This is a genomic window from Noviherbaspirillum sp. (genome assembly GCF_035254865.1).
In the GTDB taxonomy this organism is placed as follows: Bacteria; Pseudomonadota; Gammaproteobacteria; order Burkholderiales; family Burkholderiaceae_D; genus Noviherbaspirillum.
Genome location: NZ_DATFAF010000075.1, coordinates 1 through 230,686, shown reverse-complemented (window position 1 = coordinate 230,686; position 230,686 = coordinate 1). Strand labels below are relative to the sequence as shown.

210 protein-coding genes and 1 pseudogene (1 of these 211 cut by a window edge) are annotated in these 230,686 nt (G+C 58.2%); 75 read left to right on the top strand and 136 right to left on the bottom strand.

Annotation, left to right across the window (positions count from 1 at the left end; genetic code table 11):
* Both VJ651_RS18480 and VJ651_RS18475 read right to left on the bottom strand, forming a co-directional pair.
* Positions 1–2,217: the 5' portion of a DUF1631 family protein gene (locus VJ651_RS18480; RefSeq protein ID WP_324108846.1), read on the bottom strand. 84 nt of this gene lie to the left of the window's left edge; 2,217 of the gene's 2,301 nt are visible here — the first part of the coding sequence; the start codon lies at positions 2,215–2,217; its stop codon lies beyond the left edge, outside the window.
* 138 nt (positions 2,218–2,355) lie between these two features.
* Positions 2,356–3,072: a 16S rRNA pseudouridine(516) synthase gene (locus VJ651_RS18475; RefSeq protein ID WP_324108845.1), complete on the bottom strand. Its 717-nt coding sequence runs from the start codon at positions 3,070–3,072 to the stop codon at positions 2,356–2,358.
* Between the two features lie 121 nt (positions 3,073–3,193).
* On the opposite strand from VJ651_RS18475, the gene VJ651_RS18470 reads away from it, so the two are divergent.
* The 5 genes from VJ651_RS18470 (at position 3,194) to VJ651_RS18450 (ending at position 7,652) form a co-directional block, all read left to right on the top strand.
* The gene (locus VJ651_RS18470; protein WP_324108844.1) at positions 3,194–3,691 is read left to right on the top strand and encodes a hypothetical protein; all 498 of its coding nucleotides are present in this window, start codon (positions 3,194–3,196) and stop codon (positions 3,689–3,691) included.
* Entirely contained in the window at positions 3,688–5,025 is a 1,338-nt protein-coding gene (locus tag VJ651_RS18465; protein WP_324108843.1) for a GAF domain-containing protein, read from the top strand. The genes VJ651_RS18470 and VJ651_RS18465 overlap by 4 nt, the downstream gene beginning before the upstream one ends.
* A 227-nt stretch (positions 5,026–5,252) precedes the next feature.
* A complete protein-coding gene (locus VJ651_RS18460; RefSeq protein ID WP_324108842.1) occupies positions 5,253–6,212 on the top strand; it encodes a thiamine pyrophosphate-dependent dehydrogenase E1 component subunit alpha in 960 nt (319 codons plus the stop codon).
* Between the two features lie 11 nt (positions 6,213–6,223).
* Positions 6,224–7,222, top strand: coding sequence for an alpha-ketoacid dehydrogenase subunit beta (locus VJ651_RS18455; protein ID WP_324108841.1), 999 nt, complete (start codon positions 6,224–6,226; stop codon positions 7,220–7,222).
* A complete protein-coding gene (locus VJ651_RS18450) occupies positions 7,191–7,652 on the top strand; it encodes a hypothetical protein (RefSeq protein WP_324108840.1) in 462 nt (153 codons plus the stop codon). Before VJ651_RS18455 ends, VJ651_RS18450 begins: the two co-directional genes overlap by 32 nt.
* A 42-nt stretch (positions 7,653–7,694) precedes the next feature.
* On the opposite strand, the gene VJ651_RS18445 is transcribed toward VJ651_RS18450, so the two are convergent.
* A complete protein-coding gene (locus VJ651_RS18445) occupies positions 7,695–8,621 on the bottom strand; it encodes a methyltransferase domain-containing protein (protein ID WP_324108839.1) in 927 nt (308 codons plus the stop codon).
* A 308-nt stretch (positions 8,622–8,929) separates the two neighbouring features.
* Between VJ651_RS18445 and fnr the strand changes: the two genes are divergently transcribed.
* Positions 8,930–9,688 carry a fumarate/nitrate reduction transcriptional regulator Fnr gene (gene fnr / locus VJ651_RS18440; RefSeq protein WP_324108908.1) on the top strand — a complete coding sequence of 253 codons (759 nt, stop codon included), beginning with the start codon at positions 8,930–8,932 and terminating at the stop codon, positions 9,686–9,688.
* Between the two features lie 86 nt (positions 9,689–9,774).
* On the opposite strand, the gene VJ651_RS18435 is transcribed toward fnr, so the two are convergent.
* The 12 genes from VJ651_RS18435 to VJ651_RS18380 form a co-directional block, all read right to left on the bottom strand.
* Complete coding sequence (locus VJ651_RS18435) at positions 9,775–10,014, bottom strand: hypothetical protein (protein WP_324108838.1); 240 nt, start codon at positions 10,012–10,014, stop codon at positions 9,775–9,777.
* A 162-nt stretch (positions 10,015–10,176) separates the two neighbouring features.
* Positions 10,177–10,707 carry a FixH family protein gene (locus tag VJ651_RS18430; RefSeq protein ID WP_324108837.1) on the bottom strand — a complete coding sequence of 177 codons (531 nt, stop codon included), beginning with the start codon at positions 10,705–10,707 and terminating at the stop codon, positions 10,177–10,179.
* Between the two features lie 19 nt (positions 10,708–10,726).
* A complete protein-coding gene (ccoG, locus tag VJ651_RS18425) occupies positions 10,727–12,121 on the bottom strand; it encodes a cytochrome c oxidase accessory protein CcoG (RefSeq protein WP_324108836.1) in 1,395 nt (464 codons plus the stop codon).
* 27 nt (positions 12,122–12,148) lie between these two features.
* Positions 12,149–13,081 carry a cytochrome-c oxidase, cbb3-type subunit III gene (gene ccoP, locus VJ651_RS18420; RefSeq protein WP_324108835.1) on the bottom strand — a complete coding sequence of 311 codons (933 nt, stop codon included), beginning with the start codon at positions 13,079–13,081 and terminating at the stop codon, positions 12,149–12,151.
* A gap of 3 nt (positions 13,082–13,084) precedes the next feature.
* Positions 13,085–13,258 carry a cbb3-type cytochrome c oxidase subunit 3 gene (locus VJ651_RS18415; protein ID WP_324108834.1) on the bottom strand — a complete coding sequence of 58 codons (174 nt, stop codon included), beginning with the start codon at positions 13,256–13,258 and terminating at the stop codon, positions 13,085–13,087.
* Positions 13,259–13,260: 2 nt separating this feature from the next.
* Positions 13,261–13,875 (bottom strand): cytochrome-c oxidase, cbb3-type subunit II, encoded by a 615-nt coding sequence (gene ccoO, locus VJ651_RS18410; protein WP_324108833.1) that lies wholly within the window; start codon positions 13,873–13,875, stop codon positions 13,261–13,263.
* A 15-nt stretch (positions 13,876–13,890) separates the two neighbouring features.
* Positions 13,891–15,315 carry a cytochrome-c oxidase, cbb3-type subunit I gene (gene ccoN, locus VJ651_RS18405; RefSeq protein ID WP_324108832.1) on the bottom strand — a complete coding sequence of 475 codons (1,425 nt, stop codon included), beginning with the start codon at positions 15,313–15,315 and terminating at the stop codon, positions 13,891–13,893.
* Between the two features lie 300 nt (positions 15,316–15,615).
* Entirely contained in the window at positions 15,616–15,813 is a 198-nt protein-coding gene (ccoS, locus tag VJ651_RS18400) for a cbb3-type cytochrome oxidase assembly protein CcoS (RefSeq protein WP_324108831.1), read from the bottom strand.
* Positions 15,814–15,828: 15 nt separating this feature from the next.
* Positions 15,829–18,342, bottom strand: coding sequence for a heavy metal translocating P-type ATPase (locus tag VJ651_RS18395; RefSeq protein ID WP_324108830.1), 2,514 nt, complete (start codon positions 18,340–18,342; stop codon positions 15,829–15,831).
* Positions 18,342–19,127, bottom strand: coding sequence for a sulfite exporter TauE/SafE family protein (locus VJ651_RS18390; protein WP_324108829.1), 786 nt, complete (start codon positions 19,125–19,127; stop codon positions 18,342–18,344). Before VJ651_RS18390 ends, VJ651_RS18395 begins: the two co-directional genes overlap by 1 nt.
* Positions 19,128–19,203: 76 nt before the next feature.
* The gene (gene hemN, locus VJ651_RS18385) at positions 19,204–20,634 is read right to left on the bottom strand and encodes an oxygen-independent coproporphyrinogen III oxidase (protein ID WP_324108828.1); all 1,431 of its coding nucleotides are present in this window, start codon (positions 20,632–20,634) and stop codon (positions 19,204–19,206) included.
* Positions 20,635–20,794: 160 nt separating this feature from the next.
* Positions 20,795–21,904: an ABC transporter ATP-binding protein gene (locus tag VJ651_RS18380; protein ID WP_324108827.1), complete on the bottom strand. Its 1,110-nt coding sequence runs from the start codon at positions 21,902–21,904 to the stop codon at positions 20,795–20,797.
* A 123-nt stretch (positions 21,905–22,027) separates the two neighbouring features.
* Here VJ651_RS18380 and VJ651_RS18375 point away from each other — a divergent pair, with 123 nt between their 5' ends.
* Positions 22,028–23,638 (top strand): iron ABC transporter permease, encoded by a 1,611-nt coding sequence (locus tag VJ651_RS18375; RefSeq protein ID WP_324108826.1) that lies wholly within the window; start codon positions 22,028–22,030, stop codon positions 23,636–23,638.
* 49 nt (positions 23,639–23,687) lie between these two features.
* On the opposite strand, the gene VJ651_RS18370 is transcribed toward VJ651_RS18375, so the two are convergent.
* From VJ651_RS18370 to VJ651_RS18360, 3 genes are all read right to left on the bottom strand, one after another.
* Positions 23,688–24,698: a Fe(3+) ABC transporter substrate-binding protein gene (locus VJ651_RS18370; protein ID WP_324108907.1), complete on the bottom strand. Its 1,011-nt coding sequence runs from the start codon at positions 24,696–24,698 to the stop codon at positions 23,688–23,690.
* A 112-nt stretch (positions 24,699–24,810) separates the two neighbouring features.
* Positions 24,811–26,013: an NnrS family protein gene (locus VJ651_RS18365; protein WP_324108825.1), complete on the bottom strand. Its 1,203-nt coding sequence runs from the start codon at positions 26,011–26,013 to the stop codon at positions 24,811–24,813.
* Between the two features lie 100 nt (positions 26,014–26,113).
* Complete coding sequence (locus VJ651_RS18360; protein WP_324108824.1) at positions 26,114–28,795, bottom strand: bifunctional acetate--CoA ligase family protein/GNAT family N-acetyltransferase; 2,682 nt, start codon at positions 28,793–28,795, stop codon at positions 26,114–26,116.
* A gap of 328 nt (positions 28,796–29,123) precedes the next feature.
* On the opposite strand from VJ651_RS18360, the gene VJ651_RS18355 reads away from it, so the two are divergent.
* Together VJ651_RS18355 and VJ651_RS18350 are read left to right on the top strand one after the other, a co-directional pair.
* A complete protein-coding gene (locus VJ651_RS18355) occupies positions 29,124–29,972 on the top strand; it encodes a universal stress protein (RefSeq protein ID WP_324108823.1) in 849 nt (282 codons plus the stop codon).
* 258 nt (positions 29,973–30,230) lie between these two features.
* Complete coding sequence (locus VJ651_RS18350) at positions 30,231–30,494, top strand: heavy-metal-associated domain-containing protein (RefSeq protein WP_136417186.1); 264 nt, start codon at positions 30,231–30,233, stop codon at positions 30,492–30,494.
* Positions 30,495–30,515: 21 nt separating this feature from the next.
* On the opposite strand, the gene VJ651_RS18345 is transcribed toward VJ651_RS18350, so the two are convergent.
* The 20 genes from VJ651_RS18345 to nosZ all read right to left on the bottom strand — a co-directional run bounded on the left by VJ651_RS18345 (position 30,516) and on the right by nosZ (position 55,994).
* On the bottom strand, positions 30,516–31,196 hold the full coding sequence (locus VJ651_RS18345) for a response regulator (protein WP_324108822.1): 681 nt from the start codon (positions 31,194–31,196) through the stop codon (positions 30,516–30,518).
* A gap of 19 nt (positions 31,197–31,215) precedes the next feature.
* Positions 31,216–33,153, bottom strand: coding sequence for a type IV pili methyl-accepting chemotaxis transducer N-terminal domain-containing protein (locus tag VJ651_RS18340; protein WP_324108821.1), 1,938 nt, complete (start codon positions 33,151–33,153; stop codon positions 31,216–31,218).
* Positions 33,154–33,262: 109 nt separating this feature from the next.
* The gene (gene mobB / locus VJ651_RS18335; protein ID WP_324108820.1) at positions 33,263–33,793 is read right to left on the bottom strand and encodes a molybdopterin-guanine dinucleotide biosynthesis protein B; all 531 of its coding nucleotides are present in this window, start codon (positions 33,791–33,793) and stop codon (positions 33,263–33,265) included.
* Complete coding sequence (locus VJ651_RS18330) at positions 33,790–34,452, bottom strand: carbonic anhydrase (protein ID WP_324108819.1); 663 nt, start codon at positions 34,450–34,452, stop codon at positions 33,790–33,792. Before VJ651_RS18330 ends, mobB begins: the two co-directional genes overlap by 4 nt.
* A 5-nt stretch (positions 34,453–34,457) precedes the next feature.
* The gene (gene moaA, locus VJ651_RS18325) at positions 34,458–35,432 is read right to left on the bottom strand and encodes a GTP 3',8-cyclase MoaA (protein ID WP_324108906.1); all 975 of its coding nucleotides are present in this window, start codon (positions 35,430–35,432) and stop codon (positions 34,458–34,460) included.
* Positions 35,433–35,666: 234 nt separating this feature from the next.
* A complete protein-coding gene (locus tag VJ651_RS18320) occupies positions 35,667–36,413 on the bottom strand; it encodes a peptidylprolyl isomerase (protein ID WP_324108818.1) in 747 nt (248 codons plus the stop codon).
* Between the two features lie 21 nt (positions 36,414–36,434).
* Positions 36,435–37,118, bottom strand: a complete 684-nt coding sequence (gene narI, locus VJ651_RS18315) for a respiratory nitrate reductase subunit gamma (RefSeq protein ID WP_324108817.1) — start codon at positions 37,116–37,118, stop codon at positions 36,435–36,437.
* Positions 37,119–37,169: 51 nt separating this feature from the next.
* Positions 37,170–37,832: a nitrate reductase molybdenum cofactor assembly chaperone gene (gene narJ / locus VJ651_RS18310; protein ID WP_292933561.1), complete on the bottom strand. Its 663-nt coding sequence runs from the start codon at positions 37,830–37,832 to the stop codon at positions 37,170–37,172.
* A 98-nt stretch (positions 37,833–37,930) separates the two neighbouring features.
* Positions 37,931–39,487: a nitrate reductase subunit beta gene (gene narH, locus VJ651_RS18305; protein ID WP_324108816.1), complete on the bottom strand. Its 1,557-nt coding sequence runs from the start codon at positions 39,485–39,487 to the stop codon at positions 37,931–37,933.
* Between the two features lie 25 nt (positions 39,488–39,512).
* Positions 39,513–43,208, bottom strand: a complete 3,696-nt coding sequence (locus VJ651_RS18300; RefSeq protein WP_324108815.1) for a nitrate reductase subunit alpha — start codon at positions 43,206–43,208, stop codon at positions 39,513–39,515.
* A 221-nt stretch (positions 43,209–43,429) separates the two neighbouring features.
* On the bottom strand, positions 43,430–44,815 hold the full coding sequence (locus tag VJ651_RS18295; RefSeq protein ID WP_324108814.1) for a NarK family nitrate/nitrite MFS transporter: 1,386 nt from the start codon (positions 44,813–44,815) through the stop codon (positions 43,430–43,432).
* Between the two features lie 57 nt (positions 44,816–44,872).
* On the bottom strand, positions 44,873–46,138 hold the full coding sequence (locus VJ651_RS18290) for a nitrate/nitrite transporter (protein ID WP_324108813.1): 1,266 nt from the start codon (positions 46,136–46,138) through the stop codon (positions 44,873–44,875).
* Positions 46,139–46,391: 253 nt separating this feature from the next.
* Positions 46,392–47,420, bottom strand: coding sequence for an FAD:protein FMN transferase (locus VJ651_RS18285; RefSeq protein ID WP_324108812.1), 1,029 nt, complete (start codon positions 47,418–47,420; stop codon positions 46,392–46,394).
* 94 nt (positions 47,421–47,514) lie between these two features.
* Positions 47,515–48,000, bottom strand: coding sequence for a c-type cytochrome (locus VJ651_RS18280; RefSeq protein ID WP_324108811.1), 486 nt, complete (start codon positions 47,998–48,000; stop codon positions 47,515–47,517).
* A gap of 57 nt (positions 48,001–48,057) precedes the next feature.
* A complete protein-coding gene (locus VJ651_RS18275; RefSeq protein WP_414691359.1) occupies positions 48,058–48,570 on the bottom strand; it encodes a nitrous oxide reductase accessory protein NosL in 513 nt (170 codons plus the stop codon).
* Positions 48,571–48,608: 38 nt separating this feature from the next.
* The gene (locus VJ651_RS18270; RefSeq protein WP_324108809.1) at positions 48,609–49,433 is read right to left on the bottom strand and encodes an ABC transporter permease; all 825 of its coding nucleotides are present in this window, start codon (positions 49,431–49,433) and stop codon (positions 48,609–48,611) included.
* The gene (locus VJ651_RS18265) at positions 49,417–50,346 is read right to left on the bottom strand and encodes an ABC transporter ATP-binding protein (RefSeq protein WP_136417236.1); all 930 of its coding nucleotides are present in this window, start codon (positions 50,344–50,346) and stop codon (positions 49,417–49,419) included. Before VJ651_RS18265 ends, VJ651_RS18270 begins: the two co-directional genes overlap by 17 nt.
* Positions 50,327–51,595 (bottom strand): nitrous oxide reductase family maturation protein NosD, encoded by a 1,269-nt coding sequence (nosD, locus tag VJ651_RS18260; RefSeq protein ID WP_414691353.1) that lies wholly within the window; start codon positions 51,593–51,595, stop codon positions 50,327–50,329. Before nosD ends, VJ651_RS18265 begins: the two co-directional genes overlap by 20 nt.
* 43 nt (positions 51,596–51,638) lie before the next feature.
* Positions 51,639–53,858, bottom strand: coding sequence for a 4Fe-4S binding protein (locus VJ651_RS18255; protein WP_324108808.1), 2,220 nt, complete (start codon positions 53,856–53,858; stop codon positions 51,639–51,641).
* Between the two features lie 186 nt (positions 53,859–54,044).
* A complete protein-coding gene (gene nosZ / locus VJ651_RS18250; RefSeq protein ID WP_324108807.1) occupies positions 54,045–55,994 on the bottom strand; it encodes a TAT-dependent nitrous-oxide reductase in 1,950 nt (649 codons plus the stop codon).
* Between the two features lie 563 nt (positions 55,995–56,557).
* Here nosZ and VJ651_RS18245 point away from each other — a divergent pair.
* The 3 genes from VJ651_RS18245 to VJ651_RS18235 all read left to right on the top strand — a co-directional run bounded on the left by VJ651_RS18245 (position 56,558) and on the right by VJ651_RS18235 (position 59,704).
* Positions 56,558–58,579 carry a ribonucleoside triphosphate reductase gene (locus VJ651_RS18245; protein WP_324108806.1) on the top strand — a complete coding sequence of 674 codons (2,022 nt, stop codon included), beginning with the start codon at positions 56,558–56,560 and terminating at the stop codon, positions 58,577–58,579.
* A gap of 221 nt (positions 58,580–58,800) precedes the next feature.
* Complete coding sequence (gene nrdD / locus VJ651_RS18240; protein WP_136417240.1) at positions 58,801–58,998, top strand: anaerobic ribonucleoside-triphosphate reductase; 198 nt, start codon at positions 58,801–58,803, stop codon at positions 58,996–58,998.
* Positions 58,949–59,704 (top strand): anaerobic ribonucleoside-triphosphate reductase activating protein, encoded by a 756-nt coding sequence (locus tag VJ651_RS18235; RefSeq protein ID WP_324108805.1) that lies wholly within the window; start codon positions 58,949–58,951, stop codon positions 59,702–59,704. Before nrdD ends, VJ651_RS18235 begins: the two co-directional genes overlap by 50 nt.
* 54 nt (positions 59,705–59,758) lie before the next feature.
* Here the strand turns inward: VJ651_RS18235 and VJ651_RS18230 are convergent, their stop codons facing one another.
* The 5 genes from VJ651_RS18230 to VJ651_RS18210 all read right to left on the bottom strand — a co-directional run bounded on the left by VJ651_RS18230 (position 59,759) and on the right by VJ651_RS18210 (position 63,979).
* The gene (locus VJ651_RS18230) at positions 59,759–60,157 is read right to left on the bottom strand and encodes a putative zinc-binding protein (RefSeq protein ID WP_324108804.1); all 399 of its coding nucleotides are present in this window, start codon (positions 60,155–60,157) and stop codon (positions 59,759–59,761) included.
* A 19-nt stretch (positions 60,158–60,176) separates the two neighbouring features.
* Positions 60,177–60,653 carry a ubiquinone anaerobic biosynthesis accessory factor UbiT gene (ubiT, locus tag VJ651_RS18225; protein WP_324108803.1) on the bottom strand — a complete coding sequence of 159 codons (477 nt, stop codon included), beginning with the start codon at positions 60,651–60,653 and terminating at the stop codon, positions 60,177–60,179.
* Positions 60,654–60,792: 139 nt separating this feature from the next.
* Entirely contained in the window at positions 60,793–61,686 is an 894-nt protein-coding gene (ubiV, locus tag VJ651_RS18220; RefSeq protein ID WP_324108802.1) for a ubiquinone anaerobic biosynthesis protein UbiV, read from the bottom strand.
* A gap of 18 nt (positions 61,687–61,704) precedes the next feature.
* Positions 61,705–62,721: a ubiquinone anaerobic biosynthesis protein UbiU gene (gene ubiU, locus VJ651_RS18215; protein WP_136417245.1), complete on the bottom strand. Its 1,017-nt coding sequence runs from the start codon at positions 62,719–62,721 to the stop codon at positions 61,705–61,707.
* Between the two features lie 58 nt (positions 62,722–62,779).
* Complete coding sequence (locus VJ651_RS18210) at positions 62,780–63,979, bottom strand: nitronate monooxygenase family protein (protein WP_324108801.1); 1,200 nt, start codon at positions 63,977–63,979, stop codon at positions 62,780–62,782.
* Between the two features lie 235 nt (positions 63,980–64,214).
* Between VJ651_RS18210 and VJ651_RS18205 the strand changes: the two genes are divergently transcribed.
* The 3 genes from VJ651_RS18205 to VJ651_RS18195 are packed head-to-tail and all read left to right on the top strand — an operon-like array spanning position 64,215 to position 66,206.
* Entirely contained in the window at positions 64,215–64,661 is a 447-nt protein-coding gene (locus VJ651_RS18205; protein WP_324108800.1) for a hemerythrin domain-containing protein, read from the top strand.
* Positions 64,658–64,897, top strand: a complete 240-nt coding sequence (locus tag VJ651_RS18200; protein ID WP_324108799.1) for a DUF2249 domain-containing protein — start codon at positions 64,658–64,660, stop codon at positions 64,895–64,897. The genes VJ651_RS18205 and VJ651_RS18200 overlap by 4 nt, the downstream gene beginning before the upstream one ends.
* Positions 64,898–64,907: 10 nt before the next feature.
* Positions 64,908–66,206, top strand: coding sequence for a hypothetical protein (locus VJ651_RS18195; protein WP_324108798.1), 1,299 nt, complete (start codon positions 64,908–64,910; stop codon positions 66,204–66,206).
* Here the strand turns inward: VJ651_RS18195 and VJ651_RS18190 are convergent.
* Together VJ651_RS18190 and VJ651_RS18185 are read right to left on the bottom strand one after the other, a co-directional pair.
* Positions 66,203–66,886, bottom strand: a complete 684-nt coding sequence (locus VJ651_RS18190; RefSeq protein ID WP_324108797.1) for a Crp/Fnr family transcriptional regulator — start codon at positions 66,884–66,886, stop codon at positions 66,203–66,205. The genes VJ651_RS18195 and VJ651_RS18190 overlap by 4 nt on opposite strands.
* A gap of 6 nt (positions 66,887–66,892) precedes the next feature.
* Positions 66,893–67,318, bottom strand: coding sequence for a universal stress protein (locus tag VJ651_RS18185; RefSeq protein ID WP_324108796.1), 426 nt, complete (start codon positions 67,316–67,318; stop codon positions 66,893–66,895).
* Positions 67,319–67,543: 225 nt separating this feature from the next.
* On the opposite strand from VJ651_RS18185, the gene VJ651_RS18180 reads away from it, so the two are divergent.
* On the top strand, positions 67,544–68,872 hold the full coding sequence (locus VJ651_RS18180) for an NAD(P)/FAD-dependent oxidoreductase (protein WP_324108795.1): 1,329 nt from the start codon (positions 67,544–67,546) through the stop codon (positions 68,870–68,872).
* A 154-nt stretch (positions 68,873–69,026) separates the two neighbouring features.
* On the opposite strand, the gene VJ651_RS18175 is transcribed toward VJ651_RS18180, so the two are convergent.
* The 7 genes from VJ651_RS18175 to VJ651_RS18145 all read right to left on the bottom strand — a co-directional run bounded on the left by VJ651_RS18175 (position 69,027) and on the right by VJ651_RS18145 (position 77,510).
* Entirely contained in the window at positions 69,027–69,860 is an 834-nt protein-coding gene (locus VJ651_RS18175) for a transporter substrate-binding domain-containing protein (RefSeq protein WP_324108794.1), read from the bottom strand.
* Positions 69,861–69,899: 39 nt separating this feature from the next.
* Positions 69,900–70,337 carry a cytochrome c-550 PedF gene (gene pedF / locus VJ651_RS18170; protein WP_324108793.1) on the bottom strand — a complete coding sequence of 146 codons (438 nt, stop codon included), beginning with the start codon at positions 70,335–70,337 and terminating at the stop codon, positions 69,900–69,902.
* A 424-nt stretch (positions 70,338–70,761) separates the two neighbouring features.
* Positions 70,762–71,298 (bottom strand): cytochrome b, encoded by a 537-nt coding sequence (locus VJ651_RS18165; RefSeq protein WP_324108792.1) that lies wholly within the window; start codon positions 71,296–71,298, stop codon positions 70,762–70,764.
* Between the two features lie 33 nt (positions 71,299–71,331).
* Positions 71,332–72,273: a beta-propeller fold lactonase family protein gene (locus VJ651_RS18160; protein ID WP_324108791.1), complete on the bottom strand. Its 942-nt coding sequence runs from the start codon at positions 72,271–72,273 to the stop codon at positions 71,332–71,334.
* 37 nt (positions 72,274–72,310) lie between these two features.
* The gene (locus VJ651_RS18155; protein ID WP_324108790.1) at positions 72,311–74,368 is read right to left on the bottom strand and encodes a TonB-dependent receptor; all 2,058 of its coding nucleotides are present in this window, start codon (positions 74,366–74,368) and stop codon (positions 72,311–72,313) included.
* A gap of 441 nt (positions 74,369–74,809) precedes the next feature.
* Positions 74,810–76,558: a PQQ-dependent methanol/ethanol family dehydrogenase gene (locus tag VJ651_RS18150; protein ID WP_324108789.1), complete on the bottom strand. Its 1,749-nt coding sequence runs from the start codon at positions 76,556–76,558 to the stop codon at positions 74,810–74,812.
* A gap of 484 nt (positions 76,559–77,042) precedes the next feature.
* On the bottom strand, positions 77,043–77,510 hold the full coding sequence (locus tag VJ651_RS18145; RefSeq protein ID WP_324108788.1) for a Spy/CpxP family protein refolding chaperone: 468 nt from the start codon (positions 77,508–77,510) through the stop codon (positions 77,043–77,045).
* A gap of 227 nt (positions 77,511–77,737) precedes the next feature.
* Between VJ651_RS18145 and VJ651_RS18140 the strand changes: the two genes are divergently transcribed.
* Both VJ651_RS18140 and VJ651_RS18135 read left to right on the top strand, forming a co-directional pair.
* Positions 77,738–78,457 carry a response regulator gene (locus VJ651_RS18140; protein ID WP_324108787.1) on the top strand — a complete coding sequence of 240 codons (720 nt, stop codon included), beginning with the start codon at positions 77,738–77,740 and terminating at the stop codon, positions 78,455–78,457.
* A 17-nt stretch (positions 78,458–78,474) separates the two neighbouring features.
* The gene (locus VJ651_RS18135) at positions 78,475–79,803 is read left to right on the top strand and encodes an ATP-binding protein (RefSeq protein WP_324108786.1); all 1,329 of its coding nucleotides are present in this window, start codon (positions 78,475–78,477) and stop codon (positions 79,801–79,803) included.
* Here the strand turns inward: VJ651_RS18135 and VJ651_RS18130 are convergent.
* Positions 79,800–80,726 carry a hypothetical protein gene (locus VJ651_RS18130; protein ID WP_324108785.1) on the bottom strand — a complete coding sequence of 309 codons (927 nt, stop codon included), beginning with the start codon at positions 80,724–80,726 and terminating at the stop codon, positions 79,800–79,802. The genes VJ651_RS18135 and VJ651_RS18130 overlap by 4 nt on opposite strands.
* A 119-nt stretch (positions 80,727–80,845) precedes the next feature.
* Between VJ651_RS18130 and VJ651_RS18125 the strand changes: the two genes are divergently transcribed.
* The 6 genes from VJ651_RS18125 to VJ651_RS18100 all read left to right on the top strand — a co-directional run bounded on the left by VJ651_RS18125 (position 80,846) and on the right by VJ651_RS18100 (position 89,310).
* Positions 80,846–81,700 (top strand): M15 family metallopeptidase, encoded by an 855-nt coding sequence (locus VJ651_RS18125; protein WP_324108784.1) that lies wholly within the window; start codon positions 80,846–80,848, stop codon positions 81,698–81,700.
* Between the two features lie 91 nt (positions 81,701–81,791).
* Entirely contained in the window at positions 81,792–82,061 is a 270-nt protein-coding gene (locus tag VJ651_RS18120; RefSeq protein ID WP_324108783.1) for a PAAR domain-containing protein, read from the top strand.
* A 13-nt stretch (positions 82,062–82,074) separates the two neighbouring features.
* A complete protein-coding gene (locus tag VJ651_RS18115) occupies positions 82,075–83,667 on the top strand; it encodes a hypothetical protein (RefSeq protein ID WP_324108782.1) in 1,593 nt (530 codons plus the stop codon).
* Positions 83,582–87,430: a type VI secretion system membrane subunit TssM gene (gene tssM, locus VJ651_RS18110; protein ID WP_324108781.1), complete on the top strand. Its 3,849-nt coding sequence runs from the start codon at positions 83,582–83,584 to the stop codon at positions 87,428–87,430. The genes VJ651_RS18115 and tssM overlap by 86 nt, the downstream gene beginning before the upstream one ends.
* A 30-nt stretch (positions 87,431–87,460) precedes the next feature.
* Positions 87,461–88,456, top strand: a complete 996-nt coding sequence (gene tagF / locus VJ651_RS18105) for a type VI secretion system-associated protein TagF (RefSeq protein WP_324108780.1) — start codon at positions 87,461–87,463, stop codon at positions 88,454–88,456.
* Positions 88,457–88,509: 53 nt separating this feature from the next.
* Complete coding sequence (locus VJ651_RS18100) at positions 88,510–89,310, top strand: OmpA family protein (RefSeq protein WP_324108779.1); 801 nt, start codon at positions 88,510–88,512, stop codon at positions 89,308–89,310.
* Between the two features lie 395 nt (positions 89,311–89,705).
* Here the strand turns inward: VJ651_RS18100 and tssA are convergent, their stop codons facing one another.
* The 9 genes from tssA to VJ651_RS18055 all read right to left on the bottom strand — a co-directional run bounded on the left by tssA (position 89,706) and on the right by VJ651_RS18055 (position 100,318).
* Positions 89,706–90,779 carry a type VI secretion system protein TssA gene (tssA, locus tag VJ651_RS18095; RefSeq protein WP_324108778.1) on the bottom strand — a complete coding sequence of 358 codons (1,074 nt, stop codon included), beginning with the start codon at positions 90,777–90,779 and terminating at the stop codon, positions 89,706–89,708.
* A gap of 15 nt (positions 90,780–90,794) precedes the next feature.
* Positions 90,795–93,515, bottom strand: a complete 2,721-nt coding sequence (gene tssH / locus VJ651_RS18090) for a type VI secretion system ATPase TssH (RefSeq protein WP_324108777.1) — start codon at positions 93,513–93,515, stop codon at positions 90,795–90,797.
* Positions 93,516–93,534: 19 nt separating this feature from the next.
* Positions 93,535–94,641, bottom strand: coding sequence for a type VI secretion system baseplate subunit TssG (tssG, locus tag VJ651_RS18085; protein ID WP_324108776.1), 1,107 nt, complete (start codon positions 94,639–94,641; stop codon positions 93,535–93,537).
* A complete protein-coding gene (gene tssF, locus VJ651_RS18080; protein ID WP_324108775.1) occupies positions 94,605–96,446 on the bottom strand; it encodes a type VI secretion system baseplate subunit TssF in 1,842 nt (613 codons plus the stop codon). The genes tssG and tssF overlap by 37 nt, the downstream gene beginning before the upstream one ends.
* Positions 96,447–96,452: 6 nt before the next feature.
* Positions 96,453–96,962, bottom strand: coding sequence for a type VI secretion system baseplate subunit TssE (tssE, locus tag VJ651_RS18075; protein WP_324108774.1), 510 nt, complete (start codon positions 96,960–96,962; stop codon positions 96,453–96,455).
* A gap of 88 nt (positions 96,963–97,050) precedes the next feature.
* A complete protein-coding gene (locus tag VJ651_RS18070) occupies positions 97,051–97,557 on the bottom strand; it encodes a type VI secretion system tube protein Hcp (protein WP_324108773.1) in 507 nt (168 codons plus the stop codon).
* Between the two features lie 68 nt (positions 97,558–97,625).
* Positions 97,626–99,113: a type VI secretion system contractile sheath large subunit gene (gene tssC, locus VJ651_RS18065; protein ID WP_324108772.1), complete on the bottom strand. Its 1,488-nt coding sequence runs from the start codon at positions 99,111–99,113 to the stop codon at positions 97,626–97,628.
* Position 99,114: 1 nt separating this feature from the next.
* Positions 99,115–99,624 carry a type VI secretion system contractile sheath small subunit gene (gene tssB, locus VJ651_RS18060; protein ID WP_324108771.1) on the bottom strand — a complete coding sequence of 170 codons (510 nt, stop codon included), beginning with the start codon at positions 99,622–99,624 and terminating at the stop codon, positions 99,115–99,117.
* Positions 99,625–99,676: 52 nt separating this feature from the next.
* The gene (locus tag VJ651_RS18055) at positions 99,677–100,318 is read right to left on the bottom strand and encodes a tetratricopeptide repeat protein (RefSeq protein ID WP_324108770.1); all 642 of its coding nucleotides are present in this window, start codon (positions 100,316–100,318) and stop codon (positions 99,677–99,679) included.
* 269 nt (positions 100,319–100,587) lie between these two features.
* On the opposite strand from VJ651_RS18055, the gene tssJ reads away from it, so the two are divergent.
* The 4 genes from tssJ (at position 100,588) to VJ651_RS18035 (ending at position 104,090) form a co-directional block, all read left to right on the top strand.
* The gene (tssJ, locus tag VJ651_RS18050) at positions 100,588–101,184 is read left to right on the top strand and encodes a type VI secretion system lipoprotein TssJ (RefSeq protein WP_324108769.1); all 597 of its coding nucleotides are present in this window, start codon (positions 100,588–100,590) and stop codon (positions 101,182–101,184) included.
* A 32-nt stretch (positions 101,185–101,216) separates the two neighbouring features.
* Positions 101,217–102,563, top strand: a complete 1,347-nt coding sequence (tssK, locus tag VJ651_RS18045; RefSeq protein WP_324108768.1) for a type VI secretion system baseplate subunit TssK — start codon at positions 101,217–101,219, stop codon at positions 102,561–102,563.
* Positions 102,564–102,589: 26 nt separating this feature from the next.
* Entirely contained in the window at positions 102,590–103,354 is a 765-nt protein-coding gene (gene icmH, locus VJ651_RS18040) for a type IVB secretion system protein IcmH/DotU (protein WP_414691358.1), read from the top strand.
* A gap of 310 nt (positions 103,355–103,664) precedes the next feature.
* Positions 103,665–104,090 carry a hypothetical protein gene (locus tag VJ651_RS18035; RefSeq protein WP_324108766.1) on the top strand — a complete coding sequence of 142 codons (426 nt, stop codon included), beginning with the start codon at positions 103,665–103,667 and terminating at the stop codon, positions 104,088–104,090.
* A 45-nt stretch (positions 104,091–104,135) separates the two neighbouring features.
* On the opposite strand, the gene VJ651_RS18030 is transcribed toward VJ651_RS18035, so the two are convergent.
* The 7 genes from VJ651_RS18030 to mltG form a co-directional block, all read right to left on the bottom strand.
* Entirely contained in the window at positions 104,136–104,819 is a 684-nt protein-coding gene (locus VJ651_RS18030; protein ID WP_324108765.1) for an ankyrin repeat domain-containing protein, read from the bottom strand.
* Positions 104,806–105,606 carry a TatD family hydrolase gene (locus tag VJ651_RS18025; RefSeq protein WP_324108764.1) on the bottom strand — a complete coding sequence of 267 codons (801 nt, stop codon included), beginning with the start codon at positions 105,604–105,606 and terminating at the stop codon, positions 104,806–104,808. The genes VJ651_RS18030 and VJ651_RS18025 overlap by 14 nt, the downstream gene beginning before the upstream one ends.
* Positions 105,607–105,668: 62 nt before the next feature.
* The gene (locus VJ651_RS18020; RefSeq protein WP_324108763.1) at positions 105,669–106,166 is read right to left on the bottom strand and encodes a GNAT family N-acetyltransferase; all 498 of its coding nucleotides are present in this window, start codon (positions 106,164–106,166) and stop codon (positions 105,669–105,671) included.
* Positions 106,167–106,183: 17 nt separating this feature from the next.
* Positions 106,184–106,573: a PilZ domain-containing protein gene (locus tag VJ651_RS18015; RefSeq protein WP_324108762.1), complete on the bottom strand. Its 390-nt coding sequence runs from the start codon at positions 106,571–106,573 to the stop codon at positions 106,184–106,186.
* 25 nt (positions 106,574–106,598) lie between these two features.
* Positions 106,599–107,639, bottom strand: a complete 1,041-nt coding sequence (locus VJ651_RS18010) for a DNA polymerase III subunit delta' (RefSeq protein WP_324108761.1) — start codon at positions 107,637–107,639, stop codon at positions 106,599–106,601.
* A gap of 5 nt (positions 107,640–107,644) precedes the next feature.
* Positions 107,645–108,253: a dTMP kinase gene (gene tmk / locus VJ651_RS18005; protein ID WP_324108760.1), complete on the bottom strand. Its 609-nt coding sequence runs from the start codon at positions 108,251–108,253 to the stop codon at positions 107,645–107,647.
* 33 nt (positions 108,254–108,286) lie between these two features.
* The gene (gene mltG / locus VJ651_RS18000; protein ID WP_414691352.1) at positions 108,287–109,270 is read right to left on the bottom strand and encodes an endolytic transglycosylase MltG; all 984 of its coding nucleotides are present in this window, start codon (positions 109,268–109,270) and stop codon (positions 108,287–108,289) included.
* Positions 109,271–109,405: 135 nt separating this feature from the next.
* Here mltG and VJ651_RS17995 point away from each other — a divergent pair, with 135 nt between their 5' ends.
* From VJ651_RS17995 to VJ651_RS17985, 3 genes are read left to right on the top strand one after another with little or no spacing between them, the layout of a single operon-like run.
* Positions 109,406–110,440 (top strand): folate-binding protein, encoded by a 1,035-nt coding sequence (locus tag VJ651_RS17995; RefSeq protein ID WP_324108759.1) that lies wholly within the window; start codon positions 109,406–109,408, stop codon positions 110,438–110,440.
* A 21-nt stretch (positions 110,441–110,461) separates the two neighbouring features.
* Positions 110,462–110,749 carry a DUF4936 family protein gene (locus VJ651_RS17990; RefSeq protein ID WP_324108758.1) on the top strand — a complete coding sequence of 96 codons (288 nt, stop codon included), beginning with the start codon at positions 110,462–110,464 and terminating at the stop codon, positions 110,747–110,749.
* Positions 110,740–111,465, top strand: coding sequence for an NRDE family protein (locus tag VJ651_RS17985; protein ID WP_292933670.1), 726 nt, complete (start codon positions 110,740–110,742; stop codon positions 111,463–111,465). The genes VJ651_RS17990 and VJ651_RS17985 overlap by 10 nt, the downstream gene beginning before the upstream one ends.
* A gap of 5 nt (positions 111,466–111,470) precedes the next feature.
* On the opposite strand, the gene VJ651_RS17980 is transcribed toward VJ651_RS17985, so the two are convergent.
* The 10 genes from VJ651_RS17980 to VJ651_RS17935 all read right to left on the bottom strand — a co-directional run bounded on the left by VJ651_RS17980 (position 111,471) and on the right by VJ651_RS17935 (position 120,744).
* Positions 111,471–111,896 (bottom strand): GNAT family N-acetyltransferase, encoded by a 426-nt coding sequence (locus VJ651_RS17980; RefSeq protein WP_324108757.1) that lies wholly within the window; start codon positions 111,894–111,896, stop codon positions 111,471–111,473.
* Positions 111,893–112,270 (bottom strand): thioesterase family protein, encoded by a 378-nt coding sequence (locus VJ651_RS17975; protein ID WP_324108756.1) that lies wholly within the window; start codon positions 112,268–112,270, stop codon positions 111,893–111,895. Before VJ651_RS17975 ends, VJ651_RS17980 begins: the two co-directional genes overlap by 4 nt.
* A gap of 197 nt (positions 112,271–112,467) precedes the next feature.
* Complete coding sequence (locus VJ651_RS17970) at positions 112,468–113,364, bottom strand: alpha/beta hydrolase (RefSeq protein WP_324108755.1); 897 nt, start codon at positions 113,362–113,364, stop codon at positions 112,468–112,470.
* 13 nt (positions 113,365–113,377) lie between these two features.
* Positions 113,378–114,283: an SDR family oxidoreductase gene (locus VJ651_RS17965; protein WP_324108754.1), complete on the bottom strand. Its 906-nt coding sequence runs from the start codon at positions 114,281–114,283 to the stop codon at positions 113,378–113,380.
* A gap of 22 nt (positions 114,284–114,305) precedes the next feature.
* Positions 114,306–115,235: a glutathione S-transferase family protein gene (locus tag VJ651_RS17960; protein ID WP_324108753.1), complete on the bottom strand. Its 930-nt coding sequence runs from the start codon at positions 115,233–115,235 to the stop codon at positions 114,306–114,308.
* A 30-nt stretch (positions 115,236–115,265) separates the two neighbouring features.
* Entirely contained in the window at positions 115,266–116,261 is a 996-nt protein-coding gene (locus VJ651_RS17955; RefSeq protein ID WP_324108752.1) for an NADP-dependent oxidoreductase, read from the bottom strand.
* 97 nt (positions 116,262–116,358) lie between these two features.
* The gene (locus VJ651_RS17950; RefSeq protein ID WP_324108751.1) at positions 116,359–116,793 is read right to left on the bottom strand and encodes a PaaI family thioesterase; all 435 of its coding nucleotides are present in this window, start codon (positions 116,791–116,793) and stop codon (positions 116,359–116,361) included.
* Positions 116,793–117,578 (bottom strand): SDR family oxidoreductase, encoded by a 786-nt coding sequence (locus tag VJ651_RS17945; protein ID WP_324108750.1) that lies wholly within the window; start codon positions 117,576–117,578, stop codon positions 116,793–116,795. The genes VJ651_RS17950 and VJ651_RS17945 overlap by 1 nt, the downstream gene beginning before the upstream one ends.
* Before the next feature lie 60 nt (positions 117,579–117,638).
* On the bottom strand, positions 117,639–119,453 hold the full coding sequence (locus VJ651_RS17940; RefSeq protein ID WP_324108749.1) for an acyl-CoA dehydrogenase: 1,815 nt from the start codon (positions 119,451–119,453) through the stop codon (positions 117,639–117,641).
* A gap of 112 nt (positions 119,454–119,565) precedes the next feature.
* On the bottom strand, positions 119,566–120,744 hold the full coding sequence (locus tag VJ651_RS17935; RefSeq protein WP_324108748.1) for an acetyl-CoA C-acyltransferase: 1,179 nt from the start codon (positions 120,742–120,744) through the stop codon (positions 119,566–119,568).
* A gap of 329 nt (positions 120,745–121,073) precedes the next feature.
* Here VJ651_RS17935 and VJ651_RS17930 point away from each other — a divergent pair, with 329 nt between their 5' ends.
* Together VJ651_RS17930 and VJ651_RS17925 are read left to right on the top strand one after the other, a co-directional pair.
* Positions 121,074–122,738 (top strand): MFS transporter, encoded by a 1,665-nt coding sequence (locus tag VJ651_RS17930; protein ID WP_324108747.1) that lies wholly within the window; start codon positions 121,074–121,076, stop codon positions 122,736–122,738.
* Between the two features lie 386 nt (positions 122,739–123,124).
* Positions 123,125–125,764: a putative bifunctional diguanylate cyclase/phosphodiesterase gene (locus tag VJ651_RS17925; protein ID WP_324108746.1), complete on the top strand. Its 2,640-nt coding sequence runs from the start codon at positions 123,125–123,127 to the stop codon at positions 125,762–125,764.
* Here VJ651_RS17925 and VJ651_RS17920 read toward each other — a convergent pair.
* Positions 125,761–128,193, bottom strand: coding sequence for a penicillin acylase family protein (locus tag VJ651_RS17920; RefSeq protein WP_324108745.1), 2,433 nt, complete (start codon positions 128,191–128,193; stop codon positions 125,761–125,763). The two genes, VJ651_RS17925 and VJ651_RS17920, sit on opposite strands and share 4 nt — an antisense overlap.
* A gap of 109 nt (positions 128,194–128,302) precedes the next feature.
* Here VJ651_RS17920 and nadB point away from each other — a divergent pair, with 109 nt between their 5' ends.
* Positions 128,303–129,904 carry an L-aspartate oxidase gene (gene nadB, locus VJ651_RS17915; protein ID WP_324108744.1) on the top strand — a complete coding sequence of 534 codons (1,602 nt, stop codon included), beginning with the start codon at positions 128,303–128,305 and terminating at the stop codon, positions 129,902–129,904.
* Between the two features lie 58 nt (positions 129,905–129,962).
* Here nadB and nadC read toward each other — a convergent pair whose 3' ends face one another.
* Together nadC and nadA are read right to left on the bottom strand one after the other, a co-directional pair.
* Positions 129,963–130,829, bottom strand: coding sequence for a carboxylating nicotinate-nucleotide diphosphorylase (gene nadC / locus VJ651_RS17910; RefSeq protein ID WP_324108743.1), 867 nt, complete (start codon positions 130,827–130,829; stop codon positions 129,963–129,965).
* A complete protein-coding gene (nadA, locus tag VJ651_RS17905) occupies positions 130,826–131,965 on the bottom strand; it encodes a quinolinate synthase NadA (protein ID WP_324108742.1) in 1,140 nt (379 codons plus the stop codon). Before nadA ends, nadC begins: the two co-directional genes overlap by 4 nt.
* A gap of 365 nt (positions 131,966–132,330) precedes the next feature.
* Here nadA and VJ651_RS17900 point away from each other — a divergent pair, with 365 nt between their 5' ends.
* On the top strand, positions 132,331–132,936 hold the full coding sequence (locus VJ651_RS17900) for a hypothetical protein (protein ID WP_324108741.1): 606 nt from the start codon (positions 132,331–132,333) through the stop codon (positions 132,934–132,936).
* A gap of 71 nt (positions 132,937–133,007) precedes the next feature.
* On the opposite strand, the gene VJ651_RS17895 is transcribed toward VJ651_RS17900, so the two are convergent.
* From VJ651_RS17895 to VJ651_RS17880, 4 genes are all read right to left on the bottom strand, one after another.
* Positions 133,008–134,609, bottom strand: a complete 1,602-nt coding sequence (locus tag VJ651_RS17895; protein ID WP_324108740.1) for an ABC-F family ATPase — start codon at positions 134,607–134,609, stop codon at positions 133,008–133,010.
* Between the two features lie 89 nt (positions 134,610–134,698).
* Positions 134,699–135,331: a 2-dehydro-3-deoxy-6-phosphogalactonate aldolase gene (locus tag VJ651_RS17890; protein ID WP_324108739.1), complete on the bottom strand. Its 633-nt coding sequence runs from the start codon at positions 135,329–135,331 to the stop codon at positions 134,699–134,701.
* A gap of 3 nt (positions 135,332–135,334) precedes the next feature.
* The gene (locus tag VJ651_RS17885) at positions 135,335–136,243 is read right to left on the bottom strand and encodes a 2-dehydro-3-deoxygalactonokinase (protein WP_324108738.1); all 909 of its coding nucleotides are present in this window, start codon (positions 136,241–136,243) and stop codon (positions 135,335–135,337) included.
* A gap of 100 nt (positions 136,244–136,343) precedes the next feature.
* On the bottom strand, positions 136,344–137,120 hold the full coding sequence (locus tag VJ651_RS17880) for an SDR family oxidoreductase (protein ID WP_324108737.1): 777 nt from the start codon (positions 137,118–137,120) through the stop codon (positions 136,344–136,346).
* 77 nt (positions 137,121–137,197) lie between these two features.
* Here VJ651_RS17880 and VJ651_RS17875 point away from each other — a divergent pair, with 77 nt between their 5' ends.
* The 3 genes from VJ651_RS17875 to VJ651_RS17865 are packed head-to-tail and all read left to right on the top strand — an operon-like array spanning position 137,198 to position 140,711.
* Positions 137,198–138,919, top strand: a complete 1,722-nt coding sequence (locus tag VJ651_RS17875) for an IlvD/Edd family dehydratase (RefSeq protein ID WP_324108736.1) — start codon at positions 137,198–137,200, stop codon at positions 138,917–138,919.
* Between the two features lie 11 nt (positions 138,920–138,930).
* Positions 138,931–139,803 carry an SMP-30/gluconolactonase/LRE family protein gene (locus VJ651_RS17870; RefSeq protein WP_324108735.1) on the top strand — a complete coding sequence of 291 codons (873 nt, stop codon included), beginning with the start codon at positions 138,931–138,933 and terminating at the stop codon, positions 139,801–139,803.
* A gap of 11 nt (positions 139,804–139,814) precedes the next feature.
* Positions 139,815–140,711 (top strand): aldose 1-epimerase, encoded by an 897-nt coding sequence (locus VJ651_RS17865; RefSeq protein WP_324108734.1) that lies wholly within the window; start codon positions 139,815–139,817, stop codon positions 140,709–140,711.
* Here the strand turns inward: VJ651_RS17865 and ldcA are convergent.
* The 9 genes from ldcA to guaB all read right to left on the bottom strand — a co-directional run bounded on the left by ldcA (position 140,694) and on the right by guaB (position 149,200).
* On the bottom strand, positions 140,694–141,623 hold the full coding sequence (gene ldcA / locus VJ651_RS17860) for a muramoyltetrapeptide carboxypeptidase (RefSeq protein ID WP_324108733.1): 930 nt from the start codon (positions 141,621–141,623) through the stop codon (positions 140,694–140,696). The two genes, VJ651_RS17865 and ldcA, sit on opposite strands and share 18 nt — an antisense overlap.
* Positions 141,624–141,646: 23 nt before the next feature.
* Positions 141,647–142,558 carry an alpha/beta hydrolase gene (locus tag VJ651_RS17855; protein ID WP_324108732.1) on the bottom strand — a complete coding sequence of 304 codons (912 nt, stop codon included), beginning with the start codon at positions 142,556–142,558 and terminating at the stop codon, positions 141,647–141,649.
* Between the two features lie 16 nt (positions 142,559–142,574).
* Positions 142,575–143,402: an alpha/beta hydrolase gene (locus VJ651_RS17850; protein WP_324108731.1), complete on the bottom strand. Its 828-nt coding sequence runs from the start codon at positions 143,400–143,402 to the stop codon at positions 142,575–142,577.
* Between the two features lie 94 nt (positions 143,403–143,496).
* Entirely contained in the window at positions 143,497–143,991 is a 495-nt protein-coding gene (gene tadA / locus VJ651_RS17845; protein ID WP_324108730.1) for a tRNA adenosine(34) deaminase TadA, read from the bottom strand.
* A gap of 6 nt (positions 143,992–143,997) precedes the next feature.
* Positions 143,998–144,444: a 6-carboxytetrahydropterin synthase QueD gene (gene queD, locus VJ651_RS17840; protein ID WP_324108729.1), complete on the bottom strand. Its 447-nt coding sequence runs from the start codon at positions 144,442–144,444 to the stop codon at positions 143,998–144,000.
* 5 nt (positions 144,445–144,449) lie between these two features.
* Entirely contained in the window at positions 144,450–145,085 is a 636-nt protein-coding gene (queE, locus tag VJ651_RS17835; RefSeq protein ID WP_324108728.1) for a 7-carboxy-7-deazaguanine synthase, read from the bottom strand.
* Complete coding sequence (gene guaA, locus VJ651_RS17830) at positions 145,082–146,662, bottom strand: glutamine-hydrolyzing GMP synthase (protein WP_324108727.1); 1,581 nt, start codon at positions 146,660–146,662, stop codon at positions 145,082–145,084. The genes queE and guaA overlap by 4 nt, the downstream gene beginning before the upstream one ends.
* A gap of 18 nt (positions 146,663–146,680) precedes the next feature.
* Positions 146,681–147,718: a sensor domain-containing diguanylate cyclase gene (locus tag VJ651_RS17825; protein ID WP_324108726.1), complete on the bottom strand. Its 1,038-nt coding sequence runs from the start codon at positions 147,716–147,718 to the stop codon at positions 146,681–146,683.
* 21 nt (positions 147,719–147,739) lie between these two features.
* Entirely contained in the window at positions 147,740–149,200 is a 1,461-nt protein-coding gene (guaB, locus tag VJ651_RS17820) for an IMP dehydrogenase (protein WP_136417311.1), read from the bottom strand.
* A gap of 91 nt (positions 149,201–149,291) precedes the next feature.
* Between guaB and VJ651_RS17815 the strand changes: the two genes are divergently transcribed.
* Positions 149,292–149,861 (top strand): DUF4124 domain-containing protein, encoded by a 570-nt coding sequence (locus VJ651_RS17815; protein WP_324108725.1) that lies wholly within the window; start codon positions 149,292–149,294, stop codon positions 149,859–149,861.
* Positions 149,862–149,891: 30 nt separating this feature from the next.
* On the opposite strand, the gene VJ651_RS17810 is transcribed toward VJ651_RS17815, so the two are convergent.
* The gene (locus tag VJ651_RS17810; protein ID WP_324108724.1) at positions 149,892–150,188 is read right to left on the bottom strand and encodes an RnfH family protein; all 297 of its coding nucleotides are present in this window, start codon (positions 150,186–150,188) and stop codon (positions 149,892–149,894) included.
* A complete protein-coding gene (locus VJ651_RS17805; RefSeq protein ID WP_324108723.1) occupies positions 150,181–150,612 on the bottom strand; it encodes a type II toxin-antitoxin system RatA family toxin in 432 nt (143 codons plus the stop codon). Before VJ651_RS17805 ends, VJ651_RS17810 begins: the two co-directional genes overlap by 8 nt.
* A 67-nt stretch (positions 150,613–150,679) precedes the next feature.
* Between VJ651_RS17805 and smpB the strand changes: the two genes are divergently transcribed.
* Positions 150,680–151,129 (top strand): SsrA-binding protein SmpB, encoded by a 450-nt coding sequence (gene smpB / locus VJ651_RS17800; protein ID WP_324108722.1) that lies wholly within the window; start codon positions 150,680–150,682, stop codon positions 151,127–151,129.
* A 19-nt stretch (positions 151,130–151,148) separates the two neighbouring features.
* On the opposite strand, the gene VJ651_RS17795 is transcribed toward smpB, so the two are convergent.
* The 3 genes from VJ651_RS17795 to ppsA all read right to left on the bottom strand — a co-directional run bounded on the left by VJ651_RS17795 (position 151,149) and on the right by ppsA (position 155,233).
* Positions 151,149–152,069 carry an SPFH domain-containing protein gene (locus VJ651_RS17795; protein WP_211097302.1) on the bottom strand — a complete coding sequence of 307 codons (921 nt, stop codon included), beginning with the start codon at positions 152,067–152,069 and terminating at the stop codon, positions 151,149–151,151.
* Between the two features lie 22 nt (positions 152,070–152,091).
* Positions 152,092–152,508: an NfeD family protein gene (locus VJ651_RS17790; RefSeq protein ID WP_324108721.1), complete on the bottom strand. Its 417-nt coding sequence runs from the start codon at positions 152,506–152,508 to the stop codon at positions 152,092–152,094.
* A gap of 298 nt (positions 152,509–152,806) precedes the next feature.
* Positions 152,807–155,233 carry a phosphoenolpyruvate synthase gene (gene ppsA, locus VJ651_RS17785; RefSeq protein WP_324108720.1) on the bottom strand — a complete coding sequence of 809 codons (2,427 nt, stop codon included), beginning with the start codon at positions 155,231–155,233 and terminating at the stop codon, positions 152,807–152,809.
* 174 nt (positions 155,234–155,407) lie between these two features.
* On the opposite strand from ppsA, the gene ppsR reads away from it, so the two are divergent.
* On the top strand, positions 155,408–156,256 hold the full coding sequence (ppsR, locus tag VJ651_RS17780; RefSeq protein ID WP_136417318.1) for a posphoenolpyruvate synthetase regulatory kinase/phosphorylase PpsR: 849 nt from the start codon (positions 155,408–155,410) through the stop codon (positions 156,254–156,256).
* A gap of 176 nt (positions 156,257–156,432) precedes the next feature.
* Positions 156,433–156,795, top strand: coding sequence for a hypothetical protein (locus tag VJ651_RS17775; RefSeq protein ID WP_324108719.1), 363 nt, complete (start codon positions 156,433–156,435; stop codon positions 156,793–156,795).
* 3 nt (positions 156,796–156,798) lie between these two features.
* On the opposite strand, the gene VJ651_RS17770 is transcribed toward VJ651_RS17775, so the two are convergent.
* The 16 genes from VJ651_RS17770 to rpsB all read right to left on the bottom strand — a co-directional run bounded on the left by VJ651_RS17770 (position 156,799) and on the right by rpsB (position 172,319).
* Positions 156,799–157,587 (bottom strand): RNA methyltransferase, encoded by a 789-nt coding sequence (locus tag VJ651_RS17770; protein ID WP_324108718.1) that lies wholly within the window; start codon positions 157,585–157,587, stop codon positions 156,799–156,801.
* Complete coding sequence (gene rnhB, locus VJ651_RS17765; protein ID WP_324108717.1) at positions 157,584–158,231, bottom strand: ribonuclease HII; 648 nt, start codon at positions 158,229–158,231, stop codon at positions 157,584–157,586. Before rnhB ends, VJ651_RS17770 begins: the two co-directional genes overlap by 4 nt.
* The gene (gene lpxB / locus VJ651_RS17760; protein WP_324108903.1) at positions 158,228–159,364 is read right to left on the bottom strand and encodes a lipid-A-disaccharide synthase; all 1,137 of its coding nucleotides are present in this window, start codon (positions 159,362–159,364) and stop codon (positions 158,228–158,230) included. Before lpxB ends, rnhB begins: the two co-directional genes overlap by 4 nt.
* A gap of 13 nt (positions 159,365–159,377) precedes the next feature.
* Positions 159,378–160,166, bottom strand: coding sequence for an acyl-ACP--UDP-N-acetylglucosamine O-acyltransferase (lpxA, locus tag VJ651_RS17755; RefSeq protein ID WP_324108716.1), 789 nt, complete (start codon positions 160,164–160,166; stop codon positions 159,378–159,380).
* Positions 160,166–160,636 carry a 3-hydroxyacyl-ACP dehydratase FabZ gene (fabZ, locus tag VJ651_RS17750; RefSeq protein ID WP_324108715.1) on the bottom strand — a complete coding sequence of 157 codons (471 nt, stop codon included), beginning with the start codon at positions 160,634–160,636 and terminating at the stop codon, positions 160,166–160,168. The genes lpxA and fabZ overlap by 1 nt, the downstream gene beginning before the upstream one ends.
* Positions 160,636–161,685: a UDP-3-O-(3-hydroxymyristoyl)glucosamine N-acyltransferase gene (lpxD, locus tag VJ651_RS17745; protein WP_324108714.1), complete on the bottom strand. Its 1,050-nt coding sequence runs from the start codon at positions 161,683–161,685 to the stop codon at positions 160,636–160,638. The genes fabZ and lpxD overlap by 1 nt, the downstream gene beginning before the upstream one ends.
* Before the next feature lie 18 nt (positions 161,686–161,703).
* Positions 161,704–162,231, bottom strand: coding sequence for an OmpH family outer membrane protein (locus tag VJ651_RS17740; RefSeq protein ID WP_324108713.1), 528 nt, complete (start codon positions 162,229–162,231; stop codon positions 161,704–161,706).
* Positions 162,232–162,260: 29 nt separating this feature from the next.
* The gene (bamA, locus tag VJ651_RS17735) at positions 162,261–164,600 is read right to left on the bottom strand and encodes an outer membrane protein assembly factor BamA (protein ID WP_324108712.1); all 2,340 of its coding nucleotides are present in this window, start codon (positions 164,598–164,600) and stop codon (positions 162,261–162,263) included.
* Positions 164,601–164,660: 60 nt separating this feature from the next.
* A complete protein-coding gene (gene rseP, locus VJ651_RS17730; RefSeq protein ID WP_324108711.1) occupies positions 164,661–166,028 on the bottom strand; it encodes an RIP metalloprotease RseP in 1,368 nt (455 codons plus the stop codon).
* 11 nt (positions 166,029–166,039) lie between these two features.
* Positions 166,040–167,209 carry a 1-deoxy-D-xylulose-5-phosphate reductoisomerase gene (gene ispC, locus VJ651_RS17725; protein WP_324108710.1) on the bottom strand — a complete coding sequence of 390 codons (1,170 nt, stop codon included), beginning with the start codon at positions 167,207–167,209 and terminating at the stop codon, positions 166,040–166,042.
* Positions 167,210–167,222: 13 nt separating this feature from the next.
* Entirely contained in the window at positions 167,223–168,041 is an 819-nt protein-coding gene (locus VJ651_RS17720) for a phosphatidate cytidylyltransferase (RefSeq protein ID WP_324108709.1), read from the bottom strand.
* A complete protein-coding gene (gene uppS / locus VJ651_RS17715; protein ID WP_324108708.1) occupies positions 168,041–168,799 on the bottom strand; it encodes a polyprenyl diphosphate synthase in 759 nt (252 codons plus the stop codon). The genes VJ651_RS17720 and uppS overlap by 1 nt, the downstream gene beginning before the upstream one ends.
* Before the next feature lie 199 nt (positions 168,800–168,998).
* Positions 168,999–169,559 carry a ribosome recycling factor gene (gene frr, locus VJ651_RS17710; protein WP_324108707.1) on the bottom strand — a complete coding sequence of 187 codons (561 nt, stop codon included), beginning with the start codon at positions 169,557–169,559 and terminating at the stop codon, positions 168,999–169,001.
* Between the two features lie 24 nt (positions 169,560–169,583).
* Positions 169,584–170,300, bottom strand: a complete 717-nt coding sequence (gene pyrH, locus VJ651_RS17705) for a UMP kinase (RefSeq protein ID WP_136417332.1) — start codon at positions 170,298–170,300, stop codon at positions 169,584–169,586.
* Positions 170,301–170,559: 259 nt separating this feature from the next.
* Positions 170,560–171,441, bottom strand: a complete 882-nt coding sequence (tsf, locus tag VJ651_RS17700) for a translation elongation factor Ts (protein ID WP_324108706.1) — start codon at positions 171,439–171,441, stop codon at positions 170,560–170,562.
* 128 nt (positions 171,442–171,569) lie between these two features.
* A complete protein-coding gene (rpsB, locus tag VJ651_RS17695; RefSeq protein ID WP_324108705.1) occupies positions 171,570–172,319 on the bottom strand; it encodes a 30S ribosomal protein S2 in 750 nt (249 codons plus the stop codon).
* Between the two features lie 239 nt (positions 172,320–172,558).
* Between rpsB and map the strand changes: the two genes are divergently transcribed.
* From map to VJ651_RS17680, 3 genes are read left to right on the top strand one after another with little or no spacing between them, the layout of a single operon-like run.
* Positions 172,559–173,392, top strand: coding sequence for a type I methionyl aminopeptidase (map, locus tag VJ651_RS17690; RefSeq protein WP_324108704.1), 834 nt, complete (start codon positions 172,559–172,561; stop codon positions 173,390–173,392).
* 2 nt (positions 173,393–173,394) lie between these two features.
* A complete protein-coding gene (locus VJ651_RS17685; protein ID WP_324108703.1) occupies positions 173,395–175,947 on the top strand; it encodes a [protein-PII] uridylyltransferase in 2,553 nt (850 codons plus the stop codon).
* 17 nt (positions 175,948–175,964) lie between these two features.
* A complete protein-coding gene (locus VJ651_RS17680; RefSeq protein ID WP_324108702.1) occupies positions 175,965–176,711 on the top strand; it encodes a pseudouridine synthase in 747 nt (248 codons plus the stop codon).
* Between the two features lie 50 nt (positions 176,712–176,761).
* On the opposite strand, the gene def is transcribed toward VJ651_RS17680, so the two are convergent.
* From def to VJ651_RS17660, 4 genes are read right to left on the bottom strand one after another with little or no spacing between them, the layout of a single operon-like run.
* Complete coding sequence (gene def, locus VJ651_RS17675; protein ID WP_324108701.1) at positions 176,762–177,298, bottom strand: peptide deformylase; 537 nt, start codon at positions 177,296–177,298, stop codon at positions 176,762–176,764.
* A complete protein-coding gene (gene galU / locus VJ651_RS17670) occupies positions 177,295–178,170 on the bottom strand; it encodes a UTP--glucose-1-phosphate uridylyltransferase GalU (RefSeq protein ID WP_324108700.1) in 876 nt (291 codons plus the stop codon). Before galU ends, def begins: the two co-directional genes overlap by 4 nt.
* Positions 178,167–180,578: an NAD-dependent DNA ligase LigA gene (gene ligA, locus VJ651_RS17665; RefSeq protein ID WP_324108699.1), complete on the bottom strand. Its 2,412-nt coding sequence runs from the start codon at positions 180,576–180,578 to the stop codon at positions 178,167–178,169. Before ligA ends, galU begins: the two co-directional genes overlap by 4 nt.
* 2 nt (positions 180,579–180,580) lie before the next feature.
* Positions 180,581–181,654, bottom strand: a complete 1,074-nt coding sequence (locus VJ651_RS17660) for a cell division protein ZipA C-terminal FtsZ-binding domain-containing protein (RefSeq protein WP_324108698.1) — start codon at positions 181,652–181,654, stop codon at positions 180,581–180,583.
* A 470-nt stretch (positions 181,655–182,124) separates the two neighbouring features.
* Here VJ651_RS17660 and VJ651_RS17655 point away from each other — a divergent pair, with 470 nt between their 5' ends.
* A complete protein-coding gene (locus VJ651_RS17655; protein ID WP_324108697.1) occupies positions 182,125–182,493 on the top strand; it encodes a hypothetical protein in 369 nt (122 codons plus the stop codon).
* A 63-nt stretch (positions 182,494–182,556) separates the two neighbouring features.
* Here VJ651_RS17655 and smc read toward each other — a convergent pair whose 3' ends face one another.
* Positions 182,557–186,084 (bottom strand): chromosome segregation protein SMC, encoded by a 3,528-nt coding sequence (gene smc, locus VJ651_RS17650; protein ID WP_324108696.1) that lies wholly within the window; start codon positions 186,082–186,084, stop codon positions 182,557–182,559.
* 183 nt (positions 186,085–186,267) lie between these two features.
* On the opposite strand from smc, the gene dapC reads away from it, so the two are divergent.
* From dapC to VJ651_RS17600, 10 genes are all read left to right on the top strand, one after another.
* Positions 186,268–187,485, top strand: a complete 1,218-nt coding sequence (gene dapC / locus VJ651_RS17645; RefSeq protein ID WP_324108695.1) for a succinyldiaminopimelate transaminase — start codon at positions 186,268–186,270, stop codon at positions 187,483–187,485.
* Positions 187,486–187,510: 25 nt separating this feature from the next.
* Positions 187,511–188,338, top strand: a complete 828-nt coding sequence (gene dapD, locus VJ651_RS17640) for a 2,3,4,5-tetrahydropyridine-2,6-dicarboxylate N-succinyltransferase (RefSeq protein ID WP_324108694.1) — start codon at positions 187,511–187,513, stop codon at positions 188,336–188,338.
* A gap of 123 nt (positions 188,339–188,461) precedes the next feature.
* The gene (locus VJ651_RS17635; protein WP_324108693.1) at positions 188,462–189,598 is read left to right on the top strand and encodes a PilT/PilU family type 4a pilus ATPase; all 1,137 of its coding nucleotides are present in this window, start codon (positions 188,462–188,464) and stop codon (positions 189,596–189,598) included.
* 4 nt (positions 189,599–189,602) lie between these two features.
* Positions 189,603–189,956, top strand: coding sequence for an ArsC family reductase (locus tag VJ651_RS17630; RefSeq protein WP_414691357.1), 354 nt, complete (start codon positions 189,603–189,605; stop codon positions 189,954–189,956).
* Positions 189,957–189,959: 3 nt separating this feature from the next.
* Positions 189,960–191,087 (top strand): succinyl-diaminopimelate desuccinylase, encoded by a 1,128-nt coding sequence (gene dapE / locus VJ651_RS17625; RefSeq protein ID WP_324108691.1) that lies wholly within the window; start codon positions 189,960–189,962, stop codon positions 191,085–191,087.
* An 86-nt stretch (positions 191,088–191,173) separates the two neighbouring features.
* The gene (gene prmB, locus VJ651_RS17620) at positions 191,174–192,061 is read left to right on the top strand and encodes a 50S ribosomal protein L3 N(5)-glutamine methyltransferase (RefSeq protein WP_324108690.1); all 888 of its coding nucleotides are present in this window, start codon (positions 191,174–191,176) and stop codon (positions 192,059–192,061) included.
* Positions 192,058–194,037 carry an ATP-binding cassette domain-containing protein gene (locus VJ651_RS17615; protein ID WP_324108689.1) on the top strand — a complete coding sequence of 660 codons (1,980 nt, stop codon included), beginning with the start codon at positions 192,058–192,060 and terminating at the stop codon, positions 194,035–194,037. The genes prmB and VJ651_RS17615 overlap by 4 nt, the downstream gene beginning before the upstream one ends.
* A gap of 48 nt (positions 194,038–194,085) precedes the next feature.
* Entirely contained in the window at positions 194,086–195,174 is a 1,089-nt protein-coding gene (locus VJ651_RS17610; protein ID WP_324108688.1) for a CaiB/BaiF CoA-transferase family protein, read from the top strand.
* Positions 195,175–195,196: 22 nt separating this feature from the next.
* Positions 195,197–195,766 carry a GNAT family protein gene (locus VJ651_RS17605; protein ID WP_324108687.1) on the top strand — a complete coding sequence of 190 codons (570 nt, stop codon included), beginning with the start codon at positions 195,197–195,199 and terminating at the stop codon, positions 195,764–195,766.
* A gap of 20 nt (positions 195,767–195,786) precedes the next feature.
* On the top strand, positions 195,787–196,632 hold the full coding sequence (locus VJ651_RS17600) for a Rossmann-like and DUF2520 domain-containing protein (RefSeq protein WP_324108686.1): 846 nt from the start codon (positions 195,787–195,789) through the stop codon (positions 196,630–196,632).
* A 17-nt stretch (positions 196,633–196,649) separates the two neighbouring features.
* Here VJ651_RS17600 and VJ651_RS17595 read toward each other — a convergent pair whose 3' ends face one another.
* The gene (locus VJ651_RS17595; protein WP_324108685.1) at positions 196,650–197,021 is read right to left on the bottom strand and encodes a hypothetical protein; all 372 of its coding nucleotides are present in this window, start codon (positions 197,019–197,021) and stop codon (positions 196,650–196,652) included.
* Positions 197,022–197,218: 197 nt separating this feature from the next.
* Here VJ651_RS17595 and ompR point away from each other — a divergent pair, with 197 nt between their 5' ends.
* From ompR to VJ651_RS17580, 3 genes are all read left to right on the top strand, one after another.
* The gene (gene ompR, locus VJ651_RS17590) at positions 197,219–197,986 is read left to right on the top strand and encodes a two-component system response regulator OmpR (RefSeq protein ID WP_324108684.1); all 768 of its coding nucleotides are present in this window, start codon (positions 197,219–197,221) and stop codon (positions 197,984–197,986) included.
* A 10-nt stretch (positions 197,987–197,996) separates the two neighbouring features.
* On the top strand, positions 197,997–199,349 hold the full coding sequence (locus VJ651_RS17585; RefSeq protein WP_324108683.1) for an ATP-binding protein: 1,353 nt from the start codon (positions 197,997–197,999) through the stop codon (positions 199,347–199,349).
* 154 nt (positions 199,350–199,503) lie between these two features.
* Positions 199,504–200,682, top strand: coding sequence for a DUF4382 domain-containing protein (locus VJ651_RS17580; protein ID WP_324108682.1), 1,179 nt, complete (start codon positions 199,504–199,506; stop codon positions 200,680–200,682).
* Between the two features lie 40 nt (positions 200,683–200,722).
* Here the strand turns inward: VJ651_RS17580 and VJ651_RS17575 are convergent, their stop codons facing one another.
* Positions 200,723–201,106: a DUF488 domain-containing protein gene (locus tag VJ651_RS17575; RefSeq protein WP_324108681.1), complete on the bottom strand. Its 384-nt coding sequence runs from the start codon at positions 201,104–201,106 to the stop codon at positions 200,723–200,725.
* Positions 201,107–201,129: 23 nt separating this feature from the next.
* Entirely contained in the window at positions 201,130–201,426 is a 297-nt protein-coding gene (locus VJ651_RS17570) for an encapsulin-associated ferritin-like protein (protein WP_324108680.1), read from the bottom strand.
* 303 nt (positions 201,427–201,729) lie between these two features.
* Here VJ651_RS17570 and VJ651_RS17565 point away from each other — a divergent pair, with 303 nt between their 5' ends.
* Both VJ651_RS17565 and VJ651_RS17560 read left to right on the top strand, forming a co-directional pair.
* A complete protein-coding gene (locus VJ651_RS17565; RefSeq protein ID WP_324108679.1) occupies positions 201,730–202,887 on the top strand; it encodes an iron-containing alcohol dehydrogenase in 1,158 nt (385 codons plus the stop codon).
* Between the two features lie 133 nt (positions 202,888–203,020).
* A complete protein-coding gene (locus VJ651_RS17560) occupies positions 203,021–203,221 on the top strand; it encodes a hypothetical protein (protein WP_324108678.1) in 201 nt (66 codons plus the stop codon).
* Between the two features lie 30 nt (positions 203,222–203,251).
* Here VJ651_RS17560 and ispF read toward each other — a convergent pair whose 3' ends face one another.
* The gene (gene ispF, locus VJ651_RS17555) at positions 203,252–203,749 is read right to left on the bottom strand and encodes a 2-C-methyl-D-erythritol 2,4-cyclodiphosphate synthase (protein ID WP_324108677.1); all 498 of its coding nucleotides are present in this window, start codon (positions 203,747–203,749) and stop codon (positions 203,252–203,254) included.
* On the bottom strand, positions 203,746–204,444 hold the full coding sequence (gene ispD, locus VJ651_RS17550; RefSeq protein WP_324108676.1) for a 2-C-methyl-D-erythritol 4-phosphate cytidylyltransferase: 699 nt from the start codon (positions 204,442–204,444) through the stop codon (positions 203,746–203,748). Before ispD ends, ispF begins: the two co-directional genes overlap by 4 nt.
* Before the next feature lie 154 nt (positions 204,445–204,598).
* On the opposite strand from ispD, the gene mfd reads away from it, so the two are divergent.
* The 5 genes from mfd to VJ651_RS17525 all read left to right on the top strand — a co-directional run bounded on the left by mfd (position 204,599) and on the right by VJ651_RS17525 (position 213,474).
* Complete coding sequence (gene mfd, locus VJ651_RS17545; RefSeq protein ID WP_324108675.1) at positions 204,599–208,045, top strand: transcription-repair coupling factor; 3,447 nt, start codon at positions 204,599–204,601, stop codon at positions 208,043–208,045.
* Positions 208,046–208,094: 49 nt separating this feature from the next.
* The gene (gene serB, locus VJ651_RS17540; RefSeq protein WP_324108674.1) at positions 208,095–208,937 is read left to right on the top strand and encodes a phosphoserine phosphatase SerB; all 843 of its coding nucleotides are present in this window, start codon (positions 208,095–208,097) and stop codon (positions 208,935–208,937) included.
* Between the two features lie 32 nt (positions 208,938–208,969).
* On the top strand, positions 208,970–209,332 hold the full coding sequence (locus VJ651_RS17535) for a hypothetical protein (RefSeq protein WP_324108673.1): 363 nt from the start codon (positions 208,970–208,972) through the stop codon (positions 209,330–209,332).
* Between the two features lie 211 nt (positions 209,333–209,543).
* A complete protein-coding gene (locus tag VJ651_RS17530) occupies positions 209,544–210,680 on the top strand; it encodes an FIST signal transduction protein (RefSeq protein WP_324108672.1) in 1,137 nt (378 codons plus the stop codon).
* Position 210,681: 1 nt separating this feature from the next.
* Positions 210,682–213,474, top strand: coding sequence for an EAL domain-containing protein (locus tag VJ651_RS17525; protein ID WP_324108671.1), 2,793 nt, complete (start codon positions 210,682–210,684; stop codon positions 213,472–213,474).
* Between the two features lie 8 nt (positions 213,475–213,482).
* Here the strand turns inward: VJ651_RS17525 and VJ651_RS17520 are convergent, their stop codons facing one another.
* From VJ651_RS17520 to phaC, 5 genes are all read right to left on the bottom strand, one after another.
* Entirely contained in the window at positions 213,483–214,673 is a 1,191-nt protein-coding gene (locus VJ651_RS17520; RefSeq protein WP_324108670.1) for a cystathionine beta-lyase, read from the bottom strand.
* Positions 214,674–214,692: 19 nt separating this feature from the next.
* Positions 214,693–215,163, bottom strand: coding sequence for a hypothetical protein (locus VJ651_RS17515; protein ID WP_324108669.1), 471 nt, complete (start codon positions 215,161–215,163; stop codon positions 214,693–214,695).
* On the bottom strand, positions 215,164–216,531 hold the full coding sequence (rimO, locus tag VJ651_RS17510) for a 30S ribosomal protein S12 methylthiotransferase RimO (RefSeq protein ID WP_324108668.1): 1,368 nt from the start codon (positions 216,529–216,531) through the stop codon (positions 215,164–215,166).
* A 105-nt stretch (positions 216,532–216,636) separates the two neighbouring features.
* The gene (gene phaR / locus VJ651_RS17505; RefSeq protein WP_136417372.1) at positions 216,637–217,194 is read right to left on the bottom strand and encodes a polyhydroxyalkanoate synthesis repressor PhaR; all 558 of its coding nucleotides are present in this window, start codon (positions 217,192–217,194) and stop codon (positions 216,637–216,639) included.
* A gap of 282 nt (positions 217,195–217,476) precedes the next feature.
* Positions 217,477–219,192, bottom strand: a complete 1,716-nt coding sequence (phaC, locus tag VJ651_RS17500; RefSeq protein ID WP_324108667.1) for a class I poly(R)-hydroxyalkanoic acid synthase — start codon at positions 219,190–219,192, stop codon at positions 217,477–217,479.
* A gap of 52 nt (positions 219,193–219,244) precedes the next feature.
* Between phaC and VJ651_RS17495 the strand changes: the two genes are divergently transcribed.
* Positions 219,245–219,490, top strand: coding sequence for a hypothetical protein (locus VJ651_RS17495; protein WP_324108666.1), 246 nt, complete (start codon positions 219,245–219,247; stop codon positions 219,488–219,490).
* A 32-nt stretch (positions 219,491–219,522) separates the two neighbouring features.
* Here the strand turns inward: VJ651_RS17495 and pgeF are convergent, their stop codons facing one another.
* Complete coding sequence (gene pgeF / locus VJ651_RS17490; protein WP_324108665.1) at positions 219,523–220,272, bottom strand: peptidoglycan editing factor PgeF; 750 nt, start codon at positions 220,270–220,272, stop codon at positions 219,523–219,525.
* 15 nt (positions 220,273–220,287) lie between these two features.
* Positions 220,288–221,322, bottom strand: a complete 1,035-nt coding sequence (locus tag VJ651_RS17485; RefSeq protein WP_324108664.1) for an RluA family pseudouridine synthase — start codon at positions 221,320–221,322, stop codon at positions 220,288–220,290.
* A gap of 44 nt (positions 221,323–221,366) precedes the next feature.
* On the opposite strand from VJ651_RS17485, the gene VJ651_RS17480 reads away from it, so the two are divergent.
* Positions 221,367–222,164 carry an outer membrane protein assembly factor BamD gene (locus VJ651_RS17480; protein ID WP_324108663.1) on the top strand — a complete coding sequence of 266 codons (798 nt, stop codon included), beginning with the start codon at positions 221,367–221,369 and terminating at the stop codon, positions 222,162–222,164.
* A 39-nt stretch (positions 222,165–222,203) separates the two neighbouring features.
* On the opposite strand, the gene yaaA is transcribed toward VJ651_RS17480, so the two are convergent.
* A complete protein-coding gene (gene yaaA, locus VJ651_RS17475; protein ID WP_324108662.1) occupies positions 222,204–222,980 on the bottom strand; it encodes a peroxide stress protein YaaA in 777 nt (258 codons plus the stop codon).
* Positions 222,981–223,014: 34 nt separating this feature from the next.
* Between yaaA and VJ651_RS17470 the strand changes: the two genes are divergently transcribed.
* The 3 genes from VJ651_RS17470 (at position 223,015) to VJ651_RS17460 (ending at position 226,027) form a co-directional block, all read left to right on the top strand.
* On the top strand, positions 223,015–223,473 hold the full coding sequence (locus VJ651_RS17470) for a putative toxin-antitoxin system toxin component, PIN family (protein ID WP_324108902.1): 459 nt from the start codon (positions 223,015–223,017) through the stop codon (positions 223,471–223,473).
* Between the two features lie 33 nt (positions 223,474–223,506).
* Positions 223,507–224,694: a pyridoxal phosphate-dependent aminotransferase gene (locus tag VJ651_RS17465; protein WP_324108661.1), complete on the top strand. Its 1,188-nt coding sequence runs from the start codon at positions 223,507–223,509 to the stop codon at positions 224,692–224,694.
* Positions 224,695–224,878: 184 nt separating this feature from the next.
* Complete coding sequence (locus tag VJ651_RS17460; RefSeq protein ID WP_324108660.1) at positions 224,879–226,027, top strand: HD-GYP domain-containing protein; 1,149 nt, start codon at positions 224,879–224,881, stop codon at positions 226,025–226,027.
* A 59-nt stretch (positions 226,028–226,086) separates the two neighbouring features.
* On the opposite strand, the gene VJ651_RS17455 is transcribed toward VJ651_RS17460, so the two are convergent.
* Entirely contained in the window at positions 226,087–226,737 is a 651-nt protein-coding gene (locus VJ651_RS17455) for a glutathione S-transferase (protein WP_324108659.1), read from the bottom strand.
* A 152-nt stretch (positions 226,738–226,889) separates the two neighbouring features.
* Between VJ651_RS17455 and VJ651_RS17450 the strand changes: the two genes are divergently transcribed.
* The 4 genes from VJ651_RS17450 to VJ651_RS17435 all read left to right on the top strand — a co-directional run bounded on the left by VJ651_RS17450 (position 226,890) and on the right by VJ651_RS17435 (position 230,345).
* Positions 226,890–227,669, top strand: a complete 780-nt coding sequence (locus VJ651_RS17450) for an oxepin-CoA hydrolase, alternative type (RefSeq protein ID WP_324108658.1) — start codon at positions 226,890–226,892, stop codon at positions 227,667–227,669.
* Positions 227,666–228,370 (top strand): histidine phosphatase family protein, encoded by a 705-nt coding sequence (locus tag VJ651_RS17445; RefSeq protein WP_324108657.1) that lies wholly within the window; start codon positions 227,666–227,668, stop codon positions 228,368–228,370. Before VJ651_RS17450 ends, VJ651_RS17445 begins: the two co-directional genes overlap by 4 nt.
* A 113-nt stretch (positions 228,371–228,483) precedes the next feature.
* On the top strand, positions 228,484–229,548 hold the full coding sequence (locus VJ651_RS17440) for a phosphotransferase family protein (protein ID WP_324108656.1): 1,065 nt from the start codon (positions 228,484–228,486) through the stop codon (positions 229,546–229,548).
* A gap of 104 nt (positions 229,549–229,652) precedes the next feature.
* The gene (locus VJ651_RS17435; protein ID WP_324108655.1) at positions 229,653–230,345 is read left to right on the top strand and encodes a glutathione binding-like protein; all 693 of its coding nucleotides are present in this window, start codon (positions 229,653–229,655) and stop codon (positions 230,343–230,345) included.
* 104 nt (positions 230,346–230,449) lie between these two features.
* Here VJ651_RS17435 and VJ651_RS17430 read toward each other — a convergent pair.
* Positions 230,450–230,686: pseudogene (locus VJ651_RS17430) on the bottom strand (IS701 family transposase); the annotation flags it as partial.

Below are 230,686 nucleotides of genomic sequence, written 5' to 3'. Positions count from 1 at the left end.
AACGACTTCCTCGTTATTCAATGCCTCCAGCAGCGAAGCAAAGGTAAAGAGCACAAGACTCGCATCGCGCTCCTTCTTGAACAGATAGAGCGAGCGATGCGTGCTGACCCAGACCAGCTGGCCCGGCAGCATGGTGCCGTCTGGAGCGCTGAACTCGACACGCGTGCCGAGCAAGTAGGTTTGTGCGAGAAATTCCCTGTCGGCGGCAGATGTGGCGGGCGAATTCACGCCGACGTTGAGCTGGGCCTGCACCCCGAATCGGGCAAAGATATCCTCGATCACCGAGGCGCGCGGCTGGGGCGGTTCGCTCAAGCCCCACGATGCGCGATCCCAGCTCACCATCAAGCGTGAAAACGCCTGACGCAAATCTTCCAGGCTCGGCATCTCCTTGCTGCCGCCCTGCGCTCCCCGCAATACCTGCGTGTGCAAGGCCACCAGCTGGTCCAGTATCTGCGCGCTTTCATCGTCGGGCAACTGAATCAGCACCAGCGCTTCGCGCAAGCGCTTCACCAGTTGCGGAAGCAGCCGCATCAGCGCGCTGCGCTCCTGCGGATTCTGCTTTTCCTGAATGCTCCACAGCAGATCAGGCAGAACGTCGCGATATTGCTGGAACAGGCTGTCGGTCTGCTCGGGCGGAATCTGCTTTTCGAGATCGCGCCACGATGCATGGACCAGCACATGCGGCCAGATATTAATGATGAGGTCGGAGATGCGTTTGTCCGCGTTCAGCGGCAACAACACGTCGCACAGGGAATTGGTGGTGTTGCTCAGCAGGACGCTGAATTTCTCCGAGGCTTCCACTGCTTCGATGCCGCGCGTCGTCTGGCTGTCGTCCTGCCGCAGATGCTCGGTGAGGAAGTGTTCGAATTCCTGTGCGCTGATGGCAAAAATCGTCGTGCTGGTTTCGAATTCTTCCAGAATCTTGCGAACGATCCGGTCAATTTCCGCCGCGAGATTCTTTCCTGTCGCCGACGTCGTATCGGCCGACACCGCAGCCGAGCTCATCCGGTTCAGCAACTGCCGCGCCGGATGTTCTTCGTCATGCATCAGATCCGGTTCCAGGATCGCAGCCTTCAGGATCGGGATCTGCAAACGTCCGATCAGCGTACGCAACTCCGCCGGAATCTGCTCGTCCTCGAGAATGAACTCGAACAGCATGGACACCACTTCCACCGTCATGCGCTCCATGGTGGATGCGTTGTCCAGATTGATCTTCTCGCGCAGCGCCGACAATTGATTCTTGCCCGACTCCATGCCTTCGCCGATCGCTTGTCCGACCGCTTCCATCCTCTGGAATTTATTGAGCTGACTGACAAGCGGATTGCTCGCCGCGCCAGACAACCCATCGCCGCCCTGAGTTCCATGCGTCCTGGAAGGATTGAACATCTTCCTGATGAAATCCTGCACGGAGGCGGGTTGTTCCCCGGCAGCCGCGTCGGTGCCGCCCTTCGCCTCGGACTGCATTGTTTCGGACAAGCGTTGCAGACCGGGGACAATGCGCGCATTAAGGTGCTCAGGCATTCCGGCACCGCCCGGCGGAGCGCCGAAATAGCGCTGGTGATGTGCCGCCCTCGACCGCTGCGCATGAAACCTGCCGCGCATGCCGGCTGACTCGAAGACATCCCGAATCGCGCTGTAATAGCCCGGCAGGTGCTGAATCATCGCGTTCGACAGATGGTCGAACAAGAGCTTTGCCTTGGCATCGTCGGCGCTTTCCCGGATCGCCTCATACAACGCGCGTGCCAGCAGATACGGACGAAAGGGATTTTCGCGCTCGCGCGCCTCGTGCTGTCCGTGCATCTGGCCGATGATCACGTTGAGCCGACCGATCGCCTCCTCGTTGGCTTCGCGCATGCGCTCGGTCAGCCGCCCGACTTCAATCTGATGATTGACGACTTCATCGTCGATCAGCGACAACTCGTCGGCAGACAGCTTGCGCATGCCCGAGCGCAGATCGACATACATGGTCTGCAATGCACGTTCGAGGTAATTGCGGAACAGCACGTCGATGCGCCGCAGAAAAACATTGCCCTCCTGGCGCAGAAAATGCCGGACGGAGGTCAGCGCCGTCTGATCCAGCCCGGACTTTGCCGCCAGTAGCAGATCGACAATCCCTTTGTCGGCATCCTGCATGGTGCGCTGCACAACGGCGAGGAAGCCGAACAGTGCCTTGTCCTTCGCGGAGTGGATGAGACGCTTGTATTCTGTGTCTGCCATACCTGTCGTGGTTCAACGGATCGTTGAGCAATATATTAGCTGCAAATCATATCCCAGCAGGAACAAGAATGTGCATAAGGAGCAGCAATTTATACGCCGAACTTCATCCAAGTCATGAAGTATGCGCGAGGCTGATGCTCACTCCGGAACAAGGAGTTCAAGCTCCGGCTTGTCAAGATAGCACCACTCTCCCACATCGAGGTCGAGCATGTCCAGCGTCAGTTTGCCGATCGCGCTGCGGCGCAGGGCAACGCAATGATTGCCTGCGGCGGCCAGCATGCGCTTGACCTGATGGTATTTTCCCTGCTCGAGAACGATCTCGATACTGTACTCATCGAGGCGGCGGCAAGAGCTCGCGGCAAGCGGTGCGGGTTCATCATGCAGTTGAACGCCTGCCAGTAGCTGCTCCACCAGCGCGTCGGTCACCGGCCCATCGGTTGTGGCGACATACAGTTTGGGAACGTGGCGTTTTGGAGACGATTGCGCATGGATAAAGGCGCCGTCGTCGGACATCAGCAACAGGCCGGTGGTGTCATGGTCGAGCCGTCCGACCGGCTGCACGTCGCGCCAGGTGAATTGCTCCGGAAGCAGTGTCAGCACGCCCGGATGATGGCTCGGCTTGCGTGAGCATTCATAGTTCGCCGGCTTGTTCAGTGCAAGGTAGACGTGCTCGCGGACCAGCCATTCCTCGCCGAACACGGCGAATGCAAGACCATCAGTTTCAAAACTTGCGCGATAGTCGGTCACGGTTTCGCCGCCAACTGCGACCTCTCCGTCCTCGATCAGGCTGCGGCACCATTTTCTCGTGCCGAAACCCTGCGTCTGCAATATGCGATCCAATGTCAATTTACTCATGGCGAAACTCTATCAGAAGGTGAGCTGCCGCGTGACGCGTTCTGCATTCGACGCTATGATTTGTGCAAGCAAAATGACATTGCCGGATTTTTAACGTTCAGCGCAATATTTCCACATTTTCATGCCATCCTCTTCCGAACCGCTTATCGATGCCGACCATGCCGACTTCATGCAGCGCGGCGTCGGGATCGGCGTCGCGGCCTGCGACAGCCACAATATCCCGACCCTGGCGCGCGCCATCGGATGCCGTGTGTCGCCGGATCGCCGCAGCATCACTGTCTTCATCTCTGCGACACAAGCTGCCCCGGTACTGAAATGCGTGCGTGACAACGGCGCGATTGCCGTTGTCTTCAGTGAACCGTCGACGCATCGTACCGTGCAGGTGAAAGGCAAGGATGTCGTCGTCGGAGGGCTCGTCGAGGGCGACCAGGAAATCCTCGCGGACTATCGCACCGCGTTCATGCGGCAGGTTTCGCCGCTCGGCCACGCCGAAGTCCTGGTCGGCACCCTCCTTACACGTCCGTCCGCCGACATCGTCAGCCTGAGCTTCACACCGTACGCGGCATTTTCGCAGACGCCCGGGCCGAAAGCCGGCGAACCTCTGCAGAGGCAGCCATGACGATCAAGGTCGATGCGATTCGCGAATGCCTCGAAGGCGTGATTCCCGGCACGGTGGCCACCGCGTCGCCGGACGGCACGCCGAATATCGCGTACCTGTCGCAGGTGCAGTTCGTGGACAGCGACCACGTCGCGCTCTCCTACCAGTTCTTCAACAAGACGCGCCAGAACATCATGGTCAATCCGCGCGCCGCGCTGGTCGTGACCAGTCCGCTGACAGCCGCGCAATATCGGCTTTCGCTCGAATACCTGCGCACTGAAACCTCCGGCCCGCTGTTCGAGAGCATGAAGGCCAAGCTGGCGGGCATCGCCTCGCATACCGGCATGAGCGGCGTGTTCCGCCTGCTCGGCTCCGATGTATTTCACGTGCTTGATATCGAGCGCCTGCCCGGCGAATCCCTGCCCGCACCACCGCCGCAACACAATCTGCTGGCCGCGCTGCGGACATGCACCGAGCGGCTGGCGTCCTGCACTGACCTGGAGAAGCTGCTATCGGAAACCCTGTCCTGCCTCGACCGCCAGTTCGGCATCCATCACACCATGGTGCTGATGCTCGATGAGGCAAGCCAGCGCCTGTACACGGTGGCCAGCCAGGGCTACGAGGAATCCGGCGTCGGCTCCGAAATCCCTCTCGGGCAAGGCGTGATCGGCGTGGCCGCGCGCGAAGGTACGCCGATACGCATCGGCCATATGAATTCCGAATACGCATACAGCCGCGCGATCCGCGAAAGCACGGCGCACAGCGATTGGGCCGGCGCGCTGGAAACCGAGATTCCGCTGCCGGGCCTGCGCGAGTCGCGCAGCCAGCTCGCGGTGCCCATCCGCGCATCGCAGCGCCTGCTTGGCGTGCTCTATGTCGAAAGCCCACGCGACCTGCGTTTCACGTACGACGATGAGGATGCGCTGGTCAGCCTGGCGGGTCAGCTCGGCATGGCGATGCATCTGTTGCAGCAGGCTGCAGAAAGCAGCGAGGATGCGCCGTCCGCGTCCGCAGATCCTGCCCCGACCAAGGGATTGCCGCTGGTGATTCGCCACTTTCCGGAAAACGACAGCGTATTTCTTGGCGACGATTATCTGATCAAGGGCGTTGCCGGTTCGATCTTCTGGACCTTACTGCGCGATTACGCCGACAAGCAACGTACCGAATTCACCAACCGCGAACTGCGCCTGGATTCCCGCGTGCGACTGCCCGACGTGAGCGACAACCTGGAGGCCCGCCTGATCCTGCTCGGCAAGCGCTTGATTGAACGCAATGCCGCGATCCGGATCGAGAAAACAGGGCGCGGTCGTTTCCGCCTGCGTGTGGATCGTCCGATACGCCTGTCCGAAGCCTGATTCATCCGCATGCCGCCCGCACCTTTTTCCCCGCAGTTTCCCTTCCGTTGCCTGCAGGTTGTTGAAATCCGGACAGGATTTCGCCGGCAGGCACCCGGCAATTCCTAAAACTTCATTCAATAAATCTTAAAAAAATCTTAAGCCCGAAAACCGCCGTTTTTTTTCGCTGCGCTGCACAGTAGACTTCGTCCGCACATCAGTTTCAACACTCTTGATGAAGGACGATCATGACGCAACACTCCAACGGCAACAGCCCGGTATCCATGCTGGAATGCATGATGCTGATCCGGGCATATGAAGAAAAACTCGCCGCGCTGCAAGCCACCGGCATCGCCGGCACCTGCACCTCGGTCGGACAGGAAGCCTCCGCGGTTGGCGTGGTGCGCGCACTGGGTGCGGACGACCGCATCCTGACCAACCATCGCAGCGCCGGTCACCTGCTGGCGCGCGGCGCCGATCCGGGGCGCCTGCTGGCGGAAGTGATGGGCCGCCGCACCGGCTACTGCAAAGGCAAGAGCGGTTCGCTGCATATCTCCGCCAAAGAGCATGGCGTGATACTGACCTCCACCATCGTCGGCGGCGAATTGTCGCTGGCCACCGGCGTCGGCCTCTCCATGTCCATGCTTGCGCAGGACGGCATCGTCGCCTGCTTTTTCGGCGACGGCGCAGCGTGCGAAGGCATCTTTCATGAATCGCTGAACCTGGCGAGCATGTGGAATCTGCCGATCCTGTATGTCTGCGAAAACAACCAGTGGCAAGCCTATGTGCATCGCAACGAAACCATGGCGGTCGACCATATCAGCGACTGGGCTCGCAACTATGCAATGGAAAGCCGCACGGTCGACGGCAACGACGTGGAAGCGGTGCATGCCGCGACCATCCATGCAATTGCGCGCATACGCGAGTCGGGCAAGCCCTTCCTGCTCGAAACCTATACCTACCGCCTGCGCGGACACTTCGAGCCGGACGATCAATCGTATGTCGATCCGCAAGAACTGGCGGCATGGCGCGCCAAGGATCCGATCGCATTGATGCAGGACCGCCTGCTGCAGCGGGGAACGCTGAGTCAGGCGGATATCGCGCGCATGGAACAACGCGCCGCCGCCGTCATCGAGCGCGCCGCTGCGTTTGCCGCCGATTCACCCTTCTCCGAACTGTCCGAACTGACCACCGATGTCTACGCATGAGGAGTAACGCCATGTCTCAAATCACCGTCACTGAAGCCGTCACGCAAGCGCTGGCCGAAGAAATGCGGCGCGACCCGCGCGTCGTCATGTTCGGCGAAGGCGTCGCCACCAAGCGAACCGATCTCCTGAACGAATTCGGACCGCGCCGCATCCGCAACACGCCGCTGGCCGAAGGCATCATCGCCGGAACTGCAGCCGGCGCCGCGGCCACCGGCTTGCGTCCCGTGGTCGACCTGCTGTTCGCACCCTTTCTCTGCTTTGCGATGGATGAAATCGTCAACAGCGCCGGCAAGCTGCGCTACATGTCCGGCGGGCAGTTCTCCTTCCCGATGGTGGTGATCGCCATGACAGGCGGCGGCTGGACCATAGGCGCGCAGCACAACCACAACCTGGAAGCCTGGTTCGTGCACAGCCCGGGATTGAAAGTGGTGATGCCCTCCAACGCAGCCGATTTCAAAGGGCTATTGAAAGCCGCGATCCGCGACGACAATCCCGTGCTGTTCTTTGTCGATATGCCGCTCACGCACGTACCCGGTGAGGTCCCCGAAGACGAGCATGTCGTACCGCTGGGGAAGGCAGCCGTCGCGCGCGAGGGCTCGGACCTCACGATCGTCAGCTACGCAAAGATGGTCGGCACCTGCATCCAGGCGGCCGGGCAACTGGCGCGATCCGGCATCTCGGCGGAAGTGATCGACCTGCGTTCGCTCAAACCGCTCGATGAAGATGCCATCCTGCGCTCCGTTCGCAAGACGGGCCGTCTGCTGGTGGTCCACGAGGCCGGCCGCATGTGCGGGGTTGGCGCCGAGATCAGCGCGATCGTCGCGGAACACGCATTGACCTCCCTCAAGGCGCCGGTGCTGCGTCTCACCAGCCCGGATACGCCGGCGCCGTCCAGCTATGTGCTGGAGCAGGCATTCATGCCGCAAGTGCAGGACGTCGTCGCCGCAGCGAACAAGCTCATGGGAAGAAGCCAGCCGCATGCGCTGGAACCCGAAGCACAGACCGTTTGATTTTCAACAGAGAGAAACCATGCAAACCAGCTTTCAGACCCCGCAAAAATCACTTTCACCTGTCGGCATTATTTGGCTGAGGATGGCAGTCCTCTACTTGATTGTCGGCGTGGCCCTCGGTATCGCGATGGGCGCCAGCGAAAACTTCACGCTGCGCCCGGTGCACGTGCACGTCAACCTGCTCGGATGGGCCACCATGGCGCTGGCAGGCCTCGTGTATAGCGTGTACCCGCACGCAGGCATAAACCGGCTGGCGAAGCTCCATTTCTGGATGACCAACCTCTCGCTGCCGGTAATGACGATCGCCCTGACTTTGCTGTTGCTGGGTCAGCGCGCCGCGATTCCCGTCCTGGCGGCATCGGAAATCGTGGCGGCGCTCGGCATCGTGATTTTCGCGTTCAATATTTTTCTTAATCTAAAGAAAAACTGAGCATGCTGCTGTCGCAATTCCGGGAATCGCGACAGCATACGGTCATGCCGCGGCGAGGCAATGCTCGGATCGCGCGGCGACCGCTGTTGCGGGAAGCAGTTCGACATGCATGGCACTTTGCAAGGACGGAATGGAGCCGCCCGCCCGGTATTGGAAACTCACGTGCAGAACATCGCCGGCGAGCACCTGCACAGGCGTAGCCAGCGGCAACACCAGGTAGTGATTGAGCCAGTCGATCGTCGTTCCCTGCTCCATCAGCACCGCGAGGATGTTCTTGGTAATGAAGCGCAGAGCGTTGACCGTGCCCGCCTGCGTCATCGTGAACGCACCTTGCCACTGAATCGCGATATCGCAGGGCTGGTTGAAATCGAGAATACTGTAGACAGCGGGCGCAGCGAATTCGCTGCTGCCCGGCGAGATCGCGGCGGGTTCCTGGAACTGCACGATCGGCGCGTGATAACCCTCGAAGCAATATTCCTGGCAAAGTGGCTGAACTGCCATGATGGCAGCTTCCGGAATGAACACCGGCAGTTTTCCGCCAAAACGCTCGCGGTAGCGCCGCTTGAAGGACTCGATCATTTCGACTTGCTTTTCGCGCAGCATGGCCACGTGAATCATTTCACAAATGACAATGTCCACCGGCTCGGGCGGCAAGTACTCGAAGGCATCGGCGTGAATCACCTCCACCTTGTGACCTTCCCGGTTATGAGAAAGCAGGCGGCGCGCCTCGGTAACGAGATCCGGATTGAATTCCACGCACCACACCTTTTCCGCCTTCGCCGCGGCGAACCATGACAACACGCCGGTTCCGCCGCCCAGCTCCAATACTTTCGCGCCGGGAAAGACCGCGTGTTCGATCGCTGCCTTGAATCCCTGCATGCGACGACCATCCATCAGCATGTTGTGGTGGTAGTGCAAAGGGATGAATTGCCCCAGATAGCAGCTCTCGATTTCGCGTTCGGTCAGCATGTGCGTGGTCCTGTTGATGTGCTCTGTGTGCGGCTGTTCAATTCGACATAAAATACGGTCGGCGCGGATCGTTTGCGACGCTGCAGCGCCTGCTCTGCCAACCGAACCATGCCATTATCGTTTTGTTGGCGGGAAGCAAAGCTGCGAGCTGCACTTGATTTGTCAACTTGTTTACGCGTTTAGCACTTGGTACGGGACTTGCATGGTTATTCTTGACCTGGCTCAATTCGGAGCCCGATGAGAAAGCCCTAAAGATGAGAACCGAAACCGAGCACACCATGATTCTGCATCGCCTCAACCCCGGTAAAATGAACCAGCCTGTCCCGTTTCCAAAACCGAGTCCGGTCAACGTGCAGGAACTGCGCGCGCGCTGTTCCGCGTGCAGCATGCATCAGCTCTGCCTTCCCATGGGCCTGCAACTGCAAGACATGGACAAGCTCGATCAGATCATCGGCCGTCGACGCAAGGTGCCGCGCGATGGACACCTGTATCGCGTGGGCGATCCTTTCACCAATCTGTATGCGATTCGTCTCGGGCACTTCAAGACGCATCAAATCAATCCGAGCGGCGATCAGCAGATTACCGGCTTCCAGATGGCGGGCGAACTGCTCGGAATGGATGCAATCAGCACCGATCGCCACCATTGCAATGCGATTGCGCTGGAGGACAGCGAAGTCTGCGAAATTCCATTCTCGCGGCTGGAATCCCTGTTCGGTGAAATGCCGACGCTGCTGCATCATTTCCACCGCATGATGAGCCAGGAGATCACGCGTGAGCAAAGCGTCATGCTCTTGCTGGGAAACATGCGTGCAGAACAGCGCTTCGCAGCCTTTCTGAGCAACCTGTCATCGCGCTATTCGGCCCGCGGATACTCTTCCACCAGCTTCCAGCTGCGCATGACGCGCGAAGAGATCGGCAATTACCTCGGATTGACGATCGAAAGCATCAGTCGTCTGCTTTCCAAGTTCAAGAAACAAGGCTGGATCAAGGTGAATAACCGCGAACTGGAATTGCTGGATCCCGCCACCCTGAAAGCGGTCGCCGCAGGCACCAAGACTTGCGGCTAGACATTCCGGCCTGACAAAAAGGAAAAAGCCGTAGTACGCCTTGCTTGAAAAGGCTTACTACGGCTTTTTCACATTGGGCGCCAATGCTAGAAAGGCGACCCTTGGTCGTTTGGCGTACTGATCAGATAGTACGTCAACATGCTCGCCAATGCGCAAAACAGCCAGAAGCAGAAAAACCCCAGTGTGTATGTCGCCACGGGCGGCAGATCCATATGCTGGCTGATCGCTGCCAGTTCATGCGGATCGAACAGCGAGAAAAAGAAACCTTCCGCGACTATCGCCACTAAAAACGACGGCCATAAAACGACCATCAGCAGTCGCGCCATCCTCCTACCCTCCTTTCAGCTGAGACCCAATGTACTTCTTGTGTATTGACAAGGTACATCAATTCGGTCTATCAGCACAACATTCCGATTGCAAAAATGTTTCCCGAAACCGGGAAAACCATTCAGGATTGTGAGAACGTTTTCGCTGCATTGTCTTGCTGATCAGGACGCCTCCGCGCGGATTTCGACTTCACGCTCATGCGGCCAGGACCAGACGCCGTTCAGCCGCCAATCGCGCTGCTCGCCTTCCACCAATACTTGCCAACGTGCCATGTCCAGCATCGGCAGCGCTACCGAGAAATTGCCCTGCGCATCCGGCCGAACCTCCAGCCGCATGTCCTTCGACGGCAAGGTGGAGTGCAACAGACTCAGCTCCAGCTTCCTCGCGTCCGGCTGGGCAAGGTTGGAAATCGTTCCGGACAAGATGCCCGCCGCCACGTCGTAGCGGATATTCAACTTCAGGCGCATGGAGGCGGCAACCCGGTCGCGTCGCAGGTCCTGGTTGATCGCCTTGCCTTGCTTGTAATAGTCATCGACGACCAGCGCGTCCTGGCGCGTAAACGCCAGCCACGCGGTATAGGACCCGGCGATGACGACCACCAGCGGCCCGAGCATCAGCAGCCATGGCCACGGATGGCGATACCAGGGCTTGCTGGCGTTGATGCGATTCGAAACAGATGCCGTGCTTTGCATAACAATCTCCAGAACTTGACTAACGCGGTACGATGAATACCGCTTTTTCCTTCACTTCCACACTCTCGTCGTCCAACGCCTCGACCTCGAATGCGATCTTGTTCGACCCGGTGTTGCCCTTGCCGTGCGCTACGCGCACCCGGACCGGCACAGCGCGTGAACCGGTCGCCGGCAGTTCGACTTCACTCGGCGTAGCCAGCGCGATCGACTCGATGCCCGACACGCTGATCTTGTAGCGGTGCGGACGTTCGTCGGTATTCATGATCTGCAAGCGATAGACGTTCTCGATCATGCCGTCTTCCACCTCGCGTCCCATCGCGCCGCGGTCGCGGATCACGTCCACCTTGAGCGGCGTACGCGTCAGCAGCGAGCCGAAGAAGCCTGCCACCACCAGCAGCAAGATGCCGGTGTAGATCAGCACGCGCGGACGCATTGCGCGTTGCCGGATCTGCTTCGGCGTGAAGTGGTTGCGCATGGCGTTATCGGTCGAATAGCGAATCAGGCCGCGCGGAGCGTTGACCTTGTCCATCACCGAGTTGCAGGCGTCGATGCAGGCCGCGCAGCCGATGCAGTCGTACTGCAGGCCGTTGCGGATGTCGATGCCGGTCGGGCAAACCTGAACGCACATCGAGCAGTCGATGCAGTCGCCCAGCGAAGACTTGCCTGCCGTCTTGCTGCGTGCGCCGCGCGGTTCACCACGCTCCTTGTCGTAGGTGATGATCAGCGTGTCCTTGTCGAACATCGAACTCTGGAAACGCGCATACGGACACATGTACTTGCAGACCTGCTCGCGCATCCAGCCGGCATTACCGTAGGTGGCGAATCCGTAGAACAGGATCCAGAACCACTCCCACGGACCCATTCCGAGCGTCATCACTTTCTCGCTCAGCACGTGGATCGGCGTGAAGTAGCCGACGAAGGTGAAGCCGGTCCACAAGGCGACTGCGCCCCAGATCAGATGCTTGGCCGATTTCTTGGCAAACTTGGAAGCGGACATCGGCTGCTTGTCGAGCCGCATGCGGGCACTGCGGGTACCCTCGATCTTGCGCTCGATCCACATGAAGATTTCGGTGTAGACCGTTTGCGGACAGGCGTAGCCGCACCACAGGCGTCCGGCTATCGCCGTAAAGAGGAAGAGCGAATAGGCGCAGATGATCAGCAGCAGCGCAAGATAAATGAAATCCTGCGGCCACAACACGACGCCGAAGATATAGAACTTGCGCGCGCCGAGATCGAACAACACGGCTTGCCGCCCGTTCCATGACAGCCAGGGCACGCCATAAAAAACAAGCTGGGTCAGCCATACGCAGACCCAGCGCCAGTTGGCGTACCAGCCTTTCGCCTCGCGAGGATAAATCTCCTCGCGAGCCTGATACATCCTAATTACCGAAACCTTTGGTGCAGGTTCACTCATCAAATTTCACTCACTACTTGAACCGAATCACTTCTGCGTGACGGTCGATTTGTCGTTGGAGAGGCTCCATACGTAAGCCGCCAGCAGATGGACCTTGCCTTCGCCCAAAAATTCCTTGAACGTCGGCATCGTGTTGGTACGGCCCTTGTTGATGGTCTCCATGATGGTTTCCTTGCTGCCGCCGTACAGCCAGATCTTGTCGGTCAGATTGGCCGAACCGATCGCCTGATTGCCGTGTCCGTCCGGGCCGTGGCATGCCGCGCACGCGCCGAACTTCTCCTTGCCGAATGCGGCCTTGATCGGGTCGTGTGCCGAATTGGACAAGCTCAGCACATAGTTCGCGACGTTTTCCACATCCTTGTCGGAACCGAGTGCAGCACCCATCGGAGGCATCATGCCATTGCGCCCGTTGAGGATGGTCGTCTCGATCGTTTCGGGCGCACCGCCGTACAGCCAGTCATTGTCGGTCAGGTTCGGGAAGCCCTTGTTGCCGCGGGCATCGGAGCCGTGGCACTGCGCGCAATAGGTGAGGAACAAGCGTTCGCCGATTGCATGCGCCTGCGGATCCGCAGCCACTGCCTTGAGGTCCATCTTCTGGTACTTGGCGAAGATCGGACCGAATTCCTGATCCGCCTTTTTCAGTTCTTCCTGGTACGCGCCGGTCGATTTCCAACCGAGCTTGCCCGCATAAGAACCGAGGCCGGGATACAGGAACAGGTAACCGACACCGAACACGATGGTGATGTAGAACATCCACATCCACCAGCGTGGCATCGGATTGTTCAGCTCGGCCAGTCCTTCGTCCCAGCTGTGGCCAGTGGTTTGCATCTCTTTTCCGTCGCCGGAAACCACCACCTTGGCCTTGGATTGCGCCCACAACAGGATCGCGCATCCCGCGATGCCGAGGATAGCCAGCATCGCGATGTAGACGCTCCAGAATTCACTTGTAAAGTCTGCCATTTTTTATTTCTCCGAAACTTGGATATCCTTTTCATCGGCGAACGGCAGATTGGCTGCCGCTTCGAAGTCTGCGCCGCGGCGCGAGCTGTATGCCCAGAGGACAATACCGATGAAGGTGAGGAAGCTCAGCACGGTGAACAAGCTGCGTGCATCGAGAAACATGCCTTCTAAGTCCATGATTACCTCGCAGACTTGATCAGGATGCCCATGCCTTGCAGGTAGGCGATCAACGCATCCTGCTCCGTCTTGCCTTCCAGTTCCTTGGGTGCTGCCGCGATCTCTTCATCCGAATAGGGATGGCCGAGCTTGCGCAGCGCGCGCATCTTCGGCGCCACCGATGCCGGATCGAGCTTGGTCGTTGCGAGCCACGGATAGCCGGGCATGTTCGACTCCGGCACGACGTCACGCGGATTGTTCAGGTGCGTGCGATGCCATTCGTCGCTGTAGCGGCCACCCACGCGCGCCAGATCCGGGCCGGTACGCTTGGAGCCCCACTGGAACGGACGGTCGTAGACGAATTCGGAAGCGACCGAATAGTGGCCGTAACGCTCGGTCTCGGCACGGAACGGGCGGATCATCTGCGAGTGGCAGTTGTAGCAACCTTCACGCACGTAGATGTCACGTCCGGTGAGGCGCAACGCGGAATACGGCTTCAGTCCCGCGACCGGTTCCGTGGTCGATTTCTGGAAGAACAACGGCACGATTTCAGCCAGGCCGCCGACGCTCACCACCAGCACGATCAAGATGATCAGCAGCCAGGGGTTCTTCTCAATCCATTCATGTGAAAATTTCATTCCTTGCTCCTTGATTCAAGCGTGTGCGGCGACTGAGGGGATGCGCGCGGTAACGGGCTTGCCGTCGCGCACAGTCATGAACGTGTTGTAGGCCATCATTACCATGCCGGCCAGGTACAGCAGTCCACCGCTGAAGCGAATCACGTAATACGGGAAGGTCGCCTTGACCGATTCCACGAAGGTGTAGGTCAGCGTGCCGTCGGAATTGACCGCGCGCCACATCAGGCCCTGCATCACACCGGCAATCCACATCGAGGCGATGTACAGCACGATGCCGATGGTAGCCACCCAGAAGTGCACTTCGATCAGACGCTTGCTCCACATCTCGGTCTTGCCGGACAGGCGCGGAATCAGGTAGTAGATCGAGCCCATGGTGATGAAGCCGACCCAACCCAGCGCGCCGGCATGCACGTGGCCGATGGTCCAGTCCGTGTAGTGCGACAACGCGTTGACGGTCTTGATCGACATCATCGGACCTTCGAAGGTCGACATGCCGTAGAAGGACAGCGACACGATCAGGAACTTCAGGATCGGATCGGTGCGCAGCTTGTTCCATGCGCCGGACAGGGTCATGATGCCGTTGATCATGCCGCCCCAGGAAGGTGCCAGCAGAATCAGGGAGAACACCATGCCGAGCGATTGCGTCCAGTCAGGCAGCGCGGTGTAGTGCAGATGGTGCGGGCCCGCCCACATGTAGGTGAAGATCAGCGCCCAGAAGTGCACGATCGACAGGCGATAGGAGTACACCGGCTTTTCAGCTTGCTTCGGAATGAAGTAGTACATCATGCCGAGGAAGCCCGCCGTGAGAAAGAAGCCCACCGCGTTATGGCCGTACCACCACTGCACCATCGCGTCCTGCACGCCTGCGTAGGCGGAGTAGGACTTGGTCAGCGAAACCGGCATCTCGGCGCTGTTCACCACATGCAGCAGTGCGACCGCGAGGATGAAGCCGCCGAAGAACCAGTTGGCTACGTAGATGTGCGGCACCTTGCGCTTGACCAGCGTGCCGAAGAAGACGATCGCGTAGGACACCCAGACGAGCGTGATCAGAATGTCAATCGGCCACTCGAGCTCTGCATATTCCTTGCCGGTGGTCAGACCCATCGGCAGAGTGATCGCGGCTGCAACGATAACGGCTTGCCAACCCCAGAACGTGAACGCCGCCAGCCCGTCGGAAAACAGGCGGACCTGCGCGGTACGCTGGACCACGTAGTAGGAGGTCGCGAACAAGGCGCAACCGCCGAATGCGAAGATGACCGCATTGGTGTGCAATGGTCGCAAGCGGCCATAAGTTAACCAGGCGATATCGAAATTGAGGGCTGGCCAGGCTAGCTGCGCGGCGATGAAAACGCCGACCAACATGCCCACCACGCCCCACACTACAGTAGCGATCGCGAACTGCTTGACGACCTTGTAGTTGTAGCTAAGTGATGTATCCACGTACGATCTCCCAGGGTTAGTAACATTGATGGGGGCAGGGTATATTTCCGCCCTCTGAAAAACCTTGATGTGAATCAAATTGACTCAAATCAAGTACACCACTCTGACGATAGGGATTTTCGGGTAGTTTTTTAGAATCTTTTTCCTAGCTTTTGGCTGGACAAAAGTGCCCGGAAATTTGCCTGCGGGTCTGACAAAACGGGACGAATCCGGAAGCGCGAGAAGTGGCCGCCGGATGATTTTTACGGCGTGGATCAGGGAAGAAGCAAGCGCTGAGGAGGGATCAGGCGGACCGAGACTTCAGGCCTTCTCGCCGTCGCCTTTTTTTGCGTCATCCGCCTCGGATGCCGCTGCAGGACGATCATCGTCCTGCAGGATGCGCATGCCAGGCCCGACCAGATCGTCGAACTGACCATTGTCCGACGCAGCGAAGAAGATCCAGATCGCGGCGAACACCACGACAATGCTCAGGGGGACGAGGAGATAGAGAGCTTCCATGGTTTCCTTGCACCGTCACGCGGCCTGGTTGTTGAGATGCGCAACGGCGGCTTGCGGCGTGGACGCCCCGCGCGGCACGCGTCGCAAGCGCAATGCATTGACGACAACGATTGCCGAGCTCAGCGACATCCCGATGCCCGACAGCCAGGGATTGAGCAGGCCCAGCGCCGCTGCGGGAATCGCGATGAGATTGTAAACGCTGGCCCACGCCAGGTTCTGCTTGATGACCGACATGGTCTTTGCGGCAGCCGTGTTGGCGTCCCAGATCGCGGAAAGCCGGCCGGACAACAAGACCGTATCGGCATGCGTCTGGGCCAGTGCCGCGCCGCTGCCCATGGCAAAAGAGACATCGGCCACGCGCAATACGGCCGCATCGTTGATGCCATCGCCGACCATCGCAACCACTGCCCTCTCCGCCTGCAGGCGCTGGACGAATTCCAGTTTCTGGTCCGGCAGGAATTCGCCGTAGGCGAGCGGAATGCCCAAATCCCTGGCCACGCGCTGCGTCACCGCCTGTTGATCGCCGCTGAGCAGGATGACCTGCTTGCCGGCAGCCTTGAAATGATCGACCACCTGCTTCGCATCGCTGCGCACTGCATCGGCCAGATCGAAACGCGCGAGCCACCCTTGGGCGCAACCGAGATAGACCGGTGTCAGACTGTCATCCGATGCAAGCGGTGCGGAGGAATTCGTCAGCTGCGCGACGAAAGCCGCCGAACCCAGGCGATAGCGCATGCCGCCCATGACACCTTCCAACCCCTGGCCGGCGGTGTAATGCAAATCGCTTGCGCTGCTTCCGTCCGGCGCCACGCCTGTTGCGCGCGCCGCTTCCAGTATGGCCAGCGCAAGCGGGTGCGCGCTCGACGCTTCCAGGGCGGCGGCAAGTTGCAGGCAATGCTCGATCGCTTCGCCGCCCAGAGGGGCGATGTGGCGCAGCGCCGGCTTGCCGGTCGTGAGCGTCCCGGTCTTGTCGAAAATGATATGCGTGGTGCGATACAGGGTTTCCAGCACATGCGGCTGCACCACCAATACGCCCTGCCGGACAAGGCGGTCGGTGGCAGCTGCCAGCGCGCTCGGCGTAGCAAGCGATAGTGCACAGGGACACGACACCACCAGCACGGCGACGGCGATCGGCCAGGCGCGCGACGGATCGACCCATTGCCACACGCCGAAGACAACCAGCGCGAACAGCAGCAATGCGGCAACAAACCAGCCGGCCACTTTGTCGGCCCACAATGCCAGTTGCGGCTTGGCCTGCCCTGCCCGCTCGATCAGCTTGACCAGCATCGACAAGGTGCTTTCGCGCGCGGACTTGCAGACCTGCACAACGATTGCCTGGGTGGCATTGACCGCACCGCCGGGCAGCAGATCGCCCACGGATTTCGCTTGCGGATGGCTCTCGCCGGTGAGCAGGGAAAAATCGATCGCGCTTGATCCTTCGACAATCATGCCGTCGGCAGGAATCGCTTCACCGGGCTTGACCAGCACCATGTCACCTTCGGCAAGCTGCGATGCGGCCACCACTTCGGTCGTACGATCGGCGGGAAAGCCGGCCATGCGCGCCGCCGACGCCGGCAATGCGTGCTGCAGCTTTTCCAGCGCCGATGCCGCCTTGCGCCTGGCCATCAGCTCCAGATAGCGGCTGCACAAGAGCAGGAAAATGAACATCGTCACCGAGTCGAAATACACATCGCCCTTGCCGCTGATGGTGGATGCGACGCTGCCGATGAATGCCGCGGCAATGCCGAGCGCAACCGGCACATCCATGCCGAGCGCGCGTGCCTTCAGATTCGACCACGCGCCCTTGAAGAACGGCAGTGCCGAATAGAACACCGCCGGCAGGGTCAACAGCAGGCTGGCCCAGCGCATCAGCGCCTCCATGTCGGCGTCCATCGTGCCATCGGTGGCGAGATAGACCGGCACCGCATACATCATGACTTGCATCATCGACAATCCGGCGATGAAGAGCTGCCGGAACATCTTCTTGCCCGCGCGCTGCAATTGCTCGCCATGGCGGACTGCATCGTACGGATAGGCGGCGTAACCGACCTCGCGCACAGCGCGCAGGATGTCGCTCGGCTTGCAACTGTCTTTTTGCCAACGCACGTGAAGCCGCTCGGTGGCGACATTCAGGTTGATGTTTTCGATGCCGCGCACGTGCGTAAGCCGGCGTTCGATCAGCCACACGCAGGCGGCGCAACGAATCCCGTCGATGGAAAACACCGCTTCGCAGCTGTCGCCCTGCGCGTTCGCCGAACCGGAAAACTGCTCCAGCACTTCGGGCGCGTCGTACAGGCGCAGCTCTTCGGGAATGAGTGCGTCCTTGTCGGCCGGAGTGGAATAGCCCTCGCGCGTGGTGTAGTAATCGGTCAGGCCACTATCGACGATAGTCTGCGCGACGGCTTCGCAGCCGGGGCAGCACATCGCACGCGGCACACCGGCGATCGTGACGCGCCAGTGCGAACCGGAGGGCACCGGCAGGCCGCAGTGGAAACACGGCTCGGCAACCGACGACATGGTCGCAGCCATCAATGCGCTCCGTGGGAAAAGCTCTGCGGCGTGATGCATACCGCGTCGAGCCAGCCCAGCGACAAACCGTTGGCGGCGCGCACCAGCCCGATCAGGCCGAAGGCCAATACCAGCATGCCGCTCGCCACGCGCACCCAGCGCTTGCGCGTCCAGGCCTGCAGGCGCGCGCCCAGCATGCCCATGGTCAGCAGCACCGGCAAGGTTCCCAATCCGAAGGCAAACATGACCATTGCGCCGGAAAGCGCCGAGCCGCTGAGCATGGCGGTCAGCAGCACGCTGTACACCATGCCGCACGGCACCCAGCCCCATAATCCGCCGAGGGCGAAGGCTTTTGCCGCACTGTCAACGGGAAGCAGATGCTTCATCAATGGTTGCAATTTGCGCCACAGCACTTGCCCCACCGCTTCGAGCTGCGCGAGGCCGCGCCAGACATCCATCAGGTAAAGGCCGAGCGCGATCAGCATCAGGTTGGCCAGCCAGTAGCCGCCGATCTGCAGCGAGGAGACGAAGGAAAAAGTGCGCACGCCCTGCGCAACGCCGCCGGCGATGGCGCCGGCAATGGCATAACTGGCAATGCGTCCGGTGTTGTAGGCGACGACGCGCATGGCGTCGTCAAGCACGGCCGCGTGCGCCACGGCGCCGGAGCCATTGGTCACGGCGACCGGAAACGGACGCCGCTTCGAAGCGACCGAAAACGCGCTCACGATCCCGCCGCACATGCCGATGCAATGCACGCCGCCAAGCAAGCCGATCAGGAAAACGGAGATTAAATGCAAATCTGTCACTGGATGAGAAATGCGAGCCCGGACAGGGAATGGGTCCGGGCGGGAGCCTGCCGCCGCAAAAAAGCGACAGCTTACATCAGATCGTCCTGGAGTACCGCAAGCGCTCGACTTTGGCTTCCTGCTTGGTATTCAGGTAGCGGTCGAACACCATGCAGATATTGCGGATCAGCAGACGGCCCTTCGGAGTCACGGTCAGCCATTCGGCATCGATGCTGAGCAAGCCGTCGGCCTCCAGCGCGCGCAGCTTTTCGATTTCGGCGGCGAAATACGCGGTGAAGGTGATCGGATAGGCCAACTCGAGCGAGCGTATGGACAATTCGAAATTACACATCAGCATCTGGATGATGATCCGGCGCAGCAGATCATCGACGCTCAGCTTGATGCCGCGCGCGATCGGCAGTTCGCCCTGCTCCAGGCGCTCGTAATAGGCTTCCAGCGTCTTTTCATTCTGGCTATAGGTAGACCCGACAGCGCTGATGGCAGAGACGCCGCAGGAAACCATTTCCGCTTCCGCATGGGTGGAATAGCCCTGGAAATTGCGATGCAGGCGCCCTTGGCGCTGCGCGATGGCCAGGTCGTCATTCGGCTTGGCGAAGTGATCCATGCCGATGTATACGTAGCCCGCATCGGTCAATCGCCTGATGCTCAGGGCGAGCATGTCCAGCTTGGTCTCCGGATGCGGAAGGTCCGCTTCCGCGATGCGGCGCTGGGGCTTGAACAGATGCGGCAAATGCGCATAGTTGTAAAGCGAAATGCGATCCGGATTCGCCGCGATCACCTTGCTCAGGGTCTGGCCCATCGTGATCAGATTCTGCTTCGGCAAACCGTAGATCAGATCGACGCTGATGGAGCGGAAACCCGCATCGCGTGCAGCCTGCATCACGGATATAGTCTGCTCTTCCGGCTGGATACGGTTGACGGCTTTCTGCACGTCGGGGTCGAAATCCTGCACACCAAGGCTGATGCGATTGAAGCCCTGCGCGCGCAGCGAATGCACACGCTCCGGCGACACCGTCCGCGGATCGATCTCGATCGAATATTCGCCGGCATCATCCGTTGCGAAGCGAAACCACTTGCGGATGTGCGCAAGCAGATCGGCCATTTGCTCGTCGGAGATATAGGTTGGTGTGCCGCCGCCGAAGTGCAATTGCTCGACATGATTCATCGCTGCAAACAACTTGCCCTGGATGTCGATCTCGCGCTTCAGATAGGTCAGGTACTCGTCGGCCTTGCTGCGATTCTTGGTGATGATCTTGTTGCAGGCACAGTAGTAGCAGAGCTTGTCGCAGAACGGAATATGCACATAGATCGACAGCGGGTTGCGTGCTCCCATTGCCCGCACACCGTTTACGGCCTGCAGATAATCGCCCACGCGGAAGTCTTCCGTGAAGCGGTCTGCGGTCGGATACGATGTATAGCGCGGCCCTTGCTGGCTCAACTTGCGAATCAAGCCTGCATCGAAGAGCACTGAAGGTGTAATGGGAATTGCGCTTGCCGGTACTGCCATAGTTCACTCCTGCTGTCGCACGCCCCGAGATGGGGCGCTCCTAGACTCGGTTGCAGTGTACGTTTGGGGTACAAAGCGACACCTTGATCTATGTCAAAATGCCCGGACTTGGATCGTACAGTCATTCTTTTGTCAAGTGGAGTGTGCCATCACGTTGCTGTTACTGTACTTGTGCTTCTTGCTTGACAGTTGAACACTGCACAGGATGACCAAGAGGGTCGGTGTCGTGAAAAGCGACGACATGATCGACATCCAGCCGAATACCGATCTGCTCGCCTATGGCATGATTGTGGTGACTCGGCACAAGTGAGAGCACTTGCGCTCCGCTTGGCAGCTTCAGCGTGTACAGGAATTCCGCACCGCGAAAGGCCTTGGCGACGACTTCCGCCTTGAGTCCGCTGGCGTCATCATGAGTCACGTCGTCCGGTCGCAACAACACGCTGACGCGACAGTTTAAACACTGCCCAACCTCTTCCGCCAATGCCGTGCTCGAGAGCACGCCCAGCTCAATGCGTATGTGGCCGGCGTCGAGCACTTCACCGGGCAGGAATGCGCCCTGCCCGATGAAATCCGCGACAAAACGGTTGGACGGCTTGTGATACAGGTTATACGGCGTATCCCATTGCTGGATGTGCCCGTTGTGCATGATGCCGACTTCATCGGCCATCGCAAATGCCTCATGCTGGTCATGCGTCACAAGAATCGCAGTGGTTCCCTCCGCTTTCAAAATACTGCGAACGTCCGACGCCAGTCGCTCGCGCAGGTCGACATCGAGGTTGGAAAAAGGCTCGTCCAGCAAGAGCAGTCGGGGACGGGGTGCCAATGCGCGCGCCAATGCCACGCGCTGTTGCTGCCCGCCAGACAATTGATGCGGAAACTTCCCTCCCTCGCCGGCAAGGTCGACCATTGCCAGCAGCTCCGACACGCGCGAATGGCGTTGCTCGGCACGGTCGCCGCGCAATCCAAATGCGATATTGTCAGCCACGCTCAAATGGGGAAACAAGGCGTAGTCCTGGAACACCATGCCGACACGACGCTGTTCCGTGGGCATATGCGTATGCGGATCGCTGACCACCTTGCCGTCAAGCCGGATCGTGCCGCCACTGACTTGCTCGAAGCCTGCGATGCAGCGCAGGACAGTCGTCTTTCCGCAGCCGGACGGGCCGAGCAGACAACCGATTACGCCCGGCATCAGGTGGAATGACAATCCATCTACGACGCGATGGCGATGGTAGGCATAGGAAATGTTCTGGAGATCAAGCAGCGACATGACGAATATCAACAAGAAGGTGAGACAATTATAATTCTCATTTTCATTCAAAAGCCTATCGTGCTGAAACAGGGACTCATCTTCGGAACTTCATCGCGCAAATCCGATGTGTCGAGCTTAAGAGTGATAGCACTTATTGTTGCCTTCCTGATCCTGATTCCGATCCTGGCGATCGCCGCCAATCTCCTGATGAGCGGTTCCAGCGACACTTGGCGCCATCTCGCGGCCACCGTGCTTTCCTCCTACATTGCCAATACGCTCATACTGTGCATCGGCGTGTCTGCGGGAGCGATCCTTATCGGCACATCAGCCGCCTGGCTGGTCAGTATTCACGAATTTCCCGGGCGGCGTGTCTTCGAATGGGCGCTGGTATTGCCACTCGCGGTGCCAACCTATGTGATGGCTTATACCTATACCGATTTGCTGCAATTTGTCGGCCCGGTACAGTCGTGGTTACGCGAAAGCTTCAACCTGAAGCCCGGCCAATACTGGTTCCCGGATATACGCACGATCGGCGGCGCCGTTGTCATCTTCGTGTTCGTGCTTTATCCCTACGTCTATCTGCTGGCACGCACCGCTTTTCTGGAGCGTGCGACCGGCATGCTGGAGGTCGGACGTTCACTGGGGCTGGGACCATGGCAAAGTTTCTTCCGCATCTCGCTGCCGCTGGCGCGGCCGGCGATCGCCACCGGGGCTTCGCTTGCGCTCATGGAAACGCTGGCGGATTATGGGGCAGTTTCTTATTTCGGCGTGCCGACTTTCACCACCGGCATTTACCGGGCCTGGTTCTCGCTTGGCGACCGGGTCGCTGCTGCACAGCTTTCCGCCGCGCTGCTCGGCTTTGTCGCCCTGGTGCTGCTGACAGAGCGCATCACGCGGGGGCGGGGGCGCTTTCATAACACAACCGCGCGCAATCGCCCTCTTCCCGGACATCAACTGTCCGGCATAAAAGCGGTCGGCGCAGTACTGGTCTGCCTGCTGCCGCTGATGATCGGTTTCCTGATACCGGCCGGTACATTGCTCCACATGGCGCTCACCAGCGGCGACGCGCAGTTCGGGGAACGCTTCTTGCGCCTTGCGCGCAACAGCTTCGTGCTTGCCGCCATCTCAGCCGCGGTTGCCGTGGCCATTGCCGTGCTGCTTGCGTACGCTGCCCGAGGGGCGCGGCACATCATGTCATCGCTCGTCAATCGCGTCGTCGGCCTGGGTTACGCATTGCCAGGTTCGGTAATCGCGGTGGGCGTCCTGATACCCGTGAGCCGCCTCGACACCTGGCTGGCCTCGACTGTGCAGGAAATCACCGGCCACAATCCGGGCCTCGTCCTCACCGGGGGAATCGCTGCACTGATCTATGCCTATCTGGTCCGCTTTCTGACAATGTCCTTGCAAACAGTGGAAGCCAGCCTGTCCAAGATCACGTCATCCATGGATGACGCCGCGCGTTCACTTGGCTCTGGGTACGGCGAAACGCTGCAGCGGATTCATCTGCCCCTGTTGCGCGGCAGTCTGCTCACTGCCGCACTCCTGGTATTTGTCGAGGTGATGAAGGAGTTGCCTGCGACTCTGGTGATGCGCCCGTTCAATTTCGATACGCTGGCAACTCAAGCCTATACATTGGCATCGGACGAACGCCTGGCCGAAGCCTCGACCGCCGCATTATCCATTGTCGTCGTCGGTGTCCTGCCGCTGATGTTGGTTTCGCGCGAGATCGCCCGCAGCAGACGTTCACAGTAAAAAAAGGGGGCAGCGCCCCCTGATACTTTGTATCGGACAATCCGCTTTTTTACTTCCAACCTGCCCTGTCGTAGATTTTCTGCACTACTGCCTGGTTCTTCGTCAGTGCACCGACATTGATCGTTTCGGCCTTGAATTTGCCTAGCGATTCCAAGGCCGGATTCTGGGTCTTAACGTTCGGCACGACCGGCCATTCGTTATTGCCATCCGCAAAATAGACTTGCGCCTGGTCGGATGCAAGGTACTCCAGGAACTTGACGGCCGCCTCCTTGTTGGGCGCATTTTTTAACATGCCGCCACCGGAGATGTTGATGTGCGTGCCGGTGGTCTTCTGGTTAGGCCAGACGACGGTGACCGCTTCCATCACTTTCTTGTCTGCGGGTTTCTCCGAGCGCATCAGACGCGCGACATAGTATGAGTTGGCTATGGCAACGCCGCATTCGCCTGCAGCGACTGCCTTGATCTGGTCGGTATCACCGCCCTTCGGTGCACGCGCGAAGTTCGCCACGACGCCCTTGGCCCATTCCTCGGTTTTTTGTTCGCCGTGGTGTTCTACCATCGCGGCGCCGAGCGAGAGATTGTAGGGATGCGAACCGGAACGAGTGCAGACCTTGCCTTTCAGCCTGGGATTGGCCAGGTCTTCGTAGTTCTGGGCATCAGCCGGATTGACCGCAGTCTTGTTGACCACGATGACACGCGCACGCGTCGAAAATGCATACCAATCCTTCGTATGCAAATTCGCGGGAATGCGTGTTTCCAGCACCTTGGAATTGACCGGCGCGAACAGGTTAAGCTCCTCGGCCTTGGCCAGGCGCGCCGCATCGACCGTCAGGAACACATCGGCCGGGCTGTTTGCGCCTTCATTCTTGATCCGCTCCAGCAACTCGTTCTCGCCAGCTTCGATGCGATTGACCTTGATACCGGTTTGCTTGGTGAAGTTGGTGTAGAGCGCTTCATCGGTCTGGTAGTGACGGGCAGAGTAAAGATTGAGCACCTTTTCCTGTGCGTGCCCAGTGCTGGCGACCGCAATGCATAGAGCGAGCGCCGTGCCGATTTTCATCTTAGCCATCATTTACATCCAAGTAAGAATTAAAGACCGGCTTAGCGTATCAAAACTTCGATCTAAATGCAAATCATTCTCATTATCGATATTTGATCTGCAGGCATTCATTTCAACCATCACGGCCATCAATGCGCGCACGAGTGAGGTATGGCGCATACACTGCAACGTAAAGCAGGAAGGCTGCGCTCCAGCTGGCGGCAGCAATGACAAGCAGCACATCGCGTACGCCGAAGGCATTCGCAGCGGCAAGCAGACGTGCAACGACGCCTGCCTGGATCAGCAGGTACATCAGCGTTTCACTGCGGCCGGCGGCCAGCGGACGTCCAGTATGGCCAAGCGCGGTACGCGTGATCATGCCGATGATCAGGCCGCCCATGGAACCGACAGCCAGCGCGTGGAAGGCCGCACTGGACGTGGCGTACTGCAGTGCCGCCAGCGACAGCAGGAAGAAGCCGACCGCAATCCATGCATACGACACATGAAGAATCCACACCAGCGGCTTGCGCAGCGTGACCTGAGGCTTCCACCCCACCAGGCGCGTCAGTTGCGTGACACTGGCTGCGAAGGTCAGCGCCGCCACCAGCGGTGCCGGCAGATGCGCGATCCATGCCACCGATGCCAGGGCCGTCAGTGCGATGCTGATGCTGTCGCGCTTGGGATTGGTGATCGGCTTTGTGCCCGGAATCCCGTTGGAGGTGAAGCCGGGAATCACTCGCCCACCCATCACCGACTCGATCATCACGACAATCAGAATCGCTGCCTCGACCGGCGCGATCGGCGAAACCGCCAGAATGCCGTTGGCACTCAGGTGGAAAACAATGTTGGCGCAGGTCAGCAGACCGAGCAAAGCCACCAGGAAATAATTTCGCTTGTTGCCCGCACGCTTAAGCACGCGGTAGATCGGCCATGCCGCCAGCGGCAGGAAGGACACGTCCACCACGGCCGCCAGCGCCGGCGGGCAGACCAGCATCGCGAGCCGTCCCGCGAGCCAGAGTCCGGCAAGCGCGGCGAGATGACCGCGGCGCGGTGTCCACAGGCCGGTCCAGTTGCGTCCGGCGGTGAAAATGAATCCGATGATCACAGCCACCGCGAAGCCGAACACCATTTCATGCACGTGCCAGTTGATATTCACATGCAGGCGGCTGGGAGTCAGGCCGAAATAGCCGGCCAGCCAGAGGGGGACGCTGATCGCCGCGAAGGCGGCTGCCAGCAGGTAGAACGGTCGGAATCCGAGACGAAAGAACGGATGATGCGTCAGCGACGACTTCCCTTGTGCCGGTGAGCGCGGCTCTTCAATGGTCAGCAAGGCCATGGCAACCCCCTTTAAAGATTCATATTGGATGAATCTTATATGGCATTGCGCCGCAAATCAACCGTGGCAAGAAAGAATCGTCCGGATTCGCCCAAAAAGCTCAAGTCTTGCGTAAATCCAGCTTCAGCAGTGTTGTGTCGTTTTCAAGAGAGCGCGAGCAAACAAAGCCGAACCCCTGCGCCAGGGCAATCAGCGCCTTGTTGTAGCTGAGGGTTTCGCCCACGATTTCCTGCGTGCCGCGGTCGCGGCAGTATTGCACCAGCTTGCTCATCAACCGCCGTCCGAGCCCCTTCCCCTTGAGATCGGAGCGGATGATGATGGCGAACTCCGCGCTCACGTTGTCAGGATCGAAAATCACGCGCGCCACGCCCAGCGTTTCCGGATGACCTTGTTCGTTTTTCCAGCTTGCGATAAACGCCATCTCGCGGTTGTAGTCGATCTGCGTCATGCGCGCCAATTGCGGATTGGTCAGCTCCCGCATGCGGACGAACATGCGGTAACGCACGTCTTCCGGATCGAGCGCATTGAAAAACTCGATGTGCTGCGGCCCGTCTTCCGGCCTGATCGGGCGCAGCATGACCTGCATGTTCTGCCACGCGATCGTTTCTTCCAGTTCTTCCGGATACGGGCGAATTGCCAAGCGATCCACGCCGCTCTTCCCTGTCGGCTTCACCCCGATGCGTGCATCGAGCGCAATCACGCCGTCGGCATCGGCCAGCAGCGGATTGATATCGAGTTCGGCAATTTCCGGAATGTCCACGATCAGATGCGATATCTGGATCAGGGCGTGGCAGATCGCATCGATGTCCGCCGCGGAACGGTTGCGATAGGCGGCAAGCAATTTCGACACGCGCGTGCGCTGAATCATGTCGCGCGCCAGCACCATGTTCAGCGGCGGCAAACCCACCGCGTGATCGGCGGTTATCTCGACCGCAATTCCTCCTTGCCCGAACAGGATGACCGGACCGAACACCGGGTCCGAGGTCACGCCGATGATCAGTTCGCGCGCGTCGGGGCGCCGCACCATCGACTGCACCGTAAAGCCGCTTAATTGCGCATCCGGGCGCAATTCACGCAGGCGCTTGTTCATCGCCTGGGCCGCAGTGGTGACCGATACGGCATCCTCCAGATCGAGCACCACGCCGCCCACGTCGGACTTGTGCGTGATATCCGGCGACAATATCTTGAGCGCCACCGGGAAGCCGATTTCCTCGGCGCCTTGCGCGGCCTCTTCCACCGTGGCCACCGAGCGGGTTCGTACCACCGGGATGCCATATGCCGCCAGCACTTCCTTCGCCTCCGGTTCCGACAGCATGCCCCGACCGCTGGCGAGCACATTGGTGACGACGGATCGCGCCTTGGCGCGGTCTTCCGAAATGCCGTGCGCGGCCGATGCCGGCACTTCCATCAGCAATGCCTGGTTGCGGTTGTATTGCACGATCTGCATGAAGCCGCGCACCGCCTCTTCGGGCGTGTCGTAAGTCGGTATGCCGGCCTCGGTGAATGCGTTGCGCGCCTGCGCAACGGAATCGCCGCCCAGCCAGCAGGCGAGAATGTTGCGGTTCGCCTTTTTCACGACCGGCGCGACGGCGGCCGCGATGTCGGCGCTCGGAACGATCGCGGTCGGCACATGGATGAACAAGGTCGCGTCGACCTCTTTTTCCCGGAGCATGATTTCCAGCGTTTCGACATAACGCTCCGCCGACGCGTCACCGATGATGTCCACCGGATTGCCGTGCGACCAGGTGTCGGGAAGAATCTGGTCCAGCCTCTGCATCGCCTCGGGCGACAAATTGGCCAACCGGCCCTGCTTGCCGATCAGCGCGTCGGTCGCGAGCACGCCCGGTCCGCCCCCGTTGGTCACGATCGCAAGTCGGTCGCCCCGGATGGGCCTGGAACGGGCCAGCGTTTCCGCCGCGTCGAACAAGTCCATCGTCGTGTAGACGCGCAGCATGCCGGCGCGCCGGATCGCCGCGTCGTACACATCGTCCGAACCGGTCAGCGCGCCGGTATGCGAGGCGGCCGCGCGCGCGCCCTCCGGCGCCCTGCCCGCCTTGATCACCAGGGTCGGCTTGGTACGGGCGGCCGAACGCGCGGCGGACATGAATTTTCGCGCATCCCTGACCGCTTCCATGTACAGCATGATGGCGTGCGTATCCGGATCGCTGGCCAGATAGTCGAGCGTGTCGCCAAAATCGACGTCCGCGCTGTCGCCGAGCGAAATGAATTTCGAGAAGCCGATGCCGCGCGACTTCGCCCAGTCGAGGATGCCGGTCACCATGCCGCCGGATTGCGAGACGAAGGCGATCTTTCCCGGCAGCGCGCCGGTATGCGCGAAGCTGGCATTGAGCGACAGGCCCGGCACCAGCAGTCCCACGCAGTTCGGGCCGAGAATGCGCAGCAGATGCGGCCCGGCCGCGGCCAGCATCAGTTCTTTCATGCTCCTGCCGTGCAGATCCTTGACACCGGAAAGGCCGGCGGTCAGCACGATCGCGGCCTTGGTTCCCAGCTTGCCCAGATCGCTGATGATGACCGGGACGGTTTCCGGCGGCGTGCAGATGACCGCCACGTCGGGCGCGCGCGGCAGATCCTTCACCGCGGCGTAGGTCTTCATTCCGGACAACGTTTCGTACTTCGGATTGACCGGCATGATCTCGCCCTTGAAACCGCCGATGACCAGGTTTTGCAGCACGGTCGCGCCCACGCTGTGCGGCCGGCTGCTCGCGCCGACCACGGCAATGGAGCCGGGTTCGAACAGTGACTTCAGATTTCTGACTGTCATATGCGATTCCTAAGTTGCGCAGAGCCGCCTCACGCGGCTGCTTGTAATCGTCCCGAATGCGTCTCGGCACCGCCAATGCAAAACGACAGTGTAGGCGCTTTGCGGCATGGTGACGACCCGCCTCCATGCCTTCCGAATTCCTGCCCATGACGCGGCGTCGATGCTATGAAACAGCCGCCCGGAAACTTTTGATTTGCATCAAAAATGCCAAAAGTAATAGATCGTGCGTTCGCTTTTCTCTGGACTGGGCTATATCTTGGCCCTACGCTATTACTACTGGTTTTGATACCAATCATGTTTGGCTCATTAAGAAAAGAAGGGGTAACACATGTCCTATAAAACCGTTCTTGTGCACGTCGACAAAGACAAGCATGCAGGCGAGCGCATCGAACTTGCCGCCAAGATCGCCATGAGTGAAGAAGCACATTTGATCGGCGCAGCACCGACAGGAGTTTCGCGGTTTGTCTACCAGTCCCGTTATATTTACGAGGGCGGCGGCATGACGACTCACCTTGAAAACCACATTGAAGAATTGCGCAAGGACGCAAGCGACGCGCTCAAGAACTTTGAAGAGGTCGTCAAGAAAATCGGCGTCCAGTCGTATGAAGCCCGCGCCGTGGACGATGAGGCCGGCGGCGGCGTCAGCCTGCAGGCCCGCTACAGCGACCTGGTGGTGATCGGACAAACCAATCCCGAGGAACCATCGACCACCACCCTTCCCGATTTCCCCGAATTCGTCGTCATGAATTCCGGCCGCCCGGTGCTGATCGTGCCCTACGTCGGACACTACAAGACCGTCGCGAAACGCGTTCTGATCGCATGGGATGCCAGCACCAGCGCAACCCGCGCCGTCACCAGCGCAATTCCGCTCCTGAAGCGCGCGGACAATGTCGACGTGGTCGTCTTCAACGCCGAGTCGAAAGGCGATGCGCATGGCGAGCAACCGGGCGCGGACATCGGTCTCTACCTCGCACGCCACGGCATCAAGGTCAACGTGGTGCGCCAGAAGACCGATATCGACGTCGGCAATGCGCTGCTGTCAATTTCCACCGATCTCGGATCCGACATGATCGTCATGGGCGGTTACGGGCATTCCCGCTTCCGTGAGATCCTGCTCGGCGGCGTCACCCGCACCGTGCTGGAGTCCATGACGGTTCCGGTTTTCATGTCGCACTGATCATTTCTCATCCCGGCGCGCGCAGCAGCTTGCGCGCGCCATCCTTCCCGCCTCCCGTTTCCAGTACCCCGGTTGTGTACGCGCAGCCTCAGTGCTTGCGGTCATTGCCGAAAACTTGATCTTGATCATTTATGCGCGGCACGCCGTTCAATTAGTATCGGCTGATGTGCGGCAATCCGATCGCCGTACATCGCGTCTCACCTCTGCAGCGCGCCTGCTTGTACCACCCATTGTCTTAAACAGAAATAAGGAAGCACCATGCAAACCGAAATCCTGAACGTGACAGGAATGAAGTCCGAAGATTGCACCGAATCCGTCATGCGCGCGATCAAATCCATCGACGGTGTCAGCAACGTCAGCGTGTCGTATCCGCAGAGCCGCGTGATCGTGCAGTACGATGAGGACCAGACAGCCACCCAGGAAATGGCAGCAGTGCTCGCCAAGGTCGGCTACGGTGTGAAGAAAGTCGCGCTGGAAGAGATCGAGTCCTGCGGCGGTTGCTGCGGCAAGTGCGGCGGTTGAGGCCGCACTCCGGACAACGAATTACGGTTGTTTTTCCGAGCCGCCGGCCATGCCATGGCCGACGGCATAGACGGCAGCCTGCACACGGCTCGACAGATTGAGTTTTTTCAGGATGTTCTGCACGTGAATTTTCACGGTGCTCTCCGCGACATCCAGCGTGCGGGCAATGATCTTGTTGCTCTCGCCCCGCGCCAGGCACGCAAGAATTTCCTTCTCCCGCGGCGTCAGCTTGTCCAGATCGGACGGCGGCTCGGGTTTCGCACCGCCTCCCTGCAAGTGCGCCACCAGCTTGGTGGTCATCGCCTCCGCCAGCACCGGTTCGCCGGCGGCTGCACGGCGGATCGCCCGCACCAGGTAATCAGCGTCGATATTCTTGATCAGGTAGCCGCGCGCGCCCGCTTGCAGCGCGGCCTTCAGGTCGTCCGCCTCTTCCGACACGGTCAGCAGGATGACGGCGGTATCCGGGCAGTCCTGCAAAAGCAGTTGCAGCGTTTCCAGGCCGGACATGCCGGGCATGTTCAGGTCGAGCAGCACCACATCCGGCCGCAGTTGCTTGGCGCGCTTGATGCCCTCCACGCCATCCGATGCCTCGCCAACGACAGTGAAGTCGGCGTGGCGTTGCAGCAGCGAGCGTATACCGCTGCGGAACAGGGTATGGTCGTCAACCAGCAGCACGGTGATGGGTTGGGCGGGTGTGTTCATGTTTTATTGTTATTCCAGATCATGCGGCGCGACGCTCTTCCTGCGGCAGTTGCAGCGACACTGTCGTGCCCTTGCCGATTTCAGAACTGACTGCCAGGGATGCGTGAATGCGCTGCGCGCGTTCTCGCATGATGTTGATGCCGACGTGATTCTCCCCTTTCTGGTGTAAAGAATCAAACTGGAAACCGATGCCGTCATCGCGAATGGTCAGCGAAAAATCCTGCCGGTTGTCGAGGCGGATTTCGACGCGTCGCGCCATCGCGTGCTTGCGCACGTTCGACAGCGCTTCCTGCACGATGAACAGCATCTGCAACTGCTGCTCGCGCGAAAATGGCGGACCGTTGCCCTCGGCAATGAATTCCGCTTCGATGCCGGTCTGGCGACGGAATTTGTCCACCGTCGTCTTCAGCGCGCCGAGCAGATCGTCTTCCGCCAGCCGGCTGCGGAAATTCAGCAAGAGTTCGCGCACGTCTTCGTAACTTTCCTGCACGCCTGAGCGCAGTGCCGGAACAATTTCGGCCGCCTCTTCGGTGTTGCCCGAACGCAGCGAGTCGTCCAGCATCTGGATTTGGATGTTCATGAAGGTCAGGCCCTGCGCGATGCTGTCGTGCAGCCCCTGGGCGACCAGATTGCGTTCCTCGGAAATCGCCATTTCGCGCTCGCGCGTCGCAAGCCGCAGGTTTTCAATCGCGATGCCCAGCAATTGCCCCAGCGTTTCCAGCAGCGCCTGCTCGCGCTGGCCGAAAATCTTCGGCTCGCGGAAGTGGAGATTGAAAAATCCGAGATGCTGCTCGTGGGCCTCGATGTGGAACACCGAGATCGTCGCAAAGCCCTCTTTCGCACACAACAGCCCGCGCGACGTATCCGATTCGCGCAAGTCGCGCACGATCGATATCTTTTTCGCCACGGCCTCGCCGCACAGGCAATCTCCCACCTTCATGCATTGCTCGGAGGCCGCGAGACCGGTTGAAATCCCCTTGTGCACGACCATGTGCAGATTGCCATTCTTGTCGTCGAGTACGCGCACGGAGCCGCCGGCGGCGCCGAAATACTTGGTGATGCGCTTCAGGAAACCGTCGCACATCGATTCCAGGGTTTGCGGCCTTTGCAGGAAGGCGGCGCTGTCATACAACAAGCCGAGCTCGCGATTCTGGTCGGCCAGTGCCGCCGTCTTTGTCTGCACCCGCTGCTCCAGGCTGCCGTACAACTCCTCGAGCCGGTCAGCCATGTGGTTGAAGCCGCGCGTGAGCTGACCGAATTCGTCGTTGCTCTCGACTTGAAGACGAACGCTGAAATCCTTTTCCGTCATGCGCTGAATGCCGACCTGCAGTCGATCGATCGGCTCGATAATGAGCAAGAACATCAGATAGATGAGCACGACCGTGCCGCTCAGCGCCATCGCCACCAATGCGAGTTGCGACGAACGCAGCCAGAACGTGCGCAGCTCGCTGTCCCGTTCGATCAACTGCACCAGGGCATCCACTTCGGCAACAAAACTGTCCACTTGCGCCTGATACTTTTGCCAGGCCGTCTGCCTGGCGACACCATTCTGACGCAGCACATCGGTCGCCATCGGGCGCATCGAATGGCTCCAGCGATCCTGGATCACGTGAAAGCCATTCTGAATCCGGGTTGTCGGCGGCAGCAGCAAGGGGCGCTGCGGATCGCCGCGATGCAGGCGGTCGAAGGTCTGTTCGATCGCCTTCAATTCCTGTTCGGTGGCGGGCTGCATGCTTTCCGAACCGGCCTCGTTCACCAGCCGTGCCAGCAACATGCTCAGGCGATAGCTGTGCATGCGCAGCGTGCCGGTTTCATTGATGGCGGCAGAGCTGCCTTCCAATTGCCAGGAAAGCATCAGGGTCGCACCGATCGCGATCAGCGCAAGCAGGAGAAAACCGAGCAGCGCGCCGACAATTTTCGTTGAAAGGCGTTGCCAGGTCGGCAAGAGTGTTTCCAAAGTGATTCCGTCAAGGTACCCAAATGGCCGGCCTCGCTTGCGCCTGGAGAAGGCCCAGGCGGCAATAGGCCGGATTCGCCGGTAGGTGGTGGTGGCCGGCTCCATACGGTTACAGTATAACGGCCTGCTGCACCGGCCGCATTTGCATCTCGCACATTTGCATGCCGATATAAAGCTGGATCCAGGAAAGCACCTGCGCCGGCTTCTGGATGTCGAGCCAGATCAAGCGCTGCCGCACGATGCGCGGCGGCGGCGAATCGGTTGCCACCGCGATGACGTGGCTGTCATGCGGGTAAAGGGCCGGTTCACCGAGGCCGGGGCGATAGATTTCCAGCTTCGGAATCGGCGCATTCTTGAAACCCTCGACCAGGATCAGGTCCGTCGCAGACTGGCAACGCAGCAGCTTGTCCAGATCCGGCTCGCGACCGCGGCTTGACGAAGCGACAAGCACCTTGGCAGCGCCGGCGGCATGGAGGCGGAAGCTGTCCTTCCTCCTGTCCTCGGACGAGGGCTCATGGTGCGTATGCTTGATGACATTGATGCGCAAGCCCTGCGACGACAGGCGCGGCAACACATATTCGAGCAGCGCCGTCTTTCCGCTGCCGGACCAGCCGGCAATGCCAAGCACCGGCGCTGTCATGCGGCCTCCACCAGTATGCGTTTTTCCAGCGGGCAAACCAGCGGCAGGAATTCCTGCTTGCGCGGCGAATACGCAAGCAGCGCGCCGGTTTCAATGTCGAAATACCATCCATGCAGCATCAGTTTTCCTTCTTCCACGCGGCGCTTGAGCCACGGATAGGTCATCAAGTTGTCGAGCGAATGCAGAATGCTGGCCAGTTCGCAGGCTTTGTGGCGCTCATTGCTCGACTTGTGTTCGAGTTCCCGCATCACACTCTGCCGCACCGGCTCGGCGATACGCATCCAGCGTTCGACGAAATTCGTTTCGGGTGCCAGCCGGCGCGGCGCCATGAGCGCGCGGATGCCGCCGCATTGCGCATGACCCAGCACGATCACGCGGGCGACTTCAAGTCCGCAAACCGCGAATTCGATGGCGGAACTGACGCCAGGCGGCGCGTCTGCCCGGCAAGGCGGAACGAGATTGGCGATATTGCGCACCACGAACAGCTCGCCCGGATCGCTGCCCGTCAACAGTGCCGGATCGACGCGCGAGTCGCAGCAGCCGATCACGAGGGTGCCGGGTCGCTGGCCTTCACGCAGACTATCGAAGATTCCTTGTTCGCTGAGATACTGTTCCTGAAACCGGCAGAAGCCGCGAACGAATTTTTCGATGTCCTGCATGATCGTCACCCGCCCGTCTGTGCCATGAATCGGATGATCTTTTCCGGCTGCTCTCGAAATTCATGCCGCTGCGGTTTCAGCTCGATCGCCTGCCTGATCGCCGCCTCCAGCTCCGCATCGCTCGCGCCATCGCGCAGCAAGGGGCGGAACTCGAATTTTTCTTCCTGGCCGAGACAGAGATACAAGGTGCCGTCGACCGCCAGTCGCACGCGATTGCAGGTGACGCAGAAATGCTGCGACATCGGCGTGATGAAGCCGACACTGGCGCGGCCGTCGGCCGTGGCGAGATAGCGCGCCGGACCGCCGCCGAGTTCGCGCGCTTGCGCTTGCAAGCCGAACTTCTGCTGCAGGCGCGACTGAATCGGTCCCAGCTCCATGAACGACGCATCGCGGCCTGTAGCGCCCATGGGCATCGCCTCGATCAGGCGCAGGATGAATCCCTGCTCGATGCAGAACTCGACCATCGCATCGATCTCGCCATCATTGATGCCGCGCATGGCAACCATGTTGATCTTGATCGGATCGAAGCCGGCTGCCTTGCCGGCCATGATGCCTTCCAGGATCGCCTCCAGGCTGTCGCGACCGGTGATCTTTTCCATGCAGCCGCGGTCGAGTGAATCGAGGCTCACGTTGATGCGCGAGACGCCCGCGTCCTTGAGTGCCTGCGCATGACGGCTCAAGCGCGTTGCATTGGTGGATAGGGACAGGTCGCGAATGCCGGGCAAGTGTGCAATGCGCGCGGCGAGTTCAGGCAGATTGCGGCGCAGCAGGGGCTCCCCGCCTGTGAGTCGTATGCGCGAGGTGCCAAGCCGGGCAAATACCGAGAGCAGGCGCTCGATCTCATCGAATGTCAGCCAATGCTTCGGTTCTTCGAATCCCTTGAAGCCTTTCGGAATGCAATAGGTGCAGCGCAAGTCGCAACGGTCGGTCACCGACAGACGCAAATAATCGATGGATCGGCCAAAGCGGTCACTCAGCATCATCACTCCCGATGGTTTGGTGGTGATTGCATTCTATCGTCGGCTGTCATCCCTGACAGTTGGCACGAGGACCTAATACAGGTAGTTCTTAAGTAGTAGCGATGCGCAGAGCTGCGGCGAAAAAGAGTGCGTGGCGTCTGTACGCACTTGTCCCCGCGCAAGCGGGAACAAAACGGATTTGCCGGTGGGAGAATGCGGAGGCCCAGTCAGCCGGCTGGCGACGCGGGCCGTGACTTACTGCACGAGCGGCGATTCGGCGCCATCGAGCGTTATGCCCTCGATGTTGGCGCGCCCCACCAGGATCTGCATGTACTGATGCACGCCACGCTGCCATGCGGCAAGCGTGAGATTCTCCGCGATCTCTTCGCGCACCGCTTCGAACGGCACCAGCTTGCCCTCGATCTTGCGCATGACCTGCACGATGTGCAAGCCGAAGCGCGTCTCGAGCAAACGGTTTCCCAGTTCGCCTTCCGCGAGCCGGAAAACATATTTCTCGAATTCCGGCACGGTTTGCCCGCGCGTCAATTGACCGAGGCTGCCGCCCACCGCGGCGGACGGGCAGTTCGAATACATCTTCGCCAATTCGGCAAATCGCTCCGGTTGCGCCTGCAGCTCCACAAGAATCGATTCCGCCGTCGTGCGCAGAAATTCCAGTGATACCGTCGGCGTGACCTGGAACAGGATGTGGCGCGCTTCCACGATTTCGCCGCTGGAAAACATTTCCGGGCGGCCCTGGTAGAAGTTCCGGCATGCCTCTTCGTCGGCTTCCGGCACGCGCACCTCTTGCGTGAAGAGCGTTTCGATGCGCGTGTCGTCGTCCTCGCCTTCAATGCCGAGGCGATCGGCTTCCTGGAGAAGCACCGTGCGCAGGACCAGTTCCTGCACACTTTGCTTCAGCGGGTTTTCCGCACGTTGATGATGCGGCATCTCGTTCTCGATGGCGCGGTCGGTGATCTCGACGCCGTTGACGGAAATACCCATGACAATCTCTCCTTGTATGACTTAACGCGGACGCACCAGCTGATAGGCGCGACCAAGGTAGCCGACCGAAGCAAAACCGCTCCAGACGTGCACCAGACGAGTGAACGGGAAGATCACGAACAGTGACATGCCCATGAACAGATGGATCTTGAAGACGGTCGGCGCATCGGCGATGAAGGATGCGGCATCACCGCGCAGCGTGATGACGTGCTGTGCCCAGGTCATCAACTGCACCATCATGTGGCCGTCGGTATGCGACGCGGACACGAAGATGGAGGACAGGCCGAGCAGCAAGGTGACGAGAATCCACAGCATCACGACCTTGTCCTTGAAGGTCGTCACGCGCAGCAGACGATCGTTCGAGAAGCGGCGTGCCAGCAGGATCAACAGGCCGATCAGGCACAGCGCCCCCATCAGGCCGCCGGCCGCCATCGCGATAATCTGCTTCGCGCTATGCGAGACGCCGAGCGTGTCCCACACTACTACCGGTGTCAGCAAGCCCACTGCGTGGCCGAAAAACAGACCGATGATGCCGATGTGGAAAAGGATATTGCCGAGACGCAGGCTGCCACGATGCAGCATCTGGCTCGACTCCGATTTCCAGGTGTATTGCTCGCGATCGAACCGGATCAGGCTGCCGAGGAAAAAGATCGCCAGCGCGATGTACGGGTAGATCCCGAAAAAGAACTGATTGGCATAATTCATTGTTATATCTCCTTTATCGATGCTCCGGCAGCGCCGTCGTGCAATGTTGGATCATCCGGCGGCGCAAGCATTGTTGCGTGCGCCCTTCGGATAGAAATTGATAGGCTGGACGCCGTTCCCCTGTGCCTTCTTCAGCAGCGGCTCGACGCCGTCGACGCCGGGGCCGAAGGTTTCCAGCGCTTCATCCATGTCGCGTACCGGCGGTTCGCTCAACTCCTCCGCCACCACCGGGCTGAGTTGTTGCACGGCGTCGAACACGCCTGCGTAGGGGCTGCCGTTGGCGGCCAGCTTGCGTCCCACGTGAGCCAGGACATGGACCGCGTCGGACAGCAGGCGCTCCGCTTCGTCCTTGTCCAGTTGCGAGAGGAATTCGAGAAACAGCGGCACATAATCCGGCAGGTCGTCGCCCACCATTTCCAGTCCGTGCTTCTTGTACTCTTCCATCAGGTCGACCATGGCCTGACCGCGATCGCGCGATTCGCCGTGGATGTGTTCGAACAGGTGCAGCGAATGCGAGGGATTGCGATCGAAGGTCGCCACATAGTTTTCCTGCAGCGCGATCAGCTCTTCCTGCGCAAGGTAAGCGAACAAGGGGCGCAAGGGAGCGTGCAATTCCGGGGTCTTCTCCAGAATCGACTCGAGTTCGCCGAGGCTGTCGATCAGCCCCTGCTCGGGATACAGCAGGAGGGCCGACAAGACTTGATAGTGTTGCATAGTGATTCCTTTTTGACTCGCTTCAGAGTGGCTTCAGGCAGAACGGCAGGACGGACGAACTGAATGGAGGAACAGGCTGTCCATCCTGCCTTCTGACATCAAGCGCCTTCCGTCTCGCGTTTCTTGCGCGACTTCGGCATGTCGACAAAGATCACCGATCCCTGCTTCTTCTTGCCGAACAGCGACTGATCGCTGACGCCATCCGAGCAGCCGTTGCCGAAGCTGAAGCCGCACGAGCCTTTTTCGTTGAAGCTGTCTTCTGCCATTTCCTTGTGGCTGGACGGGATCACGAAGCGGTCTTCGTAATTGGCAATCGCCATGATGTGATACATGTCTTCCACCGTTGCCTTGTCGAGGCCGACCTGCTTCAGGACCTCAAGGTTCTCGACACCATCAACCGACTTGCCGCGCATGTAGGCGCGCATGGCGAGCATGCGGTCCAGTGCGTGCACCACCGGTGCTTCCTTGCCTGCGGTCAGCAGATTGGCCAGGTACTTGACCGGAATGCGCAGGCTCTTGGTATCGGGGATGATGCCGTTCATGCCCATCTTGCCGGACTCGGCCGCAGCCTGGATCGGCGAGAGCGGCGGGATGTACCAGACCATCGGCAGCGTGCGGTATTCCGGATGCAGCGGGAAGGCGACCTTCCACTCCATCGCCATCTTGTACACCGGCGAACGCTTGGCGGCTTCCAGCCATGCGTCGGGAATTCCCTGCTTGCGCGCTTCCTCGATGATCTTCGGATCATGCGGATCGAGGAACAGGCCGAGCTGCGATTCGTACAGGTCCTGCTCGTCGGGCACCGATGCGGCGGATTCGATCTGGTCGGCGTCGTACAGCATCACGCCGAGGTAGCGGATACGGCCCACGCAGGTTTCCGAGCACACGGTCGGCTGGCCGGCTTCGATACGCGGATAGCAGAAGGTGCACTTCTCGGCCTTGCCGGAAGACCAGTTGTAGTAAATCTTCTTGTACGGGCAGCCGGAAATGCACATGCGCCAGCCGCGGCACTTGTCCTGGTCGATCAGCACGATGCCGTCGTCTTCGCGCTTGTACACCGAGCCGGACGGACAGGATGCGACGCAGGCCGGGTTCAGGCAGTGTTCGCACAGACGCGGCAGGTACATCATGAAGGTGTTTTCGAACGTGCCGTACATCTCCTTCTGCACGTTGTCGAACAGCTTGTCCTTGCTGCGCTTGGCGAACTCGCCGCCAAGGTCGTCTTCCCAGTTCGGACCCCATTCGATCTTGTCCATCTTCTTGCCGGTGATCACCGAGATCGGACGCGCGGTCGGCGGCGTCTCCGACAAGGGCGCGTTCTGCAGGCGCTCGTAGTCGTAGGTGAACGGCTCGTAGTAGTCGTCGATGGCCGGCAGGTTCGGGTTGGCGAAAATGTTGGCCAGGATCTTCAGGCGGCTGCCCTGACGCGGTTCCAGCTTGCCGGCCGCATTGCGCTTCCAGCCGCCGTTCCACTTGTCCTGGTTTTCCCACTCTTTCGGGTAGCCGATGCCCGGCTTGGTTTCGACGTTGTTGAACCATGCGTATTCCACACCGTCACGGCTGGTCCAGACGTTTTTGCAGGTGACCGAACAAGTGTGGCAACCGATGCACTTGTCCAGGTTCAACACCATGCCAATTTGCGCTCTAATCTTCATGTTTGCTCCAGATCTGTGACTGTGATTACGCTTTTTCTTTCAGCGGGCCTTCCAGCCAATCGATGTTCTTCATCTTGCGAATCAGCACAAACTCATCGCGATTCGAACCCACGGTGCCGTAGTAGTTGAAGCCGTAGGAGAGCTGCGCGTAACCACCGATCATGTGCGTCGGCTTGGTCACGACGCGCGTCACCGAGTTATGGATACCGCCGCGCATGCCCGATGTCTCGGCGCCGGGAACGTTCACGATCTTTTCCTGGGCGTGATACATCAGGGTCATGCCGACCGGTACGCGCTGGCTCACCACCGCACGGGCGGTCAGCGTGCCGTTGACGTTGAAGATTTCGATCCAGTCGTTGTCGACGATGCCGGCCACTTTGGCGTCCTCTTCCGACAGCCACACGTGCGGGCCGCCGCGTGACAGCGTCAGCATGCGCAGGTTGTCCGAATAGGTCGAGTGGATGCCCCACTTTTGGTGCGGCGTAATCCAGTTGAGCGCGATTTCCTTGTTGCCGTTCGGACGCTTGCCGAGCATCGAGCTGGTGGTCTTGGTATTGATCGCCGGCTTGTACACGCACAGACCTTCGCCGAATTCGCGCATCCACAGGTGGTCCTGGTAGAACTGCTGGCGACCGGTCAGAGTGCGCCAGGGAATCAGTTCATGCACGTTGGTATAGCAGGCGTTGTAGCTGACTTCTTCGCTTTCCAGGCCGGACCAGGTCGGCGAGGAAATGATCTTGCGCGGCTGCGCCTGCACATCGCGGAAACGGATGCTGTCATGTTCGCGCGGGATCGCCAGATGCGTGTGATCGCGGCCGGTGATTTTCGACAGCGCATCCCATGCTTTCACTGCAACGTGGCCGTTGGTTTCGGGCGCAAGCGAGAGAATCATCTCGGCTGCATCGATCGCGGTGTTCAGGCGTGGTTGGCCCTTCGACACGCCCTCTTCCGTGACCACACGATTCAGGCCGCGCAAGACGTCGACTTCATGTTCCGTCTTCCAGCTGATGCCCTTGCCGCCGTTGCCGACTTTCTCCAGCAATGGACCGATCGAGGTGTACTTCTTGAACACGTCGCGGTAGTTGCGTTCCACCACCGTCATCGACGGCATGGTTTTGCCGGGGATAGGCTCGCATTCGCCCTTGCGCCAGTCCTTCGGATCGAAAGGCTGGCCGAGTTCTCCCGGTGTGTCGTGCATCAACGGCGTCAGCACCAGGTCTTTCTGTGTGCCGAGGTATTCGCCGCCGATCTCGCTGAATTTCTCCGCGATGCCCTTGTAGATTTCCCAGTCGGACTTCGACTTCCACAGCGGCTGCACGGCTTCCGACAGCGGGTGGATGAACGGATGCATGTCCGAAGTGTTCAGGTCATCCTTTTCGTACCAGGTCGCGGTCGGCAGCACGATGTCGCCGTACAGGCAGGTGGTGGACATGCGGAAGTCGAGCACGACCAGCAGGTCGAGCTTGCCTTCGACTGCCGGACGCACCTTCACGTCCTTCGGCAGCACGCAGCCTTCTTCCTCGCTCATCAGCGCATTCTGCGTGCCGAGCAGGTATTTCAGGAAGTACTCGTGGCCCTTGCCGGAGCTGCCGAGGATGTTGGAACGCCACACGAACATGTTGCGCGGGAAGTTCGCCGGATTGTCCGGATCGTCGCAGGACAGGTTCAGCTTGCCGTCCTTCAGATTCTCGACCGCATACTTGACCGGATCCTTGCCGGCCGCTTCCGCGGCGCGCACGACTTCCAGCGGGTTGGTTTCGAGCTGCGGTGCGGAAGGCAGCCAGCCGAGGCGTTCTGCCTTGGCGTTGAAATCGAGCAGCGACATTTCTGCCGTCTTGCCATCCGCCGTCGGGCAGAGGATTTCGGAAGTCTGCAGCTTCTCGTGACGCCATTGGCTGGTGTGCGCGTAGAAGAACGAAGTCGAGTTCATCTGACGCGACGGACGATGCCAGTCGAGCGCGAAGGCGAGCGGCGTCCAGCCGGTCTGCGGGCGCAGTTTTTCCTGGCCCACATAGTGCGACCAGCCGCCGCCGGATTGACCGACGCAACCGCACATCATCAGCATGTTGATGATGCCGCGGTAAGTCATGTCCATGTGGTACCAGTGGTTCAGCGCAGCGCCGACAATCACCATGCTCTTGCCGCGCGTCTTGTCGGCGTTGTCCGCGAATTCGCGCGCCACGGTGATGACGTCTTCCGGCTTGACGCCGGTGTGCTTCTGCTGCCACTTCGGCGTATAGGGAACGTCGTCGTTGTAATCGCGTGCGACATTCTTTCCGCCCAGACCGCGATCGACGCCGTAGTTCGCCATCGACAGGTCGAACACGGTAGCGACCAGCGCAGTCGTGCCGTCGGCCAGTTGCACTTTCTTCACCGGCACGTTGCGAACCAGCACATCGTCGGCATCCTTGCCGCCGAAGTAGCCGAAGCCGACTTCGACAACATCGTCGCGATCGTCAATCAGAGAAAGCTTGGGATCGATCGGCTTGCCGCTCTTGCCTTCGATCTGTTCCAGGTTCCACTTGCCCGATTCGCCCCAGCGGAAGCCGATCGAACCGGCCGGTGCCGTGATGTTGCCGGTTGCCTCATCAATGACGAGCGTCTTCCATTCCGGATTGTTGGCTTCGTCGAGATTGTTGGCGAGATTGGAGGCGCGCAGGAAGTAATCCGGCACCAGATGGCCGTTCTTTTCCTTCAGCAGCACCAGCATCGGGAAGTCGGTGTACTGCTTCGCATATTCGCGGAAGTAGGCCGACTTGTTGGTTGCGTGGAATTCTTTCAGGATCACGTGGCCCATCGCCATCGCGAGCGCGGCGTCGGTGCCCTGCTTCGGCGCGAGCCAGATGTCGCCAAACTTGGCCATTTCGCCGAAGTCGGACGAGACGGCGACCGTCTTCGTGCCCTTGTAACGCACTTCGGTGTAGAAGTGCGCGTCCGGGGTACGGGTCATCGGGATGTTGGATCCCCACACCATGAGGTAGGTCGAGTTGTACCAGTCGGCCGATTCCGGCACGTCGGTCTGCTCGCCCCATACCTGCGGGCTGGACGGCGGCAAGTCGCAGTACCAGTCATAGAAGCTCATCGCCACGCCGCCGATCAGGCTCAGGTAGCGTGTGCCCGCGGCATAACTGATCATCGACATCGCGGGAATCGGCGAGAAACCAAGGATGCGGTCCGGTCCGAATTTCTTGATGGTGAAAGCATTCGCCGCAGCGATGATCTCGTTCACCTCGTTCCAGTCGGCGCGCACGAAACCGCCCTGACCGCGCACCTTCTTGTAATGCGCTGCGCGCGCCGGGTTCTGGCTGATATGCTCCCAGGCCTCGATCGGGGACATGGTCTGGCGTGCTTCGCGCCACATCTTCATCAGGCGGCCGCGCACCATCGGATATTTCACGCGCTGGGCGGAATACACATACCAGGAATAGCTGGCGCCACGCGGGCAGCCGCGCGGCTCGTGGTTGGGCAGATCGGGACGGGTGCGCGGATAGTCGGTCTGCTGGGTTTCCCAGGTGATCAGGCCGTTCTTGACGTAGACCTTCCAGCTGCACGACCCGGTGCAGTTCACACCGTGGGTCGAACGCACGATCTTGTCATGCTGCCAGCGCTGGCGATAGGCGTTTTCCCAGGTGCGGTCTTCATTGACAACCGCGCCATGGCCGTTGGAAAAGGTTTCCTTCGGCTTGCTGAAGAATTTCAGGCGGTCCAGAAAGTGACTCATGGTTTCTCCATCCTTGTGCCCGGCGACCAGGCACATTGTTTTTCGAGGCTTGATACGTGGCTAGATTCGTGGCTTGTCTACGCAGAAAGTCTACGCAGATGTATCACGACTTGATATTCCCTAGAAGTCGGGCCGGTCTCTGCGGAGTGACTAGCCCGTCTAGATCAAAAGTAGTAGTGCGGGATTGAAGCGCGCCCCGTCGAGCGGGGCGTGCCAGAAAATCAACAAGGCATATCCGCGCCCTTGCGCGAATAGAACCACCAGGTGATGGCGACGCAGGTCACGTAGAACCCGATGAAGCACCACAAGGCTGCTTCAGGCCCGCCCGTCAATGCGATCGAGGTGCCGTAGCTCTTCGGAATGAAGAAGGCGCCGTAGGCTGCGACTGCGGAGGTGAAGCCGAGCACAGCAGCCGCTTCCTTGTTGCCGTTCGTGATGGCTTGTGCTTCCGCCGCCGCGCCTTTGCCGGCGGCGGCACGCTGCTGTTCGGTAAGGAAGATGACCGGGATCATGCGGAAGGTCGATGCATTTCCGACACCGGTGCCGGCGAACAGCAGCATGAACATCCAGAAGAAGCCTGTGAAGCTGCCCGCAGTGCCGGCGTTCGGCAGGAAGAAGATGACGCCGACCACGGCAAGCGCCATCACGATGAAGGTCCAGAACGTGACGACCGCACCGCCCAGCTTGTCAGAAATCCATCCGCCCGCGACGCGCGCCAGGGCGCCGACCAGCGGGCCGAGGAAAGCGTATTGCAAAGGATTCACATTCGGGAACTGCGACTTGATCAGCAGCGGGAAACCTGCGGAATAACCGATGAACGAACCGAAGGTGCCGAGATACAGCCAGCACATCAACCAGTTGTGCTTGCGCTTGAAAATAACGGCCTGCTCTGCGAAGGATGCGTTTGCCGATGCCAGATCGTTCATGCCATACCAGGCTGCGACGGTCGTGACCAGGATGAACGGCACCCACACGAAGCCCGCGTTCTGCAGCCACATTTCCTTCGTCATGCCGCCGCTGCTCCATACCTGCGCTTCGCCGCCGAGGCCGCCGAACACGCCTGCAGTGATCACCAGCGGAACCACGAACTGCACCACCGAGACGCCGAGATTGCCGAGGCCGGCATTCATGCCCAGCGCATAACCCTTCTGCGATTTCGGGAAGAAGAAGCTGATGTTGGCCATCGAAGAAGCAAAGTTGCCGCCGCCGAAACCGCACAGCAAGGCCAGGATCAGCATGGTCGGATAGCTGGTCTCCGGATCCTGCACCGCATAGCCGATGCCGATTGCCGGGATCAGCAGCGATGCTGTGGAAATCGTGGTCCACTTACGGCCGCCGAAGATCGGCACCATGAAGGAATAAAAGATGCGCAAGGTCGCCCCCGACAAACCGGGCAAGGCGGCCAGCCAGAACAACTGGTTGGTGCTGTACTTGAAGCCGATGTTCGGCAAGTTCACCACCACCACGCTCCACACCATCCACACCGCGAACGCCAGCAGCAAGGCCGGGATCGAAATCCACAGGTTGCGGTTGGCGGTCGACCTGCCTTTGCTGAGCCAGAAGGACGGTGTTTCCGGCTCCCAGTGGCTGATCAGATATCTACTCACGTTTTTCTCCTATTAATGGCAGACGGGGCGTTTGCCCCGGAATTCGATGGCAAATGTTCAGGCTGCTTTCGCAAACGGCATGGCCGATTCAGGTACGTTTCGCTCCGGCTTGAACGAGTAATGCATCCACACCAGCGACACGCAGACGGTTCCGTACAAGAGCATGAATGCGCTGGAACGGATGCCGGTCAGGTCGACCAGCGCACCGAACATGATCGGCAGCACGAAGCCGCCCAATCCGCCGGCCAGGCCGACGACGCCGGATACTGCGCCGATGTTGTGGGTGAAATCGTCGGAAATGAACTTGAAGACAGATGCCTTGCCGACCGCCATGGCGACGCCGACGACGAACAGCAGCACCGTGAACATCACCGGCGACACGCCGATATTCATCGCCATGTCACCCTTCACGGTTTTGACGATCATGCTGGTCTGCGGATAGGACAGCAGGAAGAAGCTGACCCAGCACACCCACATCACCCACCAGGTCACCTTGTAGGCGCCGTACTTGTCGGAAATCCAGCCGCCCAGGGCGCGCAACACGCCGCCCGGCAGGGAGAAGCACGCGGCAAGCAAGGCAGCCAGCCGCATGTCGAAACCGTATTCGGACACGTAGTACTTCGTCATCCACAGCGCCAGCGCGACATAGCCGCCGAACACCACGGAGTAATATTGGCAATAGCGCCATACACGCGGGTCCTTCAGCACCCGCAACTGCTCGATAAAGGACACGTTGGACGGCACCGTGTGCGACTTGTCGCTGTAGGAGAAGAACCAGAACAGCAAGGCCGTCGCCAGCATCGCAGCCGCATAGACTTTCGGCAGCATGGTCCATCCAAAGGCGGCGATGATGGGCGGCGCGACGAATTTCGTGAGCGCCGACCCGGAGTTGCCCGCACCGAAAATGCCCATCGCCAGACCGCGACGCTCTTGCGAGAACCAGCGCGCCACATACGGCGTGCCGACCGAGAAGGAACCGCCCGCCAGGCCGACGAACAGGCCGAGAACGAGGAAGTGCCAGAACTGTGTCGCCTCGCTGATCAGATAGATCGGGATCACGGTGGAAAGCATCAGCGCGAACAGGACGACGCGGCCGCCGAACTTGTCGGTCCAGATGCCGAGCGGCACCCGCACCAGCGAACCGGTCAGCACCGGCGTCGCCGCCAGCAGGCCGAACTGCGTTTCGTTCAGGCCGAGCTTGGCCTTGATCGGGATGCCGAGCACCGCGAACATCATCCAGATCGCAAAGCAGATGGTGAATGCGAAGGTACTGCTGACGAGTACCGAAATTTGCTTCCTGCCGTTATTGTTTGAATCGACCACGACGTACCTCCTTGGACGAATGACCAGATGCAGCAAGGTTACGACTGGTCACGCGACAGCACTATTGGCCGGAGGGGTATTTGCGGGAGGCAAGCGAGCTAGACCGGTAGCGCTTAGGGATTAGGCAAGTCTGGGGGAAATAGGCCGAAAGTAGTAGAAGAGAATCGACGGGCGAGAAGCCCCTTCGGCCGATGTGGCTCCTGTTGCATCGTGCAGCCGGAAACATCCGGTTATCCGATCCGGCGCGTGGAGATCAGCCCGGTCCTGCTTCCGACGCCAGGCGCTGCTGCATCGCAGGCGTCATCTCGACGTTCCGATTGGCGTCGATCAGCATCACTTCCTTGAGTCCAAGGTGCTCGGCAATCTCGCGCCAGTGCGCAGGACCGGCGACAAACATCGGCTTGGAGTTGCCGTCGGAGCGCAGGCCGACGTCCATGCCGCCCGAGACGATGATGGTCACCGAAGCCACCAGATCGGTCGTTTCTCCGGTGCGTGGATCGATGATGTGCGGATGGCGTTTGCCATCTTTCATGAAGTAGCGCTCGTAGTCGCCGCTGGTGCCGACGGCCTCGTTGTCCTGCAGCGCGACGCTGGCGATCATGCCTTCCGAGCGCGGGTCGCGGATGCCGACGCGCCAGGGCCGGTCTCCCGGCCGGCCGATTGCGAGTATGTTGCCGCCGACATTGATCAGCGCCGCCTTCACATGTTCGGCGCGCAGAATGCGCGCAGCCTGGTCGAGCGCATAGCCCTTCGCGTAGCCGCCCAGGTCGAGCATCACTGCCGTGTTCCTGCTTGAAATCCTGGTGCCGTCGAAAACCAGATCGGACATGCGCGGATTGGCGTCGACCCAGCGCTTGATCTCCGCCCTGCTCGGTCCGTGTTCGGTGATATCGCTGCTCTGAAATCCCCATAGCCGGATCAGGTGGCCGATGGCGGGATTGAACAGGTTGTTCGATTGTTCGGCAAGGACGGTGGCGGATTTCAGCAGATCGACCATTTCTTCGTCTGCCTGATACACCTCGCCGCGTGCGATGGCGTCATTGAGCGCAGTCAGCTGGCTCGGCTGCCACGCGTGGAATTTGTGATGCAGCCGGTCGAATTCCTTCAGGACCGCGGCGCCCAGTGCCTGCGCGCGCTCTTCGGATTCGCCGTAAACACTGACTTCAACCTGGGTGCCAAAGACGTGACCCTGCGTTCGGTATACCGTGTCGTTCTTGCCGCAGCCTTCCAATAGCGGCAACAGGAGAAACAACACAAACGCCCACAAGCTCGGCTTACGCATCCCCGTAATTCCAGTGCTTCAAGTTAAAAATACGCCGGCGATGCGATGCGCAGGCCGGCGCGTATTGCAACTCTTACTGCGACTATCTTGCGAATCAGCTCGACTTGCTGACCATGAAGTCGATCGCGTTCTTGACTTCCTCATCCTTCAGTGCAGCATTGCCGCCGCGCGGAGGCATCATCTTGAAGCCGTTGAGCGCGTGGGTGTACAGCGTATCCTTGCCTTGCGCAACGCGCGGCTGCCAGGCTGCCTTGTCACCGACCTTCGGTGCGCCGAGAACGCCGGCGCCGTGGCACGAAACGCAAGTGGCGTTGTAGACCTTCTCGCCTGCAGCGAGGTCGCCGCCGCCTGCAGCGGAAGCGCTTGCCGAAGCGGCGCCCGATGCTGCCGGAGCGGCTTCAGCCGGAGCGGAAGCGGCCGGAGCCGGTGCTTCAGCAGCCGGCGGAGCTGCCGGAGCCGGAGCCGAAGCGGCCGGCGGAGTCTGCTCTGCGGGGGCCGGGGCTTGCGCCTCTTCCTTCTTGCTGCAACCTGCCGCCAATACTGCAACCATCAAAAATGGTAGAACCTTCGATGCTTTCATGTTTCCTCTTTCCTATTTTTAATTAACAACAACAAAAAAACCGTTTGAAGATCATGCTCAGTGCGACATGCCGTCGTCGTGCGCAGCAGTACTATTCATACTGACCATGTCTGCGGTAATCTGTTCAAAGCGGAAAACCTTTCCGCCTTCCTTTTGCGCAAACGTTTCAGCGTCCTGCACATTGGAAAAAGAACCGAAGGTCGGGCCCATCGATCCGCGCTTCTTGCTGCCGACCACGTAAATTGCCGTCTTCGCGTCGATCCAGTTGCCCTGCGGATGCTCCCAGTCGGTCTTGCCCATGTCCTGCACGTAAATCGCCGCAACGGCGCGCTTGTGCTCGGGCGCCAGCACCTGGCCGAACAATTCCGTCAGGTCACAGAAGAAATCCGGCTGTCCTTCCGTGTAATGCATTTGAGCCTTCGGTCCAGCATAGTCCTTGAGTATCATGCCATCCAGCGCGCAAGCGGTATCATCCGTCGGTTCTTGCGCGGCAATCTTTTGCACTGCCTCACTACAGGCGGCGAGCGCGGCAATCAATACCAGACCGCTGATCCATTTCGACGATGCCATCCGAGCCAGCGCAGACTTCTTCACGATCAATCCCGAATTCACTTGAATCTCCAGTGTGCAAAAACGAAGGGCGTCACTATCCAGGCCAGCATGATGCCGATCAGAATCGTCGGATCGGTGAGCCCGTCCGGCATTACGGTAGCGAGGCCGTACATGTTCTGCACCTGTTCCGAGCTGAAGATGTTCAGCAAACGGAAAACATCGGCGGGATTAAGCATCAGCAAGGCACCGAACAATCCGCTGCCCAGCCTGCCCTGACTCAGCACAAGCGCTCCCATCAGCAGCAGATCGAAAATCAGCACAAAGAAAAACCAGAGCCCGATTGCCACGCCGCTTGCGCGAATGCGGTCAAGCGCAAGTACCGACACCAGCAAGGACAGGCTCAAGAACGCCATGCCCATCAGAATCGCACTGCACACAAACCCCGCGTAATGATACACGTCTCGAGTACCGAGTTGGGATGACAGAAGCAATACCCCTGCTCCGAACCCGAGAATAGTCGAGCTTGCCAGCGCTGCCGACAGCCCCGCGAATTTACCGAGCAAAATCTCGAAACGCGTGATCGGCATCGACAGCAGCAGCTCCAGCGAGCCGCGCTCCTTCTCGCCCACGATCGCGTCGTAGCCGAGAATCAGCGAGATCAGCGGCACGAGGTAAATCACCAGGCTGACCAGGCTGGCGATGGTGACGTCGATCCCGCGAAAACCGACCGCCCCCTGCTGCGCGGAGCCGAAATACGCGATCGCCAGCGCGAACAGCGAAAAGATCAGCGCCACCGCCAGCACCCAGCGATTGCGGATGCGGTCGCGGAATTCCTTGCTCGCGATGACCCGGACCTGGGACCAATCAACGCTGCTTGCCATGCAAACCTCCATAACCCAAGAACAGATCTTCCAGCGAAGGCTCGTGAATGGCGATGTCATGCACCGTATCCGCCAGCGCCGAAAGAATATTGAGAACCGCGACCTTCTGCCCCGGCAGGCAGGACACGCGCACGCAATCCTGGTCGATCTTCAGCTCCAGCCCGGCAAGATGCTGCAAGGCCGCCTGCACGCGCGTCTCTTGTCCGGAGCGCAGTTGAATCTGAATCACCGAAGGCAGCACCATCTGCGCACGCAATTCCGTCAGCGTGCCCTGGGCAGCGATGCGTCCGGAATTCAGGATCACCAACCGGTCCACCCGTTCCTGGATTTCCGCCAGAATGTGCGAGGTGATGATGATGGTCGTGCCCTTCGCCTTCACGTCATGCAGGACCTGGTAAAAATCGTGGATACCCTCCGGATCGAGACCGTTGGTCGGCTCGTCCAGAAAGATCAGGTCGGGCGAACCGAGCAGCACCTGTGCGAATCCGAGCCGCTGGCGCATGCCCTTGGAATAACCGCGCACCCGCCTTCCGGCGGCCTCGCGCAGGCCGACGCGTTCCAGCACCGCATCGCATTCGCGGCGCGGGACTTTTTTCAGATCCGCGAACAAGTGCAGGACTTCCAGTCCGGTCAGATTGTCATAGGTGACGAAGCTCTCCGGCAGATAGCCGATGCGGCGTCTCACCTCGCGAAAATCGCGACCGCCGATCAAGGCGCCGTTGACGCGAATCTCGCCGGCGGACGCCGGGATCAGGCCCAGCATCATCTTGAACAGTGTGCTCTTGCCCGCGCCATTGTGGCCGATCAGGCCGAACATCTCGCCGCTGCCGACCTTCAGGCTGACGCCGTCGACCGCATGCACGTCGCCGAACCACTTGCTGACGTTGCTGACTTCAATGAGATCGCTTGTCATTCCACTTACTCCAGTTTTCGTTCCAGGGGCGCATGCGTGGGTGCTTGTCGACAATGCTGGGTGCGCGCAGCACCGGGAACTGGCGCGCGACGAAGCGCAGCGTTTGTATCGATGGGCTGCTCAGGAGCAGCTTGAGCAGCGGGTATTGCCAGTTGAGTCGATCCACCACGTCGTTTGCTTCATAGGTGATATCGCCGGTACCGTCGCCGTTCTGATCCCAGCCGCTGTAATTGCTCCAATAGTTGCCCTTTCCGGCCCCCCATTCGACGTCACTGCTTGCGACGTACTTGACCTGCTCCTGGTTGTCGATGAAATCATTGCCATCGACCTTGTTGTTCTTCGATCCAGCAGCCAGGTGAATGCCTGTGTGATTACCGATCACAAGGTTATCCTTGACCGTGTTGTACTCGGCGTCGTAGATGAAAAAACCACGGCCATTGCCGGCGACGACGTTGTTTTCGACGATGGAATCCTGGATGGTACGCAGCATGATCCCATGGTCGTCATTACCCCAGGCGACGTTGTTGCGCACCACCAGGTTGCGCACTTCCATCAGCGCCAGGCCACTCCGATTAAGGTAGGACTGGTTGTTTTCCCAGGTACTGTTATTGGTGTTCATGTAGTGCGTGCCGTAACGCACATGATGGATCGTATTGCCGCGAAAGGCCGCGTTGCTCGAAATATCGACGTAGATGCCATCGCGCGTGAAACTGATCTTGTTGTCGATGACTTGCGATCCCTTGGTGTTGTACACCTGGATGCCATTGCCGCGATTGACGGACAAGAGGTCGCGCCGTCCGGTGATGACATTGCGAAGAAGATGGGAATCCGCGGAATTCTCCAGCCAGATGCCGAACAGGTTGTACACCAGTTCACAGTCCTGTACCGTGGCACGATCGGCGTGGGGCTGGATGTAGATGCCCGCGTTCTGCTTGTCGAGGTCGGTGCCGCTGTCGCGCACGATCAGTCCCTGGACTGTCACATCGGAGGCCGCGACGCGAATCACGTCGCCGCTGTTCTGGCCGCTGATGGTGGGCCGGTTGATGCCTTGCAGGGTCAGGCGTTTGTCGATCAGCAAACGTTCATTGTAGGTGCCGCGCTCGATCTGTACGGTGTCACCCGGTTGGGCCGCATGAATGGCGGCTGCAATCGACTGCCCTGGTTTGACCTGCAGGACTGCGCCCCAGGCGGCGCAGCCCGTCACTGCCAGCGCTCCGGTGAACAGGATTGCGCCAATCCTTCTGCTCAACGACTTCACCGGAACGGTTCCTTACACTCGGCTTTCATGCTCCTTATCCTGCCTTTCTCTTCACTTCCATCGATTTTTCCGCAAGATTGCGCCGTACGCTATCCAGCGGAATGAAGTAACCCTTGTCGTTGATCGGGGTCAGGGGCAAACCTGCCTTGTCGCGCGACTTGCGTTCCTTGACCAGCGGCGGGCAGGCGTGATCGTCATAGTACATGACCATGCAATCGAGGCAGGCCAGGCACTCGCGCTGGTCGATCTTGCCTTTTGCATCAATTGCATGCGAACCGCAGCCTGCCGCACAGGCGTGGCAGGTCGTGCATTCTGCCTTGCGCTTCAGGCCAAACAGGCGGAACGTGCTCGGAATCGCCAGGCCGGCGCCCATCGGGCAAATATATTTGCAGTACGGGCGCTCGCTGAACAGGGAAAAGCCGAGGATCGCTGCCACGAACAGAATGAACGGCCAGCCACGATTCCAGACGCCGACCAGGAAGGTGCTCTTGAACGGCTCGATTTCCGCCAGCGTTTCCGCCATTTCCATCGAGTAGAACGAAACGCACAACAACACGACAAACACACCGTACTTGATCCACTTGAGCTTGTCGTGCAGCTTTTTCGGCAACAAGCCCTGGAAGCGCTTCAGGCCGATGAGCTGACCGAGCTTGAAGGTCAAATGCTGCAAGGAGCCGAACGGGCACATCCATCCGCAGAACAGGCCGCGGCCCCAGATCAACACCGTGCCGATCATGAACCACCAGAAGATGAATATGAACGGATCCGACAGAAACAGTTCCCACTTCCAATGATGAATCACTGAATGGAACCAGGTCATTATCTGCGTGATGCTGGGCTGCGCCTTCAGGTAAAACCCGACATAGACGACCGCGACGATCCACAGCAGATGACGTGGAATCGAGATCCATGGCTTGTGCTTGCGGTTGGATATGCGCACCAGCTTGTCGCGCATCGCGTACAGCACGGCGGTCGTCGCGAGGAACAATACGAAGAAAGCAATTTCCACTTTCTTCGCGATCCACATTTTCTTCCATGCCGCCTGCGGGCGCGCCACGTTGGGCCGCCCGCCCTCCAGATAACGGGCCGGCAGCCAGTATTCCTGGTCGAAATGCTCGAAGGTCTTGATGCGCGTTTGTGCGTCGACCTTGTTGGCAAGGTAGGTCAGCTGCCATGGCCAGGCAGGATTGAAGTTGGCCGAGCGGATGATGAAGATCCCGGATTCCTTGTAGGCGGGCGTGTCGCCAGGCTCCAGGTGGTACAGATTCAGATAGTCGGTATCGCGGAACGTGAAGGTGCCAGAATCCTGCCGTATCTGGATCCGGTCGTAAATGCCCCCGCGCACGAAGCCCGAGCCCTTGAACGAAACCTGTCCGTTGGCGACAACGAACAAGGCATGTTCATCCTTCTTAAGATCCTGCATCAGGCGCTCGTAACCGCGCTCGCCCAGCAGGCTGATGCCCAGCGTCGGCACGTTCAGGTAACCGAAATACAAATCCATGTACGGGCGCGAACTGTCGCCGGTGCCGACATCGGAGGCCTCCAGCAGGAGATGTTGAACACTGCCTTCCTTTTCGAGCGCCTTCCAGTCGAGCTTCTCGCGCAGCGGCGTGAAATGCGCGCGCGGTTTGGGGGTGTACTTGAAAATACCGACCTGTTTGCCAATCTCGTAAGAACTCTGCGCGATGACCTGGTTCTCGGCAATCGCCGTGACCGTCGCGCCGCTGATGGCATCCAGACCAACCGCGCCATTGTCCTGCTGGCTCTCGCTGTGTCCGATTTCCAGCTTGGCCGCCGCTGACTTGCCAATATATTGCGCGATGAACTTGGTCAGCACTGATTCAGGAATGCCCGCCAGCAGAATCGGTTCCGAATGCTTCAGAATCCGCACGCCGGTAAGGATGCCCTTCGTGTCCATGCCGATCAAGGTGATGACGGGCTTGCCGGAGTAAGCGGGAATATCCACCACGTCAGTAGACAGAAAGACATAACCGATAAGCTGCTTGCCGCTCTCGTCAGAATACGCTTCGACATAGCTCGGCATGCCCTTGCGGGTGGAAAACTTCTTTGCCGATGGTATGACGTCGCCGCATGGTGCGTAGGCACACAGGTCGGGGCTTGTCGTGAGTTCGGGCGGAAGAACAGTGTCATACATCGATGCGTGCGAGTGCGGTGCAAACAGCAGTCCGCAAAGCGCGATCCAGAGAACGAGCATCAGATGCAACGGGGGGAGGCGGCGAAAAGTATGTGTCATACGAATTTTCTTGAGTATTCTCAGAAATACTCGAACCGGCACGCATTGTGGGCTTGTTTCACAGGGCAATAGCGGAATGGCGACGTGCCGGAGAAAGAAACCCGCCATTTGAAACAATTTAAACAAAAACCGTAGGGCAGGTCCTGCCCGCCCTACGTCATGCATGTTGCAAATTAACTACCGCGATTACGCCTCAACGATGAAGCGGCTACGCATTTCCAGATGCAGCGCGTGACAGAAGTGGGTGCAATAGATCCAGTACACACCCGGCTTGTCGGCCTTGAAAGTTACCGACTTGGTTTCCTGCGGATTCACAATGAAGTTGATGTTGTGGTACGGGATGCCGCAACCATGCGTCAGGTCCTCGACCTTGTCATGGTTGGTCAGCGTGATCGTCACTTCATCACCCTTCTTCACCCTGATCTCCGGAATGCTGTAGGCCGGAGCAACCGACATCATACGTACACTCACCTTGTTGCCCTTGCGCGTGATGCCGGCGTTATCCGGTTTCACGGCATTCGGGAAGTCGTCCATATTGTAAATCTGGCGTGTCTTCACGATATCGCGGCGCATGATGATGGCGTCATGCGGTTCCGGATAGGCAGTGTGATCGGACACAATGCGCATCTTGTCACCGCTGATGTCGATCATCTGCTCGGTTTCGCAGTGCAGCGGGCCGACCGGCAGGAAGCGATCCTTCGAGAACTTGTTACCCGAATTGAAGTACTTGCCGTCCGCTTCCTTGGTTTCGCCCATCGACGCAAAACCATGGCCCGGCTGGTAATGCACGTCAACCTTGTCGAGGACCGGGTTGACCGACTTGTCGCCCTTGTATTGCGCGATAGCCTTGTCCACGTTCCACTTGACGATCTGACTATCTAGGAACAGCGTGGTGAACGCGTTGCCTTTACCGTCGAAAGCGGTATGCAAGGGGCCAAGGCCGATTTCCGGCTGTGCCACGACTGCATCGCGTTCGGTTTTCAATTCGCCGTTGAACCACTTCTCGACCAACGCGATTTCGATCACGGTCGCCGTCGGCGACAGCTTATCGGAGGTGACGAAGTACTTGCCGTCCGGGCTGGCGTTCACGCCGTGCGGGTTCTTGCCGGCCGGGACGTAGCAGGTAATGGCAGTCTTCGGATCCTGGTTGGCTGCCTTGCGGCCGTCAACGACGGGCACCTTGGAGGTGCCGATGTGGGTGAACTTGCCATCCTTGACCAGCTTTTCGATGCGGGCAATATCAAAGAATATGCAGGCGTCCCGCTCAGCAGACATCATGCCAGCCTGGTCGGCCGCATTCTCGGTGTTGTACGAGTTTGTAGCGGCATACTTGCCGTTGTAAGACGTTGCGACCAGGTCGCAGTTGCCGTCAATGCGCACTTGCCAGCGCACTTCCATCGTTTCAGCGTCAATACAAGTGAACAGCGCGCCCCACTTACTCGGATCGTTCAGGTCGTGGCCGTCGTTAGGCAGCGGGATATGGAATTCGCCGCCGCAGAAAACGCGGGTGGTGTAGTTGATTTTCGGATCGACCGGATCGCACTTGTCCGGGAAGGTTCCGTGATAGCCCATCACGTTCGGCAGCTGGGTGATCTTGTCGCATTCCATCGTATCCATGCGAATACGGGCGAGACGCGAATGCAGCTTGTCATTGACGAACAGCCAGCGGCCGTCATACGTGCCGTCCTTGTAGCTGCCGTGGATGTGGTGGGTGTCACCGGTCGTGTATTTCAGGCTGCCATCCGGATTGGTGCCAATGATCGCCTTCGATTCGTTGGTGATGCCCCAGCCGACCATCGGGTCGATATTGAAAACCGGGATTCGGCGCAGCGTGCGGCCGGACGGATACCCTATGATGCGGGCTTCGCCGGAGTGGCCGCCACTGGAGAAAAAGTAGTAATCGTCGAGCTGACCCGGCGCAACTTCATGCCCAACAGGCGCGGATGCCGCCTTGCTGACGGCCGTTCCCGTCGCCGACGCGGCTGCGGAGGCCTTCGTTACTGCCGGCTCTTCCTTGCAACCGGCTAACACTCCTGCGCCGGCGAGGCCCAGCAATGCGCTCTGGCCCAAGAAGCGGCGACGAGTGTTTTGCTCGGGTAGATCTTTGTTCAACTTGGTCTTTTTGGCCTTATCCATGAGTACCTTTCTGAGTCGGCTGCCTTAAGTAAAAAAATCGTGTCGCGGGCAAACCCGTCTAAATATGCATTTCTGATGCAGATTATTCGTTTTGCGTCGCAGAAAAAATATGATCTGGATCAACTTTCCCCGGATCCAGACCGGAAACAACTGTTTCGGATTGACGTTTACTACAGGGACGAGAGCTTAATTATTTTTTCGCAATTGGCCCAATGACCTGAATCAAGACTAGCCCGAACTAATTCTTTTAATTGCATGCACTCAGATTGTGCATCGCGACATGAAGGATATGTCTTTTGGGAAATATGAGCTATCCGTTGGAGGGCTAAAGCGGGCTCCCAATATGACTAGCACCCTAGTCACAAAGGCGTAGGCAAAACGCTACTGCGTTATACCGAAAGAGCTATCTCAACGACAGGCGACGCAGGAAAGGAATTCGCCCCGGCCACTGGACTTATTCCAGATCAAGAATTTCAAATAAATCCAGGCCCTTGATTGTCGACCCTATATTTAGTGATTAACATCATTTAGACCACAACAGGTTGTATTCATCAGGAGGCGCAATGACGGCTCGCGCAATTACTTTTCTCACAAAAATCATCAAACGGGATGGCAGCCTCAAGCCGTTCGACCCCAACAAGATCCTGTCCGCCCTGCTTCGCGCCGGCCAGGCAAGCGGCGAGTTCGGCCATGAAGAGGCCGAAGCGCTGACCCTCCAGGCGGTCATGCAACGCATTCAGCTGCAAGGCGATGCTGCGCCGCACATCGAACAAATCCAGGACGTGGTCGAGGCTGTTCTGTTCGACGCAGGCTATCGCAAGACGCTGCGCGCCTATGTCATCTATCGCGAACAGCACAAGAAACTGCGCAACGACCGCAAGACCCTGGTCGACGTGGAATCCTCGATCAACGAATATCTCGAACAGCTCGACTGGCGCGTCAATGCAAACGCCAACCAGGGCTATTCTCTCGGCGGACTGATTCTCAATGTATCCGGCAAGGTCATCGCGAACTACTGGCTGAACCACGTCTATCCTCCGGAAGTGGGTGACGCGCATCGCCGCGCCGATATCCACATCCACGATCTCGACATGCTGGCAGGCTATTGCGCCGGCTGGTCGCTGCGCACCTTGCTCAACGAAGGACTGAACGGCGTGCCGGGCAAGGTGGAATCCGGCCCGCCCAGGCACATGTCTAGCGCAATTGGTCAGATCGTCAACTTCCTCGGCACCCTGCAGAACGAGTGGGCCGGCGCACAGGCGTTCAGCTCCTTCGATACCTACATGGCGGCCTTCGTACGCAACGACAAGCTGTCGTATGGCGAAGTCCGGCAGTACATGCAGGAACTGATCTACAACCTCAACGTGCCCTCGCGCTGGGGAACGCAGACGCCCTTCACCAACCTCACCTTCGACTGGGTCTGCCCGGAAGATCTGCGCGAGCAGGTGCCGGTCATCGGCGGCAAGGAAATGCCCTTTACCTATGGCGACCTGCAAGGCGAAATGGACATGATCAACCGTGCCTACATCGAAGTGATGATGGCCGGTGATGCCAAGGGCCGCGTGTTCACCTTCCCGATCCCGACCTACAACATCACCGAGGACTTCGACTGGAACAGCCCGAACGCCGAACTGCTGTTCGAAATGACCGCGCGCTATGGTCTCCCCTACTTCCAGAATTTCGTCAATTCGGAACTCAAGCCGAACATGATCCGCTCCATGTGCTGCCGCCTGCAGCTCGACCTGCGCGAACTGCTCAAGCGCGGCAACGGCCTGTTCGGCTCGGCGGAGCAGACCGGCTCGCTCGGCGTGGTCACGATCAATTGCGCGCGCCTCGGCTACCAGTTCCGCGGCGATGAAGCCGGCTTGTTGGAGCGCGTGGACCAGTTGCTGGAAATCGGCAAGGTCAGCCTCGAGATCAAGCGCAAGGTGATCCAGCGTCACATGGACAATGGATTGTTCCCGTACACCAAGCGCTACCTCGGCACGCTGCGCAATCACTTTTCGACGCTCGGCGTCAATGGCATCAACGAGATGATCCGCAACTTCACCAGCGACGCGCACGACATCACCAGCGAGTGGGGCAATGCCTTCGCGCTGCGCCTGCTCGACCACGTCCGTGCGCGCATGCTGGAATTCCAGGACCAGACCGGCAACATGTACAACCTGGAAGCGACACCCGCGGAAGGCACGACCTATCGCTTTGCCAAGGAAGATCGCAAGCGCTTCCCGGACATCCTGCAGGCCGGCACGCCAGAGATGCCCTACTACACCAACTCCTCGCAATTACCGGTCGGGTTTACCGACGATCCCTTCGAAGCGCTGGAGCGGCAGGACGAACTGCAGCGCAAGTACACCGGCGGCACGGTGCTGCATCTCTACATGACCGAACCGGTGTCGAGCTCGCATGCCTGCCGCATGCTGGTCAAGCGCGCGCTGAGCCGGTTCCGTCTGCCGTACATCACGGTCACTCCGACTTTTTCCATCTGCCCCAAGCATGGATATCTGAGCGGGAAACACGAATTCTGTCCGAAATGCGATGACGAAATCATCGCGCGCAAGATGCGCGAGGCGGAATCGGCTTAGACAGCAGGCTGTTGAAAAACGTAGCGAGCGGGGCGAGATCGGTGCCGAGGAGCGCACGCGTGCAGAGTGGTACGCAAAGCACCGCTGGCCCCAGGATCGGCCCGCGCAGCAGTTTTTCAACAGCCTGCCAGAACTAGCCGAGATCAAGTCGGATCGTTTTCATTGGTCCGAAAGACGACAAAAGATGCAACTTCAACGTACACTTCGACAAGGAGATAGTCATGACAGACCTTAGCAACCAAAAGGCGCTCGCAAGCAGGCAAATCATTCTCACGGATGCAGAACGCCAGCCATGCGAAATCTGGACCCGGGTGATGGGTTATCACCGTCCCGTGTCCTCCTTCAATATCGGGAAAAAGGGAGAATTTCATGAGCGTCAGTACTTTAGCGAGCAATCAGCACAACTCTCCAGCGACTGAGAGTTTGCCGCGTTCGCTGAAGGTCGGTGGCATCACGCCGTTTACGTCCACCGACTACCCCGGACAGCTTGCTGCGGTCGTGTTCGTGCAAGGCTGTCCGTGGCAATGCGGGTATTGCCACAACCCGCACTTGCAACCACGCCTGCAGAAGAGCCCTCTTCAATGGTCGCGCGTACTGGGCTTGCTGGAAAAGCGCGTCGGCCTGATCGACGGTGTCGTGTTCAGCGGCGGCGAGCCGACGCTCGATCCGGCGCTGGGCAATGCCATGCGCGATGTGCGCAGGCTGGGTTTCAAGATCGGCCTGCACACCGGCGGATCCTATCCGCATCGGCTCATGGAACTGTTGCCAGAAATTGACTGGATCGCGCTGGACGTCAAGGCGCCGTTCAATCAGTACGAGAAAATCACCGGCGTCACCGAAAGCGGTCTGCACGCGCTTGCATCGGCCGAGGCGATCCTTTCAAGCGGTGTCGACCATGAGTTCCGCACCACCGTGCATCCATCTCTGCTCAGCGAAGAGGAAGTGCTTGAGTTGGGCCGCACGCTGGCAAGCATGGGCGTCAAGAACTATGCGCTGCAAGTCTTCCGCGCACAGGGATGCAAAACCAGGGAATTGAAAGCGACGGCGCTGGCCGGTTATCCGAGCACAGACCTGATTGCGCAGCTCTCGCAATTGTTTCCGGGCTTCGTCCATCGCCCGGCATAGGAAGGGAAATACGGTGCGCGTGGCAGATGTCGCGCACCATCCCCGCAGCAGCGCTTACTCCTGCTCTTCGCTCACCGCTTCGGCGCGATGCCGATCGAGGTCGGCAATCACACGCTCCACCACCGCATCGCCCTGCTCACGATCGAAGTCCATGTGATTGCGCTTCTTGACGCCATACTCATTCAACTGGTGATAATGTTCCGGCGTGACGTCATGACGCGCCAGCGAGCTGCGGGTGCATGCAAGGGGGCAGCCATCGAGCGCGATGATCGGACGTCCGGATTTGGCGACTCTCACCAATTGCGGCACATCGCCGCCCACGCCCGCGATGCACGACATTTCCGCGACTCCGCGCCGGTCCAGTTGCAGGGCAGCGTAGTTCGCCGTCTGAGCGGCACTGGAACAGCCCGAGCAGGAATACACCAGTGGAAAATTCGGGTCCTTTGCAACCATCCTCTTCTTCCCCGCTCTGTCAGCCTTGTCCGCGCCCGCCCGGTTTGATCCTTCCCAACACGCGGGCCGGAGCCAGTTTTCCGAGTTCGAATACCGGCAGCTCAATCGCATCCAGCGTGTTCTTCACCAGCAGGCCGAGTTCGGTATCGCCTTCCATCGAAAGACGACGGCTGAAGAACAGCGTGTCAGGATCTTCCTGGCGCCGCGCAAGCAGCAGAAAGTCGTGTGCGCTGGCGCCGATCGTCAAATCCGGCTCGCCATCCTTGCCGCATGCGGCGAAGCGTCCGTTTTCCCACTTGAAATCGAAGGACAGCTTGGCATCGGTGACGCTGATGCGCAGTTTTTTCCCGTTCAGGGACTGCTGCACGTCGGGCGGCAGATCGCCCTTTAATGCAATATTGAGCCCGGTTGCGAACAACAAGGAACCGGGATAGACCGGCAACAGGGAAAGGAGCTTGCCCACCGGCTCGGGCAACAGAAAACGACTTTGACTCATAGGAATTTCCTCGACTGAATCTTGCTGGGCTTTGCTCAGACGGATTGCAGTCGACAAAGCTCAGTCTTTCACTTCCTCTCACGGAATCGCGAGAGGGCACGTCGCGGCGGAAACAGGGACTCTCCCGCTCCCGCAAAAATCAGGCTGCCACCATCTGGTCAAGACCGGGCTTGCCGTACCAGAAACCGTTGCATGGCGCGGCCGGCATCAATGCTTCCATCTCGCGCATCGCTTCGGCTGCATCGCGTTTCTGCGCGATGACATCATGGAACAGGCCAATGATGCGATCGGTATGCTGCGATTGCGGACTGATGCGAACCACATCCACGCCAAGCTCGCGCATGGCGCCGATTTCATTGACCAGGTTGTAGACCAGCGCCGATTGCGTCTGGATGCCGTTGAGCGTCAGGAAATGCTGGCCCTCGCGCGTCTTCAGCGCCAGACCATCCGGGAATTCCATGCAGGTGAACTGGCAATCGTCTTTCGGCAGGTTGCGATGGCGCGCGGTGAAGCAACGCGCGGAGAACGCCAGCGGCATTCGTCCGTACGAGAATACCTCGGTCTCGATTCCGGCCGGGCGCCCCTGCTGCATATGGATCAGTCCCTCGCGCGACATCTCCAGCGGCATGACCCAGCGTCTTGCGCCGGTTTCAGCCATGAACTGCAAGGTCGGCGGGTTGAATACATTCAGATGCGGACCGGCGACGAACGGCACCTTGCCCGCCAGGCAATGCAGCGCGCCCATATCGTTCGCTTCGACGTCGAAGCGGCCGTTTTCGGTGATCCGATGCAGCGTGCCGATGTCGGTCTTGGACTCCAGCAGGACTTGCGTGGACAGCACCACTTCCTTGCCGGCTGCCTGCAACATCTCGGCGACGTCAAGCCAGTCGGTGAGTTTCAGTTCGCGACGGCGCGAGCAGACGGCCTCGCCGATATAAACGATATCGACCGGCGTCTCCGCGATCATCTGATAAAACTCGAATACGGTATTGCGCGGCCAGAAATACAGGTTCGGCCCCAGAGCCAGCTTCAAAATGTGTTCTCCAGCAAATTATTTCCAGGGCTTGTGGTAGGCACCGAGCGTGTGCTGCTGTCCTTCCGCCACCTTGTTGAGTTCCGACATCCAGGCCGGCTTCACGGAATAGCGTTGCGCATGATCGCGGCAATTGTCGATCGCCTCGCGCCACACCTTGGTAACCTGCGCGACGTAAGCCGGGCTGCGCTGGCGGCCTTCGATCTTGATGGCGCGCACGCCCATCGCCAGCAGTTGCGGCAGCAGTTCCAGCGTATTGAGACTGGTCGGCTCCTCGATCGCGTAATAGCTCTCGTTGTTGACTTCGAAACGGCCCTTGCACAGCGTCGGATAGCCCGCGTTTTCGCCTTCGTCGTAGCGATCGATCAGCACACCGTTCAGGCGCGACTCCAGTCCCTTCGACGTCTGCTGCCAGCGCACCGACTTGGCGGGGGAACACACGCCATGCGTGTTGGGCGCTTCGCCCGTGACATAGGACGACAGCGCGCAGCGACCTTCCACCATCACGCACAGGCTGCCGAAACCGAAGACTTCGATTTCCACCTGCGTGTTCTGGCTGACGAACTCGACCTGCTCCAGCGACAGCACGCGCGGCAGAACGGCGCGCTGGATGTTGAAGCGCTCGCGATAGAAATTGATCGCCTCGTAGTTGGTCGCCGATCCTTGCACCGAAAGATGCAAGCGCAGATCCGGGTAATTCTTCGCCGCATACTGCATCAGCGCCGGGTCCGCCAGGATGATCGCATCGATGCCCGAGGACGCGGCGCGGTCGATGGCCTTGCGCCACGGAGTGACGTCGGTTGCCTGCGGATAGGTATTCAGCGCCAGCAGGACCTTGCGGCCCTTGCCATGCGCGTAAGCGATACCTTCCGCAATGGCCTTCTCGTCGAAATTCAGACCCGCGAAATTGCGCGCGTTGGTCGCGTCGCGAAAGCCGAGATAAACACAATCCGCGCCATTATCGACGGCCAGCTTCAGGGCCGGGAGGCTACCGGCCGGACAAACCAGTTCCATCTGGCCTGCTGCGTTCTGCATAACTTCACTTCTTCAAAAATAACGATGGGGTTTCAGATCAAGCAAACTTCAGTGTTCCTCAGGCGGCCACGATCGCTGCCGACGGTGAAACTGCAATGCTGTCGGCTTTCGCGGGACGCATGCCGTTCAGCAGGAATTCGATCAGCTCGCGCACGGAGCGGATTTCGCTGCCGAAAGGAAGCTTTTCCGAGCCGCGGAAGAACAGGCCGCGCTTGACGTCGCCTTTCATCGCGAAGGCAAGCTGGGTATCGATGCAGAACTGGCCGTGCTTGGCAATGCCGTCGCGCAGACCGCACTCATGCAGGCAGTCGAAACCGACCGTGCAATCCTTCGGTGCCGCCTTGCTCTGCAGCTTGGCTTCCTTCTCCAGGTAGTTCGCCAGCCAGGGAGTACGCACTGCACGCGCAGGCAGGCCGGCAACGCTCATGAAGGTGACAATATCTTCAGGCTTGGCCTCGGCCAGCACTTTCTTGAAGTTGATGTGGGCATCGCCCTCTTCGGTCACTGCAAAGGCGGTGCCGAGCTGAATCGCGCTCGCCCCCATATCCAGCAAGGCGCGCACCTGTTCGTGAGAGTTGATGCCGCCGGCGGTAATCAGGGGAATGCGCTCACGCTCGATACCAAGTTCCTTGAACAATTCCAGCGTGCCTTCCAGCACCGTGGGGAAAGCGAAATGCGGCTTGTCGACATCTTCCACCTTGGCCGCACCGAGGTGGCCTGCGGCATAGCGCGGATTTTCGATCACGATCGCATCCGGCAGGCGATTCTTGCGCATCCACTTTTTCAGGATCAGCGCAATGCCGCGCACATCCGACAGAATCGGAACCAATGCCACATCGGGGTGGTCTACGGTCAACTCGGGAAGGTCCAGCGGCAAGCCGGCGCCGACAACGACCGCATCGATGCCGCTCTCGCAGGCTTGCTTGACATAGTGCGCGTACTCCGCGACGGCGCGCATGACGTTGACCGCGACCATGCCGACACCTTGGGCAACCGCCTTGGCCGCCTTGATTTCACGATCGAGTGCAATCAGGTTGGCGCGGTCGATCAGCGCCTTGTTGCGCGACTTGCCGGTCTGTGCCATGAGGTCGGCGTGATGACGCCGCAAATCAACACTGGAAATCGTGCCTATGCCGCCGAGGCCGGCGACGGTGCCAGCCAGACGATGTGCGGAAACCCCGACACCCATACCGCCCTGTACAATTGGAAGGAGAGACTTGCCCTTGACGACAAGCGGTTTTAAAGCGGTTTTCAGCACGACGGTCCTTCCGATCTCTAAGCAACGAGCGAATGTAGCAAATGCGATGTCGAATTTGTTTGATCTCAATCAAGAATTTCAGACTTGAATTGAATTATGGCAATAAGACCCGACACCTGGCCATTTTGCCCACTCTACTCTGCGGATGGTCCCGAAATCCTTGATCCAGGTTAAGGATTTCCGCTTGCCGTGAATGTCACAATGTGATGCACTTTTTTAACGCACAAGGTTTTACATGACTACCATCTCACGCTTTCTCGGCAGCGACCACAAACGCTGTGATGATCTTTTTGCCAACGCCGAGACCAGCGTCAGCAAGGCTGAATGGGATCAGGCCGCAAACTACCTGCATGAATTCGTCGAAGCGGTTGAACACCACTTCACCATGGAAGAACAAGTGCTGTTTCCGGCGTTTGAACAAGCCACGGGCAGTACTGAAGGCCCGACGCGCGTCATGCGCATGGAGCATGAACAGCTGCGCTCCATCATGGGAATGCTGAAGGCTGCGCTGGAAAAGCGTGATGCAGATGAATTCTTTGGCTGCTCGGACACGCTGAACACCATGGTGCAGCAGCACAACATGAAGGAAGAGACGATTCTCTACCAGATGGCCGAGCGCGTACTGGGCGGGCAGCAGGAGCAGATCATCAGCGAGATGAGCGCCGTCGACGCCACGCTATGAACAAGCCGGCAGACGACATCGTCCTGGATGTTTGCGGACTCGAACCGCCGGAACCGCTGGAGCGCATTCTGGAGGCGCTGTCCGATCTCGATCCCGGCCGTCGCTTGTGTGTCATGATCGGCCGCGAGCCGTTTCCCCTCTATCGCATCCTGGAGCAGAACGGCTTTGCGCATCAAACCCGGTGCCGCGAGGATTTCATCTACGAAGTCCTGATCTGGCACCGAAACAAGAACTGATACGAAGTCAATGCAACGCGTCTTGTCGTTCGAGCAGACACCGCCTTTATCGGTGCCGCTTCGTTTCTTCCTCACCGCCCCGCTCTTTGCCGTTGCCGCCGGACTGTTGCTGTTCTGGCAAGGGCCGGAGGCGATGGTATCGCGCTGGACGCCGGCAACGCTCGCCCTCACCCATTTGCTCACGCTGGGTTTTCTCGCGATGTGCATGATCGGGGCACTGCTGCAGATTCTTCCCGTGGTCGCGGGGATCGACATTCCGCATTCGAAATTGACCGCCGGTGTGGCACATGCTTTGCTGACATCCGGCGTTCTCGCACTGGTCATCGGCTTTCTTCTATCGTCGCCCGCCTTTTTCAAACTGGCGCTGCCGCTGCTGCTTCTTGCATTCGGCTGGCTTCTCCTTGCCGGTTTGCGTGGCGTCTGGTTTGCGCCGGACGGCAAGGAAATGCTGACCGCGATTCGCCTTGCACTCGGCGCCCTTGCCATTGTCGTTGTACTCGGCATCACGGCGGCAAGCGCATTTGCCTGGCCGCTGCCGCTGCCTCTCCTGCAGATCACCGATATCCACGCCGCTTGGGGGCTGCTTGGATGGATCGGCTTGTTAATCGTCGGCATCTCCTACCAGGTCGTGCCGATGTTTCAGGTGACGCCGACTTATCCGCGCATCGTCACGCAATGGCTGGCCAAGACGGTTTTCGCGTTGATCGCGATCTGGTCCGTTGCGGAGGCGCTCGGCTTCCCGGGCAATCCATTGTCTGCCCTGCTCGCCATTCTTTTCGCCGCCTTCGCCTGCACGACGTTTTATCTGCTATGGCAACGCAAACGACCGAAACCGGACCCGACCACCTTGTTCTGGCGTGCCGGCCTCGCCAGCCTGCTCGCTGCGGCGACACTATGGCTCGCGGGAAGGGTGTTCCCGCAACTCGCCGCGACATCGGCCTATCCGCTGACGCTGGGTGTGTTGTTCATCGTCGGCTTTGCCTATTCGATCGTGAACGGCATGCTCTACAAGATCGTTCCGTTCCTGGTGTGGTACCACCTCCAGAACAAGCTCGCGGGCGGCTGCGCCAAGGCACCGAACGTCAAGCAGATCGTGCCCGACAAAGCCGCCCAAAAGCAGTTTCGCGTTCATTTGCTGGCGTTGGTATTGCTGACCGTGAGCACGCTATGGCCGCAATGGCTGTCGCAGCTTGCCGCGCTGGCCTTTGTCGCGTCTTCCGGCTGGCTCTGGTTGAACATCTGGAAAGCGGCGCGCATCTACCGCCACATGACGGCGGACCTGTCGAAGCTGCGCGATGCGGCAGCCTAGCGCCCCTCGTAGGAGCGCAGCTTTTCAATATCGAGAATCGTGATGGTGCGCCCCTCCACGCTGATCATCTGCCGGTCAGCGAGATCATGCAGGATGCGCGAGAAATGTTCCGGCGTCAGATTGAGGCGGGAGGCCAGCACCGTCTTGCTCACCTTCAGGGTGATCTGGTCGCCGTCCGCCGGCGCCTCTTCCTTCAGCAAATAACCGATCACCCGCTGCGTGCCGGAACTGAGCGAGTAGGCTTCGACATCGCAGATCAGCCCGTGCAGGCGCCGACTCAGCCCCGCCAGCATCTTGCGCGCAAACTTCGGATCGCGTTCCAGCTCATCGAACACCGCTTTCTTCGGCACGTGCAGCAGCAAGGAATCCGCGAGCGCCTGCGCCGTTACGATGTAGGGCTTTTCCATGAACATCAGCGCCTCGCCGAAACTGTATCCCGGCCCGATGATCTCGACCACCTTTTCGTTGCCGTCGACGGAATGAAATGCCAGCTTCACCTGACCGTAAATCACCGTGTGAAAGCCGAGGCAAGGATCGCCCCGGCGAAAAATGACTTCGCCGCGCGGAACGTGAATTTCACTTGCCGATTCGGCGATCTTTTCCAGCTCTTCCGGCGCGATTTCATTGAACAACGGCAACCGGGACAGAAAATCGCGGATCTTGATTTTGCTGGTGCCCATTCCGTATTAACGCACGATCAGAACAGGGATGGTCGTCGCGGCAAGCACCTTGGTGGCGACCGAGCCCATCACGAGATTCTGGAAGGCCGTGTGTCCATGCGAACCCATGACAATCATGTCGATCTTCTGCTTCTTGGCATAAGCGCGAATTTCCTCCGCCACGTTGCCGATTTTCCAGGCTGACGTATAAGGAATCTCCAGCTTGCGCAACAACTTCTCGGCCGGACCCAGTTCGGCCTGAGACTCTTCCTTGTAATAATTCTTGACCATCTCTTCACCCAGAATCGCACTGGCGCGACCCGGCGGAATGGGCTCCGTCACGTGCAAAAGATGCAACTCCGGCGTCCCCTGGAACCAATCGAGGTGCGAGGTGACATGTTTTACCGCCTTGAGCGAAAATTTCGAGCCATCAACCGCGATCAATATTTTCATTGGGATTCCCTGTGTCCGATGTGGTTAATATGCAGATTGTCGCGCACGAATGTAACAAAGGGGTATTGCGAATTGTTTGATTTGAATCAATTCGTCCAAGATTGACGCAACGCTCGCCTGCCGGTCATACAAAGAGGGTTTTCGCCTTCACCCGTCGAATCAATGGTATTTTCACAACGCCTCGCAACATCCCCATGAATCTGTCTGCATTGCCTGGAGATCGTTTTGACACAACATTCTGGCACACATCTGCATCGCATCACCATCGTCGGCGGCGGCGCCGGCGGCCTCGAGCTCGCTGTTCGCCTTGGCAAAAAACTGGGAAAGCACGGCAAGGCGCAGATCACGCTGGTCGACGCCGCCCGCACCCATTTGTGGAAACCCTTGCTGCATCAGGTAGCGGCCGGCACCCTGGACAGTCATACCGACGAACTCGAATATCTCGCGCTCGCGCGCAATTACCACTTCCAGTTTCGGCTCGGCCGCATGGACGGATTGAGCCGCACACAAAAGGAAATCTATCTGGCGCCGACGCACGACGAGGAAGGCAATGAAATCCTGCCGCGCCAATCCATCCCGTACGACACGCTGGTGCTTGCGATCGGCAGCCAGTCCAATGACTTCGGCACGCCCGGCGCGCAGGAGCATTGCATCATGCTCGACTCCCCCGAGGCCGCAGAGCGATTTCACCAGCGCCTCATCAACTCCTGCCTGCGCGCGCAAACCCGGCCGCGGACTCCCGGCCAGGGTCAATTCACCGTGACGATCATTGGCGGCGGCGCGACCGGCGTGGAGCTTTCCGCCGAACTGCACATGACGACCAAGATCATGTCGACGTACGGTCTCGCCAATTTTGATCCGGAAAAGGATTTGAGAATCGTCGTGGTAGAAGCCGCGCCGCGCTTGTTGCAGGCGCTGCCGGAACGCCTGTCGTCAGCAGTCGCGCATGAGCTGCATTCGCTGCATATCGAAATTCATACCGGCGAACGTGTAGTGGAAGTGACGAAGGACGGCGTCAGGATGGCCAACGGCACTTTCATCCCGAGCGAAATCGTGGTGTGGTGCGCGGGCATCAAGATTCCCGATTTCATGAAAGACCTCGATGGGCTGGAAGTGAACCATCTGAATCAACTGATTGTCCACCGCACCCTGCAGAGCACCCGGGATCCGTCCGTTTTTGCCATGGGCGATTGCGCGGCAATTCCCCAAGGAGACGACAAACCCGTCGTGCCCCCGCGTGCTCAATCCGCGCATCAGGAAGCAACGATGCTGGCAAAGTCCCTTGTGCGCATGTTGCAAGGAAAACCCCTGCTCGAATTCACCTATCGCGATTACGGCTCGCTGGTGTCCCTCGGCGACTACAGTGCGGTCGGCAGCCTGATGGGCGCAATCGCCAAGGGCTCGGTCTTCATCGAGGGAAATATTGCCAAGTGGATGTACTGGTGGCTGCACAAGAGCCACCAGATTGCCGTGAGCGGCTGGTTCAGGACCTGGCTGGTGACTTGGGCCGAAGCCATCAACTGGGCCCGCAACCCGCGCATCAAGCTGCATTAGCAGGCTGTTGAAAAACGTAGCGAGCGGGCCGAGACTGGGACCGAGGAGCGCACGCGTACGCCTGTACGCGGAGCACCGCAGGCTCCAGGATCGGCCCGCGCAGTAGCTTTTCAACAGCCTGTTAGAGCGGATTCCGGATCAGTGTCCGGCCACGCTATGGTCTGGCGAGCGTGACGCCGTGCCTCGCGAAAATCTGCGCCAGTTGCCCGGATGCCGCCAGGTCATTGGTTGCGGCCTGCAAGGCCTTCGCCAGCTCGACATTGTCGTTCTTCACCGCCATGCCGACCACCCAGCCCTGACGCGGCAGTCGCTGGAACGTGGCCTCGCTCAAGGCGAAGTTGGGATCTTGCCTGATTACCGATTCGATCTCGGAGCGATTGGCGAGTACCGCATCGAGCTCGCCCGCCTTCAGCTTTTCCAAAGCCTCGACGGCGGTCGGATAGATCTTCACATTGTCGCGAAACTTTCCGTCCTGTTCGCCCAGCATGACCATCGCAGAGATCGACACTTTTTCCACGCCGATCTTCTTGCCGTCGAGCGAATCGACGCCGTCGTAGGTCGGGATCTTGCGCACATCGCGCACCAGACGCACGTTCTCATGATAGTACGGCGCAAAAATCTTGACCTTCCTGGCTTCGTCCATCAGGCGCGGGTCGACCGGCACATGCATCAGCACGTCGGCGGGGCCATAGCCGAGGTAATGGCCTTTCCACACCATGTTGCGCAGGTCATCGCCGAGGCTTTCACCGGCATCGAAAGGCAGCAGGCTCAGGCGCAGCCCAAGCTTGTCCGCCAGAGCGCGTGCAAGGTCGATATCGATCCCGCTGTCCTGCGCAGAGAATGGCGCGAAGTCCTTGTAAACCGCGACCTTCAGGATGCCGTCGTGCTTCAGTTTGTCGAGATCGGCATGCGCGGAATGCAGCGGTGCATACAGCAAGAGTGCCAGCGCAAAAGGCGCCGTCAGTCTTCGAATGAATGGCATGAACATCTTTGTCTCCGTTGATCTTGTTGAACTTGCCCCAGTCGCTTATCGCGTTTCCCGGCGCGTCTCCAGATAAGCCTTGATTGCCCACATCGCTTCCTGGTTGAACACATTTTCAAATGGCGGCATGTACACGGCACCGTTGCGCACCTTGCCGCCGCGGATCGACGTCAGGAAGTATTTATCGGTGTCCTTGAAGCATGCCTGCTTCTTCGCCTCGTTCTTCAAGCCGAGGCAGTCGCGATCCAGCTTGCGCAGGTCGGGCGCAATGCCGCCGGAAACGGCCTCGATGCCGTGGCAACGTGCGCAGTTCTGCGCGAAGGCCGAGGTTCCGACCTTGACCGCTTCGTCATTGCCCCTGTAGGGATTCTCCTCGCGCCATTTTTCACCAAGCGGCGGCAAGGATTTGGTGTCGACGGCCTGCGGCGTGACGTCGCCGTGTGCATGGGCCGCAAGCGGCATCAACGATGATACGGACATCATGAGACCAACAACAAAAGTACAAGGTTTGAATTTCATGGTAGCTCCCGAATTAACAAAATGAAGGGTAAGCACCTAAACGCAATTGGTATGCCATGCGATTCACCGCGCATCGCGAAGGCTGCATCAATCCGGATTCCTGTCGCATAGAGCGAACATGCGCTGCTCAATGCTCCCCGACGAGGAGAAATCAGCAGCGCGCGGAGGCAAATCAGTTGCGCCAATATGCAACAGTGCTCCAGAACACAACGCTACGAAGCAGGATCAACGAACGGTCCGTATTGCGGACAATGCATGATAAAAAACAGATGGCAAGCCGGTGGAAAAAAAGCGAGACAGCCATATCCCGACGCACAAACGCGACAATGCGCAGGATGCGCATAACGCGTCCTGCGCATTGTCGAATGCGCGCCACCTGATCCCGGCTTTAATGCGGCAACATGCGCCAGATGATGCGCGTCCCGGAAACGGTGAGGTGGTAGAACACCGCCATGACATGCACGGCGATCAAGCCGACCAGCAGCCAGGAAAACGCCACATGCGTGTTGTTGAACACGGAATGAATGAGCGGATTGTCCCATCCCGTGCGCGGCAGCGGGTACCCGAAGAAACTGATTCCATGCCGGGTGAAACTGGAGGCGACGAAGCCGCAGAATGGCGTCAGGATCATGCATGCATACAGCAGCCGATGCGAAATCTGCGCGGCTTTTTCCTGCAAGGCAGAGCGATGCAGGCAGGCTGGCGCCGGCGCCCTGGACTTCCACCACAAACGCAGCATGACCAGCGCAAACGCAATCAATCCCAGCGACTTGTGCAAGCCGTAGTAAAACGCAACCGGCGGCGTACGTTTCGGAATATCGACCATATACCAGCCGATCCCGATCTGCACGAACAACAGGATGGCCATGACCCAGTGCATTGCCATCGCCGGCTTGCTATACGCGTCCCCGGAATTTGCTTTCATGATCGTCTCCCGCCGTGTCAGATTCTGCATCGATTACTGCACTACCACGCCCCAGGGCAATTCGCCGACCGGGATTTCCTTGATCACCTTGTTGCTCTCCGTATCCAGCACCGATACCGAATTGGATCGGCCATTCGCGACGTAGAGCTTCTTTCCGTCCGGCGTCAGCGCCATGTTCCATGGCCGCTTGCCGACCGGGATGGTGGCGATCATCTTGTTACTGACCGCATCGATCACCGACACGCTGGCATCCTTGCCGTTCGATATATAGACATGCTTGCCGTCCGGATGCACTGCCACGCCGTTGGAGAATTTTCCGGCCTTGATTTGGGTGATCAGTGTCTGGCCCGGCACATCGATCACATACACGGTGCTCGCAATTTCCGCGGCAACGTAAGCCTTGCTTCCGTCGGGCGAAAATCCGATGCCGCGCGGCCGTTCGCCGAGCTTGATCGAATTGACCTGTTCGCGCTTCGCGACATCGACGATGTCCAGCGTGTCCGCTTCTTCCGCACTCACATAGAGCCATTTGCCGTCGGGGCTGAACTCCGCATGCTCCGGGTTCTTGCCTTTCGTCTTGACACTGAATACCTGCTGATTGGTCGCCGTCGACACGAAGCTCACGCTATTGCTGATCTCGCTCGCAACCACGACCCAGTCGCCGGCGTGGGAGATGCCGACGCCCTCGGGCGATTCCTCCAGCACCACCTTGGATACCACGGCTTTCTTCGCGAGGTCGACGATCAGCAATGCATTGCTGGTCTGGTCGCTGACATAAAGAAATTTGCCATCGTGACTGACCACAAGGCCGCGTGGTTTTTTGCCCGCTGCGATCGTATCGACGACAGTGTCGGTGGCGCAGTCGATCACCGACAGCGTGCCGGATTTCTCGTTCGGTACATAGGCGAAGGGGCTGGCATGGGCGCCGAGCGCCGATGCAGACAGAACAAGGAATGCGGCAAGATGCTTTTTCATGATGTCTCCGTTATAAAATCGTGCGACCGGTCGTTGTTCAGAACATCGTGCGCAAACCGACGAACAGGCGCCGGCCGGCAGCCGGCTCGAAGAAGCGTCGGTTGCCGTCATTGACGATGATCGATCCGGCGTAGTTCTTGTCGAGCAGGTTGTCGATTCGTCCGAACAGATACATCTTCGCCTTGCCGACCCGCAAGTCGTAACCTGCGCGCAGATTGAACACGGCATAGCCGGGCGCCGCATCGCTGTTGAGGTCATCGACATAGGCGCGGCTTTCGGCGCGCATCTCCACCGCAGTGGTGACTGCCTCCAGCGGGCGATATTCAAGTTGCGCGAACAGGCTGTGCATCGGCGCACCAGGCAAGCGATTGCCGGAAGCAATCGTCGCATTCTGTCCATTGACGAACTGCTGCCTGAAGCGTGCGTCGAGCAAGGTGTAGCCAAGCTGGGCGGCAAGCTTGTCCCATGCGGCTTTCCACGACACTTCAAATCCACGACGTTCCACCTTGTCGACATTCTGGAAGATCGAGCGTCCGTTCTCGGTCGTCAAGGGAACGATTTCATCGTTGCTTTCCGCATCGAACAGCGCCATGTCGACGCTGTGCCGGCCCTGACGCAGCTTGATCCCCACTTCGCCCTGCACGCTGCGCGACGGTTTCAAGGCAAGATTCGGACCGGTTGCGCCGGGCCGATAGGCCATCTCGGTCAGCGTCGGCGTTTCAAAGCCGCGACCGATATTGCCATACACGTTCACATCGTCACTGGCATGCCACACGAGACCGAGAACCGGGCTGGTATTGCGATATTCAACGCTGCCGCTGTCGTTCGGGCTGGCGGAAGTGACGAAATGATCATCGACCGAGAAGCGTACGCGTGACGCACGTGCACCGGCGGTCGCCGTCCATTGCGGCGAAAAGGTCCAGTCCATCTGGCCGAATAGATCGAGATTGTCCGCGCTGTCGATCTCGTCGCGGCGCAAGTCCCCAACGCTGCCGTTGTTGTTGACGAAGCCACGCCGGTTCTGATCCAGCTGATCCGCCTCGACACCGAGCGTCCAGTGCAGTGGCAATCCGTTGACTTTCGTCTTGTGAGTCCAGCTCAAGCCAGCACCGTCGAACTTGTTGTCCAGATCGACGATGCCGCCCGCGGAGTTGCTTGCCGCACCGCTGAACGAGAGAGTCTGGAACGCCTGGCGCGTGCCGCCGTACACCCGCGCATTGAGCGTATCGCTGGCCGACAAGCGATGTTCCAGCAATACGCCAGCCTGATTCTGTTCGATCGACTTGCGCGTGTCGAAGGCAATCGCACCGGATATCACCTGTCGCGGATTTTGCTCGAACTGGGCATGTGTCAGACCGAGCGGATCCTGCGCGCGCGGCTGGTCGAAGCGATTGAAAATCCCCGTGATGGTGGTATCCGCGGACGGACGCGCCACCAGTTTGGCATTGACCTGGGTGCGTTCAGCCGCGCTGTGGTCGCGGTATCCATCCGTCGAATAATGCGAGACGTCGAGCAATGCGCCGACAGTCTCATTACCGCCGCCCACCGACACATCTGCCTGCCGCTGTCCATACGTGCCGGCACCAACCGCCAGGCTGGCGAACGGCGCCGCCGGCGCCATCGGCGGATCCTTGGTAAACACCTGCACCACACCGCCGGCGGCATTGCCATACAACTGCGCAACCGGGCCGCGCAAGACCTCGATGCGCTTTGCCGATGTCAGGCTGGCGATCGCCGCCTGCCCTTGCCCGTCCGGCATGGTGGCCGGGATGCCGTCGATCAGTATCCGCACCCCGCGCACGCCGAAGGTCGAACGCGTGCCGAATCCACGCACCGACACCTGCAGATCCTGCGCATAATTCTGCCGCTCGCGAATCTGAATGCCCGGTACTGCCTGCAGCAACTCCGACAAGTTCACCAGCGGCGACGAAGCATGCATGGGGTCGACGCGGACTGTGTCAACCGATGCCGCTGCGTCGAAGCGACGCTGCTCCGTTCTGCTTGCGCTCACCACAACATCTTCGAGGCGTTTGTCCTCCACCTGTTGGGCGTGAGCCGGCAGCATGAAGCCGAGAGAGATGGCGACGGCAAGCACTCCTCGCTCATGCAGTGGAAACGATGCTGACGTACGGCGAGACCGAGGAGATATTTTCATTTTCAAACTGGCCATGAAGATTGATCGGAACAGCGAAGCACTGACATACCTGTCAGCAAGTTACATGCCATTCGGATGAGACATTCATCACCTGTACGCGGCGACGACACGCGTAGCGAGCTCGCCTTTCAGGCAGTTCGACGCGAATACTGCGCGACTTTTGAAACACAAGCGGACGAAATTGAAGATCGCAAAGCATTCACTGCTCCAACTTGGAACAGTCGTGTTGAAACATGGAACAGTACAACCACGATTTCGGCTTCTTTTTGTTTGAACAAAAAAAAGGCCGATGATTCCCATCATCGGCCAACCGTCCTTAGGCGAGGGTTAGGCTGGCTGTGCATGCCAGCACCCAAGGAGGAAGAGACAATCTTTCGTTGTTCAGAGGGAGGACAACTTGAATACCCAGACCGAACCGCCTTGCTCGAGGAAGTTGACACGGCGCGCCACGTCGCCGCCCCACAGCGGCACCGCACCGCCCCAACCGGACACCACCGCAACATATTGCGTATCGCCGTCCTGCCAGGTGATCGGCGGCGCGACCACACCCGAGCCGGTCTGGAACTTCCACAACTCCTTGCCGGTCTTGGCGTCAAGCGCTTTCAGATAGCCCTCCGGCGTGCCGTAGAACACCAGGTCGCCCGCGGTCGTCATCACCCCGCCCCACAGCGGCGCATTGTTTTTCGCTTCCCACACGATCTTGCCGCTCTTCGGATCGATCGCACGCAGTGCGCCGATGTAGTCTTCATTCAGCGCCTTGATGGTGAAGCCGGCACCCAGATAAGCAGCACCTTTCTTGTAGCTGATCGGCTCGTTCCAGATCTCCATGCCCCACTCGTTGGCCGGCACGTAGAACAGCTTCGATTTCGGGCTGTATGCCATCGGCATCTGGTTCTTGCCGCCGAGGAAGGACGGCGCGGAGAATACGGACTTGCCCTTCTTGCCAGTCTCGCCCTTGGTCGGATCGCCGGGACGTCCCTCTTCGATATAGTTCGGACGGCCGGTCTTCAGATCGATGCTGCTGGCCCAGGTGATTTTCTTCACGAACGGAAACGCGTTTTGCAGCTTGCCGTTATTCGCGTCGATCACGTAGAAGAAGCCATTGCGGTCGGCCTTGCCGCCGTAGCGTTTGCCGTCCATGTCGAAGGTGACGAATTCATTGACGCCGTCGAAGTCCCAGCCGTCATGCGGCGTGGTCTGGTAATGCCACTTGATTTGCCCGGTCTCGACATCGATCGCAACGGTGGACGACGAGTACAGGTTGTCGCCCGGACGCAGGTGGCTGTTCCAGGGCGCCGGATTGCCGGTGCCGAAATAGGCCAGCCCGGTTTTGGGATCATAGGTGCCGCCCAGCCAGGTCGCTGCGCCGCCGGTTTTCCACAGTTCGCCAGGCCAGGTCTTGTTGGTGGTGCCGGATACGCCGTTGGGGATGGGATTGCCATCCTTGTCGTACTTGTAACCCATGTGGCCTTCCACCGTAGGCCGCGACCACACCAGTTGACCGGTGCGAGGATTGCGCGCTTCCACGCGTCCGACGATGCCGAACTCGCCGCCCGAGACACCCGTCAGCAGCAGGCCTTTCGCAATCAATGGCGCCGCGGTATTGGAATAGCCCGCAGCATAGTCGTCGATCTTTTCCTTCCACACGACTTCCCCGGTCTCTTGATCGAGCGCGACCAGCTGCGCGTCGAGCGTAGCGAAGATCACCAGGTTGTCGTACAGCGCTGCGCCGCGATTGATCACGTCGCAGCAAGGCATGATGTTTTCCGGCAGACGGTGTTCATACTTCCACAGCTTGGCGCCGGTCTTCACGTCCAGCGCATAGATGCGCGAATACGATGCGGTGACGAACATGCGGCCGTTGTAAATCAGCGGCTGCGATTCCTGTCCGCGCTGCTTTTCTCCGCCGAACGAGAATGACCAGGCCGGCGTCAACCGACGAACGGTTTTGGTATTGATTTGCGTGAGCGGGGAAAAGCGCTGGCCTTGCTGGCCCATGCCCCACGACAGCACGTCGCCGGTCGATTTTGTGCCGGCTTCGATCATGGCGTCGGTGACGCCAGCGGCATGCACCGCCAACGGCCCCGTCAGGGCCGCTAATACAGACAACTTGATCAGATGCGTTTTCATTCACTCCTCCTGTTATAGGTTTTCCTTCTTCAGCCAGGCAGCCATCGCACATGACGCTACCCAACCTGGCCAACAGTGCCCAGGCACGTGACTGACCAACTGGTGCGCACGCAACACGCATTGCGTATGCGAGGAACCGATGTCATTCAGTCCTGTGTCACAAATCCTTTGGTGACGCGGATGGCTAACGCAATCTGTGTGCCATCTCTTTTTTTATTGGTATATGCAGGAGGAAGGAAGGAGGAAGGCCGCGGCGCATCTGATTTCAGCTGATACAAAATTCATCACTTGTCCCAAAACGGGACAGTCCGCTTGACAGTGCGCGGCCAGCTCATGAAGCGCAGACAGCGCGATGCATCGCGCTCCGATGGAGATTCGTCAAGTACGGAGATGGGACGAACGCCGGCCTTTTGCAAGCCGGCGTCGAAAAAGGGCAAGCCCCGATTCAATGACGAGGAAGTCGCCTTCCTCATCAATTCACCGCTTACCGGCGGAAGCGGCGATGGCCTCCCGCGGCAAACTCGTCGTTAAAAATCTTTTGCTGTTCGGGTGTCAGCGCTGCATAGAAATCCTTCACGGCGACCACATGATCGGCCATGCGCTGTTCGCGATCTTTCATCAATGCAAGCATTTTTTCCATGCGCTCGGGCGCGGACAACTTGTCCATTTCAGCCCTGCTGCCCCACGCGGGTGGCGTTCCAGGCTGCATTCTCTGGGTAAAGGTCTTCCACGCCGGCTCCTGGGCCGCAGTCAGTTTGAGCTTGTCATGCAATTCAGCCTGGCGCTTGTCCATGCGCTCTTTCATGCGCTCGCTGAACTTGGCCGGATCGCCCTCGCCTCCCGGTCCCATTCCGTGGCCCCAGCCCGGCCCGCCGGCATAGGCGGCAAAAGATCCGGCACTAACAGCCAGCGCAACAAGCCCGGTCAACATTTGTTTGCGAAATTTCGTCATGATCACTCCTATGCTCATATTCATTCGATGTATGCGTGCATCCGTTTCAGCACGGTTCTCATGATGGTGGGCGGATGTATCGGGAGCTTGTCTGCCGATCGGCTTCTTGTAGCACCGCGTAGCGCCTGAGGCGCAATTTGTATCGTGTTGTATCAGCCCGACCGGGCGAAATAGAGAGATACAATTCAGTCACGCCTTGTACCGCCCGAATCGCCATAATTACGTCTATGGAACAACCTGCCCAAATCCTGATCGTGGATGACGATCGCGAAATCAGCGCCCTTCTCGCCGAGTACCTGGAGAAGAACGGCTATCGCACGCTCACGGCCGGCGACGGCAAGGCGATGTGGAAAACCCTGGACGAAGCGCGCATCGACCTGATCGTGCTCGACCTGAGCCTGCCCGGCGATGACGGACTGACCTTGTGCCGCAACCTGCGTACCCGCTCGAACATACCGATCATCATGCTCACCGCGCGCGGTGAACCTCTCGACAGGATCCTCGGCCTTGAAATGGGTGCCGACGACTATCTCCCGAAGCCCTTCGAGCCACGCGAGCTGTTCGCCCGCATTCGCAGCGTCCTGCGACGTGCACAGTCATTGCCGCATAATGCGCAAACTGCCGAAGCGCAGCAGATGCACTTCGCCGGCTGGACCATGGATTTCACCGCGCGTCACCTGATCAATCCGCAGGGCACCGTCGTCGCGCTGTCCGGAGCGGAATATCGCCTGCTCAAGGTTTTTCTCGACCATGCCAATCGCGTCCTTAGTCGCGACCAGTTGCTCAACCTGACGCAGGGGCGCGACGCCGATCCTTTCGACCGGTCAATCGACCTGCAGATCAGCCGCCTGCGCCAGAAGCTGGGAGAGGATGCGCGCTCACCGCAGATCATCAAGACCGTGCGCAATGAAGGCTATGTGCTCGCCACGGTGGTTGCCAAGGAATGAAGGCGCTCTTCCAGTCCATGACGAGCAGGGTGATCCTCATCCTGATTTCCGGCGTCGTCGTCAGCGCCCTCCTGACGCTGTTTCTCGCATTCGGCGAGAGCCAGCGGATGGCAAGGCAATTTCGCGACTTCCATGCCGTCGAACGTGTGGCGCAGTTCATCGTTTCGCTGGAGACCGTTCCAGCCGATATGCGGCCGCAGTTTCTTGCCGCGGCATCCGGCATGGGCATTCGCGCCCAAATGGCCGATCCCACCGAGGACGCCACTGAACAGCGCACCGAACTCGCCGACATGTTGAACGAACGCCTGCCGCAGGAGTATCAGGTTGCGTCCGTCACCAGCAAGCCGTCGGACTGCCCGCCTCCCGGCATGCGTCGTCGCATGCGGCGTATGCCGGACCACTGGACCGGCTGTGAGGCCTTGCTCATCACGCTGAACGACGGTGCAAGATTGCGCGTGACGATCGCACCGCCGCGCGCGCCGCTGCCGCGTCCGCGGCAAGACTACCTGACCTATGGCGTCGTGTTTCTGATCAGCGTCGGCCTGCTTGCTGCGCTCATTGCGCGCATGACCATGCGCCCGCTGAAGAAGCTGGCGCAGGCAGCCACCGAACTCGGCAACGACATCGAACGCCCTCCGCTGCCTGAACGCGGTGCATTGGAGATCCGCCAGGCCGCCGCAGCCTTCAATGCCATGCAATTGCGCATCCGGCATCACATCAAACAGCGCGCCCATATCCTGGGCGCGATCACACATGATTTGCAGACGCCTCTGACAAGACTGCGACTGCGTCTGGAAAAAGTGGAAGATGCCGAGCTGCGGGAAAAACTCATCAACGACCTGTCCGCGATGCAAAGCATGGTGCGCGAAGGATTGGATCTTGCGCGAAGCATGGATTCATCCGAAGCCCTGCAACTGCTCGACCTCGACTCCTTGATCGACAGCGTCTGCACCGATGCGGTCGATGCAGGCCAATCGGTGACGATCGACGGCAAGACGCGCGCTGCGCTGCGGGCGCGACCGCTGGCACTTCGCCGATGCCTCACCAACCTGATCGACAATGCGGTGAAATACGGCCAATACGCGCATGTCACGGCAGCCCGCGACGGCGCATTCGCCACCATACGGATCAAGGATGGCGGTCCCGGCATTCCCGAACATGAATTGGAAAAGGTGTTCGACCCGTTCTACCGACTGGAAAATTCGCGATCGCGCGACACCGGTGGCACAGGGCTCGGACTGACGATCGCGCGCAATATCGCGGAGCAGCACGGCGGTACGATTCGCCTGCAAAACCATCCGGAGGGCGGGCTTGTGGTCATCCTTTCCCTGCCCTGCCAGCACTAGTGAGCGTTGCCCGCCTTGTCCGCGCTGGTTGGGCACGCCGGATCCTTGCTCCACAGGCCCGAGCAGATGCGCACTCGGCACAATTCGCCTTCGATGAAGCCGAGGGTCTTGCAGCGTTTCACCAGCGATTCGGTGGAGTCCTCCGCCCCTCGTACGACAACTTCGCTGCTCCGATCATTCGCTCGAACGCGACCCGGCGCCACGGATACCGCCCCGCCATGCTGGGTTGAAGCGGTCTCCGCCCTTCCCGGGGAAGGCTGGGTGCTACCTGGCGCAGGCCGCGATACATGAGACAAGAGTGCCGCGATGAGTTCAACATCCTTGTCCTTGCTCTTCCCCTTTGAAGATGCGAGCTTCGTCTTGCTCTTGCTGTCGTGTTGCTTCGTTTTGACGATTTCCTTACGCTCGACTCGGCCTTTTTTCAAGGGAGCCTGAACTGATTTCGGATCCGGCACAGTTGTTTTCGGTGCGCTCGCCTCATTTTCCTGCCCAGGATTCACGGCAATTGCCGTCGCCAGAGTCGGCGCGGGCGGTTCAAGTACATCATCCACCCGCGCAAGTGCGTGTTGCGCGTCGGACAGCGCGGGCGACGATTCCGTATCGCGCATTTGCGTCGAAGCAAGTCCGGGCATCGATTCCACGGCTTTTGGGACGGGAGCCGGTTGAGAAGATTCTCCTTTCCACGCTGAAGACAAGCTTCCATTCCGCCATGCCGGGTTCACGAAAATGACCAGAACGGCGCCAATCACCAGCGCCGTGCCCAGCACCCGGCCACGATAGTCCCGCAGCTTTCCACGGCGCGGCTCAAGCGCCTCCAGAATGCTGAATTGCGCGTCGCTGCTCCCGGCAGCTCCTGCTTCATACAAGGAGGGGCGATCCAATTTATTCATATTCACAACGGTTCCGGTCAGTCGCTTATTCAATCAATGGTCGATCTTTCCTGAGGCAAATGCGCTTGCTCGCAAGCATTTGCCAAAATTGCATTTATAATAACATTTGATTTTGCTTTTTTGACAATGCTTGATTACAAAGGCTGGAGCTTGTGGGCGCAACGTATTTCTTTGTATTTCTTGGCGCAATTTACGGGGCGGCAATCGGGTTCGGCGGTTGGTATGTCGCCGGAAACGATAGAAGACGGCAGTGGCGACTGCGCTTAACGGAAATACGTGCTGCGCTTATGGGCTGGCTTGGCGCACGACATCAATCGGTCACATTTCGGCGACGACAGGTTCGTCCGCTCATCCTGAGGCATGCCGACCACGTCCGCAATCTTCTTCACCGGCACCGGCGCGCCCTTTCCCTTGCCCTAGTCATCCTTTGCGCGCCACCCATCCTTGTGCAGCTGCTCGCATCAAGCGGTGGCCTCGAAGATTATGACGATATGCCCCGCGCCAGCGCACCAGTCATTGCCGGCCTGCTCCAGGGCGAACAACTCGTTCCACCTCCGCCCCTTCCGCCGGAATTGTTTGTGACCCGTGAAATCGCCGCCGAAAGAAACGAGCTCGCCTCTGCAAATCGGGAATGGAATGCATTCGATGCCGAATTCCGCCAGCGACTGCTGACCGTCTATCAGTTGATGGCAAAGCGCGGATACCAGATGGCTCTTCTGGAAGGCTATCGCAGCCCGGAGAGGCAAACCTCCCTCGCCCGGCTCGGCCCGCATGTCACCAACGCCGGCGCGTATCAAAGCTATCACCAGTACGGACTTGCCGCCGACAGCGCGTTTTATCGGGACGGCAGGATCGTTATCTCCGAGCGCGATCCGTGGGCGATGGAGGGTTATCGCCTTTACGGACAATACGCTGAATCGGTCGGGCTTGTGTGGGGCGGGCGCTGGCAATTGATGGATTTCGGGCACGTCGAATTGCGAAAACCCAAAACCATGGCGCGCCGCTAACCGGCAAACATCCAAAGGCAAAAGAGGATGACTTTTTCACGAAACTTAAGTTATCATCTCGACAATTTTATCAAAACAGCAACTTTGCCATATGACACGACCATTCATCGTAATCGGCGACTCCACGGACCATGGCGGAACAGTCGTAGGCGGCGCCCCCACAACGGATACACATGGCAGGCGTATAGCGCGTGTGGGTGACAAAGTCACTTGTCCGAAAAAAGGCCACGGGGGCACAACGGTCATTGTTAGCGGCGACCCGACTGTCATCATCGACGGCAGCCCCGCCGCCCGTCATGGAGACAAGACAGCATGCGGCGCGGTGCTGATCGCAGCCCAGTTCCCCACTGGCAGCCAATAGCCGAAAAGGAATCTTGCCGAAGTTCAAATCGCCATTTGCTATCCAATCGCTTTCATCGATGTCATCCAAATCTTCGTCCGGCAGCGGGTCGCGCCCCGCGTTACGCGCCGCTGTCGCATCCATTGCGTTGATCGTCGCAACCTGGTGCGTCGTGCTTGGTTGGTGGCATGGCACACAACGAGTTATTACGACTGCGGATACCATCGTCTATCTCGCTGCGCTTCCGCTCCTTCTCGCGCTGACGCTGGGGACTTTTGTCTGGCGCACTTCAAGTAGGCAAGCCGCTGCCAAGGCCGATAGTTCAACGTCGGACAGACCGGATGCGGCACCGATGTCCGACACAGGATTCCCGCCGGCCGCAAATCTGCCCCTGCCCATTATCGGCACCTGGTCCGTTACCCCTCTCTCCTATAGCGGCCAAGATTTCATTGAGTCGCTCGCCGAACGACGGCGCCGCCCGGTGCCGGATGAATTCTTAACCAACGGCAACGGTTTTCCGGTGCTATCCGGCAGGGCTCGTGATCTCGACACAGCGCCCGTCGAGAAAAATCTGCGGCAAATTCGGCGTGTCGAACTGGCTGAAAACGCCCACGAAGAAACCGAGGAGGAATTGCGCGACGCCGTCGTCAGGGCACTCACCCTTCTCGACTCCGTCGTGGAACAGGCGTTGCAAGAGTGGCCGCAGGATCTGACCGATGAGAGCAGTTCAGGTGCAGCACCTGCTCCCTCAATCCCCATTTTGCGCGGCTCGGCCGGAATACGCCCACCGTCCGAGAGAGCCCTTCAACTATGCGTCACCTTGCTCGTCACGGACGACCTTTCTCCACCCGAGCATCTGCTCGCCCAGAAATTTCTTGTCTCCCGACTCGCAAGCCTGCAGCGCACCGTGCAAGACCTCACGGTGAACGTCATATCCGCCTGCGACGATGCGCGCGCCTTGGCCCTTTCCGAGGAATTTCGCCGTGCCGCGCAAGATGATGACCGTCCACGCGCGCTATTGCTGCTGGCCTGCGACTCGCTGCTTTGCGCCAACGTGGTTGAAAACCTGGAATCCAAGGGAAAGCTGTTCGAGGCGGAACGGCCGAATGGCCTGATGATCGGAGAGGCGGCGTTTGGCGTCCTGTTCGCCAATCAGTGCGCATTGACTATCACAACCGTACAGCCGCTCTGCCATTTGACGCCCGTGCAACGGGTGCGGCGCGAAGCCCCTGTCGATGCACGCGTTCGGATTTCGTACCTGCATCTCGCCAAGGCTGTGGAGGCTGCATTAAAGGCGTCCGGTATTCCAGCGAGCCAAATAGGGACGGTCGTATGTGATGCAGACCACCGGGCCAACAGAGTGTTGGAAAGCATCGAAGCTATCGCCGCCCATGCGCCCCAACTCGACGCCATTCAAAACCGCCTCGCTCCAAATGAAGCATGCGGCCATCTTGGCGCCGCTTCGGTACTCGGACTCCTTTCCGCCGGCATAAGCCAGTGCGCCGACGCCGGCCATCCGGTTCTGGTTTTCAACGTCGGCCATGACACCGATCGCGCCGCCACACTACTTCTCCCCGCAAACGGCTTCCAGGCCGAATCGGATTCACACCATCTTCAAGCCGTATAACCGATTGATTTCAATGAGCCGCATCTTCGACTTTCTCAAGGACAAGCGGGTAATTTCCGCGCTTGGTTTGCTACTCGGCCTCGCCGTCATCTATCTTGTCGCCTCGATATTTCATTTGACCGCGAAGTGGTCGATTGCCATAGCACTCGTTTTCCTGGCCGTATGGACTGGCTACCGGGTCATGCAGTGGCAGCAATCGCGGCGCGCTTCCGACGCCATGGACCGCATGTTTCAGAACCAGGCGGAAGAAGCCGTCAAGACGGCTCCGACCGGCCAGAAACAAGATGTCGAAATCCTGCGCAAGCGATTGCTCGAAGCGATCCAGACCATCAAAACATCCAAGCTCGGCCAGACCACGGGGAGCGCGGCCTTGTACGAAATGCCGTGGTACATCATTATCGGCAACCCGGCCGCTGGCAAGAGCACCGCCGTGATCAACTCGGGATTGAATTTCCCGTTCTCCGACAAGGGCGGCCAAGCCGTTCAAGGCCTCGGCGGAACGCGCAATTGCGACTGGTTCTTCACAACCGAAGGCATTCTGCTCGACACCGCCGGCCGTTATGCCGTGCACGAAGAAGATCGAAGCGAATGGTTCGGCTTCCTCGGCCTGCTCAAGAAATATCGCCCCAAGGCACCGATCAATGGCATCGTCATTGTCGCCAGCATCGCCGAACTGACGAACAATCGACCGGAAGTCACCATCAATCTCGCAAAGCAGCTGCGACAGCGCGTTCAGGAACTCACTGAGCGACTGGAGCTCTTTGCGCCGGTCTATGTGATGTTCACCAAGGTCGATTTGATCGCCGGATTCGTCGACTTTTTCGAAGATTCCGACGCTGAGGAACGCAGCCGCGTGTGGGGCGCGACCCTGCCATATGACATGGACGGCAAGTCTAACGCGGTCTTGTTATTCGACCAGCACTTCGACGCCCTCAGTGACGGCATCAAGGAACTCGGCAGCACGCGCATGTCGCTCAATCGCGGCCAGGCCATGAGCCCCGGAATTCTGACCTTCCCCATGGAGTTCATTGGCATCAAACAGCATCTTCGAACGTTCATTGCGACCCTCTTCGAAGAAAACCCGTTCCAATTCAAACCTGTCTTCCGCGGCTTCTACTTCACGAGCGCCGTACAGGAAGGCGTGGCAACCCACGCAACCGGCCAGCGCATCGTCCATCAATACGGACTTTCGATCGGTCGAAAAATGACGGCAAGCATCAGCTCCAACACGGGCTTTTTCCTCCGAAATCTATTCTCATCCGTCATCTTCGCCGACCGCAACCTGGTGCGCCAATACGCAAGCCGGAACAAACTGCTCATGCGACAGGCCGCCTTTTTCGGTGGTGTGCTCATCCTTGGCCTGCTGCTTGGAGGCTGGAGCTGGTCATTTATCACCAATCGCCAGTTGGTCACCAACGTCCAGGCCGACCTGGAGAAAGTCGTCAAGATCCAGGAAACAGGTGTCGACCTTGCTTCCCGGCTTGAAGCGCTCGAAATCATGCAAGACAGACTGGAACAACTTCAGCGCTACCGCACAAGCAAACCGCTGGCGCTTGGCTTCAGTCTGTATCAGGGCGAGCGTGTCGAACATATGCTGCGCGCAGAGTACTTCAAGGGGCTGCAACAGGTAATGCTTGCTCCGGTAGCAGCCAACCTCGAGAGCTTTCTTGGCGAGGTGAATGCCAATGCAGGCAAACTCGAATCTGCAGTCAGGCCGCCGTCGAATTCCGATACGTCCGCGACAGGGACCACGACCGACACCAGACAACCGAGAGCGGGCAGTGCCTTGTACAAAGACGTCTCACCAACCAACCCCGAGGATGCCTACAATGCGCTGAAGACTTACCTGATGCTTGCCAGTTGCGAACATATCGACGCTGGCCACCTGGAAGATCAGATCACCCGCTTCTGGCGCAACTGGCTGGAAGCGCACCGCGGCAATGCGCCGCGTGAACAAGTGATCCGCAGCGCCGAAAAGCTCATCACCTTCTATCTCGCCCAGGCGCAGGAACCGGACTTCCCGCTCATCGAAAATAAACTTGCCCTGGTTGACCAGGCGCGCGAAACCCTTCGCGTGGCCATCAAGGGAACGCCGGCGCGTGAACGCGTCTACAGCGAAATCAGGATGCGCGCCGCCACGCGCTTCCCCACTGTCACCGTCGCCGGCATCGTCGGCGATCAGAACAAGGAGATTGTCGCCGGCAGCCACGCAGTCTCCGGTGCGTTTACTCATGACGCATGGGAGCAATTCATCGAAGCAGCGATCAAGGAGGCGAGCACGAAGGAATTGCAGAGCGCGGACTGGGTGTTGAAAACGACCGCTCGCGACGACCTGTCGCTCGAAGGCAGCCCTGAGCAAATCCAGCGTGAATTGGTACGCATGTACAAAACCGAGTACATCAACGAGTGGAAAAAATTCGCGCAAGGCATCACGATTACCGATTTCGGCAGTTTCGACAAGGCGGTAGCAGGCATGAACCGGCTCGGTGACCCGATATCATCTCCGCTCAATATTCTGCTACAGACCTTGTACCGGGAAACGACCTGGGACAATCCCTCGCTCGTCAACCAGGGTCTGCAAAGTGCGCGCAATGGAATTGTCGATTGGTTCCGCGCCACCGTTCTTCGCCAGACACCCTCGCAGCTAAATGTCAACCTCGCCGCGACCAAACCAGGTGAATTCCGGATGGGCATGATCGGTCAGAATTTTGCCGCAATCGCCAATCTGGTTGTCGTGCGTGGCGAGAACAAGGACAGCTCGCTGATCAACGGCTATCTCGCCCAACTGTCCAAAGTGCGTACCCGTTTCAATCAAATCAAGAACTCGGGTGACGTCGGCCCGGCGAGCCGGTTACTGATGCAATCAACGCTGGACGGAAGCAATTCGGAACTGTCAGAAGCGCTGAAGTATGTCGACGAAAGCATGTTGACGGGCATGCCGGATGCCGAACGTTCAACCATACGTCCGCTACTGGTTCGTCCGCTGATGCAGGCCTTTGCCGCCATCGTTCAGCCAACCGAGGCAGAACTGAATCGAACCTGGGCAGCCCAAATATTCGAGCCGTTCAACAAATCACTCGGCACGAAATATCCTTTTGTTGCCGACTCGCGGGTTGAAGCGACGCCTGCCGAGATTGCCCAAGTGTTCGGGCCGGACGGCGCGATCGCCAAGTTCGTGCAGACCACCATGGGTCCCTTGGTAGTGCGGCGCGGTGATACGATGTCGGCCCGAACCTGGGCCGACATGGGCCTGCATCTCAATTCATCTTTTACCCAAAATCTCGCCCGCTTCATCGCTGCCCAGGGGGCATCCCCCTCCTCAGCTTCCGGCAACACCCAACCTCAGACCAACTTCCAGCTCCAGCCACTGCCGACCCCCGGCCTGGTCGAATACCGGATCGAGATCGACGGCCAAAGTCTGCGTTACAGAAATGGCAGGCAGGATTGGCTCAACTTCACGTGGCCCTCGGCCCTGGGCCAACCAGGCGCGAAAATCACCGCGATTACCGCCGACGGACGATCGGTCGACGTGGTTGATTTTCCCGGACAATTCGGATTGGAAAAACTCATCAATTCGGCGCAGCGGAAAAAGCTCGATAACGGCATGTTCTCCATGTCCTGGACGGGTGGTGGTACGACCGTAAGCGTCAACTTCAAGCTCATCAGCGATTCGCGGAACGGCAGCAACGGATCAGGAGCCGCCTCCGAGACAGGATTGCGGGGCCTGAAACTGCCAGCCACGGTAGCAGGCATCGAAGGCTGACATCAGATATTTGAACAGGCGAAGCAAATCATGAGTTCAAGCAATGCAATTCAGCTACGCAATTCCAGCTCACTCTATTTCGGAAAGATCGCCTCACGCGGTGATTTTGTAAAAAGCGCGTCTGGCACCAAAGTCATTGCCCTGATCGACAACTGGATTGCGCAAGGGATGGAACTGCTGATCGCGAATCCCGGATGGAAGAATTACTACGATAACGCCGGCCCGGTTGACTTCCTTCTCCTGGGAACACGCAAGAAACGCGCAATATGCGGCTCGCTGATCCCGAGCGGCGATGCATCTTCCCGCCGTTTTCCATTTGTCGCCGCGACTCTGTTCGAGACTGATGACGCACTCGAATTTCTCCATCTCAGTCCGATGGTGTTGGAGCGGCACGTTAATCATCAGCGCGCCCTTATTCATCACGCGGCCAAAGCGCATGACGCCGTAGACACATTGATTACATTAGGTGACGTACCGCTAGAAGCTGAGTTCGCGAGAGGCAAAGTCTGCGATGGCTACGATCAGTTCCTTGGTTCCACCAGCGTCGCCGGGCTGGCGAATGCCCTCGGCATCTCCGATGGGCAGTCATCTGTGCGCCAGATGGTTCTTGCAATTGGATATCTGCTGCAACCCATATTGACCAACTACACGGTTGCACCTCAAAAAGGCCTGGCCATGCCGTTGCCGCGTGACCCCGCAAGACTCGCCCTGGTCAAGGCCTTATGGCTTCAACTGATCAGTGTCTTTCTCTCCAGATCAGACTTCGAGCTGAGCGTATTTTCATGCATGCACTTTGGCAGCCCCAAACTGATTCTCACTTTCAACGGTACGACGCCAACCATCTTTCGCGCGCTGTTTGAAGAAGACACGGCATCGGCCACGCTGATCGACATCAGCCGATCCACATGGGTTGAAGACCATGCATTGCAGGACGTTGCCACACTAAAGTTGTCCAGCTACCTGGAACATGAAGAACTCTCATTGCAACAGCTCGTGGAAACCTTTCGGCAAGGATTTTCTGGCTAGATGGACGATGTCTTCGCCGTATGCCGCCACTTCACGTCAATAGTCTATTTCGAATGAACATCTCTCTCCTCTCAAGCATCACCCTGTCGGCCATCATGATGCTTCATTCCGCCATGGCGGCCACAGGCGATGCTTCCTCACCGTCCCAGGTTTCCGTCCCACCGGGACGCGTCGTTATTTCGGGGACGGTTCCGGATGAAGCCAGCAAAGCGGCATTGCTGGCGCGGCTGCAAGAGATCTATGGGGCCGGTCAGGTCATCGATCAAATAGGCGTTGGTGGGGTTGTAGCTCCGCCTAACTGGTCGGCCAATGCATCGAAGCTCATCACTCAGCGATTGAAGTCCATCAGTAAAGGGAAACTGGTCCTTGAAGGCACAACTGTGTCCATTCGAGGCGAGGTCAATAGCGAAACACTGCGTAAAGCAATCGCAAATGACTTTGCCGCTGCACTCAATCCAAACTATGTCGTGAAGAACGGTCTTCGCGTCACCGCTGACGATCAGTCCCTGGTCGATAGAGCATTGGCAAATCGCGTCGTGGAATTTGAACCTGGCAGCGCAATGTTGACCGAATCCGGAAAGGAAATTCTCAACGAGATGGCGGAGGCGCTGAAAAAACTGGAGACCAAGAAAATAGAAATTATCGGGCATACCGACAACATCGGGGCACCTGCACGCAATACCTCTCTTTCGCGCTCACGTGCCGAGTCCGTCAAGACATATCTTGTGGCGCACGGGATTTCTTCACAAGCATTGAACACCAGCGGTATGGGCGCAGACCAACCAATTGTCTCTAACACCACCGAAGAAGGCCGGCGGCGAAATCGACGAATCGAGTTTCGGGTAAGTCAATAAGTGGATGGATCCAATACCAAAACTCGAGCAGCTCAAAAAGTCGTCTACATCCAATGATACAGCGCCTTGCATGCGATGAATGGCGTCTCCCTGCAAAGTGGCTTTGTCTTATGCACGATCCCATCCCTTTAACCATGCTAGAGAGCGGAGCATGTCGGGATCGGGCCGCCCCCATTAGTCTCATGCATTGCGCTTTCGGCCGTCCCGTCAAATTGTCTGCGCAATAGCTGGTATCACCAGACCAGTGGGTAGTCGATCTCGGCACTTCTACCAATCCCAATCGTCAGAACTCTGCCTTGCTGCGCCGCAAACTACAGACATAGGCCCGGCGTTGTCTTGCATGAAGTGCGCCGATCTGCAATTCCTACCACATAAGATGTTTGCAACAGGAACGGTCAAGCTCCACGACTGCTGTCCTGATCTGATTCCAAGCCCAGCAATTCCTCGATGTGCGACATGCTGCCCTGATCCTTGACCACGCTCCGCAACCACAGGTGCAAAGGCATTGCTCCCCAATGGGCGGCCTTATCCGCAAGATACGCAACCGGACTGTGCGGCTCGGTAGTTCGGAAAAACTTCGCCACCTCGCGCAAGGCCTCCAATGCCTGTGCACGGGTGCGGATAGGTCCATGCGACGTCGCCTGTGCGGCCAACTCACCATCAATGGGGTCCGAGCTTCCGTGAATGTCTGCTGGTGCATCCTCGACTGAAAGGATACCGAGCTCCTTGGCAATCGATTCGAGGCGCTGTTGGACCGCGTCAATCCCGTCGCGCAATTGCGTAAACGACGGGCCGTCGACACCGAACTGATGATCCGCCGTCGTGGCCAACTGCATTAATGCGTCACGACCGCGCGAAGCATCATCCATCCATTGTCTGTACAGTGACTTCTCGGTCTTGCCGGCAGCGCCAGAAAATTTTTCGAGCGTGACGCCTTCTTCCACATTTTCCGCAGCCTCCGCGTTGCGTTGTCGTTGCGCCTGCAACTGGCGAGCCGCAACATAATCGTTCAAGCTGTATTGACCTTCCTTTGCTCGCGTGATGGGTATTTGACGAACAAGTTCCGACATTCTCAGGTTAAGCCAGTTCAGCGTGCCAATGCGCATCTCCTGGTCTCCCCCATCACCCTGCGGATGAATGTCCCGACCGAAACGCTCCATCAGGTGCGCATGAAGCTCGATTCCGTCCGCAAGGCCGCTCAATCCAGCGGTCTTTACGAGGCCTTCAGTCAGCCAGGCTGCCAAACGCAAGTCCTTGCTGCAACTCCGAAGCAAGTCGGTGCAGCAAGCGATCACTGCGGGCCAATTGGCTTGCTTGAGCGTCGTTTGCCACGCGCCATAATCGACATTCGGGTCGTCTTCCCGCCGCGCCTCCTGAATCTGGTCGAATTCGGCAGAAAAGGACAGATCCTCGCCGCATGGACGCGCGTCGGAAATTGGTACTAACAGGTCGCTGATATTTGCAGTCATAAGCTTTGTACCCGATCAATTGACCTTGTAACTGAACTGGCCGTCCTTGTTGACACCGATCTTGACGGCCTTGATTGGTTTACCTTCCGCCATCCGCACAAGAACCGTTTCCGCAATTTGCGGCAGCATTGTCCCGTTAAGAATATGGTCGACATTACGTGCACCTGAATCCACTTCCGTGCAGCGGGCGAGTACCGAATCAACAACCTCACTGCTGAATGAGAGCTTCGCCTTGTGGTTTAACTGCACTCGCTGCTTGATGCGATCCAGTTTGAGGCAAATGATTTCGGCGAGAATCGGATCAGGCAATGGATAATAAGGAATAACCTTCATCCGTCCAAGAAAGGCCGGTTTGAATGCTTTATAAAGCTGTGGTCGGATGCCTTCAGCCAGGCTTTCGGCGCTCGGAAGTTCGTCGACGCTCTTGTTCAGACAAGCCTGCATGATGCTCTGTGAAGCGACATTGGACGTAAGGATGATCACCGTATTCCTGAAGTCGACTTCGCGGCCCTCGGCATCATCCATCACTCCCTTGTCGAATACCTGGAAAAACAATTCCAGAACATCGGGATGCGCTTTTTCTATTTCGTCCAGAAGCACGACGGAATAGGGCTTTCTTCGCACGGCCTCAGTTAACACTCCCCCTTCGCCATATCCGACATATCCCGGTGGCGAGCCCTTCAGGCCCGATACCGAGTGGGATTCCTGATATTCGGACATGTTGATAGTAATCAGGTTGCGCTCGCCGCCATACAGGATGTCAGCGAGCGCAAGCGCAGTTTCTGTCTTGCCTACGCCGGAGGGTCCGACGAACAGGAAAACCCCTTTGGGCTTGTTTGGCTCCTCAATGTTGGCACGGGCCGATCGAACGCGTTGCGCAATTTGCTCTAATGCATGCGACTGACCAACGACGCGCTCCTCGAGTAAAGGTTTCAGGTTCAGGATTGTCTTGATTTCATCCTTCACCATTTTGCCCAATGGAATGCCGGTCCATCCCGATATGATTTCCCCCACCGTCTGGCCGTCAACGCATACCGGCACCAACGGCTTCTCGCCCTGAAGCGAGATCAGCTCCTCGCGCAGGCGGCCCAACTCACGTGCCCGTGCCGCGCTGTCAGGCGCTGGCACCGCTTTCTCGTTGATAGCCGCAACGCCGCCCGCTTCAAGGGCATCGGCCCGTCCGGTTCCAGCATGCGGGCCGCCCTCAAGCTGGGCGCACAACTCCTGGATTTTCCTCACCAGCGACTTCTCGATTTCCCACCGGCTTTCGTCCAATGCCAGCTGTGCCTGACTTGCCTCTCGCTCCGCGCGCAGTTCGCCAAGTCGGCCGACGTGCGAACCGCCGCTGGCCATCTCTCTTTCCAGTGCGGCAATTTCTTCCGACAGCGCCATGATCGATCGCCGCCGGTCTTCAATGGAACCTGGTGTGGCGGAGTTGCCGAGCGCGACGCGCGCACAAGCCGTATCAAGCACGCTAATCGCCTTGTCCGGCAGCTGTCGACCGCTGATGTAGCGCGCTGATAGCCGAACGGCGTCCACAACAGCTTCATCCAGGACACGAACATTGAAATGGCGCTCCATCTTGGCCACCAGTCCCCTCAGCATCGAACAAGCTGCTGCTTCTGACGGCTCTTCAACTTTCACAACCTGGAAGCGGCGCGCAAGTGCAGCGTCCTTCTCGAAAAATTTCTTGTACTCGCTCCAGGTCGTGGCCGCCACCGTACGCAACTCACCTCGCGCGAGAGCCGGTTTCAGCAAATTGGCCGCATCGTTCTGCCCAGCCTGTCCGCCGGCGCCAATAATGGTGTGTGCCTCGTCGATAAAGAGAATGATCGGATGCGGGCTACGCTTGACCTCTTCAATCACACTGCGCAGGCGATTCTCGAACTCCCCCTTCACGCTCGCCCCGGCCTGCAGCAGGCCGAGATCGAGCACATGCAGCTCGACGCCTTTCAGCGACGAGGGAACATCGCCATCCGCAATCCGTTGCGCAAGTCCCTCGACGACCGCCGTCTTGCCAACCCCCGCTTCGCCAGTCAGGATCGGATTGTTCTGCCGCCGCCGCATCAGGATGTCAATCGCCTGGCGGATCTCAGGATCCCGGCCGATAACAGGGTCGATTTTTCCCTCGCGTGCGTGTTGGGTCAGATTGATGGTGTACTGGTCGAGCGCCGGCGTTTTTGCTGAAGAATCACGCCCGCTCGCCATCGGAACCTCGGACGCCCCCTCCAGTCCGGGAATGAAGTCGGCGGATTCCAGAGCTTCCGGAAAAGCGGAGATCAGGTCGGAAAGCTTGTGCTTGAGCTCCTCGACCGCAAACCGGACAAATTGCTTCGAGCCTCGATATGCTAGTTGCGAAAGATCGGATGCCGTAAGTAGAGCAAGCAGTAGATGTGCGCTGCGGATACGAGGAGTCTGGCTATCGAGAGATGCCAGAAGCCACGCATGCTCGAATAATTTCGGCAAGTGTTCGGAAAACACCGGAGTACGTGAGTTTCCGGATTTAAAACCTGAAATTTCGTTGAGCAGATCTTTTTCAAGAGCCGTATGGCTGATATCGTAATGCCGGCAAAGGTGCGCAAAGTCGCTGCGCCTGTTATCAAGAAGCGCGAGAAAAAAATGCTCCAGATCGACCTCATATTGCCCACGTGTCACGCAATGATTGACGGCCTGCTCCGCCGCTTGCTTGCATGTCGAGTTCAATTTACCGATAAGTACCTTCAAGTTCGCTGTCATGTCTAAAAAAGTAAGTCTGTCAAATAGGATCGGAGGCTCGGATCAGATAGGCCGTGTCGGATGCATCTGCCCAGATATTGCGGGACTTGAACCAGCCGTTCCAGCCGAGACGCGTGCCGCGTGACTGCGTATCCAGACAAGCGGCGCCAATATCCCGCTTGTCCAGAACGAGTCTCACCTCACAGTCGAACGTGGCGCCAACCATGAGCCGAAACAAGCGTCTCAAACTTTTGAACGCCGAGCCGCCGGGAAGAAAACCCTCAAACTGGTCACGTCGCATGGGGCCGATTGTCAATCGCAACTTCGCATGACGATCCCATACGCGATTCCCACAAAATCCTGTATGTCCCAACACGCAGTTCGCAACTCCAAGACGAGTCAGTTCGTGCTGCGGTAATTCGAACCATTGCCCGACAAACTGCTCGATGGTGCAGCGGATTTGAAAATAATCGGCGGCGATTCTTGAGAACCATTGTGCCGATTGCGGTCGCTGTCGAAGCGCTGCGGAGTAATAAGCGAGAGACTCGTCGGGAATGCCTTCCGCGCCGTCGATCAATCGGTCGCGGGTACCTTTTAACCCAAGACCGGCAAGGCTCAAGATGGAGGGCAGAAAGCAATTCTTGCGATCTGCCTCGTACTGAAGATGAAGCCGGTACTTTAGCCAGCTCTGATAAAACAGCGCAACCGCCCGGGTCGTAAAAATATCGAAAAATGCGCGGGACGCAGAGTCCCGATAAAAGATTTCGCGCTCTGCCACATGCTGTGTGTAATGTCGCGGCAAGACGCCCGACGGTCCCGTAAGTCCCATGAACGATGGTGTCATGGTGGCCTTTTTAAACGCTCCCGGGCTGGTGCAGCCAGACGCGTCATTGCATCCCTCGGTGCCGGATTCCGGCGCATTTCCCCATTCGAAATCGAGAGACTCGATCTCGCTCGGAGGGAATGCCAGCGATACCGAACTTCGAAAACTGATTGTCTGGCCGAGCACGTCTGCACCTTCTTCACACGAATGGGCGCGGGAATGTGCGAGAAGCAGGCGCACCGCCTGAAAAAATTCAAAGCGGTACGGCTCGTCACGCAGACGGTCAATCAGGCCAGGATGGATGCGCCGTTTCTCGCCGGGCATGTGAGCAACTCCTGTCCTGATTGTTTGGAAATCAATACCAATTGCGTGAAACTATTGGCATGCACGTAGTGCCCGAAGAAATGGTCCAGGATCTGGGCGAATGTGAACAGACCAATACCTGCATAATGCGTTTCGTCCAGCGTGATGCGGATCTGCATCCCGCGTGCGAATACCGGAAATGGATTACCTCGAATACGCGCCGTGACCGGCCGCTGGTCAATCGCCGTAATACCGTTGATCTGCTTGTTGTTCGCAATGGAACCCGCGATATCGTAAAGCGTCAAGATTTCCTTGATCGCGTCCACTCCCTGCCCCGACAGCGAAAGATGGTTCAGCGACAGATGGGAAATCAAACGCCATTGTGCACCCCGACCTTTGGGAAAACGACAACTCGGCGTCGGTTTGCGCAACATCCGTATTGTCTTGGCAATCGTTCCGCCTTCGGCGAACAGGTCCCCCTCCAGCAAACCGAAGGGCAATTGGGATGGCAGGTCACGGTTGGTACACGTGAGGTCCAGGCTCAAAGTGTTTGTTGCGGGGCACTGCAAATCCATTGTCGAATCAATCAGCGACAATGCCATTGAATAGCTCGACGACGCGCCGTCGTCCTGGTGGCTTGCATGCCAATATCGAACCGGACCATCGTGTGGCTGGCCGTGTCGAATCGAGTAGAAAGGAAGGAACTCGCACACTTCTTCGCCATCGACACTCTGCCTGACCTGGAAAACACGCCTGATGTCGTAAACTTCATAGGCCGCTGGCCGCCGACAGTCGACGATGACTGGGTAGGTCGTTTCCGTTCCGCTAACCCGAATCGGCTCGGGAATTTGCCGGAACAAGTTGACAACCGGCGTACATCCGAGCACGAAATTGTCCTTCGTAATGCGGTCGAGCAGATTGGCAGACGAACTCCTGTCCGCCACACCCGCCAAGCCGATTCGAATTTCCAGTGTTCGCGTGTGTAGAGGCAATTTCTCGTTCAGCGCGACCAGGTCAAGATCGAAGAAATTGAATTTCTCGGGAAAGACAAAATATTCGAGCATCAATTGGTGAGCGCGATGCGAACGCGGGTCTTCCTCAAGCAATGCTTCATCATCAGCAAATCCGACCGGCAGGATCGCGCTGGCCGGCAGTTCGACTTTTTCCGGCATCGTGTGCGACGTCACCCAGAGCCCAAGCGCTTTCGAGAATAATGCCTCACGGACCAATGCAACAACGGCGGGCTCGCCGTTCAGATAAAAGCGAAGCTTGTTCGCTCGCAGAGCGTCGAAACCGACGTTGTCCGACGACACGACAAGATCAAGTCGTATTACCGAGCTGATGGAGCGCGCCATGTTGACGGGCAGCCCGGCGACGTCGAAGATATTCTCGAAGGCCGCGTTGACGACCTTTATCGGCCAGATGTCAACGTCATAAGTGGTCGTGAAACGGCATGGAACACCGCGCACGGGGCGTGTGTTGAGCAGCGTACTTCTTGGGATGCGTGCTGCTTTCGCAAGCTGTGCCGCGCCGCTCCCACTATCAAAATGCGCAATTGACGCGGACGGAAATGGTTTGAGATATTGCGGAAAAACAACCTGCAGGAGCGAGTCGGTAAATTCCGGATATTCGTCATCCAGTTTCTTGTGAATGCGTCCCGCCAGAAACGCGAAAGATTCGATCAGGCGTTCAATGTGGGGATCCTCACACGTCTCGCCAGACAACAACAGGCGACCCGCAACCTTTGGATAACGCCGGGCAAACTCACTAGACTGTCGGCGCAAAAAGGTGAGCTCACGCTCGTAGTACGGCAACAAGGTATCCATGAATTCTCAACTAGCAACCAAGCGTTTGGCTTTGCTGACGGAGTATTGGAGGGTTGATGGCTGCAACAGCGCATCAAAGAAAACCGGCTCGGTAGCCGGATGGACGACCAACAGTGCATGAATGGCGAAGCGCAAACGGTTGACCGCTCCACTTTCCAGCTCCAGCAAGACACGCACCTGCTTTAGACGGCGTTCATGCATCGCGATCGTGCGTTCCAGCGACCGGCAGATATGGTTTCGATCGGCCGGGTTTGCCAGGCTCCGCCCGACGAAGTCGCCCATGCCATAGCTGCCAATCGACTTCAATGTTTCGGGAAAGTGAAGAAAGACGTCCTCTCCGTAAGCGCATCGGCAATTCAGCAGGGCTTCCAAATCACGTGCCACCGATTCTTTCAATTCTTCGTCGCCGATGAGGCGGATCGGATTACGCTCTCCCGCCTCTCGCGGCGCGTTATCGGTCAACCGTTCCAGCAATGTGGGGGGATACTTGGCAGTCGAGAGCAAACCTGAAGACATGAATAAACATGAAGCATGGAGATGGACGAAGCATGAATTGCGGCGCGTTAGCAGCGCCGCAACCACGGAATGGAGACGTATTCGGTGATTACACTGCTTCAGTCGCCTTGTTCTTCGACAGGCTCCACATTTGCGGATTGCTGCCGCCTTTCTTGCCATCGATGCCCTGTACCGTGTACGTCCATTTCACCGAAGCGTACTTCAGTGTGACCGTCTCGGTCGGCAGGCCTTCGCCGTCGACCGTCGGAGTAACGGACGAGACGATGACATGGTTGAGGACGATTTCCAGATACTTGACCTTGTCCTTGCCGCTAGCGCGCATGAAATCGATCGTTACCTTGTTATAGGTATCGCCCTGGCTGCATGCCAGCCACAACGACGGGCTTGTCGAGTCAATATCCTTGACGAAAACCATATCGCCATGTTCGCAACGTTCCGCGGTGTGGCCGCCGGAAGTACTCGCCGTCGCCGACTTGGGTTGGCGAATCAAGTGGCTCCAAGACAGCGCCTCAAGCCATTTCGGGTGGCCTTCGTCGCGCGACTCGCCTTCGATCTTGGTATCACCACCCTCAAACTTCAGGTAGATATCTTTCATGCTCTATAGCTCCTTAAAAATACGCACGCTAGTGTGCTAATAGGGTTTTACAACTACCGCAGAAGATCCTATGCCTTTGCCGACTGCGGTAACTCGGCAACCAAACGCAACGAGACACTCAGCTCATCGAGCTGGAAATGCGGGCGCAGGAATGTGACGGCGCGATAGACGCCAGGGCGCCCCGGAACTTCCGATACCTGCACGGATGCCTCGCGCAAGGGATACTGCGCCTTGACTTCCTGTGATGCGGAATCGTCCATCACGACGTATTGTGCGAGCCAGTTGTTCAAAAACTGCTCGACATTTGACGCAGCCGCAAAACTGCCGATCTTGTCGCGCATCATCGACTTCAGGTAATGCGCAATCCGGGACGACGCAAAGATGTATTGCAACTGGGTGGACAGCACCGCATTGGCATTGGCCGCATCGCTGTTGTATTTCTTTGCGCGCTGCACCGACTGTGCGCCAAAAAATGCTGCGTAGTCGGTATTCTTGCAGTGCACGAGCGGAATGAATCCAAGATCACTCAGCTCCTTTTCCCGGCGATCAGTGATGGCAATCTCGGTTGGGCACTTCAGAGCGATTTCGCCGTCGTCCGTCTTGAAGGTATGTGTCGGAAGGTCTTCCACGAGGCCGCCGCCTTCAACACCACGGATAGCCGCACACCAACCGTAATGTTCGAACGCGCTCGTGAGCCGCGCCGCAAACGCATACGCAGTGTTAATCCAGAGGTACTTGCTGTGGTTCGTGCCGTCCACGTCCTCCACAAAATTGAATCCTTCGACCACGGTACCTTCCTTCGGGTGGTAAGGCATGCGCCCAAGGAAACGTGGAATGGTCAGTCCAACATAGCGTGAATCCTCAGACTCCCGGAATGACTTCCACTTGGCGTATTCCAGCGTATCGAAGATTTTCGCCATGTCACGCGGCCTTCCAAGATCGGCAAATGACTCCAATCCAAGCAGTTCCGGCGAAGCGGCGGAGATGAACGGTGCATGGGATGCCGCGGCCACATGCGACATCTGCTCGATGAAGTACATGTCTTCTGGCTGGCGATTGATCTCGTAGTCGCCAATCAGGGCACCAAATGGTGCGCCGCCGAAGGTTCCGAACTCCTCTTCGTACACTTTCTTGAACAGTGCACTCTGGTCAAAATCGATCGCGTTGCTGAAGTCACGAACCAGATCCTTCTTGTTCGCATTCAACATCTTGATCTTGAGCGTCTCGCCGGTCGAGGTATGCTTGCAAAGAAAGTGCAAGCCGCGCCAGGTACTCTCCAACTTCTGGAATTCGGGCGCATGCAGAATTTCACTCAACTGGTCCGAGATGAGGGAGTCGAGCTCTGCAATGCGCGCATCCAGAGTCGCGGCAAGATTGCTGGAGATGACGACAGTCCCTTCGAGAACTTGTCCCACAAGTTCGCCGATCAGATCCCTTGCGCGCGCCCTTTCCGTATCCGAACGTGCCACCCTGCTTTCGCTGACGACGCGATCGAGCAGGCTGCTCGCAGATTGTTCTTCAAGAGCGAAGTTCGAGGCTTGTGCTTGAGCGCTCATCTCAGTCCTCCTTCCGCTGTGTTTCCTTGCCTAACTGCTGCAGGTTTTCGGTATTTGACAGAACCTCGCTCAACACATCTTCCAGCTTCTCATTGCCGGCGAGCTTGTTCCTCAAGTCGGACAGCTTGCCGCGCGCCTCAAGCAACTTGCGCAAGGGCTCGACCTGCTGGACGACAGCTTCCGGACGAAAGTCCTCGATCGACCTGAACTTGATATCGACCGCGAAATCCCCGCCCTTTTCGCTGAGCGTGTTCTTCACGCGGTATGCGGCGCGCGGTTCAACGCCTTTCATGACATCGTCAAAATTGTCGAGGTCGACATTGACGAACTTGCGCTCCTTGAGTTTGGGAAGCGTCACTTCCGAGTTGCCTGAAAAATCACCCATGACGCCGACAACGAACGGGATTTCCTTTTGTTCGATCGCATCGCCGATTTCGACGTCATAGGTGAGTTGTACGCGTGGGGGGCGAACGCGCTGCAGCTTCTTCTGCACGCTTTCTTTCTTTGACATAGAGAGTTCTCCTTCGATGACTGATATCAGGTGTGGTTTTGGGCGTCGCGCGCTATTTCAATGACTTGAATGGGTCTGTCGAACTGGCGTCCGGGTTACCTTGCGGGGCTTTTGAAATTCTGGTTGTTGCGGCAGATCGCGCATGCGACTTCGGTCGTGGCGCAGCGCTCGCCGATTTCCCCTCACTGCCGCCGGCGGGCACCAGCACTTTTTCGCCGAGTACGCCGCGCAACGAATTGGTCAGGTTCTCCGCCTCAAGGCGCGCGCTCATGTTGACTGCTCCGTTAGGCCGCAAGCCGGCGACCGCTCCCGCAGCGACCCGAAGGCCCGCCACAACCAAAACGCTCTTGGCCTCCTGATTTGCCTCGTCGCGCCGCAATACCTCGTTGGCGGCGACAATGGCTGGTGGGTAATTACCCATTTCAAACCAGATGTTTGCCATCTTCAGCCACGGCACTATGCTGGTCGGATTTTCTTTGGCAGCCCTATTCAACAAGGCGACTGCCTTTTCGTTCTGCCCCTTCGCAAGTTCTGTGTCGGCATCCTTGTATAGCAAGTCGACGTTACCTTTTTCGCCGCCGGGAGGCGTGGCTGCGCAACCGGCAAGCACGGAGGCCGTCAGCACCATGGCTCCGATGCAATAACGAACGGCACGCGGCGAATGCTGGCGACCAGAAGATTTGGGAATTGGCATTTTTATTCCTTGCGATACAGGTTGCGGAAATTACTGAGCGAGGAAACGCGCGGCTTGACAGTTTTCAGCAGCAGACACCGTTCCGCCAGACAATTTTGACAAACTTATAATTAACACATTACCAACATTCGGCTATACTAACTGAAACATTATAAAAAACACAATTGTTTTTTTGATATTTTATTTGCCGCTTAGTGCGGCAAGACAGCTTGGAAAGGATCTGAATGCCTGAAGTCATAGCGCGGCGACGTCGGCTCGCTGCCAATCTAGTGGCCGAATGGATGACCGCAGGGATTACGGCTGTTGTGCTGCTTGCCGGTTGCGGTTCCGCTACTCAAATGGTTGCCGGAAAGATCACGGAGGTCGCGCTGAGTTCGGTCGGCATAAAGCTTCCGGACAGTTCTGCGTCTTCAAGCAAGTCGAAAACCGTTGCATTGCGACTGGAGGGCGCGCGCGACATGAACGCTGGTGATGACGGACAAGGCCTCGCTACGGTGATACGCCTGTACAAACTGCGGAATCAGAACGGCTTCCTGGCCATGCCCTACTCGAGTGTCGGCCTGGCGGACAAGGAAAAAGAGGCGCTTGGGAACGATCTCGTCGCGGCAAGAGAGCTGACTTTGTCACCCGGGCAAACACTCGATATCCAGGAAATGCTTCCAGCCGATGCAAGTTACCTGGCGGTCGCCGCATTGTTTCGTTCCCCCTATGCGCAGCGCTGGCGATATGCGTTTGCTGCATCCGACGCAGAGCGCTCGGGCATCACCGTTGGCGTTCACACATGCGCGATGACAGCAACCAGCCCCTCACCGATCGGCGTCCCGGCGAATGAAGCAACCCTGCTGGCTTCTGCCAGATGCAAATAACAACCATACAGAAACTCTTACTCTTCAATAACATGAACCGCTCAGCAAAGATTCTATGGGGCGAAGGTCTTTTCCTCCGCCCCCAGCATTTTCAGCGCCAGGACCTTTACCACGAGTCACGTCTGGTCGAGTTTGGGCGCGCCGCCCATCCTTACCTTTGGGGTGTCCGCGATGTGAAGTTCGATACGGAAGCGATCAATGCAGGCGTGCTTCGGATTACCAGCGTCACAGGCATACTCCCCGATGGCGAGATCGTCAACGCACCCGACAATGACGCACCGCCGGAGCCGGTCAATCTGGCATCAATCGAGAATATCGGCAATGGTGTCGTCTTCTTCCTCGCACTGCCCTATCTGCGCGATTACGGCCCCAATTTCTCCGCCCAAGTCTCGCCGGGCCAGGCATTCCGATATCATCAATGCGAAGAGCAGGCACCGGATCTGTACACCAATGCCATCGAATCCGAACTTACGATTCTGAAAAAATCATTTCGCTTACTGTCCGAGCACGACAATCGGGAGCAATACGTTTCGATGCCGATTGCACGCGTGCGTGCGACGAGCTCCGGCGGCTACGAGCTCGACTCCGCATTCGTTCCACCCGTTCTGACGATTCGCTCGTCCCCATCGATCTTCCTGATGGCGCGCCGCCTGATGGAAATCCTGCAGGCGAAGGCACAAGCGCTCTATGGCTATCATCGCGAACCTTCACTGAATGTCGTCGAGTTTCGCTCGGGAGATATTGCCTCGTTCTGGCTGCTGAACACCGTGAACAGCGCATACGCGTCGCTTCAACACTTGTTCCATCATCCGGCTCTGCACCCCGAGCGTCTGTTTCACGAACTCCTGAAGTTGGCCGGACAGCTGCTGACATTTTCAAAAGCGTACAGCCTTTCCAATCTGCCGATATACAAGCATGCGGATCCGGGGCCGGAGTTTGCCAGGCTGGACCACATCATCCGGGAATTGATTGAAACGGTCATTTCTTCGCGCTACTTCTCGATCGCACTGACCGAGGTGAAGCCCGCCTTCCATCTTGGCCGCATCGATCCCGAAAAATTGACCCAAAATGCCTCGTACTATCTTTCGGTGGCCGCCGACATGCCGCCTGCGGATCTTGTAGAGACGGCGCCACTTCGCATCAAGGTCGGTGCACCGGATGATGTGGAACGGATGGTGTCGTCAGCAATGCCCGGCGTGCGACTGATGGCGGCGCCTCAAGTCCCGGCGGCCATTCCGGTTCGGCCGGGATGCTATTACTTTTCAGTTGAACCGCATGGCGCACTCTACGAACGCATGATCGCTTCCGGATCGATCATGGTGTACGTTCCGGCCGGGTTCAAAAACCTCAAACTCGAATTGTATGCAGTTGCACAATGATCACTGACACTCTCACCCAAAACACCATTTCGCCGGCCCCGTCCTTGTTTGCGGAAGGTACCCCATTGCGCCAGGAACCAAATCATGCGCCGCGCACCCTGATCGATCTGATGCACGACGGTTTTTACCTGCTCCTGTTGCTGAAGAATCGGTACGTTCCGGCCGACGCGGATCAGTTTGCAACCCAGATTCGCCGCTTGCTCGATAATTTCGAGCGCAACGCGCGTCGCATGAATGTGTCGATCGACGACATCTATGCGGCGAAGTATGCTTTTTGCGCGGCTGTGGACGAGACCATTTTGTCTTCGGAGATGGCAATTCGCGATACGTGGGAGCGCGCCCCACTGCAACTAATGCTGTTCGGCGATCAGTTGGCGGGTGAAAATTTCTTCAAGGAGCTGGAGTCTGTCCGGGAACGCGGACAGAGCAGTGTGCAGACGCTCGAGGTGTTCTACATGTGCTTGCTCACAGGCTTTCAAGGCAAATATGCCTTGGAAAGCAAGGAAAAGCTGAACTATCTGATCGCCACGCTGGACAAGGAAATCGCGCATTTGAAGGGCAAACGCCCTCAGTTCGCCCCGCACTGGAAGTCGCCGGATAACATCAAGCACATGATGAGAGCCGAGATTCCGATCTGGATTATCGCGACAGTCCTCGCATTTCTCGGGCTTGTGACCTATGCAGGCCTCGCCTGGCTGCTCGCGCAGGACACCAATACGACGCTCGGGGCCTACTTCGATATCGTCAAGCTGACGCCGAAAATTGCGAATATCACGATCAGCTTTCCCTGATCAGCGTTGACGCTTTCCGAAGCGAAGTTATCCGTTTCACGCCGCGCGAACCGGACACGGTTTGCGCCGGACTCTCCTTCCTTCCGCGACCATAGTGTAGATGCATAGGCGTCAGACAGGCGATTTGAATTATCAATTAATTAACATATTTAGTCAGTGTAACATTGCGAAGCTTTAACAAATTGTAAATTTCCTGGATTTTTCAGCTTTACCGCCGGCGCCCCAACAAGAATCGATATCAGCTAACAACGCAACCCGGGGCAACACCTGCTCGCTCTGTTTGTCTTGCACTTGGTTGGAGGTTGGTACGATGGACTCGATTCCCTACGAAACAGTATCTCTGGAAGAAGCGAAAGCATCGGTACATGGGCCGATTGCGAAAGTGGATACTGCACCGCCACCGAAGAAAAACTGGACTCCCAGCCGACTTCCCTCGCAAAACGCCAACGATCTGGCACCAGCAACCTTCAAATGGCTGGCAACGCTTCCCAAGGAAGCACGCCCGAATGCACTGGCGCTCAAGTTTCCGCGCATCGCCAACCGGCTTGCGGAAATATGGAAACGCCCTCTTCAGTGCGAACGTTATATGGATGACTTGATCACCGATGTTCGCGGCGACCGCCAGGGTTTCCCGCCCGATGTCGTTTCAGACCTCGCAGCGCTCAAAAAATACTTCATGAAAACCAACAAGACCGTGCATTACGGCGTATGGGGCAACCGAATCGGCTTCGACTGAGCGTCGCTTGACTGTATTGAATTGAATGTCTGTGCAGGCAGCGGGTTATTGCTTGCCGGCTTTTTTCAAACGATAGGTCAAGCCCTCGGCAATATCCTTGTGCCCATGCTTTTCCGCGAAGTCGATCGCGCTCATGCCGAGCTCATTCTTGAGAGTCGCGTCCGCGCCTTCATCAAGCAGCAGCTTGACGGTCAGGATATGCCCGCCGCGTGCAGCCATCATGATCGGCGTGGTTTTGTTCGGTGATTCGGCGTCGATATACGCGGACTTGTCCAGCAGGATTTGCACGATATCGTTATTGCCGATGGCTGCCGCATAATGCAAAGGCGTCCAGCCGGGTTTGTTGACTTCCGCGCCCTTTGCGAGAAGTGCCTCAACGGCCGCCTTGTTTCCCTTGTAACACGCGATCATCAGCGCCGTGTCGCCATTGAATGCTTTCGCCTCAAGATTGACATCCGGAGCGTTGAGCAACAATTCGAATACGCGCATAGAACCATCGCGCAATGCCAGAATCAGCCCGGTATCTCCGCGCTCCGCTTCAATCAGGTTCGGATCCAATCCGCGCGCCAGCAGCGATTTGATGGTGCCCACTTCATCCGCTTTGACCGCACGAAAGAAATCGTCGTAAGCCCCGGCGAATCCCGCGCCAGGGATACCAAGAACTATCCCGGCGATACCCAGCATCCCGATAGTTTTTCTGCGCTTGCGATTCCGTTCAAGTTTCAGCATTGGTGCCGCACCGGGATAACTTGAACAGCTTGAAGAAATTGTCGCTTGTCTGCTGCGCGACGCGTTCGAGCGGAATGTCCTTCAGGGTGGACAGGTATTCGGCGACGTGGCGAACCAGACCGGGTTCATTCATCTTGCCACGGTGCGGTACCGGGGCAAGATATGGCGCATCGGTTTCAATGAGCATGCGTTCGAGCGGAACGGCGCGCGCAACTGCCTGCAGTTCCTTTGCACTCTTGAAGGTAACGATCCCGGAGAAGGAGATGTAAAAGCCCATGTCCATTGCAGCTTCCGCAACCTGCAAGGATTCGGTAAAGCAGTGCATCACCCCGCCGGCGCCACCCGCATCGGTTCCAGCACCCTCCTCGCGCATGATGCGTATTGTGTCCTCAGAGGCGGAACGGGTATGGATGATCAACGGCTTGCCGGTGGTGCGCGACGCCCTGATGTGCCTGCGAAAGCGCTCCCGCTGCCACTCAAGGTCGCCTTCGAGCCGGTAATAATCCAGTCCCGTTTCACCGATCCCGATAATTTTGGGATGCCTGGATAAGCGGATCAGGTCATCCGCACTGGGCTCCGGCGTTTCTTCATAATCCGGATGAACACCGACCGAGGCATAGATGTTCGGATATTTTTCCGCAAGTTCAAGTACTTGCGGAAATTCCGGCAGGTCAACCGACACGCAGAGCGCGTGCGTGACGCCATTCTCTTCCATCTTGCGGAAAATATCCGGCAAGCGGGCAGACAACTCCGGGAAATTGATGTGGCAATGAGAATCGATATACATGGGGGCACATTTTACGCCCTCGGGCGTATCCGGGTCTTGACGCCGAGCCAGCGGAATTCCGCTCAGGCGATCCGCTTGCCGACGATGATCAGGTCTCGTTCGACACCGTCCAGTGTCGCCACGCGCGGCAGGTGGCCCCAGCTTGCGAAGCCGAATCGTTCAAACAGTTTCAGGCTTGGCAAGTTGTGCCCGAAGATAAAGCCAAGCAAGGTATGAACACCGATCTTCGGCGCGAATTCGATGGCCTGTGTCAAAAAATACTGGCCGAGTCCCTTCCCGCGAGCCGCTTCATGAAGATAGATCGATAGCTCCGCAGTGCCGGAATACGCCGGCCGTCCGTAAAAATTCGAGTAGGACAGCCAGCCGATGATCTGCCCGTCCGCCTCCGCCACCCACAAGGGCCGTCTTTCCGGGTGATGTTCGGCGAACCAGGCATGGCGCGATTCAACGATAACGGGCTCGGTATCCGCCGTCACCTGGCGTGATGCGACCGTGCTGTTATAGATGGATACGATGGCGGGCAAATCTTCGAAGCGTGCGAGGCGATGCGAGTAGGTCATTGCTGGGAAATGCGGTTTTATAGAGTATGCGTCGCGCGTGAAGAACGCAATGCCGCACCGAGCAGCTCCTCGATGCGGTGTTTGACGCGCAGTCCACTCTCGTCGGATGAGAAGTGGACGCCGATGCCTTGCGCCTTGTTGTTGTTCGCGCCGGCAGGAGTAATCCAGGCAATCTTCCCGGCGATCGGATATTTCGTCGGATCGTCCATCAGGGTCAGGATCAGATAGATTTCGTCACCAAGCTTGTACGTCTTGTTGGTCGGAACGAAAATCCCGCCGTTGGCGAGGAACGGCATGTAGGCGGCATACAACGCCGCTTTTTCCTTGATGGGCAGCGACAGAACGGACGGGCGCGCAACGTTGGCGCCCCCGGCGGATGAGGTCTGGATCGCAGGAGTTTCGGCCATGACTAACCTTTAAGTTCGGACGACATCATGAAGGAAAAATGGATGAATATTCCAGCAACATATCTTCAATAAAAAGCTTGGCCGCCAGCGGATGCTCCGCAATGGCACGTCTGTCCTTGACCGATTTCAGCGCCTGCAGCAGATCGCCGACGTCGGCCCGCTTTGCCAATGCGGCAAGTTCTTTCTGGTATCGCGGATAATACCGGATTTTGCCCGAAAGTTTGAGAGAAAACACGTCGTATAGCCAGCGTTGCAACCACGCGACCAGGTTGGCAACGGACGTTTTCTGCAGCTTCTCGGCGACTTTCAGCGCGGTTTCCACACTCGGCCTGGCCAGCGCACGAAGAAATTCATCCAGGACCTCCCGCTCTTCGGTCTGTGCCAGGGCCTGGGCGGCGAGCGGTGCGCCGCCCTGCTCGGCCAGCCAGACATCGGCATCACCCACCCCTTGTTCCTGCAACCAAGCCAGCGCTTCTTCCTGTAACGGCATTGACAGCGCAAACTTTCGGCATCGCGACAAAATTGTCGGCAGCAGGCGGTCAAGACTGTTGGAAACCAGCAGGAACATGGTCTGCGGTGGTGGTTCCTCCAATGTCTTGAGCAAGGCATTGGCGGCTGCCGTGTTCAGCGCTTCCGCCGGGTACAGGAGAATGACGCGCATGCCCTGGCGGTGCGTCGATACATTCATGAAATCGGCAAGTGCCCGAATCTGATCGATCTTGATCTCTTTGGATGGCGCTTTTGGGGCCTTGGCCGACTTCTTGCCGTCGCCCGCCTCCGCATCTTCAGTATCGCCTGCGTCATCCTCGTCCAGTACCTCAGGACGGACGCGCCGATAATCCGGGTGGTTGTATTGTGCAATCCAGCCGCATGGGTCGCACCGGCCGCATGCATGCCCGTCCGGTAACGGCGCCTGGCAAAGCAGGGATTGCGCAAAATGCTCCGCGAAATCGGTCTTTCCGATGCCTTCCGGGCCGTGGAACAGGATGGCGTGAGGCAGACGCGGCCTCAACTGCTGAAGCTGCTGCCACGCGGCGTGCTGCCAGGGATATAGTGCCTGGGTCATAGGCTTCACATGCCTGCAATGATTTCCGCAAGCTCTTTCTGTATGACAGAAATCGCCTGGGTCGAGTCGATTACTTTGAAACGGGCGGGAAATTGCGCCGCACGGCGCAAATATTCCTGCCGGGTGGCCTGGAAAAACTCCGCCTGTTCCCGCTCAAACTTATCCAGTTCGCGCGTCGCGTCGAGGCGAGCGCGCGCCACCTCGAGCGGCACATCGAACAGCAAGGTCAGGTCGGGTTGAAGATGGGGATGAACCCATTGCTCCAGGGCTTCCAGTTTGTCCAAGTCGAGTTTTCTGCCGCCGCCTTGATAAGCAAAAGTCGCATCCGTGAAGCGGTCGGAGATAACCCAATCGCCGCGCTCCAAGGCAGGCTCGATCACTTCCGCAATATGTTCCCGGCGCGCTGCGAACATCAGCAGGGCTTCCGTTTCAAGATGCATTTTTTCATGCAGGAGCAGCTCTCGCAGCTTCTCGCCCAACGGCGTGCCGCCCGGCTCGCGCGTGACGATCACAGTCCTGCCGCCAGACTTGAGCAAGTCTGCGACAAACGCCAGATGCGTGGACTTTCCGGCGCCGTCGATCCCCTCGAAAGTGATGAATTTGCCAAGTGTCATGAATGCGATTTCTTGTTCTCGATACAGCCGGCATTATCGCTGGTATTTGTTCACCGCGCGGTTGTGGTCGTTCAGGTTGCTGGAAAATACGCTGGTGCCATTTCCCCGCGAGACGAAGTAGAGCGCATCCGTATTGGCGGGATTGAGTGCCGCCTCGAGCGACTCCGCGCCCGGCAATGCGATCGGCGTCGGCGGCAGGCCGGCGCGGGTATAGGTGTTGTAAGGCGTATCCGTCTCGAGGTCGCGCTTGCGGATATTGCCCTTGAATGCGTCGCCCATGCCGTAGATAACGGTCGGATCGGTTTGCAGCAGCATGCCCCGCTTGAGGCGATTGATGAAGACGGCTGCGATCATGTTGCGCTCGGATTTCTGCCCGGTTTCCTTCTCCACGATCGATGCCATGATCAAGGCCTCATAGGGTGATTTGTAAGGCAAGGAAGGGTCGCGCCTGCCCCAGGCCTCGTTCAGGCGTTTCTGCAGCAGGGAGTGCGCCTGCTTGTAAACCTGCAGGTCGCTCGCCCCCTTGGCGAACAGGTACGTGTCCGGGAAAAACAAGCCCTCGGGCTTGCTGTATTGCGGGTTGATCTTCGCGAGGAGTTCCTGGTCCGACAGCGCGGCGGTATCGTGCTTGAGCGCGGGATGACTGGCAACCGCCTGCCGCATTTGCCTGAAGGTCCAACCCTCGATGATCACCAAGGCCTCCTGCGCGAACTCGCCCCGCGCCAGTTGATCGATCAGCGCAAGCGGTGTGGTTCCGGGCTTTAGTTCATAATTGCCTGCCTTTAACCTGCCGCTCTTGCCGCTCAAGCGCGCCAGAAAGCCGAGCAGAGTCGGATTGACCGGAACGCCGGCGCTGGCGATCTGTTCGACGCTGCTGCGCACGCCGCTACCGGCCTTGATGGAGAACTCGATCGGTTTTCCCCCCATGCCGATGATGGGCTGGTGCGCCCAGAATGTCACTGTGGCGGCCGATAAGAGGGAAAAAACAATGACAAAAAGAAGTAATTTCCTGATCAAAACAAAACCCTGCAAAATTCATGTTCGTCTGACAGCGGCATCCGATGATGTTCGGACGCATTTCTCAGACCTCACTATAATCAACCCAAGATGATAATGGCTAAACCAGCATTTCTTTAAGGTAGGACTGTATTTATGAACGCATGGTTGCAATTTTTGAGTCAGCACGAGGCACGCATCGATGATTCCTCCGGTACGCCGCTGGTGGAGTTCACCCGCCCGGCGGAGCTTCCAAGGAACTTCATGGCGCCGCTGACGGATGTCGGCTTGATCGCCGCGACGGGTGAGGACGCCGCAAGCTTTCTGCATAACCAACTGACCAACGATGTCGAACACCTGCCCCCATCGGAAGCGCGCCTGGCCGGTTATTGTTCGCCCAAGGGGCGGCTGCTCGCGACGTTTTTGATGTGGACAAGCGCGGACGCAATCATGCTGCAGTTGTCCCGCCCTATCCAGCCCGCCGTTCAAAAACGCTTGCAGATGTTCGTGTTGCGCGCGAAGGTGAAACTGAACGATGCCACGGATAATCACGCGGTGCTTGGCCTCGGCGGTCCATCCACCGCAGCGGCATTGTCGACCTGGTTCCCGGCACTGCCCGCCAGCCCGTTTGCGAAGATCGATGCACCAGCCGGCAGCCTGATCCGACTGCCCGACGCACTTGGACAAGCGCGTTATCAATGGATCGCTCCCCTCGCCGTTGCCGAGGAGGCCTGGCCGCAATTGATCAATACCTTCACCCCGGTCGCCACTTCGCTGTGGCGCCTGACCGATATCCACGCGGGCGTTCCACAGGTCACGCAAGCCACACAGGAACAGTTCGTGCCGCAGATGATCAATTTTGAATTAATCGGCGGCGTCAACTTCAAGAAAGGCTGCTACCCCGGCCAGGAAATCGTCGCGCGCAGCCAATACCTCGGGAAGCTCAAGCGCCGCATGCTGCTGGCATCCGTGGAGACGACGGATGTCAGGCCGGGCATGGAGATATTCTCCAGCGCAGATCCCGGTCAGCCCTGCGGTCAAATCGTGAATGCCGCGTCGAATCTGCAAGGCGGCATCGATTGCCTGGTTGAGATGAAAATAGCGGCTGGCGAAGACGGGACCATTCACCTCGGTTCCGCCGAGGGTCCCGCGCTCAAGTTCGGCATGCTGCCCTATCCGCTTCCCGCTTGACCGGCCGCGCACCGAGCAAGCATGGACATGTATATCTACTATCGCGTTCTTGAGAAGAACGCCGCGGCACTGCGCGAGCAGGTGGCGGCGGTGCAAGGATGGGCTTCGCAGGAATATGGTATCGTCACTGGACTGAAGCGTCGCCCTGAAGAAAAGGATGGACGGCAGACCTGGATGGAGATCTACGCGTCCGTGCCAAGCGGTTTCGAGGCGACGCTTGAACGCGTAGTCGCGCAAGCAGGATTGGCCGCTCTGATCGATGGCCCTCGCAATACAGAATTTTTTGTGGATATCTCTACATGTGCTTGATCGTTTTTGCCTGGCAGGTCGTTCCGGGTATGCCGCTGGTTGCCGCCGGCAATCGTGATGAATTCTATGATCGCCCCGCTTCGCCCGCAGCGTGGTGGAACGATCATCCGCATGTCTACGCCGGACGCGACCTGCGAGGCGGCGGCACCTGGCTGGGCGTGACGCGCGACGGCCGTTTCGCAGCCATTACGAATATCCGCGCGCCCTCCGAAAAGCGCGATGATGCGCCAACGCGCGGTGCACTGGTTGCCGACTATCTCGCCGGCGATATGTCGCCGGAAGAATACCTGGACACGATTTCGCATGGCGCGCATCGCTTCAACGGCTTCAATCTGTTGCTTGCCGATCAAGACAACCTGATCTGGTATTCCAACCGTGCGGAGGACGATCAGCGCAACGGCAAGCCTCTGCCGCCCGGCATCTATGGCTTGTCGAACGGCTCGCTCGATTCGCCGTGGCCGAAGGTGGTTCGCACCAAAGCGCAATTCGCCAGCCTCTTGTGCCAGGGCGCGCCGGAGGACGCCTATTTCGATATGCTGACCGATACGACGCGCGCCTCGGATTGCCGTCTTCCGAAGACCGGCGTCAGCCTGGAATGGGAACGTGTACTGTCCGCCGTCTGCATCGAATCGCCGGAATACGGGACGCGCGCTTCGACCGTCGCGCAACTGCGTTCCGGCAGTACTGCGCAGCTCCGCGAGCGCGTCATCCGCTAGTCAGGTCACGGGAAGTCATACCGCATCGCGATATGCGGTATGCCGGCCTCCATGAACTCCTCACCCTCGCGCATGAAACCAAAGCGCCGGTAAAAGGACTCGGCCTGGGTTTGCGCATTCAGGATCACGGCGGTATCGCCGCGTTTTCTGGCCTCATTCATCAATGACTCAAGAAGCGCGCCGCCTACACCCTGCCCGCGCATCCCTCTCATGACCGCCATGCGACCGATGTGCCCGTCCGGCAGCAAACGCCCTGTGCCAATCGCCTCTCCGCCAGCTCCGTATGCCACGGCATGTATGCACAGCGGATCCATGTCATCCCACTCCATCTCCAGCGGCACCTTTTGCTCGACCACGAATACTTCATAGCGTATCGCTTGCGCGTTGGTCCGCTGCATGGCCCAGTCGCCGACTTTCACATCGATGCTCATGCGGCCTCCGGAGCAAGTTTTTCGAACTGAGTCAACCTGGCCCGCCATTCCTCCGGCAAGGGCACGCCTTTGCGGGCTGTGGTATCGGCATAGACATACACCAGTTCGCCCGAGATCAGATGCTGGTCGCCGAGATGAATCTCCAGTACAAAGCGTACCGATGTCCGGCCGAAAGACGCACATCGCACACCGATGTCGAGAATATCGTCGAACCGCGCCGGCGCCTGGTATTCGATGGTGGCCTTGCGCGCGAACATTTCGCGGCCGTCGCTCGCCTGTTGCAGAACGCTAGGCAATCCGGTCGCGCGCCAATACTCGGTAAACGCCACATCGAAATACGTCAGGTAGTGCCCGTTGAAGACAATACCTTGCATATCGACTTCCGCCCAGCGCACTCGCAGGGAATGGAAAAAGGAAAAATCTTCACGTGCCATATCGATGAGAGAAAAAGTTCGGTCGACAATTATGACCGATTTGGACGCTCTGCATTATCGACAAGCAGAGCGCACTGAATTTTCAACCTGAATCTGGCACGGAACACAGTCCGATCCGCAGGACCGGCGGGCGGGCATTACTCCGAAAGAAAACCGCGAATCAGGCGATTGACGCGCTCCGGCTGCTCATGAATGATCCAGTGCGAGCCTTCCGGAATGCGCACCACCTTGAGATCATCAATCAGATCCTCCAGGCCATTCAACAGGGATTTCGGAAGTGCCTTGTCGTTCTCGCCCCAAATGACCCGAGTCGGAATCCTGATCCGGAAATCAGCCGAATTCAATTGCAGCTTCAACGGCCCGGGATGGTTCTCGGTCGGCGGATGCAGGGGCGATGCACGATAGTAATTCACGCCGCCGGTGAGACCGCGCGCCCAGCACTCATGGTATTTCTCACGCACCTCGCCGGTAAACCAAGGTGCCGGCCCCTCCCCCATGCCGATCAGCATACGCTCAAGCCGTGCGAAATCGTCCTTCGCAAGCGCGCTTTCCGAGCCTTCCGCACGCAACCAATTCATGTACTCGCTGGCCTCCTTTTGCGCCGGGTCTGTCGCAAGCGCTTGCATGAACAGGTAGGGATGGGGCGAATTCACGATGATGAGCCTGTGCAGCAACTGCGGAAGCGCAATCGCGAAATTCCAGGCGATCGCACCACCCCAGTCGTGGGCCACCAGAATGAATTTCTCGTAGCCGAGATGCGTCGCCAGCAGCCGCAGATCGTCGACGATATGTCTTGCCTTGTAGGCAGCAAGATCCGTCGGCATGTCCGACAAATTGAAACCACGCAGATCCGGCGCGACGGCGAAATAATCGCGTCCGAATTCGCCCAGTTGCGCCTCCCATTCATACCAGAACTCAGGGAAGCCGTGGACAAACAGAATCAGAGGTTTGCCTTTTTCGCCTGCGCTGGCGTAGTGCAGACGAATGCCGTTGGGCAGCGATGCATACTGATCGGGTTGAATGGGTGCGCTCATGTCGGTAACGTCCTTATTTAACGTTCAACTGGGCCTGCAGCATCTCGCGAATCTGCGGCGCGGCAGCGTAGGGATCGCTCGGATTGCGCTGCAAAATGATGTCTTCCATCCGCGTTTGCACATTGCCGAGCGCGTGCGGATGCGAATAGACATAGAACTTGCTTTCCTTGATCGCGTCGAAGGTCCGCTCGGCGACTTGTGCGGCACTCACTTTGCCGGAGGACACAGCCTTGTCGGACACCGCCTGGGCAACGAGCTGGCTCGTGGTTAGTCCCTGATCGTTCTTGAGGTCGTCCGGGCGATGGAGATGCGACTGATTGATACCCGTGGGTACAAAATACGGACACAGAACCGATGCCCCAATCGGCGCCTTGATCAATTGGAGATCGTGATACAGCGATTCGGACAGCGACACCACGGCGTGCTTGGAAACATTGTAGATGCCCATCGTCGGCGCGTTCAGCAGCCCTGCCATCGAGGCGGTATTCACTATGTGGCCTTCGTAGCCGGATTCTTTCTTTGCGCATTCGAGCATCAAGGGTGTGAAGATCCGTACTCCATGGATGACGCCCCACAGGTTCACGCCGAGCACCCATTCCCAGTCGGCCACGGAGTTTTCCCAGACCAGGCCACCTGCACCCACGCCGGCGTTGTTGAAGACCAGATGCACCGCGCCGAATTTTTCCATCGTCGCGTCCGCCAGGGACTGAACCTGCTCCGCCTTGCGCACGTCGCATCGGACGGCCAGCACTTGCGCTCCCTGCGCTTCCAGTTCCGCCTTCGCCTTGTCGAGCCCTTCCTGCTGCACGTCGGCCAGGACGAGCCTCATGCCGAGGCGGGCGCCAATGTTGGCAAATTCGCGCCCGAAACCGCTCGCACCGCCGGTAATGACGGCTACCTTGTTTCGAAAATCTTTCATGTTGTCTCCTGCCTTGAGTGATTTAGATTTTTTTCAGTTGAAAACCGAGACGCGGGAAATGCACCACCACGCTGCCCGCCTTCGGATCCTCACGCCGGATCGCGTATTCGTTGTCCGCACAGATCACCAGCTCGCCTTCGACCGGGTCGAGCGCATAGTCGGTCGGCATGACTGCAACGCGTTCCCCCAAGGGAATTCCGTGCGTATCGACGAAAGGCAAGTGACCGGTTTCGGCGGCGGCACTGTCGCGCGCAATTTCCAGCGCCTGGGCGGCGCTCATCTTCTCCGACTGGTGATGTCCGAACTCCGCCATTCGCACGATCCACGCCTTGAGCCTCGGTGCTTCATCCAGAATTCCCGCAAGCGGCTGCGCAAGTTGTATGAACCACATGCAGTGGTAAACGGAAAAATCGGCAATGCTTGCCTGCTCACCGAGCAAATACGGTTTGTTCGCAGCCAGCATGTCATCAAGACGGCGCAGATATTCGCGCAGATTGCCGGTCGCTTCCGGTGCCGACATGCGGGGCGCGTTGCCGCGCATTGCCGCACGGTCAGCACCGAATGCTTTCATCTGATCGGGCGTCAGCGGACCCAGCAGATAGGGCATGGCAACCGGTTGAAAAACATAGGCAACCGCCGTCCAGAACAGCGTGGAATCGGCCCACTGCGCGAGGGTGCGCGCCAATCCTGCGACCGGCGCCGGATACAGCGACGGCGTCGGCGAGATACGCTCCAGCACATCGGCGATCAGCGCGGTGTCGCAATAAACGTCAGCGCCGATCTGCAGCACCGGCGTGCGGCGATAGCCGCCTGTCAATGCCGTCAAATCCGGCTTCGGCATGACGGCCGGAATTTGCACGGACTTCCAGGCGAGTTTCTTGAATCCGAACATCAACCGGATTTTTTCCGAGAAAGGCGAGTTCGCGTAGTGATGAAAAATGAGTGCGGGCATGAAGTCTCCGATAGGATAGAAGCGTCCGGCTCAGATCAGCTTGACCAGCTGCTTGCCGAAATTCTTTCCTTTCAGCAGTCCGATAAATGCTTCCGGTGCGGCTTCCAGCCCTTGTGCGATCGATTCACGGAATTTCAGCTTTCCGCTGGCGACCAAGGTGCCCAGCTCCGTCAAGCCTTGCGGCCACAGATCCATATGTTCCGAGACGATGAAACCGCGCATGGTCAGGCGCATGGTCAGGAAAACACGTACGTTCTTGATGACCATCGGCTCACCGTTGTAGCCGGAGATCAGGCCGCACAGTGCAATCCGTCCGAAAGGATTCATGCGTGCCAGACAGGCGTCGAAGATTTCGCCGCCGACATTCTCGAAGATGGCGTCAATGCCATTCGGCGTCGCCTTTGCAAGGTCGGCGACCAGATTGCCGGCCTTGTAATCGATACAGGCATCGAATCCCAGTTCGTTGACTACGTAGTCACACTTTTCCTTGCCGCCGGCTATCCCGACTGCCCTGCAACCGCGCAGCTTCGCCAGCTGGCCAACGACACTCCCGACCGCGCCGCTGGCCGCGGAAACAACGATGGTCTCTCCTTCCTTTGGCTGCATGATCTGCGTCAATCCGTACCATGCGGTCAGACCTGGCATGCCGACCGCTCCCAGATAGGCTGGCAGCGGAATATGCGTGGTGTCCAGCTTGCGCAACATGGCGCCGTCAGATATACCCATCTCAGCCCATCCAAACATTCCGAGCACTTTATCGCCCACCGCAAATTTCGGATTCTTCGATTCGACGACCTCACCCACGGTAGCACCGATCATGGTTTCACCAATCGGCTGCGGCGCCGCATAGCTCTTCGTGTCCTCCATGCGTCCGCGCATGTACGGGTCGAGCGACAGGTAATGGTTGCGAATCAGGATTTCGCCGTCCTTGAGGGGCGGAACGGGCGCTTCTTCAAGACGGAAATTTGCGGGAACAACCTCCCCTTTCGGGCGGGAGGCCAGGACCATGCGTTTGTAGGTAGTCATTCGGTGCTCTCTTTTCGTAATTGATGAAGGAATGCAGCCGCCCGCTTGCCGCCCTCGCCATCATGCGTGGCGCCAGGTGCGAGCCGACTGCGATGTGCTACTCGTGTTCCAGTTTCTTGGCGACGTCGAGCCGTTTCAGGTACTTGAAGGTGCCCATCGCCTTGGCGGCCAGCTTGTCGTCATTCCACACTTCACCTTCGCAGAAGCAGATCGTACGCGCGCGGTGAAACGCCTTGCCCTTGGCGACGATCCGCGCGCCAGGATGGCCGCCCGGCTGAAGAAAGCTGGTCTTCATCTCGATCGTGACACCGCCGCGCGCATCCGGATCGAGCGACCTGCCGGCCATGGACATCGCCACGTCGAGCAGGGTCATGATGATGCCGCCATGGGCGACATTCCAGCTGTTCATGTGGCGCTCCGACAAGGTCAGCGCAACCTGTGCTTCGCCGTCGGCCATGCGGATGAACTCCACTCCGAGGTCATGCAAGAACGGAATCTCGGCCGGAAACGGTTGCGGTTTCGATGTATCCATCAGTGAACCGCCGAGACGCCGCCGTCGACTGCGAGGATCTGTCCGGTAATGTGCTTGCCCGCATCGGATGCGAACAGCAGTGCCGCGCCTTTCAGGTCTTCGTCATCGCCAATGCGATGCAGCGGTGCGCGTTTGGCAAGGTTTTCCTCACCCAGGTTTTCCAGCACGCCCTTGGTCATCTTGGAGGGGAAGAAGCCCGGTGCCAGCGCGTTGACCGTGATTCCATACCGTCCCCATTCGCCGGCAAGCGTGCGAGTGAAATTCACAACCGCACCCTTGGACGTGTTGTACGCGATCGTTTGCATGCTGTCCGGACCGTTGCCGGACAAGCCCGCGATCGAGGCGACGTTGATGATGCGGCCGTACTTGCGGGGAATCATCGATTGCTTGGCTACGGCTTGCGACAGCAGGAAGATGCTGCGCACGTTCAGGTTCATCACCTTGTCCCAGGCTTCCAGCGGGTAGTCTTCCGCGGGTGCGCCCCAGGTTGCGCCCGCGTTATTGACGAGGATATCGATATGGCCAAGGCGCTTGAGTGCTTCCGCGACCAGCGGTGCGATCGCTGCCTCTTGGGATACGTCAGCCGCAATGGCGCTGGCCTCGACACCGCGCTCTTTCAAATGTGCGACCGCTTCGTCGAGCTCGGCCTGCTTGCGCGAGGACAGAACGATCTTTGCGCCCTGCTCGCCCAGTGCTTCCGCAATTTGCAGGCCAAGGCCGCGCGAGCCGCCGGTCACCAGGGCCGTTTTTCCGGTCAGATCGAGCAATTGTTTGATGGTACGCATGGGGTCTCCTTTGTGTATGTTGTTCAGGCTTGATGATTCATGCATTGCGCCATGTAATGTTCAGAACCAGGCGTCCTGCATTTCCAATGTGGTCGTATCGATGCTGTCCAGCAAATCGAGTTGCGGCTGCACCTTCGGCAGTTCCCATTTGAAGAAGAACGCGCAGGCTTGCAGCTTGCCCATGTAGAAGGCCGCGTCATGGCCGGATTTGCCGACGGATAGCAAGGCCTGCTGCAGCCACATCCATGCAACGACGGCATGGCCGAATGCTTCGAGGTAGACCGACGCATTCGCAAGCGTCTTGTTCATGTCGCCGGCGCTGTACAGCTTTTGCGTGACTTTCTCAATCCGCTGCAGCACGGCGCCAAGCGACTTCGCATAAGCGGCAAGCTCGGCCACCTCCAGCGCCTGCGCAATCGTCTTCTGGACTTCGACGCCGAGCGCCTTGAACGCCGCGCCGTTTTGCATCGTCACCTTGCGTCCGAGCAAGTCGAGGCCCTGGATGCCGTGGGTTCCCTCATGGATCGGGTTCAAACGGTTGTCGCGATAGAACTGTTCCACGTTGTATTCGCGCGTGTAGCCATAACCGCCATGCACCTGGATCGCGAGGCTGTTGGCTTCAAGGCACCACTGCGACGGCCAGGACTTGGCAATCGGCGTCAGGATGTCGAGCAGCAGGGTGGCGTGCTTGCGCGCCTCTTCCGACCCGGCCGTCTTTTCCTCGTCAACCAATCGAGCGCAGTACAGATTCAGGCCCAGGCCTCCTTCGACATAGGTCTTTTGCGCGAGCAGCATGCGCTTGACGTCGGTGTGCTGGATGATCGGGATCTGCGGTTGCGCCGGATCCTTGGCCATCGGGTGACGGCCTTGCGGACGTTCGCGCGCATACTCCAGCGCGTGCAGGTAGCCGGTGTACCCAAGCATCACCGCACCCAGTCCCACGCCGATCCGCGCTTCGTTCATCATATGGAACATGTTGGCGAGTCCCTTGTGGAGTTCGCCGACCAGATAGCCGACCGCTCCGCCTTTACCCGCCGGTTTGAACTTGCCTTCGCCAAAGTTCAGCAAGCAGTTCGTGGTGCCGCGATAGCCCATCTTATGGTTCAGGCCAGCCAGGACCACATCGTTGCGCTCACCCAGCGAGCCATCGGGATTCACGAGATATTTGGGAACGATAAACAGCGAGATGCCTTTCACACCCGGAATCAGCTTGCCATTCTCGTCCGGGACCTTGGCCAGCACCAGATGCACGATGTTTTCCGACAGCTCATGCTCGCCAGCGGAGATCCACATCTTGTTGCCCTTGAGGCGATAGGAGCCGTCGGCCTGTGGCTCTGCGCGCGTCGCGATGTCGGACAGGGAAGAGCCCGCCTGCGGCTCGGACAAACACATGGTGCCGAAAAAACGGCCAGTCATCATCGGCTTGACGAAAGTGTCGATCTGTTCCGGCGAGCCGCATTTGAGCAGCGTATTGGCATTGCCGATTGTCAGGAATGGATACGAGGACGTGCCGACGTTGGCGCCCTTGAAATAAGCGAGGCCGGCTTTCTCAATCACGCAGGGCAATTGCATGCCGCCGAATTCATAATCCTGCCCCGCCGCCATCAATCCCGATTCGCAAAAAGCCTTCAACGCGGATTTGACTTCAGGAATGATATGCACTCTTTCGCCGTCGAAGTGCGGCTCTTCCTGATCATTCTTCTTGTTATGCGGCGCAAACAAGTCGGTGGCGATCTGTTCGCAGGTATCCAGCGCGGCATTGAACGTTTCGCGCGAATGGTCGGCGTAGCGTGCACGCCCGGTCAGCTCCTCCGCCCGCAGCCATTCATACAGGACGAACTCAAGGTCGCGTCGGGAAACGATTTTCGATTGCATGATAGTCCTCCGTGCGCACGGACACGCCGCCGCACGCCTATGTGAGCGATTTCAACGATCCGGGGCGGACGCCCCCTAATGCGAACGTGGGCGCCGAAGCGCCCACCTTTTTTTACACGACTTCGAACAAGCCGGCTGCACCTTGACCGCCGCCGATGCACATCGTGACAACGACGTACTTCGCGCCGCGGCGCTTGCCTTCGATCAGCGCGTGACCGGTCAGACGCGCACCGGAAACGCCATACGGGTGACCAACGGCGATGGCGCCGCCGTTCACATTCAGGCGATCCATCGGAATGCCGAGCTTGTCGGCGCAGTACAGCACTTGCACGGCGAATGCTTCATTCAGTTCCCACAAACCGATGTCTTCGATCTTCAAGCCGGCTTTTTTCAGCAGCTTGGGAATGGCGAAAACCGGACCGATTCCCATTTCATCCGGTTCGCAGCCGGCAACCGCAAAGCCGCGGAAGATGCCGAGCGGCTGCAATCCCTTCTGCTCTGCAAGCTTGCTGTTCATCACAATGGCCACCGACGCACCGTCGGAATACTGGCTCGCATTGCCTGCGGTGATGACGCCGCCCGGAATCGCCGTGCGGATCTTCGACACGCCTTCCAGCGTCGTGTCGGCGCGAATGCCTTCGTCAGCGGAAATCGTGACTTCCCTGGTCATCAGCATGCCGCTTTCCTTGTCGGCCACGCCCATGATGGTGGTCATCGGAACGATTTCGTCATTGAACTTGCCGGCCGCCTGGGCAGCCGCTGCACGCAACTGGCTTTGCACGCCATATTCGTCCTGGCGTTCCTTGCTGATGTTGTAACGCTTGGCAACCGTTTCCGCGGTCTGCAGCATCGGCCAGTAGATTTCCGGCTTGTTCTGCTTGAGCCAGGTTTCCATGATCATGTGCCGGTTGGATTCGTTCTGCACACAGGAAATCGACTCGACGCCGCCGGCGGCATAAATGTCGCCTTCACCCGCGATGATGCGCTGCGATGCAGTCGCGATCGTTTGCAGGCCGGATGAACAGAAGCGGTTGATGGTCATGCCGGGAGTGGTGACCGGGCATCCGGCGCGCAAGGCGATCTGACGCGCGATATTGCTGCCGGTGGCGCCTTCCGGCGTGGCGCAGCCCATGATGACGTCTTCGACTTCACCCGCATCGATCTTTGCGCGCTCGATCGCTGCTTTCAGCACATGGCCGCCCAGGGTGGCGCCATGCGTCATGTTAAATGCACCCTTCCAGGATTTGGCCAGGCCGGTGCGGGCTGTGGATACGATGACGGCGTCAGTCATTTGAAGCTCCTTGAGTTGAATTGGTTTGGTTGTACGAATCGGTGCTCGTGCTTTTCGCTTGTTTAACGGTCTGGTTACCGGACTACTCAATTAATGAAACACCAGAATATCATATTTTTAGCACGATCGTTCGTAAATCTAAAATCTACCTATCCCACTCAAAAAGCGATGCTTCACCGAGAGGAAAACCGCCGATTTTTCGACTTTCCGTCTGTAAGGTTTTGTAAGTTTGGAGCAAGCGTGCCGTAAGGTTGGCGATGCACACTCCGCTTGTGCAACAAATGGGCAAGAGTCTTTGCACATTCATATTAATTAACGAGGAGATAAGCATGGCGACAGTTCAGACAACGGCTGCGCGCGGCATGACAGCAGAGGAGCGGAAAGTCATTTTCGCATCTTCGCTGGGCACCGTGTTCGAGTGGTACGACTTCTACCTGTACGGTTCACTGGCAGCGATTATCGCGAAGCAGTTCTTTGCCGGTACCGATCCCAACACCGCATTCATTTTCGCACTGCTGGCGTTTGCGGCGGGCTTCATCGTTCGTCCGTTCGGCGCACTGGTGTTCGGCCGCCTCGGCGACATGATCGGCCGCAAATACACCTTCCTGGTCACCATCCTTATCATGGGTACCTCCACCTTCATAGTGGGTCTGCTGCCCAACTATGCCTCCATCGGCATCGCGGCCCCGGTGATCCTGATCTCGCTGCGTATTCTGCAGGGCCTCGCGCTCGGCGGCGAGTACGGTGGTGCAGCAACTTATGTTGCCGAGCACGCACCGCAAGACAAGCGCGGCGCATTCACTGCCTGGATCCAAACCACTGCGACCCTCGGCCTGTTCCTGTCGCTGATGGTGATTCTCGGCACCCGTACCGCCATCGGCGAAGCAGCATTCGCTGACTGGGGCTGGCGCATTCCGTTCCTGGTCTCCGTGTTCCTGCTGGCAGTATCGGTATGGATCCGCTTGTCCATGAACGAATCCCCGGCTTTCGCAAAGATGAAAGCGGAAGGCAAGACCTCCAAGGCTCCGATTTCCGAATCCTTCGGCCAATGGAAGAACCTGAAGATCGTTATCCTTGCACTGGTCGGTCTGACCGCAGGTCAAGCAGTGGTCTGGTACACCGGCCAGTTCTATGCACTGTTCTTCCTGACCCAGACTCTCAAGGTCGACGGCGCAACGGCTAACCTTCTGATCGCTGCATCGCTGGTGATCGGCACGCCGTTCTTCATCGTATTCGGCGCGCTGTCCGACAAGATTGGCCGCAAGCCGATCATCCTCGGCGGCTGCCTGCTGGCGGCAGTGACCTACTTCCCGATCTTCAGCGCAATGACCCACTATGCCAACCCGGCTCTGGAATCGGCGATCAAGAACGCTCCGGTGGTGGTCACGGCCGATCCGGCTGACTGTCAGTTCCAGTTCAACCCGACCGGTACCAAGAAGTTCACATCTTCGTGCGACATCGTGAAGGCGAAACTGGCTGCCGCTTCGGTGAACTACTCCAACGAAGCTGCCGCACCTGGCACGATCGCCAGCGTCAAGGTCGGCGACATCACCATCCAGTCGTACAACGCCAACGCACTGCCGAAGGAAGAAGCTGCGGCCAAGGAAAAAGCATTGTCCAAGGAACTGGGCGACGCCATCAAGGCACATGGCTATCCGTCCAAGGCTGATCCGGCACAGATGAACAAGGGCATGGTGCTGGTGCTCCTGACCATCCTCGTGATCTACGTGACGATGGTGTACGGCCCGATCGCCGCAATGCTGGTCGAACTGTTCCCGACTCGTATTCGCTACACCTCCATGTCCCTGCCGTACCACATCGGTAACGGCTGGTTCGGCGGCCTGCTGCCGACCACCGCGTTCGCACTCGTTGCGTTCAAAGGCGACATTTACTATGGCCTCTGGTATCCGATCATCATCGCCATGATGACCTTCGTCGTTGGCTTGCTGTTCGTCAAAGAGACCAAGGACAACGATATCTACGCAGCAGATTAAACGTCTAATCGTCCCAGGCCTGCCTTCGGGCAATCCTGGTTTTGAAGCCGCCAGAGTTTCTGGCGGCTTTTTTTATGCGCGCGCGGTTTTCACAAATCTGGCGACTCAGGTCAAGAAATATTGCAAATTACATACGCTTGCTCGACTGGCACTGTCCAAAACTGTCAACATTTGATATTGTCCATATGTTAATACTCTAACAATCCACGGACAGTGATGCTCAATTCATCCCGGCAGAAAGAGATAGCGCGTCTCAATGACCATCGTTTGCCCCCGCCCTCTTCTTGCATGAAAGTGCCGAGCAGCCGGCGCGACCTACACATTCAATCCCCCTATCCTGCCGGGGCAGCACGCTCCCTGCCAAGAGCCCGATCTGTCGTGGCGCAATGAAACTCTCTCCACTGCGCCTCGCCGGAGTCGTCACAGGAGAAGAAATCTTCCGTGTTGCGTCCGTCTGCCTTTACATCACCCTATTGCTACATGCGGTGCTGGCGGCGTTCGTCAACAAGGTCATGCTATCGGACTTGAGTGTGGTTGCAGTCAGCGTTTTAGTTGTGCTGTTCTTCAATGCGCTCGCGCGCTATGTCTGGCCGGATGCGATCATTTACGGGCGGGGACGCCTGCTTCTGGAATGGTCTGCCGCAATTTTCATCATCACCAGCCTCGCGCTTCAGCAGTCCATGCCGGCCCAGCCCTTGCCTTGGCTGATCGGACTGGCCGGGGTTTTTCCGCTTAGCGTCGAGGCACCACTTGCATTGGGCCTGCTCCTTGCTGTCGCCCTCATCGAAGCAACGCTGAACATCATGCTCGGAACGCAATTGGTGGACTGGCTTCCGCAGTTGTTCGCAACCGCTTTCGTCGGCCTGTGCGCGCTTTTCCTCGCCAACGCATTGGCAAGCAATGCGAATGCAATCCAGCAGGCGCATTTCAACCAGCGGCGCTTCGACGCCATTGCCCGCGCGACGCGCCACGTATTCCTCATTGCCGATGCCGGATTTCACATCAAGTTCGTCAACCAGGCCTTTCAGGAGATCGTCGGCTTCTCGCAAAGAGAAATTGAAGCGAACATGATTCGTCCCGAGTTTCATCCCGAAGACAAGGAAGCGCACTTGAGAAAGCTTCGCTATCTCCGCGATACGCCGCGCAGCAGCATTTTTTCCCGCCATCGCTGCAAACACAAGGACGGCCACTGGGTATGGCTCGAAACACGCGGACACAACATGCTGCACGACGATGCGATCAATGGGCTGGTATTCAGCATTGAGGACATTTCGGCGCGCAAGGGGGCGGAAATCAAGCTGGAGGAAGAGCACGCGCTGCTGCGCGCGGTGCTCGACCTGAATCCGTCGATGATCTATGCCACCGACAAGCAAGGTCGCTTCACCATCAGCAACCTGACCTTCCAGCGTCGCTTCGGCTATGCGTCGGAAGGAGCAATGCGCGGCAAGACGATTTCAGATGTATTCCTCGCCACGGCACCGAAAGGCACGGATCGTAGCACGAAGGAATTGGCGGAACGCTTGTACCGTCAGGACCTGCAAGTTGTGCAAAGTGGCGTTCCGCTGGAAGACCAGGAAATCCAGTGCGCGTGGGACAACGACATGCGAACCTGGCATCGCGTCAACAAGTATCCGCTGCGCGACGCGCATGGACAGACAGTGGGCGTGCTCTGCATTTCACGCGACATCACCGATCGCAAGGAATATGAAATGCGTCTGCAGCACCAGGCGCTGCACGACCCGCTGACCGGCTTGCCGAACCGGCGCTACCTGCTCAAGACCATTGCCGATGTCATCGCGCAAGCAAACGACGCATCGAACCAGCTGGCGATGCTGTTCTGCGACCTCGACTTCTTCAAGAGCGTCAACGACACGCATGGTCATGATTTCGGCGACAAGTGCCTAATGGAGATCACTCGCCGCATCCTCGCCGAGCTCCCGACCGATGACTTCGTTGCACGTTTTGGCGGCAATGAATTCGTGATCCTGTCGACTGCAAGCATCGATGAGGCCAGGACAAAGGCGGAAGCCTTGCTGCAAGCGGTATCGCAACAGCTCACGGTCGACGACACCGTAGTGAAGATCCAGACCAGCATCGGCATCGCCTTGCTTGAGCCGGAGCACAAGAATCCGTCGGAACTGATCCGCGACGCCGACGCCGCCATGTATCAGGCAAAGGAACGCGGGCGCAATCGCGCGGAAGTCTTCGACGCCTCGCTCCAGTTGTGCAGCACCAAGCGCGCCCAAATGGATGTGGCACTGCGCTTTGCGCTGGAGCGCGACGAATTGACGCTCGTCTATCAGCCGAAGGTGTCGATTCTCAACGGCGCGGTGAAAGGTTTCGAGCTGCTGTTACGCTGGGACAATCCACAATATGGAGCAATACCGCCGGTAGAGTTCATTCCTGTCGCGGAGAGCTCAGGACTGGTGGTACCGATAGGTTTGTGGGTGCTGGAAGAGGCCTGCAAGCAGTTGTGCAGATGGCAGGCCGACTATATCGAGATGACGCCGTTCACCATTGCCGTCAATGTTTCGATGCGGCAGCTTCTGCAGTCGACCTTCCTGAGTGACGTCAAGGATATTCTCGAGCGCACCGGCGTCAATCCGAATGCCATCGAACTGGAGCTGACCGAGACTTCCGCGATGGCCAACCCGGTGCAGACGATCGAGACGCTCACCGTCCTCAAGGAACTCGGATTCCGTCTTGCGCTGGACGATTTCGGTACGGGCTACTCATCACTCTCCTACCTGCATCGACTCCCGATCGATGTGTTGAAGATCGACAAGACATTCGTGCAAGGCCTGGACAAGAATCCGAGCGATGCCGAGATTGTTCGCCTGATCCTGGCACTCGCGCAGACGCTCAATCTCGACACCGTCGCGGAAGGCGTCGAAACGCGCGAGGACATGCTCAAGCTGAAGAAAATGGGCTGCTATCTGGCGCAGGGATATGCGTTCTCTCCGCCACTTCCTGCGCATGCCGCAGCCGAGCTCTTGCGCACCTCACAGCATTTTCAGGTTGCCTAGGGCTCGAGCGTTAACACTCCCAGGCGTTTTTTCTCCACATCGTCGCGCCGCATTTTCATTGGCACATACGCGACCTCCGACCAACGCTGCGTGAAGTTGCTATAGAGCGGCGACAGCAGATTGCCGGACTGTCCGGTGGAGTGGATGAAGCGTGAATTTTCCAGGTTCGACAGATCGTAAAGCGCACGCAGGCTGGCGGCATGCCGGCTGGTGAACGGCTCCTTCTCATCCCGCAGATTGTAACGTCCGACATTCACGGTAAATGTGTCGCCGGGAGTCGGCACGCGGATGTCAAAGAAACGGGCCAGGGCATCGACCTTGCCGAACGGGCGATGCTCGGAGCGCGCGACATGCGCGTCTCCCCAGCGCCATTTCGATATTTCGGGACCATAGCGCTGCACCAGCTCGCTCAGCGCAAGATCCAGCGAAGCGGACAACAGCTCGTCGCAGGTTTGCGGATGCGCCGGCGAGGGTTTCGTCACGTCGGCGCACCATCTGCCCTCGCCATCCTTGTTCTTGAGAACATTCACCAGCGGCTGGTGCACATTGCGTTGCTCCCAATAGTCATTCATCAGCGCTTCGCCCAGTTCATCGGCAAAAATCTGGCGCGATGCCGCCCGCATCCACGCATTGAAAATAAGCGGCTCCGGCCGATTGGTATCCATCGAGCCGTTCCAGCCCTGTAGCGTGTCCAGGGCTTCCTTGGCGCGATCGGTTTTCGGTACGGTGTTGCGCAGAATCGGCAGGAGTTCCTGTGCCGCGAGCGAAACGTAATCCTTTTGTATCTCGGCAAAGCTTGCCAGATTGTGCTTCGGCCTCGCATCCAGCAACTGGTTGATGCGCGAGGCCCGATACGGCAATGTCCACTCGCTGGTCAGAAAATGCGGATAATCCGGCCCGACGATCTTCTGGTTGGCTGTCGCGATGCGCTGCGACGCCGGGTTGAACTGGTGAGGCAGTTCATCGAACGGAATGAAACCGGCCCAGTCGTAGCGCGCATCCCAGCCTGGCGCCGGTGCCAGGCCTTTCAGGTCGTTTTCCGGCTTGCGAATCGGCACGCGCGCAGGCGCAACGAAACCAATGTTGCCATCGACGTCCGCATACACCATGTTCTGCTGCGGCGAAGCGAAATCCTTTGCCGCCTCAAGGAATTGCTGCCAGTTCTGCGCCTGGTTGAATTTCATGCCCGCCTGCAGCGTCATATCGTCGGGGCGCAGCGCCGTCCAGGCGAACGAGACAACGTATTTCTTCGCGTCGAGGGGCGCCTTGTCCAGAATCGGCAAAGCACCCGTGATTACCGGACCATGCCGCGTCTCCGCGACATCGAAGGTGACATCCTGCTGCCCCTTGACCTTGATGGTCTCGGTACGCGTCTTGAATTCCGCCCAGCCGTCCGGCGTCTGATATTGCTTTTTGTTCGCCGGATTGACGCGCTCGATGAACAGGTCTTGCACATCCGGAGCGGTATTGGTGAAGCCCCAGGCGATTCTGTCATTCCTTCCGAGCACCACCGAGGGGATACCGGGCAGAGTCGCGCCGATGACATTGAGCCCGGGAGCCGACAAATGCGCGAAGTACCACAGGGCTGGAGCAGTCAGGCCGAGGTGTGGATCGTTGGCCAGCAGCGGCTTGCCGGTTTCCGAAAGCGCGCCGGAGACTACCCAGTTATTCGATCCCATGCCTTCCACGTAGGAAGGTGGCGCGATGGCCGCGACGGCGGCGAGTTGTTGCGTTGTCCCGGACAATTCGCGATACAGCTTGGTGTAATCCTGCGTCACCATGACCGGGTCGCCCGGATAAGGCGGAAGAAACTCGTTGATCTGCCCCAGCGACAGCCGCTGCGACGCGCGCATGCGGAGCAATTCCTGCGTCCAGTTCGAGCCTAGATCCCAGGCCATCATCGTTTGCCAGCCAATCGAATCGACCGGATGCCAGGGCGCCGGAGATGGAGCACCGGAAAGAATGAATTCCGGTGGCAAGGGCCCACTGCGATTTTCAAGATACGCGTTCACGCCACGTGCGTATGCATCGAGTGCCGCTCGTGTCTCGGGTGCGAGATTGGCGAGGATTCGTTCAGCATTGCGCCGCACCCCCAGCGTGCGCAGGAAACGGTCTGTGCCGAGGGCGCTGGGTCCGAGGATTTCCGATAGCCGGCCGGCTGGAATGCGTCGATTCAGCTCGAGTTGCCAGAGGCGATCCTGCGCATGCACGAAACCGAGTGCAAAGTAGGCATCGGCGGTCGATTTTGCATAGATGTGCGGTATTCCCTCCGCATCGCGCACGATGTCCACCGGGGCGTTCAATCCGCTCAACTTCAGGTTACCGTCGATCTGCGGCTGGCTTGCATTGCGGTACCACAGTGCAGCAGCAAGCAATGCCATGAGCAACAGCGCCAGCAGCAGCGCAACTTTTTTCAATATTCCAGTCATACACTTATTGCCTTCAAAATTCACGGCCAGATTATCTCTGAGCAAAAACTTCCCAAATGGTAAGATGTCGTTTTACGTGATGACAACGCATACAGGCAGCACTTATCTTATGAAATTTGATGTCGCTATCGTCGGAAGTGGATTGGCCGGCCTCTCGGTCGCCCTGCATCTCGCGCAAACCCGTAAAGTGGCCATCGTCTCTAAACGCAGCCTGCTGGACGGCGCCAGCAATTGGGCGCAGGGAGGCATTGCTGCCGTGCTCGATTCCGGCGACAGCCACGAGCAACATATCGCGGATACCCTCATTGCAGGCGCGGGATTGTGTGACGAAAGAGCAACCCGCCATATCGTTGAAAACAGCCGTGAAGCAATCGAATGGCTGATCGAGCAAGGCGTCCCCTTCACCCGGGATCCGACAGCCGAACTAGGGTATCACTTAACCCGCGAAGGTGGCCATAGCCAGCGCCGCATCATTCATGCCGCCGATGCCACCGGACACGCGGTGCAGGTGACGCTGGAACAGAAGGCACGCTCGCATCCGAACATCACCGTGCTGGAAGAACACATCGCGATCGATCTCATCAAGTCCGACAAGCTGTCCTCCGGCAATGGCACACCCCACTGCGTCGGCCTGTACGTGCAGGACGTCAATACCGGCAAGGTCATGACGCTGGCAGCGGACCAGACGGTGCTTGCCACTGGCGGCGCAGGCAAAGTCTACCTCTACACCACCAATCCGGATACCGCCACCGGCGACGGCATTGCAATGGCGTGGCGCGCCGGATGCCGCGTGGCGAACATGGAGTTCATCCAGTTCCATCCGACCTGCTTGTACCATCCCTACGCCAAGTCTTTCCTCATCAGCGAAGCTGTACGCGGTGAAGGCGGTCTGCTCAAGCTGCCCGCCGAGGCTGGCGCATCCGCAGGCCGGCGCTTCATGCCTGCGCATGACGAACGCGCAGAGCTGGCACCTCGCGATGTGGTGGCGCGCGCAATCGACTTCGAGATGAAAAAACGCGGTCTGGATTATGTCGAGCTCGATATCAGCCATCAGCCGCCGGAATTCCTCCAATCGCATTTCCCGACCATCTACGCACGCTGCCTGGAACTTGGAATCGACATTACCAGGCAGCCGATTCCGGTGGTGCCGGCCGCACACTACACCTGCGGCGGCATCGTGACGGACATGTCCGGCCGCACGGATATACCCGGCTTGTACGCCGTCGGCGAAACCGCCTATACAGGACTGCATGGTGCCAACCGTCTCGCCAGCAACTCCCTGCTTGAATGTCTGGTCATCGGTCAATCCGCCGCGAAGCATATCGAGCAACAGCCAAAACCGAAGTCGATGTCACTGCCGGCATGGGATGAGAGCCGTGTGACGGATGCCGATGAAGAGGTGATCATTGCGCACAACTGGGACGAATTGCGACGCTCGATGTGGAACTACGTCGGCATCGTCAGGACCACAAAACGCCTTGAACGCGCCCAGCATCGCATCCGCTTGCTGCGTGAAGAAATCAATGAGTACTACTCGCAGTTCCGCATCACGCGCGACCTGCTTGAATTGCGGAACCTGGTTGAAGTGGCGTCGCTGATCGTGGAAAGCGCCCTGTCGCGCCGCGAAAGCCGCGGCCTGCATTTCAGCCAGGATTTTTCGGAGACCTTGCCCAAGGCCTTGCCGACAGTGCTGTCGCCTGCACGGCGATAGATTTGAAGGCCATGAATGGAACATACGCTCCATTCATGGCCTCAATTGCGAGAGGGATTTATCCGACAATGCGCAGCGAATAGTCGGTCGCTTGCACATCCTTGGTCAGGCTGCCGATCGAAATCCGGTCGACCCCCGTCTCCGCAATTGCACGAACCGTGCTCATGTTGATCCCGCCGGAAGCTTCCAGAACAGCCCTGCCGTCGGTTCGCTTCACGGCTTCGCGCATCATCTCCAGCGTGAAATTGTCGAGCAGGATTGAAGTCGCGCCTGCTGCCAATGCATCTTCCAGTTCCGTCAGATTCTCGACCTCAATCTGAATCGATACACCTGCATTCAAGGCCTGCGCGGCACGCATTGCCTGGGTGATGCCGCCGGCGGCCGCAATATGATTTTCCTTGATCAGGATGCCATCGTAGAGGGCTATGCGCTGGTTCTTTCCGCCGCCGACACGCACCGCGTATTTCTGCGCGAGGCGCAAGCCGGGAAGCGTCTTGCGCGTGTCGAGAATCGAGGCGCGCGTGCCTTCAACCACATCCACATACTGACGCGTTGCGGTCGCCACACCGGACAGAAGCTGCAGGAAATTCAATGCTGTGCGCTCCGCCGTCAGCAAGGCACGCGCCGGAGCTTCGATCGCGCAAACCTCGCTGTCTTTCGCCGTCAACGCGCCTTCCGGATACCGCCACTCAATGCGAATCCGCGGGTCGAGTTGTGTCATCACACCCTCGAACCACGGCGCTCCGCACAATACGGCGGATTCACGCACGACGACACGCGCCTTGACCCACTCGCTCTCCGGCACCAGTTTGCCGGTGACGTCGCCGGTGCCAACGTCTTCCATCAGTGCGGCCTGAATGTTGGATTCAAATGCGCCCGCAAGCAGCGCATCGAACGGCGCAAACGGATTTTGTAATGTGCTCATGCCGGTCCAATCCCCGCAAACAGTTTTTGTTCTTTCGCCAAGTCGCCACCTGGTCGGACATTGGCTTTCAGTTGTGCTGCGAACGTCAGCATGCGGTCAATGCAGACATGGGCTTTGCGACCGACCTCGGGATCGACGTGGATTTCGTTCTTGCCCGACTCCAGCACGTCGGCCAGATTCTGCAGGCCGTTCATGGCCATCCACGGGCAATGCGCGCAGCTCTTGCAGGTCGCGCTATTGCCTGCGGTCGGCGCGTCGATGAAGCGCTTGCCGGGCGCAGCCATTTTCATTTTATGCAGGATGCCGTTGTCCGTTGCGACAATGAATTCTTCCGCGTCCAGCGTCTGTGCGGCGGCGATCAATTGCGAGGTGGAGCCCACAACGTCGGCCAGGGCAACGACGGCTTCCGGTGATTCGGGGTGCACGAGAACCTTGGCATTCGGATGTTCCTTTTTCAACAGCTCGAGCTCGATTCCCTTGAACTCGTCATGCACCAGGCACGAACCCTGCCACAGCAGCATGTCCGCACCGGTCTTCTTCTGGATGTAGCTGCCAAGGTGCTTGTCCGGCGCCCACAAGATCTTTTTGCCCTGGGCGTGCAGATGCTCGACGATCTGCAATCCGATCGAGGACGTGACCATCCAGTCGGCGCGCGCTTTCACGGCTGCGCTGGTATTGGCATACACCACCACCGTGCGATCAGGATGCGCATCGCAAAACGCAGCAAACTCATCCGCCGGACAGCCGAGGTCGAGCGAACAGGTGGCGTCCAGATCCGGCATCAGGATCGTCTTCTCCGGACTCAGTATCTTTGCCGTTTCGCCCATGAATTTCACACCGGCGACAATCAGGGTCTTGGCCGGATGATCCCGACCAAAGCGTGCCATTTCGAGGGAATCGGATACGCAACCGCCCGTCTCTTCCGCCAGATCCTGCAAGTCGGCATCGACGTAGTAATGCGCGACGAGAACAGCTTGCCGTTCTTTCAACAGGTGTTTGATGCGCGCCTTGAGCGCATCTTTTTCAGGAGGCGACAGGCTTGCGGGCACGCGTGCCCAAGCGTTGGCAACGCAACTTGTGCCGGAATTCATTTCCGGCCGTTCGAACTCGACGGTTTTGATAGGTTGGATCTGCATGATGTGAAGCGGTAATCCCGAGCCAAAAGGATGACAAAAGAAAGAGTATGACCGATAACCAAAAAACTTGGGGCCTACAGGCTATTTTCAAGCAATTTTGCGGCGGACTTCGTCCGAATTACACAGCCCGGCAGGATCGCCGTATGTTAAAGAGGGTTTTGTTTCTATTTTTCGACTTGACGCAGGTAAATATTTACGTCTAACCAAATAGGTAGCATACTTAGTCTGACAAAAATCAATAACATGTTGAGCCATTTCACTATAAGTAGGCAATTCCATAATTGCCTTCAAGAATAATCTGGCTGGCGGGAATTCTGCATGTGCCGTTTTCACATGCGCAATCATTCAAAAGACGAAAATCCAGCATGGCATTTTCGGGCGGGGACACAAAGCCTATGACAAGCATCGTTTTCGACAAGACGGAAAAGGGCCGTGAGGAAATCGCCACGCGGAAGCACCAGTTAGCCACGCGCCTGCGCACACTATTGGTGATGATTGACGGCAAGCAAGGCAGTGAAGAGCTGCTGAAAAAAGTTTCAGGCATCGGACTGAATGCGGAAAGTCTCGCCGAGCTGGAAAAGAACGGATTTATTCAAACCGTCGTGGCTGCAGCCCCGGCACCCGCACCGGCCGCTCCACAGGCACAAGCTCCTGCCGCCGTTCCCGCGCCCGGTGTTGGCGTCCTGCCCCAAGGACAAAGCCAATTCGAAGCGATTTATCATTTTTATACAGAAACCATCAAGAGCACCATCGGCTTGCGCGGCTATACCTTGCAACTGAAGGTGGAAAAAGCTGCTTCGATCGAAGAATTTCGGCAATTGCGCAATCCATACCTGGAAGCCGTGCTCAAAGCGCAAGGCAAGGAAATGGCTCGCAGCCTGAGGGATCGCCTGGATCAGCTCCTTTATCTCGGCGAGGCGGTTCCTCCACAAACCACGATCACCGGCTTGAACGGGACGTCCTCGGAGTAAAGACTTCAATTCAGCAGAATGGCAAACGCAGCAACGGCATTGCGCCCTGCTGCGTTTTTCATTGCATCGGCTTATTCGATGCCCTGGCTTGCGAGGTACTCTTCGTAACCGCCATGGAAGTCGATCACTTCGCCATCCTTCACTTCGAGGATGCGTGTCGCCAGCGATGACACGAACTCGCGGTCGTGCGACACGAAGATCAAGGTGCCAGCGTATTTATCGAGAGCGATGTTGAGCGACTCGATCGATTCCATGTCCATGTGATTGGTCGGTTCGTCCATCAGCAACACATTGTGCCGGCCCAGCATCAGCTTGCCGTACATCATGCGCCCTTTCTCGCCGCCGGACAGGACCTTGACGGATTTCTTCACATCGTCGCCGGAAAACAGCAGTCGGCCAAGGATCGAGCGCACCGCCTGATCGTCATCGCCCTCCTTGGTCCATTGCCCCATCCAGTCAGTGAGGTTCTTGTCGACGGCAAATTCCTCGGTCGGATCTTGCGGCATGTAACCGACATTCGCGTTTTCGGCCCATTTGACATTGCCATGATCGGCTTGCAGGCCAGCTATTTCGGTGCCGCCAATGCAGCGCAGCAGCGTGGTTTTACCGGCGCCGTTGGCACCGATGATCGCGATCTTTTCGCCGGCCTCAACCAGGATGTTGAAATTCTTGAAGATCGTGCGGTCATAGGATTTCGCCAGGCCCTGCACATCCACTGCCAGACGATGCAGCTTTTTCTCGCCTTCGAAACGGACGAACGGATTCTGACGGCTGGACGGCTTGATGTCTTCCACCTTGATCTTTTCGATCTGCTTCGCGCGGGAAGTCGCTTGGCGCGCCTTGGACTTGTTGGCGGAGAAGCGCCGCACGAAGTCCTGCAGTTCCGCCACGCGCTCCTTGGCTTTGGCATTGGCTGCCACCTGCTGCGCGCGCGCCTGCGACGATGCCAGCATGTAGTCATCGTAATTGCCCGGGTAGATCTTCAGCGTGCCGTAGTCCATGTCCGCCATGTGCGTACACACCTGATTCAGGAAGTGACGATCGTGCGAGATGATGATCATCGTCGAATTGCGATCGTTGAGCACGTTTTCCAGCCATCGGATCGTATTGATGTCGAGGTTGTTGGTCGGCTCGTCCAGCAGCAGGATATCCGGATTGGAGAACAGGGCCTGCGCCAGCAGGACGCGCAGCTTCCATCCGGGCGCGATGTTGCTCATCGGCCCCTGATGCTGGTCGAGCGAAACACCCACGCCAAGCAGCAGTTCACCGGCTCGTGCCTCGGCGGTATAGCCGTCATATTCCGCGAACTTTGCTTCGAGGTCGGCGGCGCGCATGTAGTCGTCGTCGGTGGCGTCGGGATTGGCATAGATTGCGTCGCGCTCCTGCATTGCCGCCCACATCTCGGTATGCCCCATCATCACGACATCGAGGACACGCATGTCTTCAAAGGCGAATTGATCCTGGCGCAGCTTGCCCAGGCGTTCATTCGGGTCAAGCATGACGGTGCCGGCACTCGGCTCCAGGTCTCCGCCGAGGATTTTCATGAAGGTCGACTTGCCGCAACCGTTGGCGCCGATCAGACCATAGCGATTGCCCTCGCCGAATTTGACGGAAATGTTTTCGAACAGCGGCTTGGGGCCGAACTGCATCGTGATGTTAGCGGTGGAAAGCACGGAAAAAACCTTTTGCGGGATGAACAACGAAACCGGACATTTTACCATTTCACGGTGCAGCAATACCGGCTTTCCCAAGCCAACCGGGATCAAGCTCCTTGCAGAAGGCTCCGGCGCGCGGCCATGAAGGCGTCGGCTGAGCGCTTCAATGCCATTTCATCAACACGCGGTTGATAAAGCTGGCCTCCGATTCCAAAGCCGGTGGCCCCGGCCGCGATATAGGCAGCCATGTTATGCGGCTGAACGCCGCCCACCGGGAACAGCGGCGTCCCGACCGGCAGAATCTCGCGCATTGCCTTTACCGCTGCCGGCGAAATCATCTGGGCCGGAAACAGCTTCAGCCCGTGCGCGCCGGCCTGCAAGGCGTTGAACGCCTCGGTAGGCGTTGTCACGCCGGGCAGCGCGATCATTCCATGCTTGGCCGCATGAGAGATCACTTCCGGTGCATAGTGCGGGGAAACGATCAATCGGCCGCCGGCTTCCTTGACGGCATCGACGTCGCTCACGCTCAATACGGTGCCGGCACCGATGAGCGCATCATCGGGCGCAATACGCAGCAGTCCATGTATTGCATCGATGGCGCCGGGACGGTTCAATGGCACTTCCAGCATGCGAAAACCGGCATCGAACAGCACGCGTCCGACGCTCGGAACTTCTGCCGGCGTCAGCCCGCGCAGGATGGCTATCAAGGGGCAGGGAAATGGATGAAACAAGTCGATCATGGCTTACCTTTTCAAGTTGAACAGCGCACGCAGGGCCGCAAGGTAGACGCTGTCGGGCTGCCAGGCGCGCGCTTCGACACCGAGCAGTTCCAGCGCGCTGAGATAGCGCGACGACAAGGCGGGGCTGCCGATGATCTGCACGGGAGACGACAGGTCGCCCTGGGTCTTTTTCAGGATTTCATGCAGCTCGCTTCCGATCAGCAGGCCGGACAAATAGGATGCGGTGTGCTCGGCGGGCATACGATCTGTCACCACCAGCGCACGACAGCAAAACGCCATATGCGTGAAGCCGCCGTAACGCGCCGCTCTCACGCCGGCTGCGAGGGCTTCCGGCACCGACTGCTCGCCGCTCATCACCTTCGCCAGCGTGCCGTGACGGGACATCAGGGAAAACAGCTCGCCGGTCATGTATGTGACCAGCTCGATGATTTTTCCGTTCTCCACCCGCACCCATTTGCTATGCGTGCCCGGCAACAGAAACCAGCCGCCGGAAGCACTCAATTCCAGCGCACCAAGCACCTGCGTTTCCTCGCCGCGCATGACGTCCGGGAGGCCCTGCGCATCGATGAATTCGTAGCCGGGCACGATGCGGCAGCGTACATTGGGAATTGCGGTCTCGACCTCCATCAATGCCTGATGCAGATGCGACAAAGGCTGGTCCACCGACAGATAGGGAACCTGGCGCCATCCGTTGCGGCTGCCGACCATGCCCGACATCACGACATCGGCATGCTCCACGCCCAGGGCCAGCAACAAGCTCTTCAGCGAACCTTCAAAATCGCCTTCCACATGCAGGATGCCTGCATCGTCGTTATGCTGCCGCACGATCTTGCCGTCGCGGTCCAGCAGATACGCGCGTCGATTGCTGGTGCCCCAATCGATGCCCAGCAGGTTGGTGGTCGGATGAGTCATGTCGGCGCAGTCAAAGAGCAAGTCAAATGTGGCGATTGGCATTGCTTGCAGCACTTGCGAGAAAAGCCGTCTCGCCGATTCCCGAAGCGTGCCCGGCGCATCACGCCCACCCGCCGTCGACGATATATTCCTGCGCGCTGCACATCGCCGCATCGTCTGACGCCAGGAACAGCACCATGCGTGCCACATGCGAGGGCATCACCCTACCCTTCAGGCATTGGCTGCGGTCGATCAGCTTTTCGCCTTCCTCGTCGACCCAGAGCTTGAGCTGGCGCTCGGTCATCACCCAGCCAGGCGTGACGGTATTGACGCGAATATTGTAGGGCCCGAGATCGCGCGCCAGCCCGCGCGTCAAGCCACTGACCGCCGCCTTGGTAGTGGTATAGACCGGATAACCGCCATTGGCGATATGCCAGCTGGTGGAGCCGAGATTGATGATCGCCCCGCCGCCGCGCTTCTTCATGCCATCGATCACTGCCTGGCAAGTAAAGAACATCGGCCGCAGGTTGATGGCGACGCGGTCGTTCCAGAAATCCACCGTGACTTCTTCCGGCGTGTGCCGCTGATCATTGCCCGCATTGTTGACCAGAATATCGAAGTCGCCGATGTCCGCGGCGATCGACTGCATCACCTTTTGCAGCGCCGGGATATCGCGAATGTCGCACTCGCGAAAGACCGGCTTCTCGCGCTCCGCGACTGCCAGTCGTTCGCACAGCGCAAGGCTCGCTTCCACGGCGATATCGACGAACGCCACTTTCGCGCCCTGCTCGGCAAATGCCGTGACGATACTTTCTCCAATGCCTGAGCCACCGCCCGTCACGAACACGCGTTTCCCCTTCAAGCTGCCGAACGTCGCCAATCCACCTTCTCCGGACATGATTTTTCTCCTGAACTTTCGATTCGATGGTCAATCAATATTGATTCTGAGTCGAAACCTCTCCCCAAGAACCTGTCATGACCATCCAAAAACCCCGTCGTCGCAGCCAGGCATGGTTTGAAAAGCAGGACCGCGACGGCTTCGTGCACCGGAGCTGGACCCTGAAAGCGGGACATCCACAAGATGAAGTGGATGGTCGACCGATCATCGGCATCTGCAACACCTGGTCCGAATTAACCCCATGCAATAGCCACTTCCGCGAACTGGCTGAATTTGTCAAACGCGGTGTACTTGAGGCAGGTGGATTCCCGCTGGAGTTCCCCGTGATGTCTCTCGGAGAAACGCAATTGCGTCCAACGGCGATGCTGTTCCGCAACCTTGCCAGCATGGATGTCGAAGAATCGATACGCGGCAACCCGATCGATGGCGTCGTCCTTCTGATGGGCTGCGACAAGACCACGCCCGCCTTGATGATGGGCGCCGCAAGTTGCGGACTGCCGACCATAGGCATTTCAGGCGGGCCGATGTTGAACGGCAAGTTTCGCGGCAAGGATATCGGCTCCGGCACCGGTGTCTGGATGATGTCGGAGATGGTGCGTGGCGGCTTGATGACACAGCAGGAGTTCAGCGAGGCGGAAGCTTGCATGAATCGCTCCGCAGGGCACTGCATGACCATGGGCACGGCCTCGACGATGGCCAGCATGGTGGAAGCGCTCGGCATGTCGCTGCCCGGCAATGCGGCCATCCCCGCGCCCGACACGCGGCGCAATCGCCTTGCGCAGCTGAGCGGACGACGCATCGTGCAAATGGTGGAAGAGGATCTCGGCATGGACAAGATCCTCACGCGCGAAGCCTTCGAAAATGCCATCCGGGTCAATGCGGCCATCGGCGGATCGACCAACGCGGTGGTGCACCTGCTGGCAATCGCCGGGCGTGTCGGCATCGATCTCACCCTCGAAGACTGGGATCGTATCGGCAAAGACATGCCCTGCCTGGTCAATCTTCAGCCGTCCGGCCACTATCTGATGGAAGATTTTTATTATGCCGGCGGCGTTCCTGCGGTGATGAACGAGATCCGGCATCTGCTGCATCTGAACGCACTGACCGTGAATGGCAGAACGCTGGGACAAAACATCGAGGACGCGCCCTGCTACAACCGCGATGTCATCAAGAGCATCGATCAACCCTTCAAGGAAAACGCCGGTATTGCCATCCTCAAGGGCAATCTCGCTCCCGATGGCGCTGTGATCAAGCCGTCTGCCGCGTCCTCGCATTTGCTCAAGCATCGCGGACGCGCGGTGGTGTTCGAATCGATTGAAGACTTTCGCAATCGGATCGACGATCCGGTCCTCGACATCGATGAGAGCTGCGTGATGGTCTTGAAGAATTGCGGCCCCTGCGGCTACCCCGGCATGGCGGAAGTCGGCAACATGCCGCTGCCCAAGAAGATCCTTGAAAAGGGCATTACCGACATGGTGCGCATCTCGGACGCCCGCATGAGCGGAACCGCATATGGCACCGTGGTGCTGCACACCTCGCCCGAGGCTGCTATCGGCGGTCCGCTGGCATTGGTGCACGACGGCGACATGGTGCAACTGGACGTCAGCGAACGCAGCCTGCATCTCGAAGTCAGCGATGAGGAACTGCAGCGCCGCAAGGCCGAATGGATGCCGCCGCCGATGCCCGCACGCGGCTATGCCAGACTGTATGTCGATCATGTGCAGCAGGCGCATCTCGGTGCGGACCTCGACTTCCTCGTCGGGAAAAGCGGCGCGCCGGTACCGCGCGAATCGCATTGACAGAGGCAGCCATGAACGCCCCGGAATGCGTATGGAACGCACATGCCGAACTCGGCGAAGGCCCGCTATGGTCGGTCAGAGAACAAGCGCTGTACTGGGTCGATATCCTGAGCCATCGCCTGCATCGTTACTCGACGAAAGAAGGACAGCGCACCTGGCAATTCGACCAGGAGATTTCCGCCGTCGCCGAGCGCACGGAACAGGATGGTTTGATCATCACACAGCGCCATCGCTTCGCCACATTCAATCCGAATACCGAAGCGCTGACGCCGCTGCTCGATATCGAGGCAGAGCTGCCGGCCAATCGCTTCAATGACGGAAAGTGCGATCGCCTCGGCCGCTTCTGGGCTGGCACGATGGACTTCGCGGCCAGGCAGCCGACCGGCTCGCTCTACTGTTTGACGCCGGATCTGATCTGCGTTCGCATGGATAGCGGCTACATCGTCACTAACGGCCCGGCCTGGGCTGCGGATGGCCGCACCCTCTACCACAACGACAGCGTCAACGGTCGCGTATTTGCGTTTGATTGCGATCCCGAATCCGGCGGGCTGTCCAACAAGCGCTTATTCCTGCAATTCGGTAGAGAAGACGGGTCACCTGATGGCATGACCACCGATGCGGAGGGCGGCCTGTGGATTGCGCATTGGGGCGCCGGCAAACTGACCTGCCACGATCCGGCCGGCAAGGTGCTGCGGACAATCGAGCTGCCATGCAGCCAGGTCAGCAGTTGCGCATTCGGCGGCCCCGAATTGAAAACGCTGTATATCACCACAGCCGCAACCGGCCTGTCGCCGCAGCAACGGGAACGCGAACCGCTCGCGGGCGGTCTATTTGCGCTAGACATGGACGTCACCGGCGTCCCCGCCAACCTCTTTCGTGGATAGCGCAGCCAGTCATGAGCAATCAACTTGTTTCGCAGGAATCGGAAACACAACGCCTGCAATTGGCGCCCGAACTGGGCGGTAGCGTTACCGCCTGGGAATGGAAAACCGGGGAGAAATGGATACCCTTGTTCCGGCCATGGAATGGCGCCTCCGTAGATCGCTACACACTGGCGTGTTTTCCGCTCGTGCCGTGGTCCAATCGAATAACGCAAGGGGGCTTCGAACATGAAGGCCGCATGTATGCGATCCATGCCAACCGGGCCGAAGAGCATTATCCGATCCATGGAGACGGCTGGCTGCAAGCCTGGCAGGTGAGCGAACATGCACAAGACCGGATCAAGCTGACGCTTGAATCGCGCGGCTTCGACCGAAGCCCCTATCACTACCGCAGCACGCAAACCTTTTTGTTGCTGCCGGATGGCCTGCAAATCGACCTGACCGTTACCAACACCGGCCAGGAGTCGTTACCCTTCGGCCTCGGGCTGCATCCCTACTTCGTCCGAAATGACCGGACCCGCCTGCAGTTCAAGGCCGAGGGCGTCTGGCTGTCCGGCGACGATCCGATTCCCGTTGAGCATGCGACCTTGTTTCCGCCCACATGGGACTACAACATGCTGTCGTCGTTCGACGGCCCGATGATCGATAACTGCTATACCGGCTGGAACGGCAAGGCACTGATCGATTATCCCGATCGAGGGTTGTCACTCACGATGGTCATGCCCGACTGTAACGGCTACACCTTGCTCTATCGGCCGCCGCGACGCGATTATTTTTGCCTGGAGCCGATCACCCATCCGATCGATGCTTTTCACATGCCGGGTCAACCCGGATTGGCCTATCTGGCGCATGGCGATAGTCTCGCGCTGCGCGCAAAGTTTCTGGTCGGCCCGTCAGGCGGCCGGCGATAGGAAGGGATAACCTGACATCGTGAGCGACACCGCCTGCCCATCCGAGCGCAAGTGTGCCTCGCAGCCGACCGCGAGAGTCGCTTTGTCGCGCGTATGCCCGAACGGGAGACCCGTCAGTATCGGTACGCCCAGACGCTCTCGCAGGTAGGCAAGCATGGCGGCGAAGTCATAGCCATTGTCATACTCGGTCAAGCGGTAACTGGAAAAATCACCCAGCACGATTGCCTTCTGATTCAGCAATCCGGCGTGGAAGAGTTGCAGCAGCATGCGCTCTACCCGGTACGGATGCTCATTGACGTCCTCGATGAACAGGATGCCATCCGCGATGCGCGGCATGTATGGCGTTCCGGCGAGATGCGCGAGCATGGTCAGGTTGCCTCCCCATAGAATGCCGGACACGTCGAGGGCCGGATTTCCCGCGCCTTCGAAGCGCAGGGTATGGGTCTGGCCGGTGACGCATTGCCAGAACTTCTTCAGCGTGAACGCGCTGGCCTCTTCACGCGAAAAATCGTCGCAGATCATCGGCCCCGCGAAGCTGATTCCACCGCTATGCGACAGCAATCCCATCTGCAGTGCGGTGAAGTCGCTGTGCCCGACAAACAGTTTCCCGCTTGCCGCCAATGCGGCGAAATCCAGCGCCGGCAATAATCGCGACATGCCATAGCCGCCGCGCAGCGCGAGGACGATCTGCACTTCGGGATCGGCTGCCGCCGCGTGCAACTGTGCAAGGCGCGCGGCATCGGTGCCACCGAAGCGCTGATGGATGGCCGAGGCATTGTAGAAATTGCGCACCCGGCATCCACTTGATTCCAGACGCTTCGTGGCGCGCTCCACCGCATTCACATCCGCCGCATAGCCTCCCGGCGCGACGATCGCCACCGTAATGCCGGATAGATCTTGTTCTTCTCCCATCGCCTGTCCAGAAAATGAATCCTTCACGCGCGGCGCGCCTCCGGCTCCAGTTCGCCTTTGCAGTGCGCCGCAATCAATCCGGACAATACACCATCCAGCGCCGGCGGGAAATCATGCCCCATCCCCTCGATCTCATACAAGATCGAACCCGATACCAAGCGCGCCGTGTCGCGTCCGCAGGCGACCGGCACCAGAGGGTCGTCAGTTCCGTGGATGACCAGCGTCGGCGTTTTGACGGTCCGCAGCAGCGCTCCCTGGTCGCCGGACGACGCCACAGCCATGATCTGGCGCGCCGTTCCGCTCACGCTCACGTTACGCCGCACGCTTGCGGTCACGCGCATGCGCAATTCTTCCTCGGGAGTCGGGTATGACGGGCTGCCGATCACCTTGAACATCTTGACGAAATGATCGATCACGCTGTTGATATCGCGCGGGTTGTCCGGGCGTGAAAACAAGGCTTTGTTCGCCTCCAATGCCGGTCCCGGCAAGCCCGGGCGACCGCTGGTGGACATGATCGAAGTCAGCGTCAATGCACGGTGCGGATAGCGCGCCGCGATGATCTGCGCAATCATTCCGCCCATGGATGCGCCGACGATGTGAGCTTTTTCGATACCGAGTTCGTCCAGCAGACAGGTTGCGTCCTTTGCCATGTCATACAAGGTGTAGCAGCTGAACAGTGGCATGTGGAACAGAGTTTTGAAAAACGCGAAATGCAGATCGGGCTTGCCGAAGTGATCCATCTTGCTGGACAGGCCGCTATCACGATTGTCGAAGCGGATGACGCGAAATCCCTGATCCGTCAATCCTTTGCAAAACGCATCAGGCCACGAAATCAGCTGCAGCCCGAGCCCGGCGATGAGCAGGATCGGCTCGCCTTTCGGGTCGCCCTGCAGATCGTAGGCCAGCTTGATGCCATTTGCTTGAACTGTAGGCAAGTCGAATTTCCCTTCGCTATTTCGCGCTTCGGTACAACAATTTCTTCACACCGGCCAGCCCGTTCGCGTCGAAGCGTCGCCAGTCCCCATGAGTTTGCGCGAGGCGATCGGCGACGGCATACAAGGCCGTCGGATTCATGCACATGCCAAGGTGGCTCGCATGAATCTCGATGTTCTCGGAGCGTTCGGATTCACGCTCCACGCTGCAGCGCCACGCGACAACGCCATCGGTCCTGCTATAGATCGATGTTGTCGGCACCGGCGGGGTCTTGTGCAGATGCACCGTGCGCAGATCGCTTTCTATGCTTTGCCCGCAGGCCATCTCATAGAGCCGCCAGGCGTTGTTCGCTTTCGGATTGCCTGCAAACGGCGTGCCTAGCGTAACCACCATGCGTACATCATCGGGAATCTGCTTCGCGATTTCGCGTGCGTAGATGCCGCCCAGGCTCCAGCCGACCAGGCTCACCGGCGCTTTGTGATGTTGGCGCAGAGACTGCACGCGCTCCACGCAACGTTCGATCACGCCGGGGCGAGGACCGAGATTCAGACCTTGCTCCCATGCATAGGGCACATAACCGCACTGCTCAATGTAATTCCGTAATACCAGGGTGGAAAAATCTCCCGTCACCAGTCCCGGAAATACCAGTACCGGATGGCCGTCCCCCTTTGGAACGCTCTTGAGCAGAGGCGCCGCAACCAGCGACGCGCCGAATTCCCAGGCCGCGCGCCCTTCGAGCGCGAGCAGAAGCCAGCCGGGAGCTTGCACTTCATGCAATTCATTGTCCGCAGGAGGGCGACGCGTCTGATCGGATTGCTTCAAAATCAGTTTTCTCTGTCGCATCATGATAAGAACACCACACGAAGGCGGGTGTTTGAAGATTACCGACTACTGTACACGAGCGCCCGGATCTCTGCCGGAATCCAAACGCGTGCCAATGTCAGTTCTTGTCCGATTCCATCGCGGAATCGATGGCGCGCTGCGTGGTGCGCCGTCGCTCGGCAAAGAACTCTCTTAGCAGCGCACCGCACTCGTCCGCGAGCACGCCGCCGACCACTTCGGTGTGATGATTGAGTTTTTCCTGCTCAAACAGATTGACGATAGAGCCGCAGGCGCCCGTCTTCGGATCGGACGCCCCGAACACCACACGCGCCAGTCGCGCATGCATCATTGCGCCGGAACACATGGCGCATGGCTCAAGGGTCACGTAGAGCTCGCAGCCGGGAAGCCGATAGTTGCCGAGAATTGACGATGCCGCCCGCAAGGCCATGATCTCCGCATGCGCGGTCGGATCATGCGTTCCGATCGGCTGATTGAATCCGGTCGCAATCACCTCGCCGTCTTTCACGACGATCGCGCCGACCGGCACCTCGCCCAAGGCCCAGGCATTGTGCGCTTGCGAGATCGCCAGTTGCATGTAGACGGACTCTTGCATAAAGGTTCAGTCTTCAGTGATTTCGGCCCAGCAGTTGGGGGTTTCGTGCAGGACCAGCTTATGCAGCCGCAAGCCCGTTCCATAACGGTCCTGGTACGCGGCCTTGAGAATATTGAATGCGGTCTGTGCGAGGTTTTCGACGGTTGGAATGCTGCTGATGATGACCGTTTTATGCCCCGGCAGCGATTCCAGGAATTCGCGTACAACAGTGTCCTTTTCGTACGCGAGGAAGGCGTGGTCCCAAACGTCGACCAGATGTTGCTTTGCCAATGCCTTCACATCGGAAAAGTCCATGATCATGCCGTTGTCGGAACTGCCCTCTTCCTGAATCACGGAGCCAACGAGCGTGATTTCGAGCGTGTAGCGGTGCCCGTGCAGATTGCGGCACTGGCTCTTATGATCGGGAATACGATGACCGGCATCGAATTCCAGCTTGCGGGTAATGGTCAACATGATAATCAGGGTATTTGAAGCAGCTTATGCGTTTGCAGGCTCAGCTTCCATTTCGGGTGCGCCTTGCAGAATTCAATCGCAAGCCGCGTATTGTGTTCGAGGTCGGGGCCGGCCATCGGCTGCACGTAAAAATGCTCGAATTCCAGCGACTCGTAGTCGGCAAGCGATTGCCCGTCCTGCGGGATGACGACCTTCAGCTCGCTTCCCTTCCGTACGCACAGCTCGGAACCCATTTTCGGACTGACGCAGATCCAGTCGACGCCTGCCGGTACCGGCAAGGTGCCATTGGTTTCAATGGCGACCTCGAAGCCGTGATCGTGCATGCTACTGATCAGCGCCTCGTCCAACTGAAGCAGCGGCTCACCGCCGGTAAATACAACGAACTTGCTTGCCGCATAAGCTGCCGGCCAGAGAGCATCAATGGTTTGCGCGAGGCTCTCGCTGTCCTTGAACTTTCCGCCCAACTCGCCGTCGGTGCCGACGAAATCCGTGTCACAGAACTTGCATATGGCAGAGGCGCGATCGCTCTCCCTGCCGGTCCACAAATTACATCCGGTGAACCGGCAAAACACTGCAGGACGTCCGGCATGCGTTCCTTCTCCCTGCAGCGTGTAGAAGATTTCCTTGACGCTGTATGTCATTCCCACTCGATCGTCGCCGGCGGCTTGCCGGAAATGTCGTACACCACGCGATTGAGGCCGCGCACTTCATTGATGATGCGATTGGAAACCTTGCCCAGCAAATCGTGCGGCAAATGCGCCCAATGTGCGGTCATGAAATCCTGCGTCTGTACCGCACGCAATGCGACGACGTACTCGTAGGTACGGCCATCGCCCATCACACCCACCGATTTCACCGGAAGGAATACCGCAAATGCCTGGCTGGTCTTATCGTACCAGGACTTGCCTTCCTCGTCCTTTGTCGCACGCAATTCCTCGATGAAGATTGCGTCGGCGCGGCGCAGCAAATCCGCATATTCCTTTTTCACTTCGCCCAGGATGCGCACGCCCAGACCGGGTCCCGGGAACGGATGGCGATACACCATATCGTGCGGCAGGCCGAGTGCAACGCCGAGTTCACGCACCTCATCCTTGAACAATTCGCGCAGCGGTTCCAGCAGCTTGAGGTTGAGCGTTTCCGGCAAGCCGCCGACATTGTGGTGGCTCTTGATGGTATGCGCCGTTTTCTTGCCCTTGCCGGCGCTCTCGATCACGTCCGGATAGATTGTTCCCTGGGCCAGCCACTTGGCATTTTTCAGCTTACTGGCCTCGGCCTGGAACACTTCGACAAACTCGCGTCCGATGATCTTACGCTTGGCCTCGGGATCGGAAACGCCGGCCAGCTTGCCCATGAACTGCTCGGTCGCATCGACATGGATGACCTTCACGCCCAGGTTCTTGCCGAACATGTTCATCACCATCTTGCCTTCATCGAGCCGGAGCAAGCCGTGATCGACAAACACGCAGGTCAACTGATCGCCGATGGCCCGATGAATCAGGGCCGCGGCGACACTGCTGTCCACGCCGCCCGACAAACCGAGAATGACTTCGTCATTGCCGACCTGCTTGCGAATCGCCTCGACTGCCTCCGAGATGTAATCGGGCATGTTCCAGTCCGCCTTGCATCCGCAAATCTCGTGGACGAAACGACTGAGGATCGCTTTGCCCTGCTGCGTGTGCGTCACTTCCGGGTGGAATTGCACTGCATACAGCTTCCGCTCTTCGTCGGCCATGCCGGCGATCGGGCAATTATCGGTCGACGCCATCAGCTTGAAACCGGGCGGCATCTCGTTGACTTTATCGCCGTGGCTCATCCACACTTTCAGCATGCCGTGGCCTTCCGGCGTCACGAAATCGCTGATGCCGTTCAGCAGCGACGTATGTCCTCGCGCCCGTATCTCCGCATAGCCGAACTCGCGCACCTTGCCGCTTTCAACCTTGCCGCCCAGTTGCTCGGCCATGGTCTGCATTCCGTAGCAGATGCCGAGCACCGGCACGCCGAGCTCGAAAACCGCTTGCGGCGCGCGCGGCGTATCGCCCTCGGTCACCGAATTCGGTCCTCCTGACAAGATAATGCCGGCAGCGCCATAGTTGCGCACAAAGTCGTCGCTGACATCGTAGGGAAAAACCTCGGAGAACACGCCGGCCTCGCGCACGCGGCGCGCGATCAGCTGGGTTACCTGGGAACCGAAATCGAGAATGAGAATTTTAGAGTGCATGGAGTGCGAATAAAAAAATCAGGATAAATCTGGAGTCGCCTTGACTACCCGATTGCGCCCCGCGTCTTTCGCGGCATACAGCGCCATATCGGCTCGGCTGATCAATTCTTCTGTTGTCGCAGTCGGGAACAAGTCCGTGGATGCAACGCCCGCGCTGATCGTCAGATTCAGCGCTGTGCCGGCGATCACCTCCGGCTGCGACACAATCGCAAGCCGCATCCGTTCCGCCACGGCCATTGCCGTCGCATGGGACGACCCCGGCAACACGATCAGAAATTCTTCGCCGCCGTAGCGCCCCAGTGCTTCCTGAGGGCGGATGCAGGAACGCAAGCGGCTGGCGACCTTGACAAGCACGGTATCGCCGGCGGGGTGTCCATACGTGTCGTTGATCTTCTTGAAAAAATCAAGATCGGCAACGATCAGCGATAACGGTACTCCGGCCTTGTCACAGCGGACCGCCTCGATCGTCAGGATGCGCATGATTGCGCCCCGGTTCCAGGTGCCGATCAAGGGGTCGATCAGCGACTTGCGCCGAAGGTTCTTGTTCTTCTTCTGCAGATCCAGCTGCGATGCATTGATCAGGCGGAGATGCAATTCGCGCTCCACCAGCGCTGCCAGGTCCGCGAGCAACTGAATATCGCGTTCGCGAAACGCGGGCCGCGGCGCATAATCAACCAGGTTGATGCTGCCAACCAGCGCCTTGTCGCCGTTATAAACCGGATGCGAAGCGTAAAAGCGTATATACGGTGCGCCAGTGACTGCCCGATGCTGACCGAGCGGCGAATGACTGCGCGTATCAGGCGCCACTACCGGCTCGTCCTGCAGCGGCATACTGTAGCAAAAAGCAGTCTCGATCGCTTCAATCGAACGTCCGCCATCGGAGGAAACCGGCGGCGTATCGCCGAACCTGATGACGCAGTTCGCCACATCGAAAAGAGTCTTGCCGATGCGGCTGATCCTCAGCATCTGCTGGTCGACATCACCATTCAGGACATCGGCCTGCTCTGGTCGCAGTATCGATGTATCTGAGTGCTTGGCGCTATCCACGCGTGTCATACCGTTGAATGCATGCGGAAATCATTCCGCACGGTAGTTCGGCGCTTCTTTCGTGATCTGCACGTCATGAACATGCGACTCGCGCATGCCCGCCGACGTAATTTCGACGAACTCGGCTTTCTCGCGGAATTCATCAATCGTCGCACACCCGCAATATCCCATCGACGAGCGCACCCCACCAACCAGCTGATACAGAATCGCCAGCACGCTGCCCTTGTAAGGTACGCGGCCTTCAATGCCCTCGGGAACCAGCTTGTCGGCATTGCTCGCCGAATCCTGGAAGTAGCGATCCGCCGAACCTTCGCTCATCGCACCCAGGCTGCCCATGCCGCGATAGGACTTGTAGCTGCGGCCCTGGTACAGAATCACCTCGCCCGGCGCTTCTTCGGTGCCTGCAAACATGCTGCCCATCATGACGCTGGAGGCGCCCGCGGCCAGGGCCTTGGAGATGTCGCCGGAGAAGCGGATGCCTCCGTCGGCGATACAGGGAATGCCGCTCGACTTGAGAGCGTCGGAAACGTTGGAAATTGCCGTGATTTGCGGCACGCCTACGCCGGCCACAATACGTGTCGTGCAGATCGAACCCGGACCGATACCCACCTTGACGCCATCCGCACCATGTTCGGCCAAGGCCAATGCCGCAGCGGCGGTAGCAATATTGCCGCCGATGACGTCCACCTGCGGATAATGTGTTTTCACCCACTTGACGCGCTCAAGCACGCCTCTCGAATGGCCATGCGCCGTATCGACCACGATCACGTCCACGCCGGCCTTCACCAGCAGGTCGATGCGCTCGTCGTTGTCGGCACCGACGCCAACCGCCGCGCCCACGCGCAACTTTCCGTGTTCGTCCTTGCAGGCATTCGGATGCGAGGTCGCTTTCTGAATGTCCTTCACCGTGATCAGGCCGCGCAGCTCAAATGCGTCATTCACCACGATCACACGCTCCAGGCGGTGCTTGTTCATCAGTCGCTTGGCTTCGGTGAGTCCTGCGCCTTCCTTCACGTACACCAGGCTTTCACGCGGCGTCATCTTGGCACGCACTTCCGCATCCAGCTCCTCTTCAAATCGTAGGTCGCGGTTGGTGATGATGCCGACCACGGTCTTGCCTTCGACGACCGGAAAACCGCTGATGCCATGCTGCTCGGACAACGCAATCACGTCGCGAATGCGCGTGGTCGGCGGAATCGTGATCGGATCGCGTACCACGCCGGACTCGAAACGCTTGACCTTTGCGACCTCGCGCGCCTGATCTTTCGGCTTGAGATTCTTGTGAATAATGCCTATGCCGCCCTCCTGCGCCATCGCGATTGCCAACCGCGCCTCGGTGACCGTATCCATCGCGGCCGACAGCAGCGGAATATTCAGGGTGATGTTGCGCGTCAGGCGCGTTTTCAGGGAGGTGTCTTTGGGGAGAATGTCCGAATGTGCCGGGACGAGCAGCACGTCATCGAATGTGAGTGCTTTTTGGAGTAGACGCATAGTGATTCCTATAGGCGCAAAAGCGGATTATACAGTAATCCACGGAACACGTTGTTTTTGCGTACTTTTTAAGACGAAATCTCCCCTCTCATTGATTGACATCCCCGTCAAAGCATGGCGAAATCCACACTATGTTTCCGGTGCAAGGATACCAATGATCCGTTTTTCACTTCGACACCTGGCCGCCTCGGCGATCGCCATGACAACGATCGCCCTGAGCGGTACCGCATTCGCGCAATATGTGTGGCTTGATGAGCGAGGCATCAAGCAGTTCTCGGACATGCCGCCGCCAGCTTCCGTCCCGGCAAATCGCGTACTGAAACAGCCGCGAGGCGGCACGATCCCGGCAACATCGCCAGCCGAAATTGGAGCGGCGGCTACGCCGTCGACCAAGCCCGAGCTGACCATCGCGGAGAAAAATGCCGAATTCCGCAAGCGGATGACCGAGCAGGCGGAAAAAGAGAAGAAAGCGGCAGACGAAACGCGAGTCGCGTCCGAGAAAGCCAAGCGGTGCGAACACGCGCGGGATTATCTGCGTACGCTGGACGCCGGCGGCCGTATGGCTCGCGTCGACAAGAACGGAGAACGCACGTTCTTGACAGATGAGCAACGTGCTCAGGAGCGAAGCGATGCCCAAAAGGTGCTCGCCGAATGCAAGTAGAAGCGCGACCCGCCCAAGGATGAAGACCGCTCAGCGACTTTTCGCCACTTCCTTTTTCACAGCCCGCCTGCGCCGGGACTCCTTGGGATCGGCGACGAGCGGCCGGTAGATTTCGACTCGGTCGCCGTCACGCAAGACGGTATCCAGGGCTTTCAACTTCCCATATACGCCAACGCGGCAGGCGGCAAGGTCGATTTCCGGCACATCGCGCAGGATTCCGCTCTGCTCGATGGCGAATTGCAAGGTCGCGCCTTCCCGCACGTCCAGCTCCCGCATGTCGTGCGATTGCGGCCTTGCGTAGCAAATCTGCACGCGGATGTCAGTCATACACCGTCTCCGCCCGCTTGCAGAAGGAATCGACGAAGCTGTTCGCGATCATGTTGAAGACCGGACCGATGATCTGCTCCAGCACCTTGCTGGAAAATTCATATTCCAGGTCGAATTCGATCTTGCAGGCATCCGATCGCAAGGGTTTAAAGGTCCATGTTCCGTTGAGATGCTTGAAAGGCCCCTCGATCAGCACCATCTTGATTGAAGTCGGAGGTGTATTCGTATTCTCCGTCGAGAAGGATTGCTTGACGCCATGGTAATTGATCGTCATCGACGCAATCACTTTGTCGCCATCCTGATGCTTCACTTGAGCGCCTCCGCACCACGGAAGAAACTTCGGGTAATCCTCGAAGTTGCTTACGAGTGCAAACATCTGCTCGGCGCTATAGCCAAGCAATACGGACTTATGTACGACAGCCATTGAAAATAATCCGTTTGATAAAATACGAACTTAGAATTTTAACTGACCTGTCCTGTTTCCCACATTCATGAGCATTGTTGACAATAAAAAAGCCTTCCACGATTACTTCATCGAGGAACGCTTCGAAGCAGGTATGGTTTTGGAGGGATGGGAAGTCAAGGCGATTCGCGCCGGACGCGTTCAGTTGAAGGAAGCCTACGTCATCGTGCGCCAAGGAGAGGTCTTCTTGTTCGGCGCCCACATCAGCCCGCTGTCCGCCGCCTCCACCCATGTCAATCCGGATCCGGTCCGCACACGCAAGTTGCTGCTGAATGCAGAAGAAATCAAAAAACTGATTGGCAAAGTCGAGCGCGCCGGATACACACTGGTTCCCATCAATCTGCACTTCGCCAAGGGCAGAATCAAATGCGAGATCGGCCTGGCCAAAGGCAAGAAGCAGCACGACAAGCGCGAGAGCGAAAGACAGCGCGACTGGCAACGCGAACAGCAAACCATCCTGAAGCAGAATCGACGCTGAGTCTCCGACCGACGCAGCATTACGCTTTTTGCTGCGACTTCACAACCTGCATGGCACTCGCAATCAGCCCGCTGATGTCGCTCATGTTGGCCGGAACAATGATGGAATTATTGGTCTTGGCGAGTTGCGAGAAGGCGCTCACGTATTGCTCGGCCACCTTCAGGTTGACTGCGTCTGAACCGCCTGGTTCGCGAATTGCCGCAGCCGTCTTGCGCAGGGCTTCCGCACTTGCTTCGGCGATGGAAAGAATCGCTGCTGCCTGACCTTGTGCACGATTGATCGCGGCCTGTTTTTCACCCTCTGATCTCGCAATAGCCGCTTCGCGTTCGCCGCTCGCAATGTTGATCTGCTCCTGCTTGCGCCCTTCCGATGCTGCAATCAATGCGCGCTTTTCCCGCTCTGCGGTGATCTGCGCCTGCATGGCATGCAGGATCTCTTTCGGCGGGGTCAGGTCCTTGATCTCATAGCGCAGCACTTTGACGCCCCAGTTTGCGGCCGATTCATCGATCGCATTGACGATCGCCTTGTTGATGTAGTCGCGCTCTTCAAATGTCTTGTCGAGTTCCAGCCGTCCAATGACTGAGCGCAGCGTCGTCTGCGCCAACTGTGTAATGGCCGCGATATAGTTCGAAGAACCGTAGGATGCACGCATCGCGTCGGTCACCTGAAAATACAGAATGCCGTCAACCTGCAGTTGGGTGTTGTCCTTGGTGATGCAAACCTGGCTGGGCACGTCGAGCGGAATTTCCTTGAGCGAATGCTTGTAGGCGATACGATCGATAAAGGGGAGCACGATGTTGAGCCCCGGACCAAGCGTCGCATGGTACTTGCCCAGGCGCTCCACCACCCATGCATGCTGTTGCGGCACCACGTTGATGGTCTTGACAACGAATACCACCGCGACGATAAAAATCACCAGACTGAGGGTTCCAAAACTCATTTTCACTACCCGTCCTTTCTTGTTATTTGTCGCTATTGGCGACGATGAGACGACTTCCCCTGACTTCGCGGATGACAAATACTCCCGGCTGTGCGCGGGCGCCGTGCTCAAGCTCCACATCCCACTGCGCTCCTCGGTACGTAGTGCGCGCAGCATTGCCGGACCATGCATCGACAACCAGCGTCTGGCCGATGTCGAGATTGACATTCGGATCGCGTGCAACCTCTCGCCTCGCTGTTCTCCCCCACTTGCTGCGCCTCAGACCGTAGGTCGCGATGCTGCCTACAATCGCCGCCACGACCAATTGCGCGCCGTCGGATGCGCCGACCAATGCGGTCACACCGCCGGCGGCGAGGCCGATTCCAATCATCAGAAGGTAGAACGTTCCGGTGAACATCTCAAGAATTACGACAACGCCCACCAGAATGAACCAGATCATCCATTCCGCCATACCCCCCCCATTCCTATTTGATTTTTTCAATCATATGCCAAAAACAAAAAGCCCCCGCTCTCCGGAGAGTCGCGGGGGCGCAATACACCCAGGTACTGCTGTTTTTGTTGGTTATTGTTCGGTAACAAGTTGGCTCAAGTCTAATCCAAATTTCCACGACGTCAAATGCTTTTCCGCCTCGTTTTTGCCGACACACAACAGTGCAGCCCGTAAACAAAAAGCGCGGACAGAACATCCGCGCTTTTTGTGAAATTTGCGTAGGAAGAATCCCTACAGCAAACTCGGATTAACTTGCTGATGCCAGCTTCTGCCAGGTATCAATCACAGTATCTGGATTCAGCGAAATCGAGATGATCCCCTCCTTCATCAGCCATTCCGCAAAGTCAGGATGGTCGGAGGGCCCCTGGCCGCAAATACCGATGTACTTGCCTTGCGCACGGCATGCCGCGATGGCCTTGGAAAGCAGCGCCTTCACCGCAAGATCGCGCTCATCGAAATCAACAGCCAGCAACTCCATGCCGGAATCCCGATCGAGGCCCAATGTCAGCTGCGTCAGGTCGTTGGAGCCGATCGAGAAGCCATCGAAGAACTCCAGGAACTGTTCGGCCAGAATCGCGTTGGACGGCACTTCGCACATCATGATCAGACGCAGGTCGTTTTCGCCGCGCCGCAAACCATTCTTCGCAAGCAGGTTCACCACCTTCTCGGCCTGTCCCAGCGTGCGGACGAACGGCACCATGATCTCGACGTTAGTGAAGCCCATGTCATTGCGCACGCGCTTCATTGCCTGGCATTCCATCTCGAAGGCTTCCGCAAAATCGGGAGCCAGGTAGCGAGCCGCGCCGCGGAAACCAAGCATCGGGTTTTCCTCGTCCGGTTCATAGCGCGATCCACCGATCAGCTTCTTGTACTCGTTCGATTTGAAATCGGACAAGCGCACGATGACCGGCTTTGGCCAGAACGCGGCGGCAATGGTCGCCACGCCTTCGGCAAGCTTATCAACGTAAAAAGCCTTCGGCGATGCATGGCCCCGCGCAACGGATTCGACCGCCTTCTTCAGATCCGCGTCGATGCCCGGATATTCCAGAATGGCTTTCGGGTGTACGCCGATGTTGTTATTGATGATGAATTCCAGGCGGGCCAAGCCAACGCCGCCGTTCGGGATCGACTGGAAGTCGAAGGCGAGCTGCGGATTGCCGACGTTCATCATGATCTTCAGCGGCAAGTCCGGCAGGGTGCCGCGAGAAACTTCCGACACTTCCGTTTCCAGCAAGCCGTCGTAAATCCTGCCCTCATCGCCCTCCGCGCACGACACGGTCACCAGCGTTCCATCCTTCAGCATGTCGGTCGCGTTGCCGCATCCGACGACCGCAGGCACGCCCAACTCGCGCGCAATGATCGCCGCATGGCACGTACGCCCGCCGCGATTGGTCACGATGGCCGACGCACGCTTCATCACCGGCTCCCAGTTCGGGTCCGTCATGTCAGCGACCAGTACGTCGCCCGGCTGCACACGCTCCATCTCGGAGGGATCGCGAATCACACGAACCGGACCGGCGCCGATCTTCTGGCCGATTGCGCGGCCCGAGGCAAGTACCGTGCCGCTGCTCTTTAGCTTGAAACGTTGCTGCACATCGGTCGACTTTTGCTGCGACTTCACCGTCTCGGGACGCGCCTGGAGAATGTACAACTTGCCGTCCCTGCCATCCTTGCCCCATTCGATGTCCATCGGGCGACCATAGTGCTTTTCGATGATGACCGCGTACTTCGCCAACTCAACGATTTCCTGGTCGTTCAGCGAATAACGATTGCGCATCTCGATGGGCACATCGACCGTTTTGACCGAACGCCCGGCCTTGGCCTCGCCGGTGAATTCCATCTTGATCAGCTTCGAGCCGATATTGCGACGGATGACGGGAAGTTTGCCTTGTTCCAGCATCGGCTTGTGAACGTAGAATTCGTCAGGATTGACTGCACCCTGCACAACAGTCTCGCCCAATCCGTAGCTGGAGGTGATGAACACCACGTCCTTGAATCCGGATTCCGTATCGAGCGTAAACATCACGCCTGCGGCACCGACATCGGATCGAACCATGCGCTGTACGCCTGCGGAGAGTGCAACCTCAGCATGGGTAAAACCTTTGTGCACACGATACGAGATCGCACGGTCGTTATACAGCGATGCGAAGACGTGTTTGATCGCTTCGAGCACATTGTCGATGCCGACCACATTCAGGAAGGTTTCCTGTTGACCTGCAAACGATGCATCCGGCAAATCCTCTGCCGTTGCGGAAGAACGTACGGCAAACGACATCTCCGCCGTCGAGCTGGCGACGAGATGCAGGTAAAACTCGCGGATCTCCTGCTCCAGGCGCGGCTGGAAAGGAGTTTCGACGATCCATTGGCGAATCTCGGCACCGGCCTGCGCCAAGGCGCGGACATCGTCGATGTTGAGCGTGGACAAGCGATCGGCGATACGGTCCCCGAGCGTAGCCCCACCACTCGTGCTGAACGAAAGAAAATCACGGAAAGCCTGGGCGGTCGTTGCAAAACCACCGGGTACGCGGACCCCGGCACCAGCCAGCTGGCTGATCATTTCGCCGAGCGACGCGTTCTTGCCGCCGACGGACTCAACATCCGTCATTCTCAGGTTTTCAAATGAAGCTACGTACGTAGCCTCCTGGGTCGCCCCTGTGGATAATACGTTGGACATAACTACCTCTATTTTGATGATAAGAAATCTTCATATGCGCCGTCGCCGCTCGGATCTTTTTGTTATTCTTGGTGAGCACGGTGTGATGTAATCAATTGGTTGTCATTTTACAGTGCGCAACAGGATCGTGTCGCACACGACAGAATTTTTCATGCTTTATATTTGATTAACATTATGCCAGACTTGTCCGCATCTCACTTGCCACCGGCCGATCGCACGGTTTTTTTCGTTTCCGATGGAACCGGCATTACCGCAGAAACCTTTGGCCATTCCGTTTTGACGCAATTCGAGTTGCGATTCAAGCAAATCCGTCTGCCGTTCATCGACACTCTCGACAAAGCGCACGAAGCCGTGCGCGACATCAATGAAGCGTGTGAGCGCGACGGCAAGCGTCCAATTGTGTTTTCCACCCTTGTGAAGTCTGAACTATCTTCCGTGATTCGCCGATCAAAGGGCATGCACATGGATTTGATCCAGACGTTTGTCGAACCGCTGGAACAGGAACTGGGAGTCAAGTCGACCCATACCATTGGGCGTAGCCATAACATCGCTGATTCGGACGACTACAAGAATCGTATCGAAGCGATTAATTTCTCACTCGCACATGACGACGGCCAATCCAACCAGAATCTTGCAGCAGCGGACGTAATCCTGGTGGGCGTGTCACGATCAGGGAAAACGCCGACCAGCCTCTACCTGGCAATGCAATACGGGGTAAAGGCAGCCAACTATCCATTAATTCCCGAGGATTTCGAACGCGCCAAGCTGCCCCGCGATTTGCTGCCTTACAAAAGGAAGATTTTCGGCCTCTCCATTGCCCCTGACCGCCTCTCCGAGGTGCGCAACGAACGTCGACCGGGGAGCAAGTATGCGTCGTTGGAAAACTGCCGATATGAAGTAAATGAAGCCGAAAAAATGATGCAGCATGAAGGCATCCGTTGGATGTCGTCGACAGCAAAATCCATTGAAGAAATTGCAACAATGATTCTTCAGGAGATCAAGTCCGAAAATCCGTCGTATTAGCCTCGAAGCGGCCTCCGCTCCATCCCCTCCAACCCTTGTCTTTAATACAAAAGCCGCCGTGTAGATGCACGACGGCTTTTTTGTTTCATTTCTTTTTATTCTGGAACTCTGACAAAAAACCTTACACAAAGCTTACAAATTGGGTATAAATAAAGGAAAGACGAATGGAGGCAGACATGGATCTCATGCTGATTGAACTGGTATTGTGGGGCGGGCTGCTCTTCTTCTTCTGGGCGCTGAAGGACGGATTGGGAAACGTCGAATCGGATATTGAATCGCTGGGACTCTTGCCCAATGCAAAAAATGCCCTGTCATCCCAGGAAGATGCGGGGGCCTCGCACCCTGAGCGTGTCGCAGAAGTGATAGGCAGTTATCGCGATGCCCAGATTTACCGCTACGCAGTTATCCAAGGACGCACTTATCAGTTTGATCACATCTGTCCGTTCGAACGCGACATCAAGCTCGACGCCGGAGAGCGCTATGTTGCGCCTGGACTGATCTATCAGGAGTGTTGGAACAAGCCCGCCGATTCTATCTGACGGCTATATCGCAACTTTTTGCCGCACCTGCTCAAAGAAACACACCGCCGCACTTGCGGCAACATTGAGTGACTCGACAGAACCCAAGTGCGGAATCGCCACTTGGCTGGTTGCCATTCCCAGCAGATCTTCCGACACGCCCTGCCCTTCATGGCCGAACAACCAGGCGACCGGTTGGCTTAGATCGAGATCATAGATCCGCTGGCTAGCATGTGAACTAGTCGCCAGTATCGGGATCGTGGCGTGCCGCAGCAGCGCAACGAGGTCGACGTTCTCGTGAATCTTGAGCAAGAAGTGCGCACCCATTCCCGCCCGCAGAACCTTGGGCGACCAAGCGAGTGCCGTGCCTTTACCGCAAAATACCGACTCTATTCCTGCAGCCGCCGCACTGCGAAGAATGGAGCCCAGGTTACCCGGATCTTGCAGTCTGTCGAGTAACACTGCGGACCGTGTCAGTTTTTCAGGCACTGCCGTTTGCGGCGTATCGATCACAAATAGCAGGCCTACACCATGCTCAACCTGACTCAATGTCTGGTACAAGGCATCCGGCAATTCAATGCACGGCACATGCGCGGATTCACACTGACGGACGATGTCAGCCACTTCCGCGTGTGCGAATGAATTCTCGCTGAGGATGCACATGGGTGGCATACCGACGTTCTGCAGATAAGTCTGGCAAAGATGAATGCCGTCCAACAAGGTGCGCGCACTCTTGCGCCTGGCCTGCGAACTCGTGGCCAGCAGCTTCAGCTCCTTGTACAGCGGATTCTCGCGCGAGCTGATGATCTTCATGATGCTCGCAGATTGTTGTCGCGCACCTCAATCCGTGCCGCCTCAATCAGTTCTCGCACCGGCGCATACGACTTGCGGTGCACGGGCGATACCCCATGCATTCGCAAGCGCTCCAGGTGCATTGGGGTCGGGTACCCCTTGTGCTGATCGAATCCGTACTGAGGATATTCGATATGCAAAGCCATTAAAGCAGCATCACGCGCCGTCTTGGCCAGAATCGACGCTGCCGAGATCGCCGGAACCTTGTCGTCACCCTTCACAATTGCCTCGGAACGGATCGGCATTACCGGACATCGGTTTCCATCGATAAGCGCCAGCGTTGGGATCACGTGCAAGCCTTCGATTGCCCTTCGCATCGCCAGCATCGACGCCTGCAAGATGTTGAGCTTATCGATTTCGCTTTCCGAACATTGCGCTATCGACCATGCCAGTGCATCGGCCTTGATCTGTTCGGCGAGGGAATCGCGCCGCGCTTCGGTCAACTTTTTCGAGTCCCGCAGACCGGCGATCGGCTTCGCGGGATCGAGAATCACGGCAGCGGCAAATACCGCACCTGCCAAAGGGCCTCGCCCCGCTTCATCCACGCCGCAAATCAGCTCGTCGGCGTAATCAAAAAGCGGCAAGCTCGAAGTATCCGATTTCATGAATTCGCCGAACGTCCGATCAGTTGAAGAACTGCCTGCGCGCTTTCCTTGGCGGTATCACGCAGCAGAGCGTGATGCATTTCGGTGAAGCGATGGTACAAGTTCTCGCGATGCTGCTCGTCGTCCAGCTGCTTCCAAAGCGCATCCGCAAGCTGCTCCGGCGTCGCCGCGTCTTGCAGCAATTCGGGCACGACAAACTCCCGCGCAAGAATGTTCGGCAAACCGACCCAAGGCTGATACCCCATGTGACGCAGAATTGCCCACGAGGCCCGCATCATCTTGTATGCGATCACCATCGGTTTCTTGAACAGCGCCACTTCCAAAGTCGCAGTACCGGATGCCACCAGAACAGCATCTGCGGCGGCAATCGCGGTATGCGAACGCCCCGCCACTACCTGAATAGACACCTCCGTCAAGCCCGCCTTGGATAGCAACTCGTTGAAGTAGGCCTGTTGCTTATCGCCTGCCATGGGCACAACAAATCGAATGGAAGAATCGCGCTGCGCCAGGCGCTTTGCAGCGCCGATAAACGCAGCCGTGTTGTACTTCAATTCGGACATGCGACTGCCCGGAAGAATAGCCACGACCCGCGCATCAGCCGGCAAGCCAAGTTCCACTCGCGCGGCGGCGGTGTCGGGCTCCATGGGGATCACTTCCGCCAATGGATAGCCAACGTAGGTAACCGGAACTCCCGCTTTGCGGTAAATCTCTTCCTCGAAAGGGAACACCACAAGCATGTGCGAGACCGCGCGTGCAATCTTCTTGATGCGTCCGCCACGCCACGCCCAGATTGAAGGGCTGATGAAGTGCATCGTAGGGATACCGGACTGCTTCAATTGTGCTTCCAGGCCAAAATTGAAATCGGGCGCATCCACACCAATGAAGACAGCAGGTTTTTCCGCCAGCAGTTGGTCGCGTAAATTATTCTGGATCCCTTTGATTTCGCGGTAATGGGCAAGCACTTCGAACAATCCGCGTACCGACAGTTTTTCCATCGACCAGTCGCTGCGAAAGCCATACTCCGCCATCCTGGAACCGCCGATGCCGTGGATCAGCGCGTCAGGAAGCTGCGGTCGCAAGCCGGAGAGCAAGCGACTTGCAAGCAGATCGCCTGAACTTTCTCCAGCGACCATCGCAATGGAAAGTTTATCGGACGATGCCACGAGTCGCGCTGTCGAGGAATTCACGCATCAAGCGCAATTGGATGGCGGAATGTGAGGAATCCGCTTCTGCCTTGGCAAGTTCCGTCTTGGCTTCTTCCAGCGTTAACCCGGATTTATAAATCAGCTTGTAGGCATTGCGGAGCGCGCCGATCTGCTCCCGCGAAAAACCGCGACGCTTGAGCCCCTCGATATTGATGCCATGTGCTGACGCGGGGTTGCCGGACAATAGAACAAATGGCGGAACATCCTGGGTGAGGCTGGTATTCATTCCCACGAAAGCGTGGTCACCGATCTTGCAGAATTGATGGACGGCAGCAAACCCGCTCAGGATGACCCAATCACCAACATGTACATGTCCCGCTAGACTGGCATTATTGGAAAAGATGGTGTTATTGCCGACCACGCAGTCATGCGCAATATGGACGTATGCGAGGAGCCAGTTATCGCTGCCGATCCGGGTGACTCCTTCATCCTGCGTCGTACCGAGGTTGAAGGTGCAGAACTCGCGAACCAGGTTGCGATCACCGATTTCCAGTCGCGTCTGCTCGCCCGCATACTTCTTGTCTTGCGGTGCGCCGCCAATCGATGAAAACTGGAAAAACGTATTGTCGCATCCGATGGTCGTATGACCGTCAATCACGACATGCGGGCCAATCTTGGTGCGGGCGCCGATCTTTACATTCGGGCCAATGATCGAGTAGGCACCGACCTCGACCGAATCATCAAGTTCCGCCTTCGAATCGACAATCGCAGTCGGATGAATCATTGTCATTACTGCCCCGCTGGCTGGCTGGCGTCCGTGGCGCTGCGCATGGTACACATCAGTTCGGCTTCGACCGCGACCTGTCCGTCAACACTTGCCTGCGCCTTGTATTTCCAGATGCCGCGTGCCGTGCGCAAAATCTCCACCTGCATCCTGAGCTGATCACCTGGCTCAACAGGTCGCTTGAAACGCGCGCCGTCTATGCCGACAAAGTAGACCACGCTGTTGTGGTCAGGTTTCTGGCCCATGGTCAGGAACGACAGCAAGGCCGCAGTCTGCGCCAGCGCTTCGATCATCAAGACACCGGGCATGACCGGCTTGTGCGGGAAATGTCCGTTGAAGAATTCTTCATTCACGGTCACATTCTTGATCGCGGTAATCGACTTGCCGGACTCCCACTCCAGCACGCGATCGACGAGAAGCATCGGATATCGATGCGGAAGATATTCCTTGATTTGGGTGATATCGAGAGTTTTCATTACTTTTTTTCGGTGAGCGATTTAATAGTTTTTTCCAGCTCGCGAATTTTCTCACGCATCGATCCCAAATTGCGCACAATCGCCGCTGTTTTTTCCCATTCGGCATTCTTTGCCAGAGGATAGAAGCCCGTGTAATGGCCCGGTTCAAGAATGGAACGCGACACCATACTGGCAGCAGAGATATGCACGTTATCGACAATCGTCAATTGTCCGAGCACCATCGCTGCGCCGCCGAACGTGCAATATTTGCCAATTTTTGCACTCCCGGCGACACCAACACAGCCTGCCATCGCCGTATGAGCACCGATATGGCAGTTATGTCCAATATGGATCTGGTTATCCAGTTTAACGTCGTCTTCGATAATCGTGTCTGCCAGCGTACCGCGATCGATAGTCGTGCTAGCGCCGATCTCGACATCATCACCAATCACGACCCGCCCCGTCTGCGGAATCTTGACCCAGGTCCCCTTGTCATTGGCAAAACCGAATCCATCGGCTCCAATGACGGCGCCCGAGTGGATAATGCCGCGTTGCCCGATTTCGCAGCCCGCATAAAAACTGACATTTGCGTAAAAGTGCGTGCGTCCGCCGACCTTGGCGTCGCGCCCGATAAAACAACCTGCCTCGATAATCGCGTGTTCCGCAATGACGACGTTGGCATCAATTGTTACGTGCGGGCCGATATACGCAGTTGGGTCGACTTCCGCATCAGGATGGACTGTTGCACTGGAATGGATGCCAGGAACGAGCGGTATCGCCGCCTGCTCGGCAAAGAACTGAGCCGCGCGCGCAAAGTATGCGTATGGATTGTGCGTAATGATACGTGCGCCCGAATAGCTGGCGCCGATCGCGGGGTCGTCTGCCTGGGACAGGATCAGTGCTGCGGCTTTTGTCTGCGCCGCTTGTGAACGCAGTTTGGGATTGGAGAGAAACGTCATCTGCGACGAATCCGCCGTATCCAATGGCGCGATGCCGGTCACTGTCGTGTTGGCATCGCCAATCAGTTGGCCTCCCAAGCGATCGACCAATTCTTGCAGCCGAATGCTCATTGCGGCCCTTTTCAATGATTACTTGCCGTTGAGCGCCTTGAGCACTTTGTCTGTGATGTCGATACGCGGGCTTGCATAGACCGCTTCCTGGAACACGATGTCGTACTTTTCCGTTTCAGCGATTTGCTTGATCACTTTATTCGTACGCTCGAGGACGATCGCCAGCTCCTCATTCCGACGCTGATTCAAGTCCTCGCGGAACTCACGTTGTTTGCGCTGGAAGTCCTTGTCCAGATCCGCCAGATCACGCTGGCGCTTGACTCGGTCCGACTCGGACAAGACCGCGGCATCCTTGTCGAGTTTTTCAGACATGGACTTCAGTTTGCTGGCCATTTCCTGCAGCTCTTTGTCGCGGCGCGAGAACTCCTGTTCGATCTTTGCCTGCGCGGCCTTTGCCGGTGCCGCCTCACGGAAAATCCGCTCCGTGCTGACGAAGCCGACTTTGGATTCCTGTGCCTGCGCACTCGCCAGCGGCATCAAAAGCGCCGCAAGAAGAGCCATGCACTTGAGCGATACCGATGATGTGGTTAGAGACTTCAAGGTCATTCTCCGCAAAACAAATTACTATTATGCCACTAGAATCCAGTGCCAAGCTGGAACTGGAACCGCTGTTTGCGATCACCCGCCTTTGCATTCAAAGGCATGCCATAACTCAGCTTCAATGGACCAATGGGCGACACCCAACTGATGCCCAGACCGGCGGAGTAACGCAGTTCGGAAACCTGCGGTCGGACCCCTTCCGCAAATACGTTACCAAGATCCGCAAATGTAAACCAACGCAATGTACGGTCATTTCCCGATCCTGGGAAAGGGAACTGCAATTCAGCATTGGCGATGATACGGGACGTACCGCCCAATGGGTCGCCGTTGGCTGCACGAGGGCCAAGCGAGGAACCTTCATAGCCGCGAACCGAGCCAATACCGCCTGCATAGAAGTTCTTGAAAATCGGATACGGCTTGCCGCCCATTCCGCGGCCATAATCAAACTCGCCATTCAAGGCCAAGGTCACGGCACGGAAGAGTGGCCGGAAATATTGATGTTGATAGACGGCACGGTAGTAACGCAATGTGCCTGCCGGCGCCACCTCGAAGTTGACGCGCTGATACCGTCCTACGGTCGGTACAAGTGCACTGTCGCGGCTGTCGCGCTGCCATGCCGCGGTCAGCGGGAAACTGGTCGTTCCTGCGACGGTGCCGTCACCGAAATCGGTCACATACCGTTTGTAAAGCTCGGGGCTGTCATTATGCCCCGGCACGCCTGTGTATGTCGTTACATCGGTACGCTCGATACCCGCGCCAAAGAAGACGGTATCGAGCTCCGAAAACGGCACGCCGAACCGGATGTTTGCACCTTTCGTTTGAACCATGTAATCGCCGGTGTTCACTTCAGGCGGACGCATCGTTCGTAAAAAGACCTCGTAACTACGGCTGACGCCATCGTCCGTAAAGTACGGCGTCGTCTGTGACAAGGCAATCGTCTTGTTGAGCTTGCTCGTATTGACATCCAGGCCAAGTGTATTGCCACTGCCAAAGGCGTTGGCCTGCTGAATAGAGCCGGTCAGCATGAGCTTGTCGCTGCTGGAGAAGCCGGCACCCAGCATGATGTTGCCAGTGGGCTTTTCAGCGACGGTCATGTTGATGTCAACCTGATCGGTTGAACCCGGCACTTCCGGTGTTTCGATATTGACTTCCTTGAAGTAGCCGAGACGATCCACGCGGTCGCGCGACAAACGGATCTTTTCGCCGTCATACCAGGAGTCTTCGAATTGACGAAACTCGCGCCGAATGACTTCGTCACGTGTCTTCGTATTGCCGGCGACGTTGATCCGGCGCACGTAAACACGTTTTCCCGGATCGATCAGGACAGTAAAACTGACTTCCTTCTTATCACGATTGATTTCCGGGTTCGCGTTGACGTTAGCGAACGCGTAGCCAAAATTTCCCATGCGTTCGGAAATTTTCTTTACGCTTTCCGCGAGTTTTTCGCCGGAATAAACATCTCCGCGCTTCAATTGGACCAGAGATTTCAGTTCTTCTTCGCGGCCGAACATCTCACCTTCCAGCTTGACGTCTCCAACCGTAAATTTTTCACCTTCGTTAATATTGATGGTGATGTAAATATCTTTCTTGTCCGGCGTGATCGATACTTGGGTCGATTCGACCTGCATCTCTAGGTAACCGCGATTCAGGTAAAACGAACGCAGAGTTTCAATATCGCCTGTCAGCTTCTGCTTGGAATACTGGTCGGCCTTCGTGTACCAGGTAAACCAGCCCGGCGTAGAAAGATTCAGCAATCCCAACAGTTCCTTGTCGGAGAACACCTTGTTGCCGACAATATTGATCTGCTTGATGCGAGCGACCTCGCCCTCATCCACGGCAAATGTGACATTGACGCGATTGCGTTCGATCGGCGTCACCGTAGTGGTGATCTGCACGCCGTACAGCCCGCGCGAAAGGTATTGCCGCTTGAGTTCCTGTTCAGCACGGTCAACCAATGCCTTGTCGAAGATCCGCGACTCGCCGAGTCCGATATCCTTCAATGCCTTGGTCAGTTGCTCCTTGTCGAATTCCTTGATGCCGGAAAAGTCGACGCTTGCAATGGCAGGACGTTCTTCGACGCTGACGACGAGGACATTGCCTTCGACTTCAATTCGCACATCCTTGAAAAAACCGGTTGCGTAGAGCGCCTTGATCGCTGCAGCACCTTTTTCATCGGTATATGTTTCCCCGACACGAACCGGCAGATAACTGAAAATGGTGCCAGCCTCGGTACGCTGAATTCCTTCTACACGAATATCCTTGACGACGAAAGGATCTACAGCAAGCGCATGGCCTGCGCAAAGGGCAAAGGCGGCAATGGCAATGAGGCGACGAGGGAAAAAAGGCTGAGGAAAACGCTCGAAATGTAATTTCATCGGTTATTTTATTATCAATGTTTTCGCCAGCCGCCCGTCCTCTGACAAGCTGGCAAAAACTCAGGACATGAGCCGAACGATGTCATTAAAGATGGCAACCGCCATCAATGTCATCAAAATGCCCACGCCTGCACGCTGGGCCAATTCTCCGAACCGTTCGGGAATGGCCCGTCCGGTCAAAAGTTCCAGCGAATAATACAGTAAAAGCCCCCCGTCTAAAACCGGAATGGGAAGCAGATTCATCACACCCAAACTGATGCTGATAAACGCGATGAATGTCAGGTAGCTGATGACGCCGACCCTTGCAGTCTGACCTGCGTAATCGGCAATCGTGATCGGCCCGGTAATATTCTTCCAGGAAACTTCGCCGACTAGCATTTTACCAAGCATCTTTAGCGTGAGTGCACTGGTATCCCAGGTCTTTCGGACGGCCTTCGCTACGGCGGGTAGCGGCGATTCGCTGGCAATGACCATTTCCGGTGCGAGCGGAACCTCGACCTTGATGCGGCCATAGCTCTGATTGTTCTTGCTGTACGATTCGGGCGTGATCGCAATATGAAATTCCTCGCCCTTACGCAAGACGCGGAGATCAAGTTGGCGACCGGCGGAGGCACGAACGAGTTCAACAAATGCGAGCCCGTCGACAATGGGGCGACCATTTACTTCGAGCACACGATCACCCTCGCGCAGCCCGGCCTTCATCGCAGGCCCATCCGGCATGATCTTCGCGAGCGTCGCCGGTGGGCGGGCCAAGTCAATCCCCAGTTTCGAGAGGAAGTCGCCTTCAAGATCCTCGGTTGACAATCCGTCGAGCCGCACCGTGATACTGCCGGAAACATTGCCACCGGATGGCGCAGGATTGGCCCGCTGCACTTCAAGCTCTGCAGGCGCTTTTTCGATGGCTAGCTGCATCAGCTTCCAACGCAGATCCGACCAAACTCGGACCCGCTCACCGTTTACAGAGGTGATCAGTTCGCCGCCGCGCAGGCCCGCCTGATACGCTGCGCTCTTCTCGGGGACTGTCCTTAGTCGTGTGGTCGGCTCGGGAACTCCATAGGTGTACAAGCCGGCAAACACGGCGATCGCCAGCAAGAAATTGGCAAGCGGTCCGGCTGCGACAATGGCGATGCGTTTCAATACCGGCTGCCGTGTGAATTCCCGCTTCAAGTCCTCAGCCGGAAGATTGCTCAAATCCTGCTCACGTGCATCGAGCATTTTCACATAGCCGCCGAAGGGCAACACGGAAAGCGCCCACTCGGTTTGATCCGGTCCAATCCGCCGCGAGTAGACAATCCGCCCCATGCCGATGGAAAAACGCAAAACCTTCACCCCGCACCAGCGCGCCACCCAATAATGACCAAGCTCGTGCACCATAACCAGTACGCCGAGCGCCACGAGAAACGCTATCACCGTCTGCAGCAAAGTCATGTTTTCGCTATCTATGAAATGAGGGAATGAGCGGCCTCCCGCGCGCGACCATCTTGTTCCAGCAGTGAATTGATGTCGGTGACTTCGCCATGCGCGACAGTCTCCATTACCTGCGCGATCACTCGGTCTATTGCGCGAAAGCCAATTTTTCGATCCAAGAATGCTTGGACAGCAACTTCATTGGCCGCGTTCAGTATAGCCGGCGCACTGCCACCCGCCAACAAGGCATCGTATGCGAGCTTCAGACAAGGGAATCGCCCAAAGTCCGGGCGTTCGAAAATCAACTGGCCGATTTGCGCAAGGTCCATGGCGCTGACGCCGGACGCAATGCGTTCTGGATAGGCCAAAGCATGGGCAATGGGCGTTCGCATGTCAGGATTGCCCAACTGTGCCAGCACCGACCCGTCAACATAGGAAACCATGGAGTGAATCACGCTTTGGGGGTGAATCACGACTTCGATTTCACTTGCTGCAGCGCCAAACAGCCAATGGGCCTCAATAACCTCCAGACCCTTGTTCATCATTGTGGCCGAATCGACGGAAATCTTTCGCCCCATTACCCAGTTCGGGTGAGCAACAGCTTCTTCGGGCGTCACATTTTCCAGTGTTTCGACGGCGCGCTTAAGGAATGGCCCGCCAGATGCCGTCAGAAGAATTTTTGCAACGCCATGGCCAGCCGGGACACGCGAATAGGACGCGGGCAGGCACTGAAAGATGGCATTGTGCTCGCTATCAATCGGCAACAATGTTGCTCCGCTCTTCCCCACGGCGTCCATGAACAATCGCCCGGACATGACCAGTGCCTCTTTGTTCGCCAGCAGAATCTTTTTCCCCGTCTTGGCCGCCGCCAACGTCGGCGCCAATCCTGCCGCGCCAACAATGGCCGCCATCACCACATCGCACGCCGGCGCGCTTGCGGCCGCGCATAATGCGGCCTCGCCATAGGCCACTTCCGTCTTGATACCTTTTTCCGCGAGCACTCGGACCAAGGTTTCAGCCGCCTGCGCCGTTCCGACAACCGCGACCTGAGGCTCGAAATGCTCGCATTGCACAGCCAGTTCAGCCACTCGATGATGCGCCGTCAGCGCAAAGACGCGATAACGGTCAGGATGGCGTCCAATCACGTCGAGCGTGGATACGCCAATTGAACCAGTCGAGCCAAGAATTGTAATCTGCTGCATTCCGTCTACCTACTTAAATCCATGAGTCGAACAAGACGGCAAGCGGCAAGGCCGGAATCAACGCGTCGATCCGATCCAGAACACCGCCATGGCCCGGCAACAAGTTGCTACTGTCCTTCATACCCGCGCGACGTTTGAGTTGCGATTCAAACAGGTCACCGACAACGCTTGCGGCAACCATGATCGTCATGACAAGGCCAAAGCCAAGCCAACCTGATTTTGTGACGAGACGGGTGGCAAACGTATCAGCGAACGCCGGATGCAATGTGGAGATGCCAGTGAGGATCAGCACTGCCAACCAGCCGCCGATTGCACCTTCCCATGATTTGCCGGGAGAAATTGAAGGCGCAAGCTTGTGCTTTCCAAACGCCTTTCCAGAGAAATATGCCCCGATATCCGCTATCCAGACAATTGCCATGACGGAAAGCAGGTAGAGCGGAGAATGCTGAAACAAGACGACGATCGCAAGAAAGCATCCGAGGATGGCAATACCGTAAATGCCGTTGAGGAGGCGGTTGCCGAAACCCTCCAGCGCGGGCAACCCAATCGATAAGGAAGGCGCCAACCGAATTGCCCAGATCGCAGCACATAGGCCGAACAGCAAGGTGGTCGAATCGGGAGCATCTCGGTACACAAGAAGCACGAAAGCTAAGGTCCACAGCGCCGCGCCGACCAAAGGTCGTCGATTATGAAACAACCTGAAGCTCTCCCATGCCGCAGCGGCGAAGAATGCCGCAGCGACCAGGATGAAGAAGGGATAGGATTCGGAATAAACGACCGATAGCAGAATCGCCAGCAATACCAACGCCGTGACAACACGCGTTTTCAGCATCACGACGCCTTTTTCTGTTCAATCAATTGCTCGCTGGTACGGCCGAAGCGGCGTTCGCGTTGCTGATAAGATTCGATTGCCCGATCCAGCGCCGCGGCATCAAAATCAGGCCAGAAAGTTTCCGTGAAATAGAACTCGGTATAAGCAAGCTGCCAGAGCAGGAAATTCGAGATGCGCTCTTCGCCGCCGGTGCGAATGAAAAGGTCGGGCTCGGGAGCATAGGCCATCGACAAGTATGGGCCCAGCTGTTCTTCCGTGAACTCCGTTGTCCCAGGGTGTGCTGCAATCATCTTGTTGACTGCCTGCATGATGTCCCAGCGCCCGCCGTAGTTCGCGCAGATGGTGACGGTCAAGCGGCGATTTTCCGCCGTGCGACGTTGAGCATCGGCGATCAGCTTTTGCAGTTTTGCGTCGAATCGGCTCAGATCTCCGACCACTTTCAGCCGGATCCCATTCGCATGCATCTTGGACACCTCACGTTCCAAGGCAGTGACAAACAATCGCATCAAGAGAGAAACTTCATCAGCGGGACGGCGCCAATTCTCGGAACTGAACGCAAAAAACGTCAGGTATTCGACACCCCGCGCAACGCAAGCCTCGACAATGGTGCGTACCGATTCGACTCCCTTGCCATGTCCCGCAACACGCGGCATGAAGCGCTTGGTTGCCCAGCGACCATTGCCGTCCATGATGATGGCAACGTGTCGCGGCACAGAGGAAACGGCAGGTATCGCCAAAGTTGAACTCAAATGCTTCATGAGGTGGAAAGAGCCTGAAAGAGGTTTATTTTGAGGTGCTTCACGAACAACGAACCAGAAAGCATACCCTAATGTGTAATACCTTACGCCGGAGCACTGAAGCCCCGGGCGTAACGCCTACCGCAAATGCAAAATTCTCCATCTGCACTCATTGCAGACACACTCATTGATAGCGAGTTGGCAACCAGAGGTACCGCCGTCAAACGGTCAACAGCTCTTTTTCTTTTTCGCTAATCAGCTTGTCCACTTCGGCGACAAACTTGTCGGTCAGTTTCTGAACATCATCCTGGGCGCGACGCTCGTCGTCTTCCGAGCAGGCCTTGTCCTTCAACATTTTCTTCAGCGCTTCGTTTGCATCGCGTCGGATGTTGCGGATAGCGACCTTCGAATCCTCGCCCTCGCCCTTGACGATCTTGACGATCTCCTTGCGGCGCTCTTCCGTCAGCGGTGGTGTCGGCACACGGATCAGATCGCCTTGCGTGGACGGATTCAAACCCAGATCGGACTCACGAATTGCCTTTTCCACGACGCCAACCATTTTCTTTTCCCATGGCTGCACGCCGATGGTACGTGCGTCGATCAGCGTAACGTTAGCGACCTGATTGATATGCGTCGGGGTGCCGTAATAATCAACCAGCAGGTGATCAAGAATGCCGGTATGCGCACGGCCTGTACGTACCTTTGCGAGATCCGCTTTCAGCGTCTCGATCGACTTCTGCATTTTTTGTTCGGCGTTCTTCTTTACTTCAGTGACTGCCATACTGCTCTCCTCTTTTGCTACGAGTTATACGTGAACCAGTGTTCCTTCATCCTCGCCCATGATCACATTCTTCAGAGCGCCCGGTTTTATGATGGAAAACACCTTGATAGGCAATTTCTGGTCGCGGCACAGCGCAAAGGCGGTTGCATCCATGACCTGGAGATGCTTCGCAATGGCTTCATCGAACGTAATCGTCGAATAGCGAGTCGCATTGCGGTCCTTGTTCGGATCTGCACTATACACGCCGTCAACCTTCGTTGCCTTGAGCACGATCTCGGCCCCGATTTCCGATCCGCGCAAAGCGGCTGCAGTGTCGGTCGTAAAAAACGGATTGCCGGTACCGGCGGCAAATACCACTACTTTACCCTCTTCCAGATACTGCAATGCTTTCGGCCGGACATAGGGCTCGACAACCTGTTCGATGCTGATTGCCGACATGACCCGCGCAGTTAATCCTACCTGGCGCATTGCATCAGCCAATGCAAGCGAATTCATCACTGTCGCCAGCATTCCCATATAGTCCGCCGTCGCGCGGTCCATACCCTGGGCACCGGGTGCCACGCCGCGGAAAATATTTCCGCCGCCGATCACAATTGCCAATTCCACGCCCAGCTTCGATACTTCAGCCACATCCGCCACCATACGCTCGATGGTCGATCGATTGATGCCATAGGCATCGTCGCCCATTAACGCTTCACCCGAGAGCTTCAGGAGGACGCGTTTATAAGCTGGTTTTGTCATGGGCTAAACTCCTAATATTTGTCCGATTCAAGGCACTAATCGGTTATTGCCCGTTTCATCATCGGATAGCCGCCCTTGGCTAAAGGTTAGATGAAATACGGTGTTTCCGGTGTATTTCAATATTGACGGAGCGTAAGACAATGTTTCTTAGCAAGAATGCTGAAGCATTTCTTTTTCATCTACGCAATATTCTTGTTCGCACTCATTCACGGTAGACTGGGCTACCTAGAAAAACGGGCCTTTCGGCCCGCTTGACTGCTTATGCCTGTTTGGCTGCTGCAACTTGTGCTGCAACCTCTGCGGCAAAGTCATCCTGTTTCTTCTCAATGCCTTCGCCAACGACGTACAAGGTGAATGCCTTCACCGTCGTGTTCGCTGCCTTAAGCATTTGTTCAACAGTCTGCTTGTCGTTTTTGACGAAGGGCTGATTGAACAGCGAAACTTCCTTCAGGTATTTCTGAACACTACCTTCAACCATCTTGGCGACGATATCTGCCGGCTTGCCGGATTCGGCGGCCTTCTGGGTAGCGATCGAACGCTCTTTTTCGATCAGATCGGCGGGCACGTCGTTGCTCGACAAGGCAACTGGCTTCATCGCCGCAATGTGCATCGCAACGTCCTTGCCGACCTGCTCATCAGCGCCATCGTATTCGACCATGACGCCGATACGGGTGCCATGCAGGTAGGAGGTCAGCTTGGCGCCGGTTTCAAAGCGTTTGAAGCGACGGAAAGCCATGTTTTCGCCAATTTTACCGACCAGTGCAGCACGCACTTCCTCAAGCGTCTTGCCATCCACAGGCAGAGCTGACAAGGCGGCGACATCAGCCGGGTTTTTCTCCGCAACCAGCTTGGCCGCCAGCTTGGCCAACTCAAGAAACTCCTCATTCTTGGTCACGAAATCGGTTTCGCAGTTGACTTCGACAAGCGCGCCGACGCCACCGGAAATATAAGTTGCAACCACACCTTCCGCGGTAACGCGGGAGGCCGCCTTGGATGCCTTGCTGCCGAGCTTCACGCGCAGAATTTCTTCGGCTCGGACCATGTCGCCATCGGCTTCGGTCAGCGCTTTTTTGCATTCCATCATGGGCGCATCAGTCTTTGCGCGCAGTTCGCCTACCATCGCTGCGGTAATTGCCGCCATGTTCTTCTCCTAAACTCAATAAGCGTCCTCTCGGACGCGTTCAATCAAAATACGTTCAAGCCGGCTAAAAAAAAGGGGCGAACCACTGTTGCCCCTTTTTTGAAGCCCGACAATCAGGGCGCAGGGCCTTAAGCTTGTTCGTTGACCTCAACGAATTCGTCTGCTCCGCCCTTGACCGCTTCCAGCACTTCGCTGGTCGCATTCGCGCGGCCTTCCAGAATCGCGTCGGCGACGCCACGTGCATACAGCGCGATCGCCTTGGACGAGTCATCGTTACCCGGAATGACGTAGGTCACGCCTTCAGGCGAGTGGTTGGTATCGACCACGCCGATGACCGGAATACCGAGCTTGGCAGCTTCAGTGATCGAGCCCTTGTGGTAGCCAACGTCGATGACGAAGATCGCATCGGGAATGCCATTCATGTCCTTGATGCCGCCGATGGATTTTTGCAGCTTTTCCATCTCGCGCTGGAACATCAGCGCTTCTTTCTTGCTCATCTTCTCGACGGAGCCGTCTTCGATCGCCGCTTCCATATCCTTCAGGCGCTTGATCGAAGTTTTGATGGTCTTGAAGTTGGTCAGCATGCCGCCCAGCCAGCGCTGATCGACGTAAGGCATGCCGGCGCGTTGCGCTTCAGCGGCGACGATTTCGCGCGCCTGGCGCTTGGTGCCGACAAACAGAATGGTGCCGCGATTGGAAGCCAACTGACGAATGTATTTCATCGCCTCCTGGTACATGGCCAGGGTCTTTTCCAGGTTGACGATATGAATCTTGTTGCGATGACCGAAAATAAAGGGGGCCATCTTGGGGTTCCAGAAGCGGGTTTGGTGGCCGAAATGGACACCGGCTTCCAGCATTTCACGCATGGTAACGGACATAATATCTCCAGGGTTAGGTCTGGAATCCGATCAGTCACCCTTTCGGGCACCCTTTGCGACCGGATTCGCGTTTTCAAACAGGTTTCGCTTGAAGCCATTCAAGCTAACCCGAGATTTTACCCTACATTTCCGGATTTATTCAAGGCGCGAACCGGCTTTGATTGAGCGCGTCCCGCGCGGGTCGACTATAATTTGAGATTAATTATTATTCACGCCGTCTGGCGTAGTTGACTTTCGCTATGGGTTCAATTTCCATCAAAACCGAAGACGATATCAAGGGCATGCGCATCGCAGGGAAGCTTGCGGCCGAAGTGCTCGATTTTATTGCGCCTCATGTCAAGCCTGGCGTCACGACCGGCGAGCTTGACCGTCTCTGCCATGAATACATGGTCAATGTGCAAGGCACCATCCCGGCGCCCTTGAACTACTGCCCTCCTGGCTATACGCCTTACCCGAAAGCAACTTGCACGTCGGTGAATGACGTCGTGTGCCACGGAATCCCGAGCGATAAGGTTTTGAAGAGCGGCGATATCGTCAACATCGACATTACGGTGATCAAGGATGGCTACCATGGCGATACAAGCCGCATGTTTTATGTCGGCGAGCCGTCCATTCTTGCCAAACGTCTGACGGAAATCACCTTTGAATGCATGTGGCTGGGTATATCCAAGGTAAAACCGGGTGCGCACTTGGGCGATATCGGCTTCATCATTCAACAACATGCAGAAAAAGCTGGATATAGCGTGGTTCGCGAGTTTTGCGGCCATGGCATCGGCAAGGTATTCCATGAAGAACCGCAGGTTTTGCATTATGGCCGTCCGGGCACGCTGGAAAAATTACTTCCAGGCATGATTTTCACCGTCGAGCCGATGATCAATGCCGGACGTCGCGAAATCCGTGAGATGGGCGATGGGTGGACGATCAAAACCAAGGATCGCAGCCTGTCGGCGCAATGGGAACATACAGTGCTGGTGACAGAGACCGGTTTCGAAGTCCTGACGGTATCGCCCGGCATGCCTCCTGCACCCGCATTCATTACCCAGCCAATCAAGTCCCAAACAATCGAAGTCTAGAGATGGCGTCTCTTGCATTGACGCTCAAAGAGCAGCTAAAGAGCGAGCGCCAAGCAGCCATCGAAGCTTTTCAGGCCGATGGCAAGCCTGAAAAGCTGCTGAGACAGCTTCGTCAAAATGTCGATGTTGCACTAACCCACGCATGGGAGGCATTTGGCATGCCTTCCAGTGCGGCGCTGGTCGCCGTAGGCGGATACGGCCGCGGCGAGCTGTTTCCGCATTCCGATGTGGATGTGTTGATCCTGCTTGATTCTCCCGCGGATGCGAACCTGCAGGGGACGCTCGAAGAGCTGGTTCAGCTGTTCTGGGATATCGGTCTCGAAATGGGGCACAGCATTCGGACAGTCGATGAATGTCTCATCGAATCGGCCGCCGACATTACCGTTCAGACCAGCCTTCTTGAAGGCCGTTTCATCACCGGTAGCCGCAAGCTGTTTCAGTTTTTGCAGGATCGCCATACCGCAGCCATCAATCCGCAGGCGTTTTTTCAGGCCAAGACCCTGGAGATGCGGCAGCGGCATGCCAAGTACGAAGATACGCCGTACAGTCTCGAGCCGAATTGCAAGGAAAGCCCCGGTGGTTTACGCGATCTGCAGGTCATTATCTGGGTTGCCAAAGCCGCCGGCCTCGGCGATTCCTGGCGCAAGCTGGCAGAACGCGGTCTGATTACGCCGACCGAAGCGCGTCAGTTGACGCAGAAGGAACGCGCATTCAAGGACATCCGGATTCGCCTGCATATCCACGCGCATCGGCGTGAAGACCGATTGGTCTTCGATGTACAAACCCCCATCGCCGAGTCCTTCGGCTTCAAGACGACGGAAACGCGCCGCGCCAGCGAATACTTGATGCAGCACTACTATTGGGCGGCGAAGGCGGTTACACAGCTCAATACGATCCTACTGCAAAACATCGAAGCGCAGCTGTTCCCTCAGCCAGGCTCGCTGCAGCCGATCAACGAGCGCTTCAACGAGATCAATGGCCTGGTGGACATTGCCCAGGACAATACGTTCGAAGCGACGCCCTCGGCAATGCTTGAAGTGTTCCTGCTCATCGCCCAGCATTCCGAATTGAAAGGAATGACTGCACGCACCTTGCGCGCGCTCTGGCATACCCGCTTCAAGATTGACGGCAAGTTCCGGAGGGATCCGGTAAATCGCGCGCTGTTCCTGCAGATCCTTCAGGCACCGCAAGGAATTACCCATGCCCTGCGGGGAATGAACCAGACCAGCATCCTGGGCCGGTATCTGCCGAATTTCCGCCGCATCATCGGCCAGATGCAGCATGACCTGTTTCACGTCTATACGGTCGACCAGCACATCCTCATGGTGGTGCGCAATGTCCGTCGCTTCACGATGACGGAACATGCGCATGAATATCCGTTCTGCAGCCAGTTGATGGCCAACTTCGCGCAGCCTTGGCTGCTGTATATCGCAGCGCTCTTCCATGATATCGCCAAGGGCCGCATGGGCGATCATTCCACGCTGGGCATGGCCGACGCTCGCCAGTTTTGCAAGGACCATGGCCTCTCGAAGGAGGACACTGCACTGGTGGTGTTCCTCGTGCAGCATCATCTGTCCATGTCCCAGGTCGCTCAGAAACAGGATTTGTCGGATCCGGATGTCATTCGTCATTTTGCCAATTTGGTCAAGGATGAGCGCCATCTCACCGCGCTGTATCTGCTGACGGTTGCGGACATTCGCGGCACCAGCCCGAAAGTCTGGAACGCGTGGAAGGGCAAGCTGCTTGAGGACCTCTACAGGATGACCTTGCGCGTGCTCGGTGGTGAAGACCCTTCTACCGATCACGAGCTGAAAAACCGCCAGGATGCTGCGCTGAAGACCTTGCGCCTGTATGGATTGCCGGAGAATGCGCACGAGCGTCTCTGGCAGCAACTCGATGTGGCGTACTTCCTGCGCCACGACGCGTCCGATATCGCATGGCAAACTCGCTCGCTCTACAACAAGACCGACAGCGAGCGCGCGGTCGTCAAATCCCGGCTCGCGCCGATTGGTGAAGGCGTGCAGGTGGCGGTCTATGTCAAGGATCAGCCCGATCTGTTTGCCAGGATCTGCAGCTACTTCGACAGGAAGAATTTCAGCATTCTTGATGCCAAGATTCACACCACCAAGAACGGCTATGCGCTGGATACATTCCTGGTCACCGAGCCTGCATTTGCCAATAATTATCGCGACATCATCAATCTGATCGAGCACGAGCTGACCGAATTGCTGGAGTCTTGCGAGCCATTGCCTCCCCCGACCAGGGGCCGGCTTTCACGGCTATCGCGCACCTTTCCGATCACGCCGACAGTCGATCTGCGGCCCGACGAACGCGGCCAATACTATCTGCTGTCGGTTTCCGCAAACGACCGCAACGGTTTGTTGTATTCGATCGCGAACGTGCTCGCGAAGTACAAGATCAATCTGCATACCGCCAAGATCATGACCCTGGGGGAACGTGTCGAAGACGTTTTCCTGGTCGATGGTCCGGTGCTCAGCAATGCGCGCAGCCAGATCCAGCTCGAGACCGATCTGCTTGATGCGCTACGTGTCTAGCTTTCTTATCTCATCCCATGACTGAACTTGTCCGACTCTCCAAACGCATGTCCGAACTTGGCCTTTGCTCGCGCCGTGAAGCCGATGAATGGATCGAGCGCGGCTGGGTGCGCGTCGACGGAATCATTGTGTCGGAGCTAGGAAGCAAGGTATTGCCGGGTCAGCGCATTACGGTAGAACGCCAGGCCAGCGCCCAGCAAGCGCGCCGCGTCACGGTCCTTCTCAACAAGCCGGTCGGGTTTGTGAGCGGTCAGGCGGAAGACGGCTACAAACCCGCCGTGACGCTCATCAATGCCGGCACGCGCTGGAAAGAAGACAAGGCTCCCCAACAATTTCATCCCAGCCAGCTGCGCAGCCTGGTTCCGGCGGGCCGGCTCGATATCGATTCGGTGGGCTTGCTGGTCCTGACGCAAGACGGCCGCATCGCGAGGCAATTGATCGGTGAAGATACGTCGGTTGAAAAAGAGTACCTGGTGCGTGTGCAATACGGCAAGCCGGGCAAATTACCGGAAGCCGATCTCAAGCTGCTGAATCATGGTTTGTCGCTCGACGGCAAGAAACTGTTGCCTGCAAAAGTACGCTGGCAGAACGAGGATCAGCTGAGTTTCATCCTGCGGGAAGGGAAGAAACGCCAGATCAGACGCATGTGCGAAGCCGTCGGCCTCAAGGTGCTCGGGCTCAAACGAGTCCGGATCGGACGCGTTACCCTGGGCGACTTGCCGGTCGGGCAATGGCGCTACCTGCATCCCGACGAAAAGTTCTAACAGGGCGTTGAAAAGCGACTGCGCGGGCCGACTGACGAAAGCGCCAAGAGTCAGTCATCGTGACTGGCATCCAGGCCCGGGAACAAGATATCGGTAAAGCCGAAACGCGAGAAATCCTTGATCCTCATTGGATACAGGATTCCCGCCAGGTGATCGCACTCATGCTGCACGACGCGCGCATGAAATCCTTCTGCATCCCGGCTGATGACACGCCCATGCTGGTCGACGCCCTCATAGTGAAGCTTCGTCCAGCGAGGCACCACGCCGCGCAATCCGGGTACCGACAAGCATCCTTCCCAGCCCTCTTCGAACTCGTCTGAGAGCGGTTTGAGCGTCGGGTTGATCAAGACTGTCTCGGGTACAGGTGGGGCGTCCGGATAACGGGCATTGTCCTTGAAACCGAAAATGACGAGCTGCAGATTAACGCCAATCTGCGGCGCAGCAAGCCCCGCGCCATTGGCGGCACGCATGGTATCGAACATGTCGTCGATCAGCTCGCCCAGCTCGCGAGTGCCAAAACGCGTAACGGGCTCTGCCTGACGCAGCAGGCGCGGATCACCCATCCGAAGAATTTCTCTGACGCTCATTTCAGTTGTTCCAGATAGTTCGCGAATGCCTTGCCCATCTGGGGATGTTTCAATCCCATGGCGACGGTGGCCTGCAGATAACCAAGCTTGGAGCCGCAGTCAAAGCGCCGTCCGGCATAGCGATACGCCAGCACCTGCTCCGACTTCATCAAGGCGGCGATGCCATCAGTGAGTTGGATCTCTCCGCCGGCGCCTTTGCCCAAGCCTTCGAGGTAATCGAATATCCCGTTGTTCAATACATAGCGCCCGACCACCGCAAGTGTCGACGGCGCAGTTTCCGGTGAAGGCTTTTCGACAATGCTGTCGACACGTTCGATGTTTGGTTTATACGGCGTTACACGCACGATGCCGTATTGTCCGGTTTCGGCGCGCGGCACATCCTGAACGGCGAGAAGGCTCGCTCCTTCTTGCGTGTAGAGGTCCGTCATTTGGGCCAGCACGGGCTTTTGACCCGCATCGACATCCATCAGATCGTCGGCCAGCAAAACGGCGAACGGTTCATGGCCAATCACAGGGCGGGCGCACAGAACTGCGTGCCCCAGCCCGAGCGGCGCGGATTGACGGATGTAGATGCAATTGATTCCCTTTGGAATGGCGCCGCGCACCACCTCCAGCAATGCCGTCTTCCCGCTGGCTTCCAGTTCGGCTTCCAGTTCATATGCCGTATCGAAGTGATCTTCAATGGCGCGCTTGTTGCGACCGGTAATGAACACGAGATCGGTGATCCCTGCTGCAACCGCCTCCTCAACTGCATACTGGATCAAGGGTTTGTCGACGATGGGCAGCATTTCTTTCGGTTGCGCCTTGGTCGCCGGCAGGAAGCGGCTTCCCAGCCCCGCAACCGGGAATACGGCTTTTGTGATTTTTTTCATTTTTCTTCCAGCAATCGAAACAGACCATCTTCATCCAGGATGGCGATACCCAGTTCTTGCGCCTTGACCAGTTTGCTGCCGGCCTCTTCGCCAGCCACGACATAGCTCGTTTTTTTGGAAACCGATCCGGCGACCTTGCCGCCGGCGGCTTCAATCCGCGCCTGCGCTTCGTCACGTGTCATGCCAGGGAGCGTACCGGTGAGTACGAAAGTCATGCCCGCGAGACGCGCGTTCTTGGTGACGTCGGAGTTTGCCGGCAGTTCTGCAAGCAATTTGCGGCGCATGTCATCCAGCTTGCGGACCTGCTCGGCATGCTGGTCCTGCGCCAGCCAGACGGCAATCGACTCCCTAACGTTCTTCGGCAAATCGTCGCTGGACGCAGCAAGTTCGCCCAGCGCCGCGACGGTTGCGCCCTTCTCCGCGGCCTGCCGGCAGCGCGTTTCGGTGAACTTCGGAATACGCAGCGCGGCGAGCAAGCTGCCCTGTTCCAGCTTGTCGCGCAGTTTCGCGCTCGGCGGATGTTCGTCTTGCGGTTTCACATTGGCCGCCAACAACTTGTCGAGTGCCTGCTGATTCCGCTCTTCGGCAAAGAATTCCGCAATCGATTCGGCCACCGTGTCACCAATGTCAGGCAGCACGCGCAGCAATGCGGCCGGCGCATGGCGGATGGTATCGAGGCTGCCGAGCCAATCCGCGAGCGTCTTGGCGGTTGACTCGCCGACATGCCGAATACCCAGTGCGAACAGCAGGCGTTCGAGCCGCGGATGTTTGCTCTTTTCGATGGCGGCAATCAGGTTCTCCGCCCACTTGGTGGCGATCTTGCCCTTTTGTACCGTCTCAGGCGTGATGCCATCGCGCTCGTCGGCCCGGCGCTTCATTTTGAGCAGATCGTCGAGGGTCAACCGGTACAAGTCGGCAATGCTCTGGACGTAACCGAGGTCGACAAGGTTTTCGATATAGCGATCGCCGAGTCCTTCGATATCCATCATCCGGCGGCCGGCAAAATGTGCAATCGCCTGTTTGCGCTGCGCCGCGCATACCAGCCCGCCGGTACAGCGCCAATCAGCCTCACCTTCCTCCCGGTCAATATGGCTACCACACACCGGGCACTTGCCTTGCAAGCGCTGGTACATGTCGAAAATCTGACCGACGTCCGCAGGACGCCTGTCCAGCACCACGGCGACGACTTCAGGGATGACGTCGCCGGCCCGCCGCACGATCACCGTATCGCCGACCCGCACATCCTTCCTGCGCGTTTCGTCTTCGTTGTGAAGCGTCGCATTGGTGACGGTCACGCCGCCGACGAACACCGGCTCCAGCTTGGCGACCGGCGTCAGTTTGCCGGTGCGGCCCACCTGCACATCGATGCCCCGCACGACCGTCATCTGTTCCTGCGCCGGGAATTTGTGCGCCACTGCCCAGCGCGGCTCGCGGGACACGAAACCCAGGCGGCGCTGCAGCGCATAGCTGTTAACCTTGTAGACGACGCCGTCGATATCGAAGGGGAGCTCGTCGCGGATGGAGGCGACGTGCGCATAAAACTCTGCCAGGCCGGGTGCGCCGACAACGACCCTGCGTTCTTCATTGACCGGTACCCCCATCCTTGCCAACGCATCGAGCGTCGCGCTATGCGTTTCGGGAATCTCCCAGCCCTCCACGTCGCCGAGGCCATAGGCAAAGAAACTGAGCGGCCGCTGAGCCGTGATCGACGAATCCAGTTGCCGGACGGCACCCGCGGCCGCATTGCGCGGATTGACGAAGGCTTTCTCGCCCTTTTCGCGCTGGCGCTCGTTCATGCGTTCAAACGCATCGCGGCGCATATAGACTTCGCCGCGCACTTCTAGCACTGGCGCATGACAGCCTTCCAGCCGCAGGGGGATCTGGCGAATGGTGCGAATGTTCTGCGTAACATCTTCCCCAGTCGCGCCGTCGCCGCGCGTGGCAGCCTGGACCAAGATGCCGTACTCATAGCGCAAATTGATCGCCAGTCCGTCGAACTTGAGTTCCACCGCATACTCGATCGGCGGCGCAGCGGGAGACAGTTCGAGTTCGCGCCGCAATCTGGCGTCGAATGCCAGCGCGCCGCCTTCCGTCGTGTCCGTTTCGGTACGAACCGACAGCATCGACACCGCATGCCTGACCGCCACGAATTGCGGTAATGGCTTGCCGCCTACCCGTTGCGTCGGGGAGTCCGCGGTGATCAGGTCGGGATGCTCCTGCTCCAGCGCCGCCAATTCTTGGAACATCTTGTCGTATTCCGCGTCAGGAATGGTCGGGGTGTCGAGGACATAGTACGCATGGCTATGCCGGTTCAGCTCGGCCTTGAGCCAGGCAGCGCGTTCCTGCCAGTGGTTCGCATCCGGATTCGTGGAGGATGCGCCCGGGTTCGAAAAGAGATCCGGCTGCATGGCTAGCTGAACAAACGCAAGGCCCGTGTCGACCCCGCCGGGATGCCGGCCGCTTCCATCTGCTGGTAGAACGCCTGAACCTGTTCCGCAATTTCTGTCAGCGCCGCATCCGACAGCGGCTGGTTGCCGTCATCGACCACAACGCCATCCAGGCGCGCCGCAAGCATCCTGGCGCAGGCGATCATGGCTCCGAAGCCGTCGCGCGCAGGCGTAACGCGAGGCACGTCGAGCAACAAGGTCAGACGCGCTGTCGTTTCGGCGGCAAGCGTCACATTGGTGGACAGGGAAAACAGGATGTCGCCTTCTCCGTCGGGCATCACCAACCGCCCATCCGGGCGCAGATCGAAACCTTGGCGCTCAAGTGCGGTGAGCAATGTATTGATCGCCCATGGGGCGCCTTTTGCTTGCACATTGACACTCAGCTGCGCGTCATATTCAGCGACAAACTGATGCAGGCTTCGTGCGCGCGTCATGACGTCCGTCATATCGGGCACATCGGGTTCCGCATCGATTTCGTCACACACCTGGCGCAATCGCATGATCAGCTCGGAATACTCCAGTTCATTCAGCGCACCGCTGCGATTGGCGAGCTGTACTCCCGCAAACAGGCCGTAGTACATGCCACCATGGGTGACCGGCTCCCATATGCCATCATCGCGCTGCGCGATGAAATGGACCGGCTTGTTGCCGACATGACGCAAGGCCTGTAGCTTGGGAAGGATTTTTTCGCCTCGTGCCGGCGCTTCCAATGCGAGAGAAATGGCGCAATCGATCAACTCGTCGACGGGCAACTCCTTCTGGTGCTCCTCGACCGGTTGCGCTCCCGCTTCGCCGCCAGCATCAATTTCAGGTTCAGCTCCTGGATGCTCAGGCGTCGGCGCAAACATGGGTTCATGACGCTCGCTGACCACCTCGCCGGCAGTAGCCTCGGAATGCATCAAGACGTCGTCGTGTTCGGAGGAAAAGGCTCGTTGTACGCTCTTCTTCGCCTTGTATTCCTGCCACTTGTTGTAGGTGATGACGCCGACGACGATCGCGCCACCGATCGCCATCAGGCTTGCCTGAAGGTCTGTCATGCCGGCTGCACCCCTGTGTCGGAAATCGCAGCGCGAATGATGCCACGGTCAAAGGAACGGGCAAATGCCCATTCGGCGGATAGAAATCGGGTCATTTGGAAAATCCAGTTAGGTGACGACGGCTCCGATATGTCGTCGTCAAAACATTATGGCTGAAGGCGCGAAATCGCGCGTGCACGAAGGCTGTCGCAACTTGGGACTCAGGGTAGTGTTCACGGGAAAAGTTGTCAAGCTGGACAGCCCTGCACACTGCTCGGAAACGCCAAATATCGTGCTCCGAAGAAAAATGTAGGCCCGGCATTGATCGTTGCCCAATCAACGCGTTCATGCCGTTGACGATCATCAATGCACAGGACATTCAGTAACTAAAGAATAACAACAACCCCGGAGCGGCATCTGAATGTTTCTCGTAACAAAGTGTTGCGCGCCGTCCGAAACGTATCAAACATCCTTTCTATATGGAGACACGCATGGAACTCGATCATGGAACAGCTACCATGTCCCGCGCCTTTGCAAGCTCTGGCGAGCACGCCGAAGCGAACGTGCACGCAAAAGCAAACAACAGTTCCTCCAGCAATTCGACAAGGCCGGCCGGGATGAACATGCGCTTGAAAAAAAATCGTCTCGACAATTCCGGGACGAAAGACTTCAGGCTGCAGGAGCTTGCCATGCTTTCCATCGCTCCCATTGTTCGCTCGATCCATCATTGGTGGCTGCAACGCGCCGAGGAGCATTATCTGATCTGCGCTGATGTTGAACAGCAACGCGCGCGCGAGGCGCAGATGAATGTCGCCTATTACCAAAAACGTGCAGCCCTCGCCCGCTCCGCCCGAAATTAAACCCAGCCTCGCTCAAACAGCGAACGGCCTTGCAAGCCGTCCACTGTCCTTGAACACCGGAAATCACGCCGCCTGAGCTTCACTCGCGAAATTTGCCGCGGACTCCATGTCAACGGCCACAATGCGCGACACGCCTTGTTCCTGCATCGTCACGCCAATCAGTTGCTGTGCCATTTCCATTGCGATCTTGTTGTGCGAGATGAACAGGAATTGCGTGTGCGACGACATGCGCTTGACCATGTTGCAAAAACGTTCCGTATTCGCGTCATCGAGCGGCGCGTCGACCTCGTCCAGCAGACAGAACGGAGCAGGATTCAACTGGAACATTGAGAATACCAGCGCGGTGGCTGTCAGCGCTTTCTCTCCGCCGGAGAGCAGGTGAATCGTGGCGTTCTTCTTGCCCGGCGGCTGAGCCATGACTTGCACGCCGGAATCGAGAATTTCCTCGCCGGTCATGATCAGTTTTGCATTGCCACCGCCGAACAGCACCGGGAACAACTCGCCGAAATGCTTGTTCACCTTGTCGAAGGTATCCTGCAGCAGATCGCGCGTCTCCTTGTCGATCTTGTTGATCGCATCTTCCAGCGTCGTGATGGCTTCGGTCAAGTCGGCGTGTTGCGCGTCGAGGAAATTCTTGCGCTCCGATGCCTGTGCAAGCTCGTCCAGTGCGGCCAGGTTGACAGGACCCAATGCAGCAATGGCATTGGTCAGACGCGTCACCTCGCCTTGCAGGTAGGACGGCCGCATTTCGCCGGTAAGCTTTTCCGACAACACCGCTTCGTCCGCCTGTGCCTCGGCCAGCTGCTGCGCGTATTGTTCGAAATTCAGGCGGGCCGCCTGCTCCTTCAGCTGCAGTTCCGTGATGCGGTCGCGCTGCGGCTGAAGGTTGCGCTCTGACTGCAAGCGGGCTTCTTCCGTATGACGCAGCTTTTGGGTCAATTGATCCAGTTCATGACGCGCATCCGCCAGCGCACGCTCCTGGTCGGTACGTTTTTCCAGCAGCGATTGCAGGCCGGCTTGCGCGGCCTGGTCGTCGAGGCTTTCGAGTTCCAGATGGCCTTGTTCCATGCTGGCGAACAATTGAGCCGATTGCTCCAGCGCGGTGGCGATGCTGCGCTTGAGTTCTTCGATCTTGTTGCGGTGCGCCTTCTCGGAAAACTCGGCTTCCTGTGCGGCGCGCTCCAGTTCGCGCAGGCGTTGACGCGCGTCGTTGAGCTGTTGCTCCTTGGCGAGGTAGTCGGTCTGACCGTTCTCGTGCTTTTCCTGGAGTTCCGCGAGTTCCATGTCCAGCTGTTCGAATTTTGCTTCCGACTCGGCCTTGATCTGCTGCTGCTCGGTTTCCTGGGCGGCGATTTCGGCGAGGTCGGATTCGATTTGCGTGCTGCGCTGATTGAAACGTTCCTGCACTTCGGAAAGTTTCATCACGTCGATCTGCAGGCTGTGCACGGTTTGCGTCAAGAGCGAGACGCGCTGGCGCAACTCCTGCAGGCGCTGCATGGCTTGCGACAAGGCGGCTTCGGCGCGCACCGCACGCGACTTTGCCTCTTCCGCGAGCATGTGTTGCGCGCGAAGCTGCTTGCCAATGTTTTCGATTTCCTGCTGGCGCGCGAGCATGCCATCCTGCTCGGAATCGGAGGCGTAAAAACGGACACTCGACTGGCTGATGACATGGCCTTGCTTGGTCACGAAATAACCGCCTACCGGCAGCTTTGTACGGTCGACGAAAGCGACTGCAACGTCCTCTGCCACGAAGACATTGAACAGCCAGTCCTGCATCAGGGTCCGCAGGCCGGGGTCGTTCAGTTGCAAGAGATTGATGAACGGTTTCAGGCCGGCCGGCGCTTCGACGTTTGCCGGAGCACCGACGTTCGGGGTGAAGAGTGCCAGCTTGGCGGGCGGGGCATCGTTGAAAAATGACTTTGCCCAGTCCAGATTCGACATCTCGAGTGCGGAAGTGCGTTCGCGCAGCACGGATTCAAGCGCCGTTTCCCAGCCTTGATCGATATGCAATTTTTGCCAAAGACGCGGCAATTCGCCGAGCTCGTGCTTCTTGAGCCATGGCTGGACCTTGCCCTGTGTCTGCACGTTTTCCTGCAGTTGCTTCAATGCCGCCAGACGCGCTTCCAGCTGGGCGTTATTGGCGGTTTCCCGATTCAATTGCTCTTGGGCCGTACGGCGTTCTTCTTCCAGCCGCGGCTGCTGCTCCTGCGCCCCTTCCAACTGATCGCGCACTTCTTCCAATGCCGCCTGCTTTTCTTCCAGCTGCATCTTCAGATTGTTCAGGTGCGCGGTATCCGGCATGGTCATGCCGTTCTTTTCCTGCGCCAGGCGTTCGCGGCGCGCAGCCAGGTTGGCGAGGATATTCGACGCGTTGCGCTGATGCGCGGACTCGAGTTCAATCTGCTGCTGGATCTGCATGATGGTGCCGCGCGACTCGGTTGTCTTGAGCTGCGCTTCACGCCATGCCTGCTCGAGTGCCGGCAGGTTGTCGTGCTGGGTCTGTGCGGCGTGCTGGGCCTGTTCGACACGCATGCCCTGCTCTTCCAGATGCATCTCGGCTTCCGCCAGCTCATCCTGATATTGCTGCCCTTGGCGCTGCCATTGGTCGCGCTGCGCCGTCAGCGAATTCAGCTGGGATTGCAGGCGGTTGCGTGATTCGATCACGAACTTGATTTGCGCCTCCAGGCTGCCGATTTCGGAGTTCGTTTGATACAAGTGACCTTGCGCGGTATGCATCCGATCGCCGGCCGCATAGTGCGCCTGGCGCATGTGCTCCAGTTCGGTTTCGACGTGACGCAGCTTGGCATTCTGCTCTTCCAGGTCGGTTTGCGCCTTTTCGATGTCACGGAAAAACTTTTCCTGCTCAGCCTTGGCTTCGTTCTTGCGCAGCAGCCAGAGCAGTTTCTGCTTTTCATCCTGATCGGCCTGCAATTCGCGGAAGCGCTGCGCGACGGCTGCCTGGGCTTCGAGCTTTTCGAGATTTGCGCCCAGTTCGCGCAGGATATCCTCGACCCGGGTCAGGTTCTCGCGCGTATCCTGCAGGCGGTTCTCGGTTTCGCGGCGACGCTCCTTGTACTTGGACACGCCTGCGGCTTCCTCCAGGAAGATGCGCAGGTCTTCCGGGCGCGCTTCGATGATGCGCGAGATCATGCCCTGCCCGATGATGGCGTAGGCGCGCGGTCCGAGGCCGGTTCCAAGGAAAATATCCTGGATGTCGCGACGGCGTACCGCCTGGTTGTTAATGTAATAAGTCGATGTGCCGTCACGCGTGAGAGTGCGCTTGACTGCGATTTCCGCGTATTGGCTCCACTGCCCGGCGGCACGACCGTCGGCATTGTCGAACACCAGTTCGACCGATGCCCTGCCCGCCGGCTTGCGGGAAGTCGAACCGTTGAAAATCACGTCCTGCATCGATTCGCCGCGCAATTCCGATGCCTTGGATTCGCCCAATACCCAGCGCACCGCATCCATGATGTTGGATTTGCCGCAGCCATTCGGCCCTACCACACCGACAAGCTGGCCCGGAACCTGGAAATTGGTGGGATCGACGAAAGACTTGAATCCCGATAATTTAATAGAAGTTAGACGCACTTTATAGACTGTTCTTGGCTAGGGTTGGCAGACGGAGAATTTGCCTACGCGAAAGGGTCTTATCATATCATTTCAAGTTCGACCATCAGTACTTTCAAATCAGCAACTTAGAGGCAGAGAAGATGCGCGAACGGTATAATTCGCCGTTTGCATTTCCGACCACTTCTCCCCGTTCCCATCAACGTGAACCCGCTCTTAGACAAGCTGCAACCGTATCCATTCGAGAAGCTTCGGCTTCTCTTCGCGCAGATTACGCCCAATCCCGCCTACTCGGCCATCGGCCTGGGCATCGGCGAGCCGAAGCATCCGACGCCGGCTTTTATCCAGAAAGCGCTGACCGACAATCTTGCCGGCTTGGCCAACTATCCGAGCACAGTCGGTTCGGAAGCACTGCGAGGCGCGATCGCCGGATGGCTGGAGCGCCGCTACAACTTGCCAAAATTGAATCCGGCAACCCAGATCCTTCCGGTGAACGGGTCGCGCGAAGCCTTGTTTGCGCTCGCACAGACCGTCATCGATCCTACGCGCCAGACGCCGGGTGGCGGCCCGCTCGTCATGTGTCCGAATCCCTTCTACCAGATTTACGAGGGTGCGGCCTATCTGGCCGGCGCCGAGCCGTATTTCGTCAACTCCGATCCGGCACGCAATTTCGCGCCCGACTACAAGAGTGTTCCGGCAGAAGTGTGGCCACGTGTGCAATTGCTTTACATCTGCTCTCCCGGCAATCCCACCGGCGCGGTACTGACCTTGGCCGACTGGAAGGAATTGTTCGATCTGTCGGACCGCTACGGCTTCGTGATTGCCGCAGACGAATGCTATTCGGAAATTTACTTCAAGTCGGAAGCACCGCTGGGCGGTCTGGAAGCTGCACACAAACTGGGCCGCAGCGACTATCCGCGCCTGATCGCATTCTCCAGCCTGTCCAAGCGATCCAACGTTCCCGGGATGCGCTCCGGTTTTGTCGCCGGCGATGCAGAGGTGATGAAGAAATTCCTGCTCTACCGCACCTACCACGGCAGCGCGATGAGCCCATCCATTCAAGCCGCTTCCGTCGCCGCATGGAACGATGAACAACATGTGATCGAAAACCGAGCGAAGTACATCGCGAAGTTCAATGAAATCACGCCCATGCTGGCTGAAGTACTGGATGTTTCCCTGCCCGATGCCGGGTTCTACCTGTGGGCCAAGGTTGACAGATACGGCGGCATCTCGGATACCGAGTTCGCCCGACGCCTGTATGCCGAATATAATGTGACGGTATTGCCGGGAAGCTATCTGGCGCGCGAAGCGCATGGCATCAATCCGGGACAAGGCCGCATCCGCATGGCGCTGGTCGCCGAAGTCGACGAATGCCTGGAGGCCGCACGCCGCATCGTTGCATTCACCAAAACATTATCGTAATCCCTCAACTTTAGAAGCACTCGACATGACTCAACAACTCCAGCAAATCATCGACCAGGCATGGGAAGACCGTGCCAATTTCTCACCCAAGTCGGCGCCCGCCGAAATCCGCGACGCCGTTGCGCAGGTGCTGGCGCAACTGGATCAAGGAACGCTGCGCGTTGCGCAGAAAGACAGCGGCACCTGGCACGTCAATCAGTGGGTGAAAAAGGCCGTTTTGCTGTCGTTCCGTCTCGAGGACAACGTTCCGATGCCGGCCGGCGGCGCCATGCAGTTTTATGACAAGGTGCCGACCAAGTTCGCCAATTACACGGCAGAGGATTTCGCCAAGGGCGGATTCCGCGTTGTCCCGCCGGCAGTCGCGCGCCGCGGCAGCTTCATCGCCAAAAACGTGGTGCTGATGCCCTCCTATGTCAACATCGGCGCCTATGTCGATGAAGGCGCAATGGTCGATACCTGGGCAACCGTCGGCTCCTGCGCGCAGATCGGCAAGAACGTGCACCTTTCCGGCGGCGTCGGCATCGGCGGCGTGCTGGAACCGATGCAAGCCAATCCCACCATCATCGAAGACAACTGCTTCATCGGCGCACGCTCGGAAATCGTGGAAGGCGTCATCATCGAGGAAAACTCCGTGATCTCGATGGGCGTGTACATCGGACAAAGCACGCCGATCTACGACCGCGCCACGGGCGAAACCACCTATGGCCGCGTTCCTGCGGGCTCGGTAGTCATCAGCGGCTCCCTGCCACGCGACGGCGGCAAGTACAACCTGTACGCCGCGGTCATCGTGAAGCGTGTCGATGCGCAGACCCGTGCAAAAACCGGCATCAACGAACTGCTTCGCGAAGCGTAATTCGCCCTAGAGGGATTGACGACCTGCCTTCGGTCCCTCAAACCCTCTTCTGTCCTCTGAAGAGGCCAGCATCACGGCGGAAGGCATCGTGCGCTTCCGCAAAATTTTTAGACGGAGCGCATCATGGCAATGGACCGCTTGTTCCAGTTGATGAAAGATAAAAAGGCATCGGACCTGTTCATGACCGTGAACTCGCCGATCCATATCAAGATCAATGGCCATCTGCTTCCGATCAATCAGCAGACGATGGACACCGCGACCATCAAGGCGCTGCTGGGCGAGGTGGTCTCGACCGCACAGATGCAGGAACTGGAAACCCATAACGAACTGAACATGGGTATTCCGGTCAAGGGGCTGGGCAGTTTTCGTCTTTCGGCGTTCCGTCAGCGCGGCAGCATCTCCGCCGTGTTCCGCTACATCCCCGGCGAAATCCCCAAGCTCTCGGATTTGCATGTCCCGCCAGTGCTGGCCGACATCATCATGGAGAAGCGCGGACTGGTCCTCGTGGTCGGTGCGACCGGTTCGGGAAAATCGACCACGATTGCCGCGATGCTCGACCATCGCAATATCATGAAGACAGGCCACATCCTCACGCTCGAGGATCCGATTGAATTCCTGTTCACCAACAAGAAATCGATTGTGAATCAGCGCGAGATCGGCATTGATGCCGAAAGCCTCAAAGTCGCGCTCAAGAACGCGCTGCGCCAGGCACCGGACTGCATCCTGATCGGTGAAATTCGCGACAAGGATACGATGGCGGCCGCGCTCGCCTACGCCCAGTCGGGTCACCTCGTCGTCGCAACACTGCATGCCAACAACAGCTATCACGCACTCAATCGCATCATCAACTTTTACCCGCTCGAGAATCGGCCGTCGCTGTTGCCTGACCTGGCTGCCACCATCCGGGCCATCATTTCCCAGCGCTTGGTGATGACGGTCAATCAAAGCCGCCGCGCCGCAGTGGAAGTCCTCGTGAACACGCGGCACGTGGCAGAACTGATCGAGCAAGGCGAAATCGGCCAGATCAAGGAAGCACTTGAAAAGAGCATGTCGCCGGGCTCGCAGACCTTTGAACAGGCGCTCATGCAGCTCATCAAGGACGGCGTGATTACCCAGGAAGAGGGTTTGGCGAACGCGGATTCAGCGACCAACCTGTACTGGTTGCTGAACAATGAAGAGTCCACCAAGCAGGCGCCGCCCGAACCGGAGCCCAAGAAAGACGACGGCCCGACCTTCACCGAATTTACGCTGAATGTCTGAAACGATGACCGTCACCCTTTACGGCATTCCCAATTGCGATACGGTCAAGAAAGCGCGCACCTGGCTTGACCAGCAGGGTATCTCATACACCTTTCACGACTTCAAGAAGGCCGGCATCGAACGCGATGTCATCAAGGGCTGGCTTGCCGACGTGGCGTGGGAGATTCTGGTGAATCGCAAGGGAACTACCTGGCGCGGCTTGAGTGACGAGCGCAAGGCAACCGTCACAAATGCGGACAGCGCAGCCGATCTGATGCTTGAACTGCCCTCGGTCATCAAGCGCCCTGTGCTGAGGATCGGAACAGGCACGCATGTCGGTTTTTCCGCCGAACTCTATCAACACATTTTCAAGAAGTAAGTTATGAGCAAAACCCTCGCGCTGACCGAAGAACTGATTGCACTCTCGTCCGTCACGCCTGACGACAAGGGATGTCAGCAGCGACTGGCCGAGTTGCTGTCAGGGCTCGGTTTTCATTGCGAGCCTATCCTTTCCGGCAATGTCACGAACCTCTGGGCGCGGAAGGGAAATACGCAACCGTTGCTGGTTTTTGCCGGCCATACCGATGTGGTGCCCACCGGACCAGTCGACCAATGGCATTCCGATCCCTTTGTTCCGACTCAGCGCGATGGCAAGCTGTACGGCCGTGGCGCGGCAGACATGAAGACTTCGCTCGCCGCCATGGTCATGGCTGTCGAAGAGTTCATCGCCGCGCATCCGAGGCACAACGGTTCCATCGGCTTTCTGCTGACCAGCGACGAAGAAGGTCCGGCAGTCGATGGTACGGTGGTGGTGTGCGAAAAGTTGAAAGAGCGCGGCGAACAGCTTGACTACTGTATCGTTGGCGAGCCGACATCCACCGATCAACTGGGTGACGTGATCAAGAACGGACGTCGCGGCTCGATGTCGGGAAAATTGATCATCAAGGGCGTGCAGGGTCACATCGCTTATCCGCAAATGGCCAAGAATCCGATTCACCTCGCAGCCCCGGCACTGGCGGAACTCGCAGCCGAAAAATGGGATGACGGCAACGAGTACTATCTGCCGACCTCGTGGCAGATGTCGAATATTCATGCGGGAACGGGCGCGACGAATGTGATTCCGGGCGAAGTCGTGGTCGATTTCAATTTCCGTTTCTCGACCGCGAGCACCGTCGAAGGTCTGCAACAGCGCGTGCATGAAATTCTGAACAAATACGACTTCGAATACGATCTGAAATGGACCATCAGCGGCCATCCTTTCCTCACGCCGCGCGGGAAGTTGAGCGACGCAGTCACCGCCGCGATCAAGGCGGAAACGGGTGTCGATGCGGATCTTTCAACGACCGGCGGAACATCGGACGGACGTTTCATCGCACGCATCTGCCCCCAGGTAATCGAATTCGGACCTCCCAACGGCAGCATTCACAAGATCGACGAACATATCGAACTCCGTTTCATTGATCCCTTGAAGAACATCTACCGCCGCACGCTGGAAAACCTGCTGCTCTGATTGCTCCGCAATGCCGCCGCGTCTCTCTCCTTGCGGGAGAGGATAATGGCGTGGAAACGCCAGCACCAACAATCAACTCTCTTGTCATGACTCCAAACAACTTCACTACCATTCGCGATCTGTTGCGTTACGCAGTCACCCGCTTCAATACTGCCAACCTGTTTTTCGGTCATGGCAGCAGCAACGCATTCGATGAAGCCGCCTATCTGATCCTGCACACACTCAAGCTGCCGCTGGACAAGCTGGATCCCTTCCTTGACGCGCATCTGTTGCCGGACGAGACCGCATCCGTGCTGCAAATGATCGAACGCCGCACGACTGAGCGCGTTCCGGCGGCTTATCTGACGCACGAAGCATGGCTCGGCAACTACCGCTTCTACGTCGATGAGCGGGTAATCGTCCCTCGCTCGTTCATCGCGGAACTGATCCCCGACCAATTCGCACCGTGGGTGGACGACCCGGAGTCGGTGGCGAATGTACTGGACTTGTGTACCGGTTCAGGATGTCTGCCCATCATGCTGGCCGACGCCTTCCCGAATGCACAGGTCGACGCCGTCGACATCTCGTCGGATGCCCTGGCCGTTGCCCGCCGCAACGTGGATGACTATCAATTGCAGGATCGCATTGCCCTGATCGAGTCTGACCTGTACACGAACGTGTCGAAGAAGAAGTACAACCTGATCGTCAGCAACCCGCCTTATGTCAACGCCGATTCGATGAACAAACTGCCGCAGGAATACCGGCATGAACCGCAGCTCGCCCTGGCCGGGGGAACGGATGGCATGGACCTGGTACGCAAGATCGTCGCAGGAGCCGCAGAACGATTGACGAAGAATGGCATCCTGGTAGTCGAAATCGGCAACGAGCGCGCATTTGCAGAAGCGGCCTTCCCCGACCTGGAACTTACCTGGCTATCGACCAGTGCCGGCGATGATACGGTATTCCTGCTGACCGCCGACCAACTCAAAGCATGATTCGTTTTCAGCAAGTCAGCCTGACCCGCGGCATCAAACCGCTGTTGGAAAATGTCGACCTGACGCTCAATCCGGGCGACAAGATCGGCTTGATCGGTGCCAACGGTGCAGGCAAGTCAAGCCTGTTCGCATTGCTGCGCGGCGAATTGCATGCCGACCTTGGCGAAGTCGATTTCCCGGCCAAATGGCGCATGGCTTACGTTGCGCAGGAAACACCCGCGCTCGATCGGCCTGCGCTCGAGTATGCGATCGACGGCGACGCCAATCTGCGCAAACTGGAAGCCGAACTGGCAGAACTCGAAAAAGGGCCGCACAGCGCGGCCGATGGCACGCGCATCGGTGAACTGCATGCGGCAATGGCCGATGCCGATGCCTACACCGTGAAGTCGCGCGCGGAACAATTGCTGACCGGCCTCGGCTTCTCGCAGGAACAGATGCAACAACCGGTTGCGAGCTTTTCCGGCGGATGGCGCATGCGCCTGAATCTCGCGCAAGCTTTGATGTGTCCCTCCGATCTGCTGCTGCTCGACGAACCGACCAACCACCTCGACCTGGATGCCATCATCTGGCTGGAAGACTGGCTCAAGCGTTACCCGGGCACATTGATCATCATTTCGCATGATCGCGATTTCCTTGACGGCGTGGTCAATGTGATCGTGCATATCGATGATCTCAAGCTCAAGCGCTATTCCGGCAATTACTCGTCCTTCGAGCGCCAGCGCGCCGCGCACATGGCACTGACGCAGGCGGCGTTCGAAAAGCAGGCCCGGCAACGCGCCCACCTGCAGTCCTTCATCGACCGCTTCAAGGCAAAGGCCACCAAGGCGCGTCAGGCGCAAAGCCGCATGAAAATGCTGGCCAAGATGGAAGAGCTGGCGCCTTTGCGCGCAGCTGCCGAGTTTTCGTTCGAATTCCGCGAACCGCTGAGTGCACCCAATCCGCTGCTCGTCATGGAAGATGTCGTTGCCGGTTACCGTATCGAGAGTGCGACGGACCATCAAAGCATCGACAAGCCGATTGTGTCGGGCGTCAATTTTTCGTTGCAGACAGGACAGCGCATCGGCCTGCTGGGCGTGAATGGTGCCGGCAAATCGACCCTGGTGAAAACCATCGCCGGCGAATTGAAGCCGCTTGCCGGGGATATGCGATTGGGGAAAGGCCTGGCGATCGGTTATTTCGCGCAGCATCAGGTCGAAATGCTGCGTCATGACGAGTCGCCCTTGTGGCATCTCGCCCGCCTCGCGCCGACCACGCGCGAACAAGAGCTGCGCAACTTCCTCGGCGGATTCAATTTCGGCGGCGAGATGGTAACCAGCAAGATTGCCCCGTTCTCCGGTGGAGAAAAGGCGCGGCTGGCGCTGGCGCTGATCGTATGGCAGCGCCCCAACCTGCTGTTGCTGGACGAGCCAACCAACCACCTTGATCTCGAAACCCGTGAAGCGCTCACGATGGCGCTGGCCCAGTTCGAGGGCACGCTGGTGCTCGTCTCGCACGACAGGCATCTGCTGCGCGCGACGACAGATCAGTTCATGATCGTCGCCGAGGGCCGGCTGCAGCCGTTTGACGGCGATCTGGACGATTATCGCGACTGGCTGTTCAAGACCAAGCTCGGCAAGGCAGAAGCGGCGCCTTCTCCGCTGCCGCAGAATTCTGCAGCGCCAAGCGTTCCTGCATCGGAATCACGCGAAGACCGCCAGGAGCGCCGCCGGATCGAGGCCGAGGAGCGTCAGCGCCTCTCAGCGGTGAAGAAACCCATCGAGTCGCGTATCAAGCGGCTGGATGAACAAATGGCGAAACTCAATGCCCGCAAGGCGGAAGTCGACGGCAAGCTGGCCGATCCGGCCATCTATGATGATGCCAACAAGGAGCAATTGAAGGCTTTGATTCTGGATCAAGCCTATCTCGCCAAAGAACTGGAACAATTGGAAACCGAGTGGCTGGAGCAGCACGAGGCACTGGAGCAACTGAATTCATGACACCGGGTTGCCGTTTGCCGGCATCCCTCATTGACATAGGCGGCCCGCATGACATCATCGATCGATAAACCACTGCATGGCGTTCGCATTCTCGACCTCACCCGCTTGCTGCCGGGTCCAATGGCGACCATGCATCTGGCCGACATGGGCGCCGAGGTCATCAAGATCGAAGATCCCGGGCTGGGCGACTACGCGCGAACCATGGGTCCGGTGCGCAAGGAAGTCTCGCAGTTCTTCATTGCCGTCAACCGCGGCAAGCAAGGCATGCGGCTTGATTTCAAGAATACCGGGCAACGCGAGGAATTCCTCGCGATGGTGGAGAACGCCGATGTGGTGGTTGAAAGCTTCCGGCCTGGCGTGATGGACAAGCTCGGCGTGGGTTGGGATACGTTGAGACAGCGCAATCCGAAACTGGTCATGTGCGCGATCTCCGGCTATGGACAGGACGGGCCTTTCTCGCAAATGGCCGGGCATGACATCAACTACGTCGGCCTTGCGGGAATGCTGGAGCAGAATGTCGGTCCCGATGGCATACCGGCCTTGCCCAACCTGCAGATCGGCGATCTGCTTGGCGGCGCACAGGCCGCGGTCCAAGGGATCCTGGCCGCGCTGATCGGCGCGAAAACGACCGGACAGGGGCGTTTCGTCGATGTGTCGATGACCGATGCGGTCTTTGCGCACAACATCATGCCCCTGGTGGCCGTCAACAATTTTGGCCGGACAGCCCCGCCGGGCCGCGATTTGCTGACCGGCGGCGTACCCTGCTACAACGTGTACCGGACCAGGGATGGGCGCTTCATGGCCGTCGGTGCGCTCGAATTGAAGTTTTGGGAGGCTTGTTGTGATGTGCTCGGCCGCCCCGATCTGAAGACGCGGCATTGGAGCCTGGGACAGAAGGTCGGCGACAGCGATGCGATGGCCGTCAAGGCGGAGCTCGATGCCATCTTTGCCCAGGAGTCGCTGGCGACCTGGAGCGAGCGATTCGCCACGAGCGACTGCTGCGTGACACCGATATTGTGCGCCGACGAGGCGGTTGATCATCCGCTGTTCAGGGCGCGCGGCATGATCGAGCGCAAGACCCACCCGACCGAAGGCGAATATTGGGCGACGGGCCCGGCCGTAAAGTTCCGGTATTGATCACGTCCGGCCAGATCACTCCATGACCATGATCCACCGCTTTCCTCACTTGCGAACTCCTCGTCTGCACCTGCGGGAAATCGACCCTTCGGACGCGCCGGCCTTGTTCGCCATTCACTCGGATATCGAATGGATGCGCTGGTATGGCGTGGACGCGATCACCGACCAATCGCAGGCCGATCAACTGGCGGAACTGTTTGCCGGCTGGTTCCCTGCCGGGACCGGCTTTCGCTGGGGGCTGGAACGCATACAGGATCGCCGCCTGATTGGCACCTGCGGACTGTTTCGATGGAACAAAAGCTGGCGCAATTGCGTCATCGGCTATGAAATCGAACGCGACGCCCATGGACAAGGCTACATGCGCGAAGCATTGACCGCGGTCCTCGATTACGGATTCAACATCATGCACTTGCACCGGGTACAGGCGGAAACGCATCCCGACAACCTGGCTTCCATCGGCCTTGCGACGCGCCTCGGCTTCCGATTTGAAGGACTGCATCGGGAACAGGCATTCTGGGGCGGCAAGTTCCATGACTTGAACTGCTATTCCTTGCTTGAAAAGGATTGGCGCGCCGTTTCACGCACCACCTGACGGTCGAAAGGAACGCGATCTTGGCCAGGACGCTCAATATCATCGGATGCGGCAACGTCGGGAAAGTCCTCGGACGGCTATGGGCCGCCAATGGAACCTTCTCGATACAGCACGTTCTGAACCGATCGCTGGAAAGCGGTAGGCAAGCCGTCTCCTTCATGCAGGCCGGTGAAGCGGTTGGCGACTACGGCAGTCTGCGCACGGCCGACATCACCCTGATCGCAACGCCGGATGACTCCATTGGGGATACCTGTGCAAGACTGGCGCAGACCGGTTTGCTGGCTGCGGGCAGCATCGTTTTTCATTGTAGCGGCGCACTGCGCGCGACGGAACTCGCGGCCGCATCCGCATGCGGCGCGGCCGTGGCGAGCGTTCACCCGATCCGCAGCTTTGCCGCACCGGAGCAGTTGATAGGCGCCTTTGCCGGCACGTTTTGCGGGATGGAAGGCGATTCCGAAGCGCTCGCAGTTCTTGATAAGGGATTTTCTTCGATTGGTGCGCAAACGGTGGAGATCGCCCCTGAGTTCAAAAGCGTCTATCACGCTGCCGCGGTGTTTGCCTCAAACTATGTGATCACCGTGCTGGATGTCGCGTTGCAGGCCTATGTCAAGGCGGGCATTCCCGAGGATATTGCATTGCGCTTGATGGAACCGCTGACGCGAGGGACCGTCGATAACGTGTTCCGTCTCGGTCCGACCGATGCCCTCACCGGGCCTATCGCCCGCGGCGACATCGGCACGGCGGTGAAGCAATATCGCGCGGTCAACGCCTGGGACGGCCGCTATGGTGCGCTGTACAAGCAATTGGGAAAACTGACGGCCGATATCGCGGCGCGCCGAAATGCATCGAAAAAGGCAAAGATTTGAGTCGACGGCGAATAGCCTTAGCGTTTTGGCGAGTAGATGTCGTGATTGGCTTCGTCGATCTGGCGACGCAATGCGCGCCGTTCTTCAGGGGTGAGTCGGCCTGGCTGCCGCCGGCCATTGTCCGACGCGGAGTTGGATGCGGAGTTGACCTCTCCCGATGTGCTGTAGCCGCTGCTGTCCGTCAGCCCCGCCTCGCGGGCCTGGCGACGTTCCGGCTGCACGCGCATCTGCGCTTCGGCGCGTGATTCCCCTCGGTCGACCGTCACATTCTGCGTAAAGAAGGCACGCACGGTTTCCCGCCCATCATGGAGATAGCCGCCCGGTTGGGCCGATACTTGCGCCGCGCCGAGAATCAACAGGAGAGAAACGCCGATGTGTGTGGATCTCATGGTTATTGAAGTTTATCCGTCATGCCCGTAATTCCCGTTTCTTGGGATAGACTTCGCATACGGGTTAATCTGAACGATGATTAAGTGTATGCGTCCCTGTACGACGCGGTAACATGATTAAGGTAAAGTTTGTAACACTTTGTAATGCTTTGCGCTACAAATAATTTCCCCTGATTTTCTGACGTTACCATAGCGCCATGAATACTACGAATCTGACCACAAATATGCCCTCTCAGTCCACACCCGGACATCAGGCGAGGATCCTTGTCGTTGACGACGATCTGCGTTTGCGCGACCTGTTGCGCCGCTATCTCGCCGAGCAGGGATTCAACGTCGTGACAGCGGAGAATGCGCAGGCCATGAACAAGCTGTGGATTCGCGAGCGCTATGATCTGCTGGTGCTCGACCTGATGCTGCCCGGCGAAGACGGCCTTTCGATCTGCCGCCGGTTGCGCGGCGCCGGCGACCAGACTCCGATCATCATGCTGACCGCCAAAGGCGAGGATGTGGATCGCATCGTCGGCCTCGAAATGGGTGCGGACGACTACCTGCCGAAGCCCTTCAATCCGCGCGAGCTGGTTGCGCGCATCAATGCGGTTTTGCGCCGCAAAGGACCGGACGAAATCCCCGGCGCGCCGTCGGAAACACCGCAGACCTTCCAGTTCGGCGATTTCATCCTGGACCTCGGCACCCGCACGTTGAAAAAAAGCGGCGAAACCATTTCCCTCACCACCGGGGAGTTTTCCGTTCTCAAGGTTTTCGCACGCCACGCCCGCCAGCCGCTCTCGCGCGAGAAACTGATGGAGCTTGCGCGCGGACGGGAATATGAAGTGTTCGACCGCAGCCTGGACGTGCAAATCTCGCGCCTGCGCAAACTGATCGAACCGGATCCATCGAATCCCATCTATATCCAGACCGTGTGGGGTCTGGGATATGTGTTTATCCCGGAAGGCCAACCGCGCTGAAGAAAACCCGATGCTGCTTCTCGGAAATCGTCTGAACTGGCTTAATAGCGGCCTGTTCTGGCGCACCTTTTTCCTGCTCGCCTTCCTGATCGCAGCGAGCATCCTTGCCTGGGTGGCGAGCTTCCGCATCGTCGAGCGCACACCGCGCGCCCAGCAAATGGCCGCGCAGGTGATTTCGATCGTCACCATTACACGCGCTGCGCTGACGCATTCCGCGCCCGACCTCCGGCGGGAGCTGTTGTTCGACCTGGCGAGCAATGAGGGCATTCGCATCTATCCGCTGGAAGAAACCGACACGGTTGTTCCGCCGCCGGAAAGCGGCTGGATGCCGGTTCTTGAAGCGAACGTCAAAGCGCGCCTGGGCAACGATACCAAGTTCGCGGGCAAGGTTAACGACGTGGCCGGTTTCTGGATCAGCTTCAAGATCGATGAGGACGAATACTGGCTGCGCCTGGACCGGGAGCGAATTGAAGGCGTGTCGAGCATTCAGTGGCTCGGACTCGGCACCACCACCCTGGTACTGTCCCTGCTTGGCGCCGTGTTCATCTCGCGCCTGATCAATCAGCCGCTGGCGCGCATCACGGCGGCCACGCGCGCAATCGCCAAGGGCAACAAGCCCGAGCCCTTGCCGGAAAAAGGGCCGACCGAAATCAAGGAAGCCAATCGCAGCTTCAACCAAATGGTGGCGGACCTCCATCGCGTCGAGTCGGACCGCGCGGTCATCCTGGCCGGCATTTCCCACGACCTGCGGACTCCTCTGGCGCGCATGCAACTGGAAGTCGAAATGGCGCACTTGCCTGACGATGCACGCGAGGGCATGCAGTCCGACCTGGCGCAGATGGACGCCATCATCGGTCAGTTCCTTGAGTTTGCGAAGCCCACCGAGAGCACACAGCTGACGAGCGTGAATCTGACAGCGCTGCTGACTGACTGCGCGCGCGAGGCCGGGCGTATTGGCGACGTCAGTGTCAATAGCGACATTGCACGCAACGTGAATGTCTTTGGCAATGCGACGGACATCAAACGCGTCGTCAACAATCTGATCGAAAACGCTCGCCGCTATGGCAAGACGCCGGAAAAGAATCTCACCGAAATCGACATCGCTTGCCGCACCGAAGGCGATCAAGCCGTCATCGAATTCAGCGACCACGGTTCCGGCGTGCCCAACGAAGAAATCGAACGCTTGCTGCGGCCCTTCACCCGACTGGATGTCGCGCGCGGACAAGCGAACGGCGCGGGGCTCGGCCTGGCCATTGTGGAGCGCATCGTCAAGCGGCATCACGGCGTCCTGAAGTTGTCCAACCGGCTGCAAGGCGGCTTGCAGATCAAGATCCTGCTCCCGGTCACCGGCACCCTGGGCTGAATGCGATCTTGCCATGTGGACAACTTTCCGCAGGCCTAACACTTTATTACATTGCATTTCTTCTCATAAGCGTTTCCGCGACATACAGTCCTCTCTATAGAGGCCATCGTTCGGGGAATGTATTCCGATGGCCTTTTATTGCCAAGGAGAAAACATGTACGCCCAACAATTCTTTCGTGCCCTTGCCCTGCCCTCGGCGATTGGACTCGCCGCCCTGCTTTCGGCATGTGGAGGTGGCGGCGGTGCCAGCGCGGGGTCCGGCACCTTGCAAGTTTCGCTGACCGATGCACCGTCCTGCGGCTTCGACCAGGTCAACGTGACAGTCTCGAAAGTGCGTGTGCACCAGAGTGCCACGGCAACGGAAACCGATAGTGGATGGCAGGACATCACGCTGAACCCGGCACGCAAGATAAATCTTCTGACCCTGACCAATGGCGTCTTGCAAGATCTCGGCAAGACTACGCTGCCAGCCGGGCATTACACGCAAGTGCGCCTGGTGCTCGCCCCCAACAGTTCAACCGCACCGGTGGCGAACTCCGTCGTCGCCGAAGGCAGCACGACCGAAATTGCGCTTGTCACCCCCAGCGCCGTGCAGACCGGCATCAAGCTTAATCATGAATTCGATGTTGCAGCGGATGCCCAGGTCGATCTCGTGCTCGACTTCGATGCCTGTAAGTCCATCGTCAGCCGAGGCAACGGCAGCTACTCGCTGAAGCCGGTCATCAGCGTGATACCGCAAATCACCAGCGGTGGCATCAGCGGTTTCCTTCCGGCCGGCCTGACCAAGCCTGTCGTCAGTGCACAGCAAAACGGCGTCGTGGTGAAATCGACGACGCCGGATACAAGCGGCTCGTTCAACCTGTCGCCGCTGCCGGCAAGTTCGACCGGCTATGTGGTCGTCATCACCGCTGATGGCCGTACGACTGCCGCAATTACCGGCGTGCCGGTAACGACCGGCACGACAACCCCCGTCAGCACCAGCACGGCGCCCATCACTCTGGCCACATCGGCCATGCGCACCATCAGCGGCATCGCGACGCCGACCACGGCGCAGGCAACGGTCCGGTCAACGCAGACCTATGCGTCTGGCGGGCCGAAGGTGGAAGTCGCCTTCAAGGCCGCCGATTTGACCAGCGGTGCTTACGCCATGTCGGTACCGGTTGCCGCGCCGCTGCTCGGCAAGTTCGGCACACTGCCGATCACGCTTGCAGCCGATGCCAGCCTTGCCGGGAAATATGTACTTGAAGCATCGGCAACCGGCTTCGCAACGCAAACCTTCAATGCGGATGTTGGCACGGCGGACGTGACGAAGGATTTCGCACTCGTGCCCTGATCGCAATACCGATCGCGACAACAAGCAAAAAGCCCCGCATTTAAGTGCGGGGCTTTTTTATGCTCTTCGGATGCGTCTGCTGAAGATAGTCGCGCAAGGCGACGGCATTATTGAGCTTGTGCTCCTTGCTGCTGAACAAAAAGGTAGTGACGGTCGATTTCAAGTGATGGAGCAGTTCCTCCACGCCGTCCGGATTCCCGTCAAGCTCCCGCCGATATCGCTCGCAAAACTCTTCCCATTTCTGCGGATCATGTCCGTACCATTTGCGCAGTTCAGTCGAAGGGGCGATCGCCTTCGACCAGTATGCGATAGCCAGCTTTTCCTTCGTGATGCCACGCGGCCAAAGGCGATCAACCAGAATCCGCGTGCCGTCCTTGTCATCGGCCGGCTCATATGCCGACTTCACCTTGATTGTTGATGTCATGGCTTCGTTCCGATTCGCGCAATTTAGTCGTCATGATGGCCGGCAATGTCGCCGTCCTTGAACAAGATCTCTCGCAGTTCCTGATCCATTTTCGGGTCTCTCCGGCGGATCCATTCCAGGACCATCGCCGCATGCTCCTTTTCCTCGTCGCGGTTGTGCTCCAGGATGCGCTTCAGGTCCGGATCGGTCGCGGCGTCGACGCGCTGGTTGTACCAGTCGACGGCCTCCAGTTCTTCCATCAGCGAAGTGATCGCGCGATGCATATCCATTGTCTGTGGACTGAGTTTTTCAAGCGATTCGTGGTAGCCCTCGTTTGCCATTATTGCTCCTGGGTGTCATGGATTGTGTTCGCGCCATTCGTGCATCTATCCGGTCGGACATCTTGTTCGCATTGTCAAACGCCGCAAGGCAAAGCTCAAATTGGCAAATTCAATGCGAAGCTTCGGCAGAACCAATCATGGTGTCAATTCACAAGGCTTGCTCCTGCTGAAGCAGCAGGCGCCTTGTCTGCACAATAATAACCGAGCTGTCATAATTCGATCGAGGCAAACTGAAGTGAAAAAAGCTTGTCCGATAATTATTATCCGCTTGAGACACCCCAATTCCACTGAAAGAGATTTCCCATGCTCAACTTCGACTTCTACAATCCAACGCGGATACTGTTCGGGAAAGGCCGCATCGCCGATTTGTCCAAAGTTGTGCCCGACGGCGCCCGCGTGCTCGTGCTGTATGGCGGCGGCAGCATCAAGAGCAACGGCGTATTTGATGAAGTCATGTCAGCGCTAGCCGGACGGACAGTGCGCGAATTTTCCGGGATCGAACCCAATCCCAGCTATGAAACGCTGATGCAGGCCGTTGAACTGGTGCGCAAGGAAAAACTCGACTTCCTGCTCGCGGTCGGCGGCGGCTCGGTAATCGACGGCACCAAGTTCGTCGCGGCGGCCGTCCATTTCGAAGGCGACCCGTGGGCAATTCTTGAAAACCGAGGACGGAACGTCACGCAGGCCTTGCCGTTCGGCGCAATCCTTACCCTGCCCGCGACCGGATCGGAAATGAATAACGGCTCGGTCGTCACGCGCAAATCACTGCAAGCCAAGCTGCCTTTTTCCAGCAAGCTGCTCTTTCCGGCATTTTCCATTCTGGATCCGAGCAAGACCTTCACGCTTCCCGTGAGGCAGATCGGCAATGGCGTGGTCGACGCATTCGCGCACATCATGGAGCAATACGTGACCTACCCGGTCAACTCACCGATACAGGACCGCTTTGCCGAGGGACTGCTGCAGACCTTGATCGAAGAAGGTCCGAAGGCGCTCGCCACGCCGGACGATTATGATGTGCGCGCCAACATCATGTGGTGCGCCACGCTGGCCTTGAACGGCCTGATCGGTGCCGGCGTTCCCCAGGACTGGGCGACCCATATGGTGGGCCACGAACTGACCGCGCTCTACGGCCTGGATCATGCACAAACGCTGGCGATCGTGCTTCCGAGCATGCTGCGCGTCCGCAAGGACAGCAAGCGCGCGAAACTGCTGCAGTATGCCAGGCGCGTGTGGAATATTACCGAGGGCGACGAGGATGCGCGCATCGAGGAGGCAATCAAACGCACGCAGGATTTCTTCGAGCAAATGGGGGTGAAGACGCGTCTCTCCGATTACAAGCTCGGCGCACAAAATATCGAAACCATCCTGAAGCAACTCGGCGACCATCAGATGGTGACGCTTGGGGAACTGCGCGACGTCACTCTGGATGTCAGCAGGAAAGTGCTGGAGCTCAGTATTTGAACCGGACAGGTTCAGAGTGAAGTTTTGTGCTTGAACTTCTTGAAAGCCGGGCAATCTACCGATTCACGGAAGTCCATGCATCGACGGCATGAAGCTTGAATGGCTTCATGCCGTTCGCGCTTCAGGAGATTTCATGCCCACGACACCATCTACCAATCCGCCGGCGAAACCCGCCGCCCATCTGAAACCCGGCGACGAAGCCATGCCCGGAACACCGGGGACCGGCGAAGATTTATGCGAAGTATGCGGCGGAACCGGGGTCAGAAAAGACGGGAGCGAATGCCCGAACTGTGAAGGAACGGGCCGCGTCATCCACGGCATCGGCGGCGGCTAGGCCCGACGCTCCGGCCGTGTTGATGCGGCATCACTTCCGGTAAATCAACGCGACCGCTTCGGCGGCAATGCCCTCTTCGCGACCAAGAAAGCCAAGCTTCTCGTTGGTTTTGGCCTTGATGTTGACCTGCGTCGACGGCACATCGAGATCGCCGGCGACGTTGGCAACCATTTTTTCGATATAAGGTGCCATTTTCGGTGCTTGCGCAATGATGGTGGCATCTATGTTGCCGACCGCATAGCCGGCTGCGCCTACGCGTTTGCAGGCTTCGCGCAGCAGCACGCGCGAATCGGCGCCCGCAAAGCGCTCGTCCGTATCGGGGAAATGGCGGCCGATATCGCCCAAGCCCGCCGCGCCTAGAATCGCATCCGTAATCGCGTGCAACAGAACGTCGGCATCGGAGTGACCGAGCAGTCCCGTTGCATGCGGAATGTTCACACCGCCGATGACGAGCCGGCGCCCCGGTACCAGCGCATGACAGTCATAGCCTTGTCCGATACGAAACGGGATCGCGGGCAAAAAGCTCATGCTGTTCCTTTCAAATGCAGTTCGGCCAGCGCAACATCATGCGGCAAGGTGACCTTGAAATTGCGGGGGCTGCCTTCGACCAGCTTTGGCTTGAGACCCAGCGCTTCGACGGCGCTGGCCTCGTCGGTCACCTCCGTCGCCTGTTGCAAGGCGCGCTGCAACAGCGCGTAGCGAAACATCTGCGGCGTCTGCGCGGCCCACAGGCCGTCGCGAGTCACGGTAGCCACCACGCGCCCGGCCGCATCGCTGCGTTTGAGCGTATCGACGATCGGCAAGGCCAGCAGGCCGCCGACCTCATCCGACTGCACGCCGGCGATCAGGCGTTCAATCAAACCCTCAGTCAGCCCGGGACGCGCAGCGTCATGCACCAGCACCCAGTCCTCATCCCGGACCTGCTCGCGCATCGCCAGCAATCCGTTCAAGACTGACTTGTGACGGGTCGGGCCGCCCTTGTAAATGACCGTCACCCGATCGGCGAGATGCCTCGCCCCCGAGAGTGCGTCGTCGATATAGCCGTCTTCCGCGCTGACCACGACATAGGTATGCGCGATCTGCGAGGAACCGGCAAAGGTATCGAGCACATGCATGAGCATCAGCTTGCCGGCGAGCGGCATGTATTGTTTCGGGCACTCGGCACCCATCCGGGCACCGGCTCCGGCGGCAGGGATGAGGGCAAAGAAACGTGGGGAGGTCATGTTTTTTCTGCAAAATGGCGGGAGAACGGCAATCCGGCGGCCCGCGAGAGTCATAGTTTATAATCTCGACATATTTTCTCACAGTCGAAGCTCGCCGAAACGCAGTCCGGACAGGCAACTTCTGACCCTATGACATTTCAGATGTCGTAACGTGATGTCATTCGATCTAAAAAAATCCCTTCCCAAACCTGGAAACCGCTTTGCATTGCCAGCCGTGCACGGCTCCTCGGACGCATTTGTGCTGGCCCAGGCCGCAAGCGAATTGAAATCGCAGCAGCGCATGCTCGCGGTCGTGGTCGCCAGCGCGACGGACGCGCAGCGCTTGCTGGCCGAAATTCCATGGTTCGGCAACAAGGAAGGCGCAGAATTGCGCTGCCATATGCTGCCGGACTGGGAAACCCTGCCGTACGACGCGTTTTCGCCGCATCAGGATCTGGTTTCCGAGCGCCTGGCGACGCTGCACGAAGTCCGTACCGGGCAATGCGACGTGCTCCTGGTTCCTGCCACGACGGCTCTGCTGCGCATGGCGCCGCCCTCCTTTCTGGCCGCCTATACCTTTTTTTTCAAGCAGGGCGAAAAGCTGGACGAGGCGCAACTCAAAGCACAGCTGACCCTGGCCGGCTATACCCACGTCAGCCAGGTGATGTCGCCCGGCGAATATTCGGTGCGTGGCGGCCTCATCGATTTGTTCCCGATGGGTTCGGCCCTGCCCTACCGCCTGGACCTGTTCGGTGACACGATCGAAACGATCCGCACCTTCGATGCCGATACGCAACGTTCCCTGTATCCGGTGCGCGAGGTACGCCTGCTGCCCGGTCGGGAGTTTCCGATGGATGAAGCCGCGCGCACCGCGTTTCGCAGCCGCTGGCGCGAGGAGTTCGAGGGAGATCCGTCCCGCTCACCGATCTACAAGGACATCGGCAACGGCATCGCTCCGGCCGGAATTGAATACTATCTGCCGCTCTTCTTCGAAGAGACGGCGACCTTGTTTCAGTACCTGCCGGACCAAACCATGTTTGCGCTGGTCGGCGAGATCGAGGGAGCGATCAAGCGTTTCTGGAACGATACGCAGTCGCGCTACAAGTTCCTGAAGGCCGACCGCGACCGTCCGCTGCTGGCGCCGGAGCGCCTGTTCCTGACGGACGAGGATTTCTTCACGCTGGCCAAGTCGCATGGCCGCTGGATTATTCAGGCAAGCGATGCCGCATCAGAGATATCGGCACCGATTCCGAATATCGCGGTCAATCGCCGTCTCGATGACCCGCTGTCCAACCTGCGCTCCTATCTTCTGCAGACCGACAAGCGGGTGATGATTTGTGCGGAATCGAGCGGACGGCGCGAGACGCTGCAGCAGTATTTCAATGAATACGACCTGACGCTGGCGCCGTGCGAGAGCTTCGCCGACTTTGCGACGGCCTCCGCCAAACTGATGCTGGGCGTGGCCCCGCTGCAAGCCGGATTCGAGCTCAGTCCCGATCTCGGCAATCTTGCATTCATCACCGAGACCGAACTTTACGCGGGCACCGGCCGGCGTGCGGGGCGCCGAAAGCAGGAAGGCGCCACGCAGGTCGAATCCATGGTGCGCGACCTGTCGGAGCTGAAAATCGGCGACCCGGTCGTCCACGTGAATCACGGCATCGGCCGCTATATGGGCCTGCTCGGCATGGACCTGGGTGAAGGCGAGACCGAGTTCCTGCATCTCGAATACGCGAAGGATACCAAGCTGTACGTACCGGTATCGCAGTTGCATGTCATCTCGCGCTATTCCGGCAGCTCGCCGGAAGACGCACCATTGCACGTGCTCGGTTCCGGACAGTGGGAAAAGGCCAAGCGCAAGGCCGCGCAGCAGATCCGCGATACCGCGGCCGAACTGCTCAATCTGTATGCACGTCGCGCGGCGCGACAAGGACACGCGTTCCAGTACTCTGCCCGCGATTACGAAGCCTTCGCGGAAAGCTTCGGCTTCGAGGAAACACCGGACCAGAGCGCCGCGATCAACGCCGTCATCAAGGACATGACGAGCGGCAAACCGATGGATCGCCTGATCTGCGGCGATGTCGGTTTCGGCAAGACGGAAGTTGCCTTGCGCGCGGCGTTCCTCGCCGTCATGGGCGGCAAGCAGGTTGCGATTCTCGCGCCGACCACGCTGCTGGCTGAACAGCATGCGCAAACCTTTGCCGACCGTTTCGCCGACTGGCCGGTGAAAATCGCCGAGCTGTCGCGCTTCCGCACCGGCAAGGAAGTCACGCAGGCAATCAAGGGCATGGCCGACGGCACGATCGACGTCGTAATCGGCACCCACAAACTCCTGTCCAACGATGTGAAATTCGCTCGCCTCGGCCTGGTCATCATCGACGAAGAACATCGTTTCGGCGTGCGCCAGAAGGAAGCCCTGAAGGCATTGCGCGCGGAAGTCGATGTGCTGACGCTTACGGCAACGCCAATACCGCGTACGCTGGGCATGGCGCTTGAGGGCCTGCGCGATTTCTCCATCATTGCGACCGCGCCGCAGAAACGGCTGGCGATCAAGACCTTCGTACGCAGCGAAGACGACTCGGTGGTCCGCGAAGCATGCCTGCGCGAGTTGAAGCGCGGCGGTCAGGTTTATTTCCTGCATAACGAAGTCGAAACGATCCAGAACCGCAAGGCGATGCTGGAAGAGTTACTGCCCGAGGCGCGCATCGCTGTCGCACACGGCCAGATGCATGAACGCGAACTGGAAAAGGTGATGCGCGACTTCGTCGCACAGCGCTTCAACATCCTGCTGTGTACCACCATCATCGAAACCGGCATCGACGTGCCGACGGCGAACACGATCATCATGCATCGCGCCGACAAGTTCGGCCTGGCGCAGTTGCACCAGTTGCGCGGCCGTGTCGGACGCTCGCATCATCAAGCCTACGCTTATCTGCTTGTGAACGATGTGCACGGCCTGACCAAGCTGGCGCAACGCCGCCTCGAAGCGATCCAGCAGATGGAAGAACTCGGCAGCGGCTTCTATCTTGCGATGCACGACCTGGAAATCCGCGGCGCCGGCGAAGTGCTTGGCGAGAACCAGTCAGGCGAAATGCAGGAAATCGGCTTCCAGCTCTATTCCGACATGCTCAACGAAGCGGTGCGTGCGCTCAAGAACGGCAAGGAGCCCGATCTCGCTGCCCCGCTGGCGACCACTACCGAGATCAACCTGCACGTCCCCGCTTTGCTGCCGCAGGATTATTGCGGCGATGTCCATGAGCGGCTCTCGCTCTACAAGCGGCTCGCCAATTGCGACAGCCAGGCAGCCATCGACGAGCTGCAGGAAGAATTGATTGACCGCTTCGGCAAGATTCCGGACGCGACCAAGGCATTGATCGAAACCCATCGACTGAGGATTGCCGCGATCCCGGTCGGGATTGTTAAAATCGATGCCCATGCGGAGTCGGCCGTGCTGCAATTCCAGCCGAATCCGCCCATCGATGCGATGCGCATCATCGAGCTGATCCAGAAAAACCGCCATATCAAGCTGCACGGCCAGGACAAGCTGCGCATCACGGCGAATATGCCGGACCTGGCGGCGCGGGTGACCCAAGTGAAATCGACCATCCGTTCGCTGGTCCCCTGATCGTTTTTTATTGAACACTGAAACAAGCAGTTCCAACCAGCAGCCCAACATGAATCTGATCCTGCAAGGCCTGAACACCGACCGCCCAACCATCGAACGCATCGCCGGCATGGCAGACACGCAGCGTGTTGTTCCGATCGCCGCGCATGCCTTTCGCTGCGAAGGCGTGCGCTATACCGACGCACTCAAGGAGCGCATCGATGCCGAGTGCCTCGCCGCCAAGCTGGACTATGCCTTCGTCGAGCCCGGCCGCAAGCTGTCGGACTTCAAGCTGGTGACGATGGATATGGACTCGACACTGATCACCATCGAGTGCATTGATGAAATCGCCGACATGCAGGGACTCAAACCGCAAGTGGCGGAAATCACGGAAGCGGCGATGCGCGGCGAAATCGAATTCTGCGAAAGCCTGACGCGCCGTGTCGCGCTGCTGAAGGGACTGGATGCTTCCGCCTTGCAACGCGTGTATGACGAGCGGCTGGCGCTGTCTCCCGGTGCGGAGAACATGCTTGGCGCAGTCAAGGCCGCCGGCCTGAAGACGCTGCTCGTTTCCGGTGGTTTCACCTTTTTTACCGATCGCATCAAGACCCGGCTCGGCATGGATTACACCCATTCAAATGAGCTGGAAATCGTCGATGGCAAGCTGACCGGACGTGTGCTTGGCGGTATCGTCGATGGTGATGAAAAGAAAAATACGGTCGAGCGCGTATGCGCGGAACTGGGTATTTCTCCGAAGCAGTCCATCGTGATGGGCGATGGCGCCAACGATTTGAAAATGATGCGCGTCGCAGGAATGTCCGTCGCATTTCGCGCCAAGCCGGTCGTCCGCGCGCAGGCCGATGTTGCCTTGAATTTTGTCGGACTGGATGGGATCTTGGCGTTGTTTGATTGATCTGAAAAACAAGCGCTTCACAAGGAGAAGGAATGGTTCAGGAACTCGTGTTCGATCCCAAGCTGCAATCCGCCAAGAATCTTGCCTGGTGGCTTTATCTGATGCATGCCGCGAGTTTTCTGTTCTCCCTGGGTGCATTTTCCTGGATTCCGTTGATCCTCAACTACATCAAGCGCGGCGATACGGCCGGCACCTTCGTCTACAGTCATCATTCATGGCAGATCCGCTCGTTCTGGTGGTATTTTTTCTGGATGATGGTCGGCGGTCTCCTGTTCGTCACCGTGATCGGCGCGCCGATCGGCTGGCTGATCTGGTGCGTGGTATGGATCTGGAAGGCCTACCGGCTTCTGAAGGGTTTGCTCGATCTGAATGACAACAAGGCAATGCCGGTTTGACGCCGCCGCTTGAACCATGCGCCGTAGCGTAGGGCTCGAGAACGCGTGGCTGCAGTTGCCGACTCTTCTTTGCCAACAATTTCTAGAAATCATCATTCTTACGGTGTAACCTGAATCAAGCATATGTAGCGTATGCGCGACTGTTGCCATACATGAGTTGATAAAAATTCAAGTTGTCGGCACACTGACGGCGGTCAAGGAGAAGACCAGCATGGAGTTGAGCACGTTTTCGTTTCAAGCAGGGAGAGGCTGGTCGCTGGATGCATTTCCCGCGCTGGATTCGCCTCGTACGCTGCTGATGGTGTTCGCGGCGCCGGAGTACATGGACGCCCCGTCGCCCATCGCGGAACTGCTCTCCGCCTATCCCCAATCGCATTTCATCGGTTGTTCCACCGCTGGCGAAATCTTCGGCCCGCTGGTGGGCGACCGCAGCCTCTCGGTAGCGGCACTGCGCTTTGAGCACAGCCGCATTGCCTCGGTTTCGGCCTGCATCGAAGACGCGAGCGAGTCGCGCAGTGCGGCCGAAAGGCTCGCCATGCAGCTTGATCCGTCCGGCCTGCGCGCCGTCTTCGTCCTGTCGGACGGCCTCAACGTCAATGGCAGCGAACTGGTAAAGGGTCTCAATGGCGCCCTGCCAGCGGATGTCATCGTTACCGGCGGCCTGGCCGGCGACGGTGACCGGTTCAAGCGCACCTGGGTTCTCTCCGATGGTCGCCCGCAAAGCGGGATCATTACCGCCGTCGGTCTGTATGGTGACCGACTGAGGGTCACGCATGGCTCGCGTGGCGGCTGGGACAGCTTCGGCCCCGAACGCAGGGTTACCCGATCGAATGCCAACATCCTGTACGAGCTGGACGGCAAACCCGCACTGGAACTCTACAAGGAATATCTTGGCGAACGCGCCTCCGGATTGCCGGCTACCGGGCTGCTGTTTCCGCTTTCCATTCGCAAGGACGCGAATAATTCTCGCCAGGTAGTGCGCACTATTCTTGGGGTCGACGAGTCCAATCAGGCATTGATTTTTGCGGGGGACGTGCCGAAAGGCTATCTCGCGCAACTCATGCGGGCCAATTTCGATCGACTGGTCAATGGTGCGAGTGTGGCAGCGGACCAGGCGCGCGGCGGCCCTGTGGCCGGCCCGGTGCTGGCAACGGCGATCAGTTGCGTCGGTCGTCGACTGGTACTCGGCGAACGTGTCGAGGAAGAAACGGAAAGCACGCTCGAAAACCTGCCGGCGGCCACGCAGCAGATCGGCTTTTATTCCTATGGCGAGATCTCGCCATACACGACTGGCAGTTGCGATCTGCATAACCAAACGATGACCTTGACGACCTTCGCAGAAACATAACGTGCGCCCCAACCACACACTACTGCTGCGGCAACTGAAAAAGCTCGGCATCGATCTTGCCGGCGTTCCACCCGACCAGGAACAGTGGCTGCAATTCCTTGACCGCGTCAATCGTGCTTACACGGAGGCGGACCAGGAGCGGTATTTGATTGAGCGCACGCAAGACATTTCGTCGCGTGAAATGCAAGAGCTGTACAACCGGTTCGAAGAAGCACAAAGAATCGCCGGCCTGGGCAACTGGTCATTCCAGCGCGGGGAGCCCAAAGGCCATTGGTCGGAAGAATGTTTCCGAATTTTTGGCGAGGACGCATCCTTGCCGGCTCCGAGCTACCGGCAATTCCTGCGACGGGTTCAAAAGCAGGATCGTGCCCGCCTGGAGGAGGTTGCCCACGCCGCCCTCCATGACGGCAAGGACTTTGAGATCGAGTTCCGCCTGCAGTTGCCAAATGGCGAAACGCGTTGGGCGCGAGCCCTTGGGCAGGCGGTCATTCGACGCGACAAGAGCGTTGACAGATTGCACGGCACCATCATGGATATCACCCGGCGCAAGCAGGTCGAAATGCGCCAATACGTCGAACATACCGTGACCCGCCTGCTGGCGGAATCCGACGTGTTTGAAGAAACCATGCCGCGCATCATCGAAACCATCTGCGAGGCGCTCGGCTGGCCTTGCGGCGCCTTGTGGCTGCTGAAACGACAGGAAAACCAGTTCGAGCGTGCGTTCGCCTGGTCGATAGTCAATCGGCGCGTCGAAGACTTCTTTCGCAATTCGAAGCGAACCATTGCACTTCCTGCATGCGGCGGCCTGATCGGACGCGTGCTGAAACGCGGCGAACCGGCCTGGATCAGCGATGTAACCGCCGACAGCCAGTTCCCCCGTGCAGGAGCCGCGTGCGAGGCCGGTTTGCGCGCCGCATTCGCGTTCCCGATACAGGCCGGCGGCGACATCATCGGGGTGATGGAATTTTTCAGTAAACATACCCAGAACGTTGACGCAGAAATGCTGAACAGTGCGCATTTCATCGGGCGACACATCGGACAATTCTTCCGGCGCAGGCAAACCGAACAAGCCTTGCGGGAGAGCGAAGCGCACTTCCGCTCCGTGGTCGAGCAGGCATCGGACAGTTTCTACATTCATGACGTCGAGGGACGCATCATTGATGTCAACCAGCGCGGCTGCGACAGTCTCGGTTACACGCGAGCAGAATTGCTTTCGATGACGGTCATGCATATCGATGCCGACCTGTCGCTGAGTGACCTGAAATACCTGCAGAACCAGGCAGGGAAAGGCACGCCGATTGCGATCGAGAGCCGTCATCGGCGCAAGGATGGCATTTCGTTTCCAGTCGAAATTCGCATGGGGCCGATCAACATCGACGGCCAGCAGCATTGGCTCTCCCTGGCACGCGACATCACCGAGCGCAAGGAACTGGAAAACCATATCCAGCACCTTGCCTACCATGACTCGCTGACCGACCTGCCCAACCGGGCCATGTTCAATCGCCACCTCCAGCACGCCATCGCTCACGCGCAACGCAACAACACGCGTCTCGCGGTCTTGTTCATCGATCTCGATCGCTTCAAGAACGTCAACGACACTCTGGGGCACAACGCCGGCGACCGCTTGCTGCAAGAGATGGGACGGCGCATCGGGTCCTGCCTGCATGGCAGCGATTTCGTCGCGCGTTTCGGTCACGAGGATCTGGTAGCACGCCTGGGCGGCGACGAGTTCGTGGTACTGATCGAGGAAGTAAGCGACACGAGCCAGGTCGCAGGCATCGCGCACAAGATTCTGGCGACGATGGTCAAGGAATATCCGCTGGACGGGCAGCTGATCCACATGACGGCGAGCATCGGCATCAGCCTGTTCCCGGATGATGGCCGCAATGAATTTTCGCTGATGAAGCATGCCGACATCGCGATGTATCGCGCCAAGGAAACCGGCAAGAACAGTTTCCAGTTCTATTCGGCGAATATGGATGGCTACTCTGCCAAACTGCTGGCCCTGGAATCCGGCCTGCGCCGCGCGATCGAACGCGGAGAGCTGCTGCTCTATTACCAGCCGAAGGTCGATGCAAGAAACGGACGCGTGAGCGGAGCCGAAGCACTGGTCCGCTGGCGCCATCCGGACCTCGGCTTGATTTCGCCGGCGCATTTCATTCCGCTGGCGGAAGAGACGGGACTGATCGTACCGCTGTCACAATGGGTTCTGCGCGAATCATGTCGTCAGAATCTCGCTTGGCAACAACAGGGTTTGCCGCCGATGCGCATCGCCGTCAATTTGTCCGCGCGCCAGTTCACGGACGACAATCTGATTGCCGACACCGCCCGCGTGCTTCGTGAGATCGGCATTGATCCGTCGCTGGTGGAAATTGAAATTACCGAGAGCATGATGATGTACAACACGGACAAGACTGTTCACATGTTATCGGCGCTGCGCGAGCTGGGCATCAGCATTGCAATCGACGATTTCGGCATTGGATACTCGTCGCTGTCGCACCTCAAGCACTTCCCGCTCGACATCATCAAGATCGATCGTTCCTTCATCAAGGACGTGCCCGGAGATCTGTCCGATGCCGCGATCGCGGATGCGATCATTGCCATGGCCAAGCGCATGCAGGTCAAGGTGGTTGCCGAGGGCGTTGAAACCGCGGCGCAACTCGATTTCCTGCGGGAGCGGGGCTGCGACGAGATTCAGGGCAACTACTTCAGCAAGCCGCTCTCACCCGAGAATTTTTTCGCATTCGCTTCGACGCGCATGCCCGGTGCCGCCGTGCTGACCGACCCGAGCTGAGCGCCTGCTCAAGCCGGTCGCAATGCCGACAATGCCTGTTCGACGTCTGCGATCAAGTCATCCGGATCTTCAAGCCCGATATTGAAGCGCACCAGTTGTCCCTTGCCGCTCCATTGCTTGCGCATCGACTGGATGCGGTAGGGAACACACAGGCTGTTCGACCCACCCCAGCTGTAACCGATCTTGAAAAGCTGCAGGCTGTCCACGAAACGGTCGGTCTGCTCCTCGACATACTGCTCGTCGAACACGACAGAGAACAAGCCGCCCGCACCCGTAAAATCGCGCTTCCAGGTTTCATGGCCGGGACAATCTTCAAAAGCAGGATGCAGCACGCGCGCTATTTCCGGCCGCGTCTTCAGCCACGCGGCGACCTTGCGCGCTCCGGCGTCATGTGCGTCGAAGCGCAGCTTCATGCTGGGCAAGCCGCGCAGCACGAGATAGGTATCGTCCGCGCTGACGCCAAAGCCGATGCGCATATGCGCCAGTTCCAGCCGATGCAGCAACGCCTTGTCGCGCACGATGACCGCGCCCATCAGCACATCCGAAGCGCCCGACTGGTACTTGGTCAGTGCCTGCATCACGATATCGACGCCATGATCGAATGCGCGGAAGGCAATGCCGGCCGACCAGGTGTTATCGATCGCCACGTGAATTTCCTGTCCGGCAGCGCGCCTTGCCTGCGCCACTTTGCAGATGGCGGGAATATCGGGCACCTCCATCGATACCGACCCCGGCGCTTCGGTCCAGATCAGGCGCGTGCCGGGCTGAATCAGATCGGCAATGCCGGCGCCAATCATCGGATCGTAGAAACGCGCGCTGACGCCGAAGTCCTGCGCCAGCCAGCGTCCAAGTTCACGATTGGGGTTGTAGACGTTGTCCGGGATCAGGACATCATCGCCGGTCTTGAGCAGCGCGAAATCGACCATCGCAATCGCGGCCAATCCGCTCGGTGCCAGCACGCAATGCTCGCCTCCTTCGATTTCCGCCAGCCGCGCTTCCAGCGTGAAGGTCGTGGGCGTGCCGTGTAGACCGTAGGTATAGGATGTCTTGTCCTGCCAATTGCGCGAACGCAGCGCCGCGACGTTTTCAAAGAGCACGGTCGACGCGTGGTGGATGGGTGCCGGGAACGCGGCAAAGCCTTCCGGCGCCCGATAGTCTGAATGAATCAGCGCAGTTTGAAAGGATTTGCGGTCTGCCACGCTAGTGCCCCATTCGGATTTATTGCTGTTTGCTTGGCCCCGATGATCTGGATGTCGAGGCGGTCCCGATCTTGTCGTCGCCGCGCATCATCCTGACCGTGAAGGGTTTGGTCAGTTTGCCGTCGGCGGATTGCCATTCGCCACTGATGATGTCGCCGACCAGTTTTCCGGTCCACTGGCCGGACACATCCTTGCCGTTCTCGGACTCTTCGAGGAAGAAATCGTCACCGTCAAGTTCGCCCGCCAGCAAGACCTGTTGCGGCTTACCGAGAATGACATATTCTCCTTCTATCCCCTCTTCCTTCTCGGCCTTGTTGCGCAGAGTTGCCTGTATTTGCGACTCGCCCAATGTGCCACGCAAGGTCACCGGATCGATGAACGGCATCTTGCCGGTCGATGCCTGCGTTTCCTGCGACTGCACTGCTGAAGCGGCCGTCATATTCGTCACCAGTGCCAGGGCCAGCAGTGATTGCGCCAACATTCGCTTCATTTATGCTTCCGCCCACATGTCATGCGCATCGGCTGCGGTAATCGTCACGTCGACAAATTCGCCAACCTTCAACTTCCTGTGCGGTTCATACGGCGGCTTGACATAGACCACGCCGTCGATCTCCGGCGCATCCGCCGCAGAGCGCGCCACACCGCCACTTGCCGATACTTCGTCAATCAGCACGCGCATGGTTTTTCCTACTTTTGCCTGCAGGCGCTTCCTCGAAATCCCTTCCTGCAATTCCATCACCCTCGCGCGGCGCTCTTCGCGCAGCTCTTCCGGAACCGGGTTCGGCAACGCGTTTGCGGTCGCGCCCTCCACCGGCGAATACGAGAAACAACCCAGGCGGTCGATCTCCGCCTCTTTCAGGAAGTCCAGCAGATAGTCGAATTCCGCTTCGGATTCACCAGGAAAACCAGCGATGAATGTGGAGCGAATCGTGATGTCCGGGCACATCCTGCGCCAAGCCTGGATGCGTTCGATATTCTTCTCGCCGTTGGCGGGACGCTTCATGCGTTTCAAGACATCGGGATGCGCGTGCTGCAGCGGCACATCGAGGTAAGGCAGGATCCTTCCCTGTTCCATCAGCGGAATCACATCGTCAACATGTGGATAGGGATACACGTAATGCAGACGTACCCACGCACCGTATTGTGCGGCCACTTCGCCGAGCGCGGTAGCGAGCTGCGTCAGGTGCGTCTTGATCGGCTTGCCGTTCCAGAAGCCGGTGCGGAACTTCACGTCCACCCCGAAGGCGCTGGTATCCTGGGAAATGACGAGCAATTCCTTGACACCTGCCTTGAACAGGTTTTCCGCCTCCAGCATCACATCGGCAATCGGACGAGACACCAGGTCGCCGCGCATTGACGGAATAATGCAGAAGCTGCATCGATGGTTGCAGCCCTCGGAAATCTTCAGGTAGGCGTAATGCTTCGGCGTGAGCTTGATGCCCTGCGCCGGCACCAGATCGAGAAAGGGATCATGCGGTTTGGGCAGATGCTTGTGCACGGCGGACATCACTTCGCCGAGCGCATGCGGCCCGGTGACTTCCAGCACTTTCGGATGAACGCTGTGAATGATGTCCTTGCCTTCGGCATCTTTTTTCGCGCCAAGGCAGCCGGTGACGATGACTCTGCCGTTTTCATGCAAGGCTTCGCCGATGGCGTCGAGCGATTCCTGCACGGCAGCGTCGATGAAGCCGCAGGTATTGACGATGACAAGGTCGGCGCCGTTATACGAGTTGGCTGTCTCGTAGCCTTCCGCGCGCAATTGCGTAATAATTTGTTCCGAGTCGACCAGCGCTTTGGGGCAACCGAGGGAGACGAATCCGACTTTGGGCAGGTCCGTCTTGGAGGATTGAGAAGACATAAGAAAAAGGGTACAAAGCGAATCCGCTATTGTACCCTCTCATACACTGTTTCTTGCCGAAACCGAGAAATACCTTGCTCTTCCGACAAGCCGTAAGCGCTTGAATTATTTCTTGTTTTTGTCGGTCGGCACAAACGGAAAACTGCCGAACATGTTCTTGGTCTGGTTCTGCATCTGTTCCTGCATCTGCATGAACAGATTCTTGCTCTGCTCGATGTAATTGCTCATCATCCCTTGCATCATCGGGCCCTGCACATTCATGAACTGGGTCCACATCTCCTGGCTGAACGGCTTGCCCTCGTAGAATCCCTTGGAGCTCTCGGCCAGCTTGTTCTGGATGTCGATGAAAGCCTGGATATTCTTCTCCAGGTAGGAACCCATCATCCCCTGCATCGCATGCCCGTAATAGCGAATGATCTGCGACAAGGCCCCGCTGGAAAACATCGGCGTACCGCTTGCTTCTTCTTCCAGGATGATTTGCAGCAGGATGCTGCGGGTCAGGTCTTCATCGGTCTTGGCATCGACGACGGTGAACTCTTCATTATCGAGCACCAACTGCTTCACATCGGACAAGGTGATGTAGGAACTTGTCTGCGTGTCGTAAAGACGGCGGTTCGGATACTTCTTGATCAAGCGCTCAGAAATCTTTTTTGCACTATTCATCGAAAATTCCAGTTATTGCGTCGCAACGCATTTATGCCGTTTCGTAAAAAAAGCGAACAACTGTTCGCCTGAGGCAGTTTTATTATAGTGCGAAAAAACAAAGATTTACCCAAGTATTGCCAGGTTTTTATAGACTTATTGCAATGCATCCGGCAAATACGTTCCGCTGCCCCGAGATCCGGAAGTAAATTATTGCAATATTAACAGTAGACAAGAAAATGTCGCTGTTTGCAGATCGGGGCCGCCTTCCAGGCGAAAGACCTGCCCCAATCCTGTTTCTACCTAAGCTGCCTTGACCTTTACATATCGGCCCGGTGCCGGCTCGATTGCCTTGTACGGCGCATTGCCGTATTTGCGCGGCGCGGCGATCTGTTTTCCGGCATTCTTCGCCAGGAAGGCGGACCACTCGGGCCACCAGCTTCCCGGATTCTCCTTCGCTGCGTTCAGCCAATCCTGTGCGTTGTCCATGGCATGATCATTGGTCCAATAGCTGCGTTTCTTCTTCGCGGGCGGATTGATCACGCCTGCAATATGGCCCGACGCGCCAAGAATGAAGCGATTGCGGTTGCGTTTCTTCGGGTTGATCAGCTGGATGGACTCGAACGCAGCCGTCCACGGCACGATGTGATCTTCTTTCGATCCATAAATGAAGGCAGGAGCATCGATCTTCGACAGGTCGATCTTCTCCCCCGCGACGCTGAGCTTGCCCGGCACCCGCAGGCTGTTGTCCAGATACAGATTGCGCAGGTACCAGCAGAACATCGGCCCCGGCAGATTCGTCGCATCTGCATTCCAGTACAGAAGGTCGAAGGCGGGCGGATCCTCGCCTTTCAGGTAATTCGTATTCACATAATTCCATACCAGGTCGTTTGGCCGCAGGCTGGAGAACGCCGAGGTGAAATCGCGTCCGGGCATCAGCCCGCCGTTTCCAATGGACTGTTCGCGCATTGCAACCTGCGCCTCGTCGATAAAGACGTCGATGACGCCGGTATTGGAAAAATCGAGCAGTGCGGTCAGCAGCGTCATGCTGGAAACCGGGTTCTCGCGACGGCCGTAGAGCAAGGCCAGCGCCGCGGAGAGGATCGTCCCGCCGACGCAAAATCCGAGTGCGTTGATTTGCTCCTGCCCGGATATCTCCTGCGCCACCTTGATCGCCCGCACTGCGCCTTCAAGAATATAGTCGTCCCAGGTCAGATGTCCCAGAGAGGCGTCCGGATTCACCCATGACACGAGAAACACCGTGTGCCCTTGCTCGATCGCGTAACGTACGAGAGAGTTTTCGGGTTGCAGGTCGAGGATGTAATACTTGTTGATGCAAGGCGGTACCAGCAGCAACGGCCGTTCGAATACTTTTTTCGTCAGCGGCTTGTACTGAATCAACTGGAAAAGCTGGTTTTCAAAAACGACGGCGCCTTCGGTGTTGGCGACGTTCTTGCCGACCTCGAAAGCCGTTTCATCGGACTGCGAGATATGCCCTTTCTGCAGATCCTCGAGCATGTGCGCAATGCCTTTTGTGAGGCTCTCGCCCTTGGTTTCGATGATCTTCTTCTGCGCTTCCGGATTGGTCACCAGGAAGTTGGCGGGCGACATCGCGTCCACCATCTGCTGGACCGCAAACCGGATCTTCTGCTTTGCCTTGGGCGACGCCTCGACGGAGTCGGCCATCGATGTCAGGAAGCGCGCGTTCAGCAGGTAGGCCGCCGCGTTGAAGGCATACAAGGGATTCGTTTTCCATTCCGCGCCGGAAAATCTCTTGTCGGAAATTGCCGGCGTCTTTGAATTCAGCATTTCCTGCCACAAGGCAGACAACTGCTGCATGTACTGATTTTGCAATTGCGCAACGACTGTGGGATCGATTGTCGCGCCGAATTCCTTGATGGTCGCCGTAATCGGCTTGGTATCGAGTGGGGGCGTTTTCAGCCACGCCTGCCACGCGTTCGGGTCGACGAATTGCGACATCCATGCGTTGGCACCGGCTTGAGGCGGGAACATGTTCATGCTTCTTTCTCTAATATGGCGTAATGTTACGGATCGGGAGTGCTAAAGATTTATGTATATCGTCGCCATCGCATGGATTTATGTTGTATTGATGATGTCAATCACCGAGCAATCAGTGATTGCCGGGATAATGACCTTCCTGCTGTATGGCGTGTTGCCCTTGGCGATCATTTTATACGTGATGGGTAGCCCCCGACGCAAACGCGACCGTGCGAACGCGGAAAAATTTCCACCCGCACGGTCAGCCGAAGCATTGACATCCGCGAAAGAGGAAACAAAAGCAGAGGCGTCCGATTGACGATCGGCATATTCGCCGATTCTGTGCAGGGCCTACTTGAGCCAAATCAACGACGCCATCCGCCCGGTGACCTTGTCGCGTCGATAGGAGTAAAAGCGCCGCGCATCCGTCACGGTGCATAACCCGCCTCCGTAGACTTGCCCTACCCCCGCGCTTGCCAGCCTGGTGCGGGCAAGACTGTAAATGTCCGCCAGATATTTCCGCTGATCGGGTAGCGCCCTGAATGCCGATGCCATTGACGCATCGCGTTCGACAAAGGCGTCGAACACATCCTGTCCCACCTCGAAGGAACGAGGACCGATTGCCGGTCCCATCCAGGCGAGGATATCGCCTGCGCCCGCATCCCGCATGCGCGAAACCGTGTTTTCCAGCACGCCGGATGCCAGCCCCCGCCAGCCGGCATGCGCCGCGCCGACGACGCGGCCCTGCACGTCGCAAAACAGGACGGGAAGGCAATCCGCCGTCTGGATAACGCACACGATGCCGGCGCGCGTTGCAATGCTCGCATCCGCGTTCGGCGCATCTGCAGCATCGGCCGCATCAAGCACGACAGTGCCATGCACCTGCGACAGCCATGCTGGTTCGGTAGGCAATAGCGTGCGCAGCAGTACGCGATTTTTTGCCACCGCATCGGGGTCATCGCCTACATGTGTGCCCAGGTTCAGACCGCCGCCGCCCGTTCCATCATCATAGGGCGCAAGGCTGAATCCACCCGTGCGCGTGGTCGATATCGCACCGACGTTGTCGGGAACGTTGATCCAGTCGGGAGTGATGAAATCCATGCGTTCGCCGTGAAATCATTCAATGACAAAATCGTCGATGCCGGCACGCTGCAGCAACTCCGTCAAATCGGCGGGCAAGCCGGCCGTCCATTCCATCGACTTGCCGGACGATGGATGAATCAGGCCGAGGCGATATGCGTGCAGCGCCTGGCGCCCGAACACGGAAGCCAGGTGCGGCTTCCCGTACAAGGGATCGCCCACCAGCGTAAATCCGATTGCCTGCATGTGAACCCGAATCTGGTGCGTGCGGCCAGTTTCCAATTGACAGCGCACCAGACTCACCGCCCGTCCGTCCAATGTACCTGCCGCGACGCGTTGATAATGCGTGACCGCGGGCTTTGCGCTTTCGTGTTCCGAGACGGCCATCTTGATGCGGTCGCGCGGATGCCTGCCGATCGCCGCATCCACTATGCCATTTGCCCGCGGCGTGCCCCAGACCAGGGCGAGATATTCACGCTTGACGGTCCGGGCTTGCAACTGGCGCACCAGATCGGTTTGCGATTGAAGCGTCTTCGCCACGACCATCAAGCCGCTGGTGTCCTTGTCCAGTCGATGCACGATGCCGGCACGCGGCACGCCGGCAAGCGACGGCAAATGATGCAGCAAACCGTTGAGCAAGGTTCCGGACCAATTGCCCGCAGCCGGATGCACCACCAGGCCCGCAGGCTTGTCGAGCACCAGGATCGCAGCATCTTCGTGGACAATCGCCAAGTCCATCGGCTCAGGCTTGAACGCCTGTTCTTCCGGCGCGGCCTGCGGCTGAATGACAATGGTTTCATCGCCGAGAACGGGTGTCTTCGCGCGTGCCGGCTGACCGTCGATGGTCACGTATCCGGCATCGATCCATTGCTGCAGGCGGCTGCGCGAGTACTCAGGAACAAGTTGCGACATCACCTTGTCCAGTCGCACACCACAGAATTCGGGCGTCAGCTTCAGTACAATCGGGGACAACTCCGGCGCGGCGCTGTCAACATCGCCATCGTCAATATCGGTTTCAGGTATGGATTGGTTCAAAATGGGCGTTTCAGTTGATATCGCTGCAAGCTGCATCGGCTATAATCGTGGCCTTGTCCAGATGTGCTCTCGCAAACGTCATGCATAAAAGATCGTTGAAATTCGCTGCCATTGCCCTTGCTTTGTCCCTGTCAGGATGCGGTCTGTTCCCGGAGAAGATCGACGAAACCAAGGATTGGTCAGCCTCCAAATTATACTCGGAGGCCCGCGACGAATTGTCGAGCGGTAATTTTGAAAAAGCGGTCCAGTACTTTGAAAAGCTGGAATCGCGTTATCCGTTCGGGACGTATGCACAACAGGCACAGATGGAAGTTGCCTACGCCTATTATCGCCAGGGCGACCAGGCGCAGGCTCTGGCGGCCGTCGAGCGCTTCATCAAGCTGCATCCGAATCATCCGAACGTCGACTACATGTACTACCTGCGCGGGCTGATCAACTTCAATGACAAGGTCAGCTTTCTCGACTTCCTGTCGAAGCAGGATCCGAGCGAACGCGATCCGAAAGCCGCGCGCGACGCCTTCGACTCGTTCAAGCAGTTGGCCGAGCGTTTTCCAGACAGCATCTACACCAAGGATGCGCTCGCCCGCATGAAGTATCTGGTCAACGCAATGGCGCAATACGAAGTGCATGTGGCCGATTACTACTATCGCCGCGGCGCTTACCTAGCAGCGGCGAATCGCGCCCAGATCGCGGTGAATGAATATCGCGACGCGCCGGCGATCGAGGAAGCCTTGTTCGTCATGGTGCGCTCGTATGATGCGCTCGGCTTGCCGGAGTTGCGCGATGACGCGGAGCGTGTGATGCGAAAGAATTTCCCGAACAGCGTCTTTTTCAAGGGTGGCCCGGACCGCAGCGGCCCTTGGTGGAAGATCTGGTAAGACCGTTACGCATTTGACAATTCGAACAACCTCGGCGGGTCAGTCCACGACCCGCCGTCGGAACACCCAGCTTTTTTCGGTCGAGGCCTTCTCGTCGAACGCATAGCCTTCGGCATCAAATTCTTTCAGCTTCTCCACTCGCTTGATCCCATTCTCTGCCGCAAAGCGCGCCATCAAGCCGCGCGCCCGTTTCGCATAGAACGAAATCACCTTGTACCTGCCGCCTTTCCAGTCTTCAAAAACCGGTGTGATGATTTGCGCGCGCAGCAGTTTTGGCTTGACTGCCTTGAAGTACTCTTCCGAGGCAAGGTTGACCAGCGTGCCGAACTTCTTCGCTTGCATGGTTTCATCGAGCGCCGCAGTCACGGCATCGCCCCAGAATGCATACAAGTCCTTGCCGCGCGCGTTTGCCAGCCGCGTGCCCATCTCCAGACGGTAGGGCTGCATCAGATCCAGCGGACGCAGCACGCCGTAGAGGCCGGATAAAATACGGATGTGGGTCTGCGCATAGTCAAGTTGTCTTTTCGACAAAGTTGACGCACCCAACCCTTCGTAGACATCGCCGTTGAATGCCAGAATCGCCTGCTTTGCGGCTGGCCGGGTAAATTCGCGTGTCCAGGAGGCATATCGCGCGACGTTCAATACAGCCAAGGGATCGGAAATACCCATGAGGCTGGCAAGCTGTGCCGGCGAGAGCCGTTTCAAGATGTCGATCAGTTCGGCGGAATGCTCGATAAAATCCGGCAAGGTATATTTATCCGTAGACGCCGGTGTGTCATAGTCGAGGGTTTTGGCAGGCGACAGAACGATCAGCATTTGAACCTGGTTTGAATAATCAAGAATGGCCGCAATGATACCGAAACGCATTGTTCTCGACACCAACGTTTGTCTGGACTTGTTTGTCTTCCGCGATCCGCGCTGGGCGTCTCTGCTGGCCGCGCTTCGCGATCGCACCGTCGAAGCAGTCACGCGCAGCGACTGCCGGACCGAATGGTTAATGGTCCTCGAATACAAACACTTGCCGCTGGATCCGGATACGCGCCCAATCGCCGCAGCAGAATTCGATGCCTTGATTACCTGTGTCTCGACTGATGAGACGCGTCCGCGCATCGACATCCAATTACCCGTCTGCAGCGATCCGGACGATCAGAAATTTCTCGAACTGGCACGCGACACCGATGCGCAAACGCTGATCACCAAGGACAAGGCACTGCTGAAGCTCGCCAGGCGAACCGCGCGCGCAGGCTTGTTCGGCATTGTGACACCCGAAAAATGGTCACTCGATGCAACGCTGCAGTGCTCTGTATAAAATGCCACATTCACCATATCTCACTGACCAAGCATGAACACGCCAGCCACTCCCGCCCTGACCGATCACCTGCCCACGTTGCAATCCAGATTGCCCAACGTAGGCACCACGATTTTCACGGTCATGTCCGCGCTGGCGACGGAAAAAGGTGCGGTCAACCTCGGACAGGGTTTCCCCGACTTCGACTGCGATCCGGCATTGATTGATGCGGTGACAGGCGCCATGAAAGGTGGACTGAACCAGTATCCGCCGATGACAGGCGTGCCGGCGCTTAGAGACGCCATTGCGGCGAAGATCGCCGGAATCTACCGGCACAGCTACGATCCTGCGACCGAAATAACGGTAACGGCGGGGGCAACCCAGGCCATCCTGACAGCCATCCTGTGCAGTGTGCATCCCGGCGATGAGGTGCTCATCATCGAGCCGGTCTACGACAGCTACGTCCCGGCGATCGAGCTGGCGGGCGGCAAACCGGTATTCGTGCAAATGGAAGTCGGCCCACAAGGCTATTCGGTCCCCTGGCCCAAGGTCGCCGCGGCGATCAGTGCCCGGACCAGGCTCATCATGATCAACTCGCCACACAATCCAACAGGATCGGTGCTGCGCGAAGCGGATATCCGGACGTTGGCCGATATCGTGCGCGGAACGAATATCCTTATCGTGTCGGACGAAGTCTACGAACACATGGTGTACGACGGTGCACGCCATGAATCGGTATGCCGCCATCCCGAGCTCGCGGCACGCTCATTCGTGATTTCGAGTTTCGGGAAAACCTATCACGTCACTGGCTGGAAAGTCGGCTATGTCGCGGCTCCGGCAGCACTCAGCGCGGAGTTTCGCAAGGTGCATCAGTTCAACGTATTTACCGTCAATACGCCGGTACAGCACGGTCTTGCGCAGTACATGGCGGATCCCCGCCCGTATCTCGATCTGCCGCATTTCTATCAACGCAAGCGCGATCTGTTCCGCAGCGGGCTGAATACAACCCGCTTCAAGCTCCTGCCGTCGGATGGCACGTATTTCCAGTGTGTTGACTATTCGGACATCTCATCGATGCCGGAAGCCGACTTTGCGAAATGGCTGACGGCGGAAATCGGCGTCGCCGCCATTCCTGTATCCGCCTTCTACAACCAGCCGAAGGAATCCGGCATCGTTCGCTTCTGCTTTGCGAAGAAGGACGAAACCCTGCGATCGGCACTTGAAAGGCTTGCACGCCTTTAAAAAGTCTCTTATGCTGCACCTCAATAGTGCGCAAAAGCAACCGATAACAATCATAGCGCCTGATGGCAAAACCGCATCAAGCGGTTAAACGGCCACCGAGCAATACGCACCATATTGCGCACCACGTTGCAAATGTGACAGTGTAGTTCTCGTTCTCGCAACCCAATTCACTCGGAGGGGTAGCATGAGTGACCAGCGGCGCCTCAGTATTGCCGACCTTGTCGTAGGCGAGCCGCTGCCATTTGATGTTTATGGCGAGGGGAACAAGCTGCTGCTCCGCCGAGGCTACATCGTCGAAAGCGAGCGCCTGGCGGAAGAACTGGTGCAGCGCGGCGTCTTCATTGATGCCGGCCAGGCAGAACGTCTCGCCCAGGCAAAGAAGGAAGCGCAAGCTGCCCGGCTCGAAATTCCCTCCGCATTACGCTTCATTAATCTCGCCACCAAGCGCCTCGAACGTCTGCTCTACAACCTGAATAACGAAGACAATGCGCAGGGCAAAATTCTCGAAGTCGCCAAAGCGCTTTCCTACGCGTTCGACATTAACGCCGACATTGCGATCGCAAGCGTGTTTCTTAATCAGGCCGCGGCCAATTACGCGGTGCGACACTGCGTCGACACTGCACTGATTGCACAACTGATTTCGCGAGCGATGAAGAAGTCCCCGGACGAGATACAAGTCACCATGGCTGCCGCATTGACGATGAACATCGCGATGCTGCGGCAGCAAGACCAATTGGAAAACAAGCAGGAGCCCCTCACGCCTTCCGAAACTGAAATCATCAGGACGCATGCCGAGAAAGGCGTGGAAATCCTGAAGCAGGTCGGCGTCACCGATCCGGCATGGCTCTCCTATGTCGAACTCCATCACGAAAACGAAGATGGCTCGGGTTATCCGCTTGGGAAAGAGATCAAGCAAATTCCGCAAAACGCGAAAATCCTTGCCTTGGCCGACCGCTACTGCGCATCCGTCTCGATCAGAAGATACCGCAAGACGCTACTGCCAAGCGCCGCATTGCGCGACGTGCTGCTTCCCGATGGAAAGCCGAGCGATCCCATGCTCGCGGCATACTTCATCAAGGAGTTGGGCCCGCAGCCTCCAGGGAGTTTTGTCCGTCTCCAGAATGGCGAAATCGCGGTCGTGACCCGCAAGGGGAAAGCGGCCAATACGCCGATCGTCCATTCCTTCATCGGGCCACGCGGCGCGCCCTTGTCCTTCCCCATCCAGCGCGACACTGGCAAGGAGCTGTATGCGATCCGCGAGCTCCTTTCAGGACAGCAGGCGAGTTTGCGGTTCAGTATGCAGCAACTCTGGGGAGAAGAAGCAGCGCTCTGACCGGCGTCGTGCAACGAGCGTCATTTGCAATCCGTCACCGGGTTGCTTCGAACGGTATGTCAGGCGCTCTTGCGCTTCATCATCAATTCCTGATTCGCCTTGCGGTCCGCATTCACCCGTTGCGCGGTCGGGCGCTCGCCGAGCATGCGCGCATACTCGCGCACAGGCAAATCCGCCAGCACGTCCGTACCGTAGATGGCCTTCGACGCAAGGCTCACCAAGGGCAGATGAACCATCCCGGCGCAGTCCGCCATCGTGAATTCCGCGCCTGCGATAAACGGCGAAAATTTGGCCAACCGGGCAAAGGCCTTTGCATTGCGGGTCAAGAGCTTTTGTGTCCGCTCCTTGACCTCATCACTCACCTTGCCGCCGAAGAACGCTTCGGCATACAGTTCGCGCGCCACCAGTTCCAGATGCAGTTCCATGAACGTGATCAGTTCACGCACCTTCGCCGCCGCAAACGGATCGGCCGGCAGCAAAGGCTTTTCCGGGTAAGCTTCCTCGAGATACTCCATCATCACCTGCGATTCACACAGCGTCCCTTGCTCCGTTTCGAAGAACGGCACTTTGCCGAGGGGCGAACGCGCGAGCAACTCGGGCGAGCGATCAGTCCAGACCAGCTCCTCCTCAAATGCAATGCCTTTTTCAAGCAAGGCGAATTTGACTTTGTTGTAGTAATTGCTGACGGCGAAGCCGCAGAGTTTCAGCATGAGTGTCTCCCTGAGTTGTTGATATTGAACGTTCAAGCTTACCTCAAGCTGCGCGTGCTTGCTGGCTGCTCCCAATGCGGTTGACGGATGAACAAACCAATTCCGCCCATTTCGGCAATAATATCGATCACAAGCCACTCACCCGATCCAACATGTCCGCCGAACTCCAAGCTTCACGCCAAGACGCAACGCTGATTCTGACATTGTCCAACCCAGGCGCAAAAAACGCGCTGCACCCGGACATGTATGCCGCCGCCATCGAGACCCTGTCGACCGCAGAGCGCGACGACTCGGTCCGCGCCGTGGTATTGACCGGCGCCGACCAATGCTTTTGCTCGGGCGGCAATCTCAACCGTCTCCTCGAGAACCGGAGCCGGGACAAGTCGGTGCAGGCGGAATCCATCGATAATCTGCACGGATGGGTCGAAGCGATCCGCAATTGCCCGAAACCCGTCATCGCTGCGGTCGAAGGCGTCGCCGCCGGGGCAGGCTTTTCCCTGGCGCTCGCCTGCGACCTGATCGTGGCCGGTGCATCGACGAAGTTTGTCATGGCCTATGTCAATGTCGGGCTGACGCCGGATGGCGGTGGTTCTTGGTTCCTGACACAGGCATTGCCGCGCCAGCTCGCGGCAGAAATACTGCTCGAAGGCAAACCCGTTCTTGCGCCAAGATTGCATGAGCTTGGCCTCGTCAATAAGCTGGTCGCCGACGGTACCGCGCTGGATACGGCGCTGACCTGGGCCGATGAACTGGCGGCGCGCTCGCCAAATGCCGTCGAGCGCATCAAATCGCTCACACACGAGGCGCTCGACAATACGCTTGCGCAGCATTTCGAATCGGAAAAGCGGAATTTCGTCGAAAGCCTGCATCATCGCGATGCGCAAGAAGGTATCAGCGCATTCCTCGACAAAAGAAAGCCCCACTACAAATGATTTCCCCAAAAAGACGGCGCATCTACCTGATGCGCCATGGCAGCGTCACGTATTTCGATAACGAGGGCAAGCCCTTCCTCCCTGAAATGGTGCCGCTGAACGAGCTGGGCCGCGAGCAAGCGAGTGCCGCCGGCCAGGTGTTTGCGCAGGAGAATCTGCATTTCGATCGGGTCATTGTGTCCGGACTCCCTCGAACCGTGGAGACCGCCACGCGCGTGCTGGCCGAAACCGGGCAGAAAATCGAACTCGAGCATTGGAGCGACCTCGAGGAGCTGCGCGGCGGCAAACTGTCTGCCATTCCCGACGAAAGCCTGAAGGAAGCCTTTGTGGGCGCATTCGATGGCCTGGTGCCGGAACACAAGCAGTTCCTCGGCGGTGAAACCATAGGGCAATTGATGGACCGCGTACACCCCTGTATCGATCGGCTGCGCGCCGACAAGTCCTGGGACACCGTATTGCTGGTGCTGCATGGCGGGGTCAATCGTGCCATTCTGTCCTATGCACTGACCAACCAGCGCCTGTTCCTCGGCAACCTGGCGCAGACGGCCGGATGCATCAATGCGATCGACATCGGCGATCATCGTGCCGATTGGGTGGTGCGCATGGTCAATTACTCGCCGCTCTCCGAGCTGCAAGGCGACACGCGCCATACCACGATGGAAGTTCTGCTGGAGCAATACAAGAAATCGCGCGGTTTGTAAAACGCTGCATTCGTCCATCACGTCGAGCGAACATCAAGAAATAGTACGGTCGTACGTTTTTATGCTGTAAAATCGCTTAATACCCATTTCGCGTCTATGACAAAGGAGACAAGATGTTCGAAGAATTCATGGGCACACGGCCGGTTTCGGATCGCCAGAAGTTCGATATCGCGGCCATGCAAACCTATATGCACGAGCATGTCGAGGGCTTTTCGGGTGACTTGAGCGTCGAGCAGTTCAAAGGCGGCCAGTCCAACCCCACCTTCAAGCTGACCGCTGGCGGCAAGAGCTACGTGCTGCGCACAAAACCCGGACCGGCCGCAAAGCTGCTGGCCTCCGCCCATGCCATCGACCGCGAATTCCGCGTCATGAATGCGCTCAACAAGGCGGGATTCCCGGCGGCGAAGCAGTACGCGCTCTGCAACGATGAGTCGGTCATCGGCCGCGCCTTCTACATCATGGAATTCGTCGACGGCCGCGTGATATGGGATCAGGCGATGCCCGGCATGACACCGGCAGAACGCGCCGCGCATTATGACGAAATGAACCGCGTGATCTCCCAGTTGCATACGATCGATTACGCTGCGATCGGCCTGGCTGATTTCGGCAAGCCGGGCAATTACTTCGCGCGCCAGATCGACCGCTGGACCAAGCAGTACCGTGCGTCGGAGACCGAAAAGATCGAAGCCATGGACCACCTGATCGAATGGCTTCCGAATAATATTCCTCCGGGCGACGAAACCAGCATCGTCCATGGCGACTATCGCCTGGACAATATGATTTTCCATCCGACCGAGCCGCGTGTGCTGGCCGTGCTGGATTGGGAATTGTCGACATTGGGCCACCCGCTGGCCGACTTCTCCTACCACTGCATGAGCTGGCATATCGCACACGACCAGTTCCGCGGCATCGGCGGCCTTGACCTGAAGGCGCTCGGCATTCCGAGCGAAGACGAGTACATCGCGAAGTATTGCGAACGGACCGGCAAAACCATCCGCAAGCAAGACTTCAACTTCTATCTCGCCTACAACATGTTCCGCATGGCGGGCATTTTGCAAGGCATCATGAAGCGCTATGTTGACGGCACTGCCGCGAGCGAAGCCGCGCTGAAGAACGGCCAGTCGACCCGGCCGATGGCCGAGATGGGCTGGAGGTACGCATCCGGCCAGAAAAGCTGACCGAGGCAATACGGCAATCAGGCATCCTGCTCAAAGCGAAGAATCTCAAACCGCTGCATAATCATGTGGCGTTTGAGATTCCAGAAAAACAAGCAGGAGAAAAAATGATCGACGTCTATTCCGAGGCCACGCCGAATGGCCACAAGGTACACATCATGCTGGAGGAGTGTGGCCTGCCCTATCGGGTACACCATATCAACATCGGCCAGGGCGATCAGTTCAAGCCTGAATTCCTGGCGATTTCCCCCAACAACAAGATTCCCGCCATCGTCGACGCTGACGGGCCCGACGGCAAACCGATTTCTCTGTTCGAATCCGGTGCCATTCTCGTCTACCTCGCCAGCAAAGCCGGCAAGTTCCTCGGCGAGACGGATCGGCAAAAGTTCATGACGTTGCAATGGCTGATGTTCCAGATGGGCGGCGTCGGGCCGATGCTCGGGCAGGCACATCACTTCCGCATCTATGCGCCGGAAAAAATCGAGTACGCGATCAACCGCTACACCAATGAAGCCAAGCGCTTGTATGGCGTCATAGATGGGCAGCTGTCGAAGAATGCGTATCTGGCCGGCGATGAATACACGATCGCCGACATTGCGACCTTCCCCTGGCTGCGCTCATGGAAGAACCAGGGCATTGACTGGGACGATTATCCGAATGCGAAGCGCTGGTTCGACGAAATTAGCGAGCGCCCGGCGGTGATGCGCGGCGTTGAAGTGCTGGCAAATGCGCGCAAACCACTGCTCGACGACAAGTCAAAGGAAATCCTTTTCGGCGCGACCCAGTACCAACGGCACTAGTGCTACTGCGTCATAAATTTAAATTTCTACGCTGACAGCACGGGCACCGTTCCAAGCGACTGACCAGGCCAATGACCAGCATCAGCCGCAGCGACCGGATCGAATCAGGCACATGGCGCTGCGCCCGCACCGGCCCCGCGCGGGCGGTAACCTTCGGGTAAGGCAGGTGGCGGGCGTTGCTGCGCTTTTTTTTGACGCAAGCGCTGTCCGAGCAAGAAACCATAGGCCGCGATGCACACGCTCGCATGATGATGAAAGCCGCGCCAGCCCCGCCCTTCGTAATGCCCCAATCCGAATTCCTGTTTCAATTCTTCATAATCGCGTTCAATGCGCCAGCGCAT

Bases quoted from the DNA above. Each gene is read 5' to 3' on its own strand.
- VJ651_RS18475 (WP_324108845.1), bottom strand. From the start codon at position 3,072: ATGAGTAAATTGACATTGGATCGCATATTGCAGACGCAGGGTTTCGGC.
- VJ651_RS18470 (WP_324108844.1), top strand. From the start codon at position 3,194: ATGCCATCCTCTTCCGAACCGCTTATCGATGCCGACCATGCCGACTTC.
- VJ651_RS18465 (WP_324108843.1), top strand. From the start codon at position 3,688: ATGACGATCAAGGTCGATGCGATTCGCGAATGCCTCGAAGGCGTGATT.
- VJ651_RS18460 (WP_324108842.1), top strand. From the start codon at position 5,253: ATGACGCAACACTCCAACGGCAACAGCCCGGTATCCATGCTGGAATGC.
- VJ651_RS18455 (WP_324108841.1), top strand. From the start codon at position 6,224: ATGTCTCAAATCACCGTCACTGAAGCCGTCACGCAAGCGCTGGCCGAA.
- VJ651_RS18450 (WP_324108840.1), top strand. From the start codon at position 7,191: ATGCGCTGGAACCCGAAGCACAGACCGTTTGATTTTCAACAGAGAGAA.
- VJ651_RS18445 (WP_324108839.1), bottom strand. From the start codon at position 8,621: ATGCTGACCGAACGCGAAATCGAGAGCTGCTATCTGGGGCAATTCATC.
- fnr (WP_324108908.1), top strand. From the start codon at position 8,930: ATGAACCAGCCTGTCCCGTTTCCAAAACCGAGTCCGGTCAACGTGCAG.
- VJ651_RS18435 (WP_324108838.1), bottom strand. From the start codon at position 10,014: ATGGCGCGACTGCTGATGGTCGTTTTATGGCCGTCGTTTTTAGTGGCG.
- VJ651_RS18430 (WP_324108837.1), bottom strand. From the start codon at position 10,707: ATGCAAAGCACGGCATCTGTTTCGAATCGCATCAACGCCAGCAAGCCC.
- ccoG (WP_324108836.1), bottom strand. From the start codon at position 12,121: ATGAGTGAACCTGCACCAAAGGTTTCGGTAATTAGGATGTATCAGGCT.
- ccoP (WP_324108835.1), bottom strand. From the start codon at position 13,081: ATGGCAGACTTTACAAGTGAATTCTGGAGCGTCTACATCGCGATGCTG.
- VJ651_RS18415 (WP_324108834.1), bottom strand. From the start codon at position 13,258: ATGGACTTAGAAGGCATGTTTCTCGATGCACGCAGCTTGTTCACCGTG.
- ccoO (WP_324108833.1), bottom strand. From the start codon at position 13,875: ATGAAATTTTCACATGAATGGATTGAGAAGAACCCCTGGCTGCTGATC.
- ccoS (WP_324108831.1), bottom strand. From the start codon at position 15,813: ATGGAAGCTCTCTATCTCCTCGTCCCCCTGAGCATTGTCGTGGTGTTC.
- VJ651_RS18395 (WP_324108830.1), bottom strand. From the start codon at position 18,342: ATGGCTGCGACCATGTCGTCGGTTGCCGAGCCGTGTTTCCACTGCGGC.
- hemN (WP_324108828.1), bottom strand. From the start codon at position 20,634: ATGGCAGTACCGGCAAGCGCAATTCCCATTACACCTTCAGTGCTCTTC.
- VJ651_RS18380 (WP_324108827.1), bottom strand. From the start codon at position 21,904: ATGTCGCTGCTTGATCTCCAGAACATTTCCTATGCCTACCATCGCCAT.
- VJ651_RS18370 (WP_324108907.1), bottom strand. From the start codon at position 24,698: ATGAAAATCGGCACGGCGCTCGCTCTATGCATTGCGGTCGCCAGCACT.
- VJ651_RS18365 (WP_324108825.1), bottom strand. From the start codon at position 26,013: ATGGCCTTGCTGACCATTGAAGAGCCGCGCTCACCGGCACAAGGGAAG.
- VJ651_RS18360 (WP_324108824.1), bottom strand. From the start codon at position 28,795: ATGACAGTCAGAAATCTGAAGTCACTGTTCGAACCCGGCTCCATTGCC.
- VJ651_RS18355 (WP_324108823.1), top strand. From the start codon at position 29,124: ATGTCCTATAAAACCGTTCTTGTGCACGTCGACAAAGACAAGCATGCA.
- VJ651_RS18350 (WP_136417186.1), top strand. From the start codon at position 30,231: ATGCAAACCGAAATCCTGAACGTGACAGGAATGAAGTCCGAAGATTGC.
- VJ651_RS18345 (WP_324108822.1), bottom strand. From the start codon at position 31,196: ATGAACACACCCGCCCAACCCATCACCGTGCTGCTGGTTGACGACCAT.
- mobB (WP_324108820.1), bottom strand. From the start codon at position 33,793: ATGACAGCGCCGGTGCTTGGCATTGCCGGCTGGTCCGGCAGCGGAAAG.
- VJ651_RS18330 (WP_324108819.1), bottom strand. From the start codon at position 34,452: ATGCAGGACATCGAAAAATTCGTTCGCGGCTTCTGCCGGTTTCAGGAA.
- moaA (WP_324108906.1), bottom strand. From the start codon at position 35,432: ATGCTGAGTGACCGCTTTGGCCGATCCATCGATTATTTGCGTCTGTCG.
- VJ651_RS18320 (WP_324108818.1), bottom strand. From the start codon at position 36,413: ATGGGTATTTCCGTCAACGGCGTCGAGATCACCGACCGCGCCATCGAG.
- narI (WP_324108817.1), bottom strand. From the start codon at position 37,118: ATGAATTATGCCAATCAGTTCTTTTTCGGGATCTACCCGTACATCGCG.
- narJ (WP_292933561.1), bottom strand. From the start codon at position 37,832: ATGCAACACTATCAAGTCTTGTCGGCCCTCCTGCTGTATCCCGAGCAG.
- narH (WP_324108816.1), bottom strand. From the start codon at position 39,487: ATGAAGATTAGAGCGCAAATTGGCATGGTGTTGAACCTGGACAAGTGC.
- VJ651_RS18300 (WP_324108815.1), bottom strand. From the start codon at position 43,208: ATGAGTCACTTTCTGGACCGCCTGAAATTCTTCAGCAAGCCGAAGGAA.
- VJ651_RS18285 (WP_324108812.1), bottom strand. From the start codon at position 47,420: ATGCGTAAGCCGAGCTTGTGGGCGTTTGTGTTGTTTCTCCTGTTGCCG.
- VJ651_RS18280 (WP_324108811.1), bottom strand. From the start codon at position 48,000: ATGAAAGCATCGAAGGTTCTACCATTTTTGATGGTTGCAGTATTGGCG.
- VJ651_RS18275 (WP_414691359.1), bottom strand. From the start codon at position 48,570: ATGGCATCGTCGAAATGGATCAGCGGTCTGGTATTGATTGCCGCGCTC.
- VJ651_RS18270 (WP_324108809.1), bottom strand. From the start codon at position 49,433: ATGGCAAGCAGCGTTGATTGGTCCCAGGTCCGGGTCATCGCGAGCAAG.
- VJ651_RS18265 (WP_136417236.1), bottom strand. From the start codon at position 50,346: ATGACAAGCGATCTCATTGAAGTCAGCAACGTCAGCAAGTGGTTCGGC.
- VJ651_RS18255 (WP_324108808.1), bottom strand. From the start codon at position 53,858: ATGACACATACTTTTCGCCGCCTCCCCCCGTTGCATCTGATGCTCGTT.
- nosZ (WP_324108807.1), bottom strand. From the start codon at position 55,994: ATGGATAAGGCCAAAAAGACCAAGTTGAACAAAGATCTACCCGAGCAA.
- VJ651_RS18245 (WP_324108806.1), top strand. From the start codon at position 56,558: ATGACGGCTCGCGCAATTACTTTTCTCACAAAAATCATCAAACGGGAT.
- nrdD (WP_136417240.1), top strand. From the start codon at position 58,801: ATGACAGACCTTAGCAACCAAAAGGCGCTCGCAAGCAGGCAAATCATT.
- VJ651_RS18235 (WP_324108805.1), top strand. From the start codon at position 58,949: ATGAGCGTCAGTACTTTAGCGAGCAATCAGCACAACTCTCCAGCGACT.
- VJ651_RS18230 (WP_324108804.1), bottom strand. From the start codon at position 60,157: ATGGTTGCAAAGGACCCGAATTTTCCACTGGTGTATTCCTGCTCGGGC.
- ubiT (WP_324108803.1), bottom strand. From the start codon at position 60,653: ATGAGTCAAAGTCGTTTTCTGTTGCCCGAGCCGGTGGGCAAGCTCCTT.
- ubiU (WP_136417245.1), bottom strand. From the start codon at position 62,721: ATGCAGAACGCAGCAGGCCAGATGGAACTGGTTTGTCCGGCCGGTAGC.
- VJ651_RS18205 (WP_324108800.1), top strand. From the start codon at position 64,215: ATGACTACCATCTCACGCTTTCTCGGCAGCGACCACAAACGCTGTGAT.
- VJ651_RS18200 (WP_324108799.1), top strand. From the start codon at position 64,658: ATGAACAAGCCGGCAGACGACATCGTCCTGGATGTTTGCGGACTCGAA.
- VJ651_RS18195 (WP_324108798.1), top strand. From the start codon at position 64,908: ATGCAACGCGTCTTGTCGTTCGAGCAGACACCGCCTTTATCGGTGCCG.
- VJ651_RS18190 (WP_324108797.1), bottom strand. From the start codon at position 66,886: ATGGGCACCAGCAAAATCAAGATCCGCGATTTTCTGTCCCGGTTGCCG.
- VJ651_RS18185 (WP_324108796.1), bottom strand. From the start codon at position 67,318: ATGAAAATATTGATCGCGGTTGATGGCTCGAAATTTTCGCTCAAGGCG.
- VJ651_RS18175 (WP_324108794.1), bottom strand. From the start codon at position 69,860: ATGTTCATGCCATTCATTCGAAGACTGACGGCGCCTTTTGCGCTGGCA.
- pedF (WP_324108793.1), bottom strand. From the start codon at position 70,337: ATGATGTCCGTATCATCGTTGATGCCGCTTGCGGCCCATGCACACGGC.
- VJ651_RS18165 (WP_324108792.1), bottom strand. From the start codon at position 71,298: ATGAAAGCAAATTCCGGGGACGCGTATAGCAAGCCGGCGATGGCAATG.
- VJ651_RS18160 (WP_324108791.1), bottom strand. From the start codon at position 72,273: ATGAAAAAGCATCTTGCCGCATTCCTTGTTCTGTCTGCATCGGCGCTC.
- VJ651_RS18150 (WP_324108789.1), bottom strand. From the start codon at position 76,558: ATGAAAACGCATCTGATCAAGTTGTCTGTATTAGCGGCCCTGACGGGG.
- VJ651_RS18145 (WP_324108788.1), bottom strand. From the start codon at position 77,510: ATGACGAAATTTCGCAAACAAATGTTGACCGGGCTTGTTGCGCTGGCT.
- VJ651_RS18140 (WP_324108787.1), top strand. From the start codon at position 77,738: ATGGAACAACCTGCCCAAATCCTGATCGTGGATGACGATCGCGAAATC.
- VJ651_RS18135 (WP_324108786.1), top strand. From the start codon at position 78,475: ATGACGAGCAGGGTGATCCTCATCCTGATTTCCGGCGTCGTCGTCAGC.
- VJ651_RS18120 (WP_324108783.1), top strand. From the start codon at position 81,792: ATGACACGACCATTCATCGTAATCGGCGACTCCACGGACCATGGCGGA.
- tssM (WP_324108781.1), top strand. From the start codon at position 83,582: ATGACACCGATCGCGCCGCCACACTACTTCTCCCCGCAAACGGCTTCC.
- tagF (WP_324108780.1), top strand. From the start codon at position 87,461: ATGAGTTCAAGCAATGCAATTCAGCTACGCAATTCCAGCTCACTCTAT.
- VJ651_RS18100 (WP_324108779.1), top strand. From the start codon at position 88,510: ATGAACATCTCTCTCCTCTCAAGCATCACCCTGTCGGCCATCATGATG.
- tssA (WP_324108778.1), bottom strand. From the start codon at position 90,779: ATGACTGCAAATATCAGCGACCTGTTAGTACCAATTTCCGACGCGCGT.
- tssH (WP_324108777.1), bottom strand. From the start codon at position 93,515: ATGACAGCGAACTTGAAGGTACTTATCGGTAAATTGAACTCGACATGC.
- tssG (WP_324108776.1), bottom strand. From the start codon at position 94,641: ATGCCCGGCGAGAAACGGCGCATCCATCCTGGCCTGATTGACCGTCTG.
- tssF (WP_324108775.1), bottom strand. From the start codon at position 96,446: ATGGATACCTTGTTGCCGTACTACGAGCGTGAGCTCACCTTTTTGCGC.
- tssE (WP_324108774.1), bottom strand. From the start codon at position 96,962: ATGTCTTCAGGTTTGCTCTCGACTGCCAAGTATCCCCCCACATTGCTG.
- VJ651_RS18070 (WP_324108773.1), bottom strand. From the start codon at position 97,557: ATGAAAGATATCTACCTGAAGTTTGAGGGTGGTGATACCAAGATCGAA.
- tssC (WP_324108772.1), bottom strand. From the start codon at position 99,113: ATGAGCGCTCAAGCACAAGCCTCGAACTTCGCTCTTGAAGAACAATCT.
- tssB (WP_324108771.1), bottom strand. From the start codon at position 99,624: ATGTCAAAGAAAGAAAGCGTGCAGAAGAAGCTGCAGCGCGTTCGCCCC.
- VJ651_RS18055 (WP_324108770.1), bottom strand. From the start codon at position 100,318: ATGCCAATTCCCAAATCTTCTGGTCGCCAGCATTCGCCGCGTGCCGTT.
- tssK (WP_324108768.1), top strand. From the start codon at position 101,217: ATGAACCGCTCAGCAAAGATTCTATGGGGCGAAGGTCTTTTCCTCCGC.
- VJ651_RS18035 (WP_324108766.1), top strand. From the start codon at position 103,665: ATGGACTCGATTCCCTACGAAACAGTATCTCTGGAAGAAGCGAAAGCA.
- VJ651_RS18030 (WP_324108765.1), bottom strand. From the start codon at position 104,819: ATGCTGAAACTTGAACGGAATCGCAAGCGCAGAAAAACTATCGGGATG.
- VJ651_RS18025 (WP_324108764.1), bottom strand. From the start codon at position 105,606: ATGTATATCGATTCTCATTGCCACATCAATTTCCCGGAGTTGTCTGCC.
- VJ651_RS18020 (WP_324108763.1), bottom strand. From the start codon at position 106,166: ATGACCTACTCGCATCGCCTCGCACGCTTCGAAGATTTGCCCGCCATC.
- VJ651_RS18015 (WP_324108762.1), bottom strand. From the start codon at position 106,573: ATGGCCGAAACTCCTGCGATCCAGACCTCATCCGCCGGGGGCGCCAAC.
- VJ651_RS18010 (WP_324108761.1), bottom strand. From the start codon at position 107,639: ATGACCCAGGCACTATATCCCTGGCAGCACGCCGCGTGGCAGCAGCTT.
- tmk (WP_324108760.1), bottom strand. From the start codon at position 108,253: ATGACACTTGGCAAATTCATCACTTTCGAGGGGATCGACGGCGCCGGA.
- VJ651_RS17995 (WP_324108759.1), top strand. From the start codon at position 109,406: ATGAACGCATGGTTGCAATTTTTGAGTCAGCACGAGGCACGCATCGAT.
- VJ651_RS17990 (WP_324108758.1), top strand. From the start codon at position 110,462: ATGGACATGTATATCTACTATCGCGTTCTTGAGAAGAACGCCGCGGCA.
- VJ651_RS17985 (WP_292933670.1), top strand. From the start codon at position 110,740: ATGTGCTTGATCGTTTTTGCCTGGCAGGTCGTTCCGGGTATGCCGCTG.
- VJ651_RS17980 (WP_324108757.1), bottom strand. From the start codon at position 111,896: ATGAGCATCGATGTGAAAGTCGGCGACTGGGCCATGCAGCGGACCAAC.
- VJ651_RS17975 (WP_324108756.1), bottom strand. From the start codon at position 112,270: ATGCAAGGTATTGTCTTCAACGGGCACTACCTGACGTATTTCGATGTG.
- VJ651_RS17970 (WP_324108755.1), bottom strand. From the start codon at position 113,364: ATGAGCGCACCCATTCAACCCGATCAGTATGCATCGCTGCCCAACGGC.
- VJ651_RS17965 (WP_324108754.1), bottom strand. From the start codon at position 114,283: ATGAAAGATTTTCGAAACAAGGTAGCCGTCATTACCGGCGGTGCGAGC.
- VJ651_RS17960 (WP_324108753.1), bottom strand. From the start codon at position 115,235: ATGCCCGCACTCATTTTTCATCACTACGCGAACTCGCCTTTCTCGGAA.
- VJ651_RS17955 (WP_324108752.1), bottom strand. From the start codon at position 116,261: ATGACTACCTACAAACGCATGGTCCTGGCCTCCCGCCCGAAAGGGGAG.
- VJ651_RS17950 (WP_324108751.1), bottom strand. From the start codon at position 116,793: ATGGATACATCGAAACCGCAACCGTTTCCGGCCGAGATTCCGTTCTTG.
- VJ651_RS17945 (WP_324108750.1), bottom strand. From the start codon at position 117,578: ATGCGTACCATCAAACAATTGCTCGATCTGACCGGAAAAACGGCCCTG.
- VJ651_RS17940 (WP_324108749.1), bottom strand. From the start codon at position 119,453: ATGCAATCGAAAATCGTTTCCCGACGCGACCTTGAGTTCGTCCTGTAT.
- VJ651_RS17935 (WP_324108748.1), bottom strand. From the start codon at position 120,744: ATGACTGACGCCGTCATCGTATCCACAGCCCGCACCGGCCTGGCCAAA.
- VJ651_RS17930 (WP_324108747.1), top strand. From the start codon at position 121,074: ATGGCGACAGTTCAGACAACGGCTGCGCGCGGCATGACAGCAGAGGAG.
- VJ651_RS17925 (WP_324108746.1), top strand. From the start codon at position 123,125: ATGAAACTCTCTCCACTGCGCCTCGCCGGAGTCGTCACAGGAGAAGAA.
- VJ651_RS17920 (WP_324108745.1), bottom strand. From the start codon at position 128,193: ATGACTGGAATATTGAAAAAAGTTGCGCTGCTGCTGGCGCTGTTGCTC.
- nadB (WP_324108744.1), top strand. From the start codon at position 128,303: ATGAAATTTGATGTCGCTATCGTCGGAAGTGGATTGGCCGGCCTCTCG.
- nadC (WP_324108743.1), bottom strand. From the start codon at position 130,829: ATGAGCACATTACAAAATCCGTTTGCGCCGTTCGATGCGCTGCTTGCG.
- nadA (WP_324108742.1), bottom strand. From the start codon at position 131,965: ATGCAGATCCAACCTATCAAAACCGTCGAGTTCGAACGGCCGGAAATG.
- VJ651_RS17900 (WP_324108741.1), top strand. From the start codon at position 132,331: ATGGCATTTTCGGGCGGGGACACAAAGCCTATGACAAGCATCGTTTTC.
- VJ651_RS17890 (WP_324108739.1), bottom strand. From the start codon at position 135,331: ATGATCGACTTGTTTCATCCATTTCCCTGCCCCTTGATAGCCATCCTG.
- VJ651_RS17885 (WP_324108738.1), bottom strand. From the start codon at position 136,243: ATGACTCATCCGACCACCAACCTGCTGGGCATCGATTGGGGCACCAGC.
- VJ651_RS17880 (WP_324108737.1), bottom strand. From the start codon at position 137,120: ATGTCCGGAGAAGGTGGATTGGCGACGTTCGGCAGCTTGAAGGGGAAA.
- VJ651_RS17875 (WP_324108736.1), top strand. From the start codon at position 137,198: ATGACCATCCAAAAACCCCGTCGTCGCAGCCAGGCATGGTTTGAAAAG.
- VJ651_RS17870 (WP_324108735.1), top strand. From the start codon at position 138,931: ATGAACGCCCCGGAATGCGTATGGAACGCACATGCCGAACTCGGCGAA.
- VJ651_RS17865 (WP_324108734.1), top strand. From the start codon at position 139,815: ATGAGCAATCAACTTGTTTCGCAGGAATCGGAAACACAACGCCTGCAA.
- ldcA (WP_324108733.1), bottom strand. From the start codon at position 141,623: ATGGGAGAAGAACAAGATCTATCCGGCATTACGGTGGCGATCGTCGCG.
- VJ651_RS17850 (WP_324108731.1), bottom strand. From the start codon at position 143,402: ATGATGCGACAGAGAAAACTGATTTTGAAGCAATCCGATCAGACGCGT.
- tadA (WP_324108730.1), bottom strand. From the start codon at position 143,991: ATGCAAGAGTCCGTCTACATGCAACTGGCGATCTCGCAAGCGCACAAT.
- queD (WP_324108729.1), bottom strand. From the start codon at position 144,444: ATGTTGACCATTACCCGCAAGCTGGAATTCGATGCCGGTCATCGTATT.
- queE (WP_324108728.1), bottom strand. From the start codon at position 145,085: ATGACATACAGCGTCAAGGAAATCTTCTACACGCTGCAGGGAGAAGGA.
- guaA (WP_324108727.1), bottom strand. From the start codon at position 146,662: ATGCACTCTAAAATTCTCATTCTCGATTTCGGTTCCCAGGTAACCCAG.
- VJ651_RS17825 (WP_324108726.1), bottom strand. From the start codon at position 147,718: ATGACACGCGTGGATAGCGCCAAGCACTCAGATACATCGATACTGCGA.
- guaB (WP_136417311.1), bottom strand. From the start codon at position 149,200: ATGCGTCTACTCCAAAAAGCACTCACATTCGATGACGTGCTGCTCGTC.
- VJ651_RS17810 (WP_324108724.1), bottom strand. From the start codon at position 150,188: ATGACTGACATCCGCGTGCAGATTTGCTACGCAAGGCCGCAATCGCAC.
- VJ651_RS17805 (WP_324108723.1), bottom strand. From the start codon at position 150,612: ATGGCTGTCGTACATAAGTCCGTATTGCTTGGCTATAGCGCCGAGCAG.
- smpB (WP_324108722.1), top strand. From the start codon at position 150,680: ATGAGCATTGTTGACAATAAAAAAGCCTTCCACGATTACTTCATCGAG.
- VJ651_RS17795 (WP_211097302.1), bottom strand. From the start codon at position 152,069: ATGAGTTTTGGAACCCTCAGTCTGGTGATTTTTATCGTCGCGGTGGTA.
- VJ651_RS17790 (WP_324108721.1), bottom strand. From the start codon at position 152,508: ATGATCTGGTTCATTCTGGTGGGCGTTGTCGTAATTCTTGAGATGTTC.
- ppsA (WP_324108720.1), bottom strand. From the start codon at position 155,233: ATGTCCAACGTATTATCCACAGGGGCGACCCAGGAGGCTACGTACGTA.
- ppsR (WP_136417318.1), top strand. From the start codon at position 155,408: ATGCCAGACTTGTCCGCATCTCACTTGCCACCGGCCGATCGCACGGTT.
- VJ651_RS17775 (WP_324108719.1), top strand. From the start codon at position 156,433: ATGGATCTCATGCTGATTGAACTGGTATTGTGGGGCGGGCTGCTCTTC.
- VJ651_RS17770 (WP_324108718.1), bottom strand. From the start codon at position 157,587: ATGAAGATCATCAGCTCGCGCGAGAATCCGCTGTACAAGGAGCTGAAG.
- rnhB (WP_324108717.1), bottom strand. From the start codon at position 158,231: ATGAAATCGGATACTTCGAGCTTGCCGCTTTTTGATTACGCCGACGAG.
- lpxB (WP_324108903.1), bottom strand. From the start codon at position 159,364: ATGGTCGCTGGAGAAAGTTCAGGCGATCTGCTTGCAAGTCGCTTGCTC.
- lpxA (WP_324108716.1), bottom strand. From the start codon at position 160,166: ATGACAATGATTCATCCGACTGCGATTGTCGATTCGAAGGCGGAACTT.
- fabZ (WP_324108715.1), bottom strand. From the start codon at position 160,636: ATGAAAACTCTCGATATCACCCAAATCAAGGAATATCTTCCGCATCGA.
- lpxD (WP_324108714.1), bottom strand. From the start codon at position 161,685: ATGAGCATTCGGCTGCAAGAATTGGTCGATCGCTTGGGAGGCCAACTG.
- VJ651_RS17740 (WP_324108713.1), bottom strand. From the start codon at position 162,231: ATGACCTTGAAGTCTCTAACCACATCATCGGTATCGCTCAAGTGCATG.
- bamA (WP_324108712.1), bottom strand. From the start codon at position 164,600: ATGAAATTACATTTCGAGCGTTTTCCTCAGCCTTTTTTCCCTCGTCGC.
- rseP (WP_324108711.1), bottom strand. From the start codon at position 166,028: ATGACTTTGCTGCAGACGGTGATAGCGTTTCTCGTGGCGCTCGGCGTA.
- ispC (WP_324108710.1), bottom strand. From the start codon at position 167,209: ATGCAGCAGATTACAATTCTTGGCTCGACTGGTTCAATTGGCGTATCC.
- VJ651_RS17720 (WP_324108709.1), bottom strand. From the start codon at position 168,041: ATGCTGAAAACGCGTGTTGTCACGGCGTTGGTATTGCTGGCGATTCTG.
- uppS (WP_324108708.1), bottom strand. From the start codon at position 168,799: ATGAAGCATTTGAGTTCAACTTTGGCGATACCTGCCGTTTCCTCTGTG.
- frr (WP_324108707.1), bottom strand. From the start codon at position 169,559: ATGGCAGTCACTGAAGTAAAGAAGAACGCCGAACAAAAAATGCAGAAG.
- pyrH (WP_136417332.1), bottom strand. From the start codon at position 170,300: ATGACAAAACCAGCTTATAAACGCGTCCTCCTGAAGCTCTCGGGTGAA.
- tsf (WP_324108706.1), bottom strand. From the start codon at position 171,441: ATGGCGGCAATTACCGCAGCGATGGTAGGCGAACTGCGCGCAAAGACT.
- rpsB (WP_324108705.1), bottom strand. From the start codon at position 172,319: ATGTCCGTTACCATGCGTGAAATGCTGGAAGCCGGTGTCCATTTCGGC.
- map (WP_324108704.1), top strand. From the start codon at position 172,559: ATGGGTTCAATTTCCATCAAAACCGAAGACGATATCAAGGGCATGCGC.
- VJ651_RS17685 (WP_324108703.1), top strand. From the start codon at position 173,395: ATGGCGTCTCTTGCATTGACGCTCAAAGAGCAGCTAAAGAGCGAGCGC.
- VJ651_RS17680 (WP_324108702.1), top strand. From the start codon at position 175,965: ATGACTGAACTTGTCCGACTCTCCAAACGCATGTCCGAACTTGGCCTT.
- def (WP_324108701.1), bottom strand. From the start codon at position 177,298: ATGAGCGTCAGAGAAATTCTTCGGATGGGTGATCCGCGCCTGCTGCGT.
- galU (WP_324108700.1), bottom strand. From the start codon at position 178,170: ATGAAAAAAATCACAAAAGCCGTATTCCCGGTTGCGGGGCTGGGAAGC.
- ligA (WP_324108699.1), bottom strand. From the start codon at position 180,578: ATGCAGCCGGATCTCTTTTCGAACCCGGGCGCATCCTCCACGAATCCG.
- VJ651_RS17660 (WP_324108698.1), bottom strand. From the start codon at position 181,654: ATGACAGACCTTCAGGCAAGCCTGATGGCGATCGGTGGCGCGATCGTC.
- VJ651_RS17655 (WP_324108697.1), top strand. From the start codon at position 182,125: ATGGAACTCGATCATGGAACAGCTACCATGTCCCGCGCCTTTGCAAGC.
- dapD (WP_324108694.1), top strand. From the start codon at position 187,511: ATGACTCAACAACTCCAGCAAATCATCGACCAGGCATGGGAAGACCGT.
- VJ651_RS17635 (WP_324108693.1), top strand. From the start codon at position 188,462: ATGGCAATGGACCGCTTGTTCCAGTTGATGAAAGATAAAAAGGCATCG.
- VJ651_RS17630 (WP_414691357.1), top strand. From the start codon at position 189,603: ATGACCGTCACCCTTTACGGCATTCCCAATTGCGATACGGTCAAGAAA.
- dapE (WP_324108691.1), top strand. From the start codon at position 189,960: ATGAGCAAAACCCTCGCGCTGACCGAAGAACTGATTGCACTCTCGTCC.
- prmB (WP_324108690.1), top strand. From the start codon at position 191,174: ATGACTCCAAACAACTTCACTACCATTCGCGATCTGTTGCGTTACGCA.
- VJ651_RS17615 (WP_324108689.1), top strand. From the start codon at position 192,058: ATGATTCGTTTTCAGCAAGTCAGCCTGACCCGCGGCATCAAACCGCTG.
- VJ651_RS17610 (WP_324108688.1), top strand. From the start codon at position 194,086: ATGACATCATCGATCGATAAACCACTGCATGGCGTTCGCATTCTCGAC.
- VJ651_RS17605 (WP_324108687.1), top strand. From the start codon at position 195,197: ATGACCATGATCCACCGCTTTCCTCACTTGCGAACTCCTCGTCTGCAC.
- VJ651_RS17595 (WP_324108685.1), bottom strand. From the start codon at position 197,021: ATGAGATCCACACACATCGGCGTTTCTCTCCTGTTGATTCTCGGCGCG.
- ompR (WP_324108684.1), top strand. From the start codon at position 197,219: ATGAATACTACGAATCTGACCACAAATATGCCCTCTCAGTCCACACCC.
- VJ651_RS17585 (WP_324108683.1), top strand. From the start codon at position 197,997: ATGCTGCTTCTCGGAAATCGTCTGAACTGGCTTAATAGCGGCCTGTTC.
- VJ651_RS17580 (WP_324108682.1), top strand. From the start codon at position 199,504: ATGTACGCCCAACAATTCTTTCGTGCCCTTGCCCTGCCCTCGGCGATT.
- VJ651_RS17575 (WP_324108681.1), bottom strand. From the start codon at position 201,106: ATGACATCAACAATCAAGGTGAAGTCGGCATATGAGCCGGCCGATGAC.
- VJ651_RS17570 (WP_324108680.1), bottom strand. From the start codon at position 201,426: ATGGCAAACGAGGGCTACCACGAATCGCTTGAAAAACTCAGTCCACAG.
- VJ651_RS17565 (WP_324108679.1), top strand. From the start codon at position 201,730: ATGCTCAACTTCGACTTCTACAATCCAACGCGGATACTGTTCGGGAAA.
- VJ651_RS17560 (WP_324108678.1), top strand. From the start codon at position 203,021: ATGCCCACGACACCATCTACCAATCCGCCGGCGAAACCCGCCGCCCAT.
- ispF (WP_324108677.1), bottom strand. From the start codon at position 203,749: ATGAGCTTTTTGCCCGCGATCCCGTTTCGTATCGGACAAGGCTATGAC.
- ispD (WP_324108676.1), bottom strand. From the start codon at position 204,444: ATGACCTCCCCACGTTTCTTTGCCCTCATCCCTGCCGCCGGAGCCGGT.
- mfd (WP_324108675.1), top strand. From the start codon at position 204,599: ATGTCATTCGATCTAAAAAAATCCCTTCCCAAACCTGGAAACCGCTTT.
- serB (WP_324108674.1), top strand. From the start codon at position 208,095: ATGAATCTGATCCTGCAAGGCCTGAACACCGACCGCCCAACCATCGAA.
- VJ651_RS17535 (WP_324108673.1), top strand. From the start codon at position 208,970: ATGGTTCAGGAACTCGTGTTCGATCCCAAGCTGCAATCCGCCAAGAAT.
- VJ651_RS17530 (WP_324108672.1), top strand. From the start codon at position 209,544: ATGGAGTTGAGCACGTTTTCGTTTCAAGCAGGGAGAGGCTGGTCGCTG.
- VJ651_RS17515 (WP_324108669.1), bottom strand. From the start codon at position 215,163: ATGAAGCGAATGTTGGCGCAATCACTGCTGGCCCTGGCACTGGTGACG.
- rimO (WP_324108668.1), bottom strand. From the start codon at position 216,531: ATGTCTTCTCAATCCTCCAAGACGGACCTGCCCAAAGTCGGATTCGTC.
- phaR (WP_136417372.1), bottom strand. From the start codon at position 217,194: ATGAATAGTGCAAAAAAGATTTCTGAGCGCTTGATCAAGAAGTATCCG.
- phaC (WP_324108667.1), bottom strand. From the start codon at position 219,192: ATGAACATGTTCCCGCCTCAAGCCGGTGCCAACGCATGGATGTCGCAA.
- VJ651_RS17495 (WP_324108666.1), top strand. From the start codon at position 219,245: ATGTATATCGTCGCCATCGCATGGATTTATGTTGTATTGATGATGTCA.
- pgeF (WP_324108665.1), bottom strand. From the start codon at position 220,272: ATGGATTTCATCACTCCCGACTGGATCAACGTTCCCGACAACGTCGGT.
- VJ651_RS17485 (WP_324108664.1), bottom strand. From the start codon at position 221,322: ATGCAGCTTGCAGCGATATCAACTGAAACGCCCATTTTGAACCAATCC.
- VJ651_RS17480 (WP_324108663.1), top strand. From the start codon at position 221,367: ATGCATAAAAGATCGTTGAAATTCGCTGCCATTGCCCTTGCTTTGTCC.
- yaaA (WP_324108662.1), bottom strand. From the start codon at position 222,980: ATGCTGATCGTTCTGTCGCCTGCCAAAACCCTCGACTATGACACACCG.
- VJ651_RS17470 (WP_324108902.1), top strand. From the start codon at position 223,015: ATGATACCGAAACGCATTGTTCTCGACACCAACGTTTGTCTGGACTTG.
- VJ651_RS17465 (WP_324108661.1), top strand. From the start codon at position 223,507: ATGAACACGCCAGCCACTCCCGCCCTGACCGATCACCTGCCCACGTTG.
- VJ651_RS17460 (WP_324108660.1), top strand. From the start codon at position 224,879: ATGAGTGACCAGCGGCGCCTCAGTATTGCCGACCTTGTCGTAGGCGAG.
- VJ651_RS17455 (WP_324108659.1), bottom strand. From the start codon at position 226,737: ATGCTGAAACTCTGCGGCTTCGCCGTCAGCAATTACTACAACAAAGTC.
- VJ651_RS17450 (WP_324108658.1), top strand. From the start codon at position 226,890: ATGTCCGCCGAACTCCAAGCTTCACGCCAAGACGCAACGCTGATTCTG.
- VJ651_RS17445 (WP_324108657.1), top strand. From the start codon at position 227,666: ATGATTTCCCCAAAAAGACGGCGCATCTACCTGATGCGCCATGGCAGC.
- VJ651_RS17440 (WP_324108656.1), top strand. From the start codon at position 228,484: ATGTTCGAAGAATTCATGGGCACACGGCCGGTTTCGGATCGCCAGAAG.
- VJ651_RS17435 (WP_324108655.1), top strand. From the start codon at position 229,653: ATGATCGACGTCTATTCCGAGGCCACGCCGAATGGCCACAAGGTACAC.